232 protein-coding genes, 1 tRNA gene and 2 pseudogenes (2 of these 235 only partly in view) are annotated in these 223,915 nt (G+C 53.5%); 109 read left to right on the forward strand and 126 right to left on the reverse strand.

Annotation, left to right across the window (positions count from 1 at the left end; all coding sequences use genetic code 11):
• Positions 1–970 carry the 3' portion of an aminopeptidase gene (locus tag V9K95_RS06015; RefSeq protein ID WP_336440419.1) on the forward strand. It extends 281 nt beyond the left edge of the window, so only the last 970 of its 1,251 coding nucleotides appear in the window; its start codon lies off the left edge, out of view; it ends in the stop codon at positions 968–970.
• A 63-nt stretch (positions 971–1,033) separates the two neighbouring features.
• On the opposite strand, the gene V9K95_RS06020 is transcribed toward V9K95_RS06015, so the two are convergent.
• Positions 1,034–2,137, reverse strand: coding sequence for a saccharopine dehydrogenase family protein (locus tag V9K95_RS06020; RefSeq protein ID WP_336440418.1), 1,104 nt, complete (start codon positions 2,135–2,137; stop codon positions 1,034–1,036).
• Between the two features lie 121 nt (positions 2,138–2,258).
• Here V9K95_RS06020 and V9K95_RS06025 point away from each other — a divergent pair, with 121 nt between their 5' ends.
• Positions 2,259–2,687: an Lrp/AsnC family transcriptional regulator gene (locus V9K95_RS06025; protein ID WP_115054318.1), complete on the forward strand. Its 429-nt coding sequence runs from the start codon at positions 2,259–2,261 to the stop codon at positions 2,685–2,687.
• Positions 2,688–2,693: 6 nt separating this feature from the next.
• Here the strand turns inward: V9K95_RS06025 and V9K95_RS06030 are convergent, their stop codons facing one another.
• The 4 genes from V9K95_RS06030 to V9K95_RS06045 all read right to left on the reverse strand — a co-directional run bounded on the left by V9K95_RS06030 (position 2,694) and on the right by V9K95_RS06045 (position 6,429).
• Positions 2,694–2,930 (reverse strand): DUF768 domain-containing protein, encoded by a 237-nt coding sequence (locus tag V9K95_RS06030; protein ID WP_115054319.1) that lies wholly within the window; start codon positions 2,928–2,930, stop codon positions 2,694–2,696.
• Between the two features lie 166 nt (positions 2,931–3,096).
• On the reverse strand, positions 3,097–3,903 hold the full coding sequence (locus V9K95_RS06035; RefSeq protein WP_115054320.1) for a transglutaminase-like domain-containing protein: 807 nt from the start codon (positions 3,901–3,903) through the stop codon (positions 3,097–3,099).
• Positions 3,904–4,011: 108 nt separating this feature from the next.
• Entirely contained in the window at positions 4,012–4,203 is a 192-nt protein-coding gene (locus tag V9K95_RS06040; protein ID WP_115054321.1) for a CsbD family protein, read from the reverse strand.
• A gap of 255 nt (positions 4,204–4,458) precedes the next feature.
• The gene (locus V9K95_RS06045; RefSeq protein ID WP_115054322.1) at positions 4,459–6,429 is read right to left on the reverse strand and encodes an AI-2E family transporter; all 1,971 of its coding nucleotides are present in this window, start codon (positions 6,427–6,429) and stop codon (positions 4,459–4,461) included.
• Positions 6,430–6,608: 179 nt separating this feature from the next.
• Here V9K95_RS06045 and V9K95_RS06050 point away from each other — a divergent pair, with 179 nt between their 5' ends.
• From V9K95_RS06050 to V9K95_RS06065, 4 genes are all read left to right on the forward strand, one after another.
• Complete coding sequence (locus V9K95_RS06050) at positions 6,609–6,767, forward strand: DUF3309 domain-containing protein (RefSeq protein ID WP_115054323.1); 159 nt, start codon at positions 6,609–6,611, stop codon at positions 6,765–6,767.
• A gap of 189 nt (positions 6,768–6,956) precedes the next feature.
• Positions 6,957–7,817 (forward strand): PRC-barrel domain-containing protein, encoded by an 861-nt coding sequence (locus V9K95_RS06055; RefSeq protein WP_115054324.1) that lies wholly within the window; start codon positions 6,957–6,959, stop codon positions 7,815–7,817.
• Between the two features lie 125 nt (positions 7,818–7,942).
• A complete protein-coding gene (locus tag V9K95_RS06060) occupies positions 7,943–8,281 on the forward strand; it encodes a DUF883 family protein (RefSeq protein ID WP_115054325.1) in 339 nt (112 codons plus the stop codon).
• Positions 8,282–8,283: 2 nt separating this feature from the next.
• Entirely contained in the window at positions 8,284–8,757 is a 474-nt protein-coding gene (locus V9K95_RS06065; RefSeq protein WP_336440417.1) for a hypothetical protein, read from the forward strand.
• On the opposite strand, the gene V9K95_RS06070 is transcribed toward V9K95_RS06065, so the two are convergent.
• Entirely contained in the window at positions 8,737–10,245 is a 1,509-nt protein-coding gene (locus tag V9K95_RS06070) for a sensor histidine kinase (protein WP_336440416.1), read from the reverse strand. The genes V9K95_RS06065 and V9K95_RS06070 overlap by 21 nt on opposite strands.
• A gap of 154 nt (positions 10,246–10,399) precedes the next feature.
• On the opposite strand from V9K95_RS06070, the gene V9K95_RS06075 reads away from it, so the two are divergent.
• On the forward strand, positions 10,400–10,621 hold the full coding sequence (locus V9K95_RS06075) for a hypothetical protein (protein WP_336440415.1): 222 nt from the start codon (positions 10,400–10,402) through the stop codon (positions 10,619–10,621).
• Between the two features lie 13 nt (positions 10,622–10,634).
• On the opposite strand, the gene V9K95_RS06080 is transcribed toward V9K95_RS06075, so the two are convergent.
• Positions 10,635–11,390 (reverse strand): Crp/Fnr family transcriptional regulator, encoded by a 756-nt coding sequence (locus tag V9K95_RS06080; RefSeq protein WP_307281080.1) that lies wholly within the window; start codon positions 11,388–11,390, stop codon positions 10,635–10,637.
• 155 nt (positions 11,391–11,545) lie between these two features.
• Between V9K95_RS06080 and V9K95_RS06085 the strand changes: the two genes are divergently transcribed.
• Entirely contained in the window at positions 11,546–11,959 is a 414-nt protein-coding gene (locus V9K95_RS06085) for a response regulator (RefSeq protein ID WP_115054330.1), read from the forward strand.
• Here V9K95_RS06085 and V9K95_RS06090 read toward each other — a convergent pair.
• Both V9K95_RS06090 and V9K95_RS06095 read right to left on the reverse strand, forming a co-directional pair.
• A complete protein-coding gene (locus tag V9K95_RS06090) occupies positions 11,942–12,493 on the reverse strand; it encodes an RNA polymerase sigma factor (RefSeq protein WP_115054331.1) in 552 nt (183 codons plus the stop codon). The genes V9K95_RS06085 and V9K95_RS06090 overlap by 18 nt on opposite strands.
• A gap of 12 nt (positions 12,494–12,505) precedes the next feature.
• Positions 12,506–12,697, reverse strand: coding sequence for a NepR family anti-sigma factor (locus V9K95_RS06095; RefSeq protein ID WP_370878741.1), 192 nt, complete (start codon positions 12,695–12,697; stop codon positions 12,506–12,508).
• A gap of 182 nt (positions 12,698–12,879) precedes the next feature.
• Between V9K95_RS06095 and V9K95_RS06100 the strand changes: the two genes are divergently transcribed.
• From V9K95_RS06100 to V9K95_RS06110, 3 genes are all read left to right on the forward strand, one after another.
• On the forward strand, positions 12,880–13,674 hold the full coding sequence (locus V9K95_RS06100) for a response regulator (RefSeq protein WP_115054333.1): 795 nt from the start codon (positions 12,880–12,882) through the stop codon (positions 13,672–13,674).
• A gap of 82 nt (positions 13,675–13,756) precedes the next feature.
• Positions 13,757–13,921, forward strand: coding sequence for a DUF1328 domain-containing protein (locus tag V9K95_RS06105; protein ID WP_115054334.1), 165 nt, complete (start codon positions 13,757–13,759; stop codon positions 13,919–13,921).
• 159 nt (positions 13,922–14,080) lie between these two features.
• Positions 14,081–15,547, forward strand: a complete 1,467-nt coding sequence (locus V9K95_RS06110) for a glycosyltransferase family 39 protein (RefSeq protein WP_336440414.1) — start codon at positions 14,081–14,083, stop codon at positions 15,545–15,547.
• Here the strand turns inward: V9K95_RS06110 and V9K95_RS06115 are convergent.
• Positions 15,489–16,208, reverse strand: a complete 720-nt coding sequence (locus V9K95_RS06115; protein WP_115054336.1) for a glycosyltransferase — start codon at positions 16,206–16,208, stop codon at positions 15,489–15,491. The two genes, V9K95_RS06110 and V9K95_RS06115, sit on opposite strands and share 59 nt — an antisense overlap.
• Positions 16,209–16,497: 289 nt before the next feature.
• Between V9K95_RS06115 and V9K95_RS06120 the strand changes: the two genes are divergently transcribed.
• The 4 genes from V9K95_RS06120 (at position 16,498) to V9K95_RS06135 (ending at position 20,984) form a co-directional block, all read left to right on the forward strand.
• Positions 16,498–17,856 (forward strand): murein hydrolase activator EnvC family protein, encoded by a 1,359-nt coding sequence (locus V9K95_RS06120; RefSeq protein WP_336440413.1) that lies wholly within the window; start codon positions 16,498–16,500, stop codon positions 17,854–17,856.
• Positions 17,846–19,171 (forward strand): S41 family peptidase, encoded by a 1,326-nt coding sequence (locus V9K95_RS06125; protein ID WP_115054338.1) that lies wholly within the window; start codon positions 17,846–17,848, stop codon positions 19,169–19,171. Before V9K95_RS06120 ends, V9K95_RS06125 begins: the two co-directional genes overlap by 11 nt.
• Before the next feature lie 95 nt (positions 19,172–19,266).
• On the forward strand, positions 19,267–20,418 hold the full coding sequence (locus tag V9K95_RS06130; RefSeq protein WP_442958546.1) for a divergent polysaccharide deacetylase family protein: 1,152 nt from the start codon (positions 19,267–19,269) through the stop codon (positions 20,416–20,418).
• Positions 20,419–20,450: 32 nt separating this feature from the next.
• The gene (locus V9K95_RS06135) at positions 20,451–20,984 is read left to right on the forward strand and encodes an RNA pyrophosphohydrolase (RefSeq protein WP_336440412.1); all 534 of its coding nucleotides are present in this window, start codon (positions 20,451–20,453) and stop codon (positions 20,982–20,984) included.
• 278 nt (positions 20,985–21,262) lie between these two features.
• Here the strand turns inward: V9K95_RS06135 and V9K95_RS06140 are convergent, their stop codons facing one another.
• From V9K95_RS06140 to V9K95_RS06170, 7 genes are all read right to left on the reverse strand, one after another.
• Positions 21,263–21,670, reverse strand: coding sequence for a F0F1 ATP synthase subunit epsilon (locus V9K95_RS06140; RefSeq protein ID WP_115054341.1), 408 nt, complete (start codon positions 21,668–21,670; stop codon positions 21,263–21,265).
• Between the two features lie 232 nt (positions 21,671–21,902).
• On the reverse strand, positions 21,903–23,522 hold the full coding sequence (gene atpD, locus V9K95_RS06145; RefSeq protein ID WP_307281103.1) for a F0F1 ATP synthase subunit beta: 1,620 nt from the start codon (positions 23,520–23,522) through the stop codon (positions 21,903–21,905).
• A gap of 18 nt (positions 23,523–23,540) precedes the next feature.
• Positions 23,541–24,419 carry a F0F1 ATP synthase subunit gamma gene (locus V9K95_RS06150; RefSeq protein WP_115054343.1) on the reverse strand — a complete coding sequence of 293 codons (879 nt, stop codon included), beginning with the start codon at positions 24,417–24,419 and terminating at the stop codon, positions 23,541–23,543.
• Between the two features lie 19 nt (positions 24,420–24,438).
• Positions 24,439–25,968: a F0F1 ATP synthase subunit alpha gene (gene atpA, locus V9K95_RS06155; RefSeq protein ID WP_115054344.1), complete on the reverse strand. Its 1,530-nt coding sequence runs from the start codon at positions 25,966–25,968 to the stop codon at positions 24,439–24,441.
• Positions 25,968–26,528, reverse strand: coding sequence for a F0F1 ATP synthase subunit delta (locus V9K95_RS06160; protein ID WP_336440411.1), 561 nt, complete (start codon positions 26,526–26,528; stop codon positions 25,968–25,970). The genes atpA and V9K95_RS06160 overlap by 1 nt, the downstream gene beginning before the upstream one ends.
• 244 nt (positions 26,529–26,772) lie before the next feature.
• Positions 26,773–27,162 (reverse strand): AGROH133_08824 family phage infection protein, encoded by a 390-nt coding sequence (locus V9K95_RS06165; RefSeq protein ID WP_115054345.1) that lies wholly within the window; start codon positions 27,160–27,162, stop codon positions 26,773–26,775.
• A gap of 281 nt (positions 27,163–27,443) precedes the next feature.
• Entirely contained in the window at positions 27,444–29,627 is a 2,184-nt protein-coding gene (locus tag V9K95_RS06170; protein WP_336440410.1) for a primosomal protein N', read from the reverse strand.
• A gap of 105 nt (positions 29,628–29,732) precedes the next feature.
• On the opposite strand from V9K95_RS06170, the gene fsa reads away from it, so the two are divergent.
• A complete protein-coding gene (fsa, locus tag V9K95_RS06175; RefSeq protein ID WP_115054346.1) occupies positions 29,733–30,386 on the forward strand; it encodes a fructose-6-phosphate aldolase in 654 nt (217 codons plus the stop codon).
• An 80-nt stretch (positions 30,387–30,466) separates the two neighbouring features.
• On the opposite strand, the gene V9K95_RS06180 is transcribed toward fsa, so the two are convergent.
• Together V9K95_RS06180 and leuS are read right to left on the reverse strand one after the other, a co-directional pair.
• Positions 30,467–31,048 (reverse strand): LPS assembly lipoprotein LptE, encoded by a 582-nt coding sequence (locus V9K95_RS06180; protein ID WP_336440409.1) that lies wholly within the window; start codon positions 31,046–31,048, stop codon positions 30,467–30,469.
• The gene (gene leuS / locus V9K95_RS06185; protein ID WP_336440408.1) at positions 31,035–33,653 is read right to left on the reverse strand and encodes a leucine--tRNA ligase; all 2,619 of its coding nucleotides are present in this window, start codon (positions 33,651–33,653) and stop codon (positions 31,035–31,037) included. Before leuS ends, V9K95_RS06180 begins: the two co-directional genes overlap by 14 nt.
• Before the next feature lie 279 nt (positions 33,654–33,932).
• Between leuS and V9K95_RS06190 the strand changes: the two genes are divergently transcribed.
• Positions 33,933–34,610: a YggS family pyridoxal phosphate-dependent enzyme gene (locus V9K95_RS06190; RefSeq protein WP_115054349.1), complete on the forward strand. Its 678-nt coding sequence runs from the start codon at positions 33,933–33,935 to the stop codon at positions 34,608–34,610.
• Positions 34,611–34,780: 170 nt separating this feature from the next.
• On the forward strand, positions 34,781–36,733 hold the full coding sequence (gene acs, locus V9K95_RS06195) for an acetate--CoA ligase (RefSeq protein ID WP_115054350.1): 1,953 nt from the start codon (positions 34,781–34,783) through the stop codon (positions 36,731–36,733).
• Positions 36,734–37,083: 350 nt separating this feature from the next.
• On the opposite strand, the gene V9K95_RS06200 is transcribed toward acs, so the two are convergent.
• The 3 genes from V9K95_RS06200 to V9K95_RS06210 form a co-directional block, all read right to left on the reverse strand.
• Positions 37,084–38,364 carry a cyclopropane-fatty-acyl-phospholipid synthase family protein gene (locus V9K95_RS06200; RefSeq protein ID WP_336440407.1) on the reverse strand — a complete coding sequence of 427 codons (1,281 nt, stop codon included), beginning with the start codon at positions 38,362–38,364 and terminating at the stop codon, positions 37,084–37,086.
• 405 nt (positions 38,365–38,769) lie between these two features.
• Complete coding sequence (locus V9K95_RS06205; RefSeq protein WP_336440406.1) at positions 38,770–39,066, reverse strand: addiction module antidote protein; 297 nt, start codon at positions 39,064–39,066, stop codon at positions 38,770–38,772.
• Positions 39,067–39,360 (reverse strand): type II toxin-antitoxin system RelE/ParE family toxin, encoded by a 294-nt coding sequence (locus V9K95_RS06210; protein WP_336440405.1) that lies wholly within the window; start codon positions 39,358–39,360, stop codon positions 39,067–39,069.
• A 190-nt stretch (positions 39,361–39,550) separates the two neighbouring features.
• On the opposite strand from V9K95_RS06210, the gene V9K95_RS06215 reads away from it, so the two are divergent.
• Positions 39,551–40,948: an MATE family efflux transporter gene (locus V9K95_RS06215; RefSeq protein ID WP_336440404.1), complete on the forward strand. Its 1,398-nt coding sequence runs from the start codon at positions 39,551–39,553 to the stop codon at positions 40,946–40,948.
• A 95-nt stretch (positions 40,949–41,043) separates the two neighbouring features.
• On the opposite strand, the gene V9K95_RS06220 is transcribed toward V9K95_RS06215, so the two are convergent.
• Positions 41,044–41,289, reverse strand: coding sequence for a DUF1674 domain-containing protein (locus V9K95_RS06220; RefSeq protein WP_115054356.1), 246 nt, complete (start codon positions 41,287–41,289; stop codon positions 41,044–41,046).
• A 128-nt stretch (positions 41,290–41,417) separates the two neighbouring features.
• Here V9K95_RS06220 and htpX point away from each other — a divergent pair, with 128 nt between their 5' ends.
• From htpX to purH, 6 genes are all read left to right on the forward strand, one after another.
• Complete coding sequence (htpX, locus tag V9K95_RS06225) at positions 41,418–42,386, forward strand: zinc metalloprotease HtpX (protein ID WP_336440403.1); 969 nt, start codon at positions 41,418–41,420, stop codon at positions 42,384–42,386.
• On the forward strand, positions 42,383–43,756 hold the full coding sequence (locus V9K95_RS06230) for an RsmB/NOP family class I SAM-dependent RNA methyltransferase (RefSeq protein WP_336440402.1): 1,374 nt from the start codon (positions 42,383–42,385) through the stop codon (positions 43,754–43,756). Before htpX ends, V9K95_RS06230 begins: the two co-directional genes overlap by 4 nt.
• 60 nt (positions 43,757–43,816) lie before the next feature.
• Positions 43,817–45,526, forward strand: a complete 1,710-nt coding sequence (locus V9K95_RS06235) for a heparinase II/III family protein (protein ID WP_115054358.1) — start codon at positions 43,817–43,819, stop codon at positions 45,524–45,526.
• A 128-nt stretch (positions 45,527–45,654) separates the two neighbouring features.
• Positions 45,655–46,710, forward strand: a complete 1,056-nt coding sequence (locus V9K95_RS06240) for an aldo/keto reductase (RefSeq protein WP_336440401.1) — start codon at positions 45,655–45,657, stop codon at positions 46,708–46,710.
• A gap of 40 nt (positions 46,711–46,750) precedes the next feature.
• Positions 46,751–47,983 (forward strand): MFS transporter, encoded by a 1,233-nt coding sequence (locus V9K95_RS06245; RefSeq protein ID WP_336440400.1) that lies wholly within the window; start codon positions 46,751–46,753, stop codon positions 47,981–47,983.
• Between the two features lie 87 nt (positions 47,984–48,070).
• A complete protein-coding gene (gene purH, locus V9K95_RS06250; RefSeq protein ID WP_336440399.1) occupies positions 48,071–49,687 on the forward strand; it encodes a bifunctional phosphoribosylaminoimidazolecarboxamide formyltransferase/IMP cyclohydrolase in 1,617 nt (538 codons plus the stop codon).
• Here the strand turns inward: purH and V9K95_RS06255 are convergent.
• The 5 genes from V9K95_RS06255 to V9K95_RS06275 all read right to left on the reverse strand — a co-directional run bounded on the left by V9K95_RS06255 (position 49,677) and on the right by V9K95_RS06275 (position 58,278).
• Positions 49,677–51,038, reverse strand: coding sequence for an MFS transporter (locus V9K95_RS06255; protein WP_336440398.1), 1,362 nt, complete (start codon positions 51,036–51,038; stop codon positions 49,677–49,679). The two genes, purH and V9K95_RS06255, sit on opposite strands and share 11 nt — an antisense overlap.
• Before the next feature lie 236 nt (positions 51,039–51,274).
• Complete coding sequence (locus tag V9K95_RS06260; protein WP_336440397.1) at positions 51,275–56,068, reverse strand: NAD-glutamate dehydrogenase; 4,794 nt, start codon at positions 56,066–56,068, stop codon at positions 51,275–51,277.
• Positions 56,069–56,174: 106 nt separating this feature from the next.
• Complete coding sequence (locus tag V9K95_RS06265; protein ID WP_115054364.1) at positions 56,175–56,807, reverse strand: TPM domain-containing protein; 633 nt, start codon at positions 56,805–56,807, stop codon at positions 56,175–56,177.
• A gap of 1 nt (position 56,808) precedes the next feature.
• Positions 56,809–57,642 (reverse strand): TPM domain-containing protein, encoded by an 834-nt coding sequence (locus V9K95_RS06270; RefSeq protein WP_336440396.1) that lies wholly within the window; start codon positions 57,640–57,642, stop codon positions 56,809–56,811.
• An 18-nt stretch (positions 57,643–57,660) separates the two neighbouring features.
• Positions 57,661–58,278 (reverse strand): LemA family protein, encoded by a 618-nt coding sequence (locus V9K95_RS06275; RefSeq protein ID WP_115054774.1) that lies wholly within the window; start codon positions 58,276–58,278, stop codon positions 57,661–57,663.
• Between the two features lie 133 nt (positions 58,279–58,411).
• Here V9K95_RS06275 and V9K95_RS06280 point away from each other — a divergent pair, with 133 nt between their 5' ends.
• The 4 genes from V9K95_RS06280 to V9K95_RS06295 are packed head-to-tail and all read left to right on the forward strand — an operon-like array spanning position 58,412 to position 60,865.
• Positions 58,412–58,654: a hypothetical protein gene (locus tag V9K95_RS06280; RefSeq protein ID WP_115054366.1), complete on the forward strand. Its 243-nt coding sequence runs from the start codon at positions 58,412–58,414 to the stop codon at positions 58,652–58,654.
• Between the two features lie 50 nt (positions 58,655–58,704).
• Positions 58,705–59,586, forward strand: a complete 882-nt coding sequence (gene pdxY, locus V9K95_RS06285; protein WP_115054367.1) for a pyridoxal kinase PdxY — start codon at positions 58,705–58,707, stop codon at positions 59,584–59,586.
• A gap of 4 nt (positions 59,587–59,590) precedes the next feature.
• The gene (locus V9K95_RS06290) at positions 59,591–60,127 is read left to right on the forward strand and encodes a GNAT family N-acetyltransferase (RefSeq protein WP_336440395.1); all 537 of its coding nucleotides are present in this window, start codon (positions 59,591–59,593) and stop codon (positions 60,125–60,127) included.
• 60 nt (positions 60,128–60,187) lie between these two features.
• The gene (locus V9K95_RS06295) at positions 60,188–60,865 is read left to right on the forward strand and encodes a carbonic anhydrase (RefSeq protein WP_115054775.1); all 678 of its coding nucleotides are present in this window, start codon (positions 60,188–60,190) and stop codon (positions 60,863–60,865) included.
• 73 nt (positions 60,866–60,938) lie between these two features.
• Here the strand turns inward: V9K95_RS06295 and V9K95_RS23680 are convergent.
• Positions 60,939–61,022: pseudogene (locus V9K95_RS23680) on the reverse strand (BA14K family protein); the annotation flags it as partial.
• A gap of 326 nt (positions 61,023–61,348) precedes the next feature.
• A complete protein-coding gene (locus V9K95_RS06305; RefSeq protein ID WP_336440393.1) occupies positions 61,349–61,531 on the reverse strand; it encodes a hypothetical protein in 183 nt (60 codons plus the stop codon).
• Between the two features lie 36 nt (positions 61,532–61,567).
• Here V9K95_RS06305 and V9K95_RS06310 point away from each other — a divergent pair, with 36 nt between their 5' ends.
• From V9K95_RS06310 to V9K95_RS06320, 3 genes are all read left to right on the forward strand, one after another.
• A complete protein-coding gene (locus V9K95_RS06310) occupies positions 61,568–61,855 on the forward strand; it encodes a hypothetical protein (protein ID WP_336440392.1) in 288 nt (95 codons plus the stop codon).
• Positions 61,856–62,010: 155 nt separating this feature from the next.
• Positions 62,011–62,763, forward strand: coding sequence for a GGDEF domain-containing protein (locus tag V9K95_RS06315; protein WP_336440391.1), 753 nt, complete (start codon positions 62,011–62,013; stop codon positions 62,761–62,763).
• A 90-nt stretch (positions 62,764–62,853) separates the two neighbouring features.
• The gene (locus V9K95_RS06320) at positions 62,854–63,957 is read left to right on the forward strand and encodes an oxidoreductase (protein ID WP_115054373.1); all 1,104 of its coding nucleotides are present in this window, start codon (positions 62,854–62,856) and stop codon (positions 63,955–63,957) included.
• 12 nt (positions 63,958–63,969) lie between these two features.
• Here the strand turns inward: V9K95_RS06320 and V9K95_RS06325 are convergent, their stop codons facing one another.
• Positions 63,970–65,451 (reverse strand): sensor domain-containing diguanylate cyclase, encoded by a 1,482-nt coding sequence (locus tag V9K95_RS06325; RefSeq protein WP_307281180.1) that lies wholly within the window; start codon positions 65,449–65,451, stop codon positions 63,970–63,972.
• A gap of 85 nt (positions 65,452–65,536) precedes the next feature.
• Positions 65,537–66,358 carry a lytic murein transglycosylase gene (locus V9K95_RS06330; RefSeq protein WP_115054375.1) on the reverse strand — a complete coding sequence of 274 codons (822 nt, stop codon included), beginning with the start codon at positions 66,356–66,358 and terminating at the stop codon, positions 65,537–65,539.
• Between the two features lie 334 nt (positions 66,359–66,692).
• Here V9K95_RS06330 and V9K95_RS06335 point away from each other — a divergent pair, with 334 nt between their 5' ends.
• The 5 genes from V9K95_RS06335 to rpsP all read left to right on the forward strand — a co-directional run bounded on the left by V9K95_RS06335 (position 66,693) and on the right by rpsP (position 69,914).
• On the forward strand, positions 66,693–66,875 hold the full coding sequence (locus V9K95_RS06335; RefSeq protein WP_336440390.1) for a BrnT family toxin: 183 nt from the start codon (positions 66,693–66,695) through the stop codon (positions 66,873–66,875).
• A gap of 72 nt (positions 66,876–66,947) precedes the next feature.
• Positions 66,948–67,256, forward strand: a complete 309-nt coding sequence (locus V9K95_RS06340) for a BrnA antitoxin family protein (RefSeq protein ID WP_336440389.1) — start codon at positions 66,948–66,950, stop codon at positions 67,254–67,256.
• A gap of 247 nt (positions 67,257–67,503) precedes the next feature.
• Complete coding sequence (gene ffh / locus V9K95_RS06345) at positions 67,504–69,081, forward strand: signal recognition particle protein (protein WP_336440388.1); 1,578 nt, start codon at positions 67,504–67,506, stop codon at positions 69,079–69,081.
• A 2-nt stretch (positions 69,082–69,083) separates the two neighbouring features.
• Positions 69,084–69,389, forward strand: a complete 306-nt coding sequence (locus V9K95_RS06350) for a chorismate mutase (protein ID WP_115054378.1) — start codon at positions 69,084–69,086, stop codon at positions 69,387–69,389.
• A 75-nt stretch (positions 69,390–69,464) separates the two neighbouring features.
• Positions 69,465–69,914 (forward strand): 30S ribosomal protein S16, encoded by a 450-nt coding sequence (gene rpsP / locus V9K95_RS06355; RefSeq protein WP_307281193.1) that lies wholly within the window; start codon positions 69,465–69,467, stop codon positions 69,912–69,914.
• Between the two features lie 77 nt (positions 69,915–69,991).
• Here the strand turns inward: rpsP and V9K95_RS06360 are convergent, their stop codons facing one another.
• The gene (locus V9K95_RS06360; protein ID WP_336440387.1) at positions 69,992–70,897 is read right to left on the reverse strand and encodes an AraC family transcriptional regulator; all 906 of its coding nucleotides are present in this window, start codon (positions 70,895–70,897) and stop codon (positions 69,992–69,994) included.
• Here V9K95_RS06360 and V9K95_RS06365 point away from each other — a divergent pair.
• Positions 70,896–71,303: a DUF2000 family protein gene (locus V9K95_RS06365; protein WP_115054381.1), complete on the forward strand. Its 408-nt coding sequence runs from the start codon at positions 70,896–70,898 to the stop codon at positions 71,301–71,303. The two genes, V9K95_RS06360 and V9K95_RS06365, sit on opposite strands and share 2 nt — an antisense overlap.
• A 6-nt stretch (positions 71,304–71,309) precedes the next feature.
• On the opposite strand, the gene V9K95_RS06370 is transcribed toward V9K95_RS06365, so the two are convergent.
• Positions 71,310–71,915, reverse strand: coding sequence for a TetR family transcriptional regulator (locus tag V9K95_RS06370; protein WP_115054382.1), 606 nt, complete (start codon positions 71,913–71,915; stop codon positions 71,310–71,312).
• A 100-nt stretch (positions 71,916–72,015) separates the two neighbouring features.
• Between V9K95_RS06370 and V9K95_RS06375 the strand changes: the two genes are divergently transcribed.
• Positions 72,016–72,756 carry a 3-oxoacyl-ACP reductase family protein gene (locus tag V9K95_RS06375; protein ID WP_336440386.1) on the forward strand — a complete coding sequence of 247 codons (741 nt, stop codon included), beginning with the start codon at positions 72,016–72,018 and terminating at the stop codon, positions 72,754–72,756.
• A 63-nt stretch (positions 72,757–72,819) separates the two neighbouring features.
• Here the strand turns inward: V9K95_RS06375 and V9K95_RS06380 are convergent, their stop codons facing one another.
• The gene (locus tag V9K95_RS06380; protein ID WP_336440385.1) at positions 72,820–73,389 is read right to left on the reverse strand and encodes a methylated-DNA--[protein]-cysteine S-methyltransferase; all 570 of its coding nucleotides are present in this window, start codon (positions 73,387–73,389) and stop codon (positions 72,820–72,822) included.
• A gap of 69 nt (positions 73,390–73,458) precedes the next feature.
• Complete coding sequence (locus V9K95_RS06385) at positions 73,459–74,223, reverse strand: DeoR/GlpR family DNA-binding transcription regulator (protein WP_336440384.1); 765 nt, start codon at positions 74,221–74,223, stop codon at positions 73,459–73,461.
• 344 nt (positions 74,224–74,567) lie between these two features.
• On the opposite strand from V9K95_RS06385, the gene V9K95_RS06390 reads away from it, so the two are divergent.
• From V9K95_RS06390 to ppa, 6 genes are all read left to right on the forward strand, one after another.
• Entirely contained in the window at positions 74,568–75,473 is a 906-nt protein-coding gene (locus V9K95_RS06390; RefSeq protein WP_336440383.1) for a choline/ethanolamine kinase family protein, read from the forward strand.
• 194 nt (positions 75,474–75,667) lie between these two features.
• Positions 75,668–78,109 (forward strand): GcvT family protein, encoded by a 2,442-nt coding sequence (locus tag V9K95_RS06395; RefSeq protein WP_336440382.1) that lies wholly within the window; start codon positions 75,668–75,670, stop codon positions 78,107–78,109.
• Positions 78,110–78,517: 408 nt separating this feature from the next.
• Positions 78,518–79,891: a magnesium transporter gene (mgtE, locus tag V9K95_RS06400; RefSeq protein ID WP_336440381.1), complete on the forward strand. Its 1,374-nt coding sequence runs from the start codon at positions 78,518–78,520 to the stop codon at positions 79,889–79,891.
• Positions 79,892–80,028: 137 nt separating this feature from the next.
• A complete protein-coding gene (gene typA / locus V9K95_RS06405; protein ID WP_115054778.1) occupies positions 80,029–81,858 on the forward strand; it encodes a translational GTPase TypA in 1,830 nt (609 codons plus the stop codon).
• Positions 81,859–81,978: 120 nt separating this feature from the next.
• Positions 81,979–82,485, forward strand: coding sequence for a GNAT family N-acetyltransferase (locus tag V9K95_RS06410; protein WP_115054779.1), 507 nt, complete (start codon positions 81,979–81,981; stop codon positions 82,483–82,485).
• A gap of 156 nt (positions 82,486–82,641) precedes the next feature.
• A complete protein-coding gene (gene ppa, locus V9K95_RS06415) occupies positions 82,642–83,184 on the forward strand; it encodes an inorganic diphosphatase (RefSeq protein WP_115054388.1) in 543 nt (180 codons plus the stop codon).
• Between the two features lie 5 nt (positions 83,185–83,189).
• On the opposite strand, the gene V9K95_RS06420 is transcribed toward ppa, so the two are convergent.
• Positions 83,190–83,507, reverse strand: a complete 318-nt coding sequence (locus tag V9K95_RS06420; protein ID WP_336440380.1) for a DUF167 family protein — start codon at positions 83,505–83,507, stop codon at positions 83,190–83,192.
• Positions 83,508–83,510: 3 nt separating this feature from the next.
• The gene (locus V9K95_RS06425; RefSeq protein WP_115054390.1) at positions 83,511–83,801 is read right to left on the reverse strand and encodes a YggT family protein; all 291 of its coding nucleotides are present in this window, start codon (positions 83,799–83,801) and stop codon (positions 83,511–83,513) included.
• A 257-nt stretch (positions 83,802–84,058) separates the two neighbouring features.
• Between V9K95_RS06425 and aqpZ the strand changes: the two genes are divergently transcribed.
• Together aqpZ and V9K95_RS06435 are read left to right on the forward strand one after the other, a co-directional pair.
• Positions 84,059–84,745, forward strand: coding sequence for an aquaporin Z (gene aqpZ, locus V9K95_RS06430; RefSeq protein ID WP_115054391.1), 687 nt, complete (start codon positions 84,059–84,061; stop codon positions 84,743–84,745).
• A 141-nt stretch (positions 84,746–84,886) separates the two neighbouring features.
• Positions 84,887–86,128, forward strand: coding sequence for an MFS transporter (locus V9K95_RS06435; protein WP_115054392.1), 1,242 nt, complete (start codon positions 84,887–84,889; stop codon positions 86,126–86,128).
• Positions 86,129–86,133: 5 nt separating this feature from the next.
• Here the strand turns inward: V9K95_RS06435 and V9K95_RS06440 are convergent, their stop codons facing one another.
• The 6 genes from V9K95_RS06440 to hemC form a co-directional block, all read right to left on the reverse strand.
• Positions 86,134–86,871: a glutamine amidotransferase gene (locus V9K95_RS06440; protein ID WP_115054393.1), complete on the reverse strand. Its 738-nt coding sequence runs from the start codon at positions 86,869–86,871 to the stop codon at positions 86,134–86,136.
• Between the two features lie 11 nt (positions 86,872–86,882).
• Positions 86,883–87,359 carry a tellurite resistance TerB family protein gene (locus V9K95_RS06445; RefSeq protein ID WP_115054394.1) on the reverse strand — a complete coding sequence of 159 codons (477 nt, stop codon included), beginning with the start codon at positions 87,357–87,359 and terminating at the stop codon, positions 86,883–86,885.
• A gap of 109 nt (positions 87,360–87,468) precedes the next feature.
• Positions 87,469–89,151: a heme biosynthesis protein HemY gene (locus tag V9K95_RS06450; protein ID WP_336440379.1), complete on the reverse strand. Its 1,683-nt coding sequence runs from the start codon at positions 89,149–89,151 to the stop codon at positions 87,469–87,471.
• Positions 89,152–89,158: 7 nt separating this feature from the next.
• Positions 89,159–90,445, reverse strand: coding sequence for a COG4223 family protein (locus V9K95_RS06455; RefSeq protein ID WP_336440378.1), 1,287 nt, complete (start codon positions 90,443–90,445; stop codon positions 89,159–89,161).
• A gap of 106 nt (positions 90,446–90,551) precedes the next feature.
• Positions 90,552–91,307, reverse strand: a complete 756-nt coding sequence (locus tag V9K95_RS06460) for a uroporphyrinogen-III synthase (RefSeq protein ID WP_336440377.1) — start codon at positions 91,305–91,307, stop codon at positions 90,552–90,554.
• Complete coding sequence (gene hemC / locus V9K95_RS06465) at positions 91,261–92,190, reverse strand: hydroxymethylbilane synthase (RefSeq protein ID WP_336440376.1); 930 nt, start codon at positions 92,188–92,190, stop codon at positions 91,261–91,263. Before hemC ends, V9K95_RS06460 begins: the two co-directional genes overlap by 47 nt.
• Positions 92,191–92,277: 87 nt before the next feature.
• Between hemC and tsaD the strand changes: the two genes are divergently transcribed.
• From tsaD to V9K95_RS06490, 5 genes are read left to right on the forward strand one after another with little or no spacing between them, the layout of a single operon-like run.
• Positions 92,278–93,357, forward strand: coding sequence for a tRNA (adenosine(37)-N6)-threonylcarbamoyltransferase complex transferase subunit TsaD (tsaD, locus tag V9K95_RS06470; RefSeq protein ID WP_336440375.1), 1,080 nt, complete (start codon positions 92,278–92,280; stop codon positions 93,355–93,357).
• Positions 93,354–94,340, forward strand: coding sequence for an NAD(P)H-dependent glycerol-3-phosphate dehydrogenase (locus V9K95_RS06475; protein ID WP_336440374.1), 987 nt, complete (start codon positions 93,354–93,356; stop codon positions 94,338–94,340). Before tsaD ends, V9K95_RS06475 begins: the two co-directional genes overlap by 4 nt.
• 9 nt (positions 94,341–94,349) lie before the next feature.
• Positions 94,350–94,640, forward strand: coding sequence for a YciI-like protein (locus V9K95_RS06480; protein ID WP_336440373.1), 291 nt, complete (start codon positions 94,350–94,352; stop codon positions 94,638–94,640).
• 8 nt (positions 94,641–94,648) lie between these two features.
• Positions 94,649–95,077, forward strand: coding sequence for an EVE domain-containing protein (locus tag V9K95_RS06485; protein ID WP_115054402.1), 429 nt, complete (start codon positions 94,649–94,651; stop codon positions 95,075–95,077).
• A complete protein-coding gene (locus tag V9K95_RS06490; RefSeq protein WP_336440372.1) occupies positions 95,074–95,748 on the forward strand; it encodes a class I SAM-dependent methyltransferase in 675 nt (224 codons plus the stop codon). Before V9K95_RS06485 ends, V9K95_RS06490 begins: the two co-directional genes overlap by 4 nt.
• Here V9K95_RS06490 and V9K95_RS06495 read toward each other — a convergent pair.
• The gene (locus V9K95_RS06495; protein WP_336440371.1) at positions 95,745–96,278 is read right to left on the reverse strand and encodes a L,D-transpeptidase family protein; all 534 of its coding nucleotides are present in this window, start codon (positions 96,276–96,278) and stop codon (positions 95,745–95,747) included. The two genes, V9K95_RS06490 and V9K95_RS06495, sit on opposite strands and share 4 nt — an antisense overlap.
• A 129-nt stretch (positions 96,279–96,407) precedes the next feature.
• Between V9K95_RS06495 and V9K95_RS06500 the strand changes: the two genes are divergently transcribed.
• Together V9K95_RS06500 and V9K95_RS06505 are read left to right on the forward strand one after the other, a co-directional pair.
• Positions 96,408–97,091 carry a response regulator transcription factor gene (locus V9K95_RS06500; protein WP_008122166.1) on the forward strand — a complete coding sequence of 228 codons (684 nt, stop codon included), beginning with the start codon at positions 96,408–96,410 and terminating at the stop codon, positions 97,089–97,091.
• Between the two features lie 38 nt (positions 97,092–97,129).
• The gene (locus V9K95_RS06505; protein WP_115054405.1) at positions 97,130–97,588 is read left to right on the forward strand and encodes a cyclic nucleotide-binding domain-containing protein; all 459 of its coding nucleotides are present in this window, start codon (positions 97,130–97,132) and stop codon (positions 97,586–97,588) included.
• A gap of 130 nt (positions 97,589–97,718) precedes the next feature.
• On the opposite strand, the gene V9K95_RS06510 is transcribed toward V9K95_RS06505, so the two are convergent.
• The 7 genes and pseudogenes from V9K95_RS06510 to tesB all read right to left on the reverse strand — a co-directional run bounded on the left by V9K95_RS06510 (position 97,719) and on the right by tesB (position 105,650).
• On the reverse strand, positions 97,719–98,525 hold the full coding sequence (locus V9K95_RS06510; RefSeq protein ID WP_336440370.1) for an exodeoxyribonuclease III: 807 nt from the start codon (positions 98,523–98,525) through the stop codon (positions 97,719–97,721).
• A gap of 98 nt (positions 98,526–98,623) precedes the next feature.
• Positions 98,624–99,271 (reverse strand): outer membrane lipoprotein carrier protein LolA, encoded by a 648-nt coding sequence (locus V9K95_RS06515; protein WP_115054407.1) that lies wholly within the window; start codon positions 99,269–99,271, stop codon positions 98,624–98,626.
• A 221-nt stretch (positions 99,272–99,492) separates the two neighbouring features.
• Positions 99,493–102,123 carry a DNA translocase FtsK gene (locus tag V9K95_RS06520; RefSeq protein ID WP_336440369.1) on the reverse strand — a complete coding sequence of 877 codons (2,631 nt, stop codon included), beginning with the start codon at positions 102,121–102,123 and terminating at the stop codon, positions 99,493–99,495.
• Positions 102,124–102,387: 264 nt separating this feature from the next.
• Positions 102,388–102,654, reverse strand: a pseudogene (locus V9K95_RS06525) (GIY-YIG nuclease family protein); the annotation flags it as partial.
• A gap of 117 nt (positions 102,655–102,771) precedes the next feature.
• Positions 102,772–104,148: an ammonium transporter gene (locus tag V9K95_RS06530; RefSeq protein WP_115054409.1), complete on the reverse strand. Its 1,377-nt coding sequence runs from the start codon at positions 104,146–104,148 to the stop codon at positions 102,772–102,774.
• A 25-nt stretch (positions 104,149–104,173) separates the two neighbouring features.
• A complete protein-coding gene (locus V9K95_RS06535; RefSeq protein WP_008122182.1) occupies positions 104,174–104,512 on the reverse strand; it encodes a P-II family nitrogen regulator in 339 nt (112 codons plus the stop codon).
• Positions 104,513–104,765: 253 nt separating this feature from the next.
• Positions 104,766–105,650 carry an acyl-CoA thioesterase II gene (gene tesB / locus V9K95_RS06540; RefSeq protein WP_115054410.1) on the reverse strand — a complete coding sequence of 295 codons (885 nt, stop codon included), beginning with the start codon at positions 105,648–105,650 and terminating at the stop codon, positions 104,766–104,768.
• 84 nt (positions 105,651–105,734) lie between these two features.
• Here tesB and V9K95_RS06545 point away from each other — a divergent pair, with 84 nt between their 5' ends.
• The gene (locus tag V9K95_RS06545; protein ID WP_115054411.1) at positions 105,735–106,958 is read left to right on the forward strand and encodes a ubiquinone biosynthesis hydroxylase; all 1,224 of its coding nucleotides are present in this window, start codon (positions 105,735–105,737) and stop codon (positions 106,956–106,958) included.
• A 21-nt stretch (positions 106,959–106,979) separates the two neighbouring features.
• Here V9K95_RS06545 and V9K95_RS06550 read toward each other — a convergent pair whose 3' ends face one another.
• Positions 106,980–108,020: an aldo/keto reductase gene (locus V9K95_RS06550; RefSeq protein ID WP_336440368.1), complete on the reverse strand. Its 1,041-nt coding sequence runs from the start codon at positions 108,018–108,020 to the stop codon at positions 106,980–106,982.
• A 23-nt stretch (positions 108,021–108,043) separates the two neighbouring features.
• On the reverse strand, positions 108,044–108,568 hold the full coding sequence (locus V9K95_RS06555) for a hypothetical protein (RefSeq protein WP_115054412.1): 525 nt from the start codon (positions 108,566–108,568) through the stop codon (positions 108,044–108,046).
• A gap of 157 nt (positions 108,569–108,725) precedes the next feature.
• Between V9K95_RS06555 and V9K95_RS06560 the strand changes: the two genes are divergently transcribed.
• Complete coding sequence (locus tag V9K95_RS06560) at positions 108,726–109,163, forward strand: OsmC family protein (protein ID WP_336440367.1); 438 nt, start codon at positions 108,726–108,728, stop codon at positions 109,161–109,163.
• A gap of 56 nt (positions 109,164–109,219) precedes the next feature.
• On the opposite strand, the gene V9K95_RS06565 is transcribed toward V9K95_RS06560, so the two are convergent.
• The 6 genes from V9K95_RS06565 to V9K95_RS06590 form a co-directional block, all read right to left on the reverse strand.
• On the reverse strand, positions 109,220–110,158 hold the full coding sequence (locus tag V9K95_RS06565) for a nucleotidyltransferase domain-containing protein (protein ID WP_336440366.1): 939 nt from the start codon (positions 110,156–110,158) through the stop codon (positions 109,220–109,222).
• Positions 110,086–110,865 carry a succinate dehydrogenase iron-sulfur subunit gene (locus V9K95_RS06570; RefSeq protein ID WP_115054414.1) on the reverse strand — a complete coding sequence of 260 codons (780 nt, stop codon included), beginning with the start codon at positions 110,863–110,865 and terminating at the stop codon, positions 110,086–110,088. The genes V9K95_RS06565 and V9K95_RS06570 overlap by 73 nt, the downstream gene beginning before the upstream one ends.
• A gap of 15 nt (positions 110,866–110,880) precedes the next feature.
• A complete protein-coding gene (sdhA, locus tag V9K95_RS06575; protein ID WP_115054415.1) occupies positions 110,881–112,713 on the reverse strand; it encodes a succinate dehydrogenase flavoprotein subunit in 1,833 nt (610 codons plus the stop codon).
• 8 nt (positions 112,714–112,721) lie between these two features.
• Complete coding sequence (gene sdhD, locus V9K95_RS06580; RefSeq protein ID WP_115054416.1) at positions 112,722–113,105, reverse strand: succinate dehydrogenase, hydrophobic membrane anchor protein; 384 nt, start codon at positions 113,103–113,105, stop codon at positions 112,722–112,724.
• Between the two features lie 12 nt (positions 113,106–113,117).
• Positions 113,118–113,516, reverse strand: coding sequence for a succinate dehydrogenase, cytochrome b556 subunit (gene sdhC, locus V9K95_RS06585; protein ID WP_115054417.1), 399 nt, complete (start codon positions 113,514–113,516; stop codon positions 113,118–113,120).
• Between the two features lie 372 nt (positions 113,517–113,888).
• A complete protein-coding gene (locus V9K95_RS06590; RefSeq protein WP_115054418.1) occupies positions 113,889–114,362 on the reverse strand; it encodes a GNAT family N-acetyltransferase in 474 nt (157 codons plus the stop codon).
• Positions 114,363–114,543: 181 nt separating this feature from the next.
• Here V9K95_RS06590 and V9K95_RS06595 point away from each other — a divergent pair, with 181 nt between their 5' ends.
• The 5 genes from V9K95_RS06595 (at position 114,544) to queF (ending at position 117,266) form a co-directional block, all read left to right on the forward strand.
• Entirely contained in the window at positions 114,544–114,921 is a 378-nt protein-coding gene (locus V9K95_RS06595) for a hypothetical protein (RefSeq protein ID WP_337345098.1), read from the forward strand.
• A 73-nt stretch (positions 114,922–114,994) separates the two neighbouring features.
• On the forward strand, positions 114,995–115,705 hold the full coding sequence (gene queC / locus V9K95_RS06600) for a 7-cyano-7-deazaguanine synthase QueC (protein ID WP_115054420.1): 711 nt from the start codon (positions 114,995–114,997) through the stop codon (positions 115,703–115,705).
• Entirely contained in the window at positions 115,702–116,355 is a 654-nt protein-coding gene (gene queE / locus V9K95_RS06605; protein WP_336440364.1) for a 7-carboxy-7-deazaguanine synthase, read from the forward strand. The genes queC and queE overlap by 4 nt, the downstream gene beginning before the upstream one ends.
• A gap of 69 nt (positions 116,356–116,424) precedes the next feature.
• Positions 116,425–116,811, forward strand: a complete 387-nt coding sequence (locus V9K95_RS06610; protein WP_115054422.1) for a 6-pyruvoyl trahydropterin synthase family protein — start codon at positions 116,425–116,427, stop codon at positions 116,809–116,811.
• A gap of 23 nt (positions 116,812–116,834) precedes the next feature.
• A complete protein-coding gene (gene queF / locus V9K95_RS06615) occupies positions 116,835–117,266 on the forward strand; it encodes a preQ(1) synthase (RefSeq protein ID WP_370878842.1) in 432 nt (143 codons plus the stop codon).
• Positions 117,267–117,471: 205 nt separating this feature from the next.
• Here the strand turns inward: queF and leuC are convergent, their stop codons facing one another.
• From leuC to rimM, 6 genes are all read right to left on the reverse strand, one after another.
• Positions 117,472–118,881, reverse strand: coding sequence for a 3-isopropylmalate dehydratase large subunit (gene leuC / locus V9K95_RS06620; protein WP_115054424.1), 1,410 nt, complete (start codon positions 118,879–118,881; stop codon positions 117,472–117,474).
• Between the two features lie 118 nt (positions 118,882–118,999).
• Entirely contained in the window at positions 119,000–119,818 is an 819-nt protein-coding gene (locus tag V9K95_RS06625) for an amino acid ABC transporter permease (protein WP_336440363.1), read from the reverse strand.
• A 14-nt stretch (positions 119,819–119,832) separates the two neighbouring features.
• The gene (locus tag V9K95_RS06630) at positions 119,833–120,585 is read right to left on the reverse strand and encodes a transporter substrate-binding domain-containing protein (protein ID WP_442958545.1); all 753 of its coding nucleotides are present in this window, start codon (positions 120,583–120,585) and stop codon (positions 119,833–119,835) included.
• 222 nt (positions 120,586–120,807) lie between these two features.
• Positions 120,808–121,260, reverse strand: a complete 453-nt coding sequence (gene rplS, locus V9K95_RS06635) for a 50S ribosomal protein L19 (RefSeq protein WP_115054427.1) — start codon at positions 121,258–121,260, stop codon at positions 120,808–120,810.
• Positions 121,261–121,436: 176 nt separating this feature from the next.
• A complete protein-coding gene (gene trmD, locus V9K95_RS06640) occupies positions 121,437–122,123 on the reverse strand; it encodes a tRNA (guanosine(37)-N1)-methyltransferase TrmD (protein ID WP_307281298.1) in 687 nt (228 codons plus the stop codon).
• Complete coding sequence (gene rimM / locus V9K95_RS06645; RefSeq protein WP_307281301.1) at positions 122,123–122,698, reverse strand: ribosome maturation factor RimM; 576 nt, start codon at positions 122,696–122,698, stop codon at positions 122,123–122,125. Before rimM ends, trmD begins: the two co-directional genes overlap by 1 nt.
• 123 nt (positions 122,699–122,821) lie before the next feature.
• Between rimM and V9K95_RS06650 the strand changes: the two genes are divergently transcribed.
• From V9K95_RS06650 to V9K95_RS06660, 3 genes are all read left to right on the forward strand, one after another.
• Positions 122,822–123,778 carry a tyrosine-type recombinase/integrase gene (locus V9K95_RS06650; RefSeq protein WP_115054430.1) on the forward strand — a complete coding sequence of 319 codons (957 nt, stop codon included), beginning with the start codon at positions 122,822–122,824 and terminating at the stop codon, positions 123,776–123,778.
• 21 nt (positions 123,779–123,799) lie between these two features.
• On the forward strand, positions 123,800–124,861 hold the full coding sequence (locus V9K95_RS06655) for a TraB/GumN family protein (protein WP_307281306.1): 1,062 nt from the start codon (positions 123,800–123,802) through the stop codon (positions 124,859–124,861).
• Between the two features lie 93 nt (positions 124,862–124,954).
• Positions 124,955–125,305 carry a hypothetical protein gene (locus V9K95_RS06660; RefSeq protein ID WP_336440361.1) on the forward strand — a complete coding sequence of 117 codons (351 nt, stop codon included), beginning with the start codon at positions 124,955–124,957 and terminating at the stop codon, positions 125,303–125,305.
• 65 nt (positions 125,306–125,370) lie between these two features.
• On the opposite strand, the gene lpdA is transcribed toward V9K95_RS06660, so the two are convergent.
• The 11 genes from lpdA to V9K95_RS06715 form a co-directional block, all read right to left on the reverse strand.
• Positions 125,371–126,777 carry a dihydrolipoyl dehydrogenase gene (gene lpdA, locus V9K95_RS06665; protein ID WP_336440360.1) on the reverse strand — a complete coding sequence of 469 codons (1,407 nt, stop codon included), beginning with the start codon at positions 126,775–126,777 and terminating at the stop codon, positions 125,371–125,373.
• A 29-nt stretch (positions 126,778–126,806) separates the two neighbouring features.
• The gene (locus V9K95_RS06670; RefSeq protein WP_115054434.1) at positions 126,807–127,334 is read right to left on the reverse strand and encodes a hypothetical protein; all 528 of its coding nucleotides are present in this window, start codon (positions 127,332–127,334) and stop codon (positions 126,807–126,809) included.
• A 6-nt stretch (positions 127,335–127,340) separates the two neighbouring features.
• The gene (locus V9K95_RS06675; RefSeq protein ID WP_336440359.1) at positions 127,341–127,979 is read right to left on the reverse strand and encodes a LysE family translocator; all 639 of its coding nucleotides are present in this window, start codon (positions 127,977–127,979) and stop codon (positions 127,341–127,343) included.
• Between the two features lie 172 nt (positions 127,980–128,151).
• Positions 128,152–129,444, reverse strand: coding sequence for a 2-oxoglutarate dehydrogenase complex dihydrolipoyllysine-residue succinyltransferase (gene odhB, locus V9K95_RS06680; RefSeq protein WP_115054436.1), 1,293 nt, complete (start codon positions 129,442–129,444; stop codon positions 128,152–128,154).
• 67 nt (positions 129,445–129,511) lie between these two features.
• Positions 129,512–132,523, reverse strand: coding sequence for a 2-oxoglutarate dehydrogenase E1 component (locus V9K95_RS06685; protein ID WP_336440358.1), 3,012 nt, complete (start codon positions 132,521–132,523; stop codon positions 129,512–129,514).
• Between the two features lie 173 nt (positions 132,524–132,696).
• Positions 132,697–133,611 (reverse strand): succinate--CoA ligase subunit alpha, encoded by a 915-nt coding sequence (gene sucD / locus V9K95_RS06690; protein ID WP_115054438.1) that lies wholly within the window; start codon positions 133,609–133,611, stop codon positions 132,697–132,699.
• Between the two features lie 3 nt (positions 133,612–133,614).
• On the reverse strand, positions 133,615–134,811 hold the full coding sequence (gene sucC / locus V9K95_RS06695) for an ADP-forming succinate--CoA ligase subunit beta (RefSeq protein ID WP_307281321.1): 1,197 nt from the start codon (positions 134,809–134,811) through the stop codon (positions 133,615–133,617).
• A gap of 70 nt (positions 134,812–134,881) precedes the next feature.
• Positions 134,882–135,844 carry a malate dehydrogenase gene (gene mdh, locus V9K95_RS06700; protein ID WP_115054440.1) on the reverse strand — a complete coding sequence of 321 codons (963 nt, stop codon included), beginning with the start codon at positions 135,842–135,844 and terminating at the stop codon, positions 134,882–134,884.
• A 278-nt stretch (positions 135,845–136,122) separates the two neighbouring features.
• Complete coding sequence (gene zapE / locus V9K95_RS06705) at positions 136,123–137,292, reverse strand: cell division protein ZapE (protein ID WP_336440357.1); 1,170 nt, start codon at positions 137,290–137,292, stop codon at positions 136,123–136,125.
• Between the two features lie 34 nt (positions 137,293–137,326).
• The gene (locus tag V9K95_RS06710) at positions 137,327–137,860 is read right to left on the reverse strand and encodes a protease inhibitor Inh/omp19 family protein (RefSeq protein WP_115054442.1); all 534 of its coding nucleotides are present in this window, start codon (positions 137,858–137,860) and stop codon (positions 137,327–137,329) included.
• A complete protein-coding gene (locus tag V9K95_RS06715; protein WP_307281329.1) occupies positions 137,848–138,045 on the reverse strand; it encodes a hypothetical protein in 198 nt (65 codons plus the stop codon). The genes V9K95_RS06710 and V9K95_RS06715 overlap by 13 nt, the downstream gene beginning before the upstream one ends.
• Before the next feature lie 150 nt (positions 138,046–138,195).
• Between V9K95_RS06715 and V9K95_RS06720 the strand changes: the two genes are divergently transcribed.
• The 7 genes from V9K95_RS06720 (at position 138,196) to V9K95_RS06750 (ending at position 145,071) form a co-directional block, all read left to right on the forward strand.
• The gene (locus tag V9K95_RS06720) at positions 138,196–139,002 is read left to right on the forward strand and encodes an SIP domain-containing protein (RefSeq protein WP_115054444.1); all 807 of its coding nucleotides are present in this window, start codon (positions 138,196–138,198) and stop codon (positions 139,000–139,002) included.
• Between the two features lie 64 nt (positions 139,003–139,066).
• On the forward strand, positions 139,067–140,086 hold the full coding sequence (locus tag V9K95_RS06725) for an NADP-dependent oxidoreductase (RefSeq protein WP_307281334.1): 1,020 nt from the start codon (positions 139,067–139,069) through the stop codon (positions 140,084–140,086).
• 103 nt (positions 140,087–140,189) lie between these two features.
• Positions 140,190–141,077 carry a diaminopimelate epimerase gene (dapF, locus tag V9K95_RS06730; protein WP_115054782.1) on the forward strand — a complete coding sequence of 296 codons (888 nt, stop codon included), beginning with the start codon at positions 140,190–140,192 and terminating at the stop codon, positions 141,075–141,077.
• Positions 141,077–142,372 carry a tRNA (N(6)-L-threonylcarbamoyladenosine(37)-C(2))-methylthiotransferase MtaB gene (gene mtaB, locus V9K95_RS06735; RefSeq protein ID WP_336440356.1) on the forward strand — a complete coding sequence of 432 codons (1,296 nt, stop codon included), beginning with the start codon at positions 141,077–141,079 and terminating at the stop codon, positions 142,370–142,372. The genes dapF and mtaB overlap by 1 nt, the downstream gene beginning before the upstream one ends.
• 17 nt (positions 142,373–142,389) lie before the next feature.
• Positions 142,390–143,898, forward strand: coding sequence for a signal recognition particle-docking protein FtsY (gene ftsY / locus V9K95_RS06740; protein ID WP_336440355.1), 1,509 nt, complete (start codon positions 142,390–142,392; stop codon positions 143,896–143,898).
• A complete protein-coding gene (locus tag V9K95_RS06745) occupies positions 143,898–144,566 on the forward strand; it encodes a septation protein A (protein WP_336440354.1) in 669 nt (222 codons plus the stop codon). The genes ftsY and V9K95_RS06745 overlap by 1 nt, the downstream gene beginning before the upstream one ends.
• A 103-nt stretch (positions 144,567–144,669) precedes the next feature.
• Positions 144,670–145,071 carry a hypothetical protein gene (locus V9K95_RS06750; protein ID WP_336440353.1) on the forward strand — a complete coding sequence of 134 codons (402 nt, stop codon included), beginning with the start codon at positions 144,670–144,672 and terminating at the stop codon, positions 145,069–145,071.
• On the opposite strand, the gene V9K95_RS06755 is transcribed toward V9K95_RS06750, so the two are convergent.
• The 5 genes from V9K95_RS06755 to ccmA are packed head-to-tail and all read right to left on the reverse strand — an operon-like array spanning position 145,068 to position 147,922.
• Complete coding sequence (locus V9K95_RS06755; protein ID WP_336440352.1) at positions 145,068–145,667, reverse strand: DsbE family thiol:disulfide interchange protein; 600 nt, start codon at positions 145,665–145,667, stop codon at positions 145,068–145,070. The two genes, V9K95_RS06750 and V9K95_RS06755, sit on opposite strands and share 4 nt — an antisense overlap.
• A complete protein-coding gene (gene ccmD / locus V9K95_RS06760; RefSeq protein ID WP_307281349.1) occupies positions 145,664–145,840 on the reverse strand; it encodes a heme exporter protein CcmD in 177 nt (58 codons plus the stop codon). Before ccmD ends, V9K95_RS06755 begins: the two co-directional genes overlap by 4 nt.
• Entirely contained in the window at positions 145,837–146,601 is a 765-nt protein-coding gene (locus V9K95_RS06765) for a heme ABC transporter permease (protein WP_336440351.1), read from the reverse strand. Before V9K95_RS06765 ends, ccmD begins: the two co-directional genes overlap by 4 nt.
• Before the next feature lie 47 nt (positions 146,602–146,648).
• Positions 146,649–147,314, reverse strand: coding sequence for a heme exporter protein CcmB (gene ccmB / locus V9K95_RS06770; RefSeq protein ID WP_307281353.1), 666 nt, complete (start codon positions 147,312–147,314; stop codon positions 146,649–146,651).
• Entirely contained in the window at positions 147,314–147,922 is a 609-nt protein-coding gene (ccmA, locus tag V9K95_RS06775) for a heme ABC exporter ATP-binding protein CcmA (RefSeq protein ID WP_115054453.1), read from the reverse strand. The genes ccmB and ccmA overlap by 1 nt, the downstream gene beginning before the upstream one ends.
• 283 nt (positions 147,923–148,205) lie before the next feature.
• On the opposite strand from ccmA, the gene acnA reads away from it, so the two are divergent.
• The 3 genes from acnA (at position 148,206) to V9K95_RS06790 (ending at position 152,605) form a co-directional block, all read left to right on the forward strand.
• The gene (acnA, locus tag V9K95_RS06780) at positions 148,206–150,893 is read left to right on the forward strand and encodes an aconitate hydratase AcnA (protein WP_115054454.1); all 2,688 of its coding nucleotides are present in this window, start codon (positions 148,206–148,208) and stop codon (positions 150,891–150,893) included.
• Positions 150,894–150,999: 106 nt separating this feature from the next.
• Positions 151,000–151,854, forward strand: a complete 855-nt coding sequence (locus V9K95_RS06785) for a DUF1223 domain-containing protein (protein ID WP_336440350.1) — start codon at positions 151,000–151,002, stop codon at positions 151,852–151,854.
• Positions 151,855–152,233: 379 nt separating this feature from the next.
• Complete coding sequence (locus V9K95_RS06790; protein WP_115054455.1) at positions 152,234–152,605, forward strand: DUF2794 domain-containing protein; 372 nt, start codon at positions 152,234–152,236, stop codon at positions 152,603–152,605.
• 87 nt (positions 152,606–152,692) lie between these two features.
• Here the strand turns inward: V9K95_RS06790 and V9K95_RS06795 are convergent, their stop codons facing one another.
• The 9 genes from V9K95_RS06795 to V9K95_RS06835 all read right to left on the reverse strand — a co-directional run bounded on the left by V9K95_RS06795 (position 152,693) and on the right by V9K95_RS06835 (position 162,749).
• Entirely contained in the window at positions 152,693–154,111 is a 1,419-nt protein-coding gene (locus tag V9K95_RS06795) for an MATE family efflux transporter (protein ID WP_115054456.1), read from the reverse strand.
• A gap of 4 nt (positions 154,112–154,115) precedes the next feature.
• The gene (locus V9K95_RS06800; protein WP_336440349.1) at positions 154,116–155,183 is read right to left on the reverse strand and encodes a PLP-dependent cysteine synthase family protein; all 1,068 of its coding nucleotides are present in this window, start codon (positions 155,181–155,183) and stop codon (positions 154,116–154,118) included.
• Positions 155,180–156,514, reverse strand: a complete 1,335-nt coding sequence (locus tag V9K95_RS06805; RefSeq protein ID WP_115054458.1) for a Y4yA family PLP-dependent enzyme — start codon at positions 156,512–156,514, stop codon at positions 155,180–155,182. Before V9K95_RS06805 ends, V9K95_RS06800 begins: the two co-directional genes overlap by 4 nt.
• Positions 156,505–157,500 (reverse strand): ornithine cyclodeaminase, encoded by a 996-nt coding sequence (locus tag V9K95_RS06810; protein WP_336440348.1) that lies wholly within the window; start codon positions 157,498–157,500, stop codon positions 156,505–156,507. Before V9K95_RS06810 ends, V9K95_RS06805 begins: the two co-directional genes overlap by 10 nt.
• 359 nt (positions 157,501–157,859) lie before the next feature.
• On the reverse strand, positions 157,860–158,495 hold the full coding sequence (locus V9K95_RS06815; RefSeq protein WP_336440347.1) for an ABC transporter ATP-binding protein: 636 nt from the start codon (positions 158,493–158,495) through the stop codon (positions 157,860–157,862).
• Positions 158,495–159,337 carry an ABC transporter ATP-binding protein gene (locus V9K95_RS06820; protein WP_336440346.1) on the reverse strand — a complete coding sequence of 281 codons (843 nt, stop codon included), beginning with the start codon at positions 159,335–159,337 and terminating at the stop codon, positions 158,495–158,497. Before V9K95_RS06820 ends, V9K95_RS06815 begins: the two co-directional genes overlap by 1 nt.
• A complete protein-coding gene (locus tag V9K95_RS06825; RefSeq protein WP_337345099.1) occupies positions 159,337–160,209 on the reverse strand; it encodes an ABC transporter permease in 873 nt (290 codons plus the stop codon). Before V9K95_RS06825 ends, V9K95_RS06820 begins: the two co-directional genes overlap by 1 nt.
• Positions 160,172–161,125: an ABC transporter permease gene (locus tag V9K95_RS06830; RefSeq protein WP_336440344.1), complete on the reverse strand. Its 954-nt coding sequence runs from the start codon at positions 161,123–161,125 to the stop codon at positions 160,172–160,174. Before V9K95_RS06830 ends, V9K95_RS06825 begins: the two co-directional genes overlap by 38 nt.
• A gap of 52 nt (positions 161,126–161,177) precedes the next feature.
• A complete protein-coding gene (locus V9K95_RS06835) occupies positions 161,178–162,749 on the reverse strand; it encodes an ABC transporter substrate-binding protein (RefSeq protein WP_336440343.1) in 1,572 nt (523 codons plus the stop codon).
• Positions 162,750–163,087: 338 nt separating this feature from the next.
• On the opposite strand from V9K95_RS06835, the gene V9K95_RS06840 reads away from it, so the two are divergent.
• The 4 genes from V9K95_RS06840 to V9K95_RS06855 are packed head-to-tail and all read left to right on the forward strand — an operon-like array spanning position 163,088 to position 166,924.
• Complete coding sequence (locus V9K95_RS06840; RefSeq protein ID WP_336440342.1) at positions 163,088–164,053, forward strand: ABC transporter substrate-binding protein; 966 nt, start codon at positions 163,088–163,090, stop codon at positions 164,051–164,053.
• 51 nt (positions 164,054–164,104) lie between these two features.
• Positions 164,105–165,082 carry a FecCD family ABC transporter permease gene (locus V9K95_RS06845; protein ID WP_336440341.1) on the forward strand — a complete coding sequence of 326 codons (978 nt, stop codon included), beginning with the start codon at positions 164,105–164,107 and terminating at the stop codon, positions 165,080–165,082.
• Positions 165,083–165,089: 7 nt separating this feature from the next.
• Positions 165,090–166,118: a FecCD family ABC transporter permease gene (locus tag V9K95_RS06850; protein WP_442958544.1), complete on the forward strand. Its 1,029-nt coding sequence runs from the start codon at positions 165,090–165,092 to the stop codon at positions 166,116–166,118.
• An 8-nt stretch (positions 166,119–166,126) separates the two neighbouring features.
• Positions 166,127–166,924, forward strand: a complete 798-nt coding sequence (locus V9K95_RS06855; protein WP_307281390.1) for an ABC transporter ATP-binding protein — start codon at positions 166,127–166,129, stop codon at positions 166,922–166,924.
• A 43-nt stretch (positions 166,925–166,967) separates the two neighbouring features.
• Here the strand turns inward: V9K95_RS06855 and V9K95_RS06860 are convergent, their stop codons facing one another.
• The 4 genes from V9K95_RS06860 to V9K95_RS06875 form a co-directional block, all read right to left on the reverse strand.
• Positions 166,968–167,516, reverse strand: coding sequence for a GNAT family N-acetyltransferase (locus V9K95_RS06860; protein ID WP_307281393.1), 549 nt, complete (start codon positions 167,514–167,516; stop codon positions 166,968–166,970).
• Between the two features lie 156 nt (positions 167,517–167,672).
• Positions 167,673–168,449, reverse strand: coding sequence for a Bax inhibitor-1 family protein (locus V9K95_RS06865; RefSeq protein WP_115054465.1), 777 nt, complete (start codon positions 168,447–168,449; stop codon positions 167,673–167,675).
• Positions 168,450–168,641: 192 nt separating this feature from the next.
• On the reverse strand, positions 168,642–171,206 hold the full coding sequence (locus V9K95_RS06870) for an ABC transporter permease (RefSeq protein ID WP_336440340.1): 2,565 nt from the start codon (positions 171,204–171,206) through the stop codon (positions 168,642–168,644).
• A complete protein-coding gene (locus V9K95_RS06875; protein ID WP_115054467.1) occupies positions 171,203–171,907 on the reverse strand; it encodes an ABC transporter ATP-binding protein in 705 nt (234 codons plus the stop codon). Before V9K95_RS06875 ends, V9K95_RS06870 begins: the two co-directional genes overlap by 4 nt.
• A 69-nt stretch (positions 171,908–171,976) precedes the next feature.
• On the opposite strand from V9K95_RS06875, the gene V9K95_RS06880 reads away from it, so the two are divergent.
• A complete protein-coding gene (locus tag V9K95_RS06880; protein ID WP_336440338.1) occupies positions 171,977–172,666 on the forward strand; it encodes an arylesterase in 690 nt (229 codons plus the stop codon).
• Between the two features lie 113 nt (positions 172,667–172,779).
• On the forward strand, positions 172,780–173,376 hold the full coding sequence (gene thpR / locus V9K95_RS06885; protein ID WP_115054469.1) for an RNA 2',3'-cyclic phosphodiesterase: 597 nt from the start codon (positions 172,780–172,782) through the stop codon (positions 173,374–173,376).
• On the opposite strand, the gene V9K95_RS06890 is transcribed toward thpR, so the two are convergent.
• Positions 173,328–173,798 (reverse strand): low molecular weight protein-tyrosine-phosphatase, encoded by a 471-nt coding sequence (locus tag V9K95_RS06890; protein ID WP_115054470.1) that lies wholly within the window; start codon positions 173,796–173,798, stop codon positions 173,328–173,330. The two genes, thpR and V9K95_RS06890, sit on opposite strands and share 49 nt — an antisense overlap.
• 131 nt (positions 173,799–173,929) lie before the next feature.
• On the opposite strand from V9K95_RS06890, the gene V9K95_RS06895 reads away from it, so the two are divergent.
• The 4 genes from V9K95_RS06895 to V9K95_RS06910 all read left to right on the forward strand — a co-directional run bounded on the left by V9K95_RS06895 (position 173,930) and on the right by V9K95_RS06910 (position 176,868).
• The gene (locus V9K95_RS06895; RefSeq protein ID WP_115054471.1) at positions 173,930–174,316 is read left to right on the forward strand and encodes a YkvA family protein; all 387 of its coding nucleotides are present in this window, start codon (positions 173,930–173,932) and stop codon (positions 174,314–174,316) included.
• 258 nt (positions 174,317–174,574) lie between these two features.
• Positions 174,575–175,078: an invasion associated locus B family protein gene (locus tag V9K95_RS06900; RefSeq protein WP_115054472.1), complete on the forward strand. Its 504-nt coding sequence runs from the start codon at positions 174,575–174,577 to the stop codon at positions 175,076–175,078.
• A gap of 125 nt (positions 175,079–175,203) precedes the next feature.
• A complete protein-coding gene (gene rlmN / locus V9K95_RS06905) occupies positions 175,204–176,442 on the forward strand; it encodes a 23S rRNA (adenine(2503)-C(2))-methyltransferase RlmN (protein WP_115054473.1) in 1,239 nt (412 codons plus the stop codon).
• A 6-nt stretch (positions 176,443–176,448) separates the two neighbouring features.
• Entirely contained in the window at positions 176,449–176,868 is a 420-nt protein-coding gene (locus tag V9K95_RS06910) for a hypothetical protein (protein ID WP_162802599.1), read from the forward strand.
• Position 176,869: 1 nt separating this feature from the next.
• On the opposite strand, the gene V9K95_RS06915 is transcribed toward V9K95_RS06910, so the two are convergent.
• Positions 176,870–177,511, reverse strand: coding sequence for a LysE family translocator (locus tag V9K95_RS06915; protein ID WP_336440337.1), 642 nt, complete (start codon positions 177,509–177,511; stop codon positions 176,870–176,872).
• Between the two features lie 171 nt (positions 177,512–177,682).
• On the opposite strand from V9K95_RS06915, the gene V9K95_RS06920 reads away from it, so the two are divergent.
• The gene (locus tag V9K95_RS06920) at positions 177,683–178,906 is read left to right on the forward strand and encodes an argininosuccinate synthase (RefSeq protein WP_115054476.1); all 1,224 of its coding nucleotides are present in this window, start codon (positions 177,683–177,685) and stop codon (positions 178,904–178,906) included.
• A 105-nt stretch (positions 178,907–179,011) separates the two neighbouring features.
• Positions 179,012–181,060 (forward strand): M3 family metallopeptidase, encoded by a 2,049-nt coding sequence (locus tag V9K95_RS06925; protein WP_336440336.1) that lies wholly within the window; start codon positions 179,012–179,014, stop codon positions 181,058–181,060.
• A 10-nt stretch (positions 181,061–181,070) separates the two neighbouring features.
• On the opposite strand, the gene V9K95_RS06930 is transcribed toward V9K95_RS06925, so the two are convergent.
• Entirely contained in the window at positions 181,071–181,892 is an 822-nt protein-coding gene (locus V9K95_RS06930; RefSeq protein WP_307281420.1) for an alpha/beta fold hydrolase, read from the reverse strand.
• Between the two features lie 177 nt (positions 181,893–182,069).
• Entirely contained in the window at positions 182,070–182,492 is a 423-nt protein-coding gene (locus V9K95_RS06935) for an organic hydroperoxide resistance protein (RefSeq protein ID WP_008127257.1), read from the reverse strand.
• A 155-nt stretch (positions 182,493–182,647) separates the two neighbouring features.
• Here V9K95_RS06935 and V9K95_RS06940 point away from each other — a divergent pair, with 155 nt between their 5' ends.
• A complete protein-coding gene (locus V9K95_RS06940) occupies positions 182,648–183,112 on the forward strand; it encodes a transcriptional regulator, SarA/Rot family (RefSeq protein ID WP_115054478.1) in 465 nt (154 codons plus the stop codon).
• A gap of 49 nt (positions 183,113–183,161) precedes the next feature.
• On the opposite strand, the gene V9K95_RS06945 is transcribed toward V9K95_RS06940, so the two are convergent.
• On the reverse strand, positions 183,162–184,196 hold the full coding sequence (locus tag V9K95_RS06945) for an aspartate-semialdehyde dehydrogenase (protein ID WP_115054479.1): 1,035 nt from the start codon (positions 184,194–184,196) through the stop codon (positions 183,162–183,164).
• A gap of 581 nt (positions 184,197–184,777) precedes the next feature.
• On the opposite strand from V9K95_RS06945, the gene V9K95_RS06950 reads away from it, so the two are divergent.
• Positions 184,778–186,664 (forward strand): MFS transporter, encoded by a 1,887-nt coding sequence (locus tag V9K95_RS06950; protein ID WP_115054481.1) that lies wholly within the window; start codon positions 184,778–184,780, stop codon positions 186,662–186,664.
• Between the two features lie 67 nt (positions 186,665–186,731).
• Here V9K95_RS06950 and leuB read toward each other — a convergent pair whose 3' ends face one another.
• Together leuB and leuD are read right to left on the reverse strand one after the other, a co-directional pair.
• On the reverse strand, positions 186,732–187,844 hold the full coding sequence (gene leuB, locus V9K95_RS06955) for a 3-isopropylmalate dehydrogenase (RefSeq protein ID WP_307281434.1): 1,113 nt from the start codon (positions 187,842–187,844) through the stop codon (positions 186,732–186,734).
• Between the two features lie 177 nt (positions 187,845–188,021).
• Positions 188,022–188,627 carry a 3-isopropylmalate dehydratase small subunit gene (gene leuD / locus V9K95_RS06960; RefSeq protein WP_115054483.1) on the reverse strand — a complete coding sequence of 202 codons (606 nt, stop codon included), beginning with the start codon at positions 188,625–188,627 and terminating at the stop codon, positions 188,022–188,024.
• 150 nt (positions 188,628–188,777) lie between these two features.
• Here leuD and V9K95_RS06965 point away from each other — a divergent pair, with 150 nt between their 5' ends.
• Both V9K95_RS06965 and V9K95_RS06970 read left to right on the forward strand, forming a co-directional pair.
• On the forward strand, positions 188,778–189,662 hold the full coding sequence (locus V9K95_RS06965; protein WP_336440335.1) for an HpcH/HpaI aldolase/citrate lyase family protein: 885 nt from the start codon (positions 188,778–188,780) through the stop codon (positions 189,660–189,662).
• 35 nt (positions 189,663–189,697) lie between these two features.
• Complete coding sequence (locus tag V9K95_RS06970) at positions 189,698–189,907, forward strand: DUF1737 domain-containing protein (RefSeq protein WP_115054484.1); 210 nt, start codon at positions 189,698–189,700, stop codon at positions 189,905–189,907.
• Here the strand turns inward: V9K95_RS06970 and V9K95_RS06975 are convergent.
• The 6 genes from V9K95_RS06975 to V9K95_RS07000 all read right to left on the reverse strand — a co-directional run bounded on the left by V9K95_RS06975 (position 189,904) and on the right by V9K95_RS07000 (position 193,208).
• On the reverse strand, positions 189,904–190,245 hold the full coding sequence (locus tag V9K95_RS06975) for a YunG family protein (RefSeq protein ID WP_336440334.1): 342 nt from the start codon (positions 190,243–190,245) through the stop codon (positions 189,904–189,906). The genes V9K95_RS06970 and V9K95_RS06975 overlap by 4 nt on opposite strands.
• An 18-nt stretch (positions 190,246–190,263) precedes the next feature.
• Positions 190,264–190,686 (reverse strand): metallopeptidase family protein, encoded by a 423-nt coding sequence (locus tag V9K95_RS06980; RefSeq protein ID WP_115054486.1) that lies wholly within the window; start codon positions 190,684–190,686, stop codon positions 190,264–190,266.
• Positions 190,687–190,749: 63 nt separating this feature from the next.
• Positions 190,750–190,944, reverse strand: a complete 195-nt coding sequence (locus tag V9K95_RS06985) for a Trm112 family protein (RefSeq protein ID WP_115054487.1) — start codon at positions 190,942–190,944, stop codon at positions 190,750–190,752.
• A gap of 9 nt (positions 190,945–190,953) precedes the next feature.
• The gene (locus V9K95_RS06990) at positions 190,954–191,616 is read right to left on the reverse strand and encodes an LON peptidase substrate-binding domain-containing protein (RefSeq protein WP_115054488.1); all 663 of its coding nucleotides are present in this window, start codon (positions 191,614–191,616) and stop codon (positions 190,954–190,956) included.
• Between the two features lie 51 nt (positions 191,617–191,667).
• Positions 191,668–192,639, reverse strand: a complete 972-nt coding sequence (gene trxA / locus V9K95_RS06995) for a thioredoxin (RefSeq protein WP_115054489.1) — start codon at positions 192,637–192,639, stop codon at positions 191,668–191,670.
• 71 nt (positions 192,640–192,710) lie between these two features.
• On the reverse strand, positions 192,711–193,208 hold the full coding sequence (locus V9K95_RS07000; protein WP_307281459.1) for a prolyl-tRNA synthetase associated domain-containing protein: 498 nt from the start codon (positions 193,206–193,208) through the stop codon (positions 192,711–192,713).
• Positions 193,209–193,404: 196 nt separating this feature from the next.
• Between V9K95_RS07000 and V9K95_RS07005 the strand changes: the two genes are divergently transcribed.
• Positions 193,405–193,479 (forward strand) — tRNA-Gly (locus V9K95_RS07005).
• A 226-nt stretch (positions 193,480–193,705) separates the two neighbouring features.
• On the forward strand, positions 193,706–194,758 hold the full coding sequence (holA, locus tag V9K95_RS07010; protein WP_307281462.1) for a DNA polymerase III subunit delta: 1,053 nt from the start codon (positions 193,706–193,708) through the stop codon (positions 194,756–194,758).
• Between the two features lie 15 nt (positions 194,759–194,773).
• On the opposite strand, the gene V9K95_RS07015 is transcribed toward holA, so the two are convergent.
• From V9K95_RS07015 to mnmE, 5 genes are all read right to left on the reverse strand, one after another.
• A complete protein-coding gene (locus tag V9K95_RS07015; RefSeq protein ID WP_307286286.1) occupies positions 194,774–195,676 on the reverse strand; it encodes a ParB/RepB/Spo0J family partition protein in 903 nt (300 codons plus the stop codon).
• Positions 195,677–195,715: 39 nt separating this feature from the next.
• On the reverse strand, positions 195,716–196,510 hold the full coding sequence (locus V9K95_RS07020; protein WP_115054493.1) for a ParA family protein: 795 nt from the start codon (positions 196,508–196,510) through the stop codon (positions 195,716–195,718).
• A 63-nt stretch (positions 196,511–196,573) separates the two neighbouring features.
• On the reverse strand, positions 196,574–197,206 hold the full coding sequence (gene rsmG, locus V9K95_RS07025; RefSeq protein ID WP_336440333.1) for a 16S rRNA (guanine(527)-N(7))-methyltransferase RsmG: 633 nt from the start codon (positions 197,204–197,206) through the stop codon (positions 196,574–196,576).
• Positions 197,203–199,068, reverse strand: a complete 1,866-nt coding sequence (gene mnmG, locus V9K95_RS07030; RefSeq protein WP_336440332.1) for a tRNA uridine-5-carboxymethylaminomethyl(34) synthesis enzyme MnmG — start codon at positions 199,066–199,068, stop codon at positions 197,203–197,205. The genes rsmG and mnmG overlap by 4 nt, the downstream gene beginning before the upstream one ends.
• A gap of 203 nt (positions 199,069–199,271) precedes the next feature.
• The gene (gene mnmE / locus V9K95_RS07035) at positions 199,272–200,603 is read right to left on the reverse strand and encodes a tRNA uridine-5-carboxymethylaminomethyl(34) synthesis GTPase MnmE (protein ID WP_336440498.1); all 1,332 of its coding nucleotides are present in this window, start codon (positions 200,601–200,603) and stop codon (positions 199,272–199,274) included.
• A 60-nt stretch (positions 200,604–200,663) separates the two neighbouring features.
• Here mnmE and V9K95_RS07040 point away from each other — a divergent pair, with 60 nt between their 5' ends.
• Positions 200,664–202,670: a thioredoxin domain-containing protein gene (locus V9K95_RS07040; protein ID WP_336440331.1), complete on the forward strand. Its 2,007-nt coding sequence runs from the start codon at positions 200,664–200,666 to the stop codon at positions 202,668–202,670.
• On the opposite strand, the gene rho is transcribed toward V9K95_RS07040, so the two are convergent.
• From rho to hemE, 3 genes are all read right to left on the reverse strand, one after another.
• On the reverse strand, positions 202,667–203,932 hold the full coding sequence (gene rho / locus V9K95_RS07045) for a transcription termination factor Rho (RefSeq protein WP_115054498.1): 1,266 nt from the start codon (positions 203,930–203,932) through the stop codon (positions 202,667–202,669). The two genes, V9K95_RS07040 and rho, sit on opposite strands and share 4 nt — an antisense overlap.
• 196 nt (positions 203,933–204,128) lie before the next feature.
• Positions 204,129–204,605, reverse strand: a complete 477-nt coding sequence (hemJ, locus tag V9K95_RS07050) for a protoporphyrinogen oxidase HemJ (protein WP_336440497.1) — start codon at positions 204,603–204,605, stop codon at positions 204,129–204,131.
• A 64-nt stretch (positions 204,606–204,669) separates the two neighbouring features.
• Positions 204,670–205,698 carry a uroporphyrinogen decarboxylase gene (hemE, locus tag V9K95_RS07055; protein WP_336440330.1) on the reverse strand — a complete coding sequence of 343 codons (1,029 nt, stop codon included), beginning with the start codon at positions 205,696–205,698 and terminating at the stop codon, positions 204,670–204,672.
• Between the two features lie 416 nt (positions 205,699–206,114).
• Here hemE and V9K95_RS07060 point away from each other — a divergent pair, with 416 nt between their 5' ends.
• The 5 genes from V9K95_RS07060 to dnaQ all read left to right on the forward strand — a co-directional run bounded on the left by V9K95_RS07060 (position 206,115) and on the right by dnaQ (position 209,748).
• On the forward strand, positions 206,115–206,936 hold the full coding sequence (locus V9K95_RS07060; protein WP_307281482.1) for a pyruvate, water dikinase regulatory protein: 822 nt from the start codon (positions 206,115–206,117) through the stop codon (positions 206,934–206,936).
• A 24-nt stretch (positions 206,937–206,960) separates the two neighbouring features.
• Positions 206,961–207,554 carry a Maf-like protein gene (locus tag V9K95_RS07065; protein WP_370878745.1) on the forward strand — a complete coding sequence of 198 codons (594 nt, stop codon included), beginning with the start codon at positions 206,961–206,963 and terminating at the stop codon, positions 207,552–207,554.
• Positions 207,547–208,383 (forward strand): shikimate dehydrogenase, encoded by an 837-nt coding sequence (locus V9K95_RS07070; protein WP_336440329.1) that lies wholly within the window; start codon positions 207,547–207,549, stop codon positions 208,381–208,383. Before V9K95_RS07065 ends, V9K95_RS07070 begins: the two co-directional genes overlap by 8 nt.
• A complete protein-coding gene (gene coaE, locus V9K95_RS07075; protein ID WP_336440328.1) occupies positions 208,380–208,973 on the forward strand; it encodes a dephospho-CoA kinase in 594 nt (197 codons plus the stop codon). Before V9K95_RS07070 ends, coaE begins: the two co-directional genes overlap by 4 nt.
• Positions 208,974–209,040: 67 nt before the next feature.
• Positions 209,041–209,748 carry a DNA polymerase III subunit epsilon gene (gene dnaQ, locus V9K95_RS07080; RefSeq protein ID WP_336440327.1) on the forward strand — a complete coding sequence of 236 codons (708 nt, stop codon included), beginning with the start codon at positions 209,041–209,043 and terminating at the stop codon, positions 209,746–209,748.
• Between the two features lie 44 nt (positions 209,749–209,792).
• Here the strand turns inward: dnaQ and secB are convergent, their stop codons facing one another.
• Both secB and V9K95_RS07090 read right to left on the reverse strand, forming a co-directional pair.
• Positions 209,793–210,278 (reverse strand): protein-export chaperone SecB, encoded by a 486-nt coding sequence (gene secB / locus V9K95_RS07085; RefSeq protein ID WP_008127318.1) that lies wholly within the window; start codon positions 210,276–210,278, stop codon positions 209,793–209,795.
• Positions 210,279–210,407: 129 nt separating this feature from the next.
• Positions 210,408–210,890 (reverse strand): FxsA family protein, encoded by a 483-nt coding sequence (locus V9K95_RS07090; protein WP_115054504.1) that lies wholly within the window; start codon positions 210,888–210,890, stop codon positions 210,408–210,410.
• A gap of 177 nt (positions 210,891–211,067) precedes the next feature.
• On the opposite strand from V9K95_RS07090, the gene V9K95_RS07095 reads away from it, so the two are divergent.
• Genes V9K95_RS07095 through V9K95_RS07110 form a run of 4 tightly spaced genes read left to right on the forward strand, consistent with a single transcriptional unit; the run spans position 211,068 to position 213,793 of the window.
• Positions 211,068–211,763, forward strand: a complete 696-nt coding sequence (locus tag V9K95_RS07095; RefSeq protein WP_336440326.1) for a Tim44/TimA family putative adaptor protein — start codon at positions 211,068–211,070, stop codon at positions 211,761–211,763.
• A 19-nt stretch (positions 211,764–211,782) separates the two neighbouring features.
• A complete protein-coding gene (mltA, locus tag V9K95_RS07100) occupies positions 211,783–212,883 on the forward strand; it encodes a murein transglycosylase A (RefSeq protein ID WP_336440325.1) in 1,101 nt (366 codons plus the stop codon).
• Complete coding sequence (locus V9K95_RS07105; RefSeq protein WP_336440324.1) at positions 212,880–213,425, forward strand: Smr/MutS family protein; 546 nt, start codon at positions 212,880–212,882, stop codon at positions 213,423–213,425. Before mltA ends, V9K95_RS07105 begins: the two co-directional genes overlap by 4 nt.
• Positions 213,422–213,793, forward strand: coding sequence for a helix-turn-helix domain-containing protein (locus V9K95_RS07110; RefSeq protein ID WP_115054508.1), 372 nt, complete (start codon positions 213,422–213,424; stop codon positions 213,791–213,793). The genes V9K95_RS07105 and V9K95_RS07110 overlap by 4 nt, the downstream gene beginning before the upstream one ends.
• Before the next feature lie 29 nt (positions 213,794–213,822).
• Here V9K95_RS07110 and V9K95_RS07115 read toward each other — a convergent pair whose 3' ends face one another.
• The 5 genes from V9K95_RS07115 to hslV form a co-directional block, all read right to left on the reverse strand.
• On the reverse strand, positions 213,823–214,791 hold the full coding sequence (locus V9K95_RS07115; protein ID WP_115054792.1) for a DUF1402 family protein: 969 nt from the start codon (positions 214,789–214,791) through the stop codon (positions 213,823–213,825).
• Positions 214,792–214,879: 88 nt separating this feature from the next.
• Positions 214,880–215,293, reverse strand: a complete 414-nt coding sequence (locus V9K95_RS07120) for a lysozyme inhibitor LprI family protein (RefSeq protein ID WP_307281511.1) — start codon at positions 215,291–215,293, stop codon at positions 214,880–214,882.
• Positions 215,294–215,372: 79 nt separating this feature from the next.
• On the reverse strand, positions 215,373–216,674 hold the full coding sequence (hslU, locus tag V9K95_RS07125; RefSeq protein ID WP_115054510.1) for an ATP-dependent protease ATPase subunit HslU: 1,302 nt from the start codon (positions 216,672–216,674) through the stop codon (positions 215,373–215,375).
• Positions 216,671–217,231, reverse strand: coding sequence for a GNAT family N-acetyltransferase (locus tag V9K95_RS07130; RefSeq protein ID WP_336440323.1), 561 nt, complete (start codon positions 217,229–217,231; stop codon positions 216,671–216,673). The genes hslU and V9K95_RS07130 overlap by 4 nt, the downstream gene beginning before the upstream one ends.
• Complete coding sequence (hslV, locus tag V9K95_RS07135) at positions 217,221–217,775, reverse strand: ATP-dependent protease subunit HslV (protein ID WP_336440322.1); 555 nt, start codon at positions 217,773–217,775, stop codon at positions 217,221–217,223. Before hslV ends, V9K95_RS07130 begins: the two co-directional genes overlap by 11 nt.
• Positions 217,776–217,969: 194 nt before the next feature.
• Between hslV and hisB the strand changes: the two genes are divergently transcribed.
• The 7 genes from hisB to coaA are packed head-to-tail and all read left to right on the forward strand — an operon-like array spanning position 217,970 to position 222,598.
• Positions 217,970–218,578 (forward strand): imidazoleglycerol-phosphate dehydratase HisB, encoded by a 609-nt coding sequence (gene hisB / locus V9K95_RS07140; protein WP_115054513.1) that lies wholly within the window; start codon positions 217,970–217,972, stop codon positions 218,576–218,578.
• 3 nt (positions 218,579–218,581) lie between these two features.
• Positions 218,582–219,070, forward strand: coding sequence for a DUF2628 domain-containing protein (locus V9K95_RS07145; protein ID WP_115054514.1), 489 nt, complete (start codon positions 218,582–218,584; stop codon positions 219,068–219,070).
• 2 nt (positions 219,071–219,072) lie between these two features.
• Positions 219,073–219,723 carry an imidazole glycerol phosphate synthase subunit HisH gene (hisH, locus tag V9K95_RS07150; RefSeq protein WP_307281523.1) on the forward strand — a complete coding sequence of 217 codons (651 nt, stop codon included), beginning with the start codon at positions 219,073–219,075 and terminating at the stop codon, positions 219,721–219,723.
• Positions 219,720–220,463 (forward strand): 1-(5-phosphoribosyl)-5-[(5-phosphoribosylamino)methylideneamino]imidazole-4-carboxamide isomerase, encoded by a 744-nt coding sequence (gene hisA, locus V9K95_RS07155; protein ID WP_336440321.1) that lies wholly within the window; start codon positions 219,720–219,722, stop codon positions 220,461–220,463. Before hisH ends, hisA begins: the two co-directional genes overlap by 4 nt.
• The gene (gene hisF / locus V9K95_RS07160) at positions 220,460–221,245 is read left to right on the forward strand and encodes an imidazole glycerol phosphate synthase subunit HisF (RefSeq protein WP_115054517.1); all 786 of its coding nucleotides are present in this window, start codon (positions 220,460–220,462) and stop codon (positions 221,243–221,245) included. Before hisA ends, hisF begins: the two co-directional genes overlap by 4 nt.
• A 13-nt stretch (positions 221,246–221,258) precedes the next feature.
• A complete protein-coding gene (locus V9K95_RS07165) occupies positions 221,259–221,582 on the forward strand; it encodes a phosphoribosyl-ATP diphosphatase (protein ID WP_336440320.1) in 324 nt (107 codons plus the stop codon).
• A gap of 2 nt (positions 221,583–221,584) precedes the next feature.
• Positions 221,585–222,598 carry a type I pantothenate kinase gene (gene coaA / locus V9K95_RS07170; protein WP_307281530.1) on the forward strand — a complete coding sequence of 338 codons (1,014 nt, stop codon included), beginning with the start codon at positions 221,585–221,587 and terminating at the stop codon, positions 222,596–222,598.
• Here coaA and V9K95_RS07175 read toward each other — a convergent pair.
• The 3 genes from V9K95_RS07175 to arfB all read right to left on the reverse strand — a co-directional run.
• Positions 222,585–223,199 (reverse strand): alpha-ketoglutarate-dependent dioxygenase AlkB family protein, encoded by a 615-nt coding sequence (locus V9K95_RS07175; protein ID WP_307281533.1) that lies wholly within the window; start codon positions 223,197–223,199, stop codon positions 222,585–222,587. The two genes, coaA and V9K95_RS07175, sit on opposite strands and share 14 nt — an antisense overlap.
• Positions 223,200–223,265: 66 nt before the next feature.
• Positions 223,266–223,724, reverse strand: a complete 459-nt coding sequence (gene lysM / locus V9K95_RS07180; RefSeq protein ID WP_336440319.1) for a peptidoglycan-binding protein LysM — start codon at positions 223,722–223,724, stop codon at positions 223,266–223,268.
• 116 nt (positions 223,725–223,840) lie between these two features.
• Positions 223,841–223,915, reverse strand: the 3' portion of a protein-coding gene (gene arfB / locus V9K95_RS07185) for an alternative ribosome rescue aminoacyl-tRNA hydrolase ArfB (protein WP_336440318.1). The gene runs 363 nt beyond the window's last position; only the last 75 of its 438 coding nucleotides appear in the window; its start codon lies beyond the right edge, outside the window; the stop codon is at positions 223,841–223,843.

Here is a 223,915-nt window from a genome sequence, read left to right on the forward strand (position 1 = left end):
GATGGCAAAAGCGTTTTCTGCCAATACGGCGCGCCTCGCCATTTCTGGCGATAATCCCATGTTGTTATCGGCAGAAGATCCCGAGAAAGTCGCGCGGGCGAACAGGGCGCAATCGAAAGCCTATCAACCAGCGCTGGAAAAAATCACTGGCTTCGACGTTAACTGGAACATCGTCTCCTATCCAAACCCCTCTTGGGCTAAGCAGGTTTTTCCCGATCAGGAACCCGATACGGCTGTCATAATGCTTGCCGATGCCATTTTCTCTGCTTCCCGTGTGGATATTGATGATCCGGTCAGCGCCTGGCGCGACCACAATGCCGCATTGCTCAAGCGCAGGGAGTGGCTGAACGGCCTGAACTTTGCTTCCCTAAACTTCAAAGGCCCCGGCACAGATCTGACCGTAGGGCTGGCCGATGAACATGAATGGCAAGGTGGCGCTTCAAGGGCCAAGAATGGCATCACCTGCAATCCGAATATTCCGACCGAAGAAGTATTCACCACCCCGCATGCTCTTCGGGTTGACGGTCACGTATCCAGCACCAAACCATTGTCATATCAGGGTACTTTGATCGAAAATATTCAGGTTCGCTTTGAAGCTGGAAAGATCGTCGAAGCCAAGGCGACACGCGGCGAGGAAGTATTCAATAAAATTCTCGGTACGGATGAAGGTGCCCGCCGCCTCGGTGAAGTGGCGCTTGTCCCGCATTCTTCGCCGATTTCTGCTTCAGGTCTGCTGTTCTTCAACACGCTGTTCGATGAAAATGCTGCAAGCCATATAGCACTCGGTCAATGCTACTCGAAATGCTTCATCAATGGCGGAACGTTGAGTCCGGAGGAGATAGCATCAAAGGGCGGAAATAAGAGCCTTATTCATATCGACTGGATGATTGGGTCTGGAGAAATCGATGTGGATGGCATCCATAAGGATGGCTCGACTGTTCCCGTTATGCGCAATGGCGAGTGGGCATAGTTAAACCACGCAATTCAATCGCCACCGCGAAGGCGGTGGCGATCTATTTGATCTCAAATACTATTAGGCAACGAGACGCCCGGCAGTCTCGGTCTGGGCATAGGCCTTGCCGAAACGGTTAGCCAGAAATGCATCAAGTGCGATGTCTTCCTGTTTGATGAAGCCCTGCTGTGGCAGGTCACCCTTCGCAAGCATGTCCACAACAGCGCAAATGGCCGATGCTGTGGTGATCTGGATACCGCTATAAAGCTGCGATCCGATATGGCCGCTATAGACCTTGTTTGCATAAGTTTCCTGCAACAGGCGACCCTTCTTGCGGCCGCTGACCGTTACGAAGATCACAACCACGTCCTGCGTGGTTGATGGCAGGGCGTTTTCAAGAATGTCCTTGAAAACATCCCGGCGATCGCGCAGTCCGAGATCGTTCAGCAACGCCTTCATGATGGCGGCATGGCCGGGATAGCGGATCGTACGATAATTGAGCGTACGCACCTTGCCCAAGAGACTCTCGCACAATGTGCCAAGTCCGCCCGATGTGTTGAATGCCTCGTAGGTTACGCCATCGAGCGAAAATTCTTCGCGCTCTTCAAGCGGTGGAACTTCGGTCAGTTCACCGTCGACAATCGCTTCACATGGCTCGCAATATTCATTGATCACGCCATCCGTCGACCAGGTAAGATTATAGTTGAGCGCGTTGGATGGATATTGCGGCAGCGCGCCAACGCGCATGCGAACGCTTTCTAGCGTATCGAAGCGCTTGGCCAGGTCATTGGCAACGATGGAGATAAACCCGGGCGCGAGACCACATTGCGGAATGAACGCAGTCTTTGCTGTTGTCGCCAATTGCTTGACAATGCGCGTGCTGGCAACGTCTTCCGTCAGATCGAGATAGTGGACGCCGGATTTGGCAGCGGCTTCAGCGATGCGTGTGGTCAGATGGTACGGTGCCGCGCTCAGAACAGCGAACTTGCCGTCCAGCACTTTTTCAAGCACGCCCGCTTCAGCAATTTCAATACAGCTGGTAGCCACATGCGCTGAAACTTCAAGTGCATCCAATTGCGTCTGCGCGCGATCAACGACAGTTACGTGATATTCCCCTGTCTCGCTCAGCAAATTGGCAATCGTTCCTCCGATTTTACCTGCCCCTACAACGACGATCTCTTTCATGTGATTCCCCTGAATATGCATAAACCTTTCGGAATTTTCTCATATTGCTCGGCGAAATGCAGTGTATATACTGACGATATAACTCTTAAGTTTAACTAATATGCCGAGTGGATTTGTCATTATGCTGACACAAGCTGATCATGCCCTGCTTTCCCTGCTCCGGGAAAATGCCCGGGCCTCCACAGCCGACCTTGCGCGTAAGCTCGGGCTGTCACGCACCACAGTGCAGAGCCGCATCGAACGGCTCGAAAATCGGGGAATGATCCGCGGATACAGCGTCCAGCTATCGCCGGAATATCAGCAGAATTTGGTCAAGGCGCATGTGCTGGTCACTGCCTTGCCCAAATTTGCTGTACGGGTCGAAGCTTCGTTGCGCAAAATACCATGGGTCAGAACCCTGCATTCGGTTAGCGGGCAGTTCGATATGATTGTTATTGTTGAGGCCCCATCAATCCAGGAACTGGACAGGTTGCTCGACGAAATCGGCGCATTGGAAGGCGTCGAAAGAACGATGTCGTCAATCATCCTTTCCACACGCATAGAACGCTGATCGGACCTATTTCTCAGATTTAGCCAGTGCAACCCTGTCGACCGCGGCAATCATGCATACTTCGAGATCACCCAAACCATCCTTGATCTCGGCTTCGGTGATACCCGCAGCCTCGGCATCGGCAGCACAACGTTCCGCGAGACGCTGAGGGCGACGATCGTGATGCTCCATATCAACTGGCTTGTTGGTATCGATATTAGCTTCAATCCAGTTATTAACGAAATCAATAGCTCGCTGACTCATTTTGTGCTCCTGGAATTATTGCCCGTCGATCCAGTAAAACAATTAGATAGCGATAAGGTTGCGTATTAAAGCATCGGACCGAAAAGTGAGATTCCGGTGTTCGAATAATCAGATGCTAAAATAAAAGGATAGATCGCCATGTTGAGTCCATGAGGACGTCCGGCGATCAGCGGGCTTCCTTCGCCCATACCTTGAACTTCGTCAGCAAATTCGGGCCAAAAATATTGGTCAAAGGCACGTCTGCCGCGTCTCGGCCATGCGCTACCTTTATCCGGCCGATACGAGGCTTATTGTTGCGCGGATCAAATGCGTGCCAGGCACCGCCAAGATAAACTTCCATCCAGGCACAAAAATCCATCTCGGCATGCGGCGGCGGCACGCCGATATCGGTGATATAGCCGGTGCAGTAGCGGGTTGGAATGTTCAGGCACCGGCAAAATGCAACGGCCAAATGGGTAAAATCACGGCAAACACCACGCCCTTCATAATAGCCAGACGAAGCTGTGCGGGTCGGATTGGAAAACTCATAGCCAAAGGTGATATGGTTGTGCACAAAGTCGCAGACAGCCTGCACCCTCTGCCATCCCTCCGGCGTATTGCCAAACAAGCGCCAGGCCTCGTCACTCAGCAGATCGGTTTCGCAGTAACGGCTACCCATGAGATATACGAGCGTTTCATCCGGCAGGTCCTGTACGCGATGTTGGACAGCATCCAGCACAACAGGGTCCGGCAACCCGCTATCCCGCACAAGAGCATTCGTAGAACAGATAAAGGTGCCTGGCATGGCGACAATGCGGTTGCACCAATTACCGAATTGATCGTGATAGCCTGTGATCGTTGAATCAAAGTTTGTCTGAAAAGTTTCGATACCTTCCAGATCGTCAAAACGTGAATGATGGACATTCAATATCGCTACAAGGGGTGTTTCCTGCGTGAACTCAAATGTTAGCTCGCACCCTACATGTAATATCATCCACGGTTCCCTTGATTATTTTTGTGTTGAAACAGCATCGGCAGAGTCTGGCGCAAAAAGCAACCGGCCCAAAAGCGGACCGGTTAAACTTTTTACATTCTTGGATTATCAAGCCTTGTCGACGACCTTCTTAACGGCGTCTTTTGCCTTACCCTTGGCTGACTGCACATCGCCTTTCAGCTCTTGCGCCTTTCCCTCAGCCTCCATCTTCTTGGAACCAGTGGCCTTGCCGGCTGCCTGTTTTACATTACCGGCCATCTTGTTGGCCGCGCCGGAAATCTTGTCGCTAGTACTACCCATTGGATACTCCCTGAAAGCTTTTTCAACTACATCACTAAACGGGCATCACGCAGGATTGTTCCCAGAGAAAATCAATTAAGCTATTGATATAAATAGATAAAATATTCGAATAACGAACGACCCGGCGCCCACGGGGGAACAGGCACCGGGTCTTATGTTACCGATCAAAGGCTCGATCAGCTTGTGAGAAACGCTGCAGCTATATCTTGGTTCCGCTGAAATCCGTCCCGAAAAAGAAATACATAAAACGACAGCTCAGGAACATAGTTCGCCGATCGCATCCTCGATCGAAGAGGCAAAAATGCAGTTCCGTGTGGAGCCGACAATCTTTGCAGCGTCCACATTTTCGGCATCCTCGCCCCAAAAACCGATTATGATTTTTATTCGTGCGTTCCGCCGCCTGATCCGCCGTATCAAATATCGCGCATGGGCAATGGATGAGGTGTTAAGGTAGCTGATGCAGATAGCGCTCACACCGGCAAGTTCGAGTTTGGCGATATTCGCAGCCTCGAGCTCGTCATGGGTGATGTCGTCAACCTCACAATCATTGCGCTCAAGGATATCACCCATAATAACAGCGGCAGCGTCGTCCAGATTGCCGCGTCCGCCAGCCGATATAATGGTCTTTGGTTTGGTCGGTTCTACCTTTTTAGTCTTTGCCTTGGCGGTTTTGGCTTGCTCATCTACCTTGATCTCTTCTTCGAGAATTTCATGATAATCAGACAGGTTTTCAACGAGAAACACCATGCTTTGCGCAACGCGATTGCGTCTGGGAGCATCCAGCACCCCGCGCCCGCGATCATGTTCGGCTAACAGAAGTGCAGGAACGGCCACAGAGGAATAATAATCAACGATGGAGTTTGACTGGAGGTATTCCTCCGCTTTCTCTGTTGCCTCATCGGGATCCCCCGACAGCAATCGTTGATACAATTGCTGTGGTGGCAAAAGCACAGGCTCGTTGCCAAGCAGCACATCTAGAAACTCAAACTTCGGCACATGCCTGCCGAGGACCACAAGACACACGGTCAACGGTGTCGAAAGAATAAGACCGATAGGTCCCCAAATCCATGTCCACACGATTGCCGCCATGAGAATGGCAACGGGCGAAAGGCCCGTCTTCGACCCATAGAGCAATGGCTCCATAATATTATTGCTGATCAGCTCAAGCACGATGAAAAGGGCTGCGGTCCAGACCAGCAGCATCCATCCCGGATCAACGGCAAGCGATAGCATTAAGGGGAAAAACGCCGCCATAATGGGACCGATATAGGGCACAAACCGCAAGACAATTGCCAGCATGCCCCACAACATCGGATTGGGAATACCTATCAGCCATAGCCCGATCCCAATCGGCACGCCAAAACTGATATTGATGATAAGCTGCATCAGCAAATATTGCCCCACACGTTTGCCGGCATCGTGCAGTGCTGTCGTCGTTCGGTGAATATCACTTGCTCCGACCAGCTTTATGAAGCGATCCCGCAAATCTTCCCGGCGCATGAGCATGAAGATAACCACGACAATCACGATACCGATGGTTGCCAATGGCTGAATCAACGGTCCGGCAAATGTCTGCAAAAGGCTCAGCGGATCAGGCGGAGGATAACGGATTTCGACGGGCACAGGCTTGTTCGGATCTTGTGCTTTCAGTGGAGTGCCGATTTCCTGATTTTGTACTTCGACATTTTCCGGTGGTTTGCGTGCCTGGTCCCGACTGTCAGGGCCATTGTCGACGGGAAAACGCTCCACTTCATCCGATCGCCCGATCTCTTCACTGAATTTTTTGAACATGCGGGCGCCGCGGTCGAAGATGCTGTTACCAGATTGAGCATCCTTGATCGTCCGGATCTTTGTTTCGATATTATACTGATAGCTTGGCAGGTTCTGCGCCAAAACCGTTAGCTGGCTCACGACAATTCCGACAAATATGGCAATCACCATAAAGGCCGTGACAACCACGCTGATGACAGCCGCGGCTTTTGGTATGCCGTTACGATGCAACCGCGTTACCAGCGGCGAAAGAGCAAATGTCAGAAGCAATGCCAATGCCAATGGCACAAAGACATCACTGGCCAGATAAAGCGCTGCAACAATAGCTATGGCGACGATAATTGGTGGAAACTGCGCTCGGGTATCCACTCCAACAATTGCTGGTGAAGAGACAGACTTTCTCGTCACGCGCTCCACGGCACGCGGCGACCGCCCGCTGAAATCTTCAGAAGGCATGAAATACCCCTAATCCAAAATGCATAGAACGCACCTCTCCATTAAATCCCGCCACTCCAACGCCGCCTGAGCAAATTGGTTGCATCGGCATCGGCGTTTCATCTTTAACTGCAAAGGTTTGGAACGAAATTCGCTGTCGCGGTGTTTATTATCCGAAGAATAAATCGGAGGGTTTGAACATGTCGCTAACAACAATTCTTGTCGTCATCCTCATCCTTGCATTGATTGGCGTGTTTCCCACTTGGCCCCATGCACGCAATTGGGGTTATGGCCCTTCCGGTCTTCTTGGCATCGTTCTGGTAATATTACTGGTTCTGCTGCTGATGGGCCGTATCTGATATAAACGAAAAGGAGATTAAACCCATGATGCGTGGCGCTTTACTTTGGCTTATCGGCCTGCCGCTTCCAATAATCATTATTCTTTGGCTGATGGGCTATCTTTCATAAAACCATTCAAATTCAGTCATTTACAAAAACACCAGCTCCCCATGGGCTGGTGTTTTCCCTTCCGGTGCAAAGGAACATGAATGTTAAAACGACTTATCTCCAGTTCTGCCATAGTGGTGGCTCTCACTATCACGGCAGCAGCACAGGATGGCTCCGACATATTTGGCCAACCAATCGTGGCAGCACCCGCACAGGATCGATATCTTGTAGCGGCCCCAGGGCAGGTATTGACCGCCGGTCTTATCGGTCAGACGGTCTATAATAGTTCGAATGACGATGCGGCTTCCATTGGCGAGATCAAAGATGTTGTGCTCAATCCTGAAGGGCGCGCTGAAAGTGCCGTCATTGCTGTGGGCGGATTTCTCGGCGTCGGCCAGAAAGAAGTGGCGGTAAGTCTCGATCAGCTTTCATGGGCGGAAAAGCCGGATAATAAACGGTGGTTGGTAATCGCCGCGAGCAAAGAAGAGCTGGAAAAAGCTCCTGCCTATGACCGCTCCGTATTGCTGACAGATGGCGCCTCGGATCCCGCCAAGGCGCCTGAACCAGCCATCAACGCGACGGAACAAGACATAAAAAAGTCACCCGCTAAACTTCGCAGCGCCCTGAAAGCGGTGCCTTCAAGTGCAATGAGCGCCGATAAGCTGATCGGCTCGGCGGTTTATGGACCGGAAGACGAAACACTTGGAAGTGTTGGTGACGCGCTGATGACACCGGACGGTCAAATCGAGGCCTTTGTAGTGGATGTGGGAGGATTTCTGGGCCTGGGCAAAAAACCTATCGCCGTCTCCATTGAAAATCTCGATTTGCTTGCCGATGACAGCGGCAAAATCTCGGTTTTCACGCCCTTCACAAAAAAAGAACTGGAGGCGCAGCCCGCTTACACCCCAGAAGCCTATAAGGCCGACAGCGAGAAAATTCTGTTACGGGGCACTGCCGAATAATAAAAGCAGTTGCTTTGCGATAACGGCCCGGTCATCGCCGCTTGCGGTGGCCGGTTTCGCATGGAACAAATAGTTTCGAGCAACGTTTCGAAATCATATGCATCTATTTTCCAAGGAGTTATCGTATGGCCACAGTTTCCTCGAAAATTAAAAAAGCAGTCGATGATGCCACCGAAACCAACCCTGATTTGCAGGCGCAGGTCGCGGCGCTGAAGGAGGATATTGCAAATATTGCTGCAACGCTTGCAAAAATCGGTAAAAATTCGACCAAGGATGCGCGCGCCAATGCTGCAAATTCCTTTGAAACAGCCAGGGTGCGCGGCGAGGAAGTGTTCGAAGAACTGAAATCGCAAGCTTTGGACATTGAAGATCAGTTGGCCGAAACTATCCGCGACAAACCGCTGACATCTATAGCAGTGGCAGCTGGAGTCGGCTTTCTTCTCGCTTTGATGTCACGTCGCTGATCATGCTGAAACTGCTAACTCCTTTTTTGACCAGTCTCGCCGCCGGTGAGATTGGCCTGACCGTCAGTCGCGTCAAGCGAAGCGCAATATTCCTGAGCATTATCGGAATATTCGGCGCCATCGGTGCCGTCTTTTTGCTGGTCGCAGCCTATATTGCCTTGTCGGATCGTTTCGGTGAATTGCGGGCTGCCCTTTATATTGGCGGCGGCGCAATCGCTGTGGCGATCATCTTGTATATCATCATGAAAATATCCGACGCCATCATTCGAAAACGCCAGCGTGACCGGGCAAAAACCGACACAACAGCCCTATTGACTGTCGCTGCCATCGCTGCTGCACCAATGCTCCTGCGTTCACGTGGCTTGCTGATGCTGGCGCTACCCGTGCTTGCTTTTGGCGGTCTGTCGATGCTCGGGAAAAAACCCAAAACACGGCAACGGCGCCGCAGCAATGTATCAGAGGAACTCAGGGACTGAATTATCCTTGATGGGCATGGAGATAATCGCCTCCATGCCGCTTTCCGAGTAACTTAACCTGACGCTGCTCGATATCACCTTATCAAGGCTCCGCTCAATGAGACGCTCGCCCAGTCCACGTGTCGCAGGTGTGGCTACGGGCGGCCCGCCCGCTTCTATCCAGTGAATAATCACGCGTGATCCGTCCAGTCCCTGCTCAATCTCCCAAGAGATGCGCACCTGGCCCCCAGCCACTGAGAACGCACCATGCTTGGCCGCGTTCGTCGCAAGCTCATGCAGGGCAATACCCAGACCCAAGGCGTGATCAGGCGGCAGGATGACATCTTCGCCAACCAGCACCATTTGACCGGCATCGTAGATCGCATAGGGTTCAACCTGTCTCGTGATCAAATCGACGAGGTTGATTCCACTCCATTCGCGGTCGGACAAAAGCGTGTGCGCTTCAGAAATGGCGCGCAACCGACCTGAGAAGGCTTCCATGAATTCGGCCGGGTCAGCTGTCCGATTTAAGGTCTGGCGTGCCAGTGATTGCAGCATGGCCAAAGTATTCTTGACGCGATGATTGAGCTCACGAAGCAAGAGCCGTGTTTTCTCGGCAGCATTTTTTGTCGCGGTTATGTTGATGTTTACACCGACAGCAACAGTAGGGCGGCCTGATTCATCGCGTTCAAAGATTCGTCCTCGACCCAGTAGCCATTGGCCTGAAGAGGCGGCGCGGAATTCTCCCGCATAATCCTGGTCATGTGCCAGAGCGCGGGTGATTGACGACTTCATCATTGGAAAATCATCCGGATGCATTGCCCGGAAAACGTCCTCGCCTGTAACGGGGCTGTCTTCGCTCAAGCCCAGCATGGAATAAGCCATCTTATTGCCGGTAAAGATTCCGGTTTTCAAATCCCAAACCCAACTGCCGACGTTTCCCACCTCCAGCGCCATGGCATTGCGATCTTCTTCGAGGTGCAGTTTTTTGACAGCGGTTTCATCAAGGCGGGAGTTGCGCTTCAACTCCATAAGCGATCCCGCCAGACGGGCCAGTTGTATCAATTTTTGTTGCTGCTCATGGGTAAATTCGGAATGCGGCTTGAGCGACAGAATGCTTAGAGTGCCGACACGCTCATTTGCTACATGAATTGGCGCAATAGCCAGAAACCTTATGCGCGGTGCCTGTACGACCGCGCTGGTTTCAGCAAACCGCACATCCCCGGAAGCATCCGGAACAACGAAACATGGTTCCGATGCAGCAATTGAATGCGCCTCGAGCGTCCATATATCGATATTACCTAAGAGCCCGCAAAAAGACAAAACGTGGCTTTGATCGCTGTCCACCAGAGACAAGCGCGCCCCATCAACATTGAAAATCGATAATGCCAGCTCCGTTAGATTGTCCAGATCGCTATCATCTTTGCCTATAGGCCGGAGCGTAGAAAGAACCTCACGACGCGACGATTCCGCCAGGAACAGAAAATTACTCTCGGAAGTGTCGGTCAACTTCATATCCCACGTGACAGCCCGTCTGAAAGGCGCCCCTACTTCACTAAGTTATATATCCAACGACTTCAACGCCGCCACGTTGGCATTGTTCCTCACAGGGAACATTTAATCACCCCATTCGTTTTTAATCTGCCATTACAAGGAGGACAAAATGCTCAACGCAAACGACATTCTATCGGACGCGGGCCTTAGCAAAGTCCAAAAAATTGCAAAGTTGGAAGAACTTCTGTCGGAAGCCCGCGGACTGCAGAGAGCGGCCACTGAGGGCGGGATGGACCCCGATGATGGAGTCACCAGGGATCTGCGTGATATTGAACTTGCTCTGGATCAATTAAACGCGGAGAAGCCTGAAACCGGTGCCGCCACACTCTGAAATGGAGGTACCCTTAGATATAAGGCCGGGGTGCAGGCGGTAGCCCCTGCCATTTGGCAATATCCAGAAGAATTTGATGATCAATGACTTCACAACCCCGATCAAGCCAACGCAAAGCGCCTTTGGCTGCAAGTTTCTTCAAGGTCTTATTCGTGTGAACAATTGATAGACCCAAAGTATCGGCAACATGCTGCTGGCGAAGCGGCACCATCAGCGTGTTGTTTTTCACCATTCCGACCGATTTGGCGCGCTGATATATGAATGCGAAAAGATAGGCTGCCCGTTCGAGCGCCGACCGGCGGCCAACGCTTAGCAATATCTCATCAAGCATCTGCTCCTCGCGTGAGGCTAACCAGGTAATGTCGTAGGCGATTGTTGGATAACTTTGAAACAGGGCTGGCAGTTTGTCTCGCTGAAACATGCACATCACCAAGGGCGATAACGCCTCGACTGAATGTTGCATTTCTTTCATCAACGAGCCTTGCAGGCCAATCAGGTCGCCCGGCAACACATAATTCAGAATTTGCCGGCGGCCATCTTCGAGAGTTTTATACCGGAACGCCCAGCCGGAAAGGACGGTGAAGAGATGCGCGCTGCTTCTGCCCTCGCCAAGTACGGTCGTGCCGACATCGGCAACCAGCTCGCCCATCTTGAACCCGGACAGAAACTCGACTTCGTCTTTTTCGTGCTGCTGGAAATGCGGATAATTTTGTAAAGGGCACCTTTCGCAAGGATACTGTCTTACCGTCGATGCTCCATTATTTTTCATTGTTTGTCCGGTTTTTGTTGGGCGCAAGCTAGGGTCCGGACCCTAGCATGCCTTCAAAAATTCATATGAGCTTTCTTCGCAATTGATATGTCTTTGTTAAATGACAGAACTGTCAAGCCAGCCCCATAACCAACTCCAAATTGGAGTATTGGAATATGGAATTGGCTGGCAAACGCCTTTTGGTGCTCGAAGACGAATATTTGATAGGATTGGAACTTGAGCGAATCGCAGAAGAGTGCGGCGCCAAATCTGTTCATGTTGTTTCTACGATCGACCAATTGATGAGCTGGATAAATAGCGGTCAAATATGCGATCTCGCAATACTTGAAGTAGAAGCCCGTGGTGTGTCCTCCCTTAAAGCCGCCTCATTGCTTCGGACGCGTGACATACCTCTCCTGTTCACCAGCGCCTATGATGCCGATCTGAGTGGTATTGCCGAATTCGCAGGTACCCCTGTTGTGGGAAAACCCTACGGCAGAAGCCAGATTATACGGGCAGTCGCTTCGCTCAGTGGCTCTGCAAACGATCAATCGTCGAGCAAAGGCAATTCATCAGGCGAACTTGTTTGAAGTAACCTGTGTAGCGATCGCGTCCGGGCCGTAGTCGACCTCCCCCTCAATTTCCAGAAGTTCCTGCAGCCGGGTTCGGGCACGGCTGACGCGGCTTTTGATCGTTCCGACGGCACATCCGCAGATTTCAGCGGCTTCCTCATAGGAAAACCCAGAGGCTCCAACCAGAATGATTGCTTCGCGTTGATCATCGGGAAGTTTTTCCAAAGCCTTTCGGAAATCCTGCAGATCCAAGGACCCGTATTGCGCAGGGTGAACCGATAATTGTTCCGTGAAAATCCCGTCTGAATCCTGCACTTCTCGACCGCGTTTGCGCATCTGACTATAGAACTCATTACGCAGGATTGTGAAAAGCCACGCCTTGATGTTGGTGCCAAGCTCAAACGAATCCTGCTTGGCCCACGCCTTCATAATCGTGTCCTGAACGAGATCGTCTGCTCTGTCAGGGTTGCCGATCAACGAAACCGCGAAGGCTCGCAATTTAGGCAACGAGGCAATCAGATTTCTTTTGAAGTCCTTCGATTCATGTACCATTCAAGGGCCCGCTTACTTCGAGGATCGCGAATGCAGGCGTTCAGCCTCGTCGAGCTTTTCAAGAAGATCGAGAAACCGCGCCGGTATCTCTTCTTCTTGTACTGACGCATATAGCGCCCTGAGCTTTAAACCAATTTCCGTTTCAGCATTTTTTGCATCGCGGCGAAGAACACGCGCCTTGGCGGGCGCAGGGGATGTTTTCATTTTTGCGTTCATTGCTAAATCTTTGCTGATATGTCGACGCGATGTCTATAGGCACATTAATGCCGATAATGTCTGAATGCAGAAAAAGTTCCGAGCGGGGGAACTTTTTTTTTGGATAAGTGTTGTAGGACGGAACTCTCTTTCTATTCTGATCAATATCGCCTGAACAGGAACGCTCACGAATGTCATTATCCACCCGGATAGCCCCCCACCTGCCTTATCTCCGCCGCTTCGCCCGTGCCATCACTGGCTCGCAGTCTTCAGGCGATGCTTACGTAGCAGCGACGCTCGAAATTTTGATAACCGACGTTTCCCTGTTCCCCGACGCGGGATCGGACCGGGTTGGTCTGTACAAATTGCTGGTCAAGCACTTCAACTCGGTCAATGTCCGGCCTTTGGAGATGCAGTCGGAATATGGCTGGGAAAAACACGCCGCCGCAAATCTGACCTCGATTGCCCCGAAGGCGCGTCAGGCATTTTTGCTTATAAGCCTTGAAGGGTTCAGCCAATCCGAAACGATGGAAATTCTCGACGTTTCCGATGATGAACTCTACGCACTTCTTGATGAGGCGTCCGTCGGCATCTCCAGGCAGATCGCAACAGATATTCTTATCATCGAAGATGAACCTTTGATCGCTATGGATATTGAGCACATGGTGGAAAGCCTGGGCCATAAGGTCGTAGGCATTGCCCGCACCAAAGATGAAGCGTTGAAGCTATATGCCGAGACGCAACCGAGCATGATATTGGCGGATATTCAGTTGGCAGATGGCAGCTCGGGCATTGATGCTGTCAACGACATCCTCAGCCAGGACGCTGTCCCCGTAATCTTCATCACTGCGTTTCCAGAACGGCTGCTCACGGGCGAGCGTCCCGAACCAACCTTTCTTGTTACCAAGCCATTTAATCCGGACATGGTAAAGGCGCTTATCACTCAAGCTTTGTTCTTCAAAGAAAGCAGTAAGGCAAAAGCATAGGAAAGCAAACAATCTCCCTGAATATTGCGGGAACCAAACGAACTCTGTTTCGTTTCTGATTCAACAATAAAGGGAGATGACAATGCTTTATTATGCAGTAATTTTTCTGATCATCGCGCTTGTCGCGGGTGCTTTGGGTTTCGGCGGAATTGCAGGCGCTTCTGCAGGTATTGCGCAGATTATATTCTATGTGTTCTTGGCTCTGCTTGTTGTGTCGCTGATAGCAAGTATCATACGACGGGCCTGAATCGAGTAAAGCCGCCAGTAAAACTGGCGGCTTTTTGGTAGCCACCTACACTTAAATTCAACTTGATCGCGAGGCGGGATTGCACCTGTCCATCTATCGTAGTAGTCCACCCCAATAAGCAAGCGGTGGGGTTTGGGAGTGACTTGGCGGAAATTCAACTTGGCCTCACTTGACGGGCCGGAAATAAATTGGGCGTGGTTTGCGCGCCGCGCGCCTCGCACAATCGCAGTTTACATTATCCTTCTTCTGGCCGTGCGCCTGTTACTATCCCGCTTCATGGAAATTGATGAAGCCCAGTTTGTCGGCGCTGTCGATTTTTCATGGATATATGGCAATTCACACCCTCCGCTGTACAATTGGCTGGTTCGGCTGGCGCTTGAGCTGACAGGTTGGAATTGGGTGCTGTCGCTTGCGCTTGTGCGCCTATCATTGCTCGGTCTTTATCATTGGCTGGTATTTGATTCAGCAAGACGTCTGGCGGGGGACCGGGCGGGCGTATTGGCACTTATAGCTTCGGCGTTTCTGCCGCAAATCGTATGGATGTCGATACAAACGACGGCGCACACCGTTCTTGTTCTCGTCGCCGCGATTGGAATAATTCACTCTCTGGCGCTGCTGAGATCCGGTGCAGGCAACGTTGCTTATGCGTGGTTCGGGCTTTGGGCTGCCATAGGTGCACTGGCCAAGTATAATTTCTTTATATTTCTGATCAGCTTCTTGGTCGCCGCGGTCCTGACATCATCTATCCGCCGCCAGCTTTTTAACCGGCGAATCTGGATATCAATCCTGATCTTCGTGGCGGCGTTCGCTCCGGTTGCTATTGCCTCACTAAATGCCCCGCTCACTGCAACGGCAGGGCGTATGGTAAAGTTGAATCAACCCGTAGATTATCTCAATGTGATCGACCTGCCCCATATAGGTCTGGATGGGTTTCTCAGCCTCATTGTTTCCGCTGCGCTTTGGTCCGGATGGGCTTTTGCCGTATATGTCATCGGCAGAACCCGGGATCACCCGCGGCCGGCAGCCGACGGCGATGAAGACGTGTGGAAACTGCTCTTGCGCACAATATTGATTGGTCTGGGCGCTTTCGCACTGCTGGTATTGCTGGCCGATTATCACTCGGTAGCCCAGCGTTACATGGCACCCATTCTGGCGCCAACGGCGATCTTGCTCGCATTGCGTTTCCCGCAAGTTCTTGGAGCACGCAACCTCTTGATTCTGGCGGCCTGCATGTTCGTGCTCGCCCCGCTAGGCTTTGCCGGCGTAGCGCTTTTTGGGACGCCGCGATTCACATTTCCTTTTGATGCGATCAGCAGCGCCATTCGCGGTCAAAATCCGGCTCCGGCGACAGTCATCTCAAATCGTCAGGATGATGCAGCCAATATCTCTGTTCTCCTGCATTGGCCGCCCGAGCGGGGTACAGCCAGCGATGTCGTGCTTGTCTGGCAGGGTAATGATGCCCCGGCCGAAAATCTTCTCGCTCAATTACCCGCCAATGCTTTACCCGCGAGCCCGGTTACCCGTGTTACCGCACCAGTCAGAAACTTCAGCGGAGAGTTGCGAACTTTCAGCTTTCAGCGCTTTTCATCTCCGTCACCTGTACCGGATCAGAATAACGGCGGATAAGCCAGAACACGCCAACCGTATCGAGAAAAGCAACAGCGGCCCGATCAAAGAAACCATATTTCGAAACGCCAGCCAGCCTTGGCCGATCTTCTATATCGACCTCGACAACAGGCATCCCGGCGCGTCGTGACAGCGCCGGGATAAATCGATGCATATTATCAAAATAAGGAAAATGCCGCGCAGCGGCAGCCGGCAGGATTTTGAAACCGCATCCCGCATCCCGGCAATCATCCTTCAGAAGACGCTTGCGAACGAAATTGGCAAAGCGAGAAGTGAGAAGTTTGATCAAACCATCGTTCCGACGCTTGCGCACACCTGCAAAAAGCACAGGGGGTGATGCTTCTATACGGCTCCACAGTTTCTTTATATCGGCAGGATCATTCTGGCCGTCACCATCCAGCGTGGCAATCCACCGACCATTCGCGGCTTGAAAACCGCTGAGCAACGCGCGCGATTTGCCAGCACGCTTTTCGTGCCGCAGCACGCGAACCTTGCCGTCCGCGCGCAAGGCTTCGCTCGCTGATTCATCCGTCGAACCGTCGTCAACGATAATGATTTCATGGGCCGGACCATCGGCCATGACGGCGCTGATCTCTTTGACAAGCAAACCAATATTGCCAGCTTCATTATATACAGGAACAATGATTGTGAGTTCGATCATATCGGGAAACCATTAAACAATACCGGCAGAGTGCTGGCGGCAGAACCAGTTCACACTCGATACGATAATTTGCTATGTATAGATACGTCGAAACGATTTCCATCCCTTCTAATTGGACAAAATCAGGCCTTTCGCCGTGCAACTATGTGGCTCGTTATTTAACGCCGCAATTCCGCCATCCCGATTGCTAGTAGATAAAGGGCTATCGATACGAACCCATCATGGTTAATGCTTCATTAGGCGGAGCTTTCTAGAGTGGTTCAAACAACATCTTGATTCCGGACAGGTAATGAAAGTTGAGCTAACCAGAGCGTTTATCGGTTCGGGGAAAAACATTTCCGGAGCGGTTATTCTTGCCTGCGCCATGGCTTTCAGTCCAGCTACCCGTGCCCAGACGGCGATCACTCCAGCCGAGCAATCTTCAATCGAGGCAAAACGTGCGGAAACCGCAAAAGAGCTTCAGGATCTGACCAGTCAAATATCGCTCTCGGCCGACAAGGTCGCTTCGCTCGATAAAGAAATATCGGGTTTGAAAAAAGACCAGACGACAATTACGGCCGCTCTTATTCAGGCGGCGAAAACGGAAAAAAAACTTAGCGAAGATATAACCAGCTTTACGGACCGGCTCACCGGTCTGCGTGAGCGCGAGGACGGCGTAAGGCTGGTCTTGCGGCAGCGCCGGGGCGCCTTGGCCGAAGTTCTCGCCGCCTTGCAAAGAATGGGCCTAAGCCCGCCTCCAGCCCTGCTGGTACGCCCTGATGATGCTCTGGCATCTGTGCGCAGCGCTGTCCTTTTGGGCGCCGTTGTTCCTGAAATGCGCCAACAGACGGAAGTCTTGATCGCTGATCTGAAAGAATTGACCAGGATCAAGACGTCGATCTCAGAAGAGCAGGCCCGGTTGACCGCGGCGCTGTCCAGTCAGGCAGAGGAAAAGAAACGGCTCGACCTGCTGCTGGCTGAAAAGCAAAAGCTGCAAACAACCTCTGAGGCAACTCTTGCCGCTGAAAAACAGCGGGCAGAGAATTTGGCCAAGCGCGCCACTTCGCTGCAAGGTCTTATCGCCTCTATGGAAAAAGATATGGCGGAGGTGCAAAAAGCCGCCACCGAGGCCAGCAGCGAAGAGCAGCAGAGGCTGGAAGCCAGCCGCAAACGGGCCGAAGAATTTGCAGCAAATCAGAACCGCCTGGTTGCGCAGGAAAATTTTGCTTCCTTGCGAGGCCGGCTTGCCATGCCGGCGGCGGGCAAACTCGTTAAGCACTTTGGCGATAATGACGGTCTTGGCGGCGCTCTTCAGGGAGACACGCTGGAAACCAGCCCCGGAGCGACAATAACAGCTCCGGCGGATGCCGTTGTCCTTTATGCGGGCGCATTCCGATCTTATGGTCAACTCTTGATACTTGACGCCGGCAATGGCTATCATGTCGTTTTGGCGGGAATGTCCAGAATCAATGTCTCGCAGAACCAGTTTGTTCTGGCAGGAGAGCCGGTCGGTGTAATGAACGAACAACTTATTGCGAGCAGTGCACCTGTACCGATGGGAAATGGAGCTCCAATGCTTTACATTGAGTTCCGGAAAGATACAAAACCTGTTAATCCCGCTCCATGGTGGGCGGATCGACTTGCTGGAAGGACCGCAAATGATACGTAGACTATCGCTTCTCATGGCTGGAGCACTGATGGGCGCTACGGCAATGGTTGTTGTGCAGGGTGCCCTGCCCACTACCGCTGCAGAGGCTGCGGGCAACGACACCTATAAACAGCTATCAATTTTTGGTGATATATTCGAGCGTGTCCGCGCCCAGTACGTCACGCCGCCGGATGACAAGAAGCTAGTCGAGAATGCCATTAATGGCATGCTGACCTCGCTTGATCCGCACTCATCCTACATGAATGCTGAACAGGCGCAGGATATGCGTGTTCAGACCAAGGGTGAATTTGGCGGTCTTGGCATCGAAGTCACCATGGAAAACGAACTGGTCAAGGTCATCGCGCCGATTGATGACACGCCAGCCGCAAAAGCAGGCGTTCTTGCCGGCGATTACATTTCAAAGATCGATGGCGTTGAAGTTCGTGGACTGACGCTCACCGACGCTGTCGACAAGATGCGCGGTGAGATTAAAACCCCTATTGAACTTACGCTTATCCGTCAGGGTGCCGACAAGCCGATCGTGCTGACGATCATTCGCGACGTGGTTAAGGTCCAGGCTGTCAAATCTCGCGTTGAGAATGATGTTGGCTATGTTCGGGTGATTTCATTCACCGAGCAGACATTTGACGATCTGCAAAAGGCCATCAAAGATATCCAGAGCAAGATCCCCAAGGACAAGCTCAAAGGCTTTGTTCTTGATCTTCGCCTGAATCCGGGCGGTCTTCTCGATCAGGCGGTCGCCGTTTCGGATGCTTTCCTCGATAAGGGTGAGGTTGTCTCGACTCGTGGCCGTGATCCCCAGGACATCACCCGGTTTGATGCCCGTGCAGGGGATTTGACTGATGGCAAACCGCTGATCGTGCTTATCAATGGCGGCTCCGCCAGTGCATCCGAGATCGTTGCCGGTGCCTTGCAGGATCATCGCCGTGGTACGATTCTTGGCACGCGCTCGTTCGGCAAGGGCTCGGTCCAGACGATTATCCCGCTTGGCGAGAATGGCGCGCTGCGCCTTACAACAGCGCTCTATTACACACCTGCCGGCAAATCCATTCAGGGCAAGGGCATCATACCGGACATTACCGTTGAGCAGCCATTGCCGGAAGAGCTGAAAGGCAAGGTTGAGCCAATGAGCGAATCAAGCCTGAAGGGCCATATCAAGGGCGCTCAGGAAGATGCAGAAGGTTCCGGTTCCATTCCCTATGTTCCACCGGAAGCAAAGGACGACCTGCAGCTCATACAGGCAATGAAGTTGTTACGCGGCGAACAGGCCAATGCAGCATTTCCTGCTGACCCCAAAAAGGGTGTTCCCAACTAATATGATAAAAGCGACCGGGCTTCCTTGATTAGCCCGGCCGCTTTCCTCCCTTATCGCAGCATTTGCTGCCAGCACTTCCTCCCTTTTTCCGGCCAATAAGCGTGAATTCAGAATTGAACAGGCCGCTGGGGCGAACCGGCAAAGGGCCGAACGTCAGAGCGGGCAATAAAACGGCAGGGTCATGGATACTGCCCTCGACTGTTTTTACGCTCATGCTGGTTGCGTCATCCGTAATTTCCTATACCAGCCATCAAGGCTTCCGGCGGCCTGAAGCAAAACCAGCTATCCCCATTGCCACGCAAGCTCCTGCTCCCGAGCCGATTTCACCTACCCTGCCGAAAACAACAATCTCCAACCAGTTGCCAGGCAATATAGCCAATGAGGTTGCGGGCGGACCAAAGGTCATTGTCGTTGGTGACCCGGCACGACGCGCCCAAGACCCTCGAACCGCGCATCTGCCAGAACCGGATTTGCTCGAGCAGTCCCCGCAAGGGCCGCTTCCGATCATTGCACCAGACGGGCGTCGTCCGCTTGATGCCTATGCAAGACCGTGGTCAGGCGCGCGCGGTGCGCGTGTGGCGATTATTATCGGCGGTTTGGGCCTGTCTCAGACCGGCTCTCAAAATGCTATCCGTGTCTTGCCGCCCGAAATAACTTTGGCCTTCTCGCCTGAAGGCAATAGCCTTGGCCGCTGGATGCAGGCAGGCCGTCAGGAAGGCCACGAAATATTGTTGCAATTGGCTCTGGAGCCTTTCGACTATCCGCGGGTAAACCCCGGCCGCAATACACTGACCGTGGATGCACAACCCGCCGCCACGATTGAGAACCTGCACAAGACAATGGGACGCATTACCAACTACACGGGCGTCATGAACTATATGGGCGCGCGTTTCACGTCGGAGGCTGCGGCAATGACACCTGTCATGCAGGAGATTACCCGCCGTGGCTTGCTTTATCTGGATGACGGCACCTCGGCCCGCAGCCAAGCAGATGCAATTGCCACACAGCAAGGCACGCCCTACGCTGCCGCAGACTTGTTAATTGATGCAACGCAGGAGCGCGGCGGCATCCTGAAGAAACTGGATGAACTGGAACGCATTGCACGCGCCAAAGGCACCGCGATTGCGACTGGCTCGGCGTTCGATGTAACTGTTGAAGCAGTCGCCGCATGGGCGAATGAAGCCAAGGCGCGTGGCATAGAAATCGTCCCCATATCGGCGCTTGTCCGCGATCCGCAAAAGGGCTAGCACTCCTCGAACGCGCGCACTGGAGCATCCGCATGAGCAAGAACAAAAAGCCTGTCGATCCACAATCCCTGCCCTATCGCCCCTGTGTCGGCATCATGGTGCTCAACAAGGAAGGACTTGTCTGGGCCGGTCATCGTATCGTCATACCCAATGACGAGATGGATGGGCAGACCCAGCTTTGGCAAATGCCGCAAGGCGGCATTGATCCAGGTGAAGCTTCGCAACCGGCAGCGCTGCGCGAACTCTACGAAGAAACCGGCATGAAGTCCGTATCTTTGCTCGCCGAAGCGCCAAACTGGATCAATTATGATCTGCCACCGCATCTGATGGGTGTTGCTCTTAAGGGCAAATATCGCGGCCAGACACAAAAGTGGTTTGCCTATCGCTTTGAAGGCGACGAAAGCGAGATCGCCATCAACCCGCCGCCCGGCGGACATACCCCCGAATTTGACGAATGGGCATGGAAGCCAATGGCGCAATTGCCTGATTTGATCGTTCCATTTAAGCGCGCCGTCTATGAAGAGGTTGTCGCCGCGTTCAAGCATTTGGCGGCAAACCCAGGCTAAAGACTTTTCCGGTCTAAATAGGAAACCGTTCTTTCTCTCGTATGGCGCGACAATTCACGCGCAAGTGGCGAAGTCGATGTTTATTCATCGTCAGATGCCGCCTGACAAAGTGATTGGCTGCGAGCCGGACAGTACCTATCGCACAACCCAAGGCGAACACCAGACGCTTCAAGAAACGCAATACGGCACTGTAGATTCGCGACATCGTGGCTCGCGAAAAAGCATAATAAAAAAGCGGGCCAATGCCCGCTTCATCATCATAGCTCATGCTGAAGTACTCAAGCTGCCTTGATGGCTTCCTGCAATGTTGTCAACTGACCGAGCAGATCTTCCGCACGCGACTTCTCTTCGCGTGTAGTCGCATCTTCGAAGTCTTCCTTGGCGTCCTTGATGCGGTTTTGCAGTTCATCAGCCTTTATATCGGTGACGTGTACCGCCGATTCCGCGAGAAGAATGCAGCCATCTGGCGTCACATCAACAAAGCCGCCGAAAACAACATAGCTGTCGGGCTTTCCATCAGGTGTCTTTACTGTGACGACGCCTGGCTTGATCGTTGCCATCAATGGAGCATGATGAGCCAGGACGGTCATATAGCCTTCCGTGCCCGGAACAACGACTTCAATGACCTGCTCCGAAAGAAGCAGGCGTTCTGGCGAGACGAGTTCAAACTGGAAGGCTTCAGCCATGATATCCACTCAATTCCTGTGATTTAGAGCGCTTGACGTCTTGATGGATCAAAACTGCACTCTAAGCCTTTGTTCCTACGCAACTCCGGACGCAAAACCGTTTCACATTTTTGCTGGTATTGCTTTAGACCCGATCAGTTCAAGCAATTGCAAAACGCGGGAACAGGTTTCCCAATAGAAATTGCCAAATTAGATAGAAAAGGGCGGGCCGTAGCCCGCCATCATTTCCGAATTAGGCTGCTTCTGCTGCCAGACGCTGTGCCTTTTCGATTGCCTCGTCGATCGAGCCAACCATGTAGAATGCTGCTTCCGGCAGGTGATCATAATCGCCATTGCAAAGGCCTTTGAAGCCCTTGATGGTGTCGGCCAGATCGACCAGCTTGCCCGGCGAACCGGTGAAGATTTCAGCAACGAAGAACGGCTGCGACAGGAAGCGTTCGATCTTGCGGGCGCGTGCCACAGCAATCTTGTCTTCTTCCGAAAGCTCGTCCATGCCGAGAATGGCGATGATGTCCTGAAGCGACTTGTAGCGCTGCAGAATTGACTGCACCTGACGGGCAATCTGGTAGTGCTCTTCACCAACGATCAGCGGATCAAGCATGCGCGATGTCGAGTCGAGCGGATCCACAGCCGGGTAAATACCCTTCTCGGAAATCGCACGGTTCAAGTTTGTCGTCGCATCAAGATGCGCGAAGGATGTCGCAGGCGCCGGATCGGTCAAATCGTCGGCGGGCACGTAAATGGCCTGAACCGAAGTGATCGAACCCTTATGCGTCGTGGTGATGCGTTCCTGCATCTGACCCATGTCGGTTGCCAGCGTTGGCTGATAACCCACAGCAGAAGGAATGCGTCCGAGCAAAGCCGACAATTCCGAACCAGCCTGCGTGAAGCGGAAAATATTATCCACGAAGAACAGAACGTCCTGGCCTTCATCGCGGAAATGCTCCGCAACTGTCAGACCGGAGAGAGCAACACGAGCACGTGCCCCTGGTGGCTCATTCATCTGACCGTAAACAAGTGCGGCCTTGGAACCTTCGCCGCCACCAGCCTTGTTCACGCCGGACTCGATCATTTCGTGATAGAGATCGTTACCTTCGCGGGTACGTTCACCCACACCGGCAAATACCGAGTAACCACCATGCGCCTTGGCGACGTTGTTGATCAATTCCATGATCAAAACGGTCTTGCCCACGCCGGCACCGCCGAACAGACCAATCTTACCACCACGAGCATAAGGCGCGAGAAGATCGATAACCTTGATGCCTGTGACCAGAATCTGAGCTTCTGTTGACTGATCAACATATTCAGGCGCTGGCTGGTGAATAGCGCGGGTCAAAGTTGTCTTGATCGGGCCAGCTTCGTCAACCGGCTCACCGATAACGTTCATGATACGACCAAGCGTTTCAGGTCCAACCGGAACCATGATCGCAGAACCCGTATCATATACGACCTGACCGCGAACCAGACCTTCTGTCGAGTCCATGGCGATCGTGCGAACTGTGTTCTCACCAAGGTGCTGAGCAACTTCCAGAACCAGGCGATTGCCGAGATTGTCGGTTTCCAGCGCGTTGAGGATCTTTGGCAGAACGCCGCCATCAAAGGCAACGTCAACCACAGCGCCGATGACCTGGCTGACACGACCGACAACGCCGGTTGCCTTCAGGGCAGTCTTCGGTGCCGAAGGCGCCTTGGCAGACTTTGCTGCAGGAGCTTTCGTTGCTGCTGCCTTGGCGGCAGGTGCAGCCTTGGCTTCAGCCTTTGGAGCTGCCTTCGCCGCTGCTGGCTTAGCGGCTGCCTTGGGTGCAGCTGCTTTTGCGGCTGCGGGTGTTTTCGGGGTCGCTGCTTTTGCCATCGATCCTTACCTTCGCGATTAGAGCGCTTCCGCGCCCGAAATGATTTCAATCAGTTCTTTGGTGATCTGGGCCTGACGCTGGCGGTTATACGACATTGTCAGCTTGTTGATCATGTCACCGGCGTTGCGGGTTGCGTTGTCCATGGCGGACATACGCGCACCCTGTTCCGATGCCGCGTTTTCAAGGAGAGCGCGGAAAACCTGGACAGAAATATTGCGTGGGATCAGGTCGCCGAGAATGGCAGCCGGATCCGGTTCATATTCATAGACTGCATCGCCCGCGGTTTCCGGTTCGGCATCGCCAATGGCGCTGGCCGGAATCAGCTGCTGTGCAGTTGGAATCTGCGAAATCACAGACTTGAACTCGGAATAGAACAATGTAGCGACATCAAAAGCGCCTTCATTGTAAAGTCCGATGATCTTGTGACCGATCTCGTCAGCATTGGTGAAACCAACCTGCTTCACTTCACGCAGATTAACGTGATCGATGATAAGCTTGCCAAGATCGCGGCGCAGAATGTCCGCGCCCTTCTTGCCAACGGTGATGATTTTCACCGTCTTGCCGTCAGCAAGCAAGCGGCGGGTATGGTCACGGGCCAAACGCGCAATCTGCGAGTTGAAACCGCCGCAAAGTCCGCGTTCCGATGTGCAGACAATCAACAGGTGCACATCGTCCTTGCCGGTTCCACTCATCAGTACCGGGGCATCATCACCATCCACATTGGAAGCAATATTCGCCAAAACCGCAGCCATACGCTGCGAGTAAGGGCGCGCGGCTTCCGCAGCTTCCTGCGCACGACGCAGCTTCGCCGCGGCGACCATCTGCATCGCCTTGGTGATTTTCTGCGTCGCCTTGACCGAGGCGATCCGGTTTCTCAGATCCTTTAACGAAGGCATCCGTTCATCCCGTCAGTGGTTAAGCGAAGGACTTGGCAAAGGCATCAACTGCTGCCTTAAGCTTGCCCTTGGTGTCGTCGCTGATCTGCTTTTCTGATGCGATTGTGCTCAGAACATCCTTATGTTCCGTGCGCAGCCATGTCAGCAGGCCCTGTTCAAACTTGCTGACCTGATTGACAGCAAGCTTGTCGAGATAGCCGTTAACACCGGCGAAAATCACAGCAACCTGTTCTTCCGTCTTGAGCGGCGAGAATTGTGGCTGCTTCAAAAGCTCGGTCAGACGCGCGCCGCGATTAAGCAAGCGCTGTGTCGATGCATCGAGATCGGAACCGAACTGCGCGAAAGCAGCCATTTCACGATACTGCGAAAGCTCGCCCTTGATCGAACCCGCTACCTGCTTCATCGCCTTGATCTGCGCAGCAGAACCAACGCGGGAAACCGACAGACCAACGTTAACAGCTGGACGGATACCCTGATAGAACAGGTTGGTTTCGAGGAAGATCTGACCGTCGGTGATCGAAATCACGTTGGTCGGAATATAGGCCGACACGTCATTAGCCTGCGTTTCGATGACTGGAAGGGCGGTCAGGGAACCTGCGCCATTTTCGTCGTTGAGCTTCGCCGAACGCTCTAGCAAACGGGAATGCAGATAGAAAACGTCGCCTGGATAGGCTTCACGGCCCGGAGGACGACGCAGCAAAAGCGACATCTGGCGATAAGCAACAGCCTGCTTGGAAAGATCGTCATAGGCGATCAAAGCGTGCATGCCGTTATCACGGAAATATTCACCCATGGCGCAACCGGCAAATGGTGCCAGATACTGCATTGGTGCAGGATCAGAAGCAGTTGCAGCAACGATGATCGAATATTCAAGCGCGCCGCGCTCTTCAAGGATCTTCACAAACTGGGCAACAGTTGAACGCTTCTGGCCGATAGCGACATAAACGCAATACAGCTTCTGGTTCTCGTCGCCCGCATCATGCGCTGGCTTCTGGTTAAGGAATGTGTCGAGAATGATTGCAGTCTTGCCGGTCTGGCGATCGCCGATGACCAATTCGCGCTGTCCACGGCCAACCGGGATCAGAGCATCGATAGCCTTGAGGCCGGTCGACATTGGCTCATGCACCGACTTGCGTGGGATGATACCAGGAGCCTTGACGTCAACGCGTGAACGCTGAGTGGCTTTGATTGGGCCCTTGCCGTCGATTGGATTACCCAGAGCGTCAACAACGCGACCGAGCAATTCCTTGCCGACAGGAACGTCAACGATCGCGCCTGTGCGCTTGACCGTATCACCTTCCTTGATGTCACGGTCGGAACCGAAAATAACGACACCAACATTGTCGCTTTCAAGGTTCAGGGCCATGCCGCGAGTTCCGTCAGGAAACTCCACCATTTCACCGGCCTGAACATTGTCCAGACCGTAAACGCGGGCAATACCGTCACCGACGGACAGAACCTGACCAACCTCGGAGACTTCTGCCTCCTGGCCGAAATTCTTGATTTGATCTTTAAGGATTGCGGAAATTTCCGCGGCGCGGATGTCCATCAGCCGACCTCTTTCAGTGCAAGCTTAAGCGAAGAAAGTTTTGTGCGAAGCGAAGTGTCGATCTGGCGGGACCCCAACTTGACGATGAGACCTCCAAGGATCGACGGATCAATGGTGACATTGATTGTCACGTCCTTGCCGGCGACGCTTTTCAGCGTGGCCTTCAATTCTGTCTGCTGCGCCGCCGTCAAGGCATGCGCGGAAGTAACGTCCGCCGCAACTTCACCGCGATGGGCGGTTGCGATCTGGCGGAATGACTGGATCATGGCAGGCACCGAGAAAAGGCGCCGGTTCTGCGCGACAAGACGCAGGAAATTATTGACGAGACCGCTAATCTTGGCCTTGGTCAGAATGGCGGAGATCGCCTTGACCTGATCGCCTGACGAGAAAACCGGGCTAACGATCAAACGCTTCAGTTCAGGACTGCCATCGATAAGAGCCTCGAACCTGCCGAGATCTTTCTCTACCTGCGCAACGGAGTTTGCCTCCAGTGCGAGATCAAACAATGAACCCGCATAGCGCTGGGCAACACCGGAAATGAGCGACGAAGTTTCTGCCACGAACGACAAGCTCTCTGCGTTTTGGCCAAAAATCGGGCGACCTGAAGGGATTTCGGGTCAAATCTTTGGCATTATTGATTTTTTTAACCTCAGAACATGACCCGAAGGCCATCCCTGACGAGATTTGATTGCCGTCTAGCATAGGAATACCGGACTCGCAACACGGGAATCCGGTAAAATGGCGATCAGAATTGCCTGAACTCTGGATAATCTTGAGTCAACTATTCCACTCTGGCCTTTCTGACTATGCGATAAAGCCGAAAGCAAAGAGCAATGGACCTGCGGCAAGGGCCAGTTCAATAATGACCATTACCCAGTTGTAAATCGTATTGCCACGATCTGACATCATCGAGATCAGGCGACCGAAAAGCGTAATTCCCCAGGATACGCCCAAAGCGATCCACAAAAAGGGCTGCGAGAAAATCAGCGCGGAGAGGCCAAGGCCGAGATAAAAACCGGCAAGCGGGCCACGAACCGCCGAAAGAGCTTCCGGATGCGCGGGAACAGTTTGGAGGCGCAAAACTTTCAAGGCTATGCGCGGCGCAAAAAACAGGATGATACCGAACGCCACAGTGATGGCCGCAGATAACCAGGCCATCCACTCCCCCTGACTTGCTGGCCAGTAAAATTCCATTTCTTGCACCCTTTTCTAAACAAACAACTCGACCGCTTATAGATCACCGGACGTCCTCACGGACGCAAGATGGCGATCTATAGTTTTGTATAGCATCGGATTATCCGAAAACCGGAATTCCACTTTCGGTCCGATGCTCTAACAGCCCCTCTTATAGCGCCGCGCTTAAACTTGTCATGGGGCGGCGAAAATGGTGATTTTCGAACCACGGAGCGGAATGTACTTTTGGGTACATGAGCACCGGAGTGCAGAGCGCCATTTGCAGCCCTCCATGACGGGTTTTATAGGAAACTCTGCGGATCAATATCAACCTGCACCCTAATCGACCCTCTTTCTTTTGGTCCGGCGCTGAGCATAGCGCGGATAAAGCCCTGAATGTCCGCTTTGCGTGTGCCGTGGATAAGCAACCGGAAGCGATGACGGCCCCGCACCAGCGCCAACGGCGCTTCTGCCGGGCCCAGAACATTGATCTGTTGTGATGTGGGCGCGGCGCGGCGCAGGGCGCGCGCATGCGCCTCTGCCTCCGGCCTTGTGGCTGCGGAGATAATCAATGCTCCAAGCCGTCCGAACGGCGGAAGGCCAGAGCGTTCCCGCTCTTCTATTTCCCGATCATAGAAAGCCTGCGCATCGCCCGAAACGATCGCGCGCATCACAGGATGATCAGGCTGATAGGTTTGCAACAGGCCGGTACTTTTCTTACCCGTTCTTCCGGCACGGCCTGTCACCTGATTGAGGAGTTGGAAAGTACGTTCCGCAGCACGCGGGTCGCCATTGGCCAATCCGAGATCGGCATCGACCACCCCGACCAGCGTCATATTGGGGAAATTATGCCCCTTGGCGACAAGCTGCGTGCCGATCACAATATCGGCCTCGCCGCGCGCAATGGCATCAAGCTCCAGCCGCAGGCGCTTCACGCCCATCAAATCCGATGACAGCACGATAATCCGTGCATCGGGAAACGTCTTTTCGGCTTCTTCCGCGATACGCTCGACCCCTGGCCCGCAGGCGACAAGATGGTCGAGCGTCCCGCAGGAAGGACATGCGTCCGGCTTGGGTTCATGATGTCCGCATTGATGGCAGACTAGCTGCCCGCGAAACCTGTGCTCGACAAGCCAACTGGAGCAACAGGGACATTGGAAACGATGGCCGCAAACCCTGCAAAGGGTTAGAGGTGCGTAACCGCGCCTATTGAGAAAGAGCAGCGACTGCTCTTTGCGCTGTAATGTTTGATTGACCGCCTCGACCACTGCGGGCGACAGAAACCCGCCCGGACGCGGCGGCGATTTTCGCATGTCGATGGCGCGTAGATTAGGCATCGCCGCCTCGGCATAACGCCCGGTCAGACGTATGCGGGTATATTTGCCCTGCATCGCATTGACCTGACTTTCAATTGACGGTGTTGCCGAGGCAAGAATCACGGGAAAATTGCCGATATGCCCACGCACCACGGCCATGTCGCGGGCATTGTAAAATACTCTGTCCTCTTGCTTGTAGGCAGAGTCATGTTCTTCATCGACGATGATCAGGCCAAGATCATTGAATGGCAGAAATAGCGCTGACCGCGCCCCGGCAACGACGCGGACCTGTCCTTCCATCACCTGCCGCCAGACACGCTCACGCATTTTGGGGGCAAGATCTGAATGCCACTCTGCAGGCTTCGTGCCGAACCGATCATGGAATCGATCGAGGAATTGCTGCGTCAGCGCGATTTCCGGCAAAAGGATCAGCACCTGCTTGCCCTGCTCGATCGCCTTGGCAAGCGCTTCGAAATAGACTTCGGTCTTGCCCGAGCCGGTGACGCCATCAAGCAGAGTGACCGAAAAGTCCTTGCTCGATACTGCTTCCACGAGCCTGTCGGCAGCTTCGGCCTGATCGCTGGAAAGAACCGCTTTGGCATAATTGATATCCGGCGCAGCCACGATGGGACGCGGCGGGATCATCACCTGCTCAAACACGCCAGCCGTATGAAGACCATCGATCACGGTAGCGGAAACACCGGCGGCATGGGCAAGGCCGGTGCGGGTCCACGCCATGCCATCTTCGGCAAGCTCAAGAACGCGGGCGCGTGCCCCCGTCATCCGCTCCGGCTCCCTGCCCGAAAAGCGCAAGCCCGGCACGTGTGGCTCGGGGTCGAATGCAGCGGGAACTCGCAAGACCATGCGCGCCACCATTCCCGGCGGCGAAATCGTATAATCGGCGGCCCAGCGCATAAAGCGCATCATGCCATCATCAACAGGAGGGCAATCGAAAAGCTCCGAAATTGGCCGCAATTTCTTGGCGGAAATATCATCGGTCACATCACTTGTGACAATGCCAGCGACCTCGCGCGGGCCCAGCGGCACACGTACGATTGATCCCGGCTTTACATCCATTCCCTCCGGCACGGCATAGCTATAGGGCCGCTCTGCCGGCATAGGCACGAGCACCGGAACGATTTTTTGCGGGAGGCGCGAATCTTCACTCATATGTGCGTGACCTTGACGCGGCTTTGGTCTAAAGAAAAGCCACTTTCCGGAGATATATCCCATCTCCTCTCCAGACCAGCTGTCATATTAGGAAGGAATGCCCCAATGAAGTTTTTTGTCGATACTGCCGATGTTAAGGATATCCGCGAGCTTAACGACCTAGGACTGGTCGATGGCGTTACGACGAACCCTTCGCTCATTCTCAAATCCGGCCGCAGCATTCTCGAAGTCACCAAGGAAATCTGCAGCATCGTCAAGGGACCTGTCTCTGCAGAAGTTGCTGCCGTGGAATATGAGCAGATGATGAAGGAAGCTGCTGTTCTCGCCAAGATCGCTGACAATATCTGCATCAAGGTTCCGCTGACGCTTGACGGCCTTCGCGCTTGCAAGGCGCTTCGCTCCGACGGTCATCTCGTCAACGTCACCCTATGCTTCTCCGCCAATCAGGCGCTTCTTGCTGCCAAGGCCGGTGCAAGCTTCATCTCCCCCTTCATTGGTCGTATTGACGATATTGGCATTGACGGCATGGAGCTGATCTCCGAAATCCGCACCATCTATGACAATTACGACTATCCGACTGAAATTCTTGCTGCGTCTGTGCGCACCGTCAACCACGTCAAGAGCGCGGCATTGATCGGCGCTGATGTCGTCACAGCACCGCCTGCCACTTTGAAGGCGTTGGTCAAGCACCCGCTGACAGATAAGGGTCTCGAAACATTCCTGGCCGATTGGGCAAAGACAGGCCAATCCATCGCTTAGTTTGATCTGATCTATAAATACAAAAACGCCCGCCTTGTTCAATCAAGGCGGGCGTTTTTGTTAGGCAAGAGATTTTCAAATCAAAATTTGGAAAGGTCCTGTGCGACACTCAGGTTCAGTGCCTCGGCCAGTTCACGTGCGGCACGATTATTTGCGTCGCGCGCTGCACGGGTGGCCGCAAAACGCTGCCGTGGCGAATCATAATTCGACGTCACAATTCTCGTTCCCTGACCAACAACCTGCCCGTCTGACGTCCGCTTCAAAACATAAGTGCCGGTCATGCGGATCAAGCCCGCTGTCGGCTGACCTGATTTATCATTGGTCGCGTTCTGGATAAGGGCCAGAGATAGATTCTTTGAACTCACACCGAGCTGCAGCGAATATGCGGGACTTGCTGGCTGACCAGCACCACCTGCAAACAGGAAGATCAAATGGTTCCGCACCTCCTGCGTAACGCGGTCGCCAGGCTGGTTGATGGAAACACTCGCAAGTTTGGAGCGCATGCTGCCATCGACACCGACGCTGCTGCCAACAGCAGGACCGGCATCAGAATAAAGCGGGCGCACCTGACAGCCACTGGCAACCAGCGCCAATCCTACAACGCATAGGGACAACAAACGCTTGGAGCTAAAGCCCTGCATCCAACGATCAGACAACGACATTGATGATCCTCTGCGGTACAATAATGACTTTCTTCGGCGAATTGCCATTCAACGCTGTCTGCACGAAATCAAGTGCAAGCACGGCCTTTTCGACCGTCAATTGATCCGCATCGCGGGCAATTGTCAAATCCCCGCGCTTCTTTCCGTTGATCTGCACGGGCATGGTGACATCGTTCTCGACAATCAATGCCGGATCGAACTGAGGCCACGGACGGTGCGCAATCAAATCCTGCCCGTCCAACGCTTTCCAGCATTCTTCGGCCAAATGCGGCATCATCGGCGCAATCATCGAAAGCAGCATTTCCGTGGCCTGACGGCAAGCGCCGGTCAACGCAGCATCTGCTTCGCCTGCGGCAATTTTTTGCAAGGGACCAGCCAAAAGATTCACCAGCTCATAGAGACGGGCCACGGCTTTGTTGAAGCCCAGTTTCTCCAGGTCTTCGCCAACCAGCTTGACTGTCCGGTGGGCCACCTTGGAAATCTGCAAGGCGTCACTGTCAGTCGCTGCCACTGGCGCCACACCGTTCAGGCTCTCTGCTGCCTCCGATACCAGCCGCCAAACGCGCTGCACAAAACGGTGCGCGCCTTCTGCTCCCGCTTCTGTCCAGATGACATCGCGTTCGGGCGGTGAATCGGACAGCATGAACCATCGGGCTGTATCAGCACCGTAGGAAGCAATAATATCATCTGGATCGACAACGTTTTTCTTCGACTTCGACATTTTCTCGATCGAGCCGATTTCGACTTCCTCGCCCGTGGCAAGCAAGACCGCGCGGCGCTTGCCATCGATTTCTTCCAGTCTGATTTCAGCCGGAGTAACCCAGCCTTCCTTGCCCTTATAAGTTTCGTGCACGACCATGCCTTGGGTGAACAGACCCTTGAAAGGCTCGCTAATGTCCAGATGACCGGCAACTTTCATCGCCCGCGTAAAGAAGCGCGAATAAAGCAAGTGCAAAATGGCGTGCTCGATGCCGCCAATATATTGATCGACCGGCAGCCAATGATTGGCAATTTTCGGATTGGTCGGTTCATTTTCCCATGGCGCCGTAAAGCGTGCGAAATACCACGATGAGTCGACGAATGTATCCATCGTGTCGGTTTCGCGGCGCGCAGCCTTGCCGCATTTCGGGCAGTTGACATGACGCCATGTTGGATGACGATCCAGCGGATTGCCGGGACGGTCAAATTCCACATCGTCGGGGAGCTTCACCGGCAAGTCAGCTTTTGGCACAGGCACCACACCGCAATCATCGCAATGGATCATGGGGATCGGGCATCCCCAGTAACGCTGGCGGGAAATACCCCAGTCGCGCAGACGGAAATTGACCTTGCGTTCGCCTTGCGGGCGATTGCCGATTGTCTGGTTCTCCAGCTTTTTTGCAACCTCGTCAAAGGCCTCAGCAGGGGTCAACCCATCCAGAAAACGTGAATTGATCATCACGCCATCATCCACATAGGCCGTCTCTGTTACCTGGAAGGTCGCAGCATCCGCATCCTTCGGCATGACAACCGGCACCACCGGCAAACCATATTTATTGGCAAAATCCAGATCGCGCTGATCGCCGGAAGGACAGCCGAAAATCGCGCCCGTGCCATAGTCCATCAGGACGAAATTGGCGACGTAGACCGGCAATGTCCAGCTCGCATCCAGCGGATGGACAACGCGCAGGCCCGTATCGAAGCCCTTCTTCTCAGCCGTTTCCAAGGCAGCAACGGAGGTTCCCGCACGGCGGCATTCCTCGTTGAATTCCGCCAGCGCAGCATTGTGCTCAGCCGCCTTTTTTGCCAGCGGATGATCGGCAGCAATCGCAATGAATGACGCACCGAAGAGCGTATCGGGGCGGGTTGTATAGACTTCGATCTCGCTTGCTTCGGACGTGGCTGACGTCTCATCCAGCGCCCAGCGGATCAGCATGCCTTCGGATTTGCCGATCCAGTTGCGCTGCATCAGGCGCACCTTGTCCGGCCATTGGTCCAGCCCGTCCAGCGCGCTCAGCAATTCTTCGTTGAAGTCGGTGATCTTGAAAAACCACTGCGTCAGCTCACGTTGCTCAACCAGAGCGCCGGAACGCCAGCCGCGTCCGTCAATGACCTGCTCATTGGCAAGCACCGTCATATCCTCCGGATCCCAGTTGACCTTGGAGGATTTGCGCGTCACGAGCCCCTTCTCAACGAAATCGAGGAAAAGCATCTGCTGGCGGTGATAATATTCAACATCACATGTTGCGAATTCACGCGACCAGTCGAGTGACAGGCCCATGGACTTCAACTGTTTGCGCATCGAATCAATGTTCTGATAGGTCCAGGTTTTCGGGTGAACCTTGTTCTGCATCGCTGCATTTTCGGCAGGCATGCCAAAAGCATCCCAGCCCATCGGGTGCAGGACATTGAAGCCTTTGGCACGTTTGTAGCGCGCTACAACATCGCCCATGGCATAATTGCGCACGTGACCCATGTGGATACGGCCCGATGGATAGGGAAACATTTCCAGCACGTAATAAGGATCACGCGGATCATCATTGCTGGTTTCAAAGAGCTTGGCGTCGTCCCAAACTTTCTGCCAGTGCTTTTCTGCCACACGCGGGTTGTAACGTTCGGTTGCCATGAACGGGATTCTCTTGCAAAGGATACTGGATTAGGGTGCGTCGAAGTTCAGGTCAGGGTGAGCCGAAAATGGTAGTTTTCGAGAACCGGAACGGAGTGAACTTTTGGTTCATGAGTACCGGAAGCACAGAAAAGTGCCATTTGCAGGCCACCATGGCGTGAATCTCGCACACCCTAGTTGGGCGGACCTTCACCACGTATTAAGTGAACCGTCAACCACTTGAGACTTTCGGGCGGGCGAAAACCGCCTCGAACCATATAAATAGGAACAGAACCTGCCATGTCGACTGCTGTTGATCAACTTTTTGCCGTTCGTGCCGCAATAGGAAAAGCTTCCATTGAAGCCGGGCGCAAGATGGATTCGGTACAGCTGGTAGCGGTATCCAAGACTTTCGGTGCGGACGAAATACGTCCCGTGCTTGATGCAGGTCAGCGCGTCTTCGGAGAAAACCGCGTTCAGGAAGCACAAGGCAAATGGCCAGCCGTTCGCTCTGAGTTTTCTGGTCTTGAACTCCATCTCATTGGGCCGCTGCAATCCAACAAGTGCGAGGATGCTGTCGCGCTGTTCGATGTCATCGAGACTGTCGACCGTGAGAAGATCGCAGCAGCACTGGCGACTGAAATGAAGAAACAAAACCGCTTTCCCAAACTATATGTTCAGGTCAATACCGGCTCTGAGCCGCAAAAGGCTGGTATCGAGCCCAAGGAAGCGGTGGCTTTTGTGCAGCGGTGCCGCGACGTGCATGGCCTCGCGATTGAGGGACTGATGTGCATCCCTCCCGCCGAAGAAAATCCCGGACCTCATTTTGCCCTGCTGCGTAAAATCGCAGGAGAGGCAAAGGTGGAAAAACTATCCATGGGAATGTCGGGAGATTATGAGGTTGCCATTGGTTTCGGCGCGACTTCCGTGCGTGTTGGCTCGGCAATCTTTGGGGGCCGTCCTTTGCCCGCAAAATAACTGTGCCCACACAAATAATGGCCCGTTGTCGCACATCTGCGACGGAACGCCTTCGTTAGATATCATTTGCTGTATTTACGCAGCAATTTGCATGGTGATAATGAAATCAAATGCCTTCCCCCGGGAAGGATTCCGGGTGGAGGCCCGTCAGATCAGTTTGGAGGAAATGAATGTCCGAGAAGGTATATCCCGTGCTGGCCAGCGCGAAGAAGAACGCGCTTATCGACAATGATACCTATCTCAGCTGGTACAAGCAGAGCATCAAGGATCCGGAGAAATTCTGGGGCAAGCATGGCAAGCGTATCGACTGGTTCAAGCCTTACACGAAAGTCAAGAATACTTCATTTTCCGGAAAAGTCTCGATCAAATGGTTTGAGGATGGCGTCACCAACGTTGCCTATAATTGTATTGACCGGCACCTGAAAAAGCGCGGCGATCAGGTCGCGATCATCTGGGAAGGCGATAATCCCTATCTCGACAAGAAAATCACATATAACGAACTTTACGATCAGGTTTGCCGGCTCGCCAATGTGATGAAAAAGCACGGCGTCAAGAAGGGCGACCGGGTTACCATCTACATGCCGATGATCCCCGAGGCCTCCTATGCAATGCTGGCCTGCGCGCGTATCGGCGCTGTTCATTCCGTGGTCTTTGGCGGCTTCTCACCTGACGCTCTGGCCGGGCGTATCATCGACTGCGAGTCGACATTTGTCATCACCGCCGATGAGGGTATGCGCGGCGGCAAGCCAATCCCGCTCAAAGACAATACGGATAAGGCGATCGACATTGCTGCCAAGCATCACGTCATGGTCAAGAACGTATTGGTGGTCCGCCGCACCGGCGGCAAGACGACTTGGGCGACCAGCCGCGACCTTTGGTATCATGAGGAAATCGCCTCGGTGAAAGGCGAGTGCAAACCGGAAAAGATGAAGGCGGAAGATCCACTTTTCATTCTTTATACGTCAGGCTCGACGGGCAAGCCGAAAGGGGTTCTGCATACCACAGGCGGCTATCTCGTCTATGCGTCCATGACGCATGAATATGTCTTCGATTATCATGAGGGCGATATTTACTGGTGCACCGCCGACGTTGGCTGGGTTACGGGCCATTCCTATATCGTCTACGGCCCGCTCGCCAATGGCGCGACCACCCTCATGTTTGAAGGCGTTCCAAACTACCCTTCCGTATCGCGTTTCTGGGAAGTTATCGACAAGCACAAGGTAAATATCTTCTACACAGCCCCAACCGCCTTGCGCGCTTTGATGGGCGCAGGTGATGAACCGGTCAAGAAGACGTCGCGCAAATCCCTGCGCGTTCTGGGTTCCGTCGGCGAGCCGATCAATCCGGAAGCATGGGAATGGTATTATCAGGTAGTGGGCGAGAAGCGTTCGCCTATTGTCGATACATGGTGGCAGACAGAAACCGGCGGTATCCTAATCACGCCGCTTCCCGGTGCAACGGCCCTCAAGCCCGGCTCTGCAACACGTCCGTTCTTCGGCGTGCAACCACAATTGGTCGATAATGAAGGCGATGTTGTTGAGGGCGCAGCCGATGGCAATCTGTGCATTACCGATTCATGGCCGGGTCAAATGCGCACCCTTTATGGAGATCACAAACGTTTCATCGAAGCCTATTTCTCCACCTATAAGGGCAAGTACTTTACCGGAGACGGCTGTCGCCGCGACAAGGATGGTTATTACTGGATCACAGGCCGTGTTGATGATGTTCTCAACGTGTCCGGCCACCGCATGGGTACGGCAGAAGTTGAGTCGGCACTGGTCTCGCATGATACGGTGTCGGAAGCGGCAGTTGTTGGCTATCCGCACGATCTGAAGGGCCAAGGCATCTATTGCTATGTGACCTTGATGGCTGGCCTTGAAGGGTCGGATGAATTGCGCAAGGAACTCGTCACCCATGTGCGCAAGGAAATCGGCCCTATCGCTTCGCCGGACAAAATCCAGTTTGCGCCGGGCCTGCCGAAAACACGTTCCGGCAAGATCATGCGCCGTATTCTGCGCAAGATCGCCGAGGATGATTTCGGCTCACTTGGCGATACGTCGACACTCGCCGATCCGGCAGTTGTCGATGATCTGATTGCCAATCGCCAGAACAAGAAGGGCTAGGCCTGCAGGAATTATCGTGCGTGGTTCGCCCTTCGACAAGCTCAGGAGGGCGAACCACGCATTGTGCGTTTTGCAGCAATTCGCATACAAATTCCGTGAACCAATCAGCAGCCGATCTCGTCAACTTGTTCTTTATTTGCAAGTTGTTCTGGCAGACAGCACCAACCAGGGGGATTGCTGTGGTTTTGCAGTCGTTTGTAAAATCGGGGCTGGGAGCGCGCCGGTCGTAGTTACGACTGAACAAGCGACTCCGATGAACACACAGGCAAAACTCGGCAGGCGCATGAATACCCCAAAAAATGGTTCTCATGCCACGATACAACCAGAAGTAGATTTGTCTATCCTACCTTCTATTTATATAAATCAGCCCGCGTTTGCGGCACGGCTGATATCCCGCGCTTGCGTCTGGATGCCAATGTCTGGTTGATCTGTACGGTCCCGCGTTCGAATGCCAGTGCGCAGCCGGTGAGGTAAAGCAGCCAGAGCCGGGCTTTGGGTGCACCTACTTCGGCAATTGCTTCATCAAAGCGCGCATGCAACCGGTCAGCCCATATGCGACAGGTTTTGCCATAATGTTCGCGCAGATTTTCCGCATCATGCACTTCGAAACCATGACCTTCAAGGTTCTCGACAGTCATGCCAAGATGATCGAGTTCGCCGCCCGGGAAAATATACTTCACCAGCGCCAGATGCTCTGCACTCTTGCGACCGAAGGCTTTTTTATTGCGCTTCATGCGACGGGTGATCGCGTGGTGCAAATAAAGCCCGCCCGGCTTCAAAAGCCTGTGCACGCTCGAATAATAAGTATCGTAATGCGCGATACCAACCGCTTCGAACATGCCGATAGACGAGATTTTGTCAAAGCGCATTTGCGGGTCCTTTGCCAATTCCTCATAGGATTTGACATGGATCGTAATCTTGTCCTCAAGACCTTCCGCCTTGATCCGTTCCCGCGCCAGCGCCGTCTGCGCCTCCGACAGGGAAACACCTGTGCCGGTAATACCATAATGTTTGGCCGCATAGATCAGCATGGCACCCCAGCCGCAACCAATATCCAAAAGCCGCTCTCCGGGCTTCAGGCGCAGCTTGCGGCAGATCAGTTCGAGCTTATCCGCTTGCGCCTGATCGATAGTGTTGTTCCAGTCCGTGAAATAGGCACAGGTATAGACCATGCGATCATCGAGGAAGAGCTGATAGAATGCGTTCGAGACATCATAGTGATGTGTGATCGCCTCTTTATTCGAGCCACTGACATAGGGATTTTTGCCACCGAGGCCGGATGATCCGCTCTTGCCGCCGCTCAAAAGCAGCGCAGGAATGTCCTTTAACAATTGCCATTTCGGCAATGCCTTGATCTTCTCTTTCAGCTTGCCCTTTGGCCCGCGCTCGACAAGATCGAACAATGTGCCATTCTTTACATCGATCTGACCGGAAACCCACAATTCGACAATGGAACCAATGTTCGGCTTGAGTGCCAGCTGGCGCACGGTCATCGGGTCATTGATCACCAGCACAGGCCCGTCAGCACTATCGCCAATACGGGTGCCATCCCACAGTTCGACCGAAAATTGCGGTTCGATCAGATCAATCACGGTGCGGATAATTCGCGCTGCCCGGTGCTCAGCTGCCATTTCTTGCCTCCAGGCACTGAAACAGTGCTTGCATAAATACGAAACCTGATTTGCTCTAAGCAGGTTTCTGAAAACTGTCCAACGGTTTTGCGGTAAAATCCTCGACAAAGAAGCTTGCAGAAAGCCCATTTGCAATCGAACCGGCGCACACGGATGATTTTTCTCTTGAAATCCGCCAAAAGCCACCCCATTCTCTTCGTGTGTTCAACGAACGTAAAGGAGGTGATCCGATGTCTAGTGATTTCGATATGTGCCACAAGGCGTCTGATGCTACTCTGCGGAGATCATCTCTCCGTTGAAAACAGCAGCCCGGTCGCGACCGGGTATAGGCCCTTAGGCCAGACGGAATTACGGGGCCATCCTTCAAGGGTGGCCCTTTCCTTTTGGGGTTGTTGCGGGCGTTCCTTATAGCGCAGATTTGTTGACATGGGCGGTGAGCCCGACATTGAGCGCCTTCAAAACTGCAAGTGTTGTTTCAAGGGTAGGATTGCCATTTTCGCTCAAGGAACGATAAAGCTGCTCGCGCGCAAGTCCCGTCTCCCTGGATATTCCAGTCATCCCTTTTGCTCGCGCGACGACGCCGAGAGCATGCGCGATATAGGCAGCATCATTTGTGTCCAATGCCTCCGTCATAAAAACAGCAACCGCTTGATCGGAAGTAATATCTTCTGCAGGATCATAGTCGTAAAGTTTTTCGGCCATTTATTCGCTCCACGCTTCTGCAAGACGCTTCGCCATTTTGATGTGTCGTGCCTGAGTACTTTTATCGCCACCACACAACAGAATGACAATCACGTCGCCTCTACGCTGGAAATAAATCCGATATCCCGGCACTTCATGGATGCGCAGTTCACTAACACCTTGGCCTACCGGTGCTACATCACCAAAATGGCCAAAAGAAAGACGGTCGAGTCGAGAGGATATCAATGAGCGTACTCTTGGATTTTTAAGACCCAATCGCCATTTTCTGAAGGTATTTGTCTGCTTCAACTTCATGGTATTGAATTTTTTAAATTACATATTGTCAATATAAGATCACTGTAATCGGATACCTGTTTAAACGACACCAACTCGCGATTGCAGAGGAAGTGCTTTGCTTCCGATTTTAATAATGATACCACCTGATTTGCCTGAAAATGGTGCATCTCGCCTTTTAAAAAGGCATTCCCTTTTGAAAGACTGAACAATGTCGGTGGTTACAACTCAAGAAGCCGTGCCGCAGCATGCATGGCGTGATGAAATTGTGGCGATGCTCACCTTGAGTTGGCCCATCATCCTGACCAATGTCGCGCAGGTCGCGATGACCGCCACCGACGTGATGATGCTGGGCTGGCTGGGTCCGCATGCGCTGGCTGCAGGTGCTCTTGGTACAAATCTCTATTACGTCCCGATGATTTTCGGTCTGGGCCTCATGACGGCAACAACGCCAATGATCGCACGCGAGCTTGGGCGTAACCGGTTTACGGTGCGGGAAATCCGTCGCACCGTACGGCAGGGTTTGTGGATCGGCGTCACCATTTCCATACCGATCTGGCTTGTTCTGTGGAACGCAACACCCATTCTTCTGGCAATGGGACAGGATGCCGATTTGGCTCAGGAAGCCGGCACTTATGTTCGGGCGCTGCAATGGGCCGTGCTGCCATTCTATTTCTATATCGTCTTGCGCTCATTCATGGCCGCATTGGAGCGTCCCGGCTGGGCGTTGGTCATCGCCTTCCTGGCCGTTGGTTTTAACGCGCTGGCAAACTATGCCCTAATTTTCGGCCATTTCGGATTTCCCAAGATGGGCATTATCGGTTCAGGAATAGCGACTGCTCTCTCCTCGGTCCTGATGTTTTCCGGCCTTGTGGCCGTTATTTCGCTTGATCGGCGGTTCCGGCGCTATCGGCTTTTTGGTCGCTTTTGGCGCGCCGACTGGCCGCGTTATGCGCAATTGATGCGATTGGGCCTGCCGATTGCTGCGATCCTGAGCTTTGAAGTTACAATCTTCAATGCTGCCGCTTTCCTCATGGGCATTATCGGGCCAAGCTCCCTTGCTGCGCATGCCATCGCCATTCAGATCGCATCCATAAGTTTCATGGTCCCGCTTGGCTTTGGGCAAGCGGCCACCGTGCGGGTCGGTCGTGCCTATGGCGCGCAGGATTCCGACGGAATTAAAAGAGCCGGCTGGGTCGCCTTCACTGCCGGTACAGGTTTCATGGCGCTTACCGCCCTGTTGATGATACTGGCACCTTTACAGCTCATCCGCGCCTTCATCGATATTCATAATCCGGCCAATGCCGAAGTGATTGGTTTGGCCATATCATTTCTGGCTCTGGCCGCCCTGTTCCAGATTTTCGATGGCGCGCAGGCGGTTTCCAGCGGCATGCTGCGCGGTCTGCATGATACAACTATTCCGATGGTCTATGCCGCGATTGCCTATTGGGGGATTGGCCTGCCCCTATCCGTAGCCTTTGCCTTCTGGCTAGGCATGCAGGGCGTTGGAATCTGGCTAGGCCTTTTGAGCGGCTTGGCTGCCGCTTCTGTGCTGCTGCTGGGTCGCTGGCTAAGACGAGAGAAGCTCGGGATCGAGATTATCCGCTAGCATCGGACCGAAAAGTGAATCCCGGTTTTCGGGTAATCCGACGCTAAAACAAAAGGATAGATCGCCATCTTGCGTCCGTGAGGGCGCCCGGCGATCTAAAAATCGATTGTCCGGCCTTTGATCTCCCAATCGCCAAATCGGGCGGGGTCCTTGCCACCTCGTCCGCCGATTTCGCGGGGCTGATCAGATGCAGCTTTTTCCGCCGCATGCCGCGCTTCAGCTTCCTTTAATGCCCGTTGCGCTGCCGGTGGCAATTGGTCAAAACTTGGACGCGGGCGCTGGTCGTCATTATCGGCCTGCGGCGGCGTGGATGACTGTTCACCAAAATTGGACGGGGTCATGTTATACTCATTCCGAATATACTGATCATTGAAGCTTGCGATGCGAAACCCCATCATATAGGCGGAATAAACGCAATAAAAGGAATAACCTTGACTATCCTGCTGTTACTGGAAGAGAGACTTCTATCATGAACGTAATGCGCACAGGCATGCTCCTCGCCTTCATGACAGCGCTCTTCATGGGCGTAGGGTTTCTCATCGGAGGAACCGGCGGCATGATGATCGCCTTTGTTGTAGCTGCGGTCATGAACCTTTTCAGCTATTGGAATTCCGACAAGATGGTGTTGCGGATGCACCATGCTGTCGAGGTCGATGAGGCGAATGCGCCCGAATATTACGGGATCGTGCGCGATCTTGCAGCCAACGCCAATCTGCCCATGCCAAAGGTTTACCTGATCCAGAATGCGCAGCCCAACGCATTCGCGACCGGGCGCAATCCTCAAAATGCCGCTGTTGCCGCCAGTACCGGTCTTCTGCAAGCCCTGTCCCCGCAGGAAGTCGCAGCGGTCATGGCACATGAACTGGCCCATGTGGAACATCGCGACACACTGATAATGACCATCACGGCTACGCTGGCTGGTGCCATTTCCATGCTTGGCAATTTCGCCATGTTCTTTGGCGGCAACCGCCAGAACAATAATCCTGTCGGGTTTATCGGTATTATTATCGCCATGATTGTTGCGCCCTTTGCTGCAATGATTGTTCAGATGGCCATAAGCCGGACCCGCGAATACGCGGCCGACCGGCGCGGAGCGCAGATTTGCGGCAATCCTCTGTGGCTTGCTTCTGCGCTGAACAAGATCGCGCGTGGCGCAAAACAAATCGTCAATGAGGATGCTGAGCGCAATCCTGCCTCCGCCCCATTGTTCATCATCAATCCCTTGAGTGGTCGCGGCGCGGATAGTCTGTTTTCAACCCATCCGGCCACGGAAAATCGTATTGCAGCGCTGGAAGCCATGGTGCAGGAATTTCGCCAGGCTCAACCGGCGCCGCAGCAGGGACGTCCCGTTCAAGCTCCCGCAGAAGACGAAGTGGAGGACGACCGCCCTTCGCCCTGGGGCCGCAATGGCGGTGGGCGTAAAGGCCCATGGGCATGAGTGTGGAGCACGGTACGAAACGGCCATTCGGTAAAAAGCCAAAAGATTATATCGACGCTGAAGACCGTCCGGGTCTTGCTGCCCGGCAATGCGCGACGCGGCTTCTAGGGGCTGTGATTGAAAAACATACGTCGCTCGACGGGCTGACCGATAATCATAATGGCCATCCGCAATATATGGAGCTTGAAGACCGGGACCGTTCGCTTGTGCGGGCGATTCTCGGTGCTGCCTTGCGTAACCGCGGTACGATCGAGACAGCGATCGGTCAGATGATCGACCGGCCATTGCCTGAAAATGCCGTGGCCTTGAAACATCTGCTCCACGTTGCAGCAGCCCAGATTCTTTATCTGGATATTCCCGATCGCGCTGCCGTCGATCTTGCGGTGACCGCTGCGAATAATGATCCGCGCAATCGCCGTTTTGCCTCAATGGTCAATGCCGTTTTGCGCCGCCTGTCCCGTGAGAAAGATACATTCAAAGCGGGCGCCAGCAATGTGCCAGAATGGTTCGAAGAGACACTTATTTCCGCCTATGGCAAGGATAAGGCGAAAGCCATTCTCGACATCCAGGCGAAGGAGCCTCCCATCGATCTGACGGTCAAGGGTGACCCCGCAGAGTGGGCGGAAAAGCTAGGCGGCATTGCTCTGCCCACAGGCTCGGTGCGACTTGGTACCGTTGAGGGCTCGCTGACCGAACTTCCCGGTTTTACGGATGGCGATTGGTGGGTGCAGGACACCGCAGCCAGCCTTCCCGCCAAGCTCTTTGGCGATATTAAAGGCCAACGCGTTGCTGACCTTTGTGCAGCGCCCGGCGGCAAGACAGCACAATTGGCCCATGCAGGCGCTAATGTTACCGCGCTTGATCTTTCCGCCAACCGGCTGAAGCGTCTGCGCGGCAATCTTGAACGTTTGGGCTTGGTAGCTGAAACCGTTGAAGCCAATCTTTCTGCTTATAATCCCGCAGAACCATTCGACGCCATTCTTCTTGATGCCCCGTGCTCTTCGACAGGCACAGTTCGCAGGCATCCGGATGTGCCTTGGACGAAAACGCCGGAGGATGTGCGCAAGCTTGCCAATCTTCAGGCGAGACTGCTTGATCATGCGGTGACCATTGTTCGTCCGGGCGGGATTGTCGTGTTTTCCAATTGCTCGCTCGACCCGCTTGAGGGTGAAACTGTTTCCCGTGATCTTCTTGCAAAGAACCCCGCCATTGAACTCGTGCCCGTAACGAAAGATGAGGTCGGCGGCCTTGCGGAATTGATCACGGCGGAGGGATTTGTTCGCTCGACGCCAGCGGACCTGCCCAATGGAAATCCCGCCCTTTCCGGCATGGACGGCTTCTTTGCAGCACGTTTTCGCCGAAAATACTAAAATTTTAACTCTTCTGGCCGCATAATTACTGACTGTCGGCAAATTCGAAGCAATAACAATATGGTCGCGTTGAGCGAAACACCGCAACTATGGGGACTTGCAACAGCGCAGCTTTGGCGCCGTTTTCGCAGACGTGTGCGTATGGGCCCGCTTTACCGCTGGCGTTTTACCGGCTTTACGCCCGAGCGTGTGCTCATAGCACCGCAAGATTTACGCCCTGCCGATCCGCAGCTCGCCGAAGAGTTTTACCATGGCCGTTTCGCGCTTGCTGGCCGCGTGGTCGAGACCGGCGGACGCTCGCCCTTCCTTGTCGAGCCACCCAATGCCGCCTGGCAAGCTGCGCTGCATAATTTCGGCTGGCTCCGCAATCTGCGTGCAGCAGGTACAGAACTTGCAACCGCAAATGCCCGCGCGCTTCTCAGTGACTGGATCACCACCCATGGCCGCTCGATCAGCGGACCTGCCTGGGCACCCGAGGTCACGGCCCAGCGAATCATAGCCTGGCTGCAGCACTCCAACCTTATTCTGGCCGGTGCAGAACTTCGCACCTATCGCCAATTTATGCGCTCACTTGCCATGCAGGTGCGTTATCTGCGCACCATGGCCGCCGTTATGGATGATGGCGAAGAAAAGCTGCGTGCGCGCATCGCCTTGGCTCTTGCCGCTCTGGCCCTGCCCGTCTCTTCAAGCACCAGCCGCTCGGCTCGCCGCAATCTGGAATTGGAACTTGTTCGGCAGATATTACCCGATGGCGGCCATATCTCGCGCAATCCGCTGGCGATTCTGGAATTGCTGGCCGATCTGCTGCCCCTGCGCCAAACCTATGCCAGCGGGCAGGAAGCGCCGCCTAAAGCGCTCATCGAAGCAATCGAGCGCATGCTGCCTGCATTGCGCTTCTTCCGTCATCATGATGGTAGCCTGGCGCTCTTCAATGGCGTTGGCGCGACCATGCCGGAACGGGTAATCGCCGTGTTACGGCACGACGATATTGGCGGCCTCCCGCTTATACATGCCGCTCATTCCGGTTACGAACGCCTTTCCATGGATTCGACAACCATCATTGCCGATACGGGCCTTGCGCCTCCCGTTACGGCATCACGTGACGCACATGCGGGTTGCCTATCCTTTGAAATGTCTTCCGGGCGCAGTCGCTATATCGTAAATGCCGGTGTAGACCGTTACGGACCGGCGGAGTTCCGGCCCTTGGCACGCTCCACCGCAGCGCATTCGACAGCAACGATCAACGACACATCGTCCTGCCGCTTCAGCAACACATCCGGCCTTTCGACGATGATCGGCACGCCCATCATTGCGGGCCCGAGCAAGGTCAATATTGAGCGGATTGAAAAACCGGGCGTGATTGGCTTTGTTGCAAATCACAATGGCTATGTTCGCCCCTTTGGCATTTACCACGAGCGCCAGATTGTTCTGTCGCACAATGGCAGCGTGATCGAAGGTATCGACAGTTTCTTTGCTGCCGGACGCAATCCCTTGCGCCACACCGGAGCAGAAGAAATCGTCATCCGTTTTCATCTGCATCCATCCGTGAATGTCAGCGTGGATGATCACGGCCTGATTGTGCTGCAAGCCGATAATGACGACATCTGGATGTTCTCATCGACCATTCAGCCCTTCGTCGAAGATTCGCTGTTCTTTGCCGGTTTTCGCGGACCCGTGAAAACCCGGCAGATCACGCTTTCAGTCAACGCTGCCAATCGCCCAGAAGTTGAATGGCAATTTACCCGCACGACCCTCGGTGTTTACGGCTGATCCGAATTCACCGAATCTTGTATGAGCAAGAGGCGACAAATGCCCGCTGATCGGCTATACGGAACTTAACGCCATCGCCGCATTTTCCGGCACAATCCCATTCTCAGATATATTATCAGGAGCCGATCATGGAGTATCGTCAGCTTGGCCGTTCCGGTCTTAAAGTATCCTCGCTCAGCCTCGGAACCATGACTTTTGGCGGCAAAGGCAATTTTGCCAAAACCGGCGACACGGATATTGAGGGTGCAAGGCGACAGGTCGATATGGCCCTTGATGCAGGCATCAATCTGTTCGATACCGCTGATATCTATTCGAACGGCGCATCCGAGGAAATCCTTGGCCAAGCTTTAAAGGGCAAGCGCGATAGGGTTCTTGTTGCGACCAAGGCGCGTTTCCGCATGGGCGAGGAAATCAACGATGCGGGCCTGTCGCGCTATCATCTTATCCGTGCTGCCGAAGTGAGCCTGAAGCGTCTCGGCACAGATCACATTGATCTTTACCAACTCCACCAGTGGGACGGTCAAACGCCGCTCGACGAGACCCTCGAAGCACTGGACACACTCGTTCGTTCGGGCAAGGTTCGTTATGTTGGTGTCTCAAACTTCTCGGCGTGGCATCTGATGAAGGCGATGGGCGTTGCCGCACTGGAAAAATTCATCGCGCCGGTTAGTCAGCAAATTCACTACAGTCTCGAATCGCGAGACGCAGAATATGAACTGATCCCAGCCACACTCGATCAGCAGCTTGGTGTACTCGTTTGGAGCCCGCTCGCCGGAGGATTGCTTTCGGGCAAGTATCGCCGCGGCACTCCTACGCCGGAAGGTACGCGTCAGCTTGCCAATTGGGGGGAACCACCTATCCGCGACGAGGAACGCCTTTATGATATTATTGAAGTGCTGATTGGCATTGCTGAAGCCCATAAGGTTTCGGCGGCGCAGGTAGCACTCGCATGGCTTCTTGGTCGCAAGGGGGTGACATCTCTCATTATCGGCGCAAGAACGGACGCGCAGCTCGCAGATAATCTTAAAGCTGCCGACCTGGTGTTGACTGCCGATGAGCGCGCAAACCTCGACAGAGTAAGCCAGCCACCATTGATCTATCCTTATTGGCATCAGGCACGCACTGCATCTGATCGCCTTTCTGCGGCAGATCTATCCCTCATCGAACCTTACCTCAGCAAGTAAAAAGGTCCGGCGGAGGGAGGCCACCGGCAGAGAGAACATAATGGCCTATTCAAACAAGCCCGCCGATCAATCTGATAAATCGGAAGTGGCAGCGGCAGAGCCCAACGGCTTGTCGCCTGCCCTGACCTTCCTGTTTGCCTTCGCCTGCGGGGCGATGGTTGGAAACATCTACTATGCTCAAGCACTGATCGGACTGATCAGCGACGATCTCAATCTGCACGGAGGGATGGCGGGCTTCATCGTTACGGTAACCCAGCTCGGTTATGGCGCGGGGCTTCTGCTGCTCGTCTCGCTCGCGGATCTGTTCGAAAACCGGCGCCTTGTGCTGCTTACTCTCGGTGGCACGGCGCTGGGTCTTGCAGGCGCTGCAGTGTCCGGCTCTGCAACCACCTTTCTTATTTCATCCTTCGCCATCGGCTTTTTCGCCTGTGGCGCGCAGGTGCTTGTGCCCTTTGCCTCCCATCTTGTTCCTGCTGCCTCGCGCGGCAGGACTATAGGCAACGTGATGGCGGGCCTTTTGACCGGCATCATGTTGGCGCGGCCACTGGCCAATCTGGTAGCGTCGGAATTTGGCTGGCGCGCCATCTTCTGGATATCGGCAGCCGCAATGCTGGCAGTACTTGTGCTCCTGCGTATTGCCCTGCCGCAACGCCAGCCGCAGGGTGGAATGCGCTATGGTGCGATCATCAAATCCATGTGGCATCTTTTGATCACGACACCAGCCTTGCAGCGGCGCGCCTTTTACCAAGGGATCATTTTCGCCAGCTTCAACTTGTTCTGGACTGGCATTCCGCTGCTTCTGAGCGAACAGTTCGGGTATAGTCAGCGCCAGATTGCTTTGTTTGCATTGGCAGGCGCAGCCGGTGCTCTTGCCGCGCCCATTGCTGGCAGGCTGGCAGATCGTGGCTATACCCGCCAAGGTACAGCTATCGCGATGGTAACGCTGACCCTGTGGTTTTTGATTGCCGGCTGGGCAGGCACTGCCATCTCAATTGCCGCATTGGTACTTTGCGCGATTTTCATCGACAGTGCAGTTCAGACCAACCAGATTCTTAGCCAGCGCATTATCTTTTCATTGAATGACGCGGCACGCGGACGGCTCAATGCGGTCTACATGACCATCGTCTTTCTGCTTGGCTCGAGCGGATCAGCGATTGCCGCCGCCAGCTATTTTTATGGCGGCTGGTGGGCAACCTGCATGACCGGTGCAATCATGGGGCTTATCGTTCTCGGGGCCTTCGCTACAGAAAAAGCCTCCAAATCACCCGTGTGAACTTGTGCAAAAAGGTAGGATTCCGGCTCGGCCTGTGCTAACGGCCAAGCCAATCCATTGACCCCTACGAAATTTAAGGACGAATCCATGGCCGTCGCCGCGAAATCTTTTCCCGCTCCCAATCTCCATCCGGTCAAGCGGGCGCTTATTTCCGTTTCCGACAAGACAGGCCTGACTGCGCTTGCTCATGCGCTGCATCGTCATGGCGTCGAGATCCTCTCGACTGGCGGCACATCCAAGGCGATTGCCGCCGAAGGCATTCCGGTACGTGATGTTTCCGACATTACTGATTTTCCCGAAATCATGGATGGCCGCGTCAAGACATTGCATCCCAAGGTGCATGGCGGCCTGCTTGCGGTGCGCGATGATCCCGAGCATGTCGAGGCGATGAAGGCCCACGGCATTGGCGAAATCGATCTCGTGATTATCAATCTTTACCCATTCGAAGAAGTCCGCCACTCCGGTGCCGACTATGCCAATATCGTGGAAAATATCGACATTGGCGGCCCTGCGATGATCCGCGCCGCCGCCAAGAACCATGCCTATGTCGGCGTTGTTACCGAAACCGGCGATTATGACATGGTCATTGCAATGCTGGACAAGCATGACGGTTCGCTGCCCTATTCTTTCCGCCAGAGCCTTGCTGCCAAGGCCTATGCGCGCACAGCCACCTATGATGCAGCCATTTCCGGCTGGTTTGCCGAAGCGCTGATGACGGAAACACCATCACGCCGCGCGATCGGCGGGCATCTTCATTCGGTCATGCGTTACGGCGAAAACCCACATCAATCGGCTGGTTTTTATCTCACCGGCGAAAAGCGCCCGGGCGTTGCCACGGCCACCCAGCTACAGGGCAAGCAGCTCTCCTATAATAATATCAATGATACCGACGCGGCCTTTGAACTGGTTGCCGAGTTTGATCCCGCACGTACATCCGCCGTTGCCATCATCAAACATGCAAATCCATGCGGCGTGGCTGAAGGCGCGACCTTGAAGGAGGCCTATCTGAAGGCCCTCGCCTGCGATCCGGTTTCCGCATTTGGCGGCATTGTCGCGCTCAACAAGACGCTGGATGCGGATGCCGCTGAAGAGATCGTCAAGACATTCACCGAGGTCATTATCGCCCCTGATGCGACGCCCGAAGCGCAGGGCATTGTTGCGGCCAAGAAAAACCTGCGGCTGCTTGTGACAGGCGGCCTGCCTGATCCGCGCGCTGGCGGTATCAGTGCAAAGACGGTCGCAGGCGGCCTTCTGGTTCAGTCCCGCGACAGTGGCGTTGTTGACGATTTGGATTTAAAAGTCGTCACCAAGCGCGCGCCGACCGAGGCTGAAATGTCCGATCTCAAGCTCGCCTTCCGTATCGCCAAACATGTAAAGTCCAACGCAATTGTTTATGTCAAGGATGGTGCAGCGGTCGGTATCGGTGCCGGTCAGATGAGCCGCGTTGATAGCGCTCGAATTGCAGCCCGCAAGGCTGAAGATGCTGCTGAAGCCGCCGACCAGACAACCCCTTTGACCAAAGGTTCCGTCGTCGCCTCTGACGCTTTCTTCCCCTTTGCCGATGGTTTGCTTTCCGCTGTCGCGGCTGGTGCAACGGCTGTCATCCAGCCAGGCGGTTCAATGCGCGATGATGAGGTGATCGCCGCTGCAGATGAACATGGCATCGCCATGGTCTTTACCGGCATGCGCCATTTCAGGCACTGATCTTTGCGGCTGGATATGGCGTTCTTGCAAGGATCGCCAGACCGATGAGCAAAAAGATCATGATCATCGCCATGCCAAGACGTGGCGATCCACTGAGCACCGTTACGGTCGCTACCATGAAGGGCGCTAGAAAGCTTGTCGCCCTTCCTGACAATGCATAAAGGCCGAAATACCGCCCCGCTTCGTCAGCGGAAATACTACGCGCCATATAGGAGCGCGATGAAGCCTGCACCGGCCCGAATGCGATGCCTATCAGCAGTCCGAAACCGATATAGGCTTTTTCCGCTGGCGTACCGAACAGGCCACCAGTGTCAACACCAGGCAATTGCAGCAAGCCAAAAAGCGTATAGCCGGGTCCGGTCGAAACAATCCCAAGCGTCGCGATGGTAAGCGAGATCAGCGATGCGATGACCACGGTTTTTGACCCGAACACTGTGTCAAACTTGCTGGCGACAAGGCAGCCGAAAATAGCCACGACATTCAGGATAATCCCGAAAATCCCGATCTCCGCTGTTACCCAGCCAAACATCGTTGCAGCGAAGGCCCCGCCAAGAGCAATCAGCGCATTAACGCCGTCCTGATAGATCATGCGCCCGACGAGAAAGCGCACGATACCCGGCCTCTGCCTTGCTTCCTTCAAGGTGGATTTCAGTTCGCTCAGGCCAGCGCGCACGGCCCTGCCCGCTGGCAAGCCCTTCAGGGAATCCGGCGTAAAGAAAAACATGGGCAGGATAAAAATCAGATACCAGAGCGCCGCCAAGGGGCCGGTGGCCCGATCCCCTTCGGAAAGACTTGGATCAAGCCCGAAAATAGGGCTCGCCCCGAGAAGGGTCTTTCCCGTTTCCGGGGAGGCAGCCATGAAAGCCACGACAAAGATCAGCACAATCATCCCGCCAAGATAGCCAAGACCCCAGGCAATATTGGAAATACGGCCAATGTCTTTTTGCGTCACCAGGCGCGGCATCATGGAATCGTTGAACACGATGGAAAATTCGGCGGCAATGGAGGCCAGAGAAAAGAAAAACAGCGGTGCTATCAGTCCCGAACCCGGCTCTGCAAACCATAGCATGCATAGTGACAGGATTTTAACGGCAGCGAAAAAGCCGATCCAGGGTTTGCGCCGTCCGGTCTGATCCGCAATTGAACCGAGGACCGGCGATAATATGGCGATGAACAGGCCGGAAATAGCGATGCCATAACCCCATGCTGCCTGCCCCATTGCAGGATCGACAGCCATGCGCGAAACGAAATAAGGCCCGAAGATAAAGGTCGTTACAACTGTGAAAAAAGGCTGCGCCGCCCAGTCGAAAAACATCCAACCCCAGATACCGCGTTTTGGTGCTTGTTCCATGCAGACTCCGGTGATCGGAAGATCAACTTCGCAAATCTATGGCACTGGTTATCTCTCCCCTTGAGAGAGAGAAAGGATTTTCCTGGATTTAGCCTCTTTACTAAATCCTGGAAAATCCAAGTGAGGGGATAGTTCGATGGACACAATCCCCTCTCTTGTAATTTCTAGCACTTAGCAAGAGCTAAGATGCGGAAATCACATTCTCTCCCACAAAGGGGGAGATAGCCACCTCCAAATCACGACAAATCAGACAGCAGCCCCGCTGCGACAGCCAGACGTGACACGGTAAGATCACCGGTTTCGACGATATTTGCCATGCGCTGACGCACTTCATCCAAACGTGAACCCCGGCTTGCCAGCCATTCCTTGGCTGGGTCGGCCTTCTTGCCATGCTGGGTCAGCGCTGACACCGCAATGCCCCGCCGCGCCTGACTGATCAGATCGGTGGCCCGGGCAAGCGCCAGACCATCATAGTAATCAGCAACAGATACGCCGCGTGCAGCATCCTCGATGCGGCCAATACGGAACGCTTCCGAAATATCGAAATAGGCTTTGGCCGCGGCGGCAATATCGACATTGGCCGCCTGCGCCACCGCTGCGATATCCGGGATGATCGGTGCAATTTCCAGACGCGCCATCTGTTCCGCAAGCGCCTGCGGCGCACCAAGCGCAACATTATTGGCCGTATCTTCGCGAATGAGTGCCATCATTGTTACTGGCAGAAGCTTGTCGAGCCGCGGCAGCAGCGCATTGCGACCAGCCTTGATCTCAGCAATAGCGCCTCCAAGGTCGGCACTCTTGCGATTGCGCAAAACCCAGGCTGTCGTCCAGTTCAACATCTGCGCAACCTTGGCGTAAAGCCCGTTCTGCACATCGCCCGGCATGAGATTATCCAGGCGATCAATCGCGTCGAACAGACCGTCCACTTCAAAACCATCGCGAACGATAACATAGGCACGAACGATTTCCGGCCCCGATTGGCCGGTCAGGTCCGAAAGCCGGCTGACAAAGGTCGGTCCGCCCCGATTGATCACATCATTGGCGAGCTGCGTTGCAATGATTTCACGGCGCAGGCGATGCGTACGTATTTCGTCGGCAAAGCCTTCCTTCATCTGGATGGGGAAATACTCCATCAGCTCGCGCTCAAAATAGGGATCATCCGGCAGATCGCTGGCCAGAAGCTGGTCCGAAAGCACGATCTTGGCATAAGCCAACAGCACGCCAAGCTCGGCGCGGGTTAGCGGAATGCCTTCGATCTGGCGTTCCTGCAATGCCTTGTCTTCCGGCAAGGTTTCCACCTTGCGGTTGAGCAGCTTTTGCGCTTCCAGATCGGTGATAAAACGGGCCTGATAGGCAAGATCCACAATACCGCGCCGCTGTGCCAGCGAAAGCGCGAGTGTTTGCAGGTAATTATTACGCAGAACCAGAGAACCGACCTCATTGGTCATGGATTCCAGCACCTTATCGCGTTTCTCACGCTTCAGCTTGCCGCTGCGCATGGCCTGCGCTAATGCAATCTTGATATTGACCTCAACGTCCGACGTATTGACGCCGGCAGAATTATCGATGGCGTCTGAATTGCAGCGGCCGCCCAACAGGCCAAATTCGATACGTGCTTTCTGGGTAACGCCGAGATTGGCACCTTCGCCGATAACCTTGGCCCGAACATCGCTGCCGGTAATGCGGATGGCATCATTGGAACGATCGCCAGCTTCCGCATCGGTTTCGAGCGAGGAGCGGACATAGGTGCCGATACCGCCAAACCAGAGCAAATCAACCGGCGCTTTAAGGATAGCCGTCATGATTTCAAATGGTGTCGCTGTGGTCTTGCCAAGTCCAATGGCTTTCGCCGCTTCCTTGGAAAGTGTAATGGACTTTTGCGAACGCGAAAATACACCGCCGCCAGCGGAAATCTTCGACTTGTCGAAATCCTGCCAGCTGGAACGCGGCAGATCAAACAGGCGCTGCCGCTCCTTCAGCGTTGCTTTTACATTCGGTTCCGGATCGATGAAGATATCGCGGTGATCGAAGGCGGCAATCAGCTTTGTCTGTGGCGACAGCAGCATGCCATTGCCAAACACATCGCCCGACATATCGCCGACACCAACAACCGTGAATGGCGTGGTCTGGATATCAGTGCCGATTTCACGGAAATGGCGCTTGACCGCTTCCCAGGCACCGCGCGCGGTAATACCCATTTTCTTATGATCGTAGCCGACAGAGCCGCCAGAGGCGAAAGCATCGTCCAGCCAGAAATCATGGGCTTGACTGATTGCATTTGCCGTATCGGAGAAAGTTGCCGTGCCCTTATCGGCAGCAACGACGAAATAGGGATCATCGCCATCAAGCCGGATGACATTTTCCGGCGGTACGACAGTTTCGCCCTGCAGATTATCGGTCACGGAAAGCAATGTCGAAATGAAGGTAATATAGGCCGCGCGCCCTGCTTCGAAGATCGCATTGCGGTCGCTTCCTGTCGGCAGACGCTTCGGATAAAAACCGCCCTTGGCACCAACCGGCACGATGACGGCATTCTTGACCTGCTGCGCCTTGACCAGTCCGAGAACCTCGGTGCGATAATCCTGAGCGCGATCCGACCAGCGCAGACCGCCACGAGCAACCGGGCCAAAGCGCAGGTGCACACCCTCGACCTCGCGGCCGTAAACGAAAATCTCGCGATAAGGCCGCGGCGCAGGCAATTCATCCAGAGCCCGTGGATCAAGCTTGAAGGCCAGGGTGACGCGTTCGCTGCCATTTTCTTCCGGCGCAAAGGCATTGGTGCGCAATGTCGATTCAATCAGGTTGAGGAATCGCCGCAAAATGCGATCATCGTCAAGGCTCGGCACACCCTGCAAGCCTTCTTCGATAGCAGCACGAAGCTTTTGCTGCGCCGATTGGGATTTTGTTGCTCCGGCCTTGTTTTTCGCAGGATTGAAGCGTTGGTCGAACAAACCAAAAATCTGCTTGGCAATAGCCGGATAACGGTTCAGCGTTGCTGCAATGAAATCTTGGGAATAGGGAATGCCGGCCTGCTGCAAATAGCGGCCATAGGCACGCAGGATGATGATCTGGCGCGATGAAAGCTGTCCCGTGAGTGCCAGCGCGTTATAGCCGTCATTGTCCGAGGCACCATCCCAGATACTGCGGAAAACCTCCTCAAACAGATCCCCATCATCAGCAAGATCGATTGGGATTTCAGATGTGCTGGTCAGTTCCATATCATGGACAAAGAGCGGGCTGCCATCGGCTGCGGGCAGAGCGAAAGTCTGCTCGCTGATGACGCGAAAGCCCATATTCTCAAGAAGAGGCACGCGCTGCGAAAGCGCAACCGCCGAACCATAATGATAGATCTTCAAGGAAGCGGCGCCCGGACCATCGGTGCGATGGCGATAAAAATCCACGAACAGCGGATTGTTGCGTGTCAGCCCGGCAATACGCCCGGCATCGACAAGCGCTTCTTCCGGTGAAAAGTTTTCACGGTAGCTGTCAGGGAAGGCCGCAGCCAGAGTGGTAAATTCCGCCGCGCCAGTGCGGTCGCCAACCTCGGCAACAGCATCCTCCCAGGTGCGGACGATAGCGCGGACATTTTCTTCCAGCACCTCGCGTTTGACCTTGGGGAAGTCATTTTCCGCATGACCTATGATAAAGTGGACGCGGGCCAGATTGCCTTCCGGAAAAGCCGGATAATAAGCCGACACATGCCCATCATAGACCGCGGCAAAATAGGACCCCATCTTTTCGCGAACAACAGAATCGTAGCGTTCACGGGGGACATAGACAATGATCGAGGCGAATCGGCCAAACGGATCAATGCGTGGCAGAACACGCACGCGCGGCCGCTCTCCCAGAGCAAGAATGATCTCGGCATTTCGGGTCAGTGTCTTGACGTCGATCTGGAAAAGATCGTCGCGTGGATAGCCCTCAAGAACCTTTATCAGCTGCTTGCCGGAATGATCTTCCCGGTTGAAACCAAGGCGGCTGATAACGCTTTCGGTCTTCGAGCGCAGATAGGGGATTTTCAGCACGGAGCGCGTATAGGCGCCTGATGTAAACAGGCCGACAAAACGCAACTCGCCGCTAACCTTGCCTTCCGCATCATAGGTTTTGACGCCGATATAATCCATATAACCACGGCGATGCACCAGCGACTTCGTATTCGCCTTGGTGACAATCAGCGGCTCAGGGCCGGTGAGAAAGGCAATGATCTGCGGCGTGGTGGTTACGCCCTGATTGCCACGCTTGAGCACGCGAACATCCGGATCGCGCAAAATGCCAAGGCCAGGCTTGCCCGAACGTTCCAGCTCGCCCTGGCTGCCATCGCCCTGATAATCATATTCGCGGACACCCAGAAAGGTGAAATTATTGTCGCGTAACCATTCGAGAAATTCGACCGCCTCATCGCAGGCGGCTTTCTTCATCGGTGTTTTGCCGGTCTTGTAAGCCTCGATTGCATCGTCAAGACGAGCCGCCATCGCGCCGCGATCATTGACCGCTTCCCGGACCTGCTTGAGCACAAGATCAAGCGCAGCCAGCATGATCTCACGCGCTGGAGCGTCCAGCGCAGGCACATGGATCTGCATCACTGAGACGCGAGCTTCGTCCTTGCCGGGCTTATCGGGACCAGCGGCACCGATAACGGCACCGCTCTTCTTGTCCACATCCATCACTGGATGCAGCACCAGATAGACAGAGCTGACCCTCTCGCTGATCTCGCCAAGGACAGAGTCGAGCAGGAAGGGCATATTGTCATTGATCAGTGTGATGACGGTGATCGGGCGGCCATCACGGGAAACAGCACTTCCATCGGAAATATCTATGAGGGGTTTGCCCGACTTGAAACGCCTCAGCGCATCTTCTGCCAGCTTTGCAGAAGCTGTCAGAGCACCCGCATCATAGACCGCCAGATCCTCTTCCGGAGCGCGCACAAACAGCAGTTCCTCGAAGAGCCGGACCTTGTTTTTGGCGTTTGCAGACTTTGCAGTTTTCGACGTCGGTGCGGATTTCTTCGCGGAATTTTCGCTGGAAACCATAAAATACCCCCCTGAATTCTCAAAACTGGCTAATCATAGCTATTAAATAAGGCTTTTCGACCTCAAATTGCATGCAAACGTGAAAATAGCGTGACACGCAAGAATATTACAATTCGACGAGATGATCATCGAGTTCATTGACATCTTCATGACCAATCGGGAAATGTTCCTCCAGCAGCAAACCGGCTCTCTCAATCGCCTGAAGAAATCCTGATGCAACTTCGCCTTTTTTTGCGTGATCCGTAAGCAGGCTGACAATCCCGTTCCACTCTTCCTGTCCAACCTTGGCATTGATTCCGGCATCGGCAATCACTTCCGCATAGCGCTCGGCCTGTGAAACAAACAGCAATATGCCGGTTCGCTCCGTTGTCAGGTGAACATTGCGCGCAAGAAACTGCTGAACGGCATTTTGATGCGCGCGGCGATATCGGACCTGCCGCGGCACGAGCAGCATCGTTATGCCGGGCACAAGCCAAAGCACCAGCACTGCGGTCAGGAATGCGGCAAGAATGGCAAGGCCAAATGTCGGTAGCGGTATGATGAACCAGTACCAATGTGCGGCAAGCGCGACGATCACGGCGGCGAGTAAAATACCGCATGCGGCAGTAAAACCGGCAACGAAGAAGTAGCTGTCGCTCCGCCGTGCAACCACGGCATAGATCTCGCCGCTCGTGCGACTTTCAGCAGACCGGATCGCCTCGGCAATACGTTTGTGATCAATGTCTGTGATTAAGGCCAATCTACCAGCTCCCCGATGCGCCGCCGCCGCCGGAAGAACCGCCGCCGCCCGAAAATCCACCACCACCGCCACCGCCGCCGGACGACCAGCCACCACCGGAAGACCAACCCCCGCTGCCGCCACCGCCATTGCGCCTTGATGGCCTTGTATCGATATTCATTCCGAGCCAGCGATATTGGCCGGGTCCGATCTTTTGTCCGAAAACCGGGGCCAATACCGCCATGCCGAAACCGCCGAAGAAAATGATGACCCATACCGTGATGAAGATCACCATGAACCAGTCAATATCGGTATTGGGCTCTTTGATATTGCGCTTGGCGCGAGCCTCAAGCTCGGCTGAATCGCCGGAAAGAACCTGGACTATATCATTGACACCGCGCGCTATTCCCCCGGAATAATCACCGGACCGAAAACCGGGAATAATGCTGTTCTCAATTATGAGCTTTGACAACAGGTCGGTCAGCGTGCCTTCAAGACCATAGCCGACCTCTATCCTGACCTTGCGGTCATTCGGGGCAACGACGAGCAAGACGCCGTTATTTTCCTGCTTCTGTCCGAGTGCCCAATGGCGATAAAGCCGGTTGGAGTAGGATTCAATATCTTGACCATCGAGATCAGGCACTGTCACGACGACGACCTGATCTGAGGATTTCGTTTCAAACGCTTCCAGCTGACGTGTTATCGCTTCGCGAGTGTCAGGCTCGATGACATTTGCACCATCAACAACACGGCCGGTCAGCGCTGGCAGCTCCGCTGCAAAGGCATGAACGGAAAAGACAGCCAGCAGAACAAGAGCCAGCCAAAGGCGGCTGGCACCGGCAGCTATCGGACGCATTGCTCTCACATCAAATGCCTAGAATTTTACCTGAGGCGTCTGCTTCGCCGAATCTTCGATGTTGAAAGTCTGATAAGGCTCATTGCCGGTAAACCATATCCACGCCCAGATCATTGTCGGCATGGTTTTCAGCGCCGTATTATAGACTCGCACCGCTTCGATATAATCGCGCCGCGCAACGGCAATACGGTTTTCCGTACCCTCAAGCTGCGATTGCAGGGCCAGGAAGTTCTGGTTGGATTTCAGGTCAGGATAGTTCTCGACCACCGCCAGTAGGCGCGACAGCGCGCCGGTCAGCTGAGCCTGATTCTCCTGGAATACTTTCATCGCATTGGGATCGGTCAATGTCTCCGGCGACACCTGGACCGAAGTCGCTTTGGCACGCGCCTCCACCACGGAGGTCAGCACGTCCTTTTCCTGAGCGGCATAACCTTTGACGGTTTCCACGAGATTGGGGATCAGATCGGCTCGGCGTTGATATTGGTTCAGGACATCGCTCCATGCTGCCTTGGCGCGTTCTTCATTGGTCGGGATCGTGTTGAATCCGCAGGCCGATAGCAGCGGGACAAGCAAGGCCAGTGCCAAGACGGAAAGAACCCGTCCCATTTTGCGACGGGGTGCCAGCGATGAGCTCATATACAGCATAGTCCACTCTCCAATTTCTACTCGTCCCCAAGCGGCCATGACCGCATATGTGCGAGCCTAGCCATTTTTTATTCCAAAAGGAACTGGCAAAGCGCTATGCTGAGTGTGAAGCAACGGGGCCACCATGACAGGCAGCAAAAAAGACAATCAGCAGGGCAAGGAAGCGCAGCGTATCCTGCAACGTGTAGGAGATGAAACCGTTTCAAGCGGCCTTTCATTTACTGATCGCACCAAAGGCCATTTTTCGGCCAAGGACGCCGATGCTTCCGACCCTATCGAGGTTCTCGGCACACGCATTGGCAGGGCTTTGGGATTGCTTGTCGTCATTGCCATGTTTATCTGGTTTTTGATCTCGTTCTTCGGCTAGTAAAATGGACCGCCTAGGCCGCCTTTTCCCAACTCGCGCATGAGTACCCAATGAATAATCCCGCTATATCTTCCAATGCCGTCATCGTCATTTCCAGTCATGTGGTGCGCGGCTCGGTAGGCAATCGCGCTGCTGTTTTTGCGCTGGAGACACTGGGGCATCCCGTTTGGGCCGTCCCGACCGTCATCCTGCCATGGCATCCGGGACATGGCCCGGCCAAGCGGATTGTGCCGCCTGCCGAACAGTTCGACGATCTAATTGCGGATCTTGAACGCGCGCCTTGGCTCGGCGAAATAACCGGCATCATGAGTGGTTATCTTGGCAATGCTGCGCAGGCCTCTTCCGTGGCCCGTCTTGTCAAAACCATCAAGGAAAAAAACAAGAAAGTACTTTATCTTTGTGATCCCGTGATCGGTGATGAAAAAGGCCTCTATGTTCCCGAGGCGACAGCAATCGCTATTAGAGACGAACTTATGCCGCTGGCCGATATCTCGACGCCCAATCGGTTTGAGCTTGCGTGGCTGGCCGGAGCGGATCTGCCTGATAACAAGGCTGTCATGCAGGCAGCGCTTCACGCGGGTCCCGCCACAATGCTTGTCACGTCAGCCCATCCCATGCTGGCAGGCGGAACAGGTAATCTTCTGATCAATCACACGCTCGCGCTTCTTGCCGAGCATCGCCTCGTCACCGGGCCGACCAATGGCCTGGGTGATCTGACTTCTGCCTTGTTCCTTGCCCGCATGCTTTCAGGAATCGAATTGGAACAGGTGCTGCAACGAACCACCGCCTCTGTTTTTGAGATCATGGCGCGATCTGCCAAGCGCGGCGCGGACGAACTCATGCTCGAAGCCGATGCCTCGAGCCTCTCTACACCAATGGCAATGGTGCAAATGCGCCGTCTGACTCACCCTACCAAGGGCATCAGGGCCTGAAGTCATGACAATCGTGCTGAAGAACCTCACAGCAGCACATGCTGATGATGTGGAGGCAATTGACGGGTCATTTCATATTAAGTCCCGCCTATTGCTTTCATCAAGCCAAAACATCGTTGATTTTACGGTTGTTCCTGCAGAGCCACGCGTAAAACGCTACGAGCATGACAACCCTGACGATCTCGCCAGCTATATTGGAGCCGAAACCAAGCTTGCCATCATTGCCTATAACAATCAGCGGCCAGCGGGCCTGCTTCTCGTCAGCGAGAATTGGAACGGCTATGCGATTATTGACAGTATCAAGGTGGATATAAGCCACCGCAAGGCTGGTATCGGGCGAATGCTGCTTGACGCGGCAATGGAATGGGCAAGGTCACGCAACCTTTCCGGAATTATGCTCGAAACCCAGGATAACAATGTTGATGCCTGCCTTTTCTACCAGCGTTACGGCTTTATCCTGCGTGGTTTCGACACAGGCATTTACTCCGCTATTCCTGCTACCCACGATGAAACAGCATTATTCTGGTATCTGTTGTTCTAGCACCCAGCCGCTGGTGCCAACCCAATTGAATTTTTGAGCAATCAGGATTAGAGCATGCCCATGACCCTGCTTCCCGAGAGACTCCTCACCGGTTATCGCAACTTCATGGCTCATCGCTTCTCCAATGAGACGATGCGCTACAAGCAATTGGCAGAACAAGGCCAGACGCCCGAAACCCTGGTCATCGCCTGTTGCGATTCGAGATCAGCCCCGGAAATCATCTTTGACACGGCACCGGGCGAAATCTTTGTTGTTCGCAATGTGGCAAATCTCGTGCCGCCCTATTCGCCCGACGGCGAATATCACTCCACCTCGGCGGCACTCGAATTTGCGGTGCAGAGCCTGAAGGTCAAGCATATTGTCGTCATGGGCCATGGCCGTTGCGGGGGTATCAAAGCTGCGCTCAATCCGGATAGCCAGCCATTGTCGCCGGGCGATTTTATCGGCAAATGGATGAGCCTTGTGGCTCCTGCTGCAGAAGCTGTTGCTGCCAATGAGCTGATGACGCCTTTCGAACGCCAGACCGCACTGGAACGCATCTCTATCCGCTACTCCCTGAAAAACCTTCGCAGTTTTCCCTGCGTTGATATTCTGGAGAAAAAGGGCCGGCTCACGCTCCATGGTGCCTGGTTCGATATTTCCACCGGTGAACTGTGGATCATGAATCCTGAAACAGGCGATTTTCTAAGACCGGACCCGGAAGAGAATGGTGTCGCCGAGATTTCAGAACAGAGTTAAAAAAGCGGCCTTCGAGGCCGCTCTTTAGTAACAATCTTTAGTTTTTATCCAGCTATCAATAGGCGCGGATAATGAAGGCCGCGCGCGGATACCACCAGCCATCATGACCGCGGCGATAGCCATGGCGCTTTTCGCGGTAACCACGGTGACCATTCCAGCGGCGCTCGCGCCTGTTGTCATAATGTGAGCGACGCTCGTAGCGATCATATCGATCACGGCGATCATGGCGTCTCTCGGCGCGGTGCTTGCGCTTTTCGCGATACTGCGCCTTTTCGACGAGAGAGGTGACCTGAACCTGTGATGGCGCAACAGGCGCTGCGTAAGATGACACCACCGAAGTAAAACCGATAATGACGGCTACAACACCGGCACCAATCGCTGAGATTATTCTTTTCATGAATGCTCCTTGAATTCCACAACCTATGAGTGCGCCTTCACTCATGAACGGAGTGTGAACGATCGGTTATTATTCAAGGATGCGGCTTAGCGTTTCTTTTTACGCTTGGAGGTTTCGGCCTTGGTTTCGAAAAGATCCGTGCCGTTTTCACTCTTGTTTGCTTCAATAGCCGTGATTTCAGCGTTTTCCGCTGGCTTTGCCTTTGGCGTCGCCTTGCTTTCCGGCGGAGTTTTCGTGTCGCTTGTCTTTTGTGCGAATTTTATCGCCATTTGCCTGATCTCCTTGCCGGTATGTGAGGACATAACGTGACACCCGTCGCATGCCTATCACGCAACAGCCGGATGATCGCGTTAATTCGCAATCTTTCAGCGTCTTTGTTGAGGAATACCGTTGCCAGGCCGGGTATTCTATTGGGTAATTATGCTGCATCTGCTCAGAAATGCACCTTCAATGATTATAATTTCACCGCAATGCATAGCAGCTATGCATTTATAGCGATTGTTGCGCTGCAAAAAGAGGCTTATGTAGCAATCAGTCATCGCGGTACTCCTCCCATTTTGCCGCGATGGCTGTTCCCCTCTGGAGGTTTTTAACCTTCACAATTCAGGCCGGGCTTTTTAGTCCGGCTCTTTTTTTGCCCGTAATTCAAGATCGCATACAAAATTTATACAATAATCATTCACCTTGTTTCGGAAAGGTTTCTTCATGGCTAAAGCCTATGCTTGCCCATGAATGCTGAAAGGTGGAAATGCGTTTTTATAACCTCTGGTCGACACGATTTGCAGGTCTGTCGCCGGTAATGCAAGTTTTGATCATGGTAGTGATTGGCACTGTGCTGGCAGATGCCATGGCTGCGGCGTTCTTTTTGCTTGGCGGTTACAACCGGCTCGATAAGACAATTTATCTTACAACCCTCATTGTCCTCACTGTCGGCGGGCCTCTTTGCGCGTTTCTCGTCAGTTGGAATCACCGGTTGAAACAAATGACCGGTGAGTTGGATACAGCCTTTCGCAAGGACGGGATGACAGGGCTCTTCACCCGGCATGAGTTTTACCTGCGCGTGGACCATTTCATTCAGTCCGGTAATCCCGTTTTGAGTGCAGGCGCTATTCTCTACGTCGATGTCGATCACTTTAAACAAGTCAATGACCGATACGGACATGCGCTGGGAGACGACATCCTTTTGGATATCGGCATATTAATTCGTGGAATGATGGGGCGCCGCGACGTTGGCGCACGCTTTGGCGGCGAGGAGTTTGCCGTTTTTCTCGCCGATGCGGATTATGGCCAGGCGGCCTGGGTTGCCAACAGGATACTTGCCGGCTGCCGGGCTGTTACGCGGCGCGCAGGCGAGCGGGATGTATCGGTCACCGTCAGTATTGGCGTCGCATTTCACACGTCCGGCCAAACTCTCGAGCAGCTTGTTGATAGTGCTGACCAATGTCTTTTTCAGGCAAAGGAACAGGGGCGCGACCGTATTGTCTATGGCCCTTCCAGTTGAGAGCCGCCTTGAGTGACTTGAATTAACCGCAGACTCCCATCATCTTGCAGGGCAGCTATCTCCTTCCGAAAAATCTCCCGAGGTACGATCATGAGCCATTTGTTCCAGCCATTGCGTTTGGGTACGCTAGACCTTTCAAACCGCATTATCATTGCTCCCATGTGCCAATATTCATCCGAAGGCGGCAACGCAGCGGATTGGCATATGATGCATCTGGGCAATCTCGCTTTGTCAGGCGCGGGCTTGTTGATCACCGAAGCAACCGCCGTGACCCCGGAAGGGCGCATATCCTACAAGGACCTTGGACTTTATAACGACAACAACGAAGCGGCTCTCGCCCGTGTATTGCTGGCGATAAGGGAACATTCGCCCATGCCAGTCGCGATACAACTGGCCCATGCGGGACGCAAGGCATCGGTTGATCTGCCCTGGAAGGGCGGCAAACAAATAGCACCCGATCATGCGGATGGCTGGAAAACCGAAGCACCATCAGCAATTCCTTATCTGGATGAATATGATGCACCCGTCGCATTGGACAAGGCTGGGCTTGCGCGCATTCGTGATGCCTTCGCAACTGCTGCCGAGCGTTCCGCCCGGCTGGGAATAGATGGCATTGAGGTGCACGGCGCCCATGGCTATCTACTGCACGAATTCCTTTCACCGCTTTCTAACAAGCGTGAGGATGAGTATGGCGGCAGCCTGGAAAATCGCATGCGCTTTCCGCTTGAAGTATTTGAAGCGGTTCGTTCGGCCTTCCCTGCCGATAGGCCCGTATGGATCCGTGTTTCAGCAACCGATTGGGTTGAAGGAGGATGGGATGCCGATATGACCGTAACTTTTGCCAAGGCGCTGGAGAAACTTGGTTGTGCGGCAATCCATGTGTCGAGCGGTGGTCTCTCACCCTTGCAGCAAATGATGCTGAGTCCCGGCTATCAGGTCAATCTTGCTCGAAAGATCAAGGCGGAAACCGGGATGACAACTATTGCTGTGGGTCTGATCAACGAGGCGGAACATGCCGAGGCGATTGTCGCCAATGGAGATGCGGATGCGATCGGACTTGCCCGCGCAATTCTCTATAACCCGCGCTGGCCATGGCACGCAGCAGCCAAACTCGGTGCCCAGACATTTGCACCACCGCAATATCTGCGCTGCCAGCCCCGTGCTTACCCGAAACTGTTCGCCCACACAGATTAAAGCCTTTCTTGTTCAAATAGAATCGTTCCGTGGGGATCGGCTTGGAAGGCTGTCCCCGGCTTTCGTATAGTGCTGGTGCTTGTCCTCATACATCAGCAGATCAGCCCTTTTGGCAACGGCTTCCAGCTTTTCTCCCATTGCGCTCGTCGCCCATCCAATTGAGACCTTCAACACAATGTTCGAATAATACTGGTTGTTAATCTCGATCAGGCTGCGTATTTCATCGACCATGCTAGCTACACCGAGCTCATCGATTGATGGCAGGAGCACCGCAAATTCGTCACCGCCTATGCGTGCCGCATAGGAAGGAGACTTTACTGCTTCGCCGAGCACCTCGCCCATGCGCCGCAACAGGCCATCGCCAACCCCATGGCCCCACTGATCATTAACGGCTTTCAGACCGTTGAGGTCCAGGATGATGATGGAAACCGGGAAAAATTCGCGTCGCTCAAGCCGGTTCAACTCGTCGACATAGAATGCACGATTGTGCAACTTCGTCAGCACGTCATGCTTGCCCAGATATTCCAGATAGGCTTCCGCTTTCTTGCGCGCGGTAATATCCGTCAGTGAAATCTGAACCAGCGACCAATCCTGTTCATGTCCCGGCAGGACTGAAAATTGCAGAAGAACATGGCGCTCCGTACCATCGAGCGCGTAGTTCACTGTCTCGCGAGTGTGAAACAGATTGCCGTTCCATAATTCTATGAGTTGCTCGCGAAAATGGGTGTTCATGACGTCGCGAAAAACGTCCGGCAGACGGCGCAGCAATGTCATTTTGTCCGGAGCCAGAAAAAGCTTCAGCGTTTCGCGATTAACATCAATGACGCGGATTTCACTGGCACACTGCCCGACAAACTCCGGATGAACGTCTGTAAATATCCGAAAATCCGTTATGCCCCGGTCGCGCACTTCATCCAGCAGCTTCTTTATGCGGCTGAAATCCTCGACCCATAATGAAACGGGAGAATGTTCGAACAGCCCTTCTGCATATTGCTTGCTGGCAACCTGCTGACGGCGCGCATCTTCCCGGTCCGTAACATCCTCGATGGAAAGCAGAACACGTTCCCAGGTCTGTTCGTAGCCAGGCAGTATCGCACCTCGCAACTGAATATCCAGCCGCCCTCCCGACAAAGTATAGTTGACCGTATTACTGGAAAACTCTGTCTCTCCATTCCACAGCGCTGCCAGTTCCTGAACATGGGACTGAAGCATGTCATCGCGAAAGATGGAGCCAAGATTGGCTGTCAGGCTTTCGAAACTTTCTGCCTGAAAAAGCGAAAGCGTCTTCCTGTTGACCTTGAGAACACGGATCCGACGCGAACATTCGCGAATACGCGCAACATCTTCCAGCAGGTAGGCTTTGACGTCCGTAATACCGGCCTTGCGCCACGTTTCGAAAAGAGTCCGGACATCGCTGAAATCTTCCAGCCACAATGAAATAGGCGCGAGATCGAATGTATCGCTCTCGGTACTTTGATCAATATGGTCGTTCATTGCAGTTTGGACTCTTGGGCTTTGAGGAGCGTTCTGCTTGGGTAGACCCGGCGCTTTGCACCGGGTCTACAGGGTCCGACGATGGTTATTGGCCGTCGATCTGTGCACCCATGATGGCGATTGCCTGCTGATAGACGCTCGCGGCATTCCATCCTTGAATAGCCGAATAATTAGGCTGTCCGGGCTGATATCCAGCACCCTTTTGCCATCCATGACCGCGCAGGAAGTTTGCCGTGGAAGCCAGTGCATCGGCCTTGGAACGCACCATGTCGATGCGGCCATTGCCGTCACCATCGGCTCCATACTTCAACACGTTGAGCGGCAGGAACTGGGTCTGGCCGATTTCGCCATGCATTGCGCCCTTTGCATCGGGAGAAAGGGTACCATTGTCGACGAGTTGCAGCGCTGCATTCAGATGCGGGCGGAAATAGTCAGGACGGCGGCAGTCATAGGCAAGTGTAGCGACTGCGGAAAGCGTATTCTGACTGCCAAGATAAGCGCCGAAGCCTGTTTCCATGCCCCATATGGCCAAAAGAGGACCTGCAGGCACGCCATAGCGCTGTTCAATTCGATCAAACAATGCCGCGTTCTGGGCTTTCTGCTTCTTGCCACGGGAGACAATTGTCTGCGCGCCACGGACCTGCATGAATTTGTCGAGCGAATATTTGAAGCTCTTCATATTCCGGTCGGCATTGATCGTCTTGCTGGCATAAGTAACATTGTCCAGCGCCCGGATGCCACGGCTGCCAATACCCTGCGCCTGTGCTTCCTGCTTGTACTGCTGAATCCATTCGGGGAAACCAGACGAATTGTTGCCACATTGAGCGGCCGCATGCGCTGTACCGGCCAAGCCGAGAAGAGCGGTCGCTACGCCCGCAAAAAATCTGCTTTTGGCAACAAATGCCATGGATATCTCCTTAAAAGTTGAATCGTCTCATGCCTATCTGCCACTTTTCACGTGTCCTGTCATCTGGGTGAATTGCACCATAGCCCCGGAAATGACGCTTGTTTCGGCGGTTTTCAGGCAGTTTTGGCTAAAAGCACACACTTTTGGTCCAAGCACAGACTGTTTCTTGGGCCGCACAAAGTACAATCCTTGGTTGTGCTTGCGGGTGTTTCATCTCTGAACCTTGGACTAATTGATAAGAGCCTGACTGCTTTTCAGTGTGATAATCTATTCTGATAACCGCGAACTCAGCATATTTTTGTATATACAATAATTATTGACCAAAGCGATTTTTATGAGTAGGCTGGAATGGGACGAAGAAAAGAACCGAAGCAACCAGCGAAAGCATGGTGTGGTCTTCGCCAAAGCTTACGACTTTGAGTTTAGCACGTGCCTGGAGCATGTAGATGACAGGGAGTTTTATGGTGAAAAGCGCATTGTCGCGCTGGGATTTATTGGCGGTACACTTTTTACCTGACCTACACGGAGCGTGGGGAGAAAATTAGGGTTATTTCGCTTCGAAAATCAACAAAAACGGAAATGGTGAAATATGCACAAAACTATGACTGAGGAAGAGCGCAAGGTTCACCGTGCCCGTATACAACGCGCTATAGATAGCATTACGCCTGAAGAAGATGCCGCTCTGACAAAGGCTGCTCTTGATGATCCTGATACCGTATTGATCACGTCTTTGACCAAACGCCGCCCCGGCCGTCCCATTGCCGCTGCGCCCAAGATGCCGGTTTCCATCCGCCTCAGCCCCGACGTGCTCGACTATTACCGCTCAACCGGTCCCGGCTGGCAAAGCCGTATTGATGAAACCTTGCGCAAAGCAGCCGGGTTGAAAAAGAACGCCTGAGCGCCAGTTGGAGCCAAACATCTTGACTCCGCTTCCTATTTCCTGTTTAAGCCGCGCATCAATCCGCGACGAGCAATAAACTCCGAGCAGCCAACCGGGACCCCGCAAGGGTTCAAACGATCCCGGAGGTCAACACCCGACAGCGCGTTGCGCCCTCGGGTGTCATTTTGCTTGTGGCTCTTTGCCATGGCGCGGTTGGTACTTATCTTTCGGGGAACGGTCTTCGAAGGGATAAAGGAAAGTTTGAATGTTCGAGAGCTTACAGGAACGCTTAGGTTCTATTTTGAACGGCCTTACAGGCCGTGGCGCGCTATCGGATGCCGATGTTTCGGCAGCCCTGCGCGAAGTGCGCCGTGCGCTGCTCGAAGCTGACGTTGCGCTCGATGTCGTCCGCTCTTTTACTGACAAGGTTCGTGCCAAGGCTGTCGGCGCAGATATTCTGAAAAGCATCAAGCCCGGCCAGATGGTCGTCAAGATCGTCCATGACGAACTGGTGGACATGCTGGGCGCCGAAGGCGTCACCATTGATCTGAACGCCCCGGCTCCGGTTGTCATCATGATGGTCGGCCTGCAAGGCTCGGGTAAGACCACTACCACCGGCAAGATCGGTAAGCGCCTTACAGAACGTTCCAAGAAGAAAGTTCTGCTTGCTTCGCTCGATACGCGTCGTCCTGCCGCCCAGGAACAGCTGCGTCAGCTTGGTGTTCAGACTGGCGTCGATACGTTGCCGATCATCGCTGGTCAGACACCCGTAGAGATCGCCGCGCGCGCCGTACAGGCTGCCAAGCTCGGCGGCCATGATGTCGTCATTCTCGATACTGCTGGCCGAACCCATATTGACGAGCCGCTTATGCTCGAAATGGCCGACATCAAAAAGAAGGCCAATCCGCACGAAATCCTGCTGGTGGCCGATGCGCTGACCGGTCAGGATGCTGTTAATCTTGCCCGCTCCTTCGATGAGCGCGTTGGTATTACCGGTCTTGTTCTTACCCGTATGGATGGCGATGGACGCGGCGGTGCTGCTCTCTCCATGCGTGCTGTCACCGGCAAGCCCATCAAGCTGATCGCCACCGGCGAAAAGATGGATGCGCTGGAGGAGTTTTATCCCCGCCGTATCGCTGATCGTATTCTCGGCATGGGCGACATTGTTTCGCTGGTCGAAAAAGCTGCTGAAAACATCGATGCGGAAAAAGCCGCGGCGATGGCCAAGAAGATGCAGTCCGGCAAATTCGATCTGAATGATCTGGCGGACCAGATTGGCCAGATGCAGAAGATGGGCGGCATGGGTGGCATCATGGGAATGATGCCCGGCATGGGTAAGATGAAGGATCAGATGGCCGCTGCCGGTCTTGACGACTCCATCTTCAAACGCCAGCTCGCAATCATTTCCTCCATGACCAAGGCCGAACGCAGCAATCCCGACATGCTCAAGCATTCGCGCAAGCAGCGTATTGCCAAAGGTTCCGGCACCAATGCCGCCGATATCAATAAGCTTCTGAAAATGCATCGCCAGATGGCGGACATGATGAAGTCGATGGGCAAGGGCAAAGGCGGCATGATGAAACAGATGATGGGCGGCCTCGGCGCCAAGATGGGCCTTGGCGGCCTCGGCGGCATGGGAGGAATGCCCGATCTGTCGAAAATGGATCCCAAGCAGCTTGAGGCTTTGCAGAAACAGGCTGAAGCAGCAGGTTTCGGTAAGGGCGGTGGCCTGCCGGGCGGACTTGGTGGACTTCCAGGTGGCCTTGGCGGTCCAGGCGGATTACCCCGGCTTCCAGGACTTGGTGGCGGCGGTCTGCCCGGCTTTCCAAAGAAGAAAGGCTGATCATGAGCTCATCATCCCTGCCAAAAGAATTGCTCGAACTGCGCGCATCCATCGACAATATCGATGCCGCGTTGATCCACATGCTCGCAGAGCGCTTTCGCTGCACCAAGGCGGTTGGCGTTCTCAAGGCGAAGAACGGTCTGGCTCCGGCTGACCCGAACCGCGAAAAACAACAGGTCGAACGACTGCGCACTCTGGCGCTGTCTGCCGACCTCGACCCCGATTTTGCCGAGAAGTTCCTGAACTTCATCGTCAAGGAAGTGATCAGGCATCACGAAACAACAGCTGCCAAAGAAAACGGCAGCTAAGCAATCCCAGGAATAGCGAATTTCGGTTTTCCATCAGGAATTGCGGCAACAGAAAAGAAAGCTAGGAGACTAACAATGCCATTGAAAATCCGTCTGGCCCGTGCAGGGTCGAAGAAGCGCCCTTACTACCACGTCGTCGTTGCTGACGTCCGTTCGCCACGCGACGGCCGTTTCATCGAAAACGTCGGCTCATGGAACCCGATGCTCCCCAAGGATGGCGATCGCGTCAAGCTTGATGCAGAGCGTATCAACTACTGGATCGGTCACGGCGCACAGCCAACAGACCGCGTTCTTCGCTTCCTTGATCAGGCTGGTATCGCCAAGCGCGACACCCGCAGCAATCCTGAAAAGGCACTGCCAGGCAAGAAGGCGCAGGAACGCGTTGCTATGGCCAAGCAGGCTGAAGAAGATGCGAAGGCAAAGGCTGCCGCTGAAGCAGAAGCCGCTGAAGCTGCCAAGGCCGCTGCCGCCGAAGCTGCTGCTGCTCCTGCAGAAGCACCTGCCGAAGAAGAAGCTGCCAGCTAATCGGCAGTTTCACTTATTGAATGCAAACGGGTGGCCTTGTGCCGCCCGTTTGCTTTCGGCGCATGAATTGTCTTCATTCAAATTGCGACGCGTCGGCTGGCGGCAAATGTAAGCCCTTTCCAATGACCCGGCGTCATGCCGAAGGTCTTCTTGAAGTGCCGTGTAAAATGGGCTTGGTCGGCAAATCCGGAACTCACTGCCACATCGGCAAGATCGGCACCTTTCGATAGCCACGCCTTGGCTTTGTCCAGACGACGCATCAGGAGATAACGATGCGGGCTTGTGCCAAGAAGACAGCGAAAATGTCTGGCCAGCGTATATCGATCAAGACCACAGATTGCTTCCAGTTCTCCAGATGAAACAACGCGGTCGCAATTGTCCTGGAGAAATTCACGGCATAGCAGAACCGCTTTTACCGCAATTCGGTTCGATGTGCGCGATTTTTGGCCGGAATGACGATGAAGTCCTTCAGCGAACCGCCCGATAAGATCGTCAAGCTGAAGGTCATCCAACCTTGTTTCAATCTGACAAAGAGCCTCGGCGAGACAGCGTTGGAATGCTACATCCGAAATCACAGGATCGGCGACGAATGGCAGGGAACGCAATGTATCTGCCGCTTCGATAAGGCGTTCCGGCGGGAGATACAGCATCCGGTAGCTCAGGCCACTATCAGTTCCGGCCGCACCATCATGCACTTCATCGGGATGGAGAATGATAATATTACCTGGCAGACTGAAGCGCGAAGCGCCGCGATATCGGAAGGTCTGAACGCCTGAAAGGGTTAGTCCAAGCGCATAGGTATCATGCCGGTGTGGTTCGAAACCCTGGCCAGAGAAACGGGCTTCAATCCTTTCAATACCTCGTGAGGGCGGCGCCTGAACGATTCCATCGCTCCCCGTGTTGCACAAACGTACAAGACCCTCAGTTCCCCCGACTGCTATGGCCGACGTTTCAGCATATCCACGAATGGAGTTTGATTTCATGTCTGATACCAAGATTGTTATCGTTCTGCGCGATGACCTTGCCACTTGGCAAAAGCTCAATGTCGCAGCCTTTCTGACAAGCGGCATTACGGCCCAGTATCCGGCCATCATTGGCGAACCATATAGGGATGGCGCGGGAAATGTCTATAATGCGATGGCAATCCAGCCCATGGTGGTGCTGGCTGCAGATCAAGAGACGCTGCGGAAAATTCACAGACGTTCACTTGAACGCAACATAACCACCTCAGCCTATGTCGAGGAGATGTTTGCAACCGGCAATGACGTTGCCAACCGCGAAATGTTCGGCCGTTTCGAACCAGACAATGCCAAGCTGGTGGGAATCGCATTGCGGGCTGAAAAAAGAGCTGTCGACAAAATCACCAAGGGAGCAATCATGCACCCTTAATGCCGGTCACTCCGAGACCAGACCTTCCCACGCCGCCATCGCAGCTTGGGCGGTCTTGGTCAATTGCTCCAATGTGGCTCCATCACGCGCCGTAATCGACATGCCGTGCTGCACGGTTGCATAGAATTCAGCCACTTGCTGAAGGTCGACGGAAGCTGCAATTTCACCCTCACGCACGCCGCGCTCCAGCCTTCCGCGCAATAATGTTACATTGTCGAGCCTGCGCTCGCGCAATAGAGAGCACGGCGTGCCCACGGCCTCGTCACCATGCAGCGCACCGAGCACCACCATGCATCCATGCGGCTGGTCGGGGTCCGTATGCGATATTGCGGTTTGCATGAGGAAGTCGGCAACGCCTTCCTTTGCGGTGGCTGCATTGGGCAAGGCGTTCTTTATGCGCTGCCCAATCTTGTTGGTATAAAGCTCCACGGCCTCCTTGAAGAGATCGGCTTTGCTGCCAAATGCCGCGTAAAGGCTGGGCGCATTGATTTCCATTGCCGCCGTCAGGTCAGCCATTGAGGCGCTCTCATAGCCCCGTTTCCAGAAAACCTGCATCGCGCGTTCAAGCGCAGCATCGCGGTCAAATGCGCGCGGACGGCCTTTCGCTGACATGATGGAATCCTTTCTATAATGATCGATACATAAATCACTTGACCTCTCGATGCAACCATGACAAGCATTATGTATCGATCATTACATAAAAGGAAATGCCATGTCCCGCCTCGACAATAAAGTAGCCTTCATCACTGGCGGAAGCCGCGGAATGGGCGCAGCCATTGCGCTTAAACTGGCACAGGATGGGGCAGATATTGCCATCACCTATACCAGCGCCGCAGCAAAAGCCGATGAAACTGTCAAGGCTATCGAGAAGCTAGGCCGCCGCGCTCTCGCCATCAAGGCGGATAACCTTGATGTTAAGGCCCTCGAAAACGCTGTTAACGAAGCCCACGCCAAGCTTGGCCGTCTCGATATCCTCGTCAATAATGCGGGCGTCTACACCATGGACACCGTAGACCAGCTGGAACTGGCTGAATTTGACCGGGTTATGTCCATTCACGTCCGCGCCAGCTTCGTCGCCTCAAAGGCGGCAGCAGTGCATATGGGCGCTGGCGGCCGCATCATTTCCATCGGCAGCAATCTTGCCGAGATCGTTCCCTCGGCCGGGCTGATCGCCTATTCCACCAGCAAGGCGGCACTCATTGGCTTGACTAAAGCGCTTGCGCGGGATCTTGGCCCACGGGAAATCACAGCCAATATCGTCCACCCCGGTTCTACCGATACGGATATGAATCCCGCCAATGGCGATCATGCCGAAGTCCAACGCGCCCGAATGGCGATCCCGAAATTTGGCGAAGCGAAGGATATTGCCGGACTGGTAGCCTTTCTCGCAGGTGAAGAGGGCCGCTTCATCACGGGGTCAAGCTTCGTCATTGATGGCGGCGCAAATATCTGATTTGCCGCCGCTCTAATATGCCGCTATCTCTCCGCGCTAAAGAGAGATAGCGGCGTCACCATCCTAGAACATACTGCTTTGCGCAGTAATCGGGTGAAACACCGGGCTTCCGGAAATACCCGCAGCTACGCGGTGTTCCAGATCCAGCAAATAGCGTTTGCGATGTTTGCCCCCGCCATATCCGGTCATGGCGCCGTCGGCTCCGATCACGCGGTGGCAGGGAATAATAATCGCCAAACGGTTTTGTCCATTGGCCGCCCCGACTGCCCGGCTCGCATTCGGCCTTCCGAGATCGCCAGCGATACGGCCATAGGTGCGGGTTTCTCCGTAGGGAATATCTTGCAGCGCCGTCCAGACCTGTTTTTGGAAAGGCATGGCTGGCAATACCAAAGGTGTTTCAAACTTTGTCAATTCCCCATCGAAATAGGCGTCCAATTCTGCTTGTGTCTGTTCAAGTACGGCATTGCTTCCCGAAGCAATCGAATAGCCGTAGCGTTGCTGCAACTCTTTCAACTCATAAGGCAGGATCGGCCGGTCGTGAAATTCCAGCAGAACCAGGGCTTCGCCGGTAGCCATGGCAATCATTGGACCGATCTTGGTATGGATGGATTTGCTAAGCAGCAGTTTGGACATAGGCGCGCTCCGACTCAGCTTAAGAATAGCTACGAATGTTCCAGAGCCAATCCGTTTCTTGCTCGATAGCTATTGGCGCGCGGCTATGGTCAAAATCGCCCCGGCATCAGCCAGAGCCTGGGCTATATCCGCGGGCGGTTCCCGATCCGTCACCAACTCGTCAAACCCATCGAAACCGCACACTTTGACCAATCCGCGCCGCCCGAATTTTGTGGCATCGGAAATTGCCAGTTTGCGGGCGCCCCGCGAAAGCACGGTACGCGCAAATTCTGCCTCCTCCAGATCATAGTCCATAATGCCGCCTGAGGCATCGATTGCGCCTATGGAAATGACGGCGTGATTGACACTGAATCGGCTGACAAATTCCATTGCGGATACTCCGAACGCCGCACCACTATCGCTGCGCAATTCTCCGCCCGCCATGAAAACCCTGTTTCCGTTAACCGTTGCCAGAGTGCGGGCAATATCGGACGAATTGGTAATCACCGTCAGATTGCGATGCTGCAGAAGTTGACGGGCGAGAAAGCTCGTCGTTGTTCCAGTATCCAGCATGACGGATTCGCCATTCTGGATGGTGCGCGCCACATAATGCGCGATCATACGCTTTGCATCGGCATTCTCCCGCATACGCAGCTCAAATGGCGCCTCTCCAAGGTGGAGCGGCAGGCCTATTGCTCCATGGACGCGGGTAATTGCGCCTTCATCATATAAGGGCTTTACGTCACGCCGGATTGTTTCAAGAGAAACACCCAGCTTCAAGGCAAGATCGGCAATCGAAATTGTCCCCTCATCTTGCAAAAGGCGTTTAATTTCACCGCGCCGTTTCGAACTCATGACCGAACCTTTGACGAAAACGTAAGAATACAGGCATAAATATCACAGAATTTCATATTACCAGTCACAAAAACCACAAAATCACACATAATTCTGTTGACAGACGTCGTGGGATGCAGGAACCTGCCTGGACAAATAAGAAGCGTGGTTAGACAGGCTCATCGTGAGGGGAAGCATCCTCAAATAATAAAAAGCAGTTAGTGGGATGCTACGCAGTACATCTTGAATAGCCGTTCTGTTCATGGAGAGCTCACAATCCCATGAAACAAGTTCGTTGCTCATGATGAGTCTGCCTGACTGCACTTTGCGCTCCGTCAGCGAGCAATGAGGAGCGGATGCATAGCATGAAATCTGTGACAAGCCTTGCCGATAACAGGCTAGCGGAATCGCGGATTGCCGCCTTGCCCTTGTGGAAAGGCGATATAAGCATTGCCCTGCTTAAGGGAGGCATCAGCAATGAAAGCTATGTGGTCGAGGACGATACGGGCAAGTATGTGGTTCGTTTCGGCACGGATTATCCTTTTCATCATGTATTTCGCACCCGCGAGGCAATGACGGCGCAGGCGGCACATCGCGCTGGCTTCGCGCCTGAGCTGTTCCACGCGCAAGATGGCATTATGGTCACCGCCTTCCTTGGTGCGAAAACATGGAATGCCGATGATGTGCGGGCAAACATCCCACGTATTGCCCGGCTCATCCGGCAGTTTCACACCAGCATGCCGGAATATATTCCAGGGCCCGGCTTCATGTTCTGGGCATTTCATGTAATTCGCGATTATGCCCGTACGCTCGAGGTCGGTAAAAGCCGGTTTGTTTCTGAACTTCCCTCCTATCTCGAAATAGCCGAGGAAATGGAAGCAGTACAAAAACCGCTGCCTATTATCTTCAGCCATAATGACCTGTTGCCCGCCAATATTCTCGATGATGGCGAGCGGCTGTGGCTGATTGATTTTGAATATGCAGGGTTCTCTACAGCGATGTTTGATCTTGCAGGCCTCGCATCAAATGCCGGACTTGACGGCGAAGAATCCAATGCCTTGCTCGAGGCCTATTTCAGTGGTCCGCCGGACCCTGAACTCCAGCGTTCTCACGCAGCGATGCAATGCGCTTCTCTGCTGCGCGAAGCCATGTGGAGCATGGTTTCAGAACTTCATCTCAGCGCACCGGGCGTTGATTACGCCGCCTATACGGCTGAAAACCTGCTTCGGCTCGACCAGGCAATGGAGAGGTATCGGACAAGTTATGGATAAATTCCAAACTGCAATCCTAGTTGTGCGTGGTTCGACGCGGCTCACCATGATGGTTTGCTTGCAGGGCGTGAAGTGCACAACGCTGGCGGCTCTCGTTGCAACACTTTGACCTTCCTCATGGTGAGCCCTCCTGAGCTTGTCGAAGGGCGAACCACGCAATCTCGATATGCAATAAACAGCAGAGTACTCACATCATGATCCTTCCTTCCCACGCTCAAATTGTCATCATTGGCGGCGGCATCATTGGCTGCTCCACAGCCTACCATCTTGCCAAGGATCACAAGGCTGATGTTATTCTGCTCGAAATGGGTCAACTGACATCCGGGTCCACATGGCATGCCGCTGGCCTGGTCGGTCAACTGCGCTCCTCGGCATCCATAACGCGCGTTCTCAAATACTCCGTTGATCTGTACAAGCGGCTTGCTGCGGAAACGGGACTTGAGACCGGGTGGAAAATGACCGGGTGCCTTCGGCTTGCCACCAATCAGGACCGCTGGACCGAATACAAGCGGCTTAAAACCACGGCTGGCAGCTTCGGTATGGATATGGAGCTTTTATCGCCGAAAGACGTCAAGGCAATGTGGCCACTTTTGAATATCGATGATCTCGTCGGTGCGAGTTGGTTGCCAACGGATGGGCAGGCCAGTCCTTCGGATATCACGCAGTCGCTGGCCAAGGGCGCGCGGATGAATGGCGCCAGGATTATCGAGAACATAAGGGTTACCGGCTTCGAAATGGACGGCGACAGGATCATGAAGGTCAAGACAGACCAGGGTGATATTGTTTGCGAAAAAGTCATTAATTGCGCCGGGCAATGGGCTCGGCAGGTCGGGGATATGGCAGGTATCAACGTGCCTTTGCAGCCGATAAAACACCAATATATTATCACTGAAAAGATCGAAGGGCTTGCGGCCGACGCGCCGACATTGCGTGATCCGGATCGGCGCACTTACTTCAAGGAGGAGGTCGGCGGACTGGTTATGGGCGGCTATGAGCCAAATCCGCAAAGCTGGATGACAGGCGACGTGCCCAATGACTGGCAATTCCGCTTGTTCGACGATGATTTCGATCATTTTGAGCAACATATGCTTCAAGCCATTGAACGCATTCCGGCGCTGGAAACGGCAGGCGTCAAGCAAATGATCAACGGACCGGAAAGCTTCACCCCGGATGGCAATTTCATCCTTGGTGTCGCACCGGAATGCTCGAATATGTTTGTTGGCGCTGGCTTCAATGCTTTCGGCATTGCCTCCGGCGGTGGTGCAGGCTGGGTTCTGGCGCAATGGGCGATCGATGGGGAAGCACCGCTCGATCTGTGGGCCGTCGATATTCGCCGCTTCTCCAATCTTCATCGCAATCGGGTCTGGGTACGGGACAGGACGCTGGAAGCCTATGGCAAGCATTACACAATCGGCTTCCCGCATGAGGAATATGTCTCTGGCCGTCCCACTATTGTTTCGCCGCTTTATGAACGTTTAAAAAAGTATCGCGCCGTCTTTGGTTCAAAACTTGGCTGGGAGCGCCCCAACTGGTTTGCGCCGGAAGGCGCGCCTTCCGAAGACGTCTATTCTATGGGTCGCCAGAACTGGTTTGACGCCGTGGGGGAAGAACACCGGCTGGTCCGGGAAAAAGTGGGCATTTTCGACCAATCATCCTTTGCCAAGTTTGAACTTTCAGGCAAGGACGCCGCCAAGGCTCTGGATTACATTTGCGCCAATGATGTTTCCAGGCCCGCAGGCCGTCTCACCTATACCCAGCTCCTCAATACCAGAGGCGGCATTGAGTGCGATCTGACTGTCGCGCGGCTTGCCGAAGACAAGTTCTACATCGTCACCGGAACGGGTTTCCGCACTCACGATTTTGCCTGGATCAGGGATCACATCGGCCAAGATCTCGACGCAGAACTTACCGACATAACTGAAGATTACGGGACACTTTCGCTTATGGGCCCAATGGCCCGGAAGGTGTTGGCAAAGGTTACCAGTGCCGATGTCGGCAACAGTGCTTTTCCGTTCGGTCATGTTCGCGAAATTGAAATAGCCGGAACGATTATTCGCGCATTGCGCATCACCTATGTCGGCGAGCTCGGCTGGGAATTACATGTACCGCTTGCTGCAACCGGAGCGGTATTCGACGCACTCATGTCAGCGGGCGAAGAGTTCGGTATCCGGCCTGTCGGATACCGCGCCATTGAATCGCTCCGCCTCGAAAAAGGGTACCGAGCCTGGGGCTCGGATATTACGCCCAATGATTCCCCTTTCGAGGCCGGACTTGGCTGGGCGGTCAAGCTTCGCAAGAATACCGATTTTATCGGCCGCGCTCCCAGCGAAGCCATCAATGCCAAACCGCTGAAGAAATGCCTTGCGGCTTTTACTGTCGCAGACAGCAATGTTGTCCTTCTTGGCCGTGAAACAATATTGCGCAACGGAGTCTTTGCCGGATACCTCACCAGCGGCGGCTTCGGATATACGATCGGAAAACCGGTCGGATATGGGTATGTGCGAAATGATGAAGGCGTTACCGGCGACTTCCTTCGGGAGGGCAAATATGAACTCATCATTGCCAATGAACGTTTCGCGGCAGAGTTGCACATCGAACCGCTTTACGACCCGCAGAACGTGAAAGTGAAAGCCTGAACGGAAATTTCACCTCGTTCTTTCCGAGCCCGCAATAAAATTCGGATCAGTTCAACGCTCTTCCGGCGTTTTTCGAGGAGAATTTCCTCAAATGGCAGACCATGGCTGGAGTTTCACCGATTTTTCCCGAAGAATCGTCGATTCTTACCCAATTTTTGCTATTTGTTGGTGTGTTTTGGTTGTGCTCGGTAGCAATGTTCATGCGGGGTTGACTTTCCCTTGCCGCGGAGCCAAATGACGCCATGCAGGGTCCGCATTCCGCGCCTGCTTGTTTTAACCAGGAATCTACTTCCATGCCCAACGACGACAGTAGTCGATTGTTTGCGCCGTCAGCGGTGATCCTGGCCTGATTTGAAATCAGCTCGCCTTGATCCCCCTTGACGGCGGATCGACGGAAAGGCGAGTAAAATGAACAACATCCTCGTACATCAGGATGCGGTAAACGCAGACCTGAACATCACGCAGCGCCTCGCATCCATGCATGCAGCCGATGCGATCGAGCTTCTCAATGAACTAGAACTTACTGATATCATTGATATTTTCAATGATATGCCGCTTGAACAGGCCGTGCTTATTCTTGATCAACCCGAGCTGCATTCAGCGCCGGCAATCATCAAGAGTCTGCCTGCCGCCAAAGCCCGGGACATTCTTGATGAGATGTCAATTGACCGGGTTACCGACATTTTTCAGGAACTCGAACCAGAAGACCGGGCGCGTCTTGCTGCTGGTCTCGGGCCTGAAACCACCGCTGCGCTTCGCAAGCTCCTGCGCTACCCACCCCATACGGCGGGCAGCCTGATGACGACGGAGTTTGTCAGCGTGCCATCCAGCTGGACCGTTGCGCAAACCCTGCAGCATATCCGCGAGGTAGAGCGTTCCCGCGAAACAATATATGCGATCTATGTTATTGATCCTGCAACGAAAGTTTTGCTTCGCACTGTAGCATTGCGTCGGCTGATTAGCAGTGAGCCCGAGGCTTCCATATTGAGCGTTGGGCGCGATGTTGCTCCTGTCGTGGTTACGCCGCTGACCGATCAGGAAGATGTTGCACGTCTATTCCGCAAGCACGATCTTTTGGCCGTGCCAGTTGTGACCGACAACAATCAAGTCATTGGAATCGTTACTGTTGATGACGTCATTGATACCATGACGCAGGAGATGACTGAGGATACTCTAAAGTTTGGCGGCATGGAGGCTTTGAACAAGCCTTACATGCAAATCGGCTTCTTTCAGATGATCCATAAGCGTGCCGGTTGGCTCGGGATTTTGCTCCTGGGCGAAATGTTAACCGCCAGCGCCATGCAGCATTTCGAGGGTGAACTGGAAAAGGCTGTTGTTTTAACACTGTTTATTCCTCTGATCATGAGTTCCGGCGGTAATTCCGGTTCTCAGGCTACGTCCCTGCTTATCCGTGCCTTGGCCTTGCAGGACCTGCGGCTGAAGGATTGGTGGAGGGTCGCCCTGCGCGAAATACCAACCGGACTGGTGCTCGGATCATTCTTGGGCTTGATCGGCGTTGCACGTATTGCCGCTTGGCAAATGCTTGGTCTTTATGATTACGGCCAGCATTGGCAATTGGTTGCCGCCACTGTCGGCGCTGCGCTGGTCGGTATCGTGACCTTCGGCTCGCTCGTCGGTTCGATGCTGCCTTTTGCTATGCAAAGGCTTGGTTTTGACCCGGCAAGTGCTTCTGCACCTTTTGTCGCAACGCTCGTCGATGTCACGGGTTTGGTGATTTATTTCAGCATTGCGCTGGTTATCCTGTCAGGAACCTTGCTCTAAAAAGACAGGCGGAATGCGATCTGGGCGGCATATTCCTGTGCCGCCCCCTTTCGCAATTGCGAAAAAACATGTATGGAGCGCGCAAATGTAAAGCGTCGCATGCAATTTTGCGTCCACAATCCTCCAAAGAGAACCTCATGAAACTGCGCAACATCGCGATCATCGCACACGTTGACCATGGCAAAACCACGCTTGTTGACGAACTATTGAAACAGTCCGGCAACTTCCGCGATAATCAGCGCGTTGCCGAAAGAATGATGGACTCCAACGACATCGAAAAGGAACGCGGGATCACCATTCTCGCCAAGGCCACTTCCGTAGTCTGGAAAGATTCCCGCATCAACATCGTTGATACACCTGGCCACGCCGATTTCGGTGGTGAAGTCGAACGTATTCTTTCGATGGTCGATGGCGCCATCGTTCTCGTCGATGCGGCTGAAGGTCCGATGCCACAAACAAAGTTTGTTGTTGGTAAGGCTTTGAAAGTTGGGCTTCGTCCAATCGTAGCGATCAACAAGATCGACCGTCCTGATGCACGTCACGAAGAAGTCGTAAACGAAGTTTTCGATCTTTTTGCTGCACTGGACGCTACTGACGAACAGCTTGATTTCCCGATCCTTTATGGTTCAGGCCGCAATGGCTGGATGGCAAAAAATCCAGAAGGCCCGCAGGATCAGGGTCTATCCGCCTTGTTTGACATGGTTCTTGATCATGTGCCCGCGCCAACCGTTGGCGAAGGCCCTTTCAAGATGATCGGAACAATCCTTGAAGCCGATCCGTTCCTGGGTCGCATTATCACAGGCCGCATCCATTCCGGTACAGTCAAGTCCAACCAGCCCGTCAAGGTTTTGCACGGCGATGGCACACAGATCGAAACCGGCCGTATCTCAAAGATTTTGACCTTCCGTGGTCTTGAGCGCCAATCGATTGACGAAGCCCATGCGGGCGACATCGTTGCAATCGCCGGTCTGCAAAAAGGAACTGTTGCTGATACTTTCTGCGCTCTTGAAGTGACCGAACCGCTTCATGCGCAGCCTATCGATCCGCCAACGGTTACCATGTCCTTCATCGTCAACGACAGCCCGCTCGCCGGCACTGAAGGCGACAAGGTTACCAGCCGCGTCATTCGTGATCGCCTGATGAAGGAAGCTGAAGGCAATGTTGCGCTCAAGGTCGAGGAATCGGGCGAAAAGGACTCATTCTTCGTATCCGGTCGCGGTGAATTGCAGCTCGCCGTTCTCATCGAAAACATGCGCCGTGAAGGCTTTGAGCTTGGTGTTTCCCGCCCGCGCGTTGTGATGCAAAAGGACGATGCAGGCAATCTGCTCGAGCCTATCGAAGAAGTTCTGATCGACGTTGATGAAGAATATTCCGGTACGGTTGTTCAGAAGATGTCAGAGCGCAAAGCCGAAATGGTTGAGCTGCGTCCCTCTGGCGGCAATCGTGTCCGGATGGTTTTCTACGCACCGACACGCGGCCTCATTGGCTATCAGTCAGAGCTTTTGACAGATACACGCGGCACCGCGATCATGAACCGGCTGTTCCGCGCCTATGAGCCTTTCCGGGGCGAAATCGCAGGTCGCAACAATGGCGTTCTGATCTCCAACGATCAGGGTGAATCCGTGGCATTCGCCATGTGGAACCTCGAAGACCGTGGTCAGATGATTATCGAAGCAGGCGTTAAGGTCTATGCCGGTATGATCATTGGCATCCATTCGCGCGACAATGATCTTGAAGTGAATATCCTCAAGGGCAAGAAGCTGACCAATATCCGCGCTGCCGGCAAGGACGAAGCCGTCAAGCTCACCCCGCCAATCCGCATGACGCTCGAACGCGCTCTGTCTTGGATTCAGGATGACGAACTTATGGAAGTTACGCCGAAGTCCATTCGTTTGCGCAAGCTTTACCTTGATCCGAATGAACGCAAGCGTTTCGAAAAGAGCAATAAGGCTGCCGGCGCAGCTTAATCGCCATAACTTATAGACTTTGGAAAAGCGGCGTTTATCGCCGCTTTTCTTTTTGATGCTCCCAAAAATCGTTCGTAATGCCGTTGCGAAATCGCGTGTCGCAGGTTTATGCTCTTTGCCATGAGCACGCACGTAACCGAGATAAGAAAAGCCGGTTTGGCTGATGCGGTGGCAATTTCTGCCATTCATCTGGCTGCTTGGCGCGGTGCCTACACCGGCATCATTCCTCATCGCGCTCTTAACACCATGCTGGAGCGCAGAGGAGCAGATTGGTGGGCACGAGCCATCAAGCGCTCTACACAAATTCTGGTGGCCGATATTGGGGGCGTCGTCGCGGGTTACGCAACGCTCGGGCCTAACCGCGCCCGCCAATTGCCGGAGAAGGGCGAGGTTTACGAACTCTACATCCGTCCGGAATATCAAGGCTGCGGTCTCGGCTCACGATTGCTCGGCGCAGCAAGGCGCAGCTTGGGCGACCAAGGTCTTAAGGGTATGGTCATCTGGGTGCTTGAGGACAATGATCTTGCCGTTTCGTTCTATCACGGCGCGGGGGGCCGTGACGTAGCTGAGGGTGTCGAATGTTTCGACGGCAAGATGCTCAAGAAGCGCGCTTTCGTCTGGAGTTGAAATCATCTCTCTGCATCAATCATACTACGATATATCCTGATTTTGCGCCCAATCGTCGCAAGAATAGGTTGGATGACGACCTAAAAGGCGGCGCCTTGTTGCGCAAAGGGCCAAAAATCAGTACAGCACTCCCAAACCAACAAGGACTCCTAGAATATGCGCATCGATGCCATTCCTGTCGGCAACAATCCTCCTGAAGACGTTAACGTGATCATCGAAGTCCCCGTCGGCGGTCAACCTATCAAATATGAACTGGATAAGGATTCCGGCGCGCTCTTCGTCGATCGCTTTCTGCACACGCCCATGACCTATCCAGGCAATTATGGTTTCGTACCCCATACATTATCGGATGATGGGGATCCCATCGACGTTCTTATCTGTAATACCCGCGCATTGATGCCTACAAGCGTGATCAATGTCCGTCCGATTGGCGTTCTTGTCATGGAAGACAATAAGGGCCAGGACGAAAAGATCATTGCTGTTCCTTCGCCGCATCTGACGCTGCGTTACGAGAAGGTCCACAATTACACAGACCTGCCGGAAATCACGCTGAAGCAGATCCAACATTTCTTTGAACATTATAAGGATCTAGAGCCCGGCAAATGGGTGAAGATCGGCGATTGGGGCGATGAAGATGCCGCACGCCAGTTGATCAGAGAAGCGATTGAGCGCCATAACGCTAAAGTTGGCACTGCGTAATCTATTTAGAGTTTTATTGAACCGGACAGCTTGGCAATCAGGCTGTCCGGATCGCCTTCAAATCTGATTTGTTTAAGCCGCGACGTTGCCCCTGCAACAATCGTGATATTCCGCGGTGTCACATCCAGCCATTTTGCCAATAGCTTTATAAGTGCTGCATTGGCCTTTCCATCTTCGGGAACTGCCCGCACCCGCGCCTTGAGATGCGCACGGCCATCATCCGTTGTTTCCACACCCTCCACTGCGTCTTTTGCAGATTTTGGAGTCAACCGCACAAAAACCGTGAGACCGTCAACTTCCTTGCGAAAGTACTGGCTCGTCACTGTTTAAAGCAGGATTGGCGCAATAGTGGTCCATAGCAGCTGACGGATGAAGAAGATCAGCAACAGCAGGACTATGGGAGAAATATCGATCCCACCGAGATCGGGGAGAAACCGCCGTATCGGGCGCAAGGCGGGTTCGGTCACGCGATAGAGAAAATCGCCAATGGAAGCGACGAACCTGTTGCTCGAATTGATGACATTGAAAGCGTAAAGCCATGAAAAAATCGCGCTGGCAATAAGAATCCAGGTATAGATATCGAGGGCAAGATCTATGGTTCGGATGATAGCGAGCATCTGTTTCTCCTGAAAGTCACAGGTTATGTAGCGATTGACTGGCCTACGAGCAAGAGGCCAATGGCCAGGCGTATTTTCCCAGTTGCTCGTTCAAAGGTCGCTCATAGTATTTCCATGTCGTGTACTGTCTTAGAAAGACTAGAGCCGGTCCATTTACCAAGGTAACCCACTAGATATTGTTGAACCAAAAAAACAGGAATAAATATAGAGCGTGTGATTCGGGCCAATCCGGCCCTTTTTCATCTAGGGGGTTTACCATGCTAAATAGACTATCAGCGGAATTCTTCGGTACATTCTGGCTAGTTCTTGGTGGTTGTGGCAGTGCTGTTCTGGCAGCCGGGCTACCTGACGTTGGTATCGGCTATCTAGGCGTTGCATTGGCCTTTGGTCTTACCGTTCTCACCATGGCCTATGCGGTCGGCGGTATCTCAGGGGGGCATTTCAATCCGGCAGTATCGCTTGGACTGGCTATAGCCGGTCGCTTCGACGTTAAACAGCTGATCCCATACTGGATAGCACAGGTAATTGGAGCAATCGCTGCGGCAGCCGTGCTCTATCTTGTTGCATCAGGGAAGGCCGGATTTGCCGCTGGGGGCTTTGCATCAAATGGATATGATACGCTCTCACCGGGCGGCTATGGACTAACAGCAGTGCTTGTGGCCGAAGTCGTGCTGACGGCATTCTTTCTGATCATTATCCTGGGGGCAACTTCTGCTTCCGTTCCAGCAGGCTTCGCGCCAATTCCTATTGGCCTAGGTCTGACATTGATCCATCTGGTTTCCATCCCTGTCAGCAACACTTCAGTCAATCCGGCCCGCTCCACGGGCGTGGCCCTGTTTGCCGAAACTGCGGCCCTCGGCCAGCTTTGGCTCTTCTGGGTAGCCCCACTCATTGGCGCTGCCATTGGTGCAGTTATTTGGAAATCTTTGCTCGGCAAAGACTAACAACCTGCCGGAGCGAGCCGCGTAAAACCTGCTCGCTCCCACTTACTTTCACTCTGCAATATAAAGTGCCGCTTTTTTCTCCACTTCCGCAGTAAATTGTTCTAGAAGAAATTTCCATCTCCCGGAGTTTTCCTCACCGAAATGACCATTCCTGCAACGGATGCGGTTCACGATCGTTACGCCGCCTTTCGCCACTCCTCCTTCACACTTTACTGGCTTTCACGATTTTTTGGCTCATTTGCCATTCAGATCATCAGTGTGTCTGTTGGCTGGCAGATATATGATCTGACACGCGATCCCTTTCATCTTGGCATGGTGGGGCTCGTGCAGTTCGCACCAGCGCTCTTGCTGGTTCTGGTTACCGGCGCTGCATCGGACCGTTTCGGGCGCCGCCTCATCATGGGATTGTCGATCGGCGTCGAGTTGATCTGCGCTGCGCTGTTGCTTTTGCTTACCGTGACACACAGCTTCAGCCCTGTGCATGTTTTCCTCGTGCTGGCTGGTTTCGGCGTCGGGCGGGCATTTCTCGGCCCTGCCTCTTCGTCACTTGTCGTCAATCTCGTGCCTGCAGAGATATTCTCGAACGCCGTTTCATGGAACTCCTCGGCTTGGCAAATCGCTACGCTGGTTGGTCCCGTCGCCGGAGGGTTGCTCTACGGTATATCGCCTGTGGCAGCATATGGCGTCGCCTGCATCATGTTGCTCATTTCCGTCCTCGCCATATTCTCCATTCCTAAACCCACGCAACATACATTGAATGAGAAAAAATCTCTTCAAACCCTGCTGGCAGGCTTCCACTACATCTGGAAAGAGAAAGTCGTCCTTGGTGCCATTTCACTGGATCTTTTTGCAGTTTTGCTCGGTGGTGCTGTAGCGCTATTGCCCGTCTATGCGCGCGATATTCTGGAGCTCGGACCATGGGGGCTGGGCATGCTGCGTGCGGCACCCGGTATCGGCGCAATCCTGACCGCTGTCTGGTTGACAGGCCATCCCATCCGCGATCATGCCGGACTTATCATGTTTGTCTTCGTAGCTCTGTTTGGCTTGCTCACAATCATGTTTGGCGTGTCAAACCTTGCCTGGCTTTCCATAGTGGTTCTCGCATTGATGGGCGCGGCAGATATGGTCAGCGTTTACATTCGCGAAACGCTGCTTCAACTCTGGACACCGGATAATGTGCGTGGCCGCGTTAATGCCGTGAATATGGTGTTTGTCGGCGCTTCAAATGAATTGGGAGAATTCCGCGCAGGGATCATGGCCTCTATGATTGGAACAATTCCAGCCGTGGTGTTTGGTGGAATTGGAACTGTTGCCGTTGCCGGATTGTGGGCTTGGTGGTTTCCGCAGCTTCGCAAGGCTCGTAACTTGCAAGGCAGGACCTGAAGCTTTTAGGCAGCAACCGGAGCGCCGAAAACAATACCTAAAAAGCGTTGTAGCCAAGCTTTTAGAACAGCGTCATGGATCATCCGGCCTTCCAGATGATCCCGGCCCTGCTGGGCCCCGCAAAGCGAAAACCGTTCCGACCCGCGAACCACCCAGCGCTGCATCATGGCGCGCGTCAACTCCGCATGGAACTGCACGCCCCAGGCATTCTTGCCGTAGCGGAAAGCCTGATTGGCATAGGTGTTTCCCGTAGCCAGCAAAGTGGCTGATTTTGGCAGTTCAAAGCCTTCACGATGAAAGTGATAGACCATGGATGGCCAGTCCATAAGGGTCCTGCCAGCCTCTGTCGGTTCCAAAGGGTACCAGCCTATTTCGACCAGCCCGTCGGGATGAGGGGAAACTTTTCCACCGAGGTGATTGGACAGCATTTGGGCCCCAAGGCAGATACCAAGAAATGGCTTTTCCTCAGCCAACGGTACCGACAGCCAATCTGTTTCCCGCCTTATATATTCTTCTGGATCGTTGGCGCTCATTGGCCCGCCAAAAATAACAGCGCCGGCGTGATTTTCCAAAGTATCCGGCAATGGATCGCCAAGCGGCGGGCGCCGGATATCCAACACAAACCCGGCTTCCAGCAGCAGCTGTCCGACGCGTCCAGTGCTAGATCTTTCCTGATGCAGAACTGCGAGGATTTTTGGGCGCTGTGTATGACCCGCCGCTTCCATCCATTCTGTCTGGAACATCCGCTTTTGTCCTATTCTTCGGGCACATCCCGTTCGGCTCGAACTGCAGCACGTTGCTTCATGGTAACCCGGTCTCGGGTGGATACGCCGATCAGTTCGGCAACCCGCCAGACAACATTGTCCTCAAGTTCATGGGCAACCCCATCTGCAAAAACAACTTCCCACATCAACTCAATGAATTTGATCCGGGCATCCTCGTCAAGATTGCGCTTTATGATGCTGGTAAAGCTGTAAAGATCAACTGCCTCTTGATCGGCCTGCTCACCCTCATTCAAAAGGCGCTTCAGTGCCTCGCCCTTCAGCCCATAAGCATTGGATATGAGTTGTGAGACGCGCTTGCGTTCTTCTTTGCTGCTTGAACCGTCTGCATCCATGACATGAAAAAGGAGGGCAGCGGCCGCAAGACGGGGATCAGATTTTGAAAAATGCTCGGCGCCACTTTCACCGGACGGTAAGGTTTTAAAAAAAGTAACAAGGCGATCAAGCATTTATGGGAGTCTTTCCGCTTTGGTATCACTTTTCAATTGATAGCCCGAGTCGTCCTATCCCGCTACTGTGCATCTTGCCGCAAACAAGACCCGATGGCTTTTACCACCATCAGAACAACTTGAATTTCTTGTTCGATTGCGATGATTTATACTCCGGTTTCACACCTGGATCATCCGGTACCGGTCCAACAAATGGCTCGCTAGTAGATTCCTCTGGCTTCTCCGGCAGCCGTGGCAGAACCGATGCAATTCTCTGGGGCGAATCCGAATTCGCCGAAGATTTGTCTAACGAAGCCTTTGCAGTTTGTTGTGTGGGCGGCTCAAACGGCACAATTTCCGCATCCACCACGTCCTGATCCTCAGGGAGCTCCACCGGCCGCGATTTTGTGTCCTGTTTGCGTGGGGGTAAAATCGGTTTTGCCTCTATTGTAGGCTGCTCCGGTCTTGACGGCTCCGTCGCCAACGCTTTGTCAAAATCATCGCCCGCATCGATCACAGGACCAATTTGTTCTACCGGGACTTTCCACACAAATGCGTCCAGCTTTCCCGTTACCGGGGAGGCTGGCGCCCAGCGATCGGAGACGTAGCCATCGGCGGTCCATGCGGGATCGCGTGGCGCTTTTACCGCGCGGGACAGCCATTGACGGACACGGCCTTGGTCGCCGGTCTGCGCTTCCTCAATATCCGCAAGCAGCAAATAAGCACTTTCACGAGGTGTACTGCGCAGAACTGCTTCGGCGGCTTCACGCGCTTCCTTGAGTTCGCCAGCGGCAAGAGCAGCGTGAGCAATTGCCAAATTGGATTCTGCATGATGCGGATAGAGCCCGGCTAAGTGGCGCGCGCGCTTTAAGCGATCAATAGGTGAATCCCCAACCCTGGCATGAACATAGATATCTGCAACGCCGGGATGCGGCTCCCGCTTCCAGGTATACTCAAGAATTTTCGAACCCTTGCGCAAATCGCCTTGAGCAAACAGCGCCTTGGCCGCAACGATTGCCGCCGGAACAAGATCCGGAGCCAGCTTGTTTGCTTCTATGGCCAGTGGCTTCGCATTCGTCGGATCACTCTCATATGTCTCGATTGCCTTTGCGGCAAGGATGACGGCGCGCTCGCGCTTGGCCTTTTCCTTGTCGATCTGCTTGGTCGCTTTCTGCTTGTCGAGCAGCAACAGAGCACCATCCCAATCGCCATGGGTGGTCTTTTGACCAAGTGCTGCGGTAGCCGCCCACTCGACATTGGGAGCCAGCAAGGCAGCCTCTTCGGCATAATGGCGGGACGCATCACGTGCACCCAATCTTTGTGCTTCCAGATAAAGCCCTCGCAAACCGAGCAACTTCGTCTCAGGATCATCCAACATGGCTTCAAACTTGGCTCGCGCATCATCAGTGCGGCCTTCAAGCATTGCAGCTTGCGCATCCAGCAGTTTGATCAATGGCTCCTGATCGACATTGAGAAGCTTTTCAGCCTGCTTGATCATCAAACGTGCTGTTTGCCCATCGCCTGCACCAGCGGCAATGAGGCCTGTGGAAAGTGATTGATAACCACGGTCGCGTTTGCGCGCACGGAAATGCCGCCGCAAGGCGTAGGGCGAGGTGACGATGCTTTTCACCAGCCACCAGCTCAGCATGACGCCGGCAACAATGGCAACAATGCTCGTTGCTGCCACCATAAGACTGACTTTATATTGCATGCCAGCGAAGGTCAGAACCAGATCGCCGGGTCGATCTGCCAGCCAGGCAAAGCCGACACCCAGCAACAACACGACAATGAAGAAGAACAGAATGCGCATCATGATCTTCTTACTCCTGACCGGTCGAGGTCTTGATGCCGCTCAGGGCATCGGACAGGGCTTTTGACACCACTGCGCTTGCATTCTGCCGTGCCTTCATAGCACTGCCAAAATCTGCAGACGCCGTTTTAGCTGCATCTGGGAGTTTTTCCCACTCAGCAATCGCAGCGCTCAGATCACCGGCATTTAAATGAGCTTCGATACGCGCCGATATCGCGTCGGCGCCCTCGCCTTCAACCATACCGACTGGTCGCGCCTCGACCAAACCAGATGCACTCGCCCAGAGACGATCCAGAATTCCGGCATTGGGGTCGACAGTGCGGGTGCTTGATATGATCCTGGCGGCGACATCGCCAAATTCGCTTGCCAGCGCATTGACGGTGGGTATGCCTTTAGTTTCTGCTGGCCGTAACGATTCAACCTCTCCTGCCGCCGGAGCAACAGCCAGATAGGTATCAAGCTCGGCTTTGTAAGGCTCGCCTCGATCAACGGCAGCCTTTAATCCCGTTGCGGCCATTGCGAGCGCCATATTGGCTTGTCCGGACGTGTCATTGACCTTCGCTTCGAGCGCGTCAAGCCTTGTTGTTGCGCCCGCAGCCGCACCATCAGCCTGAACAGCCTGCTGCTTGTTGTCACTGATTTCCTTTTCCAAAGTCGCGATGCGTGCATCGATAGCGCTGGTGTCGACAGCAGCACCCGTAGGCGAAGCACCGTTTTGGATCTCAGTAAGGCTCTGTTTTACCGAACTCAACTCTGCCGCTAGCCCAGCAACCTGATCAGCTGCCTGCTTGGCGCTCGCCAAAGCCTCATTCAGCGCCGTTTGACTGGCTTCATCAAGCGGTTTTGCCGGCGCATCCCGCAACTGCGCGATCTGCTGTTCTAAAGCGGAAACGTCTGTCTTGGGTGAGGGAAATATACCAGCCCATTGCAGCGCAGCAGCACCGGCAAGAACAACAACACCGCCAATGAGACCTGAAACGAGTCGCCCCAATGAGTCGGTCGACTTTTGGGGAGGGGCGGCGCTGACAGAACTCATCCTTGGCGGATTTTTGTCCGGCGCCGGGTCAGCGCGACCGAAATTTGGCACTGAGGATGGCGGCTCTGCACTTACCTTTCGTTCGACCGTTTCAACTGCCGCTGCTGCAGTTGCTTTAGCTGCTGGATCAAAGCCTACGGGTTCCGGCTCCGGCACATTTTTTGGGAGTACGGCGGACTTTTGTATCGAAGAGGGCTCCAGTTCGATCGTCATCGATTTGCGGGTCGTTTTGGAATGACGCGGAACAGTAGATTTGGCCATGGAAACTCTCTTCAGGAACAGATGCTTCGATTGAACTCTAAAGCTAGCAAGGAAGTTCCTCATATGAAACCACCCGTCGTACAAGCTTGGCTGCTAACAGGCGGGATCAAGCATGCAGCAATTCAAATAATCCTGCTTCATCTTGCACTCTGGCAACGTGGACATGGCGGAAACCCTGGTCTAAAACGATGTGCGCTATATTGTCAGACAGACATAAAAACTGTGCATTTTCAAATAGATGATGAGCATTCGCTTTGCCAATCACGGCGAGAAGCGCCAAAGCACCCCTTTTCGAATAGAGTAGACAAATATCGACGGGCGATGACTCGAAAAACTGGGCCAAATAATCGGCCTCATAATGGTTCAAAATCGTGTCATAGACAGGAATTGCTATCACCCTTCGACCGGACTGCCCCAGAATATCTTCAAACTGAGGCGCCCTGACTCGCCCGGTAAGGTAAAGTATCCGTGCGTTTTCAGACGTTGAATTATTGATCTGTGCAGCCAGTGATAGCCCATCCCCGTTTCCCGAAAGAACCTGTTTGAAACCTTTTGCACGAGCTATTTGCGCGGTGGAGCTACCAACCGCAAAACAGGGAAGGTCATAAAGCGTGGCAAGAAATTCTTCTGGCACATGCCGCAACGCGTTCGCACTGGTAAATGCAACGGCATCATAGTGCCTGGGTACTTGTGATATTGGCAGGGGTTTGATTGCACTAAGCGGCAAAACCAGAGGCTGGAAGCCCAAATCGGCCAGTCGTTGGGCTGTTCTGGTTGCTCCGGGTTCGGGCCGTGTAACCAAAACAGATTTCATATCAGAGCCAATCCGTAAAGAAATGAGCACCCGCCATTTCCCGAACACGCAGCGCCGCATCGCGTCCGATTTGTGCGGCATCGGCAACAAATCCCTCACCGGTAACCTCATGAACCTCGCTACCGTCAGGCAGCAAGATCATTCCATGGAAATGCAATACCTCACCCGAGATTGTCGCAAGCCCGGCGAGCGGGGTCCGGCAGGAACCATCCAAAGTGCCAAGGAACGCACGCTCGCAAGCCAGGGCAGTCGAAGTTGGCAGATGATTGATCGGAGCGAGCAGGTTGTCGATCCGGTCATCGCCAATACGGCTTTCGACCGTGATTGCACCTTGTCCTGGTGCTGGAGGAAAAGCCCTGGAATCCATCAACTCCGTTACGACATGGCCAAGATCAAGGCGCTTTAAGCCTGCATAGGCCAGAAATGTTGCGTCAACTTCTCCATCGGCAAGCTTGCGCAGGCGCGTTTGCACATTGCCGCGAAAATTGACAAGTTTCAGATCAGGCCGAAGGCGCTTGATCAATGCCTGACGCCGAAGTGATGCAGAGCCCACAATTGCGCCCAAGGGCAAGTCAGCCAGCGATTTAACGTCCCGTCCGATGAAAGCATCCCGGGGATCTTCACGCTCAAGAAACACCGACAGATGCAGCCCTTCGGGCAAGAATGTCGGCATGTCCTTCGAGGAATGAACAGCAAAATCAATACGCCCATCCGCAAGCTGTTCTTCAATCTCCAATGTGAAAAGACCTTTGCCGCCAACTTCCGACAGGGGCCTATCCTGAATCCGGTCGCCACTTGTCGAGATAACGACGATCTCTATATCGGACTCGTTCAAACCATGAGCTTTGACCAACCGGTCGCGTGTCTCATGGGCTTGCACAAGCGCAAGAGCACTCCCACGTGTACCGATCTTGAGCGTTTTTGTTTGCATTGGCCGCAGTCCGTGTTACGCGAGTTCCATGTTCATGGCCTCTACTAACGGGCTTTTATTCGACGGGCAATGCGACGAAGGATATCGATGCGGGTTCTGGGTATTGAAACAAGCTGCGATGAGACGGCGGCAGCCATTGTCGAGCGTGATGAGCTTGGCCATGGCACTATTCTTTCAAACGTCGTCTTAAGCCAAATCGAAGAGCACGCGCCCTATGGCGGTGTCGTGCCGGAAATTGCCGCACGCGCTCACGTTGAAGTGCTCGACCGGCTTATCGGACAAGCACTGCACGAAGCGCATTTGACGCTCAACGATGTTGACGCCATAGCCGCAACTGCGGGACCAGGGCTTGTTGGCGGACTGATTGTTGGACTGATGACCGGCAAGGCAATAGCCTTGGCAAGCCAAAAACCATTTTATGCAATCAATCATCTTGAAGGTCATGCACTGACACCTCGCCTGACCGATAACATTGAATTTCCCTATCTCTTGCTCCTCGTTTCCGGCGGCCATACGCAAATGGTTCTGGTCAAGGGACTGGGAGACTATGAGCGACTTGGCACGACCATTGACGATGCGCTTGGTGAAGCATTCGACAAAACCGCCAAAATGCTCGGGCTCGCCTATCCGGGCGGACCTGAGGTTGAAAAGGCGGCAATGCTCGGCGATTCGACGCGTTTCTCCCTCCCGCGCCCGTTGAAGGGTGAAGAACGCCTGGATTTTTCTTTCTCTGGCCTCAAAACTGCCGTGCGACAACTGGCCACCAGTCTGGAACCGCTATCTCAAACGGATGTCAATGATATTTGCGCAGCTTTCCAGACCGCCGTGGCCGATACGCTGGACGACCGCGTTGCACGTTCTCTTATGCGGTTTCGCGAAACATTTCCTGTTGTAGATCATCCTGTTTTGGTCGTTGCCGGAGGTGTTGCCGCAAATAAGGTTCTGCGCAGCGTGCTCCAGCAGCTTTGCGACAAGCATGGCTTTCGTTTCATTGCTCCTCCAATGGCTCTATGTACAGATAACGCGGCCATGATCGCATGGGCGGGTGCCGAACGGGCAAACCAGACACCTCCCGATTCCCTCAATATTGCGCCGCGCTCACGCTGGCCATTGGATATGTATTCCGCACCCCTGATCGGCGCCGGCCGTCGTGGAGCAAAGGCATGAATGAGCGGCCACCAATCGCCGTATTGGGCGGGGGCGCCTATGGTACGGCGCTTGGAACAATGGCTGCATCCAATGGCAGCTCAGTGGTGCTTTACGCCCGTGATTCCACCACAGTCGCAGCGATAAATAACACGCATCGCAATGATGCCCATTTGCCGAACATCTCCCTCCACCCATTACTGACAGCCAGCAACAATGCCCGGACCGCTCTAGCACATGGACAGTATATTCTGTGCGCTGTTCCGGCGCAGGCACTTTCGACGGCTTTAAACGAGCTTAAAGATCACATTCCCGCGTCTACACCGCTGATCATCTGCGCCAAGGGAATTGACCGATCCACCGGACTTCTCATGTCGCAGGTGGCAGGTCAAATACTTCCCGGTCATCCGCTTGGCATACTTTCGGGGCCAAGCTTTGCAAGTGACGTTGCAAAGGGGTTGCCTACCGCAGTAACCGTCGCGTCCCGTAATCAAGCGCTGGCTGACAGCATTGCCGTCGCTCTCTCAGGCACAACGTTCCGTTGTTACTCGACAGATGATGTAACCGGCGTTGAGATCGGCGGAGCACTGAAGAACGTGCTCGCTATTGCCGCCGGTGCCGCTATAGGCAGGGGATATGGTGCCAGCGCACAGGCGGCGCTTGTGACGCGCGGTTTCGTTGAACTGCGCCGGATTGGGCATGCCTTGGGGGCAAGATCCGAGACTATCATGGGCCTCTCCGGGCTTGGCGATCTCATGCTGACTTGTTCGACACCGCAATCGCGCAATTACTCTTACGGTCTTGCATTGGGCAAAGGCGAAGACTTGACGGGGCGTCCGCTGGCAGAAGGCGTCGCAACAGCCTCCATTGCAGTTGAACTCGCCGCGCGCCATGCTATCGATGTCCCGATCATTTCAGCCGTGGCAAGAATATTGGCTGCGGACATTACTGTAGATGAGGCTATGGAAGCGCTGCTTTCAAGACCGCTCAAAAATGAGGACTAGGAGAATAGGATGCTTTTTGCGTTTTTATGCAACGACAAGCCCGATAGCCTGCAATTGCGCCTTGATACGCGGACCGCGCATCTTGATTATCTGAATGGCCTTGGTGATCAGCTAAAATTCGCCGGCCCTTTTCTGGGCGATGACACAAAGCCAAATGGCAGTCTGGTCGTCGTAGATTCTGTCGATCTGGAGGCAGCAAAGCAGATAGCTGCCAATGACCCCTATGCAAAGGCAGGACTTTTCGCCTCTGTCGATATCCGCCCTTGGAATTGGGCAATCAAGAATCCGGACAACAAATAGGTTTCAACATGGCATATTGGCTGTACAAATCAGAACCCGACGCATGGTCGTGGGAAAAGCAGAAAGCTGCAGGTGCTAAGGGCACAGAATGGACCGGCGTGCGCAACTATCTCGCCCGCAATAATATGCGCGCCATGAAGATTGGCGATAAAGGCTTCTTCTATCACTCCAATGAGGGTCTCGAAGTCGTCGGTATCGTCGAAGTTTGCGCACTCAGCCATCCGGATTCGACAACTGATGATCCGCGCTGGGATTGCGTTGATATCCGCGCGGTTCAAGATATGCCAAAGCCGGTGACTCTCAAGGACGTCAAAGCCAATCCAAAGCTTGAGAAAATGGCACTTGTCACTTCGATGCGGCTTTCCGTACAACCGGTTACCGAGGACGAGTGGGAAGAAGTTTGCCGGATGGGTGGTCTCGTTCCAGCCCCCAAATGATCACTGATACTGCGCTAGATCCAACCAGTGAACGCTACCGCCAATTCATACTGGCAAATACGTCAATACAATCACCGCCCCACGTTCCGGAGATAAAGCTTCATCTCGCCGATGAAGCTCATGATCTATGGCAACGCACGGAAGACGAACTCGCAACGATCGGGCTTCCGCCACCATTTTGGGCCTTTGCATGGGCGGGCGGGCAAGGTGTCGCCCGCTATGTAATTGATAACCCGCAAATGGTCAGTGGCCGCTCGGTTATTGATTTCGCTTCAGGCTCAGGTTTGGTTGGTATCGCCGCTGCGATGGCCAATGCGAAACATGTTCTTTGCTGCGATATCGATCCTTTTACTCAACCCGCAATCTTCCTCAACGCCGCTGCCAATGATGTGGTGATGGACGTGCAGATAGCTGATCTCATTGGCACAGATGCGGGTTGGGATGTCGTGCTGGCAGGCGATGTCTTCTATGACAAACCTTTGGCAGACCTGCTTCTTCCCTGGTTTGCCAAACTTGCTTCGCGCGGCGCCGAGGTAATCGTCGGCGATCCGGGGCGATCTTATTTTCCCAAGGGTTCTCTTCAGCCATTGGCTGTTTATTCGGTTCCGGTGACGCGCGTTCTTGAAGATGCTGAAATCAAGAAAACCACGGTTTGGCGTTTTCCAACCTAACGCAGCACACGAATGATTGTTTTATCCGATAGAAGCGGCAAAAGTCGGTTCATATCTGCGCGACTCAAAGCAATACAGCCCTCAGTTGGTGTATAGCCCGGCCGCGCCAGATGGAAGAATATCGCACTGCCCCCGGCCCTTCTGCGTGGCCGGATATTCCAGTCAAGAACAATACAGACATCGTACAGATCGTCCTTGCGCCACATGGTTTCGTGGCTCGCATTATAGGGTACCTGAACTTGCCTATTATAGTTGCGGTCACTGCTGACCTCGCACCACCCATCGTTTGTTTTCAATGGATTAAGCCGCAATAGCGCCGTAGCCTTCACCTGTTTATCCGGTCTTTTAAACCCATAAAGAAGCCGCATGGATGCCAAGGGAGTTCCACCATCGCCCTCACGTTTCCTCGATGTAATACCGCCCTTGCCAAGTGCGCAACGCAAGACGATCGGGCCAGCAATCAGCTGGCCTTGGCTTTTGTGGCCGGGGCGCGGGCGGACATCGATATACTTCAAAGTGGTTAGTGGCATGCTTGCCTCATAAAAAGCATTTTTATGTCAGACTGATGCGCCGCATAAGCAATATCAAGTCGATGCTCTTTCTTTCCTGTAGAATTCGACTTAAATTCCAACGACTTCTTTCCATCCGCGGGAGATCCCATGACAGCACGTACCATTCTAATCGTCGACGATGATGCAGACCTGCGGGCCATTCTGGTTGAGCAACTGAGCCTTTATGAAGAGTTTCAGATTGTTCAGGAAGACAATGCGACTAAAGGCATACAGGCCGCCCGCAATGGCGTTGTTGACCTGTTGATCATGGATGTCGGCTTGCCGGACATGGATGGACGTGAAGCCATCAAGCTTTTGCGAAAGGGCGGTTTCAAGGCTCCGGTGATCATGCTGACCGGCCATGATACTGATTCTGATACGATTCTAGGCCTGGAATCCGGCGCCAATGATTATGTCACCAAGCCATTCCGCTTCGCTGTACTGCTGGCGCGCATTCGCGCGCAGCTGCGCCAGCATGAGCAGAGCGAAGACGCTACCTTCGTTGTTGGCCCCTATACGTTCAAGCCCGGCCAGAAAATGCTGATCGATGCAAAGGGCGGCAAAATCCGGCTGACTGAAAAAGAAGTCGCAATTATCAAATATTTGTATCGCGCTGGTGGCAAGGTCATCACGCGCGATATTCTTCTGGAGGAAGTCTGGGGATACAACTCTGGGGTGACTACGCACACGTTGGAGACGCATGTTTACAGACTACGGCAGAAAATCGAGCAGGATCCATCGAATTCAACCATACTCGTCACGGAAAGCGGGGGATACAAGCTCATTCCTTGATGCCGATCGGGTCAATCTAGGTATATGTCTGTAATTGCATGGCAATTGAAGATGATATTCGCATTCTAGAGACAGTGGGACTGTTCGGCACGTTTACGCGCGACCAGTTGCGTCTGCTCGCCTTCGGAACAGAGCGGCTTGTGCTGCGGGAAGGTCGCGAGCTTTACCGCGAGGGTCAGTCGGCTGATTGCGCCTATGTCATTGATCGCGGTACGATTTCCTTGTTCCGCGAAGGTCCTTCCGGTCGCGTCGCTCTGAAAACCGTGGGGCCAGGAGCGGTTCTTGGCGAAATGGCAATCATCGCCCAGACCAAGCGCCTCACCAGCGCAATGGCAGACACTGAGACCGAGGTCATCCGTCTCAACCGCTCATTGTTCCGGCGTATCCTTGAAGAATATCCGGAAATTGCCGCTGCGCTGCACGACCAGATTTCCTCAGATCTGACCGAAATGATCGCGGAAATTTCCAAGTATGAAAAGCTGTTTGGCGAGAGCTAACTCGCCTCTACACAACTGATTTTCTCGCTACGATTGAAAATCTTCAGCAAGAATCGACCTTTTCTCGGCAAAAATCGCCGCATCTTGTGGAATTTAATGTCAGATCGCGGAAATCCTGCTCAAAATCGGATTAATCCAGATCAAACCGCGCGATAACCGGAACGTGGTCGGAGGGTCGTTCCCACCCGCGTGCTTCACGCAGGATTGTGATGTCTCTCAGATCGGCCTCAAGGTCGGGCGATCCCCAAATATGATCCAGTCTCCGGCCACGATCCGCCGCCGCCCAATCGGCGGCCCTATAGCTCCACCATGTATAAATTTTCTCGGAGGGTGGAATATGATGGCGCATCAGATCGCTCCAGCCGCCATTTTTGCGCAAGGCTTCCAGACCTTCCGTTTCGATGGGCGTGTGACTTACAACCTTCAACAACTGTTTATGCGACCAGACGTCGGTTTCAAGCGGTGCGATGTTGAGGTCGCCCACCAGCAATGAGGCATGGCCATCCCCATAGACCGCATTCATCGCTTTCATCTCGTCAAGAAAACCGAGCTTGTGCTTGAACTTGGGATTGATCTCCGGATCGGGTTCATCTCCGCCTGCCGGAACATAGAAATTGTGGATACGCATCCGCTTTGAGCCGGCAGTTACAAATGTGCTCAAATGACGGCAATCGGGGATATTGCAAAAACCAACACGTGCCGGTTCGGTCAAAGGACGGCGGGAGAGCGTTGCTACCCCGTGATACCCTTTCTGGCCGCTGATTTCGATATGTTCATAACCGGCCATGTGGAAAGCTTCCCGCGGAAACAAATCGTCGGGGCATTTGGTTTCCTGCAGGCACAGCACGTCAGGCTGATAATCGCGCAGAAATTGCAGAACGAGCGGCAAGCGCAAGCGCACCGAATTGATGTTCCAGGTAGCAACGGAAAAAGGCATGGAAAATTAGTCTCGCGGGTGGTGAATGAGCAGCAAGACTAAAACAAGTTACGGATGATTGGAACCGGATATCGCCAGCTTGAACGACTGTTCAAGCCTTATTTATTCTTCATCGCAATGCGGGTGTAGTCAATTGTAAACATATCCTTGGCGAAGCGAACACCGGTACGGACATTGGTGATCATCACTGTCGTATCGAGCCCCTGCGCATCGGTGATAGTCCATTGACGCAGTTCGAAAGTCTTCGGATCAAACATCATCGTTATGGTCGAATTACCGAAGATTGATTTGTCGCCAAGAACGATCGTTGTCATATCGGGCTCTTCTTTGACCGATTTGACCGTATTGCCGGTCAAATTAATCTGATCGCTCAGAAGCAGCTTTAATGGCGTCTTCGACAGCGGGACCAAATCCCATGTGTCGAGCTTGCGATTATTGATCACAACGGATTCGCCATCCGAAATGACACGAATCGGTGATGGCTTGTTGTAGTTGAAACGTATCTTGCCCGGACGTTCTATATAGAACGTTCCCTCGGTCTGCTCCCCGCGCGGGCCAAACTGGACAAAGTCACCTGTCAGGGTTTTAACGCTCGAAAACTGATTGGCAATTTGCTGGGCTGCGCCCGGCACCGCATTCTGAGCAAGAGCCGGTGCAGCAAGGAGTCCCACGCCAAGTATCGAAGCAGCTACAACGCGCCGTGCGAGCGGGCCTGCAACGCGAAACAATGCTGTGATGGTTTTCATGGGTTTAGGGTCTCCTGTCATCTTGCCTTAAGCAATACTCGATCAGTTTGGCTTGAGTATGGCTAAGAAACGGCGGGTTGCGGCACCCGGTTCCATATTTCCGTCACGTAACACCGGACTGCCACAGGAACTGGAAGGACTCAGTTCCATAACGCATGATGTGCCGTTACGTTATGTTTGAATTTTTAAGCAGTCTCAGCAGTTTAATGCCTTTTTGCCTGTTAAAAATCATCATCCTGTGTTGGTACGAGAATCTCACGCTTGCCCGCATGATTGGCCGGGCCGACAAGCCCCTCCTCTTCCATGCGTTCAATAATCGAAGCAGCACGATTATAGCCGATGCCAAGACGGCGCTGGATATAGCTGGTCGAAGCTTTTTTATCGCGCAGCACGACCGCGACGGCCTGATCATAGGGGTCATCGGAATCCTCAAGATTGGACGTTCCTGCAGGTCCTGCCCCGCCATCGTCCTCATCATCTTCCTCGGTGATCGAATCAAGATATTCCGGCACGCCCTGTAATTTGAGGTGCTGAACGATTTTCTCAACTTCATCGTCACCAACAAATGGTCCATGCACGCGCTGAATACGTCCCCCACCAGCCATGTAGAGCATGTCGCCCATGCCAAGCAGCTGCTCGCCGCCCTGCTCGCCAAGGATGGTGCGCGAATCGATCTTGGAGGTAACCTGGAAGGAGATACGAGTCGGGAAGTTGGCCTTGATCGTACCCGTGATAACATCGACTGACGGACGCTGCGTCGCCATGATCACATGAATACCGGCGGCACGCGCCATCTGCGCCAGACGCTGCACGGCACCTTCAATATCCTTGCCGGCAACCATCATGAGGTCGGCCATTTCGTCGATGATGACCACAATATAGGGCATCGCGGTCAGATCGAGTTCTTCGGTCTCATAGACTGCCTCGCCGGTGGCGCGGTCAAACCCGGTCTGCACCGTGCGCGCAATGCGCTCGCCCTTCTGCCGGGCTTGCTCAACGCGCTGGTTAAAGCCGTCAATATTGCGGACACCGACTTTCGACATTTTGCGATAGCGGTCTTCCATCTCCTTGACCGTCCATTTGAGCGCCACAACGGCTTTCTTGGGGTCGGTAACAACCGGAGTGAGCAGATGCGGAATGCCGTCATAGATGGAAAGTTCGAGCATTTTCGGATCAATCATGATCAGGCGGCATTGTTCCGGCGTCATCCGGTAGACCAAGGAGAGGATCATGGTATTGATGGCGACAGATTTACCCGAGCCTGTTGTACCAGCCACGAGCAAATGCGGCATCTTGGCAAGGTCTGCAATGACCGGCTCGCCATTGATGGTCTTGCCCAATGCCAATGCAAGCTTGGTTTTGGTCTGCTCAAAATCGCGGCTGGCCAGCAGTTCGCGCAGATAAACCATTTCACGTGTCTGGTTGGGCAGCTCAATGCCGATAGCATTGCGGCCCGGGACAACGGCAACGCGAGCAGCGATCGCGCTCATGGAGCGGGCAATATCATCGGCAAGCGTGATGACGCGCGAGGATTTGATTCCAGGCGCTGGTTCCAGCTCATAAAGCGTGACAACCGGGCCAGGCCGGACGTGGATTATTTCGCCGCGTACACCGAAATCCTCCAGGACACCTTCAAGAAGACGCGCATTCTGTTCCAATGCCTCTTTGGAAAGGCTGGGGTTGCGCACGACATTCTTTGGTTCGCTGAGGAAATGCAGCGGTGGCATTTCAAAACCATCAGATTTGATAAGCGAGGCTTGCGCCTCGCGCTGAATGCGCGCTCCAGCCTTTGGAGCTGGCGCCGGGGTTGCTACGCGGGTCGCGGGCTTCGCTGACGGGCGGGCGGGGGCTGCCTGCGGTGCCCAGTCATCCACGGCCTCATCTTCGTCGCTGAAGGCCAAGGGATCAAAGCGGTCAGCTTGGCTGTCAAAATCATCATTGTCGATTTCAATCGACGGAGCTTCAATTTGCGGCGATGCGCTGTAAAAGCCTGGCTCGCGGCGTTCGCCATTATTGCTGACTTTTTGACGCGACACCGGAATGTCATCAAACCCATCATCATGGCGAGCGCCAATATTACGCGCGCTATTATAGATTCCGGCGCCCCTGCCGGAGAGACGGCGGAACAAGGCACGCGTACTGTAAAAGAAATGCGTGACAGCACCCAGAGCAAGCAAGCCTCCGCCTTCGCGCTCATCATCCTCATCCTCGTCATCGTCGAAGTCATCGGCTTCGGCCACGTGACGCGTTGTCTTTTTGGCAATGGCAGGCTCGCTGCCGCGATAGGTAAGACCGCTGGCAAAGGCAAATATCCATAAAGTAGGAACGGCAAGGACACCGACCAGGATCATGGCAAGGCCACCGCGCGGGAAAGTGCCCGTGAAAATAGCAGGAATCTTGAGAACCATATCTCCGAGAACGCCGCCAAGACCAATGGGCATTGGCCAGCTTTCGGGTATGGCAAAACAACCGGCCATGGCTGCAGCAAGCAGCGACGCGCAGAACCAGGCAACAGCGCGCCGCGCCATGCGGTCAACACCGCGACCGGTCATGAACAACCCACCCCAGAACACGGCAGGCATCAGAGCAACAACTGTCGACAGGCCAAAAAACTGCATTCCAAGATCGGAGAACACTGCTCCGGCATAACCAAGGGCGTTTTGCGTGGGATTGGACGTGGCATGACTGAAGCTTGGATCAAGCACATTCCAAGTTGCCAGACTACCGACAGCCAAAGCGACAAGACAAAGGATCGCCAAGCCGATCAGAATATTTATCTGCCTGCGGAAAAGGCTGTAGAAGCCAGTCCTATCGTCATCGATGGCATAAGAGGCTGAATAACCTTGACGCATGAAATCCGGTCCCACGTGAGTCTATCCCTGTGGCTGTGCAATCCACGGAGCTGATTCCAAACTTACGGGGTGGATGGTTAAGGGGCTATTAACCATGGGCGAATGTCATGGAAATTGTCAGGTTAGCAGAGGATGCTGACGGAGACTTCGCCTCGCCCTGATCTTGGCACGCCCCTTTCCGTCATCCTCGGGCTTGACCCGAGGACCGATCTTGAATGCCCGTTTTAGATTTTGGATATTGAGAAGGTGCTTCGCTGATCTCTGCAAATCGTCCCAATTTGGATTGATTCCTTCAATCAATCCTATCTTCCATTGCCGGTACCAGCGTTTCAAGGATTTTTCCCGCTGAATTGCATCGACAATCCGGTCATGCTCTTCGTGCCAGACCAGACGCTTGCAGCCATATTTCCATGCAAATCCGGGAGTTCTGCGTTCACGATGATCGTAAACACGCGTGACGAGATCGGACGTCACACCGATGTACAGCGTTCCATATTGCTGGTTGGCAAGGATGTAGACATAGCCCGGCATGCAGTCCTCCGCGCGTAAGACTGCATATCAAGTTCGGGCGGGCAAATTCAACGAAGGTCTAACCTCAAAACAAAAGGCCCGGAAAACCGGGCCTTTCGAAATCCATGGGTGCAGCTATCAATTGTGATAGGCAGCTTCACCATGTGAGGTGAGGTCGAGACCGATAGACTCGTTTTCGGCCGTTGGACGCAGGCCAACCAGCACGTCGACGATCTTATAGAGGATGAACGAACCCACACCGCTCCATACGATGGTCACGGCAACTGCCTTGATCTGTACAAAGACCTGGCTGCCCATTGTTACGCCATCGGCGAAACCTGTGCCGCCAAGGGCCGCGCTGGTGAAGATACCAGTGCCGATAGCGCCAACGATACCGCCAATGCCATGCACGCCGAACACATCGAGGCTGTCATCATAACCGAGCTTCGGCTTGACCACTGCGACCATGTAGTAGCAGATCGCGCTGGCAATCGCGCCAAGGGCGATTGCGCCCACCGGTCCGATAGTACCCGCTGCTGGCGTGACTGCGACCAGACCGGCAACAATACCTGATGCTGCACCGAGCATGGATGCTGTCTTGCGAGCAAAGGCTTCAATGGCAACCCAAGCTACGATAGCACCCGCTGTTGCGGTGAAGGTATTGATCATGGCAAGCGCCGCTGTGCCATTGGCTTCGAGCGCCGAACCGGCATTGAAACCGAACCAGCCAACCCACAGAATTGCAGCACCGATCATGGTCAGCGGCATGGAGTGCGGAGCCATCATATCGCGGCCAAGACCTGCGCGCTTGCCGATGACAATAGCGCCGACCAGACCTGCAACACCCGCGTTGATGTGAACAACCGTACCGCCCGCGAAATCAAGAGCGCCCCAGCCGAAGATCAGGCCGTTTGCATCCCAGACCATATGTGCAATCGGGAAGTAAACGAAGGTAACCCAAAGCGCGACGAACAGGATGGTCGCCGAGAACTTGATACGCTCAGCAAAGGCACCGACGATAAGCGCCGGAGTGATACAAGCGAATGTCATCTGGAAGCAGATGAAAACCAATTCCGGAATCTGGACGCCATCGGTGAAGGTGGCAGCGGCAGAATCAGGGGTAACGCCGGCAAGGAAAATTTTGCCCAATCCGCCCCAATAAGGGCTGGTGCTGCCGCCAAACGCAAAAGAATAACCATAGACAACCCAGATGATCATCACGACAGCCGTGATACCTGTGCACTGCATGAGCACTGACAGAACGTTTTTGGCGCGGACAAGACCGCCATAGAACAGGGCAAGACCCGGGAGGATCATGAACAGGACGAGGATTGTGGCAACCATCATCCAGGCGGTGTCGCCCTTGTTGATTGTCGCCACGGCTGCAGCTGCAGCTTCAGGAGCGGCGGGCGCTGCTTCCTGCGCAAAAGCGGCCAGCGAGCCGAATGCGGTCAAAGCCAGCGATCCCAGAAGGGAGCTGCCTGCCGCTTTGGTTAAACTGTTTGGAATTTTCATTATGCTCTCCTTGAACCCCAATAATTTACAGCGCTTCGGTGTCGGTCTCGCCCGTGCGGATACGGACGGCCTGCTCGATGCTGAGAACGAAAATCTTGCCGTCACCGATCTGGCCGGTCTTGGCGGCGGCAGTGATGGCTTCGACGGCGGTATCGACGAGATCGGATGCGACAGCGACTTCCACCTTCAGTTTGGGAAGAAAGCTGACGGCATATTCCGCGCCACGATAAATTTCGGTGTGCCCCTTTTGGCGGCCGTAACCCTTCACCTCAGTGACGGTCAGGCCCTGGATGCCGACAGCGGTGAGTGCTTCGCGCACCTCGTCCAACTTGAACGGCTTGATGATGGCCATCACAATTTTCATTGACTATACCCCTGCGCTTTGCGCGGTGCCCCTCAGATGGAATTATCTGAACTCTCAGCAACCGCGTTGAACCCATCGCCTCTGGCCATAGGCCATTGGTGACTGCTCACGAGTATTCAAGTTCCGTGCCAGATTCGAAAAATACTTCTAATATACTGAAATCAAAAAGATATTTTTTAAGTTCGGCTTACAATATCAGTGCAATGCAGCAATATGCCTAAAATTTAGGCGATTAGCAGGTGGCGATCAGAGTTCACTCCGTACTATGCACACGAATTAGGCCTTCCTGCGCGGTAGAGGCGATTAAAGTGCCGTCACGGCTATAAAGTGCGCCACGATTGAAGCCCCTGGCGCCCGATGTACTGGGACTATCTGCGGTATAGAGCATCCAATCATCGAAACTGAAGGGCCTGTGAAACCACATGGCGTGGTCGAGGCTGGCAACCTGCAGATCCCGATCAAAAATATTACGGCCATGCGCGTAAAGCGACGTATCGAGCAGCGTCATGTCTGAAAGATAGGCAAGAACTGCTGCCTGGATCGCACGATCCTCCGGCACGGGACCGGTGGCCTTTATCCACACGCTCTGCTCAGGTGGGAGCTTATCGCGGGTCAGATAATGCCGAAGCGAAAGCGGCTTGATCTCGATGGGCCGGTCCTGCTCCCAATATTGCCGGATAATCTTGGGAGCGTTCTGGAGATATTGCTCCTTCATATCTTTGTCAGAAATGAGATTTTCCGGTTCGGGAACATCCAACGGTTTCGGCTTTTGGTGCTCGAGTCCTTCCTCCTCAATCTGGAATGAGGCTTCCAGAGAGAAGATGGCATGGCCGTGCTGGATTGCCACAACGCGCCGTGTGGTAAAGCTCGAACCATCGCGGATGCGGTCGACCTCGTAGATGATCGGCACTTTGGGATCGCCCGCCCGCATGAAATAACCATGCAGGGAATGTACGTGCCGGAGCGGGTCAACGGTGCGCTGTGCCGCAACAAGCGCCTGTCCGATAACCTGGCCGCCAAAAACCCGCTGCCAGCCCACCTGGGGGCTGCGACCTCGAAACAGGTTGTGTTCAAGCGTCTCAAGGTCGAGTATGGACAGAAGCTCGGTCATAGCTGTTGACTTGGGTGCTTCGGACATGATCGGACATCTCCAGTTCGTCTGTTTCATCGCTTGCAACAGGAACAGCCCGACAAGTCAAGTATTCACCATCCGGAGGCAATCATGGACGCAACCCGCACAGACATTATTATCGCCGGAGCAGGTTATGTCGGCATGGCCACTGCTGTCGCGCTGAAGTCATCTGCACCGCATCTCGGGGTGACCGTTATCGATGCAGCCCCCGCTGGTGTCTGGCGTAATGATACACGTGCATCGGCTATCGCGGCGGCGGCGAGCCGCATGCTGGACAAGCTTGGATGCTGGCAGAGTATCCTGCCGGAGGCTCAACCGATCAATGAGATGGTCGTGACGGACTCACGCACCGCCGATCCAGTTCGGCCCGTATTCCTGACCTTTGATGGCGAGATTGAACCGGGAGAGCCATTTGCGCATATGGTAGAAAACCGGCTTCTGAATGCTTCGCTACGAGAAAAGGCCGACAAGCTGGGCATAGTCTTTATTGAAGGCGCGCCGGTGCATGGCTTTGAGCAAGGTGATAACGGTCTGACGGTCCGCTATGGCGATGAAGAATCGTTGCAGGCGCGGCTGCTGATTGCGGCGGATGGCGTGAAATCACGCCTGCGCGATATGGCAGGCATCAAGACGGTCAATTGGGAATACGGCCAGTCCGGAATCGTGTGCACAGTCGCCCATGAGCGTCCGCACAATGGCCGCGCGGAAGAGCACTTCCTGCCCGCAGGCCCTTTCGCGGTGCTGCCGCTGAAAGGCAATCGCTCGTCGCTGGTCTGGACTGAAAGGACTGCGGATGCTGACCGGCTCGTCAAGGAAGATGAATTCGTGTTTGATGCCGAACTCGAACAACGCTTCGGTTTGAAGCTTGGCGAATTGCGCGTGGAAGGTCCGCGCAAAGCTTTCCCGCTAAGCCTGACGCTGGCACGGGATTTCATCAAGCCCCGTTTCGCGCTTGTCGGTGATGCGGCCCATGGTATCCATCCCATCGCCGGTCAGGGCCTTAATCTCGGCTTCAAGGACGCCGCCGCCCTTGCCGAAACGATCGTCGATGCGGATCGGCTCGGCCTCGATATTGGCTCTATTGCAGTGCTGGAGCGCTACCAGACATGGCGCCGTTTCGATACGGTGCAGATGGGAGTAACCACTGACGTGCTCAACCGGCTTTTCTCTAATGACAACGTGCCCATACGCGCCTTGCGTGATTTTGGCCTTGGCCTTGTCGAGCGTATGCCGCGGCTCAAGGGGTTCTTCATCCGCCAAGCCGCGGGCTTGTCACCGACCGCCCCCAAGCTATTGCAGGGGCAGTCGATTTAACATTTGCACTACAGTCGCCGCCTAAAGCGGGCGCGGATATTTCCGGTAGATCGTTTCGATTTCAGCCAGAACTTCCGGCGAAAGCTTGAGATCGGCCGCAGCTATGTCGGTCTTCAGATGATCCATTGAAGTTGCTCCGATAATCACGGAAGTCATGAATGGCCGGGTGAGCGCGAAAGCAATGGCCATTTGTGCCACGTCAAGGCCGTGTTTCCGCGCCAGTTCCACATAGGCGCGCACCGCTGGCTCGGAATGCTCATTATTGCGCCAGAGCCCGCCGGTCTGGATCGCACCGCGTGTACCCGCCGGAATTTTTCCATCCAGATATTTGCCGGTGAGCACACCTGAAGCGAGCGATGAATAGGCCAATAGGCCCACATCCTCATGGTGACTGAGTTCGGCAAGGTCGAGATCGAACACGCGCTGGATCAGACTGTATTCGTTCTGCACGGAGACAACACGCGGCAAGTCGCTGCGCTCCGCAAGTTTCAGCCATTGACCGATACCCCAAGCGGTTTCATTCGAAAGGCCGATCTGCCTGATCTTGCCTTCCTTGACCATATCGCCAAGGCCAAGCAGCGCATCTTCGATCTGGTCAAGAACCTCAGTCTGGTTTTGGGTATGCGGCGCGTACTTCCATGCTGTACCGAAATGATAATGGCCGCGCGCGGCGTAATGCACCTGATAAAGATCGATATAATCGGTCTGCAGTCGTTTCAGGCTGCCTTCCACCGCTTCGCGCACACTGGCACGGCTTGGCTTGTTGCCTTCACGAATCCAGCTATTGCCGCCACCCGAAATCTTTGTCGCCAGAACAAAGCGATCACGCTTACCGGTCTTCTTGAACCAGCTGCCAATATAGGACTCGGTTTTGCCATAGGTTTCGGGACTGGATGGAATCGCATAGACTTCCGCCGTATCCATGAAATTGACGCCCGCATCCAGAGCATAATCGATCTGGTTGTGCGCATCGGCTTCAGTGTTCTGTACACCCCAGGTCATGGTGCCGAGGCAGATTTCCGTGACGTCAATATCCGTCCGGCCAAGTTTCTTCAGTTTCAAGGGAAGTTTCCTATCTCGATTGATCAGTCGACCTCAAGGCCAAGCTTTTGTTTGAGCTTCTTGACACGCTGGCCGTAAGTGGGAGGAACGGTGACAGCAGCCGCAGCTTTGCCTACCATATCAATCAATTCAAGCTTTTCCATATCGTTTAACCTCTGCCGCAAAAGTGGCGCGGTCTTTTCGATGACGGTGACCGCATCATCGATCTGGCTTGAAGCCCATTTTGCATAGATCACGGCCTCATCTGCCTTGGCAGGATCGCAAATATCGATAATCGCATTCCGGACGGCTTCGTAGTGTTTTTCTGTGATCGGAGTATCTTCACAAACAATGGCGAAGATGAGCGTTGCCGCAGCAAGAACCGGATCCTCAATCGCCGTCAAAGGCGAGTGTTCATGCTGAATGCGTATCTTTCTGCGACGCAGATAGCCACGCGCCTTTCCGGCAGTATCAATGACATCACTTGCTGCGTCACCCAAGGTGCGCATACGATACCACCAGAAAAGACCGCCCCCGACAATTCCAAGCAAAGCCAGAAGAATATGCATTTACAAGATCCCGTTTGATTTTTTCGTTCTACAGGGAGGATATCCGTTTGTATATTATGCCAAGGTAGGGCCGCCATGGATTTGATACGGAACACTGATAGATATTACACGTTAACGGACGTACACCGATACATATCTCAACGAGGGAGAGACACTCATGGACAGACAAGCAACGGCAATTTGGCAGGGCGCGCTGAAAGACGGTAAAGGAACGCTGGACACGCAAAGTGGTGCCCTGAGAGCTCTTCCCTATAATTTCAAGGCGCGCTTCGAAGATGAAAGCGGCAAATCAGGCACCAATCCGGAAGAATTGCTTGCTGCTGCCCATGCCGGCTGCTTTGCCATGCAGCTTTCGCATTTTCTGGCTGAGAACGGCACACCGGCCGCCAACCTCGATGCCAAGGCAGTTGTTTCCATCAGCCCTGCAGCGGGCGGTGGCTTTGAGATCACCAAAAGCGCCTTGACGCTTGTCGGCGATGTTCCCGGCATTGACGCCGATACATTTGCAAAGCTTGCCGGTCAGGCCAAGGCAACGTGCCCGCTTTCAAAAGCGCTCGGTGCAATTGAAGTTACGCTGGACGCCAAGCTGGCGTAACCGAAACATTTGGCATCCATATATCCTCGGGAGGGCCCGAGGATATAGAGCGGATTTTATCTGGCAATTGATGGAGAGATCGAGAGCTTTCTCTTGGGCTCTGTGGTCAATTCTGAGAATAGTGCAACTTCATTCGTATAAAACTCTTGAGCTACTGCAAACCTGGTCGAGTTCTTTCGAGTTACCTTTTCTTCAAGGCGCGGCATATTCAGTTCGTGGAATCCATATCGCGATTCCAGATATAATTTCAGGGCTGCTGGAACCGAGCCGAGGCCCATTTCACGGGTCAGCTTCTTTTTCTCAATCAAGTCCAGAATATCCAACTTAGCCTTTTCATCAATTTTCAAATCCGAAAGGCATTCGATTATATTCATTGGCGGCAAACGTTGGAAATCGTGTTGGGCCATCCAGTCCAAAGCAACAATCGGTCGTATGAGATAGAATAATTTTTTAAGTTTTACTTCTAATCCCAAACTACCCACGCGAGACAGATGAGAACGCGCAAGGCCAAGATAGTGGCGTGAAACTTTTTCGGGCTCGATAATTTCGTCCAGAACAGCCAGCAAGCGTTTGCGAAATCTCTCATCCTGTTGATAAGTAATTGGTGATTTCGCCCACTCCGCAACGACCGCATTGCCAGCAAAAGCAAGTAATAGCGCCTTCTTCAGGTCCCATCCGCCTGTGTCTATCTCACCAACGATAGGAAACTCGATAACATCCCGTGCCATTTCGAGTTGCAGATGATCTCGCACAGACCGGATATATATGAATCGGCAATCATAATCGCTGTCTGGTGAGGGAAAACCCCAAGCCCGGCTTCCGCTCTCGATAGCCAAGGGTATGCTTACGCCGGTGGCCTCAATGTCAGATAGGCGCTGCCGAATTCCGGCAACAGCCTCTTGCGAAAAGCCGGAGGGTAGACTCAAACCCGGCGCTCCACCATCATCTTCTTGATTTCGGCAATTGCCTTGGCAGGGTTCAGACCCTTCGGGCATGTTTGCGCGCAGTTCATGATCGTGTGGCAGCGATAAAGCCGGAAAGGATCTTCCAGATTGTCCAGGCGTTCGCCTGTTGCCTCGTCACGGCTGTCAATCAGCCAGCGATAGGCTTGCAGGAGAACCGCAGGGCCGAGATAGCGGTCGCCATTCCACCAATAGCTTGGGCAGGATGTCGAGCAGCATGCGCAAAGGATGCATTCGTAAAGACCGTCCAGCTTGGCGCGGTCTTCATGGCTTTGCAGCCATTCTTTTGCAGGCTCCGGCGAAACGGTTTTCAGCCAAGGCTCAATCGAGCGGTGTTGCGCATAGAAATTCGACAGGTCCGGCACCAGATCCTTGACCACCGGCAAGTGCGGCAAAGGATAAATCTTCACTGCGCCTTTGATCTCATCCATACCCTTGGTGCAGGCGAGTGTGTTTGTACCATCAATATTCATGGCACATGAGCCGCAAATGCCTTCACGGCAGGAGCGGCGCAAAGTTAGCGTCGGATCGATCTTGTTCTTGATCCATAACAGCCCATCAAGAACCATCGGGCCGCAATCATCCAGATCGACATAATATGTATCGATGCGCGGGTTTTCACCATCATCCGGCGACCAGCGGTAAATCCGGTATTCGCGCAAATTATTGGCACCGGCCGGACGCTCCCAGGTCTTGCCGGGCTGCATCTTCGAATTTTTGGGAAGTGCAAGTTCAACCATAATGCTCTTATTCCCTTAGTACACGCGCGCTTTTGGCGCGATCTTGGCGAGGCTGATGCCGCCGTCCTCTTCCTTGACCAGCGGATCAAGGTGGACAGGACGATAGCCGAGCGTAACTTTGCCCTCAGGCGTCAGCCATGCAAGACTGTGCTTGCGCCAGTTGACATCATCGCGGTTCGGAAAATCCTCATGCGCATGCGCGCCGCGGCTTTCCTTGCGGGCTTCCGCAGCAACAACTGTGGTCAGAGCATTGGCCATGAGGTTTTCCAGCTCCAGCGTTTCCACCAGATCGGAATTCCAGATCATCGACCTATCGGTCACCTTCACGTCAGGCAACTCGCTCCAGATTTTCTCCATGCGGATGACGCCGGACTTCAGCGAGTCCGATGTGCGGAACACAGCAGCATCTTCCTGCATTGTCCTTTGCATCTTCTCGCGCAGCACAGCCGTTGGCGTTCCGCCATTGGCATGACGCAGCCGGTCAAAGCGATCCATGATCTTCGTGACCGAGGCCTCGTTTATTTCCGGGATTTTTGAATTGCGGTCGATCACCTGACCGGCGCGAATGGCAGCGGCACGACCGAACACAACCAGATCGATCAGCGAATTGGAGCCGAGCCGATTGGCACCATGAACCGAAGCGCAACCGGCCTCGCCCACAGCCATCAGACCGGGCTGGATGCGATCCGGATTTTCCGGCGTCGGATTGAGCGCCTCTCCCCAATAATTGGTGGGAATCCCGCCCATGTTGTAATGAACCGTCGGCAGAACCGGAATGGGTTCGCGGGTCAGGTCGACACCGGCGAAAATCTTTGCCGATTCGGAAATGCCGGGCAGACGCTCGTGCAGAACCGCAGGGTCAAGATGATCCAGATGCAGGAAAATATGATCCTTGTCCTTGCCGACACCGCGACCTTCGCGAATTTCCAACGTCATGCAGCGGGAAACCACGTCGCGGGAAGCAAGATCCTTTGCGGAAGGGGCATAACGCTCCATGAAGCGCTCACCTTCGGAATTGACCAGATAGCCACCCTCGCCGCGCGCACCTTCAGTAATCAGGCAGCCGGCGCCATAAATGCCGGTCGGGTGAAACTGCACAAATTCCATGTCCTGCAAAGGCAAGCCAGCGCGGGCAACCATGCCGCCACCATCACCGGTGCAAGTATGCGCCGAGGTTGCGGAGAAATAAGAACGGCCATAACCGCCTGTTGCCATGACCACCATCTTGGCGGCAAAGCGGTGAATTGTGCCGTCATCAAGGTTCCAAGCAACAACGCCAGTAATCGTGCCGTCTTCATCCTGAATGAGATCAAGCGCGAAATATTCGATGAAGAACTGCGCATTGTGGCGCAATGACTGGCCATAAAGCGTGTGCAGGATAGCATGGCCGGTGCGGTCTGCCGCAGCGCAAGTACGCTGCACGGGCGGACCGTCGCCATAATTCATCATATGGCCGCCAAATGGACGCTGGTAAATCTTGCCTTCTTCGGTACGGGAGAAAGGCACACCATAATGCTCAAGCTCATAAACCGCAGCTGGTGCCTCGCGGGCCAGATATTCCATGGCATCGGTATCGCCGAGCCAATCGGAACCCTTGACGGTATCGAACATATGCCACTGCCAGGAGTCTGCGCCCATATTGCTGAGCGAGGCGGCAATACCGCCCTGCGCTGCAACCGTATGGGAACGGGTCGGGAATACCTTAGTAATACAGGCTGTTTTCAAGCCCTGTTCGGCCATGCCAAGCGTGGCGCGAAGACCGGCGCCGCCAGCACCGACGACAACCACATCGAACTTGTGGTCAACGAATGTGTAGGGCTTTGCGGCTTTGTTTTCTGTAGTTGCCATAATAGAGCTTAAACTCCGAAACTCAGCTTGAGGATCGCAAAGAGCGAAACAACACCGACTGCGATGGTGAAGAAGGTATTGAGCATGATGCAGGCGAGCTTTGCGCCTTCTGCATGCACATAGTCCTCAATAACGACCTGCATTCCAAGGCGCATATGGTAAAGTCCGGACAAAAGTACCAGAATGAGAACCAGCGCTGTCAGCGGATGTGAGAGTGCCGCGCGGGTTTCCTCAAAGCTTGCCCCATGCAGCGAAACAATCAGGCCGATGAAAAACAGCATCAGCGGAATGTTTGCGACTGCTGTCAGCCTTTGACGCCAGAAATGTTCGGTGCCTTCTTTCGCAGAACCCAATCCGCGAACTTTGGCAAGCGGCGTGCGCATATCAGCCATTGCTAAAGCTCCTCAACCCAGTGTGAATACGGCGACCCAGACAAGGGCCGTCAGCAGAACGGATGCAACGAGCGACGCCCATGCCATTTTGGTGGTCGTGTCTTTTTCCAGCCCGCGCCCTGTATCCCAGATCAGATGGCGGATGCCGCCAATCATGTGATGAATGAGCGCCCAGGTGTAGCCAAGAAGCACCAGAAGGCCGATCCAGGAACCATAAACCATGGAAACAATATCGAACTGCTGTTCGCTCGTCGCGGTTGCGATCAACCACCATGCAACCAGCAGTGTACCGAAATAGAGCGCACAACCGGTAATACGGTGGACAATGGACATGACCATGGTCGGAATTGGTTTATAGATTTGCAAGTGAGGCGACAAAGGCCGGTTTGCATGCAAATTTGTTTTGCTCATAGCGTCCCCAATGAGAAAAGCCACGCCGCAGGGATGACAGAAAGGCGGGCAGGGCCGAAAGGCTGTTAAAGCCAATTTAGAAGGGTTTTAATGCGGTTTTTGCACTGCGTCAAAGCCCCATTCGAAACCCTCATGCGGCGAATTGGCCCGAATAGCAAGTCAATAAGGTTTTTCTATAAAATTCAATCGTTTAAACGCGGAAAATTGACGATCCGAAGGCCAGATTTACCAATCAAAATGCCGTTAAAAATAGTTGAGTGAGTCTATCCAGATTTACCCTAGCGCGGTTGAATTCAGCGCAATATGGGCAAGTTCATCTGCGACGATAAGAGTCGCTCACAGGTTGGAGCGACTCCATCCTCTATTTGCCGACTATTGATTGCCGAAGCGGATGACGAAGCTCGTCCAGTCCGCAGGCGCTGCAACCTGCTCGTATAGCTTGCGGCCATCCTCCGGCACACGCGGCGCATTGAGGGACAGCTTGGTCCAGCCGCGCTCTTCCGCCTTATCGGCAAGCACGTCGATCAACGCCTTGGCGATACCCTTGCCGCGATGATCATGATGTACATAAATATGGTCCACCTGCCCTGCCCGCATGCCTGAAACCGGTTCCGGAAGATCATAGAAAATAACGAACCCGACCAGCTTGCCATCCAGCCGCGCACCAGCAATCTCCGCGGCACGGTCGCGCAAGAGGTTTTCAGCATAGTAATCGTCCGGGCGGCGCGGTGCGCCACGCTTCAGCGCTTGCGCGTAGCTGGCAAGCAGTGGTGAAAATTCATGCGCATCGTTCAAATGCAGCAGGGATATATCAATGGCGTGTTCGTCTGGAGCTTTCTTGGTCATTGTCGCTTCCGTCCCTTTATTACTGCCTACCGTTGCCGGGGTGCTTCAGGATTGGTTGATTGTGCCGTTCGCGTCAACCTTAACCCGGAATGAAAATCGATTTGAATCCATTCAGGCAGATGACAATCGTTAACAAATGGTTAAAGCTGATGTAACCGCCACCTGTCTTGAGGTCTGCTTCATGCTGCGCACATCACTTCTGGTCTTGTCCGTCCTGTCGGGTCTACCGGGTATCGCGTTTGCTGACGGCAATACCTATGGCGATGAATATGGCAATGTCATCATGCAGGAAGCGGGCGGTCCAAAGATCATCTTCGTCGGGTCAAGAGCGGCAAAGTCCGACGTGATCGGACGGGATGTGCGGCGCACAAAACCTGTCTATAAACGCGCCAGCGGACCTTCTGTTATTTACCCTGCTGCCGATCCCCTGGTCGTGGGTGTCATACCCGCCCCCAATACGAGCTGTGATGCACCAATCGTCATCAAGGGCTTGAGCTATCGCTATGGTCTGGATCGTAACGAGATCGCAATCCTCGGACATCCCGGCTGCCCCGACTGATCTAAGGACAGATTTAATTTGCCTCAAATGCGCAGCGCCTGTATGGCACCCGCACATTTGAAAGGTATTGAATATGACTCAGCGCTCCGGGGGCGCCCTCGTTCTATTTTCCGGCGGACAGGATTCCGCCACCTGTCTGGCTTGGGCACTATCGCAGTTTGACCGCGTTGAAACTGTCGGCTTCGACTATGGCCAACGCCACAAAATTGAACTTGAGGTCCGCAAGGAATTCCGTGCGGCGCTGACCAAACAATTTCCCGAATGGGCGTTGCAACTCGGCGAGGACCATATGCTCGACGCCGGCATTATCGGCCAGCTGGGCGGCTCAGCCATGACTGAGAGCATTGCCATTGAAATGGCAGAAAATGGCCTGCCCAATACATTCGTTCCGGGACGCAATCTGCTTTTCTTTACACTGGCGGCGGCATTGGCCTATCGCCGCGGATTGCGGGTGATCGTCGGAGGCATGTGCGAAACCGATTATTCCGGCTACCCTGATTGCCGCGACGACACGCTGAAAGCCCAGCAAGTGGCTCTTTCGCTGGGGCTGGATCGCCGTATCACCATCGAAACACCCCTCATGTGGCTGGACAAGGCGCAGACATTTGCACTGGCCCAAGAACTTGGCGGCCAATCGCTGCTCGATCTGATCGTGGAGAAGAGCCATACCTGCTATCTCGGCGATAGAAGCAAGCGCCATGACTGGGGCTATGGTTGCGGCACATGTCCCGCCTGCGAGTTGCGGTCAAGCGGCTGGCAGAAGTTCAAGGCGGAGGCCGCGTGACCTACGCTGTCAAGGAAATCTACCTGACTTTGCAGGGCGAAGGCAATCATACGGGCCGCGCAGCGGTATTCATGCGCTTTGCCGGATGCAATCTATGGTCTGGTCTCGAACGGGATCGCGAAAAGGCGACCTGCCAGTTTTGCGATACGGATTTTATCGGCATTGATGGACCGGGCGGCGGCAAATTCAAAACTGCCGACGCGCTTGCCGATGCTGTTGCCGCCCAGTGGCCGCAAGGTGGCGGTGGCAAACCCTATGTCATATGCACGGGCGGCGAACCGCTGCTGCAACTTGATAGCTCCCTCATCGACGCATTTCATGCACGGGGCTTTGAGGTCGGGATCGAGACCAATGGCACGCTGGAAGCCCCGGGCAGCATTGACTGGATTTGCGTCTCGCCAAAAGCGGCAGCGCCGCTCGTCCAAACCAGCGGCAACGAGCTGAAACTGGTCTTCCCGCAAAAGGAAATTGAGGCGCATCCTTCACGTTTCGAGCAGCTTTCCTTTGAGCATTTCTACCTTCAACCTCTTGACGTCATCGGTGATCCGGCGCAAACCGCCGCGCATGTGGCATCTGCAGCGGCCTATTGCCTCGCTCATCCGCTTTGGCGGCTGAGCACGCAGACACATAAGATGAACGGTCTTCCATAGGGCAAACCCTTTCGGTGCCGTGTTTGACTTTGCGGGCGCCTGTATTGCGCCAAGGCTAATGGAGCACTTATGAGAATCTTCAACGAATTTACGTTTGAGGCGGCACATCATTTGCCGCATGTTTTTCCTGACGGGCACGTCAATACGCGCCTGCACGGACATAGTTTCCGCGTGCGTGTGACGCTCGAGGGAAAGCCTGACAAAAGGACCGGTCTTATCGCCGACCTTGGACAGGTCGAGACCGCTTTCGGCACTGCCCGGGAAAAGCTGGACCATCGCTATCTGAACGAGATCGAAGGGCTCGAAACCCCAACTCTGGAAAACATCGCCATGTGGCTGTGGCGGCATTTCTATCCTGAGTTGCCGAGCCTTGCGCAGATCGGTGTCTATCGCGATACTTGCGGCGAAGGCTGCGAATATCAGGGTGAGTATGAAACGCGGAGAGTCGCAGCATGAGCCATTATGCAGAAAGCTCAACCATGTTGGGCAAGGATGTGAAGCTGCCGCAGCATCCCGATGAGGCAATTCTGGAAGCAGTTCCCAACCCGCAGGCCGGAACATTATTCCTCACACGTTTCGCCTGCCCCGAATTCACCTCGCTTTGCCCCGTGACGGGCCAGCCGGATTTCGGTCATCTGGTTATCGATTATGCGCCGGGCGAGACATTGCTTGAGTCCAAATCACTCAAGTTGTTTTTGGGCAGTTTCCGCAATCATGGCGCGTTTCACGAAGATTGCACTGTGAGTATTGGCAAGCGCATTGTTGAAACCGTCAAGCCCTTATGGCTGCGCATTGGCGGTTACTGGTATCCGCGCGGCGGCATTCCCATTGATGTCTTTTGGCAAACAGGGCCGATGCCGGAAGGGTTGTGGTTGCCGGATCAGGGCGTGCCGAGCTATCGGGGACGGTAATTCGTTTCATAAAGCCCCCGCCTCTCCGTCATCCTCGGGCTTGACCCGAGGAACTAGTTGAGGAGGGGCTTGCCCCCTAATACTCGCACAGAAGGTAAGAGTGGGTCCTCGGGTCAAGCCCGAGGATGACGGAGAGGGAAGCGATTGGATTCCAATCCTGTGCAGTAACAACCCTGCTCCCTATGGAGAGAAAGCTACGGTAGGCCTACTTCCACTCACGAATATCGACAAAATGTCCGGCAATTGCAGCGGCGGCGGCCATTGCAGGCGACACGAGATGTGTGCGGCCCTTGAAGCCCTGACGGCCTTCAAAATTGCGGTTTGATGTCGATGCGCAACGCTCACCTGGCTTCAGGCGATCATCATTCATGGCAAGGCACATGGAGCAGCCCGGCTCGCGCCAGTCAAAGCCTGCTTCCTTGAAAATCTTATCGAGACCTTCGGCTTCCGCCATTTCCTTGACCAGACCGGAACCTGGCACAATCATCGCATCCACAGTTGGGCTGACCTTGCGGCCTTCAACAACTTTGGCGACAGCGCGAAGGTCTTCGATACGACCATTGGTGCATGAACCGATGAAGACGCGATCAAGCTTGATATCAGTGATCGGAGTACCTGGCTTCAGGCCCATATAATCCAGAGCGCGCCATTTTGAGGAGCGCTTGGTTTCATCCGCAATATCGTCTGGGTTTGGAACAGCACCCATGACGGAGATGACGTCTTCCGGTGATGAGCCCCAGGAAACGATGGGCGGCAAATCAGCGGCATTCAGAACAACAACCTTGTCGAAATGCGCGCCCTCATCGCTCTGTAAAGTCTTCCAATATTCCACAGCACGATCAAACTGCTCGCCTTTGGGGGCGCGCGGCTTGTCTTTCACATAGGCGAATGTCGTCTCATCAGGCGCAATCAGGCCAGCGCGTGCGCCACCCTCAATCGACATGTTGCAGATGGTCATGCGGCCTTCCATCGACAATGCGCGAATGGCTTCACCCGCATATTCGATGACATAGCCCGTGCCGCCGGCAGTGCCGATTTCACCGATAATGGCCAGAATAATATCCTTGGCTGTCACACCCTCCGGAAGGACGCCATCAACACGCACCAGCATGTTCTTGGCTTTTGACTGAATCAGCGTTTGTGTGGCGAGCACGTGCTCGACTTCCGACGTGCCGATACCATGGGCCAATGCGCCAAACGCGCCATGGGTCGAAGTGTGGCTATCGCCACAGACGATGGTCATACCAGGCAGGGTGAAACCTTGTTCCGGCCCGATAATATGAACGATGCCCTGGCGAATGTCTTTTTCCGAATAATATTCGACGCCGAAATCCGCAGCATTCTTCGCCAATGCTTCAACCTGAATGCGGCTTTCTTCATTCTTGATGCCGTTGATGCGATCCGGCGAGGTCGGAACATTATGATCAACTACTGCAAGCGTCTTTTCCGGATGACGAACCTTGCGACCGGTCAAGCGCAAACCTTCAAAGGCCTGCGGGCTGGTGACTTCATGCACAAGGTGGCGATCAATATAGAGAAGGCAGGTGCCGTCATCCTGACTGTCAACCAAATGGTCATCCCAGATCTTGTCATAAAGTGTGCGTGGCGCAATCATCGCGATATCCTGGCAGTGGGGTCTTTTCGATTATTTCGTGGACATATGCACTTGAGGCCTCTCAACGTCAAGAAACAAGCATGAAAAGTGACAATGCGCCGCTACCTGTCAGGTGAAATCACCGGTTGCGTTGCGCAAGACGCCGTTCAACCCATCGCAACAGCAAAGAAAGGCTGATGGTCAAGATAAGATATATATAGGCGACCACAGAATAGGTTTCAAAAAAGCGGAATGACCCTGAGGCATAGACCTTGCCCATCTGAGTAATATCGACAACCCCGAGGACCGATACCAGCGATGAATCCTTCACCATGGCGATGAAATCATTGCCGTAAGGCGGCAAAATAGTGCGGATCGCCTGCGGCATCACAATCAGCCGGAAACGCGGAAAGCGCCGAAGCCCGAGCGCCTTGGCTGCTTCGATCTGGCCTGCATCGACAGCTTGAATGCCAGCGCGGAAAATCTCGGCAAGAAAGGCTGAATAGGCAAGAACGAGCGCAATGATCGCACGCCAGAGCAGGGAGAAATCCCGCACCAGCAGCGGCTCAGTGTAGCCAGCATTTTGCAATGGGTGCGTTATGAAATTCCATGCATAGACCAGGGCCGGGGCGCCGACAAAAGCGATATAGAACAACAGCACCAGCAGTGGAACACCGCGCATGATCTCCACATAAAACCGCGCGATCTGCCGGACGGCGATATATTCCGACCGGCTTATAATGGCCAAAACGAGCCCCAACACCGATGCAAGAAAGAACGCAACGATAGACACCCAGACGGTTATCCAGATGCCTTGCGCAACGGTTGAAAAAACCTGCCCGTAAAGCGGATTGATGAGAATAGCGAGGCCCAAGGCGATAGCGATCCCCGCGGCGACAATGAGCCACCACGGAAAGTCAGCCTTTTCCGCCGGGCGTGATGCGGCTTCGGGCTTCAAGAACGCATACTCACCTATTGACCAAGCTTATAGTCGAGAAACCACCTCTTGTTCAGCGCGTCGAATGTGCCGTCAGCCTTCAATGCGGCAATGGCCGCATTAACCGGAGCGACTAGATCGGAGCCTTTTGGAAAGATAAAGCCGAAATCTTCCGCACCGAGCGGCCCGCCAATCAGCTTCAATGCACCGCCGGATGCATCCACATAGCCCTTGCCCGCGGTGCTGTCAGTCAGGACCAGATCAACATCGCCGGTTTTCAGTGCCTGAATGGTTGCGCCGAATGTTTCAAACAACTTGATACGCGGATTCTGCTCATTGCCATCGAGGACATTGTAGACGGCAACATAGAAATTACTCGTTCCCGGCTGTGCCCCGACCAGCGTATCCTTGGACTCCGAAAAGCTCTTGGCGTCCGTGAAGCGTTTCTCATCGCTGCGAACCAGCATGAACTGCTCAGAGCGCATATAGGGCTCGGAAAAATCCACCTTCTGCTTGCGCTCGTCATTGATAGTTATGCCGGTCATACCGATCTGGTATTGATTATCAGACACCGCCTGGATCATCGCATCCCAGCTTGTATTGAGATACTCGATCTTGAAGTTGAGGCGCTTGGCGATTTCGTTCATCGCATCATATTCCCAGCCCACCGGCTTACCGGTCTTGGGATCGACGAATTGTAACGGCGGATAGGCATTCTCCGTAACCACAGTCACCTCTTTGCCGCCCAGATCAGGCAGATCAGCGGAGAAAGCGAAAATGGGAAGCATGGCCAGCGTTATCGCTGCCAGAAAAACGGCCGAAAAAATGGAACGCAAGTTCATCGGAGTCCCCCTTGTCGTGAAATAGTTGGCAAACTGATTTCACCTTGTCACCGGCGCGTCAATCCCCGCAAGCATGTCTGTTTCTTCTAACGGCAGTCACGAGGAAAAAACGCTCAAAAACAAAAAGGCGGTCCAAGGACCGCCTTTTTCAAAATTCATGCATAGCGCTTATTCAGCAGCAGGTGCCTTTGCAACAGTTGCTTCAGTCACTGTTTCGGCAGTGCCTGTTGCAGGAACTGAAGTCTTGTTCTTGCGGTTGTCTTTTTTCTCGACGATACGAGCAGCCTTACCTGTAAGACCACGCAGATAGTAAAGCTTCGCACGACGTACCTTACCGCGACGAACAATATCAACACCTTCGACCAGCGGTGAAATGATCGGGAATACGCGTTCTACGCCTTCGCCATAGGAAATCTTGCGAACTGTGAAGTTCTCATTGATGCCGGCGCCATTACGGGCAATGCAAACGCCTTCATAGGCCTGCACGCGGGTACGTGTACCTTCGGTAACACGAACATTGACACGAACTGTGTCACCTGGCTTGAAATCTGGAAGCACGCGCTTGGCTTCGATTTTTGCTCTCTGTTCGAGATCGAGCTGACGAATAATATCGACGGCCATTGTCTTATCCTTTTATTGTTCAAACAGTCAGAGCGTCCACACTTGAAAGCAGCATCTTGGCCGCGTTTCTATGTCTCGCGAGAGACAGGGGCGAATTCACCATCCATTGATTAACAGACTTCGGATTTTCCGAGTTGGCGGGCAATTACACCATAAAAGCCGCTTTGTCACCTGTTTTACCGATTCTTTTTATCCCAAAGATCCGGCCGCCGCTCGCGCGTCAGTCTTTCAGCTGCGGCCCGCCGCCATTTATCGATAGCGCCATGATTGCCGGAAAGAAGCACATCCGGAATACGGCGTCCCTCCCATTCCTGCGGTTTGGTGTAGTGCGGATGCTCCAGCAGCCCCGTTTCAAAACTTTCAGTTTCGCCGGAAAGCGCATTGCCCATGACACCGGGCAGAAGCCGCACAATCGCATCCAGCACCACGATGGCCGCTGTTTCGCCGCCAGACAGAATATAATCGCCGATGGAGACTTCTTCGAAATTCCGGCCTTCGATGAGGCGCTCATCCACGCCCTCAAAACGTCCGCAGAGCAGGATCGCCCCCGGCCCTGCCGCAAGTTCACGCACACGCGCCTGTGTCAAAGGTTTGCCGCGCGGACTCATGAACAGTTTCGGACGCTCGTCCGCCACCTGATCAACCGCACGCCCCAGTACATCGGGTTTCATCACCATGCCCGCACCGCCGCCCGCAGGCGTATCATCGACCATGCGGTGCTTGTCTGTCGCATAATCGCGTATTTGTACGGTCTCGAGCGACCATGCCCCCTCGGCCAAGGCTTTGCCTGCCAGCGAAATGCCAAGTGGTCCCGGGAACATTTCAGGGTAAAGCGTCAGGACAGTTGCGCGAAAGCCGGTCATCAGGACTTGTCTTTGCCTTCACCGCCAAGCTGACGGCGGCGCTCCTCATCCTCATTCTCATCAGGAAGAAGACCAGCGGCGGCAGGATCGACAACGATATGTCCGGCCTTGAGGTCAACCTGCGGCACAGCAGCCAATGTGAAAGGGATCAGCATGGGACGTTTGCCCGGTATGGAAAGCTCCAACAGATCGCCACCACCAAAATCAAACATGGCCGACACCTTGCCATGCCTGTTGCCATCTGCGTCGATTGCTTCCAGCCCGATCAGATCCGAGTGGTAATATTCGTCTTCGTCCAGATCCTGCGGCAGTTGCGAACGCTCAATAAACAGCGTTGTTCCATTCAGTGCCTCGGCCATATTACGGTCATTGACGCCGCGAAAACGCACGACAACGACAGTCTTGGACGGACGGATATCCAGCACTTCGAAAGCCCTGCCGGTCACATCATAAAGCGGCCCATAATCGGCAAGCGCCATGGGGTCGCCGGTAAATGTTTTTACCCTGAGTTCGCCGCGCGTTCCATGTGCCGCACCGATCACCGCCAACTGAACCGGATCATTCAACTTTGCCATTGGTCTATCCATTTAAAATCTGTTCTGCCCGAATTAGAGCAAACGCCGGATAAAACCAAGGCGAAACGTTCTCGTAAGGGTTCCTATGCCATTGTCCGCATAACAAAGCCGAGGAGCGATGCCGTGGGTGTCCAACCGAAAACCGAACAATTTCTTATTTCCGCGCGCCCCGATCTGATCGATGCGCGCGAAAACTGGCTGAAGTCGCTCAAGAACACGCGCCGCCTCGCAACAAACACGCTTGAAGCCTATGAACGTGACACGAGGCAATTTTTCCAGTTCCTGACTGGCCATCTGGGTGAGCCTCCGGCCCTGAAAGATGTTGCGACGTTGCGGATCGCCGATCTTCGCTCATTTCTGGCGCGGCGGCGCAACGATGGTGCGGGCGCACGCACGCTCGGACGCGGGCTTGCCGGTATCCGCTCCTTCCTGCGCTATCTGGAAAAGCAGGGGATGGCCAATGCAGCGGCCTCCATCGCCATGCGTGCGCCAAAACAGCCCAAATCACTGCCAAAGCCGCTAACAACAATCGACGCACGGCGCGTTGTCGAGATTGGCGGGCAGCTCAATGAAGAGCCATGGATCGCAGCTCGCAATGCCGCCGTGCTGACACTGCTCTATGGCTGTGGCCTGCGCATTTCCGAAGCGCTCGGATTGGATGGTGGAGCATTGACCGATCCCGATGCCCGCTCAATTCCCATTACCGGAAAGGGCGGCAAGACACGCATGGTTCCCCTGCTTCCGATTGTACACCGGGCGATTGCGGAATATCGCAAGCTTTGCCCCTATGATTTGGAGGAAGGCAAGCCGCTGTTTCGCGGTGCGCGCGGCGGCGATCTGCATTCGGCCATAATCCAGCGCGATATGCAGAAAATGCGTGGAGCGCTGGGCCTGCCTGATACTGCAACGCCACATGCGCTACGCCATTCCTTTGCGACGCATTTGCTGGGTCGTGGCGGTGATCTGCGGACCATTCAGGAACTGCTCGGTCATGCCAGCCTTTCAACGACACAGGTCTATACGGGCGTCGATACGGATCGCCTGATGGAAATTTACGACAAAGCGCATCCCCGCGCGTGATTGAAGCAGTTGAGACTATTGATGGACAATAATATTTCGTCTCCATTTGACCATTATGCCGATGCCTTGTTGCGGCTTTGCGCGGGATTGAGCTGGCTTCTGCTGGCATCATTTTTCGCCGTGGTTTTCAGCGCTGGCTATGCCCGCGCGGACGAAACGTGCGCGGGCAGTAATCTGATAGAGGAAATGGCCAAATCGGACCCTGCAAAACTTGAAACATTGCGCAAAGAGGCCGCCACCACACCCAATGGCCATGGGCTCCTCTGGAAAATCGAAAAGCCCGGCATCAAACCTTCCTGGCTTTACGGCACAATGCATCTGACTGATCCGCGCGTTCTGAAGCTCTCCGATGCGGCTCAAGCGGCTTATAGTGCCGCCGATCCGATTGTGATCGAAACAGATGAAATTCTGGATCCCAAAGGCATAATGAAGGTAATGGCCGAGTCGCCGGAACTGATGATGTTCACAGATGGAACGACCTTGGAAAAGGTCATCCCCGCAGACAAGCTGGATGGTGTCAAAGCCGCCCTTTCAGAACGGGGAATTCCGTTGAGCTCTGTAAACAAGATGCAACCCTGGATGCTCACAAGCATGCTTGCCCTACCCGCCTGTGAAATGGCCCGGAAAAAGCAGGGTGCCGCGTTTCTCGATATCAAGCTCGCACAGGAAGCCAAGGAAAAAGGCAAGCAGATTGCCGGACTGGAAACGATCCGCGACCAGTTAGGGGCCATGGCGTCGCTGCCTGCAAAATTTCATATTGATGGCGTGGTTGAAATGCTGGCGCTTGGACCGAAGATGAAAGACATATTCGAGACAATGACCGTTCTTTATGTGCAGGGTGATATCGGCATGATATTTCCGCTCATGCGATCAGTGTCGCCCGACGGCACAGCCAGCGGCCAAAATTATGCGGAATTTGAAGAAAAAATGGTCAGCGCACGCAATCGAACCATGGCGGAGCGTGCAGAGCCAATAATTGCCAAAGGAAACGCATTTATAGCTGTCGGTGCTTTGCATCTTCCCGGCGAACAAGGCTTGGTATCTCTTCTCAAAGAGCAAAACTATACAGTGACAGCGCAGTAGAGCGCGGAACAGGCATAAAGGGTTCTGGAACTTTACAGCATGCCATCCGTTATCCATTCATCGGCATCGCTTGAATGCCATGGAGGATAGAACATGACCTACGATCCAAATGTGCAACGACCGGCAAATGATCCGTTGGACCCGGCCAAAACAGATCGGCCTTCTACAGTTATCAACAATAAGTCCGGTAGTGGCGGAACCTATCTGGTTGCTGCCATCATTATCGCTGCAATCGTTATCGGCGGTTATTACTTCCTGAACGGGAATACCGAAATGAACGCTCCGGCGCCGACGGCGCCAGCCACCGATACCACAACGCCGCCAGCACCGGCGCCGGCTGAACCTCCGGCATCAACTGCACCGGCTCCTGCCGAACCTGCTCCTGCGCCAGCTCCCGCCGAGCCCGCACCAGCCCCGGCGCCTGCACCAGCCCCTGCTAATTAATGCGGTGAACTATAATAAAAAGGCCCGAATGTTCGGGCCTTTTTTGTGCAGTTTTTTTGACAAAGTTACATATGGATAGGCTTGGCGAATGTGGCCAATGCGGCTTCGCGCACGGCTTCCGACATTGTCGGATGCGCATGCGTTGTACGCGCCAGATCCTCAGATGAGCCGCCAAATTCCATGAGAACCGTTGCCTCGTGAATCATCTCTCCGGCACCATAGCCAAGAATATGAACGCCCAGAACGCGATCTGTGGCCTTGTCAGCAAGAATTTTAACGAAACCGTCCGTATGCAGCATGGCACGGGCGCGGCCATTGGCAGTGAACGGAAATTTACCCGACTTATATTCGATACCAGCCGCCTTGAGTTCTTCTTCCGTTTTACCAACAGAAGCAACTTCCGGCTGCGTATAAACAACGCTTGGAATGGCATCAAAATTGACATGACCAGCCTGTCCGGCGAGAATTTCGGCAACCGCGATACCTTCGTCTTCCGCCTTGTGCGCCAGCATGGGACCCTTGACCACATCTCCAATGGCATAAATGCCGGAGACATTGGTCTGCCAATGATCGTTGATGGCAACGCGGCCGCGATCATCCACCTCGACACCTGCCTCTTTAAGACCGAGACCGTCTGTGTAGGGTCTGCGACCTGTGGATACGAGAACAACATTGGCCTCGATTGTCTGGGCATCGCCGCCTTTGACTGGCTCAAAAGTTACCTTTGCACCCTTGCCGGATTTCTCGACAGCGGTCACCTTGGCGGAGAGTTTGAATTCAATGCCCTGCTTTTCGAGCATGCGCTGGAACTGCTTCGAGACTTCGCCATCCATTGGTCCGAGAATCTTGTCAAGGAATTCGACCACTGTCACCTTGGCGCCAAGGCGCGCCCAAACCGAGCCAAGTTCCAGACCGATAACACCACCGCCAACGACAACAAGATGGTCCGGAACAGCCTCTAGCTCCAAAGCACCGGTTGAAGAAATGATGACCTTCTCATCAAAAGCAACATCAACGCCCGGAATGCCTGCAACATCGGAGCCAGTGGCAATCACGATATTCTTTGCTTCGACTTCCTGAACCTTGCCATCTTCACCGGTTACTGAAACTTTACCCGCGGCAACGACCTTGCCGGTACCGATGAACGTGTCGATCTTGTTTTTCTTGAACAGAAACGCAACGCCATTCACATTGGCATCCACGGTCGCCTGCTTATGGGCAAGCATGGCCGGTAGATTGAGCTTTGGCGTACCCACATCAACGCCAAGCGTCGCGTGGGAATGCCCAGCCTCATGGAAAACCTCAGAAGCGTGGAGCAAGGCCTTTGAAGGAATACAGCCAATGTTCAGGCAAGTGCCGCCAAAGGTTGCGCGCTTTTCAATAACGGCGGTTTTTAGCCCGAGCTGTGCTGCCTTGATTGCGCACACATAGCCACCGGGGCCTGATCCGATGACGACGACATCATATGCCATGATTGATTCCTTTGCTTTAACTCACATAGTTATTGTTGGGGAACGCATTCTTTGAAGCGGAACACTTCCCACGGAAACGTTTCGATCGGCTTTTCCAGCTTGAAGTTGAAATTGCTCATTGCGCCGGAGAGATTGGGCATCAGCAAAGCTTGCGCTGCCGGCTCCTTGGCTTGTGGAAGATAGTCGGCTTGTGCGCCGTCTTTCAGCGCATAAGGCACGCCCTCCCACACTGTACAAGCCGCCAGTTCATCACCTGTCGCATCGCCGCTTGGGCAATTATACATAATCAGCGCATTGGGCCTTGCAGCTTCGTCATGCATGACAACACCTTGAAGCTTCAAATCCGCGTCATTGCGCTGCAGGACAAACTCGTTTGATGTTGCAACAGGCTGATCTTCGGGAAAGTGCTTGAATGTCAGCGTGTAGTCATCGTCGCGGTCGGTATAGACAGCCCGATCCTGCGTACATGCGGCATAGGCCGAAGAGGCAAACAGAACTCCGAGCGCAGATATGGCAGCAAGACCTTGTTTTCTGGCGTTGGGGAAAAAAACAGTCATAGCGCTCTAGCTTGCCTGGCTGGTCGCGAGCTTGATACCGAGCCCGATGAAAACCATGCCGGTTACGCGATTGAACCACTTGCCCCAGGATACAAAGCGATCCCGCACTGACTGGATCGTAAAGAAGGTGGAAACCGCAACGAACCATGCAATCAGCGCAAGCGCCATGAACACGCCATAGCTAGCCTGAATTAAAACCGGTGTTTCATGACTGACCAGCGCCGAAAACAATGACAGGAAGAACAGGACGGCTTTCGGATTCAGCGCGTTTGTCACGAAACCCATGAGGAAAGAACGCCCATCGGAAATCTTCTTCTGCGGAACATTCTCGACGACATCCGCCGGTGCTTCCATGGCAGGTGCACGCAGGGCCTTGATCCCGAGATAAACGAGATAGGCCGCACCCGCCCACTTCAGCAAGCCAAACAGAAGCAGCGATTTTGATACAAGCAGACCAAGCCCGAGCACAGTGTAGCTAATGTGGAAAAGCAGTGAAGAGCCAATGCCGAAGCTCGTCATGATAGCGCTGCGGCGGCCATGCACGATGCTCTGCCGGACAACAATGGCAAAGTCAGCTCCGGGCGAGACGATCATGATCGAAAAGACCGCCATCAGACCAAGGAATTCGTACATGTAGTGCGACATGCTTATTCTCCAGAGACGACATACTGGTGCCGGTCTGCTCCCGACCCGAGAGCAACCGGCACAGTTTTATTGCTTAGAGCATTTTGCGTTTTGAGATTCAAAACGACGCTCTAAACCTTTATTTTACGCAATTCCGGACGGAAAACCGCTACACACTTTTCCTGGAATTGCTCTAGAGATCGAGAACGAGACGCTCCGGATCTTCAAGGCTTTCCTTGACGCGAACGAGGAAGGTAACTGCTTCCTTGCCGTCAACAATACGGTGGTCATAGCTCAAAGCCAGATACATCATCGGGCGGATGACAATCTGACCGCCAACCACAACCGGACGATCCTGAATCTTGTGCATTCCAAGAATACCGGACTGCGGTGCGTTAAGGATCGGCGAAGACATGAGCGAGCCATAGACGCCACCATTGGAAATGGTGAATGTGCCGCCCTGCATATCCGCCATCGACAGCGCGCCATCGCGTGCAGCTTTACCCAGACGGCCAATATCCTTCTCGATTTCCGCAATGGACATCTGGTCGGCATTACGCACGACCGGAACGACAAGGCCCTTATCCGTGCCGACGGCAACGCCGACATGGGCAAAATTCTTGTAGATGATGTCGGTGCCGTCAATCTCGGCATTAACCGCAGGAATTTCCTTCAAGGCATGGGTGACAGCCTTGGTGAAGAAACCCATGAAGCCGAGTTTGACACCATGCTTCTTCTCGAAAATTTCCTTGTAGCGGTTACGAAGGTCCATGACCGCAGACATATCCACCTCATTATAGGTGGTAAGCATGGCAGCCGTGCTCTGCGCATCCTTGAGTCGGCGCGCAATGGTCTGGCGCAACCGTGTCATCTTCACGCGCTCTTCGCGCGAAGCATCATCTGGCGCGGAAGCCGGACGGGCAACGGCCTTCGGTGCTTCTGCAGCAGCCGGTTGCGACGTAAAGCCCTTGGCAACGGCATCAAGAACATCACCCTTGAGAACCTGGCCTCGCTTGCCGGAGCCTTCGACCTGCGAAACAGATACACCTTTTTCGCTCAACAGCTTGGAAGCAGCCGGGGAAGCTGGCATTTCACTGGGCTTGCGCTCGGAAATAGGCGTATTGCCTGCAACCTGAGCAGCCTTGTTTTCTGCCTCACCTGTGGTTGCCGCTGAACCTGGGCCGGATGCCTGTGCTACCGCGTCAGGCTTGGCTTCTTCTTTCTTGGCAGGTGCAGCGGCCGCGCCCTCGCCGGAGCCGATCATGCCAAGCAAGGCGCCAACTTCAACCGTATCGCCTTCCTTGGCGGTAATTTCGGCAAGCGAACCAGCAGCCGCAGCGGGCACTTCAATGGTCACTTTGTCGGTCTCAAGCTCGACCAGCGGTTCGTCGACAGCAATAGCTTCGCCGACCTTCTTGAACCATTTGCCGATTGTTGCTTCGGAAACGGATTCGCCCAGTGTTGGGACGCGGATTTCGGTTGCCATATTCTCAGCTCTCGTTGATCTATTTTAACTGCTCAAAGCGACGTCACGCCGCTCTATCTTTGTTTACTTATGAACCCAGAGCATCTTCAAGGAATGCTTCAAGTTGTGCAAGGTGCTTGGACATCAGGCCGGTCGCCGTTGAGGCTGCGGCAGGACGTCCGGTGTAACGGACCCGCTGATGCTTGGCATCAATATGCGCCAACACCCATTCCAGATAAGGATCGATAAAGGCCCAGGCACCCATATTCTTGGGCTCTTCCTGACACCAGACCATCTCCGCATTGCGGAAACGCGAGAGTTCAGTGATCAGCGCCTTGGCCGGGAACGGGTAAAGCTGTTCGACGCGCAGCAGATAAACATCATCGATACCGCGCTTTTCCCGCTCTTCGTAAAGATCGTAATAGACCTTGCCGGAGCAGAGAACCACACGGCGGATTTTCGAATCCTTCTGCAGCTTGATCGGCTGATCCTTCAGCAGCTGCGCATCATCCCACAACAGACGGTGGAAGGAGGAATCGCCGGTGAAATCGCTGATCGACGATACCGCACGCTTATGACGCAGCAGAGATTTCGGCGTCATCAGGATCAGCGGCTTGCGGAAGTCGCGTTTCATCTGGCGGCGCAGAATATGGAAGTAATTTGCAGGTGTTGTGCAATTTGCAACCTGCATATTGTCTTCCGCACAAAGCTGCAAATAGCGCTCAAGACGAGCTGAAGAGTGCTCCGGACCCTGACCTTCATAGCCGTGTGGCAGCAGGCAAACCAGGCCCGACATACGCAGCCATTTACGTTCACCCGATGAGATGAATTGGTCGAATATGACCTGCGCGCCATTGGCAAAGTCACCAAACTGAGCTTCCCAAAGGGTAAGCGCGCGCGGATCGGACAGCGAATAGCCATACTCAAATCCAAGGACAGCCTCTTCCGAAAGCATCGAATTGATGACTTCGTAAATAGCCTGACCTTTTTGAAGATTGTTCAGCGGAATGTAGCGTTGTTCCGTGTCCTGATCATAGAGCACCGAATGCCGCTGGCTGAAAGTACCGCGCTCGACGTCCTGACCTGACAGGCGAACGGGATGCCCCTCAATTGCCAGTGAGCCGAATGCCAGTGCTTCTGCCGTCGCCCAATCGAAACCTTCGCCGGTCTCGACCATCTTGGCGCGATTATCCTGAAAGCGCTGAATGGTGCGGTGAACATTGAAGCCCGCTGGCACTTCTGCCAGCTTCTTGCCGATTTCCTTGATGGTCTTCAGCGGAAGCCCCGTTTTGCCACGGCGCTGCTCATCAGCATTATCTGCTGTGCGCAAGCCGCTCCAGGCGCCATCCAGCCAATCGGCCTTGTTGGGCTTGTAGTGTTGACCGGCCTCAAATTCCTGCTCGAGGTTTTCGCGCCATGTGGCGCGCAGCTTTTCAAGATCGGCTTCAGTAATCAGGCCTTCTTCGATCAGCTTGGAGGAATAGAGCTGTACAGTCGTTTTCTGGCCGCGAATGGTCTTGTACATCAGCGGCTGCGTGAATGCAGGCTCATCGCCCTCATTATGGCCGAAGCGGCGATAGCAGAACATATCAATGACGACCGGCTTGTGGAAGGTCATGCGATATTCGGTGGCAATCTTCGCCACATAAACAACGGCTTCCGGATCGTCACCATTGACGTGGAAAATCGGCGCCTCAATCATCTTCGCCACATCGGATGGATAGGGCGAGGAACGCGAGAAACGCGGATTGGTGGTAAAGCCGATCTGGTTATTGATGATGAAATGCACCGTACCGCCGACGCGATGACCGCGCAGACCGGAAAGGCCAAGACACTCGGCAACAACGCCCTGACCAGCAAATGCCGCATCGCCATGCAGCAGCAGCGGCATGATCTTGGCACGCTCGGAAAGCGGCACAACTTCATCACGGTCACGGCCGGCGAGCAGATCCTGCTTGGCACGGGCCTTACCCATGACAACCGGATTTACAATTTCCAGGTGCGAGGGATTGGCTGTCAGCGACAGATGCACCTTGTTGCCGTCAAATTCGCGATCCGACGAAGCACCAAGATGATATTTTACGTCGCCCGAACCTTCCACGTCATCCGGTGCGTAAGAACCGCCCTTGAACTCGTGGAAAATGGCGCGATGCGGCTTGCGCATGAACTGGCTAAGCACATTGAGGCGTCCACGGTGAGCCATGCCAAGGACGATTTCCTTGAGGCCCATCGAGCCGCCACGCTTGACAATCTGTTCCAGCGCCGGAATCAGCGATTCCGCACCATCAAGACCGAAGCGCTTGGTGCCTTTATATTTGACATCAATGAACTGTTCAAAGCCTTCAGCCTCGACCAGCTTGGAAAGGATCGCCTTCTTGCCTTCTGCGGTAAAGGCAACGCCCTTATCCGGGCCTTCTATGCGTTCCTGAATCCATGACTTTTCCACCGGATCGGAAATGTGCATGAACTCCACACCGATCGTCGAGCAATAGGTGCGCTGCAGGATATCGAGCATCTGCGGAATGGTCGCATATTCAAGACCCAGCACATTATCGATGAAGATCTTGCGGTCATAATCGGCTGGTGAGAAACCGTAGCTCTCTGGCGACAGCTCGTTATAGTCTTCCTTGACCTCGGCCAATCCCAGCGGATCAAGCTTGGCATGTAGATGACCACGCATGCGGTAAGCCCGGATCATCATGATGGCGCGAACAGAATCGCGCGCCGCATGAATGATATCGGAGTCAGATGCCTTCGCTGCGGCAGCGCCGTTTGTTGCCGCTGCGCCGTTGGCGCCTTTCGACTTCAGCTTGTCCGTAATGTGCTTTTCGACTTCGCCCCAATTGCCATCAAGAGCAGAAACCAGCTCGCCATTACCCGCGATTGGCCAATTTGGCTTTTCCCAGGACGCACCCTTGGCGTTCTTCTGGATATCGTCTTTATTATCGCCGAGATTGGCAAAGAATTCCTGCCATTCAGCATCCACCGATGCCGGGTCTTTCTCGTATTGTGCGTGAAGTTCCTCGATATAATGGGCATTGCCACTATAGAGAAATGAAGTGAGGGCAAAAAGATCGTTGGCCTGTTCTTGACGTGCCATATTCGTGACCGGAGCTGTGCCCCGTCTCCCTTGATAAGAGCGCACCGGCCTTCCGGTGCCACCCTGGGTGAGGCTCGCTCAAGCTATGAGCGTCCCCGCGGATTGATCAGGGCAGCAACTGCCCCGATCCTTCTTAGCTCTGATAAAGGCGAAAGTTCGCCTCCTTTAAGGTCTTATCCCTTAAGGACTTCGACCAATGTCTTTCCAAGCTGCGCAGGCGATGGCGAAACGCGGATACCCGCTGCTTCCATTGCTGCGATCTTGTCTTCAGCGCCGCCCTTGCCGCCGGAAATAACTGCGCCGGCATGACCCATGGTACGTCCGGGAGGAGCCGTACGTCCGGCGATGAAACCGGCCATTGGCTTCTTGCGGCCGCGCTTTGCTTCATCAGCAATAAACTGCGCTGCGTCTTCTTCCGCCGAGCCGCCGATTTCACCGATCATGATGATCGACTTGGTTTCTTCGTCAGCTAGGAACATTTCCAAGACGTCGATGAACTCGGTGCCCTTCACAGGATCACCGCCGATACCGACAGCTGTTGTCTGGCCAAGGCCTTCATTGGTCGTCTGGAACACTGCTTCATAAGTAAGCGTGCCGGAGCGCGATACAACACCCACCGAACCCTTCTTGAAGATATTGCCCGGCATGATGCCGATCTTGCATTCTTCAGGGGTGAGAACACCCGGGCAGTTCGGTCCGATCAGGCGTGACGACGAACGGTCAAGGCGAGCCTTGACGCGAACCATATCCATGACCGGAATGCCTTCGGTGATGCAGATGATCAAAGGAATCTCTGCTTCAATGGCTTCCAGAATGGCTTCTGCCGCGCCTGCTGGCGGAACGTAGATCACTGAAGCATTTGCGCCGGTCCGGTCCTTGCCTTCGGCAACCGAAGCAAAAATCGGCAACTGCGCGCTCGAACCGGTAGGCAGATTGCCTTCCCAGGTCTCGCCACCCTTCTTCGGGTGAATGCCGCCAACCATCTGTGTACCGTAATAGGCAAGAGCCTGTTCGGTGTGGAATGTGCCGGTCTTACCGGTCAGGCCCTGAACGAGAACCTTGGTGTCTTTGTTAACAAGAATAGACATGCCTTAGTTTCCCTTCACAGCCTTGACGATTTTCTGCGCCGCATCATCCAGATCATCGGCGGAGACGACATTCAGACCACTTTCATTGATGATCTTCTTGCCGAGTTCAGCGTTGGTGCCTTCGAGGCGAACAACCAGCGGCACCTTGAGGCCAACTTCCTTGACCGCAGCGATAACACCTTCTGCGATGATGTCGCATTTCATGATGCCGCCGAAGATATTGATCAGAATACCTTTTACAGCTGGATCAGCAGTGATGATCTTGAACGCAGCCGTTACCTTCTCCTTGCTGGCACCACCGCCAACATCAAGGAAGTTTGCTGGTTCCGCGCCATAGAGCTTGATGATATCCATCGTTGCCATGGCAAGACCTGCACCATTGACCATGCAGCCAATATTGCCATCAAGAGCGACATAGGCGAGGTCATATTTGGATGCCTCGATTTCCTTCTCGTCTTCTTCGGTGGTGTCGCGCAGCTCGACCACATCCGGATGACGGAAGAGAGCATTGCCATCAAATGAAACCTTGGCATCCAGAACACGCAGACGACCGTCTTTCATGACGATCAGCGGGTTCACTTCGAGCAGGCTCATGTCCTTCTCGGTGAAAGCCTTGTAGAGAATCGGGAAAAGCTTTTCGCCATCGGCGCGTGCTTCGCCGCTCAAACCATAAGCATCGCTAATCGTCGCGATATCTTCTGCCGTAACGCCCTTTTCAGGGTCGATTGCAACAGTGATGATCTTTTCAGGCGTATCGTGAGCAACAGCTTCAATATCCATGCCGCCTTCCGTGGAAACCACGAATGCGGGACGGCCAACAGCACGGTCGACCAGGATCGACAGATAAAGTTCGCGATCAATATCAGCGCCATCTTCGATGTAGAGGCGGTTGACCTGCTTACCAGCGGGACCGGTCTGCTTGGTAACCAATGTGTTGCCGAGCATTTCCTTGGCATTTGCAACAACTTCCTCGACGGACTTGGAGAGGCGCACACCGCCCTTTGCATCCGGACCGAGTTCCTTGAACTTGCCTTTACCGCGCCCACCGGCATGAATCTGGCTCTTCACCACATAAAGCGGACCGGGCAGTGTCTTTGCCCATTCTTCCGCCTGCTCGACCGAGTAAACGGCAACACCATTGGCGATTGGCGCACCAAATGTGTGCAGCAGACGCTTGGCCTGATATTCATGAATATTCATATGATATTTCCTCTACGAATAATCCTGAGCCGTAGCTCAGGATCGTTTCAGAATTGTTTCGTGAACCAAATTACTTGAGGTTCGGTGCGATATTGATGCAAGCTTCACAAAGCCCGGCAACCGAAGCCACCGAAGCTTCAAACTGCTTTTCTTCTGCCTTGTTCAAGTCGATTTCGATAACGCGCTCGACACCGCCTGCCCCAATAATGACCGGCACGCCCACATACATATCCTTAACGCCATACTGGCCGGAAAGATGCGCAGCGACAGGAAGAACACGCTTTTTGTCCTTGAGGAAGGCCTCCGCCATCTGAACGGCCGAGGAAGCAGGCGCGTAGAAGGCAGAGCCGGTCTTGAGCAGACCAACGATTTCGGCACCGCCGTCGCGGGTACGCTGGATGATCTGATCGAGCTTTTCCTGGCTGGTCCAGCCCATCTTCACCAGGTCCGGCAGCGGGATACCGGCAACAGTCGAATAGCGCGCGAGCGGAACCATGGAGTCGCCATGGCCACCGAGAACGAAAGCGGTGACATCTTCAACCGAAACCTTGAATTCATCGGCAAGGAAATAGCGGAAGCGTGCGCTGTCCAGAATGCCGGCCATGCCGACAACCATGTTTTTTGGTAGACCGGAAAATTTCTGCAGCGCCCAGACCATTGCGTCGAGCGGGTTGGTGATGCAGATCACGAAAGCGCCGGGGGCGTATTTCTTGATGCCCGCGCCGACCTGCTCCATGACCTTTAGATTGATGCCGAGAAGATCGTCGCGGCTCATGCCCGGCTTGCGGGGCACACCGGCGGTGACAATGACAACATCTGCGCCTTCAATGGCTGCATAGTCGTTGGCGCCGGTAAGCTTGGCGTCGAAATCATCAACCGGGGAGGACTGAGCAATGTCGAGACCTTTGCCCTGAGGCGTCCCTTCTGCGATGTCGAAAAGAACGATGTCGCCGAGCTCTTTGAGCCCGATCAGATGTGCAAGCGTTCCACCGATCATACCTGAGCCGATGAGGGCGATTTTGTTACGTGCCATGCTGGATACTTCCCTGATCTGAAGTTTTGCCTGAACTTAATGCCTTAACCGACGTCAAAGACCAAAATAACGATTATCAGAAATGCTTGTCGGCAATCTGTCGCCATATGCCTCTGCGTTGGGTGGTTCGAATATTCCTCTTTCAAAAATAACTCAACTTAAAATTTTCCCCTCAATGAATTCAATCGTTTAGATTTGATGGGACTTACGTAAACGTCAATCAGATTTAGCATTTTGAGCTATTTCGAGAGTCTCTTTACACGCCAAAAGTATCAGTCTCATGAAGCTGCGGCCGTTGGGCGGGCGGCACCTTCAAGATACTCTTCGCTTTGCATTTCGAACAGCCGTGATGCGGTGCGGTCAAATTCAAAAGCCTCAGTTCCGCGGTTGGCGACATAAAGTTTATCGGGAGAAGCGGCGGCTGAGATCACGATGTGCACGTGATTGTCATAGAGAATATCGATAAGGATAATGAAACGCTTGGCCTCATTCCTGCGCGCGTGATCGAGCACAGGCACCGCGTCGATGAAAATCGTCTTGTATCGTTGGATGATGGCTACGTAGTCCGCCGCCCCGAGCGGTTTGGAGCAGAGATCAGCAAAGGTAAATCGTGCCGCGTTGCTGCCGGCCTTCGGTATAACCACCGAGCGGCCCTTTACCGTCACGCTGTCGGACGCGACTGTCGCGCCTTCGGTGGCTGCGTGCCATGCCTCATCCATCAAACGATTCGATTCATCGTTCAGAGGGGAAAGATAAACCGGCATGCGATTAAGCTTCTCCAGCCGGTAATCGGTGCGCGCATCCAGATTGATGACGTCCACATGGGTTTTCAGCAAATCAATGAACGGCAGGAACAGCTGGCGATTGAGCCCGTCGCGATAAAGGTTATCGGGCAAAACGTTAGAGGTGGCAACAAGGACAACGCCGCGTTCGAACAAGGCTCGAAACAGGCGCGACAGGATCATGGCATCGGCAATATCCGTAACCGTGAACTCATCGAAACAGAGCACCCATGATTGTTCAGCCAGAGCGTCGGCAACAGGCGGTATCGGATCCTCCTGTTTTGTTTCGCCGTTCTTGAGAGCCTTGCGATGCGCATTGATACGCTCGTGAACATCGGCCATAAAATCGAGAAAATGGGCACGGCGCTTGCGTTTTACCGGGACAAGTTGATGAAACATGTCCATGAGCATGGTTTTGCCCCGTCCAACTTCACCGTAAATATAAAGGCCCTTGACGATCTCGTTGCGCGGGGATTTCCGACTGAAAAGCCAACCCAGGGCACTGGATTTCGTCGCAAGACGCTTCGTTGCGACATCGCGGATAAGCCGGTCGAAACGCAAGGCCAGCTGCTGTTGCGCGGGGTCCATATCAAGCTCCCCCGACTGAACGAGCGCCTGGTAGCGCTCGTTCACCGAGGGAAACACTTTCAGATTATCATGCGACATGCGGGAAGCAGTCTCTCAAGGCCGCGCCTTGTTTTTAGCGCGAGAGCGTCAGGTTCTGTCCACCGGATGTCTGACCGTCAAACTTTGACCCACCTGACGAATAAAGCCGCGCCACAGTACCGCCTGCTGCATCATACAGGGTAAGCTGCTTGCCACTGACTGCCCACGAGGACAGCGTTGCTAGCTCGCCGGGGCAACGAAGCGGACCGGCGCGATAACCCTGGCCAAATTTTGTCTGCGGGGTCGCAATCTTGCAGCTCTGACCGCCCATACTCGCATTCCATACACCGGCCACGCTGCCAGCGGTAAGGTCAGGCGCGTTTTCAGGCGGCAACGATGCCACTTGCGTATTGGGTTGAGCGCTTGGAGCCGCGCCAGCAGTGGTTGGCGCCGTCGGAAACTGATTGCCGCCGGGCGGTGGAAGCTGGCTCTGCCTGACAGAGCCGGAAGGAGCCGCTTGCAACGGTGCTGGTCCCGAATCCATCGGTTCCATCCGCGAACTCTGGCATCCGGCCAACACCATGCCAACAGCGGCAACGGTCAGCAAATTGACCTTCAAAGTTCCCATAACCTCAGTTCTCCATCTGCATAATCTGATTCGGGAATACCAACCCATTCCCCTGTGATTAACCATGATACAATGGCCATCTGGCCGAAATTCTCAACCCAAATACCAAAAAAACCACCGTTCAACGGCATTTCCATTGGCAAATGCACCCAAAAGCTGGCCGGAATGACAATATCGCCACACATGACCGCGCCAGCCTTTCGGTCAGTTGAGTCGCATTACCCAGTTTAAGCATTTCAAGGTGAATAAAGTCTTATTATGTCGTGCGAAGCTGCGACCAAAATTTAAAGCCCAAACCCATTGAACTTCCACAAGTGCCGACGTATTTCTTGACAATGACAGTCATAAATAAAACACCCCAGAGAATTCGTCACGAAACCCGCCTTCGCGTGCTTGAGGTTCAAGCTGTGAGGCATTTGACGCCGCTCATGTTGCGCGTCACCCTTGCTGGAGATCAACTCGAAGGTTTTACCAGCCCCGGATATGGCGATCACATCAAGATTTTCTTTTCGCCGCTTGGTGAAGAGCCTGTATTGCCGACACTTGGCCCCGATGGCGTTACCTTCCCGGAAGGCAAGCCACGACCGCAAATGCGCGATTATACACCGCGCAATTATCACGCCGCCACCAACACGCTTGATGTCGATTTCGTCCTGCATGGTGATGGGCCAGCCTCAAGCTGGGCTGCCCAGGCTGCTATTGGACAGAAGCTCGTGATCGGCGGGCCCCGAGGCTCGATGATTGTTTCCGATGCCTTCGACTGGTATTTTCTGGCGGGAGACGAGACTGCGCTCCCTGCAATCAGCCGCCGGTTGGAAGAACTCCCTGCTTCATCCCGTGCCATCGCAGTCATAGAAGTGGCCGGTAAGGAAGAAGAGCAATCGATCAACACCGACGCAAATGCCGAGATCATCTGGGTTCATCGCAATGGCGCTGAAGCCGGGAATAATGATCTACTGCTACGGAAAATTGAGACGCTCGATCTGCCAAGCGGCGATTGCTATGCTTTCATAGCCAGCGAAAGCAGCGCTTCAAAAGCAATACGCCAATATCTGGTTGAGCATCGTGGCCTGAACGGCGAATGGGTAAAAGCAGCGGGCTATTGGCTGCGCGGCGTTGCAGACGCGCACGAGCCGCATTGATCTCTTGACGTTGCGACGTTGAAACGGGTCAGTTAGGCTCGTCTGCAACTCTATGGGAGCAGTCATGTCACAGCCAACGAATACCCGTATCGTTCTCGCCTCTCGCCCTGAGGGGCGGGTCAAACCTGGGAACTTCCGGATAGAAGAAGCCGCGATCCCAACGCCCCGTGATGGCGAAGTGCTACTCAAAATCCTCTATCTGTCGCTCGATCCTTATATGCGCGGCCGGATGGATGATGCAAAATCCTATGCAGCTCCTGTCGCGATAGATGCTGTGATGGAGGGCGGCACCGTAGCGGAGGTTATTGAAAGCAGGCATCCCGGCTATAAAAATGGAGATTTTGTTCTCTCGCATTCTGGCTGGCAAAGCTATGCGATTTCCGACGGCGGCGGTTTGCGTAAGCTCGACCCTGAAGTCGCACCACTTTCAACCGCCGTTGGCATCCTCGGTATGCCGGGCTTTACGGCCTATACGGGCTTACTCACGATTGGCCAGCCGAAACCCGGCGAAACCGTTGTCGTTGCGGCTGCCAGTGGTCCGGTCGGCTCCACTGTCGGCCAGATTGCAAGGCTAAAAGGAGCGCGTGCCATAGGCATTGCAGGTGGCCCAGAAAAATGCGCCTTCATCAGGGATGAACTTGGATTCGATGCAGCAATAGACCACCACTCGCCTGACTTTTCCGAACAGTTAAAGCTGGCATGCCCGGATGGAATTGACGTCTATTTCGAGAATGTCGGCGGCGCTGTCTGGGACGCTGTCTTTCCGCTGCTGAATACGTTTGCTCGCATACCGGTTTGCGGCCTCATCGCCCAATATGATGGCCTTGATACGTCCGGTAAGGACCGTCTCCCCCATCTCATGCGCGATGTCCTGAAGAAGAGCCTCCTGATACGCGGTTTCATACAGCGGGAGTTCGTGGATCAGCGCCCAGCCTTCACTGAAGATATGGGAAAGTGGCTGCAGAGCGGTGAGGTGAAGTATCGCGAGGATATTGTCGAGGGCCTCGCCAATGCGCCAGAAGCCTTTATGGGACTGCTTCAGGGGCACAATTTCGGAAAACTGGTTATCCATGTGACAGATTGAGCAAATGATGCGCGCCGCCAATGCTTGCAGGGACTGGCATTTCTTCACCTTTTCCGCCATATAGACCCGATAGACACGAAAACTGATGGCAGGACCAGACGGCATGATCACGCGCGCACCCTTCGCGAAGATGAACGGGCTTGGCAATGAAATTATCGTTGCCGACATGCGTGGACGTGCGGACAGAATTACACCGCAAGCGGCGATAGCGCTTGATCGCGATCCTGCAACCAAGTTCGATCAAATCATGGCGATCCATTCTCCCCACAGCGATGGCACGGATGCTTATGTCGAGATCATCAATTCTGATGGTACTCATGCACAAACCTGCGGCAATGGTATGCGCTGCGTCGTGCAGGCGCTCAGCGCCCAGACGGGCAAGCGCGAATTCTCCTTCGAGACAATCGCGGGAATTCTGACCGCAAGCGAGCACCCGGACGGCCAGATTTCCGTCGATATGGGAAGGCCGCACTTTGAATGGCAAGAAATCCCGCTCTCCGAACCCTTCCACGACACGCGTAAGATCGAATTGCAGATCGGGCCTATCGATGCGCCGGTCTTGCATTCGCCTTCCGTTGTCAGCATGGGCAATCCACATGCCATTTTCTGGGTCGATCAGGATGTCTGGAATTATGATCTGGAACGCTTTGGTCCAATGCTCGAAAACCACCCCATGTTTCCGGAACGGGCCAATATTTCGATCGCTCACGTAACGAGCCGTAACGCAATAACGCTGCGCACATGGGAGCGTGGTGCGGGCATTACACGCGCCTGCGGTTCTGCCGCATGTGCCGCCGGTGTATCGGCGGCGCGCACCGACCGGACAGACCGTGCCGTAACTGTAACTGTGCCAGGCGGCCCGTTGGTTATTGAGTGGCTGGAAAACGATCATGTCCTGATGACAGGGCCAGCCGAGTGGGAATTTTCAGGCTCTCTCGATCCTCAAAATGGCAACTGGGCACGCAGCGAAGACGCACAAGGAGCGGCCTGATGGCTGTGGACGTCGTTACTTTCGGCTGTCGTCTTAACACCTATGAATCCGAGGTGATGAAGCGGGAAGCCGATGCTGCCGGTCTTGGCACGCTTGAAAATGGCGCAATTATTTTCAACACCTGTGCCGTAACCAGCGAAGCGGTGCGGCAGGCGCGACAAGCGATCCGCAAGGCACGGCGCGACAACCCGGCTGCCCGGATCATCGTGACGGGTTGCGCGGCGCAAACCGGGGCCGATGATTTCGCCGCCATGGATGAGGTTGATCTCGTCCTCGGCAATGAGGAAAAGCTCAAATCTAACTCATATCGCATGCTGCCTGATTTTGGCGTCAACCAGTTTGAAAAAGTGCGGGTTAACGACATCATGGAAGTGCGCGAAACCGCGTCACACATGGTTGATGCCATTGAAGGGCGCGCACGGGCCTTTGTACAAGTGCAAAATGGCTGTGACCATCGCTGCACCTTCTGCATTATTCCCTATGGCCGGGGCAATTCTCGTTCGGTGCCGATGGGCGGTGTGATCGAACAGGTCAAGCGGCTTGTCGGCAATGGTTATCATGAAGTGGTCCTGACCGGCGTCGACATGACCAGCTATGGCCCGGATCTTCCCGGCAATCTGCGCCTTGGCAAGCTGGTAAAGACCGTCCTGAAAGAAGTGCCTGATTTGCTGCGCCTGCGCCTTTCTTCCATTGATTCCATCGAGGCCGATGAGGATTTGATGGAAGCATTGGCCACAGAAAGCCGTCTGATGCCGCATCTGCATCTCTCGCTTCAATCCGGTGATAATATGATCCTGAAGCGGATGAAGCGTCGGCATTCGCGCGAAAATTCCATCACGTTCTGCGAAACTGTGCGCAGTATCAGGCCGGATATCGTGTTTGGCGCCGATATCATCGCAGGTTTCCCGACGGAAACAGAAGAAATGTTTGAAAATTCGATCCGCATTGTCGAGGAATGCGGGCTGACAAATCTTCACGTTTTTCCGTTCAGCCCACGCGAAGGCACACCTGCCGCGCGCATGCCACAAATGAATCGCAGGATAATCAAGGATCGTGCCGCGCGGCTGAGGGCTGCAGGTGATGCGGCCTATAATAAGCATCTGGGCAGCCTTGTTGGAACGCGTCAGAAAATTCTCGTTGAACGCGAAGGCATTGGCCGCACGGAAGGCTTTACACTTGTCGGTGTTGATGCCGATGCGGCAGGAACCATCATCGAGCGGACTATAACAGGGCATGATGGTGACAAACTGTTGGCCAACGCCAGTGACAATGGCAGCAATCGCCACGCGGCATAAAAAGTAAAGCAGCATTCATGGCTCTGGGTTTTATCAAGAAAATATTTTCATTCGGCAAGAAGGAGGTTGAGGAAACCCCTGCCGATGTACCTCTTATCGAGTCGGACAAGATCGAAACGGTTGAGCAGATCTATGAAGATACTGCTGCGCAGGAAACACTGCCTGTTGGAGAAGAGACTTCTGTCATCGAGGTCGAAGAGTCTGATGCGCCCGTAGAGTCTGCGACGCTCGTTGAAGACCCCCTGCCCGAACCTGAAATTCTGACGGAACCTGAGCCCGAGATCATCCCGCAAGCAGATATCGAGTCAACGGAACCTCTCGAACAGGCGATCATCGAAACCGTTGCTCCGGTTGAGATCAAAGTACTGCAGGAAGAGCAGATTGAACCGGTTATTGAACCAGAACCGGAGCTTCAGCCTGAACCCGAGTTTGCTCCCGAAACAGCGCCGGAGATTATTTCTGAGCCGGAACCGGTAATTGAAACGCCCGTTGTCGTGGCACCCGAAGACATGCCCGCGACACCCAAGCCGCTGGTCAAGAAAGTTACGGTGTCAAAGACTGTTCAGGAAAAGCAGGACGAAGAACCACAACCGGTAGAACCGGAAAAACGCATCAGCTGGTTTGAACGCCTTCGCAAAGGGCTATCGCGTTCCTCGCAACAACTTGGCGATTCTATCGGTGGTATCTTCACAAGGCGCAAGCTCGATGAAGATACGTTGCAAGACCTTGAAGACGTCCTGATCCAGGCCGATCTCGGGATGGAAACGGCGATCAGGATTACAGGTGCTTTGAGCGCCACACGCTACGGCAAGGATATCAGCACTGATGAAGTGCGTAGTATCATGGCAACGGAAATCGAAAGGGTGCTTGGACCGGTGGCAAAACCGCTGGAACTGGACCTTTCGCACAAGCCGCACGTCATTCTCGTTGTCGGTGTCAATGGCACCGGCAAGACCACGACAATCGGCAAGCTCGCCGCAAAGCTGACAGCCGGTGGTCTGAATGTCATGCTGGCTGCAGGCGACACGTTCCGAGCGGCGGCAATCGAACAATTGCACATATGGGGCAAGCGTACTGGCGCGCCGGTCGTCTCCAGCAAGCTTGGTGCCGACGCTGCCGGACTTGCCTTTGACGCGTGGAAGCAGGCCAAGGAAGCGGGAAGTGATGTTCTGATCATCGACACCGCCGGTCGTTTGCAAAACCGCGTAGAACTGATGGAAGAACTGGCCAAAATCGTGCGCGTTCTCGGCAAGCATGATCCTGAAGCGCCGCACACGGTTCTGCAGACACTCGATGCGACGACCGGCCAGAATGCGCTTAACCAGGTTGAAATTTTCCGGAACATCGCGGGTGTCAACGGATTGGTCATGACCAAGCTTGATGGCACGGCACGCGGCGGCATTCTTGTCGCCATCTCGGCAAAGCATAAATTGCCGGTTTATTTTATTGGCGTAGGCGAGCAGGTCGATGACCTTGAGCCATTTGCGGCAAGCGATTTTGCCAAAGCCATTGCTGGAGTTGCATGATGAACGAACCGATTTTCGAGCGCGATCCATCCGATCCCGCACACAAACAGGTCAATCCATTGCTGAAACTGGCGCTGGAAATGGGCCCGCTGATGATCTTCTTTTTTGCCAATGCAAAAGGTGAATGGCTGTTGGAGCGGTTTCCGGTCTTGTCAAATATTGGCGAACCGATCTTCGTCGCCACTGCCCTATTCATGGCTGCAACCTTTATTGCCCTCGGAGTATCCTGGGTCCTGACCCGAAGCCTGCCGATCATGCCACTCATTTCCGGCATCGTCGTATTGATATTTGGCGCGCTGACGCTCTGGTTGCACAATGAGACTTTCATCAAAATGAAGCCGACAATCGTCAATGCTCTGTTTGGCATCATTCTGCTTGGCGGGTTATATTTCGGTAAAGCGCTTTTGGGCTATGTTTTTGACAGTGCCTTCAAACTCAATGCTGAAGGCTGGCGTAAACTGACTCTACGCTGGGGTATCTTCTTTCTCTTTCTTGCAGTGCTGAACGAAGTGGTTTGGCGCAGCTTTTCGACAGATTTCTGGGTGGCGTTCAAGGTATGGGGCACAATGCCGATCACCCTGCTTTTCACCTTCGCGCAAATGCCGCTGATCATGAAATATTCGACCGAATCGCTAACCAATGAAAAGGCGGCCAACAAGAAAACATGACGCCACAAACGGTCACAATTTCCGCCTGATCGCGACGAAATCCCGCCGCTATCAACGCTCAAGAATCACCAATCATCAATGATTCTTGAGAAAGACAACCTCCATGAAAACCGCCCTGATGGGTTGCGACTGCGATGCCAAGGTCTGCGAATATATCAAGACAGCAGATACGGGCTGGAGCAACATGGAGACTTGCCGCGCTGATCTGGAGGCACAGATCCGAAAGGCGGGCAAGGTTGATTACCCGTTGATTACGGCGACCTGTGCTGCTTCAGCGCAGCAAAGCCCGATGATCGCGGGCCATTCGTTCAAAGTGCCAGCGCCGATCCTTGACCGCCCTGTTGAAATCATTGCCATGGGAACATCAGTCGAAGAGCCCGTCCTTATTGAAAAGCGCTCTTTAGGCTACCGACTGATCAGAGTACCTTTGATTGAGGCGGTCGAAGGCACTGCTACGGCGGCAGGCCGTGCGGTGGATTGGGCAAGGCACTACGCCTCGCTCTAATTCGACTTTAGCGCGGCCTCTATAGCAGGCATCAAATCTGTACGGATCGTCTCTTCAGAAAATGGTCCGACATGCTTGTAGGCAATGACCCCGTCGCGTCCGACCAGGAATGTCTCCGGCACACCGTACACGCCCCACTCGATTGCCGCGCGGCCATTGAGATCGGCACCAATTGCCCCATAGGGATTACCGAGATCCTCAAGAAATCCGACTGCGTTTTCCGGCTTGTCTTTATAATTGAGGCCAGTCAGCACAATCCGCTTGTCCTGTGCCAGCTTCATCAACAGCGGGTGCTCCTGACGGCAGGGCAGACACCACGAGCCGAATATATTGACCAGCGTGACCTGACCTTTGAACTTGGACGGATCAAGGCCTGGAACAGCTTGGCCATCCTTCATGAGTCCCGCAACCGCTGGCAGCGAAACATTCGGTGCTGGCTTGCCTAACAATGCGGAAGGGATGACAGATTCATCGCGGCCCGAAGCAAGCTGCAAAGCAAAGATAGCCGCAAGAATGATAAACAGGATCAAGGGCAGAAAAACGAAGATTGGGTTGCGCTTGCGAGGCATCGATTGCCTTTGAACGTCCTCGCTCATGATGCACCATCTTTGCCGAAACCTGAACGACGGCGGACACCACGCGCTTCGAGGTCGCGCAGTGCTTTGAGTTGGTTGCGCTGGTCGAGGAGAATCCAAGCGATCAAACCTGACAGGGCTATGCCTGCGGAAAGATAGGAAGCGAGTACGAAAGCCATATGATTGCTCATCATGGGGCCTTTCGTTCTGCGCTGCGCGCTGCGATACGCCGCATGGCAGTGACCCGGCGACGCCATATCTCATTGCGCATGACCATGATGTGCAATGTGAAGAACAGCAGCGTAAAACCGATTGCCATAACCAATAATGGCCAGAGCAAGGAAGGGTCTATTGTCGAGCCGCCCATGCGAATAACCGACGCTGGCTGATGAAGTGTATTCCACCAATCGACGGAAAACTTGATGATCGGGATATTGACGAAGCCCACAAGCGTGAGGATGGCAGTGACCCTTGCGGATCTCGCCGGATCATCCATGGCGCGCGTCAGCGCAATCACACCAAGATACATGAGAAACAACACAAACACCGAAGTCAGGCGCGCATCCCAAACCCACCATGTTCCCCACATGGGCTTGCCCCAGAGCGAACCTGTCATGAGGGCGAGAGCTGTAAAAACAGCGCCGATGGGGGCCGCTGCCTTTGCCGCAACATCGGCCAGAGGATGACGCCAGACAAGCGTGCCAAGCGCTGCAATCGACATGATCGTGTAGCACATCATGGAAAGCCAGGCGAAAGGCACATGGATGAACATGATCTTGACGGTTATGCCCTGCTGATAATCATCCGGCGCCATCATCGACATCCAGAAACCGATCGCAAGCGTGATCAGCGTTGCCCCGGCAAGCCAAGGCAAGACGCTACTCGCAAGGTTCAAAAACCGTGTCGGGTTCGCCAGATCGGTCCACCGCCCAGATTTGGATGCCACATTGCTCATAAATATCTCTTAGCTTTTCATATTTCGTTGCGCAATTCACCAGTCTGTCAGTCGGCGGATGATTTAAGTGCAGCTGCCGCCGCCCACGGACCGATAACCGCAAAGAACAATGTAATCGCACCTAGAATAAGCAAAGGTGCCAGAAATGGGGCCGGATCTTCAATTGCGCCATAGGACGCAGATACACCGAAGATGAGCACCGGAATGGTAAGAGGCAGAACAATCACCGAAACAAGCAGTCCACCACGCGGCAGCGAGACTGCAACAGCCGCACCGACAGCCCCTATAAGCGTGATGGCCGGCGTTCCTATCAGAAGGGTCAATGTGACTGCACCAATTGCCAGCGGCTCCATATTCATGAACAGGCCCAGCAAGGGCGCGGCAATAACCAACGGCAAAACGCTCACTGTCCAATGGGCGAGGCATTTCACCAGCACCGTGATCGCCAGCATGCGGCGTTCGGAGTTCATGATGAGAAGATCAAGCGAGCCATCATCACGATCTGCCTGAAACAGCCGGTCGAGGCCAAGGAGAGTTGCAAGCAGTGCGCCGATCCACAGCATGGCCGCGCCAATGCGCGCGAGGAGCTTGAGATCGGGCCCGACGCCGAAAGGCACGACAGCAATCACAGCCAGAAAAAACAATATCCCGACCAGTGCGCCGCCGCCTGCCCGTAAACCAAGGCGGGCATCTCGCACGAACAATGCGCCCATCAGTGAACAGCCTCGAGTGTCAGTTCTTGCGAATGCGGCAATCCGAGAGGCAGATGCGTGGCCGCCACGATGATACCGCCATTGCCAAGATGAGCCTGCATCAACGCCGAAAACTGTGTTTCGGATGACTTATCCAGTCCAGCGGTCGGCTCATCCAAAAGCCATACGGGCCTGTCACTGGAAAGAAGCCGCGCTATGCTGGCGCGTCGTTTTTGGCCGGTGGAAAGATAGCCAAAGGGCAAATGGCTGATATCGGCCAATCCCACCATTTCAAGCGCTTCGGACACATGCCGCGCTCCGCCGCCATAAAAGGATTGCCAAAACCGCAAATTTTCGTCCAGCGTCAGCGCGGGTTTCATCGCATTCATATGCCCGACAAAATGACATGCCGCGCCCAACGTTTCGAATTGCTCACGATTATCCTGCAGCACTATTTCTCCCTCGGCTGGCCGCAACAATCCTGCCGCGATTCGCAACAAGGTCGATTTGCCGACGCCATTTGGCCCGGTGATGAGTAGGGCTTCGCCAGCCTGAATGGTAAAGTTGAGGTCAGAAAACAAGATTTCCCCGCCCCGCTCTCCGCCCAACCCTTTGGCCACTAACTGCATGAAAAACCCGCTTTTTCTGTTTTGAGCGCAACCAAATGACCATTTCGCCGCAGCCCGTATTTTTGCGCCTTACGGTCTGGCACAAATCGCGGAAAAACTCTATATACCAGTCAACCATGCCAGCGGTCGGCATGGAAACAATTTTGGCCGATCTCAAGCGAATACTTCCCGGTATTTGCTGGGACGGACAGCGGAAATGACTGCACCCGCACCTTAGCGCGTCCTTGAAACGCGGCAAAGGCGTTCGTCCCGGGTTAGGCCGCAGCATAAGGACGAACGCAAAATGTCTCAGATCGATAGTTTTAAATGCCGTAAAACCCTCACCGTAGGGGATAAGGAATATGTTTATTTCAGTTTGACCGAAGCCGAAAAGAACGGCTTGGAAGGCATTTCCGCCCTCCCATTCTCCATGAAAGTCCTGCTTGAAAACCTGCTTCGCTTTGAAGACAACCGCTCGGTTTTCAAGAAAGATATTGAGAATGTCGCCAAGTGGCTTGTTGATCGCGGTTCTGCCGGGGCAGAAATTGCTTACCGCCCTGCCCGCGTTCTCATGCAGGATTTCACCGGCGTTCCAGCAGTCGTCGATCTTGCCGCCATGCGTGATGCAATGGTCAATCTTGGTGGTGACCCTGAAAAGATCAATCCGCTCGTCCCGGTCGATCTGGTTATCGACCATTCCGTCATCGTCGATGAATTCGGCAATCCACAGGCCTTCAAGCGCAATGTGGATCTGGAATATGAGCGCAATGGCGAGCGTTACCGCTTCCTGAAATGGGGCCAACAGGCATTCAAGAACTTCCGCGTTGTTCCGCCCGGCACGGGCATTTGCCATCAGGTCAACCTCGAATATCTGGCACAAGGCGTCTGGACCAAGGAAGAAGACGGCGTGACTGTCGCTTATCCTGATACCTGCGTTGGTACGGACTCGCACACCACCATGGTCAATGGTCTTGGCGTTCTTGGCTGGGGCGTTGGCGGCATCGAAGCCGAGGCTTCCATGCTCGGTCAGCCAGTTTCCATGCTTCTTCCGGAAGTCATCGGCTTCCGCCTGACCGGCAAGGTCAAGGAAGGCGTTACGGCAACCGATCTGGTTCTTACCGTTGTTCAGATGCTGCGCAAGAAGGGTGTTGTCGGCAAGTTCGTCGAGTTCTTCGGCCCTGGTCTTGATTCGATGACATTGGCTGACCGCGCCACCATCGGCAATATGGGTCCGGAATATGGCGCAACATGCGGCTTCTTCCCGATCGACAATGAAACCATCAACTATATGCATATGTCTGGCCGTGACGAAGATCGTCTGGCGTTGGTTGAAGCCTATTCAAAGGCTCAGGGCATGTGGCGTGAAGCGGGCTCTGCTGATCCGGTCTTCACCGATACGCTGGAACTGGATCTCGGCACGGTTGTGCCTTCCATGGCTGGCCCCAAGCGTCCTGAAGGCCGTATCGCGCTGGAAGGAATTGCTTCCGGCTTCCGCGAATCATTGCAGAAGGAATACAAGAAGACTGAACAACTCGATGCGCGTTATCAGGTCGAGGGCGAGAATTATGATCTGGGCCATGGCGACGTTGCCATTGCCGCCATCACGTCCTGCACCAATACGTCAAATCCAAGTGTTCTGATTGCCGCTGGCCTCCTCGCCCGCAACGCAGTTGCCAAGGGTTTGAAATCCAAGCCTTGGGTCAAGACTTCGCTCGCCCCCGGCTCGCAGGTCGTTGCCGCCTATCTGGAAAGCGCAGGTCTGCAGGTTGAACTCGACAAGCTTGGCTTCAATCTTGTCGGCTTCGGTTGCACCACCTGCATCGGCAACTCCGGTCCATTGCCTGCGCCGATCTCCAAGACGATCAATGATAAGGGTTTGATTGCCGCTGCCGTTCTTTCCGGCAACCGCAATTTCGAAGGCCGTGTATCGCCAGACGTCCAGGCTAACTATCTTGCATCGCCGCCGCTGGTTGTCGCTTACGCTTTGGCCGGAACGGTTACCAAGGATCTGACAACCGAGCCGCTCGGCGAAGATCAGAATGGCAATCCCGTTTTCCTCAAGGATATCTGGCCTTCCAGCCATGAAATCCAAGAATTCATCACCAAGAACGTTACCCGCAAGCTCTTTTCGGCAAAATATGCGGATGTGTTCAAGGGCGATGAAAATTGGCAGAACGTTAAAGTGCCAGCCGGTCAGACCTATGCATGGGATGACAATTCCACCTATGTGCAGAACCCGCCTTACTTTGTCGGCATGGGTAAAACCCCGGGCATTGTCAACGACATCAAGGGTGCGCGCATTCTTGGCCTGTTCGGCGACAAGATCACGACCGACCATATTTCTCCGGCCGGTTCCATCAAGGCCGCCTCACCTGCTGGTCAATATCTGACCGATCATGGCGTGGCTCCGCTGGACTTCAACCAGTACGGCACGCGTCGTGGCAACCATGAAGTGATGATGCGCGGTACTTTTGCCAATATCCGCATCCGCAATCACATGCTGGGTGAGAATGGCCGCGAAGGTGGTTACACCATCCATTATCCAACCAAGGAAGAAATGCCGATCTATGATGCGGCAATGGAATATCGCCGCGAGAATGTGCCGCTGGTGATTTTCGCTGGCGTGGAATATGGCAATGGCTCATCACGTGACTGGGCGGCGAAGGGCACAAACCTACTCGGTGTTCGCGCGGTTATTTCTCAGTCTTTCGAGCGTATCCACCGTTCGAACCTTGTCGGCATGGGCATTGTCCCATTCGTTCTTGAAGAAGGTACAAGCTGGCAGTCACTGGGTCTGAAGGGTGATGAAATTGTTTCCATCGAGGGGCTTGCCACGATCCAGCCCCGCCAGAAAACATTTGCGACAGTGACATTCGCTGATGGGCAAGTGAAGCAGGTTCCTCTGATCTGCCGCATCGATACTATCGATGAACTGGAGTATCTGAAGAATGGCGGCATCCTGCAATATGTTCTGCGCGATCTGGCTGCCTGATTCGACATCATATAATTGATTTTGAAGGGCCGCCGGGCGATCGGCGGCCCTTCATCGTTGAATGGTACAGCATTCGTGATCGAATTCACCTCAAAGTGACTTCCCCTTGAATGAACGGACTCCTATCAATCTTCTGACAACCAATCTGACAGATAAGATTTATAAATTTCACGAAGAAAGCCCCGCAATCTTGCTTACGCGCACCACTTCAAAACTCTTGGCGATCGGCCTGCCCGTTTTGGCAGCGATTGCTTATGTGGTTCCGGTCTGTGCAGAAGATGCGGGAACCAAGCCGGAAGGCGTCGTCGAGCTTTATACGTCGCAAGGTTGCGGTTCATGTCCCCCTGCCGATGCTATTCTCAAAGAACTGGCGGGGGAAGGAAAGGTTGTGGCGCTGGCTTTCCATGTCGACTACTGGGACTATCGGGGCTGGACCGACAATCTTGCTTTGCCCGAAAACACCGAACGCCAGAACGAATATCGCAAAGCCTTGAGTCTCAATGGCGTTTATACGCCGCAGGTCATCGTCAATGGACGCGAGCATATGAATGGGCAGGACGAAACGAAGATTCGCCGCCGCATTGCCGATATGCGCAATACACCCATGGGGCTGACAGTGTCGGTTTCCATTGAGAAAGCTGCAAAAAACCGGCTTCTTATTGATATAGGCTCGGGATCGGTTACGGCTAATCCTGTCCGTGTCGTCCTTGCATATTTCAATCGCGAGAGCATCGTCTCTATCCCCGGCGGCGAAAATACCGGACGTATGGTGAGTTATGCCAATAGCGTTCGTGCCATGGAAACCGTGGGCATGTGGGATGGCAATGCTCAAAAGATCGAGATCCCAATGAGTGAGCTTGCCAGCAAGAAGGCCTCAGGTTGCGCGGTGCTGTTGCAAGAGATGCTTGGCGACGGCAAGCCCGGGCCAATCATCGGTGCGTCAATCATGGCGTCCAAATAGCTGAAACAAAAACAGGCCGGATAAATCCGGCCTGAGCTATTGGGGCATGTTGCCAAATATACTGAGATTATTGATCTGATCTGAACAATCCGCTTGGGCGGGGGGCTTGGGTAATCGAACTGCCCTGATCAAACCATCTCTGGCAACACAGCTGGATGTTCGGTTTGAATTTCGGCGGCAATGCGTAAGGAAGATGGCGAGAATGTGTCGCATCATCACCATTGGCTTCACCCCGTATTGGTTCGTGAGGTGCGGAAACGAAGGCACTGTTTTCACAAAATTTGCGCAGCAAGAAAATTGCAAGCTTGTAAAATTGTCCAGATGGGGTCACCTTATTGTCATCCAGGTGTCACACGACAAATTCAAAGGCGGTTGATTGATGGAAAGCAATGCAGGTGGCGACGATTCGCAGCGCCAGGCGAAACTCATCCCCCTCGTTCGAAATAATGATTTGCCGATTACCTTCGACCGGCGCGAACTCAATCAAATTTTGCGTGTTTATGGGTTTATGGTGTCCGCTGGCGAATGGCGGGATTATGCCATTGACCATCTTTCCGACAGAGCAATCTTTTCGGTTTTCCGGCGCACCAGCGAAGTCCCGATGTTCCGCATTGAAAAGAACCCGAAACTGTCACGCAAACAGGGTGCCTATAGCGTTATCGCCGCAAGCGGCCTTATTCTTAAACGCGGGCACGAACTCGACAGGGTCTTGCGCATTTTTGACAAGACGCTGAGCATCGTACGCAGCTAGAACAGGCCGCTCAATAGCGCATGCCAAATCTGCCAAGCGCGATCTTTGAAACATTGCTCACGCATGGCTTTATCTTTCTGAAGCGCATCAGCCCGATATTATCTGGAAAACTTGCTGATTTTTAGAAATGGCCAGCCGGGCGGTGTTAAGCTCCGCAATAAAGCGCCACCATAACAGAATGCTTGTACTGCCAAAGCCAAGGCACAACCCGAACCAGATGCCATAGCTGCCCCATCCGAACCCGTATGCGCACAACACCATCGCGGGGATCCCGATAAGCCAGTAACCCACAAGTGTATTGAACAGGGCCACCTTCGTTTTTCCAAGCCCACGTAACAAGCCGACACAGATATTCTGTGAGCCTTTGAAGAATTGATGCGCAATGGCGAACCATAATAATGTGGCTGCCGCCCCGAACAGGGATGGATCGGCCCGGCCACCGAGAAATGGAAGCAAAACTATTTCAGGCAGGAACACATAGACAAGGCCGATAATTGCCATTGCACTGAAGCTGATCGCGAATGTTCGTCGTGCAATAGCGCTGACCTGATCTGCCTGCCCCTTGCTGACCGTCCTGCTCACAAGAATTGATGAACCTTGCGAAAGGCCAATATTGAGCTGGTAAACAATATAGGCAAGTTGATTGACGATATTGGAAGCCGCCAATGCTAACGGACCGAAGGTTCCCATGAAGACCGTTGCTATCGAAGTGATCGCTGCTTCGGAACCATATGTCAGCGTAATCGGCAGGCCCATCCGGGTAATGATCGCCAATGTTGCCGGGCGTGCCCGCCATCCATCGAGCGCAAGCAGAGGCCTGAGCGCATCATCACGCCGGACGGTTCTCAGATAGACCAGAAATGTCCATGCCTGAACCAGGGTGGTGGCAAGGCCAATTCCAGCCAATCCAAGCGGAGGTATCCCGAGCCAACCATAGATGAAGATCAGGTTCAGGCCAGCATTGACGGCTATGGATATTATCGTAACGGTCAATAAGGAACCGGCGCGGCGCATGCCGACCGCGAACTGCCGCAACACGTTTAGCCACAGCATTGGCAGCAAGCCCGGGGCCAAGGTCAGCATGATCGGCTTGGCCAAAGTTGCCACCGCAGTCGCTTGGCCAAGGAAAGTCAGGATTTGGCTGAAAATCACCAATATGACGCCGGCAATCGTCGCCGCAATTGTTGCAATCAATATTGAGGCACACAGCAGGTCGCGTATTTCGTCAGTCGCGACGTCGTCAATTGCAGATGTTCCGGTACGTTTCTCGCTGCGTCCGACCGAAGCAGCAATGAGATTGCCAACCCCCGTCACCATACCAACGCACATGGTACGCAGCTGGTTATAAAGCAGCAGCGAAAGGCCCCCGGCTGCAACGGCCTGAACACTGATGAAACCCATCATCAGCAGATCGGTGCTTGTCAGGGCAACCTGGGCAAACTGGATACCTGCAATGGGCGCAGCCAAATCCAGAATTTCTTTATACTGTCTGAAATTTATCGGCATCGCTTTAGGCCCACAACGTCGTCGGAGGCACTGATGCCAACCTTATCGATTCAATATAGGCGTCAAAAAGCTGGTCAAGGCGACGATGCGCCGGTTTGTCCAGAAGCTGCCGCTCGTTAAGCCAATCATCATTGAAAACGCTGTCGAGATATTTTTCTCCGGCATCACAAACCAGGACGACCATAATGCTCTTTGGCTCCACGAGCGCCAAACGTTTGAGAGCAACGTGGATGGCAGCGCCTGCAGTGCCGCCAACGAGAAGGCCGGTTCTGCGCGCCACCACACGTGCCGCCGTGAATGCATCAATATCGTTTACTGTAAGGCCCTCATCGATCAGTTCGTGCTCGACATTGGGTCCAACCGTAAAACCGGCCGGCGCTCCGGCCCCGGTCTGCCAGTATTTGCCCGGGGCTCCGCCGAAAATAATCGATCCGGCAGGCTCCACGCCAATGCTTGTCACATGAGAACCGAGACGATGCAGTTCTTTGACCGTTCCACACAGTGTTCCCCCTGTTCCCACCGCGCCAACCAGATAGTCGATATCTGTTCCAACATCCCGAAGCAGTTCCATGGCTAGCCCGGTATAGCCTTCATTATTGCTCGGATTGTAGTGCTGATCCGGCCAGAAAGCGCCGGTAGCCTTTACAATCTCGCCAGCTACACGGCGTCTGGCAACCGTGCTCGGACCCTCGGTATTGCTTTCCACGAATACAAGCTCGGCGCCCATCGCTTGCATGACCCGCAGTTTGTCGCGCGAGGCATGATTATCCACAACGGCCGTAAATTTATAACCACGCTCAAGAGCGATCAATGCAAGCCCGGTTCCTGTATTGCCCGAGGTTGGTTCAACAATATGTCCTCCTGGTTTGAGCTTGCCATCGCGCTCGGCCGCAAGAATCATCTCCCGGGCCATCCGCACTTTACATGAGCCGGTTGGATTAAACTGTTCCAATTTCAGCAGCAGCCGGCTGCCCGAACCGGTGCGCGACAGCTCCAATAATGGTGTGTCGCCAATCAGCTCGGAAGATTTGGTTTTAATACGTTCAAAGGAAGGATTGCTATACACATTCATCGGTCAATCCTCCACGTAAAACGCTCATTGTCCTCGGTCACGACGATCTTGGGGGGCAAGGCAAGTTGGTGAAACTCGCTTTCATTTTTATCCATCTGATAGCCGGCAGTATTGGGGTAGATGATGTGGTCGCCATAACGAGGTGGCGCAGGGAAATTGATTTTCCGCCACGTCAGGACGTCATATTCCATACAGCTCGATCCACCGATCGCCGCGCTGACGGGGTTCTGTGGCCGAGCCTCTCCGTGTTGAACAAGAAATGGTGCAGGCAGAAACTCACTGTTCTTCCATTGCTCGGACAAGCTCATGCTGATCCCTGCAACCGTAACGATCCCGTGTTTGTCGTTCTGTTTATATCCCTGCACCGGAAAGACGGTCATCCCCGCCCCATCCAGCAGAGCTCTTCCAGGTTCCAGATAGAGCTGAATTTGCGCATCAGCGAGGCGCGAAGCCAAAGTGCCAGTCGTGGCGGGTGATTGGAGTACGGCATCCAGCATCGCGGCGCCGGTTGGCGACTGGTAGTATGGATAAAAGTGGTTAAAGGTCTTCCCGGCGTGAAACTGTGACGGGTCCATTGCTTCAAGAAAGGAATGCCAGTCCTGCTCATCGATATAATGACAGGCAAAGCCGCCGCCAATTGAGATAGCGGCACTGGGAAACCCTTGCTTGCGCGCTTCAAGGCAGCGATCAATGAGCGCCAATGCCAATTCAGCACGCGGAGCGACCGCATAGCCATCAAGGTGGAAAGAATAGCCATTCATGATGACGTATTCACGGGATTCGGCGCAACGCTTCAGCGCAGTATCCAGGTCTGCCTGGTTCAGCCCAAAACGACTATTGGGCGCATGGGGAGGCAGCACCCGCAGCAAAATCTGCAATGGAACAGAATACTTGGCAATGCTGATTGCCCGTTCCAGTTCGTCCAAGGCGTCAATAGCGACAGTTGCTTTATGGCGGCAAGACAGCCAGAGAAGATCATCACTCTTTGCTGCTCCCGTAACACCGATATTACTGCCGCAAATACCGTTTGCCAGAGCGTGGACAAATTCCGGGACACTGGCAACATCAACTGAGCCGTCCAGTTTTGCCACTTCGCGCAACCACGCTCCCGCTTTATTGGCCTTCTTGCCGAAATAGACATGCCCGCTCACATTGCGCTGTTTGAGAATAGTCTGGAATGCCTCGAGATTGGCGGCAAAACTATCCGGGTGAATGAGATGAAACGGGCCCTCGATTGCGTTGCTGATCTGGCGCAGAAGAGCGGAATCCTGTCTTACAGCCAGAGCCCAGGGGCGCTCCAAGGCGCGTACGGAGTTGAGGCCTATTTCCATAGCTCAATCCTGTTTCCGCGTCCGGCGGCGATGGCTCTTGTTGCAAGTGCATGGGCAACAGGAATGTCTGTGATGATCATGCCGCTGCTGAAAGCAAATACGCGATCCTGCTGTGAACGGCGTCCGCTTTTGCGGCCGACAATGATATCAGGCAGTTCTGCATCAATTCTGGCAATGCCATCGGGTCCGGCAAGACGTTTTCCCGTGACGCCCAGCTGACCTTCATTTGTCGCAATGGCATAGTCGGCATCTCCCAGCGCTCCGCCTGCGACGCCCTTGCTTGCGACCGAAATCAGCAATCCACCCTGTTTCAGCCATTTGGTCTCAACTTTGGGATGGGCGGCACGACCCGAGGCGGCGATCACAATGTCAGATTCGGCAACTGCTGCGGGAACATCCGTTACCAGCTCGATGCTACGACCCGGAAAATAGCGTGCAAACATTTCCAAGCTGGCAGCTATGCCGTCCGGGTGCGTCCCGAAAAGCCGCAGCGTTTCGAGATCTGGAAGAGCGGTCAAAAGAAAAGGAAGCGTATTGATGCCCTGTGCTCCGGTTCCAATCATCAATGCAGAAATGGCATTCTCTTTTGCGCAACTCCTGGCAATAAGTGCCGTTGTTGCAGGCGTGCGCAGGCCGCCTACGCGATGGCAGTCCATCAACGCAAATGGCAAACCGGTTGTGTCATCGTAAAGGCTGATAGTGGTGTAATATTTTTCCGCGCTCTCGGCTCCTTGACGGTACGAGGTTTTGAACCCGGCCTGTTGGAGTGCGCCATCATAACCAAGCATTGAATAGGCAACGGCATCGCGCTGCTCGAGTGGTAGCGGCATCATAAGCTTTGTCGGACAACGGGATTGTCCATTTGCATAGAATGCGTAAGCATCTTCCACGAGCCGGATAATATCAGCTGGCGGCAGCTCAATGTCGGCAAGATCGGAACGGGTAAGGATGTGAATTGCAGGTGTGTGCATATAGGATTTGGTCAAAATTAATCTCTTTCCAAATGATCTTGTCGCGATGAACAGCAATAATTTCTTGTGTAACGCATAGCCGGCGCATTGATTGTGCCGATGTAAAATAATCAGGTCAGGTGAAGACGTTGCTTAAAAGGGTGGTGCCAACAAAATTGAGGGAGGCCGGACTCCCAAGTACCTCCATGAAGGTTGATCTGAAAACGGGATCAATATGAACGGAACGTCTGGTTACTCGCTTTGCAATCTGGAATTCATTGAACTGTAAATCGGACGAGCATTTCAAATACAACGATCATTATTCGCAACATTATTACATCCCTATTACGTATCGAATACATTTTGGTGACTGGCGGTATTTTCGGGACTTCCTTTTAGAGGTTGCGCACTTCATCTGCCACCGCACCAACCAACTCGTGGTCATGGCTGATCAGCAAAGCACCGCCCCCATTTGCAACAAACCTGCGGACCGCATTGACAACCGTAGCGGTCGTGGCGGGATCAAGCATCGCACTCATCTCGTCGAGAATAATGTAGTTCGGCTTTGCCGCGACGGTTCTGGCCATGGCAGCGCGTTGAAGCTGGCCGTCGGAAACCTGCGCGGGGTATCGCTCTAAGAGGTCGCGTGTCAATCCGACAGAAGCAATGAGTTCGTCAACATCAACATGCGGTTTGGCGACCTGCCGGATGGTTTTCCCCAAGGTCAGTTTTGGATTGCATGAACGGCGGGGAGACTGGAACATCATGCCTATTCTGCCCTGCACCGTTCGGCCGGAGCGGCCACGGACATTTCCGACGCTAAAACCATCACAAGTGACCAGTCCATATGATGGTTGGATAAGGCCCGCCATCACCCGCCCGAGGGTTGTTTTTCCTGTCCCGGATGGCCCGGTCAAACCCAATATCGACCCGGCATGAACAGTGAGGCAAACCTTGTCGAGAATCCGGACGGGACCAGACTGGGAATGCCCGAATTCAACAATTACATTCTCTGCTTTCAAGCAAGCCATCACAGCGCTCCGGCGGCTGAAAGCCGTGCCGCGTAATTATAGGTTTCGGGCAAATCAGTGAGCACGGGTGGCACGCCCGGCATCATGTGCAATCCATTGCGGGGTAATGCGGCAAGCAGGTCGCGGGTGTAACGCTCCTTTGCTCCGCCAACCAATATATCGCGTGCCTGCCCGCTCTCTACCATTCGGGAAGCATACATGACGCTGACAGTGTCAGCAGCACCGCTATCGATGAGCTCCGCTATATCATGCGTGATGAGGATCACGGCAGCGCCCGCATCTGCTGTCCCGCGTAAAAGGCGCAAGAGGCCCACCGTAAGATCGGGATCCAGAGAAGCCGTCGGCTCGTCAGCAATAATTACTTGCGGATTTCCCGCCAACGCGAAGGCAACCGCTGCGCGCTGCGCCATTCCGCCGGACAGTTCATGCGGATAGAGGCTGAGCGCGGTGGGGCTGAGATCAACATGGCTCATCAGCTCGCTAGGCGTAAGCGGGCCGCCAAGGACAGTGACAGTCTCAGTGAGCTGCGATCCCACGGTGCGCACCGGCGTCAGGAAGGTGGCTGCCGATTGTGGTATAAGCGCAATATTGCGGCCCGCCAGTTCACGTTCCCGCCCAAAAATGCTCTGCCCATCATAAGTAATATTGCCTGTGACCTTGGCCGAGCGTGGCAGCATCCCTGTAAGAGCTTGCGCAATCATTGATTTTCCGCAACCGGATTCGCCCACCACCGCATGAATGCGGCCCTGCTCCAGCGTAAGACTGACCCGTGTAACCGCATGTACGACACCGCCGTTCAAAAGTGGCAGTCGGATGGTGAGATCGTCTATAATTACAGTCATCAAATAGAACCCCGCACGCCATTCATGCGGCCCGTGAGGTTCGTACCCACAATCCCGATAGACAAGGTAACCGCGATTAAAAACAGGCTTGGAAATACAAGCAGCCACCATTGCCCAAGCAGCAAAGCCCCTTGCGCATCGGCAAGGAGCGTGCCGAGCGATGCTTTGTGCACAGGGAGTCCAATCCCAAGGAACGACAAAGTCGATTCATGCCAGATTGCATGCGGTATGAGGAGTACGAGTCCGATCATGCTTTGACCAAGTGATGCAGGCACAAGATGGTACCAAATGATCTGCCAGCGACTCATCCCTGAAAGCCATGCCGCCTCGACATATTCGGCATGTCGAAGCCCCAATATCTGCGCTCTCACGATGCGCGCAATCTGAATCCAATGCGTTAGAACAAGAGAGGCAATAATTGCCAGCAGTGAGCCTCGGAATAGGGACACGATGATCACCCCGAGCAAAACATGTGGCAACGCGTTCATTCCATCCATAAGGCGCGTAATGGTTCGGTCGACCCAGCCGCCCGTCATACCCGCAAGAATTCCAAGCAGCATGCCAAACAGGCTCGATCCGACGGCCGTCGTCAGCGCAATCGTCAACGATATTCGCAGCCCGGTCGCCACTCTGATAAATAGATCATGGCCAGCAGAGTCCGTGCCGAAAAGACCACCTGCACCAGGCGCAAGCCCGCTGCGCGCAAAGTCAGCCGATAGGGGATCAACATTGGTTACCCAAGGCACAATAAATGCATAGCCGCCGATCAGCATAAGTACAGCCCAGGCTATTGATACGGCTGGAGAGGGCCACAATCGTCGATTCCACGAGACCTCAAGCATCGGCGTCCACGCGCGGATCGAGAATGACATAGATCACATCCGCCAGCAGATTTCCGATCAGCACCAGCATTGTTATGGCAAGCGTGAGAAAGGTCAGCAGAGGAAAGTCTAGAGATTGCGCGCTTCTGACGAGCGCGCTTCCCAAGCCCGGCCAGGCGAAAATTGTTTCAACGAGAACAGAACCGACAACAAGTTCCGGTAACCGCGCGCCCACCAGCGCTATGAAAGGTGGCAATGCAGTTGGCAGGACGTGTCGGCGCAGAATCATCGGGTACGGGATGCCGCGAACACGCGCGCCCCGCACCGCATCAGAGGTCAACACTTCGGCAATAGAATCCTTCAGGCTTAAAACCAGCCATGGTATCTGAGTTACGCCCAAAACCAGGCCTGGAAGCAGAAGGTGGCTCACTGTCGATGCAAAGCCTATTGGCTGCCCCGGATATGTCAGCCCTCCAGTCGGCGCCCAATGCAGTGACAAAGCAAAAAGACCAAGTGCGGAAAGCGCAAGGACAAATGGAGGGGTTGCCTGCAGTATGATCGTCAGAACACCGATCGAGCGACTGATCAGGCTTTGCGGTCGAAAGCCGGCAATGGCGCCCAACAGGAGCGATACAACCACACTGATCATCAATCCTGTTACGCCCAATAGAAGGGTCCATGGCAATCGGTCCCGAAGAACCTGCGCAACCGGCTGATAGTACGATCGGGATATGCCGAGTTCTCCGCGAAACAGGCTGCTTATCCACTCCCACCATGTCAGATACCAGGGAGCATCCAGACGCAATTCTGTGACGAGTTTTGCCTGTTGCGCAATGCTGAGCTCTCCGGCACGGCCGTCCATATAGGCATCAAGAGGATCATAAGGACTCACCGCCGCAAGCGCAAAGACACCAATGGTGACGAGGACGAGAAGTGGGATCAAAAATCCGAAGCGTCTGGCAACCATGACAAGAATATCGTGGCGCCGACGGCGCCACCTTTCATGCAACATACCCACACTATTGCCTCTGCCAATTTTCGATCGCATACCATGGGCCAAACCCCACTCCATGCGTATGAGGCTCCAGAATCGCAGCATCCCTTGTGAAACCTTGCTGCCGCTTCACATAAACATGATTGAGATAGGCCAGTTGCAGCATGGCAGGCTTCAATCGATATTGCTGCTGTATCTGCCGGTATAAATCGACCCGCTTATCGGAATCTTGTTGAACGCGCGCTTCATCCAGCAAGCGATCGACAGTCGGATTGATGTAATCAGAACCATTGTCCCATTTCGCTCCCACTCCGGACTTGGCATATTTTGAGTGCAGAATATGATAAATCTGGCCATCAATCGAGTAAGGTATGCCGCCGCCGCCCAGCATGACTGGCGTGCGGGCGTAAACTTCCGCAGTTACTGACTTGGAGTCCTGCGCTACCAGATTGAGCTCAATGCCAATTTTCTTAAGATCACTGGCGGCAGCAAGACTTAGATCCTTGCGCGCACGATCACGATTGGGGAAATAGATAACGTCGAAGGCTGCACGCAGACCGTTCCGAGCGCGCACGCCATCCGGCCCCACGACCCACCCCGCATTGTCGAGAATTTTCTTTGCCTGCTCGGGATCATATGGAAACTCTTGGGCCGGGTCATAGCTGTCACCATAAAACGAAGCCAAAAAGGTGGAATTCGCAACGCCATGCCCTTTCAGCACATGCTTGACCATGCTCTCACGATCCACTGCGAGATTAACAGCAAGGCGCACCGCATCGTCACCGGCAACCGGATCGCCAGCCGGGAGCGTAAGGCCTCGCCAATCGGCAGTAGGAACGGAAATTACTTCAAACTCAGGAGCCTGAAATGTTTGCGCCAGCTCGGCAGCCAGCATACTGCCATCACCCTCACCGGCGCGCAGTTGCTGAGCGCGGGCATTTTCATCGGCCGTGTGGCGGATGATGATCTTGTCGACCTGTGGCTTGCTGTCCCAATAATCGGCACGCGCACTCATGATAGCTTGGTCAGGCCGAAGTTCGGTCAGCACATATGGACCCGTGCCAATAGGCTTGTCATTAAGCGAAGAGTTTTCCGCTTTACCAAGATTGACGAAATCGAACGCTTCGGAAGGGGCGATTGAATTGAGCAAGCGGCGACCAAACTCCGCCAAGGGTTCCTTGAGCGTAAACTTAACTGCGCTACCCTCCGCCTCGACCTTTTCCACTTCGTCCCACGCAGAGATTTCCGACGATGCGGAACGAGGATCAAGCAGGGCCTTGAAGGTGGCCACGACATCCTCGGGACCAAACGTCGTGCCGTCGGAAAAACGCACACCGGAGCGAAGTGGTACCGTCCAGACGCGATTATTGTCGCTTGCGACACTGGGACCGGAAGCAAGGATTGGCGTAAGGGCAGGTTGCTTGTTGAAAACGCCTGTCTCAATCCGATAAAGACCTTGATAGATATGCGAGTCGCCGTTGCGGCCGTGACCAGTGATTGGATTGTACCGGCCCAGCATATCTCCATCGATGATGATAACGGTGTTGACCGAAGGGGACGATGTTTCCGCCAAGGCAGGCGGAATAACCAAAATCATGCTTGTAATTGCAGTAGCGAGCAAGCACCTGACGTTCATTAAAGAGGTCATTAAAAAATCAATCCTTTTAATACAAACTGCAAAATTAATCGGCGCGGCGTGGAGAAAAATTTCCAAACTCAATTCACGCAAATCGATACTTAATAACATAACCTATCTTCTCACAAGCTGTTTTTTTATGGCGTGAAATTTTCCGGTTTTTAGATCTCGGTAGATGCGATCGGCGCGCTGTTATTGACAGCACCGCATACGGATGATAGCCGTATGATAATATGATTGTTTTAGTCAATTTATATGTTAGATGATATATTATTACACATAATCAAGAAGGTCTTATTATGCTTGGCAATGGGCTTAAGTCACTTTGTACAATTGGTTTGATTGGTATTTTGACAGTGGGGTCCGCTACGGCTGACAGCACAAAGACGCAATCCATCGTTGATGAGCGGGGAACGACGGTCCAAGTGCCGGTTGAACCCAAACGCATAGCCGCCATTTCTTATTTCGCTACGGATGTTGCGTTCGCGCTTGGTATCAAACCAGTGGCGACCACCTACATGGCGGCCGGTCGCGACCCCGATTTTCTTCTGGGCATGACAAAGCAGATCAAACAAATCGGCCAGCGGGCCAAACCAAATCTGGAATTGCTGTCGGAAGCCAAACCCGACATTATCGTTGCCATGCGCCGCTACACTATCGGCAATGCCGAACAGTTGCAGAAGATCGCGCCTTATGTGGCTTACAATATGGAGCTTTTGAGCGAAAGCAATCGCGAGATCTCCCAACTTGCAAAGATACTCGGCAAGCCCGAGCGTGGCGATGAACTGAATGCGGCATTCTCCCAGCACCTTGCCGAATACAGTGCCAAAGCGCCGAAAAATGTGCATCCGCGTTTTCAGATCATGTGGGCTGGAGATACCCCGTGGTCTTTCCATACCGAGAATACGACGGCCTCGATTGTGGCGGCTCTCGGCGGTGACAATATCGCAGGCTCAATGCGTCCCGGCGGACCATTCGGGATAGAACTCAGTCTTGAGGCTATGCTGGAAAAAGACCCCGAGGTCATTTTTGTCTACGATTCTGGCCCCGACCGCCCCCACGAGAATAACCCGATCTGGCAGCAGCTTTCTGCAGTCAAGAATGGCAGCGTTTTTTATGTGGCCGATCATTGGGTAGAAACCAACGGTCCAATCGCCCGCGAAATCGTTTTGCGTGAAGCAGCGCACTATCTTTATCCGGACACCTTCCCGAAGGTCGATGTCAGAGCGGAAGCCGCTAAGCTGATACCTTCAGACATTCAGTAGTTATACTTCTTGGCGCAGAAGCAAAAAACGGGGATGGGGCGATCAGCAACTATGACCGCCCTTATTGTGGCAACAGCCCTGCTGGTTGTGGTTGCCGGCCTGCTCGTCGGCTCCAAACCGCTAGGATTGTCCAAGGTTCTATCGGTTCTCGTATCGCCCGATGGCAAGATTGAATCAATCCTTGTTTGGACACTGCGCTTGCCCCGGAGCCTTTCGGCCCTTGTGGCAGGCGCGGGGTTGGCGGTGTCGGGCTATCTGTTGCAGGCGCTAACGCGCAACCCTCTGGCTGGTCCGGATATTACCGGCGTCGCATCGGGCGCCGTAGCACCCATCGTATTCTGCTTTGTATTTCTACCGTGGATTTCGTCGGTCTATCATCCATTTGTCGGGTTGGCTGGCGGTCTGACTGCTGCCTCGGTGACACTTTGGATATCGCGTGGCGGAAGGGGCCGTCCGCTGCATCTTGCTCTTGGCGGCATCAGCGTTTCACTTTTTCTGGGAGCAATAACCACCTATGTTCTGCTGCTCAGCGGACCGCAAACACCTTCCCTCCTTTTCTGGTTATCCGGCGGTTTTCAGGGAAGATCATGGCCGCAGCTTCTGTACATGACACCTTGGGTTGCTGTTGCCGTGGTCGGCGCTTTTGCCTGCCAGCGTGTCATCGGCATGCTGGCACTCAGCGAGCATGCATCCATCGGCATGGGCCTGAATATGAATTTGTGGAAACCGATACTCCTTGTGCTTGCTATTATGCCCGTAGCCGGTGTCGCGCCGGTCGCGGGACCAGTTGCTTTCGTTGGTCTTGTCTCGCCCCATATTGCTCGACTGCTCAAGCCGCAGAGCACCCTATGGTCAATTGCCTTGACAACCGCCATTGGTGCTTTGATGGTTGTAACTGCCGATGTGATTGCCCGCAGCATTGCCCTGCCGCGCGAACTTCCGGTGGGAATTATCACCGCATTGCTGGGTGGCCCATTCTTTGTCTATCTCGTCCAAACGCAAAGTTTTTTGCTGAAAGGCGGTCATTGACATGACAATGTCCGTCCCGGTCCAACGCCCATCTCTCATTGCACCATTATTCACTTTGCTCGCATTAATGGTGCTGGTATTTGTGGCCGCGGTGTTCTTGGGCGTTGCGGATCTTCCGGCCACTGATGTAGCAGCGGTCATGGCGGGCCATGGTTCTGACCAAGCCAAATCAATCATTCTGGATATCCGGCTACCGCGTATTGTTACTGGAATACTTGCAGGTATTCATTTCGCCGTCGCTGGACTCTTGTTGCAAACCATCACCCGAAATCCACTCGCCGATCCCTCGATCATGGGAATTTCGCAGGGTGCAACGCTGGCCGTCACAATTTTCCTTTTGTTTGCCGTCTATATTTACGATCCCGGCTCCAATACGCTCGCGGTACTGCCGGTCGCATGGCTACCAGCTATTGGCACTGTCGGCGGCATCATGGCGGGTGGCATCATTTATCTCCTCGCCTTCAGACTCGATCTGGGACCACTCAGGATTACCTTGTGCGGCATCGCAATCGGCGCCGTCCTGCACGCCGCCGCTATCGGATTGATTGCCGGATGGGGTTCAGCGCGCATTGAAATCCTCCTGGAATGGTTATCCGGCAGTCTTTACGCACGCAGCTGGAATCATGTGCTTTTCCTCTTGCCCTTTACAGTTTCAGGGCTCGCTATGTTGCCGATCCTGCGGCGCTCCATAGACCTTTTGCGGTTCGATCCCCCGGTTGCACGATCCTTCGGTCTCTCCTATCGCAAACAATTGTCGGTTGTTCTGCTATTGTCTTGCGCGCTTGCGGCAAGTGCCGTCGGTGCTGTTGGCCCCATCATTTTTGTGGGACTTGTCGTTCCGCATCTTGCCCGTTTTTTGGCAGGAAAACGTTTCGCGCTTGTACTGCCTTTTACCATTGCTCTCGGCGCATTCATTGTTACCTTGGGCGATCTTCTTGGCCGTCTCCTCGGACAGGCCGAAGAAATCCCCATCGGGGTGGTCACGGCGGTCTTTGGGGTGCCGGTATTGATCGCCCTGCTTCGCAAGATACCTTGAGGATCATAATGCCCCTCTCCTGCTCGCAATTGTCGGTTTTCTATGGATCGCGCAAAGCGTTGAACAGCTTCAACATTGACCTGAAGGCCGGAGAGGTTCGGGCGCTCATCGGGCCCAACGGCTCGGGTAAGAGCACTGCATTGCAGGCACTCTCAGGTTTGATCGTGCCGCGGGAAGGTCGCGTTGAAATCAACGGCAAACCCGCCAAACTAATGTCGCGACGAACCATTGCCAAGCAGATGGCTTTCCTGCCGCAACAACCTTCGGCTCCCGACGAGATGACTGTTGAACAGCTCGTCAGGCAGGGCCGCTATCCGCATGTAGGCTTGTTTCGCAGCTACAACAGCCATGATGAACTGGCCATCGAATGGGCGTTGGAAAGCACAGGGCTGACCGCTCTTGCTGACCGAAGCCTGCTCGAGCTTTCGGGAGGCGAGCGGCAGCGCGCCTGGATATCAGCGGCTCTGGCACAAGAGGCCCAGATCCTGCTGCTGGATGAACCGACATCGTTTCTCGATATCGGTTTTCAGGTGGAAGTCCTCAATCTGGTTCATCGTCTTAGCCGCGAAAGGGGCGTGACAATTATCATGGCCATTCATGACATCAATCAGGCCATCTCCGTCAGCGACCGAATTTCGCTGCTGGAAAAAGGTCAGTTGCTGTTCGATGGCGAGCCCAATGCCCTTGCCGAAAGTGGCCTGATCGAAAAAGTATTCCGGGTTAAAGGCAACTTTGTCCGCATCACGCCGGAGAGCCGTCCGCACTTTGATATTGAGCTTGCCCGAATGCCAGGCGCCAGGATTTAGAGCTCTTCTGTAGCGAGCAGAACGATTCTATCCAAGCAGAACCTTAAGCCTTTAGCGGTGGCTGATCTGGAAGCGTTGCTGCCCCGCCATTCATATCAAGCTGCATCAAAACCGTATCCAGCCAGCGACCATGCTTGAAGCCAGAGGCTTCTATCTTGCCGCAATGCCGGAAGCCTGCCTTGGTATGAAGCTTTACGGATGCAGAGCCTTCGTGACCGTCGCCGATAACCGCGATAAACTGACGGAACCCCAAGGCAGTGCAGTCGTCAATCAGTCTCTGGATGAGGATTTTCCCCAAGCCCTTTCCTTTGGCTTCCGGCGCGATGTAGATCGAGTCTTCTACTGTCCACCAATAGGCAGGGCGTGACCTGAAATAGCTGGCATAGGCATAACCAATAACCTTACCGCCCTGCTCGGCCACCACATAGGGAAAGCCATCTGAAACAAGCGAATGAAACCTTTTCGTCATTTCCTGAAGATCGGGCGCGTCGATCTCGTAAGTAGCCGTGCCGTGAAGGACGGCATCGCGGTAGATTTCAGTAATGGTTTCGAGATCGGCAGGCTGCGCGGGGCGGATATGAATGTCAGACATGGCTTCGCTTGATGAATAATTACTGACAGCTTTCATGCACCTATTTGGTGCAAACTTAAAGGTGCTGACACCGCAAACGGGATCAAAAACCTATATTCAAGGCATAAAAAAGGGCAGCTTGCGGCTGCCCTTTTCAGTATCACTGCCTGCGCAAAACTATTCGCGGTTGCCCAGGAACTGCAGCAGGAACATGAACATATTGACGAAGTCGAGATAGAGACGAAGTGCACCCATGATTGCCTTGCGGCCATAGGAGTCCGAATCGTCGCCTTCATAGTACATTTCCTTGATCTGCTGTGTGTCGTAGGCGGTAAGACCTGCAAACACCAGCACGCCAATCGCCGAAATAGCGAACTGCAATGCGCTTGACTGAAGGAAGATATTGACCACCGAAGCGAGCAGGATGCCGATTACGCCCATGAACAGGAACGAGCCGAAACCGGAAAGATCACGCTTGGTTGTGTAGCCATAGAGCGAAAGCGCGCCAAACGACGCCGCTGTGATGAAGAACGTCTGCACAATGCTTCCTGAAGTATAGACCAGGAAGATTGACGAGAGCGACGCGCCAACGAGCGCGGCATAGACCCAGAAGGTCGTCTGGGCTGCGGCAACGCTCATCGAGTTAATGCGGAAGCTCAGGAAGAACACTGCAGCCAGCGGCGCGAGCATGACGACCCACTTCAGCGGCGATACGTAGAACGTAACACCGAAGCTGGTCAGCATCTTGCCATTTGGCAAAGTAGCAGCCGCAAGCGACGGATCATTTGTCGTCGTCATATAAACGATTGCGAGGGCGGCAAGACCGGTCACTGCGAGACCGATCGCCATAAGATTATAGACCTTCAGCATGTAGCTGCGCAGACCTTGATCGATCCCCGCGTCCACACGCACTCCGGCCGTATTCTGGGCCTGGATGTTGCGATAGTCAGCCATGGTTTTCCTCATTGCTTCGTCCCGCCCTTGTGTCGGGGACTATCCCCAGGCTCCGCTGGCGGGACCCCAGCATGCCTTGACAAGAATTATGGTGATTAACCCGCCCCATAACAAGTCCTGTTTTACTCAAGATTGCGTGCGCAATCGCAAAATAGGGCTCAAATAGTCAAATATTACATGATTTTAATCATTTCAGAGGTTTCTGAGCACCGGCGCAGCCTTTTGTCCCAATATGCGCCATGTTCCTGCAAGGCCGAATCCCACTGTCAGAATCAGGGCTACTGCAACAGTCATGACCGCAACTTCCGGCTGGAATGAAGCTGGCAGGGACATGACCCTGACGATCACGTACCAAGCCGCCAAACCACCAGCCAGCAGCGCAAACACTGCCGTTGACAGCCCAAGCAGCACATATTCCAGCGTAAAGGCCTTGATGAGCGTACGCCGCGTCGCCCCAAGTGTTTTCAGCACCACAGCATCGTGAATACGTGCCCGGTTCCCTGCCGCCAATGCGCCGCCCAAGACCAGTATCGACGCGATCAAGGCAACGGACGCGGCGGCTCGAATGGCCACTGCCAATTGCCCCACCAGTTCATTGGCAATGGTGATGGCATCCTTGACGCGAACTGACGTGACGGCAGGATAAACGCTGGTTACCTCCCGCATCACATTGGCTTCCTGTGCCGTGGTCGCGGCGGGATCTGACAGCGTTGCCAGCCATGCATGTGGAGCGCCTGCAAAGGTGTTAGGCGAGAAAACCATGACGAAGTTGATTGCAAGTGATTCCCATTGCACTTCGCGGAAGTTGGCAATTCGCGCCGTCATATTGCGGCCGAGTACGTTAACGGTGACTGTATCACCAAGCTTGAGGCCGAGATTGCGGCCCTCTTCTGCTGAAAAGGACACCAATGGTTCGCCCGTATAGTCGGCTGGCCACCAACTGCCTTCAGTCAAGGTTGAATTTTCCGGCACGTTCTTCGCGTAAGTAATGCCTCTGTCACCACGCAGCACCCATGCGCCCTCTGGTGAAATAGTCATCTTGGTAATGTCCGTGCCGTTGAAAGCAACGATACGGCCGCGCAGCATAGGCGCGCTTACAATCTTTCCATTGGGCGCTGATTTTTGCAGCAGATCCTTGAACTGATCTATTTCCCTGCTTTGAATATCCACGAAGAAGAAATTCGGAGCCTTTTCCGGCAGATTGCCCGCCAATTGCTGCCTGAGGCTACCATCAATCAAGGCTAGGGAAACAAGCAGGGTCAGACCGAGGCCGAGCGACAAAACCACGGAGGGTGTCAAGGCGCCAGGCCGATGAATATTGCCGATAGCAAGACGGAATGCTGTCGAGGAGACACGGGGCGCACGACGCGCAAGCCATTGAACCAGGCTGGAAACTGCACGCAGGATAATGAATGAAACGGCAACGGCGCCCACGAATACAATAGCAATGCGCCGGTCATAAGCGAAATAGATCGCCAGGAGACAAAGCGCTCCCATCAGCGCGACGGCAATGCCGATGTAAGTGGGTTTTGGCCAGCCGCGCTGATCGAAACCCTGCTCGCGGAATAAGGCAGTCGCCGGAACGTCGCGCGCCCGCCCTAAAGGTAGGATTGCAAAGGCTAGCGTCGTTAAAAGACCGAACAGGGCAGCCCAGAGCAATGCACCGGGATAAAAACCGCCTGCTCCCGCAATGGGGAGGACGTTTTGAAGTGCGTAGGCTGCAAGATAGGGAATGGCCGCAGCTGCAATCAAACCTACAAGAATGCCGACAATGGCCAGAATGACGATTTGAAAGAGATAGACCGCAATAACAAACCAACCCGGCGCGCCGAGTGATTTGAAGGTAGCGATAACGCCGCGCTTGCCGTCAAGATAGGAACGGACGGCATTGGCGACACCAACACCGCCAACGACAAGCGCCGTCAATCCGACCAACGTCAGGAACTGTGAGAAGCGTTCAATATTGGCGCTAAGCGATGGCGCAGCATTGGTGCGGCTGCGAATTGTCCAACCAGCTTGCGGAAACTTTTCCTGCGCTTCGTCGCGTATGCGTGTGATGTTCTCCTCGCTGGAGGCTGCCGGAAGAGAAATTTTATAATTGTGATCGACGAGACTGCCGGGCTGAACAAGTCCGGCGGCACCGAGTCCTTCAAGCGACACCATGAAGCGTGGTGCAAAACCAAAGCCGTCCGAAAGTGCATCCGGCTCATTCACAATAACCGAACGAACCTCAAAACTTGCCGAGCCGAGGAGAATGCGGTCGCCAAGCTTCAAGTGCAGACGCTCCAGAAATATCTCAGCTACCGTGGCACCATAGGCGCCTTCTTTTTCATCAAAGAGCGCCCCGTGATCAAGCTTTGGCGTTGTTTCGAGTTTTCCATTCAAAGGATAAGAACCATCGACGGCCTTGACCTCCACCAATGATTGATCGCTGCCATCGGGAAGCCGTGCCATGGAGCGCATATTGGCACTCACGGCCAACTTGCCCTTGCTTTCAAGGAAGGCGCGCTCTTCTGCCGTGACTTCGCGCTGGTTAAGCTGGAAGCGGATATCGCCGCCAAGAATGCTTTGGCCCTGGGTGGAAATTCCCGAAGTTACCGAATTGGCCACCGAGTTGACGCCGCCGATCGCGGCGACACCGAGCGCAATGCAGGCGAGAAATATATAGAATCCCGAAAGACCGCCGCGCATTTCACGCAGCGCAAATCGCAGAGCCAGTTTCAATGTTGGACCCGAACCAAACGACAAATTGCTCATGCGGTTTTTGCCAAGGCCGGCGCGCCTTCATCCGACTCGATCAGGCCCGAGCGCACACGAATTTCCCGGTCGCAGCGACCGGCCAAGCTGGTGTCATGTGTGACAAGGACCAAGGTGATTCCCAGTTCGCGCTGTTTTTCAAAAAGGAGATCGGCGATTTGTCGCCCTGTCGCCGTATCAAGGTTTCCGGTTGGCTCATCGGCAATCAGTATCTTGGGCGACGGTGCAAGGGCTCTGGCAATAGCCACGCGCTGTTGTTCACCGCCTGAAAGTTCGCCCGGGTAATGGGTGACGCGATCTGCCAGACCCACGGCCGCAAGCATGCGTTCTGCAATGGCAAAAGCATCGGAATTTCCGGCCAACTCCAAGGGAACGGCCACATTTTCCAATGCTGTCATGTTCGGAATGAGATGAAATGACTGAAACACAATGCCGATATTCTGGCCGCGAAAAGCTGCAGTGGCATCCTCGCTTAACGTTTCAAGCCTCGTGCCTGATATTTGAACCGAGCCGGAGTCCACATGTTCAAGTCCTGCCAAAACCATCAAAAGCGTGGATTTTCCGGAACCTGAGGGACCGACAATCCCAACGGATTGACCCGTATCAATATCGAGGGAAATCCCCTTGAGGACATGCACGGCCGAAGCGCCTGTGCCAAGTGTCAACTCAATGTGATCGAGCTTGATAACGGATTTCGTCACGAAAAGACTTCCTTTGCGATATGGTCCACACAACATGCAACGCAGCTGATCTGATATGGGTGTCCCGAAATGATATTCAAACCGTTGATAAGAATTGTTGTTTTTCTAAGTCTTGTTGCCTTGCCTGTTTCGGCTTTGGCCAATCAAAATACCGTGTCCGGACAACCGCTGTCGGTTGTGGGCTTCGGTGACAGCCTGATGTCGGGATTTGAATTACCCGTTCAGGACTCGTTTCCAGCCCAGCTGGAAAAGGCGTTGAAGGACAAGGGGATAAACGTCACAGTCGCAAATGCAGGCGTGGCGGGTGAGACAACAACTGACGCGGTGAGCAGGTTGGACTGGTCTGTACCGGAAGGCACGGGCCTGGTTATTCTTGAATTTGGCGCCAATGACGCATTGCGTGGCATTTCACCGGAGATAAGTGAAAAAAACCTCGCGGAAATCATCGAAAAGCTGCAACAGCGCAAAGTTCAGGTCATTTTGGCCGGAATGCTTGCGCCACCGAATATGGGCGGTGATTACGAGGACAAATTCAACGCGATCTTCCCCAGATTGGCGCAGAAATACGACGTCCCGCTCTATCCCTTCTTCATGGAAGGCGTGGCCGCGCAGAAATCATTGCAACTTGAAGACGGTATGCATCCAAATACGCAAGGCGTCGCTAAGATGGTGGAAGGGTTTTTGCCGGTCATCGAAAAAACCATCGCCGACGATACATCGTCGTCTAACAAAGCCACAAATTCCAACATATCGCAGTAGAACACATACCGTGACCAATTTGTCGCGCAGGGCAAGAATATGAACTTATGGCTTGCCCCCGGACGGGTTCAATGATTCTCTAGGTGCACAACTCGATTCGGGGAGGATGCCTTATGCCGCGTCTCTTTACTGCCCTCGAAATTCCGCGCGACGCCGCACTCTCGCTGTCGTTGTTGCGCGGCGGGCTTCCGGGAGCCCGATGGATCGATGTCGAAAACTATCACATCACATTGCGTTTCATCGGGGATGTCGAAGGTCACGTTGCCGACGAAGTGGCAAACGCTCTTGATCGCATTCGACGTCCTGAATTTACTCTCCGTCTTTCGGGCGTTAACGCCTTTGGTTCCAAGAAGCCGCACAGCGTGGTTGCTTCTGTAGCGCCCTCGCCCGATATTCAGGCACTGCAAGCTGAGATAGAGCGTATCTGCCAAAGACTTATGCTTGCTCCCGATCCTCGGAAGTTTACGCCACATGTTTCGCTGGCCCGGCTACGCAATGTCCGCAACGAGGAAATAGCCCATTATCTCTCTTCACGGGGCAATTTCTCCACGGCACCCTTTCCTGTCGGGCGTTTTGTGCTGATGTCATCACGCGATTCAGTCGGTGGCGGGCCTTATATCGTCGAGGAGGCCTGGCCTCTGGAGTCGCGCCGGTCGTCCTATCAGAACCTTGCGGAAAGGCCTTTTGAGGCCGCAAGGATCATCCGGTAGATCGCTTCGAAATCCGAATCTGTGCCGTAATAAGGGTCGGGAATTTGCTTGGCATCGCCGAGGGCAACCCCATAAAATAGTCCTGTTTGCGCGGATGCACCGGCAGGACGGCGCTTTTCAATGGCAGCCATGTTCATTCTGTCCATGCCGACAATCAGGTCAAAGCGATGAAAATCATCGGCCACCAGCTGCCTGCATTGTTGGTTGGAAATATCGATACCATAACGACGCGCTATTTTGATCGATCTCGCATCCGGCGCTTCGCCGGTGTGATAGCCATTGGTTCCGGCAGAATCGATCAACGCTCCTCCGGCTTTGCCTTCTGCTTCCAACACGGCTCGGAATACGCCTTCTGCCAAGGGCGACCGGCAAATATTGCCAAGGCAAACAAAGAGAACGGAACGAAGCGGCAGAGTTTTCATTTCGGCACCATAATAGCCAAGATAGCGTTGACGATCCCACTTACCAAAGAATTCACATCATTGTGAGCAAAACTCTTGCACCGCCCCCTACTCCTTCCCATGTTCTTAACGAACAAATCGAAGGAAAAGGAATGGACGAGATCAAGATCGGCGAAATTCTGGAGCCGGGCAGCGCGCATCAGCAGCGCTCGCGCGAGGAACGTGTTCGCGCTTCTTTCTGGAAAACCGTGCGTAAGGCGGCAAAGAATATTCCGTTTCTTGACGAAGTGGTTGCGGGCTACTTTTGCGCGCTCGATCCTGCCACGCCGACCAAGGTGCGCGGTATATTACTGGCGTCGCTGGCTTATTTTGTCCTACCGCTGGATATTATCCCAGACTTCCTCCTTGGTCTCGGTTTTACTGACGACGTGGCTGTGATGATGGCGGCGCTGAGCGCTATCCGAAACAATATCACCCCTGCACACAGGGCTGCCGCGCGACAGGCGATCGCCGATCTGGACACGGACGAGAAAGATTGACCGGCATCACAAGAGTGTGAAGTGCCCAAATGCCAAAGTCTCGCCGCTTTTATTTGGCTGGTGTTACGGCATTGGACTTGAACGAGGCTGTGACCTTTCTAGCTCTAAAAATTGCTTTTTTGACCTGTCTTCACCGTTTGGTAACCCAGATTAAGCCAAATTAAGACAAGCGAACTGGACAATGCGGCACCCGGATTATCTTCCGGACCATTGCCGGTTCATGAGTTATGAAGTGAACAAATAAAACTGGTAGGTAAAATGTTTGGAAAATCGATCGTAGCAACCTCTGTGCTCATGCTTGGGCTGGTGGGGACAGCTTTTGCCCAGACCCCGAGTCAGATCAGCCAGTTTAACGCGTGGGGTGCCTATAGCTATCAGCAGGGCAAGGGCAAGGTCTGTTACGTTCTGTCGGTTCCAGTCGACAAACAGCCTGCGAAAATCGATCATGGTGACAATTTCTTCATGGTAAGCCAGAAGCCCGGCCAGAATGTCAGCTTCGAGCCACAGTTCAAGGCCGGATATGATTTGCAGGAGAATTCAAAGGTTCTGGTCAAGATTGACGAGCGTACCTTCTCCATGTTCACCAGCGGCAGCCATGGCTGGATGGAAAATGCCGCGGAAGAGCCGCAGCTTGTTGCCGCTCTCCGGGGCGGTAAGAACATGACCATCAACGCTGTTTCCAAACGTGGAACAAAGACCAGCTACGCCTATTCGCTGAAGGGCGTTTCAGCTGCTCTTAAAGCGATCTCCACTTGTAAATAATCAACGAAATACCAATCTCCCGCGATGGCCCGGCTCGAATTGCCGGGCCTTTTTGCTTGCAGAGGTGACGTGGCCGCCGGAACGTGGTATGAGCCGCGCTTCCGTTAAGAACGTTAGAAAAACCCATGTCCGTATCGCTTGACCTGACACATCCTGTTGCCCGGGATAAATCCCGTGATGCCGTTCGCGCCCCAGCGGCTGAAAAGCCCTCGCTGATCGGCCTGACACGCCCGGAAATTGCGGAGGCACTGATGGCCGTCGGCGTGCCCGAACGGCAAGTTAAAATGCGCGTAGCCCAAGTTTGGCATTGGCTATATGTGCGCGGCGTTTCTAACTTTGACGATATGCAGAACATTTCGCGCGAGATGCGCGAATTGCTGGATAAGAACTTCGATATTGCCCGGCCTGAAATTGTAGAAGAACAGATTTCCAATGATGGCACGCGCAAATGGCTGTTCCGGTTTCCACCGCGTGGTGCCGGCCGTCCTGTAGAAATCGAGACAGTCTATATTCCCGAAGAAGGGCGAGGTACTCTTTGTATCTCCAGCCAGGTCGGCTGCACACTGACCTGCTCCTTCTGCCACACAGGCACGCAGAAGCTCGTGCGCAATCTGACCGCCGAAGAAATCCTGTCCCAATTGCTGGTTGCACGCGATCGCCTTGGTGATTTTCCCGATCGCAACACACCGGATGGCACCATGGTTCCGGCAGAGGGCCGCAAAGTGTCCAACATCGTCATGATGGGCATGGGTGAACCGCTCTATAATTTCGAGAACGTCAAAAAGGCCCTGCTGATTGCAGCGGACGATGCCGGTCTTTCACTTTCACGCCGCCGCATCACCCTTTCAACCTCGGGTGTGGTACCGGAAATTTATCGCGCTGGCGAAGAAATCGGCGTGATGCTGGCAATTTCCCTGCATGCGGTGACTGATGATCTGCGTGACATGCTGGTGCCAATCAACAAGAAATATCCTCTCAAGGAATTGCTTGCCGCGTGCCGCGCCTATCCAAGCCTGTCCAATTCAAAACGCATTACATTTGAATATGTCATGCTCAAGGGCGTCAATGACTCGCTTGCTGATGCCAAGGAACTGGTAAGAATGCTCAAGGGCATTCCGGCAAAGATCAATCTGATCCCGTTCAACCCGTGGCCAGGCGTCAACTATCAGTGTTCTGATTGGGAGCAGATCGAGAAATTTGCTGACTATGTAAACGCCGCTGGCTATGCATCGCCTATCCGCACACCGCGCGGCCGCGATATTCTCGCCGCATGCGGACAGCTAAAATCGGAGTCGGAACGCATGAAGAAAACGGAGCGTCTGGCATTTGAAGCGGCAATGATTGCCGGTCACGGCGAAGACTGAACCGACGTGTTGTATCTCATACGCTTTGCGCTGATCACTATCGGGTTTGTCTGCGCCACCTTCGCGGCATCGCTGTTTCTGAACATGCTTCTTATCGGCAGCACAGAATGGCTGGGAGGCGAAGGTCCGTTTTTGTATTTGACCATACCTGTCTTCGCTTCCGCGATAGGCCATAGCGTGCTCGTTCCGGCGGCGCTGATTATCATCTACGCTGAACTGACCGCATGGCGTGATTGGCTTTTCTATGCGCTCGGCGGCGCTGCCACAGCAGTTGTCATCATTGTCTGGAAGTGGCGCCCGCAAACCGAGGATATCAGCACCTTCGCTGCAATCCTCGCCACGGGCGTTGTGGGCGGCTTTGTCTACTGGATGATTTCCGGACGCAGCGCCGGTATCATCCCGCCGAGCCCCAATAATCAGATCTGAATCACTTCGCTTGCGCCAACAAAATCTTGGCAGCAAATGCCGAGAACACCCCGGCAAACAACCAGTCCGTAATGCGTGTCACTGTCGGATTTTTCCTCAGCAGCATCGAAAATCTATCGGCAGCAAGGATCATTGGCGCGACCACTGGCAATGACAGGGGTATGAAAAGTACGCCAAGGAAAAACAATTTACCCGGAGCGTGCGGATCGCCCGCAGAAACGAACTGCGGCAGGAATGTCATGAAAAACAGAATGATCTTTGGGTTGAGAAGATTGATACCCAGCCCCGTCAGCCAGTTCTGAAACAATGTATGGGCTTGGCCGGTCTTTTTTTCCGGCGAGAACGCCGAACCATAGCGGATTGCCTGATAGGCAAGCCACATCAGATAGCCGGCCCCCACAACCTTGAGCGCAAGAAACGCGGACGGCGAAGCAACGATCAGTGCCGAGAGGCCAATTGCCACCATGGTCGTGTGTATGACGATCCCGGTGCAGGCACCCGCCAGACAGGCAAAACCTGCAGCCTTGCCCTCGGACAATGCGCGTCCGACAAACAATGTCATATCCGGCCCCGGGGTAATCGAGAGGACAAAAGTGGCAACGATGAATTGCAGTATAATTTGCCAATCAGGAATGAAGGTCATCACAGGGCTCCGGAAAAAACTGCCGGAAGCTAACGCGAAAAACAGCTTCACGCCATACGTATTTGCGCCTGATCTCGTTTTTGCTGTGCTTGCCAATAGCGGCGCAAATGCTACAAGACCCCAACTGAAATTTCAGGATCGCGACGGCGATCGACAGACAGGACATATGCAATGAATAAATGGAAAGACGTCAAGAAAGTCGTGCTGGCCTATTCGGGCGGGTTGGATACATCGATCATCCTGAAATGGCTGCAGACAGAACTTGGCGCTGAAGTCGTCACGTTCACTGCCGATCTTGGACAAGGCGAGGAACTCGAGCCCGCACGCAAGAAGGCCGAAATGCTCGGCATCAAGGAAATCTACATTGAAGATGTCCGCGAAGAATTCGTTCGCGACTTTGTCTTCCCGATGTTCCGCGCCAATGCGGTCTATGAAGGCGTTTACCTGCTCGGCACATCGATAGCCCGCCCGCTCATTTCCAAGCACCTCGTCGAAATCGCTGCCCGTACCGGCGCTGACGCAATTGCGCATGGTGCAACGGGCAAGGGTAACGACCAGGTTCGTTTCGAGCTTTCCGCCTACGCACTCAATCCTGACATCAAGGTCATTGCGCCTTGGCGCGATTGGACCTTTAAATCCCGCACAGATCTTTTGGAATTTGCGCGCGAACACCAGATCCCAATCGCCAAAGACAAACTTGGCGAAGCACCTTTCTCCGTGGACGCCAATCTCCTGCATTCTTCCTCGGAAGGCAAAGTGTTGGAAGACCCATGGCAGGAAGCACCCGAATATGTGCACCAGCGCACAATCTCTCCGATGGATGCGCCCGATAAGGTCACAGAAATCGAGATCGCTTTCGAGAAGGGCGATGCAATCGCAATTGATGGCAAGCCTCTTTCACCCGCGACACTGCTGAAGACGCTTAATGATCTTGGCCGAGACAATGGCATCGGACGCCTTGATCTGGTTGAGAACCGTTTCGTTGGCATGAAATCGCGCGGCGTTTACGAAACACCAGGTGGCACCATCCTGCTTGCCGCGCATCGGGCGATGGAATCGATCACACTTGATCGCGGCGCAGCTCATCTCAAGGATGAGTTCATGCCGCGCTATGCCGAACTGATCTATAATGGCTTCTGGTATTCGCCAGAGCGTGAAATGCTGCAGGCCATGATCGACAAGAGCCAGGAGGACGTGGAAGGCACTGTTCGCCTGAAACTCTATAAGGGCAATGTCATGGTTTCAGGCCGTAAGTCGAAAAAATCGCTTTATTCCGACGCACTCGTAACATTTGAAGATGATCGTGGCGCATATGATCAGAAGGATGCGGCAGGCTTTATCCGCCTGAATGCCTTGCGGTTACGCACCTTGGCTGCCCGTAAACGGAACAGCTAAAGACAATAAACGGCGGGCTGGTCCCGCCGTTTTCATTTTCGCTGCTTGTGACCCTTGCATCGGTATCTTAGATATTAACGACCCAATTCATACGATGGAGTTCCCATGTCGTCTGCCAAACCGGCCATCAACACTGCATTGACGAACTGGACAGGGCCTCTTGGTCTGCCGGACTTTACAGCCTTTAGCGATCAGGATTTTCCCGCGGCATTTGATATGGCCCTAGCGGATGATCTTGCCGACATTGATGCGATTATCGGCCATCCTGAAGCGCCCACCATCGAAAATACCCTCAAAGCGCTGCAGCTTTCCGGCGAGTCGCTGGATCGGGTGTCTTCCATTTTCTGGACGCTGGCCGGGGCAAATACCAACGACGCGATACAGGCATTGGAACGGTCCATTGCGCCAAAACTGTCGCGCCATTCATCGTCCATCATGATGAATCCGCATCTGTTTGCCCGCATAGACTCACTTTACGAACAGCGTGATCTTCTCGGCCTTGATGCCGAAACAGACCGCGTTCTGGAAAAGATCTGGAAAAGCTTTGTGCGCAGCGGCGCGCGACTGGATGAAAAGGGCAAGGCACGTCTTGCAGATATCAATGAGACGCTCGCCAGTCTCGGTGCGCAGTTTGATCAAAATGTTCTCAAGGATGAGTCGGACTGGGCTTTGTTCATCACAGACGAGGCAGATCTTGCAGGATTGCCGAATTTTGTGCGCGATGCCATGCAAGGAGCTGCCGAGGAGCGTAATCGCACAGGCACTTGGGCCGTTACATTGTCGCGTGAAATCATTGAACCCTTTCTCTCATTTGCCGAGAACCGGGATTTGCGGGAAAAAGCCTTCCGGGCTTGGGCGGCACGGGGCGAAAATGGCGGCGATACGGACAATGTTGCCATCGTTGCCCAGACGGTAGCTCTCAGATCTGAAAAGGCAAAGCTACTCGGGTATAAAAGCTTTGCCGCGTACAAGCTCGACAACACCATGGCAAAAACGCCAAAGGCAGTTATGGATCTGCTGGAGCCCGTTTGGCAAAAGGCAAAGACACGTGCCAGCGAAGAAGAAAGTGATCTACAACAATTGATCTCCAATGAGGGCCGCAACCACAAGGTAGCCCCCTGGGACTGGCGGTTTTACACGGAAAAGCTGCGCAGCGAACGCTTTGCGTTCGATGAAGCCGAGTTGAAGCCATATTTGCAGCTCGAGAAAATTATTGAAGCCTGTTTCGATGTGGCAACGCGTCTGTTCGGTATTACGTTCAAGGAAAAAACCGGCATAGCTGCCTGGCATCCGGATGTGCGGGTCTGGGAAGTCTTCAATCCGGATGGAACAGAATGCGGGGTATTTCTTGGCGATTACTTCAACCGCCAGTCAAAGCATTCCGGCGCATGGATGAGTGCATTGCAGTCACAACACAAACTTGGCAGCGTGCAAAAGCCGATCATCTATAATGTGATGAACTTCGCCAAGCCGCCAAAAGGCGAGCCGGCCCTGCTTTCGCTTGACGGCGCACGTACCCTATTCCACGAATTTGGCCATGCTTTGCACGGGCTGCTGTCAGACGTTACCTGGCCTGCAGTTTCAGGCACATCAGTGTCACGGGACTTTGTGGAGCTACCCTCCCAGCTTTATGAGCACTGGCTGACTGTGCCAGCAATCCTTGAAAAATACGCAATCCATTACCGTACTGGCGAGCCTATGCCGAAAGCTCTGCTCGACAAGGTATTGGCCGCGGATACTTTTAATGCTGGTTTCAAAACGGTCGAATTCACGTCGTCTGCCTTGATTGATATGGCATTCCATGCCGATGGCACCCCTCCAGAGGACCCCATACAGTTTGAAGCGGCAACTCTTCGGCAGTTGGACATGCCAGAGGCGATTATCATGCGCCACCGGACACCGCATTTTAAGCACGTGTTCTCCGGCGATGGGTATTCCGCAGGATATTACTCATATTTGTGGTCAGAAGTATTGGATGCCGATGCATTCAAGGCTTTTGAGGAAACCGGCGATACATTCAACGGTGCCCTCGCCGCGAAGCTGAAAAAATATATCTATTCAGCTGGTGGCAGCAAAGATCCCGAAGAGCTTTACAAGGCTTTCCGGGGCAAGATGCCCACGCCCGATGCGATGATCGAAAAGCGTGGGCTTTAAGCGGTTGTAATCAGGACTTGGCAAAAGCCAGAAGATCCGCGTTCAGCTTGTCCTTGTGCGTCGTAGCCAAACCATGCGGCGCACCGGCATAGACGTTCAAAGTACCGTTCTTTACAAGCTTCACGGCTTTGCGGGCCGTGTCATCAATGGGCACGATCTGGTCATCATCGCCGTGGATAAACAATGTCGGCACATCAATCTTCTTCAGATCTTCGGTGAAATCCGTTTCTGAAAACGCCTTGATGCAGAAATACGAGGCTGGCATTCCGGCCATCATACCCTGCAGCCAGAAAGCGTTTCTAATGCCTTCAGACTCTTTGGCGCCAGCCCGATTGTAGCCATAAAAGGGTAGCGACAGATCCTTGAAGAACTGTGAGCGATCGGCAATCACGCCATCACGAATGCCGTTGAAAACATCGATAGGCAGACCTTCAGGATTTGCAGCGGTTTTCAGCATCAGAGGTGGCACTGCCCCCACAAGAACGGCCTTGGCGACACGCTTCGTACCGTGACGGCCGATATAGCGGGCGACTTCGCCGCCACCAGTTGAATGCCCAACCATGATCGCGTCTTTCAAATCGAGCTTCTCGAATAGTTCGGCCAGATCATCGGCATAGGTGTCCATGTCATTGCCATTCCAAGGTTGGCTGGAACGGCCATGGCCCCGGCGGTCATGAGCAATCACACGGTAGCCATTGGATGCAAGAAAGAACATCTGATCTTCCCAGGCATCCGAAGTGAGCGGCCAGCCATGGCTGAAAACTACAGGCTGCCCTGTTCCCCAATCCTTGTAGTAAATCTCTGTGCCGTCCTTCGTGGTGATCGTGGTCATTGTCTTTTGTCCCTTTACTGGCTGATTAGACTTAAGTTGCTTGGATTTATCGGTGGCCATCGCGGGAATGGAAGGGAGGCTGATAGCAGCCGCCACTCCAATACCCGCCGTCAAAACAGAACGGCGCGAGGTCAATTTCTTCAGGCTGTTGATCATGACGCTGGAGCAAATTTTGCGTCAGTTAATCGAAATGCGTACGTCGAGATTGCTGCGCGTTGCTTCCGAATAAGGGCAAACAATATGTGCTGCATCCACAAGCTCGCGTGCCTGCCCAGCCTCGATACCGGGTAATGTGACAGCCAGAGCAACGTCCAGCCCGAAACCCTTGCCATCTTCGCGAGGACCGATGCCGACGGTTGCTGTTACGGCGGTCTCTTCCGAAAGCTTGATCTTCTTCTGGGAAGCAACGAATTTCAACGCGCCAAGAAAACAAGCCGAATACCCTGCTCCAAACAGTTGCTCAGGATTGGTGCCCTGCGCACCATTACCGCCCAGTTCCTTGGGGGTTGAGAGCGTTACTTCCAAACGGCCGTCTTCGCTCTTCGCGCTGCCGTCGCGTCCACCTGTTGCCGTCGCCTTGGTTGTATAAAGAATGCTCATCTGGTTTTCCTCTCGAAGTTGATTTTCTCAATGCCTATTAAATTTCACACAATTGAATTGTGTGCAATATTTATTTTATAGATGATGAAAAATTAAATGATGCACAATTGAATACGCATGGCTATTATAGTCCAGGCCTTTGGGAAGGAAGACAAATGAACGCTGGAACGCAAAAACCGGAATCGCAGTTGAAGCTGGAGAATTTCCTTTGCTTCGCCATTTATTCCACCGCCAACGCCGTGACACGTGCCTATCAGCCTCGGCTGTCGGCGTTAAAGCTGACTTATCCGCAATATCTTGTGATGGTGGTATTGTGGGAAGAAGAGAACCAGACTGTCAGGGCAATCGGAGACAAGCTCAGTCTGGATTCCGGCACATTGACGCCGCTCTTGAAACGCTTGGAAACAGCCGGTCTGATATCACGCCAACGTGACAAGACCGACGAGCGTCAAGTGCTGATAAATTTGACAGAAGAGGGTCGCGCCTTGCGGGCCCGCGCGGAGTCAGTGCCCCTTGCCATGGGACAGGCATTTGGCTGCACGATGGACGAAGCACGTGGCATGCGGGCTGAACTCATCAGCTTGCGCGACAATCTCGTGGCAAGTATCGACAACGCATAAAAAAGGCGCTGTCACCAGCGCCCTTTCAGGTTTTTCATCCGCCTTTAGATTATGCGGCAATCTTTTTGGGCTGGATAAGCCCACGTGCAACCAGGAGTTCTGCGATCTGAACGGTGTTCAGGGCCGCGCCTTTGCGAAGATTGTCAGAAACGATCCAGAGCGACAGGCCGTTTTCGACCGTTATGTCTTCGCGAATACGTGAAATGTAGGTGGCGTCTTCACCAGCCGCTTCATAAGGTGTGATGTAACCGCCGTCTTCATGACGATCAATGACAAGGCAGCCAGGCGCATCGCTCAGAATATCCCGGGCTTCTTCAGCGCTCATCGGGCTTTCAAACTCAATGTTCACTGCTTCGGAATGGCCGATGAAAACAGGCACCCGCACGCAGGTTGCTGTGAGCTTGATCTTTGGATCAAGCATCTTCTTGGTTTCAGCAACCATCTTCCATTCTTCCTTCGTGTATCCATCTTCCATGAATACATCGATATGTGGAATAACGTTGAAGGCAATTCGCTTGGTAAACTTCTTGGCTTCCACCGGATCTGCAACGAAAACTGCGCGTGACTGCTGGAAAAGTTCATCCATGCCATCCTTGCCTGCCCCAGATACGGACTGGTAGGTGGAAATCACGAGGCGCTTGATGCGCGCCTTGTCATGCAATGGCTTCAAGGCAACGACAAGTTGCGCCGTGGAGCAATTGGGATTGGCAATAATGTTCTTCTTGCTAAAACCGACAATCGCATCAGGATTTACTTCAGGCACAATCAAAGGCACGTTGGAATCATAGCGCCAAGCGGATGAATTATCGATAACGACACATCCCTGTGCGCCAATCTTCGGCGACCATTCCTTCGAAATATTGCCACCTGCAGACATCAGGCAGATATCGGTATCGGAAAAGTCATAGGTATCAAGCGCTTTAACCTTCAGCGTCCTGTCCCCGTAGGAAACTTCAGTCCCCTGCGATCGGCGTGAAGCCAGAGCAACAACTTCGCTCACGGGAAAGCCGCGCTCTTCCAGTATTGTCAACATTTCGCGGCCCACATTGCCTGTGGCACCAACAATCGCAACCTTGAAACTCATTATGTATTCTCCTGTCCCTCTCCGCTGCTTCGAACCCGCTGGCCACCGCGGGTCTTATCCCCCGAGCCGGGCTCGGGAGGGGGCGAGCAGGCCAAGGGAAATCAGACCGTTTTAGTGGTCGTTTTCGAGAGTTTTTTGGCCGAAATTTTGGTCTGGAAAGCAGGCACACCGACACATCCGGCGATAATGCCGGAACTGTTCAGCAAAAATAGCGACGTTGATTCGCTGCGCACCGAAGGCTCTCCTGTTCCGCCTGTGCTTGTACGCGGTTTCCAAAAAGAGTCAATTACATCTTTAAAGGGCAAGAATATGTCGTGTTACGCACAATTTTAGACATTTGGTATAAGTTACGGGCTTTGCTTTCTTCAATATTTAGTCAACAATTGAATAGTGCATTGGGTTGTATGACCTTGGGGGGAAAGAAATTCACAAGGACATTGGCTGGCGCGCGATGTGCATTAGCAACAAGCTAAGCAAAAATTACGCGCGAAATTATCGATAGTGGGGACATGACAAAAGGTTTGGGCTGAGCATGTCTCTTTGACTTTGGGCTTAATTGCTATTTACTGGGAGGAATAGAAATGGCATCCACTACCGTGTCCGGCACTACCAGCCGGGGGATGACGCGGGAAGAAAAGAAGGTGATCTTCGCTTCTTCTCTCGGCACCGTTTTTGAATGGTACGACTTTTACCTTTACGGTTCATTGGCTGTCTTTATTGGCGCCGCCTTCTTCAGTGAATATCCGGAAGCAACGCGCAACATTTTTGCATTGCTTGCATTTGCCGCGGGCTTTCTCGTTCGTCCGTTCGGCGCGCTGGTCTTCGGACGCATCGGCGATCTCGTCGGCCGCAAATATACTTTCCTTGTCACAATCCTGATCATGGGTCTGTCGACATTTCTGGTCGGTATTCTGCCAGGTTCCGCGAGCTGGGGTATCGCAGCGCCGATCATTCTGATCGCTTTGCGCATGCTTCAAGGTCTTGCGCTCGGCGGCGAATATGGTGGTGCGGCAACTTACGTTGCTGAACACGCGCCAAGCAACCGGCGCGGTTTCTATACATCATGGATTCAGACGACAGCAACGCTCGGACTTTTCCTGTCACTTATCGTTATCCTCATCATCCAGAATTCGATGACGAAAGAAGCGTTCTCCGCATGGGGATGGCGCATTCCTTTCATTCTGTCATTCGTTCTTTTGGGCGTTTCGGTCTGGATCCGCTTGTCGCTTAGCGAATCGCCAGCCTTCAAAAAGATGAAAGAAGAAGGCAAGGGATCAAAGGCCCCGCTGTCTGAAGCATTTGGACAATGGAAGAATGCAAAGATTGCATTGCTGGCGCTTTTTGGTCTTACAGCCGGTCAGGCGGTTGTCTGGTATTCAGGTCAGTTCTACGCCCTGTTCTTCCTGCAGAACGTCCTGAAAGTTGACGGGCAGTCCGTCAATATCATGATTGCTATTGCGCTCTTGCTCGGCACTGGCTTTTTCGTTTTCTTCGGCTGGTTGTCGGATAAGATCGGACGTAAGCCAATCATCATGGCTGGTCTGGCACTTGCCATTCTTACCTACTTCCCTCTGTTCAAGGCCTTGACCTGGGCCGCCAATCCAGCACTGGCCTCATCTCAGCAGAATGTGCGTGCAACTGTAACTGCGGCACCTGGAGATTGTAACTTCCAGTTCAATCCGGTTGGTACAAGAAAGCCGCTCACATCCTGCGATATCGCAACTGACTTCCTGGCTAAAAACTCCATTCCTTATGACATCGCAGCAACGGCTCCGGCCGGATCTGCCGCAACAGTCAAAATTGGCCAGGAAACGGTTGAATCCTACGATGCAACCGCTGCGGGTGCTGAAGCTGCCGCGAAGGATGGTGCATTCAAAAAAGGGGTAAACCTTGCACTTCAGGATGCTGGTTACCCGCTGGTTCGCGATCCAGCAAAGGTTGCAGACAGCAAGCTTGATGCCTTGGTTGCAAGCAATCCGAAACTGGCATTGGATGCAGCTGCAATCCGTGCTGGCGAAAAGACGGTTGTGCCTGTGGCTCAAGCTATCAAAGATAAGCTGATCACAGCAGAAGAGGCGGCAGGTGCCACCGAAGTTACCGTTTATAGCGTGCCAAAAGCTGGTGCATTCAAGATGGTAGCCGACCCGGCAGCGGTCAACTGGACAATGATTATCGGTATTCTGTTTATCCTCGTCCTTTATGTGACGATGGTTTATGGGCCGATTGCAGCAATATTGGTTGAAATGTTCCCAACCCGTATCCGCTATACCGGCATGTCCCTGCCCTATCATATCGGCAATGGATGGTTCGGCGGTCTGCTACCGGCGACGGTCTTCGCGATGAGCGCCGCCAAGGGCGATATCTATTACGGTCTGTGGTATCCGATTGTGATTGCCGCGATGACGCTGATCATCGGCCTGCTCTTCGTTCGCGATACAAAAGATACCGATCTGGATGAAGTAAAATAGCATCCTCACAAATACAAAAGCCCGGCGCGATCACTCGCGCCGGGCTTTTTATTTCAGCCGCTATATATCAGGCGGCCAGAGCTTTGAACTTCGCAAGAATGGCATCGCCCATTTCGACGGTTCCGACTTTGGTCATACCATCGGACATAATGTCAGCGGTGCGAATTCCGTCATCGAGGACACCTGCAATAGCCGCTTCCAGCCGATCCGCTTCAGCCACCATATTGAACGAATAACGCAGGCACATGGCGAAGGAGGCGATCATCGCAATTGGATTGGCCGCACCAGTACCAGCGATATCCGGCGCAGAGCCGTGTACGGGCTCATACAGAGCCTTACGGCTTCCTGTCTTGCCGTCGGGCGCACCAAGCGAGGCTGAGGGCAGCATGCCCAGAGAACCCGTCAGCATTGCCGCAATATCGGAAAGCATGTCGCCGAACAGATTGTCTGTTACGATAACGTCAAACTGTTTCGGCCAACGTACGAGCTGCATGCCGCCTGCATCGGCCAGCATATGATCGAGTTTCACGTCTGAATATTTTGCCTTGTGGGTTGCAGTAACAACCTCATTCCACAAGACGCCCGACTTCATGACGTTGCGCTTTTCCATTGAGGTGACTTTGTTGCCACGCGTCCGGGCGAGCTCGAAGGCAACTCCGGAAATCCGCTCGATCTCATATGTATCGTAAACCTGAGTATCAATGCCGCGCTTCTGACCATTGCCAAGATCGCGAATTTCCTTCGGTTCCCCGAAATACACGCCACCAGTCAGCTCGCGCACAATGAGAATATCCAGACCTTCGACGATTTCCTTTTTCAGGGAAGATGAATCGGCAAGTGCAGGATAGCAAATGGCTGGGCGCAGATTTGCAAACAGCTCCATATCCTTGCGCAGGCGCAGCAAACCGGCTTCCGGCCGAACATCGTAGGGAACGCTATCCCACTTTGGACCACCAACGGCACCGAACAGCACGGCATCCGATGCCAATGCCTTTTCCATATCTGCCTCGGAAATGGCTTTTCCATGGGCATCATAAGCGCAGCCACCGACCAGACCTTCGTCCAGTTCAAAGTCGCTTTTCAACTCGGCATTCATATAGGCAATGATCTTGCGGACCTCGGCCATTGCCTCAGGACCGATACCATCGCCAGGAAGAAGGAAAAGCTTTTTCGATGCCATGCTGGAAACCTCGTTATGTGATTGGCTCTCGTGGGAATGGCGCGTACTTAGCGCAACTTGAGCAAAGAAGAAAAGCGTTTTGGGAAATTATCTTAAATCCCCTCACCGATATGCGCGCCTGTCAGGCACGAAAAAGCCCGGCAAAAACCGGGCTTTGGTAATACTGACCTAAAATGGTCAGGCCCAAGGGCGGGCTTGCGCATTGGACGCTTCGAAACTGTCGATCTTCGATGCTTTTTCCATCGTCAAACCAATGTCATCCAAACCGTTCAGCATGCAGTAGCGGCGGAATTCGTCGATCTCAAAGCTGATTGTTCCACCGTCCGGCCCCTTGATAGTCAAGGCCTCAAGATCGATTGATACCGTGGCGTTGGAACCGCGCTGCGCATCGTCCATTAGCTTATCAAGATTTTCCTGGCTGACTCGGATCGGCAAGATACCGTTCTTGAAGCAGTTATTGTAGAAAATATCAGCAAAGCTCGTTGAGATGACACAACGAATACCAAAATCCAGCAAAGCCCACGGTGCATGTTCGCGGCTTGAGCCGCACCCGAAATTGTCACCAGCGACGAGAATCTGCGCCTTGCGATAAGCTGGCTTGTTAAGAACGAAATCAGGATTCTCGCTGCCATCTTCGTTGTAACGCATTTCAGCGAACAACCCCGTACCCAAGCCAGTGCGCTTGATCGTTTTAAGGTAGTCCTTGGGAATGATCATGTCTGTATCGACATTGATGATGGGCAGTGGGGCGGCAACGCCCGTGAGCTGGGTGAATTTATCCATAATAGCTGCCTGTACGGTCCATGCGTAGGTGAGATTTATCCTTGGCTTTACACCAGCTCGGCCATGAATCAAAGCTTTTCGCCTGTGGCACTTTATGCTTGGCAAATCTCAGCCCTTGCCTTGCTTCTGTCTTCGGGGCAAAAAGTTGTCATGAGCAAGCTTTTCCGTCCGCGTCGATCTGTACTTTATGTTCCGGCCTCCAATCCGAAAGCCTTGGCTAAAGTGGCGTCGCTCAATGCCGATGCGATTATTTTCGATCTCGAGGATGCGGTCGCTCCGGAAGCCAAGGAAGATGCCCGCGAAGCTCTGCGCGCTTATTTTGCAGCCAATCCTGCAGGCAAAGCTGAGCGCATCATCCGTATCAATCATCTCACCAGCGAATGGGGCGGCGAAGACCTTCTGGCCGCACGCGCCTGTAAGCCCAATGCGATCCTTCTACCAAAGGTAGAGAATCTGCAGGATGTGACCGGAGTGGCGGAAGTCTTGGAAGAAACCGACGCATCAGAAAACGTGCGTTTATGGGCGATGATCGAAACGGCACGCGGCATCATCAATGCCGACGAGATTGCCGAGCTTGGCCTGCGATCAACCTCAAGACTGGATTGTTTTGTCGTAGGCACGAATGACATTGCCAAAGAGACCGGAACTGTTCTGGAAAAAGGCCGGCATTTTTTCACACCGTGGCTCATGCAGATTCTGCTATGCGCCAAAGCCGGTCATCTTGATATTATTGATGGCGTCTACAACGACTTTAACGATATGTCCGGCTTTGAAAGTGAATGCGGCGAGTCTTTCAAAATGGGGTTTGATGGAAAAAGCCTTATCCATCCATCGCAAATTGAACCGGCAAACAAAGCGTTTACCCCCGGTTCCGAGGCAGTGACTGATGCCCGCTCTATTGTCCAAGCCTTCGACCTTGCCGAAAATGCAGGCAAAGGCGCAATTTCGTTGAATGGCCGGATGGTGGAGCGGATGCATCTTGAAACCGCCCAAAAATTGCTGGCAAGGATTGAAACAATCAATCATTCAAATTAGTGCAAATCAGACAAGCACGAGAATGGGAATTCACTATGAAGCTCTACAGATTTTTGACTGGTCCCGATGATGCGAGCTTTTGCCATAAGGTAACAGCCGCTCTTAACAAGGGCTGGCATATTTATGGCTCACCGACATATGCGTTCAATTCTGTAACCGGCATCATGCAATGCGGGCAGGCTGTGGTCAAAGATGTCGATGGCGTCGACTATATACCCGGCACAACAAAGCTCAGCGATCACTAGACACCCAACCGACGCTTGAGCGCCTGATATTGCGGCTCTGACGTATCAGCCATGGCTTCATCGCGCGTGGCTGGTCTGTCCTCAAACGGAATGGGCCGGTCAAACTGGCTAATGGTCATATCCCAGCGAACGCCATCGATCAGATTGTAAAAGTGAGTGCCGCCATAGGTCTTCGTCTTGAGGATCGAGCCGCCAAATATGTCCTGCACAATAATCGATGTTACGCTGCACTGGCCTTTTGCGGGGTTTTCAGCCGACCAGGAGGCTGAGCTTTCCCTGCTCCATGCGGATTTGAGGCTCTCATATAGCCCGTATGGCGTTGAGTAATCGACGGTCAAGGCAATCCCCTGTGATAGCTATTCGACGCTAGCCTCTATACGTTCCATCTCCTCATCGGACAATCCGAAATGATGCCCGATTTCGTGGATAAGGACATGCGTGACAATATCGCCAAGCGCCTCTTCATATTCCGCCCAATAATCAAGAATGGCCCGTCGATAAAGCGTTATGCGATTGACCTGGTCGCCTGTCTGCAATGAAAAACGTTCACCGATACCATTGCCCTCAAAAAGGCCCATGAGATCGAAAGGCGATTCCAGCCCCATATCTTCAATAATCTGATCATCGGGAAAGTCAGAAACCTGCATGGTGATTTCACCGCACAGACTGCGGAAATTTTCCGGCAGATGGGCATAGGCATCAATTGCCAGTGATTCAATTTCAGCGATTGAAGGCGAAAGGCGGTTCGCCCAGTCAGCCGTTTGGTTACTTCTGGCCATCACAATTCCTGATAAGGTGTTTATGGCCCTATATAGTGCGTCAGCAGCATGTATGCGAGGGCATCAATCCTCAAGCGCACGCGCCTCGGAGGGAAGCATGATGGGAATACCGTCTCGCACGGGATAGGCTAACCGCGCTTTTTTGGAAATCAATTCAGATTTTTTCTTGTCATAGGTGAGTGGTCCTTTTGTCAAAGGACAAACCAGAAGCTCCAGCAACTTGCGATCAAGGGGTGTTTCACGATCAGCTTCTGTCATAGCGGCGTCCTATTGGAGGCTTGATTCATAATCGTCCTGATCCTTCGCAAGAGCTATCTCGGTAATCGCGATCAAGGTTTCGGCTCTTGTTTTCAGATCTGTCGCTTCCAGCAAAGCCTGTTTTTCCGCTGCACCGAAGGGAGACATCATGGCAAGTGCATTAACCAGTGTTTCATTGCCAGCCCGAGAAATACCTTCCCAATCAGCCTCCAGGCTATTCGCGTCCAGATAGGCGCGAAAAACACGCAGCAATGCAGCCCTGTCCACCTCCCTGTCGTCCGCCTCGTCGAGATCCGCACGCAAGGGCGCAATCTTGCACTGACGGAAAGGCGTGCGTGTTGAGAGCTCTTTCACAACTCGGAACCGGCAAATACCTTGGAGCGTAACCAAGATCCGGCCATCACCGGTTTCTGCAAACGAAGTTATTCTTCCAAGACATCCCACTTCGCTCAGCTCAAGACCTTCCTCATCTTCTTGGTCAAGGCGAGGTTGAATCATGCCGATGATACGCTTGGAGGCGAGCGCGGCATCTATCATCGCAAGGTAGCGTAGCTCGAAAATATTGAGCGGCAATTGCCCACCTGGCAGCAGCAACGCTCCCGAAAGAGGAAAAATCGGAACGCTTTCAGGAATATCGTCCAAAGTACGATAGCGTACATTTCCAGCTTGCATAACTAGCTCCGGGCCAAGCCCTTTAATCTGCTTTTCTGTATACTATACTTGTCAGGAAAACAGCAGGGAGGAAAGTTTGCGACGTGCACTCATGGAAGCAGGATCGCCCGCTCCCCACGCATCAAAAAACTGCAAGAGTTGCTTTCGCGCGCCGTCCTCGTTCCAATTGCGATCTGCCTTCATGATGGCGAGAAGATGGTCAGCCGCCTCATCACGTTGATCCTTGGCGTTGAGTATCATGGCCAGATCATATCGTGCCTGATGGTCAGCCGGATTGGCCTCAAGGCGAGCTTCCAAGGCCGTTGGATCTCCGAGTTCAGCCACTTGTAGGGCCAGTGCAATTTTGGCTTGAGCGGCCCTAACTCCCGCATCCTCTTTCCCGGCTGGCGGCACCATGTCCAGCGTCGCCTGTGCCGTCGGGATATCACCAAGCTCGATCAGGCAATTTGCAAGACCTGCAAGTGCCGCCAGATGATCGGGAACCTCGGCAAGCACAGCAGAATAAATCTGGCCGGCCTGTTCAAAATCAGCAGCCTCGACCATTTGAGCCGCAGCAGCAAGCGCATCCTTTATCGCTTCGTCACGTCCACCATTTGGTGAGGAAATCTTATCGATGAATTCCTTCACCTTGGATTCGGGCAAGGCGCCCATAAATCCATCTACGGGTTTGCCATCAGAAAACGCGATCACCGCAGGTATTGATTGAATACCCAGCTGCCCGGCAATCGCCGGATGATCGTCAATGTTCATTTTGACAAGTTTGACGCGACCGCCAGCCGCCTGAACCGCCTTTTCCAGAATTGGAGTGAGCTGCTTGCAGGGCCCGCACCACGGAGCCCAGAAATCAACAAGGACGGGCTGTTTCTTTGATTCAGCAATAACATCGGCCGAAAATGCAGCGGTTGTCGTATCTTTTATGACATCGCCTGCCGGTGCAGAGGCTTCATTGGAACCGAAAGTCAGCGTCGTTGCTGCTGATTCGCTGCCATATCCACCGCTGAACGGATTATCTATATTGCTCATAAAATTCTCCGTCACCTTTGGATGAATTAACTGCCGACATGCCGGCATGTCTAGAACACTCAGTTCGGGTTTTATGCTTCAATTTTCAAGATCAAAGGCGAGTGCCCGGTCTCTTTGAGAAATCTTAAAAGATCGTCCGGGCGTATCGACGTCGTCGCTTCATTGGTCAACGGGTGCGCATTGATCATTTCATGGTGGAACAGGCTTTCGTCAAGGATGACCTTCACATTGCGTTCCACATCATTGATGACACCGAGCACGCTGACAGAGCCTGGAACCAGGCCCAGATACTCCAACAGTTTTTCTGGCTTGCCAAAAGACACTCGGCTCGCTGCGCCAATCTTGGTGTGAATGGTTTTCAAATCCACCTCTGCCTCTTCATCGACTGTCAGCAGAAAGAAATTGTCCTTCTTGTCTTTAAGGAAGAGGTTCTTCGTATGGGCACCGGTAATTTTTCCGCGCAGCGCCTGGGCTTCCGCCACGGTAAAAACCGGGGCGTGGCGAACTGTAGATACCTCAATGCCAAGGTCACTGATAAATTGCATCAGTTCTTCATACGACTTCGGCATCTGCATCCTCCTCAAATTCATCATGCATTTGTAAAACTGTCTAATGGCTCGAGAGCCTTGCCTCAAGCAAAACCCTGAGACTTCGTGAGACAATCGGTAAATTTTACGGATATCGAAAGAAAGTCCAATTTTCCCTGTTGCAATTGGTCTGCGCTTGGGTCATATAGCACCCGCTTCGCAAGACTAACTGGCACATGCGGGAGTAGCTCAGGGGTAGAGCACAACCTTGCCAAGGTTGGGGTCGAGGGTTCGAATCCCTTCTCCCGCTCCAGTTGTCCGAAGATCAAAAGGCTCAGGTTTACCTGGGCCTTTTTGCTTTCCGGAATATCTGACACCAAATATTGCTAATCGCTATGCAATGTCCCGGATCGAATCAAATTCATCCGTGGAATGTCGCGCTTCATCCCATCGCGAAGCTATTTGCCATTTCCTTCTGACGGGCCATAGCATTGGAATGATGTTTGCAATGTCCGGCTAAATAGCTAAACCATTGCTCCATGGCACAGAAGAAAGCTCATGAAGTAGATTCGTTTTTAAAGCGTTTGGATCGCAGTTATCCGATCGTGCTTCTTTACGGGCCCGACAAGGGATTGGTTAGCGAAAGAGCCGACCTCTTCATCACGATGACTGGTTTGGCGAAAGATGACCCTTTCGCGGTTATCCGGCTGGATGCTGATATTGTTCAGGCGGAGCCTGGGCGGCTATCTGACGAAGCCAACACAATATCCATGTTTGGCGGAGAGAGGTTGATCTGGGTGCGAAACGCTTCCGGCCAGAAGGGGCTGGCTGATGCTGTTTCTCATTTGGCGAAAAATCCGCCGATTGCGACCTTCATCCTCATTGAAGCTGGCGATCTCAAGAAAGGCGCAGGCTTGCGGGGCATTGTCGAGCAAAGTGCCAGCGCCATGGCGCTACCCTGCTATAGCGACGACGCGCGCGGCATTGACAGCACGATTGACGACATGTTGACAAAAAACAACCTGCAGATCGCATTGGATGCCCGTAACTTGCTCAAAGAAAGTCTGGGCGGCGACAGACTGGCGACTCGTGCCGAGCTGGAAAAAATCTGTCTTTATGCTCATGGCAAGGAACGGATAACCGTAGAAGATGTTCGTGACATCATAGGTGATGTCAGCGCCACCTCTTACGAAACCATCGTCGATGCAATGATAACGGGTAATCTGAATGATTTTACTTCGGCGTTTGACCGAGTCGTAAACACGGGTAGTCCCAGCTTTTTGATCCTCAGTTCAGCCATACGGCAGTTTCAAGCGTTACAAACGCTCCGTTACGGCATGGAAACCGAAAATAAAAATGCAGCCTCCGCCGTTGCCACGGCGCGCCCGCCCGTTTTCTTTGCACGAAAAAAGCTCATGGAAACAGCCCTTCAGCGCTGGTCCACGGCATCTTGTGCCAGAGCGATCGAGAGGCTGCAAAAGACAGTCCTCGACAGCAGGCGCAATGCTGCTCTCTCGGTTCCAATCATTCGTCAAACAATGATCGCACTTGTGGCAGAAGCTGCCCGGGCTGGGCGCTCAAACGGGCGCTAAGGCTGAAGTCAAATCTCAGGCCAAGCCGCCCCATTTTGTGCGGTTCTGCAAACGCTGGCAAATCTCATCCAACTGCTCAAGCGTGGTGTAGTGAATACGCACGTCGCCACCCTTGTTGAGATGATTGACTGTAACGCGCATACCCATCACATCGGAAAGGAGCTTTTCAAGCGCTTGCGTGTCAGCATCCTTTTCATCAACCGTTTTGGCCTTGGGTGAGGGCTGTTTTCCGCCTTCGCCCTGCGCCAAAGCTTCAGCTTGGCGGACCGACAGGCCGTCACGGACGATCTTATCGGCCAAAGCAGCAGGATTGTCTGCAGTGATCAATGTGCGCGCATGCCCTGCAGAAAGCGAACCATTGGTGATCATATCGCGCACCGGCTCTGGCAATTTCAGCAGCCGAAGCGTATTGGCAACATGACTCCGGCTCTTGCCAATAACCTGCGCCAAGTCAGCTTGCGTGTAGTCGTGATCATCGATAAGTTGTTGATATCCCATACCTTCTTCCAGTGGATTAAGGTCGGCGCGCTGCACATTCTCAATAATGGCAAGCTCGAGGGCAACGCGATCATCGACCTCACGGATGATGACAGGAACTGTGGTAAGACCTGCACGCTGCGCGGCGCGCCACCGGCGCTCACCGGCTATCAGCTCATATCGATCAGCCGAATCCTTGGCCAAACGAACGACCACAGGCTGCACTATTCCGTGTTCGCGGATGGAATTCGTCAAGTCTTCCAAATCGCTTTCCGTAAACAGTCTACGAGGATTGCGTGGATTGCGTGCAATGAATTCAATAGGGATTTGCCGATCCAGCGTTGCGACAGGCGCAGCTGCCTCATCCGGCACACGATCCATCTCTCCGATCAATGCGGCCAGACCACGACCCAAGCGTTTCTTTGAAAGATCTTCATTCATTGTCATAGGCTCTTCAAAAATGTTTCGTTCACGAATCGATTAGGCAGCGCGCAAATGACGCTCTCTCTGTATGACTTCCGACGCCAGCTGCAAATAGGCCTGGCTGCCGGCACACTTCAAGTCATACAAAATGGCAGGAATTCCATAAGAGGGCGCTTCAGAAACACGGACATTCCTCGGAATTACCGTCCGATAGACCTTATCGCCCATAAAGGATCGGACATCGTCGACCACCTGGGTCGCCAAATTGTTTCGCCCATCATACATTGTTAGAACAATGCCTTGAATCATTAGTGCGGGATTAAGCGACGTACGCACTTGGCTAACGGTCTCGAGCAATTGGCTCAAGCCCTCGAGAGCGAAAAACTCGCATTGCAACGGCACAAGCACCGAATCCGCGGTCGCCATGGCATTCATCGTCAACAGATTGAGCGATGGCGGACAGTCTATAAGGATATAGGTGAAAGCCGATGTTGACGAATTACCTCTAAATGCTTTCCGCAGCCGAGTCGCGCGATCAGCTGCGTTAGCGATTTCCATTTCAACACCAAGAAGATCCAAAGTTGAGGGTATCAAGGAAAGGCTTGGCACAGCCGTAGGCACCGCAGCTTCTTCCACGGTGGCCGTTTGCATCAAGACATCGTAAGATGATATCGCTCGGCTCTTTCGATCAACACCTAGGCCGGTACTCGCATTTCCCTGCGGATCAAGATCAACAATGAGCACATTTTCGCCGATTGCCGCCAACGCGGTCGCGAGGTTAATTGCGGTCGTCGTCTTACCCACGCCGCCCTTCTGATTTGCTATTGTTATAATGCGAGTCTGGTTATTCATTGGCTTTTCCTGAACACTAAACTGTTCGTTGCCGATAAAATGGAGTATTAGGTGGCGCGGTTTTTAAAGTCTGCAGAGATTGCTTATCTGCAAAACCACAGAATCTTTATCGACAACGCTTCTATGTTCTACCAGATCAAAGGTCCAGTCGTCACGAGTTTCGTCGATTTCCCGGCGGTAATCCCTACCTTTTTGAAAAAGCGCTGTTGCTCCTCCGATTAGCCAAGGTTCAGCGAGCACGAATAACTCTTTCAAAGAGGCGAGGGCGCGGGCCGTTATTATCTCAGGAGTAGCAATCTTCTGCCATACCGCGTCAATTCTGGCCGCGTGAACCGTGCCTGGAGCAGAAGCTTGACCAATAGCTGTACGCAGGAATGCGGCCTTCTTGGAATTGCTTTCGACAAGATCAATCCTGCTACCAACTGACTGCTTCAGAAAAATAGCAAGGACAACACCCGGAAATCCACCGCCGGAGCCAAGATCAAGCCAGACCTTAGCATCTGGGGCCAGGCGATAGAGCTGTGCACTATCAAGGATATGCCTTTCCCAAAGTTGATCAAGGGTGGAAGGCGACGCCAAATTTATCGCTTTGGACCACTTTCTGAAAAGTGTCTCAAAAGCAAATAAATCCTCCAATGTTTCACGTGAAACATGTGGAACGATTTCTTGCAGGCTTTTTTCGCGATTTTTGGTCACGCCACATTCCGTGTGGACGTGCGTCTTATTTGCGTAATGATCAGGGCTAGAGCCGCGGGTGTCATGCCGTCAATTCGTTGTGCCTCAGCTATCGACTTCGGTTGCCGTTGCCTAAGCTTTTGTTTTAGTTCATTCGATAATCCGGCTGTGGCTTCGAAATCTATTCCCGCAGGAATCGTCAGCATTTCATCCCGCTGCATGGCGGCGACATCGCTTTTCTGGCGTTCGAGATAAACAGCATATTGCGCCTCAATTTCTAGCGCTTCGCCGATACGTGGCTCGATAGCAGCCAACTCAGGCCAAATATCTTTCACACGCTGCAAATCAATATCGGGAAAAGCCATCAGATCGTAAGCCGAGCGTCGAACGCCATCCTGGTTTAGGCGCAATCCCATATTCGCAGCCGCGGAGGGCGTAATCATCAAATTTTTGGCCAAATCACGCGCAAGGTCGAGCGCCTCAGTACGTTGCTTGAAGCGTTGCTCACGCTCTTTCCCCAAAATCCCGAGACGAGAAGCCAGAGGAGTTAGACGCTCATCAGCATTATCAGCGCGCAAAGACAATCTGAACTCGGCGCGCGACGTAAACATGCGATATGGTTCGCTCACGCCGCGAGAAGTAAGATCATCAACCATTACGCCAATATAGGCGTCGGTGCGTTGCATTATAATCGGCTCGGTTCCACTCGCCAGGCGGGCTGCATTGAGACCAGCCAGGAGTCCCTGCGCAGCCGCTTCTTCATACCCGGTCGTTCCATTGATCTGGCCCGCCAGGAAGAATCCCTTGACCCGGCGAGTTTGCAGAGTCCGGTCCAACTCACGCGCATCAATAAAGTCGTATTCGATTGCGTAACCCGGCTGCAGCATTGTCGCATGTTCGAGGCCAGGAATCGTTTTGAGTATATCGAGCTGAACGCTTTCCGGTAGGGAGGTGGAAATTCCGTTAGGATAAACCGTATCGTCGTCTAATCCTTCCGGCTCCAGAAATATCTGATGACCATCCCGATCGCCGAATTTTACGATCTTGTCTTCGATCGACGGGCAATAGCGTGGGCCTATCCCTTCGATAGAGCCGGAATACATTGCGGATCGATGAATATTCGCCCGGATCACCTCATGCGTGGCCGCGGTTGTTCGGGTTATGCCGCAGTCTATCTGTGGATTGTTAATCCTATCCGTCATCAAGGAAAATGGCAGAGGATTCTCATCGGCCGACTGGGTTTCAAGACTCTTCCAGTCTATCGACTTTCCATCAAGCCGGGGCGGTGTTCCCGTTTTCAATCGTCCTAGTGCGAAGCCTTGTTGAAGCAGCGTCTCAGACAATCCAAGGGCAGGGGCCTCGCCCATGCGTCCTGCAGGAATTTTCTTCTCGCCAATATGGATTAACCCTCGAAGGAAGGTCCCGGTAGTTAAAACAACCGCTGCACAATCGAGAACACGTCCATCCATCAACTGGACGCCCTTCACACGGCCATCGCTTATAATGAGGTCATTTGCTCCGCCTTCAATAACGGTAAGGTTTTCCTGCTCTTGGATCGCACGTTGCATTGCCAGTCGATACAGCTTGCGATCTGCTTGTGTGCGAGGGCCGCGTACAGCTGGCCCCTTGCGGCGATTGAGCAACCTGAACTGGATACCGGCAGCGTCAGCCACGCGCCCCATCAGCCCATCCATAGCATCAATTTCCCTGACGAGGTGGCCTTTACCCAGGCCGCCAATCGCGGGATTGCATGACATAACGCCGATAGTTTCTGCGCGGTGAGTGACCAGTGCCGTATTTGCGCCAAGACGTGCCGCAGCAGCGGCGGCCTCACAGCCCGCATGCCCACCACCGATAATGATGACGTCAAATGATCTATGCACGATGCAAAACTTTCTGGATTCGATTTGAACTCTTGATGATCAAAACAGCGCCCTGAGTCAAGTATAACCGGATGAATGGTGTTTCACGTGAAACAATTTGTCTAGTTCTGTATAGATTATCGTATGGCATCGCCGGATGTTTCTCGTCGTCGGCAGCCTGTCCGGAACGGGAGCTAAAGTTACTGCCAAATGTTTCACGTGAATCATTTCCCTATGCAGAATTGCGAAAACACAACGTCCAATATGTCTTCCACGTCGACATCCCCGGTTATGCGTCCCAGAGAGTATGAAGCCCGTCTTAAATATTCGGCGCGAACTTCCAGGGGCGCTGCTATATCCTCAATAGCAGCGCGAAGCTCAATACTCGCCTCGTTGAGCAACTCCATATGTCTACGCCGAGTGGGGAGTGGGTCAGAAATGTCCCCCGCTGCTGCTTCGGCCTTTTGCGATAGAAGCCTCAAAAGGGCGTCAACGCCTGCATTAGTGCGTGTGGAAATTACCAGATCATACTCACCGATTTCGGATTCGGTCACCAGATCCGCCTTCGTGCCAATTCTTAGTACGTTCTTTGTCAAAGGCACATCGTCCAACGGGATAGGATCGGACAAATCTGTGACGCTCAAGATCAAGTCAGCGGAGTGAGCTCGGTCGAGCGCTCGCTCTATACCCATCATTTCCACCGCTCCAGTGGTATTGCGAATTCCGGCTGTATCCGTAATCAGGACAGTGATCCCGGAAAGATCGAGCTTAATCTCAATCAGATCACGGGTTGTGCCTGGCTCGTCAGACACAATGGCAACGTCGCTACCGGCCAAAATATTGAGCAGGGAAGATTTACCAGCATTGGGAGCCCCAATAATAACGACTCTGTAGCCATCTCTCACAATTGCCCCGCGCCTTCCGTCGCCCACATGTTTAGTAATACGCCCGGCGAGATCTGCCATTTGTTCCCAAACCAAGTCGGAAACTGAACCGGGGACATCTGACTCGTCGGCGAAGTCCAGTTCAGCCTCTATGAGGGCGCGGGCGCGGATGAGTTCCGAGCGCCAGCCCGAATATAGCTGTGCCTGAGCGCCGGATGATATTTGTAGAGCCAATCGTCTTTGGCTGTCTGTTTCAGCGGCGATGAGGTCTGCCAGTCCTTCTGCTGCTGTCAGATCAAATTTGCCATTTGCATAAGCTCGCCGGGAAAACTCTCCAGCTTCTGCCATTCTGCACCCGTCAAATCCGTACAGAGCGGTAATCATAGCATCCACCACGGCCTTGCCACCGTGAAGGTGAAACTCGGCGCAATCTTCTCCTGTAAAACTGTGCGGAGCGGGGAAGAACACTACCAGACCGCGATCAATCAAATCGCCATCGCTGCTCTTGAAGGAGGATAGCTTAGTCAGGCGTGGTTCCGTTAGGCTACCACAGATCGTTTCGACTACGAATCGAGTTCGTGAGCCTGATATTCGTATGACGGCTATGCCCGAGGGCAGGCGCCCACTTGATAGGGCAAAGATGGTATCTTCAAAGATATGCATTTTAATCAGTTCCTACTACACAGGCCTTGATAACCCTCTTAGTGTAGTTGGGAAAGGGTGAGGTGATCCATGTCCGAGGCAGCTAATCTGCTGGGTAATCAATCCAGCCCCTATTTGCGGCAACATGCCGATAATCCCGTTCACTGGCGGCCTTGGGGCAGGGCAGCGCTGGACGAAGCTATCCTGACGAATAAACCAATTCTCCTCTCCGTAGGTTATGCTGCGTGTCATTGGTGCCATGTCATGGCCCATGAATGTTTTGAGGACAATGAAGTCGCGGCGCTAATGAACGAGCTTTACATCAACATCAAGGTTGATCGCGAGGAACGGCCCGACATTGATCAGATTTATATGGCGGCTCTCGGCGCCATGGGCGAACAGGGTGGCTGGCCGCTCACAATGTTTTTAACACCTGAGGGAAAGCCATTTTGGGGAGGTACCTATTTTCCGAAGCATTCCCATTATGGCAGGCCCGGATTTCTTGATGTTTTACGTTCCATTGACGGCGCCTGGCGCAATGACCGCCAACGCGTGGAACAGAACGTTATTGCCCTGACCCAGCACATTGGTGCGCGGCTCAATGCCCAGGCAGAAGAAACAAAGCTTGATCCGGCTTTGATCAACCAGTTCGCGTCTAACATTTTCGGGGCAATGGATACTGTCAAAGGCGGTCTGACCGGATCTCCCAAGTTTCCGAGCGCCCCTTTCATGGACACAATCTGGCTTTCGTGGCTCCGCACTGGCGATTCAACGCACCGGGATATCTTTTTGAAAAGCCTCCAGACCATGCTTCAAGGAGGAATCTACGATCATCTCGGTGGCGGCCTATCCCGATATTCTGTCGATGATGCATGGCTTGTGCCGCATTTTGAAAAAATGCTTTACGACAATGCGCAGCTTATAAGACATGCCACCTATGCCTTTTGCCAGACAGGAAATTATTTGTTTCGTCAGCGAATCGACGAGACGGTTGCTTGGCTCCAGCGCGAGATGATTGTCGATAGCCGATTTGCTTCCAGTCTTGATGCGGACAGTGAAGGCGAAGAGGGACGCTTTTATGTTTGGCAAGACGCCGAAATTCCGACAACAGATGAATTCCAACACTTTCGTGAAGTGTATGATGTTACTGAAGAGGGCAACTGGGAAGGTAAGAACATTCTTAATCGCTTGCAATCCATCAATCTCCTGGATGCTTCGTCGGAAGACAATCTGGCAAAAGCCCGAGACAGACTCTTCAAAGCACGCGAAGCGCGCATTCGTCCTGGCCGTGATGACAAAGCCTTGACCGATTGGAACGGGCTAATGATACGGGCTCTTGCAGAGGCCGGGCGTACATTTGAGAGAAGTGATTGGATTAATATTGCGACAGACGCATACCGTTCCATATCCGAATCGATGGTGGACGGGCGACTGCCGCACTCGGTACTTGGAAATTCGCGTTTGTTTCCTGCGCTGTCATCTGACTACGCCGCCATGATAAATGCGGCAATATCACTCCACCAGGCAACACAGAACGCTGATTTCATCAATCATGCAAAGCATTGGAAGGATATGCTGGACCGTTGGCATCAAGATGAATATGGGCTTTATTCCCTTAGTGCTAACGATAGTACGGACACTATTATCCGGGTTCGAGGCGATCAGGATGAGGCCGTGCCAAGCGCCACAAGCCAGATCATCGAAGCTTTGGCGCGGCTGGCATTGGTAACTAGCGATGACGAGCTGCGGTTGCGCACCATTTCGATCACAGAAAAAGCCCTCGGGCGCATCCTGCAACAACGTTACGGACAAGCGGGAATCCTCAATAGTGCCGGGCTAATGCTCGACCAGATAAAGCTTGTGATCGTAACATCAGACAAAGATCATCCTCTCATGAGGATGGCCGATCGCATTGCCGATCCACGCCGGATTGATCTATGGATCGAACATAGAGAAAACCGGAAGATTGAGTTGGTTGCCGGCGGTGGTGAGGTTACAATAAATAAACCCGCAGCATTTTTGTGCCGCGGGTTTGTTTGTCTTCCACCGGTCGAGACAGAAGCAGAGCTCGAAGAGCTGTTGCGATCCAGCTTTTAGGTATTCATATTGTCGAAGAAGTCGCTGTTGGTCTTGGTCTGCTTCAACTTGTCGATAAGGAATTCGATCGCGTCTGTTGTGCCCATTGGAGCAAGGATACGACGCAAGACGAAAATCTTCTGCAGATCCTGACGTGGAACCAGCAGGTCTTCCTTACGCGTACCGGACTTGAGAATATCCATTGACGGGAAGATGCGCTTGTCGGCAACCTTACGGTCAAGCACGATTTCCGAGTTGCCCGTGCCCTTGAATTCTTCAAAGATGACTTCATCCATACGGCTACCGGTATCGATAAGCGCCGTCGCGATAATGGTTAGCGAACCACCTTCTTCAATATTACGGGCAGCACCAAAGAAACGCTTGGGGCGCTGCAATGCATTAGCGTCAACACCACCGGTCAAGACCTTACCGGATGATGGCACGACAGTGTTGTAGGCGCGGCCGAGACGCGTGATCGAATCGAGCAGGATGACAACGTCGCGCCCGTGTTCGACAAGACGCTTGGCCTTTTCTATGACCATTTCCGCAACTTGCACGTGACGGGATGCCGGCTCGTCGAAAGTGGAAGAGACAACTTCTCCCTTCACGGAACGCTGCATGTCTGTCACTTCTTCCGGGCGTTCATCGATCAGCAGGACAATCAGATAACATTCAGGATGATTGGCAGTAATTGAGTGGGCAATATTCTGCAAAAGAACAGTTTTACCAGTACGCGGCGGTGCAACGATAAGCCCGCGCTGACCTTTACCAAGTGGTGCCACAAGATCAATGACACGAGCCGAAAGATCCTTGGTAGTCGGATTTTCCAACTCCATCTTGAATCGTTCATTTGGATAAAGCGGTGTCAGATTATCGAAATGGATCTTGTGACGGATCTTTTCAGGGTCTTCAAAATTGACTGTATTTACTTTCAGAAGCGCGAAATATCGTTCGCCTTCCTTTGGCCCGCGGATCGGACCTTCAACTGTATCGCCCGTCTTCAGGGAAAAGCGGCGAATCTGCGAGGGTGAGATATAGATATCATCGGGGCCCGGGAGATAGTTTGCATTGGCGGAGCGCATAAAGCCGAACCCGTCCTGCAAAATCTCAACCACGCCTTCGCCGATAATCTCAACTTCCTGAGCAGCAAGCTTTTTGAGGATCGCAAACATCAATTCCTGTTTGCGCATGACACTGGCGTTTTCCACTTCCAGCGTCTCCGCGAAAGCCAAAAGATCTACCGCGGTTTTGTTCTTAAGTTCTTGTAGTTTCATTTCCTGCATGTGTGCGGAACTCTAATTCTTGTTGTTTGAAATGGGGAAGGGAAATGACGATGCCTGAATGCAGTGCCATGATGACATGGCCGGTGATGCTATGGCGGTATTTCCGTAGGAAGAGCCCCTATTTAGCTAATAGACCAGCCAAGGGCAAGAGGTTTCATGAGTCCTATTGATATAAGACTGTTGTTTTTATGATGAATCAAAATGGCCTAATAATGACCATGATCACAATAACAATCATGAGCAATGTAGGTACTTCATTCATCAACCGCCAGAAACGCGCAGATTTTTCATTCCGATCTTCTGCAAATAACCGGACCGCCTTTGTGAAAAAGCCATGTACGCCGGATAGAAGAATGACTGCCAGAAACTTCACGTGAAACCAGCCGTCCAGATATGCCTGACTTTGCCAGGCCAGCCAGAGGCCTGCAATCCATGTCAGTCCCATGGCTGGATTTATAATCGCTTTGAGAAGTCGATTCTCCATCAGTTTGAATGTCTCAGACTGAACGGAGCCAGTTTCAGCAGCGCAGTGATAAACGAAAAGACGTGGAAGATAGAGCATGCCCGCCATCCACGATATGACCGCAATGACATGGATTGCCTTGACCCAAAGATATGCTCTGTCCGGATAGATTAAAACCAGGCCAACTGCTGCAATAGCCACTGCCGCCATGATCAGGAGCGGTAAAACAGGGACATTTTGGCTTGTGTCTGATGAACTGGTCAAAACTCTCTCCCTATCTATGCGTCAGGCGTACGCGATTAATCATTTGTTCGACGTGGGAAACAGGTGCATCGGGTGTAATGCCATGGCCAAGATTAAAGATAAGCGGTCCATGACCCAGCGACTCCAATATGGCATCCACACCGGCATCGATTGCTTTTCCGCCTGCAACAACGCGCAATGGATCAAGATTTCCCTGGACTGCACCATCGCCTTGCAATGATGAAGCCATTGAAAGCGGTACGGTCCAATCCAGTCCAAGCGCGGTCACACCAGTACGCTGCCTATAATTGGTGTAGAGCGCCCCGGCTCCCTTTGGAAAGCCTATAATCGGAACATTCGGATGTACAGCGCGTACCTTTCTGACAATCTTTTCGACTGGCGCTATGCAAAATTCCTCAAAGCAGGCCTCGTCAAGCACACCTGACCAGCTGTCAAAGATTTGAACCGCATCCGCACCTGCATTAATCTGACGTATCAGATATTCTGCCGAAACATCCGAAAGCTCATCAAGCAGCTTCCTGAAGGCTTCAGGTTCCCGATAGGCGAACAACCGAGCCGGAGCCTGATCCGGCGTGCCGTGACCCGCGATCATATAGGTCGCTACGGTCCAGGGAGCCCCACAGAAGCCGAGGAGTGTTGTTTCAGCAGGCAATTGCTGTCTCAGCAGACGAACCGTCTCATAGACCGGCTCCAGCCTGTCTGCAGCACCGGCAGATTCCAGCCAGAATATTCCATCCTTATCGATCGGCGTCATCAAAGGGCCACGCCCTTCTTCAAAACGAAGGTCCCGGCCAAGAGCATGAGGCACAACAAGAATATCTGAAAACAGGATAGCCGCATCAAAACCAAAACGGCGAATTGGCTGCAAAGTTACTTCAACTGCCAGATCGGGAGAATAGCACAGGTCGAGAAACGTCCCGGCGTTCTTTCTGACTTCCCTATATTCGGGAAGATAACGACCTGCTTGTCGCATCATCCAGATCGGAGGTGGAAAAACAGTTTCACCTCTCAAGACTTTCATCACTTTGCGATCGGACATTAGGTGATCCCTCTCCCTGGCCTTTCTTAAAAAAGAAATTCAGATCTATTTTGGATTTTCTGATTCTTAGAGTCTGTTAGTAGCGGGAATTAACACATTGTCAGAATTTTCCCACAGCAAACAATCAGCGCTGTTCCAAGAGCAAACAATTACACCCTAATGGCAGGATAGCAGGGAAAAAACAAAATTATAAACAATTTCAAATTGTTACAATGATATTGGTTCTGAATACATTGTGGATAATGGACCAATAATAGACGAAAAGTCGCAACAATCCACAGTATCCGAATGCCAACGGCGATGTTGCGCACAGGTGAGCTCATTGTGGATGACTTGCCAACAATCCACATGGCTGCCATCTCTTGGGAAAGTTCTGCCTATTTGTCCCCATTCATCAACAGGACATGGAAATTTCTGTGACGAAACCGGTTAACTACTTTCATCTTCACATGATTTCTGATGCGACCGGAGAGACTCTCATCGCAGCGGGGCGGGCCGCATCAGCGCAATATGCCCATGCACGGGCTATTGAGCATGTTTATCCCCTCATTCGGACGGAAAAACAGATACGCAAAGTGCTTGAGGGTATCGATGCGGAACCCGGAATTGTTCTTTACACGATTGTCGACCAAAGGCTTGCGGCGATGATTGATGACAGTTGCGCTGAACTGGGCGTGCCTTGCGTTTCCGTACTCGAACCCGTGCTCACGCTGTTTCAATCTTACCTCGGCGCTCCCGCTGGACGCAGGGTAGGCGCACAGCATGTGCTCAATGCTGAATATTTTCAGCGAATTGATGCACTCAACTTCACGATGGAACATGATGACGGGCAGTTGCCGCCAGATATTGAAGAAGCAGATGTCATTCTGATCGGTATTTCGCGCACATCAAAAACGCCTACAAGCATCTATCTTGCCAATCGGGGCATAAAAACGGTCAATGTGCCAATCGTTGTCGGCGTACCGGTGCCTGATGCTCTTGTGAACTCACAAAAGCCCCTGATTGTGGGGCTGGTCGCATCGGCGGAGCGTATTTCCCAGGTTCGCCAACATCGTGTGCTTGGGGCCACTCAAGGCTTTGATGCCGATCATTATCTCGACAGGGCAAATATTATCGAGGAATTGACCTATGCTCGCCAAATCTGTCACAGGCACAATTGGCCAATGATCGACGTATCGAGGCGTTCAATTGAAGAAACAGCTGCCGCCGTGCTCGCTCTACGGGCGCAAGGTCGGTAGCTGAACATGACACAAGAGAAAAACATGGACATTATACTCGCCTCAAAAAGCCCTTTCCGTGCAATGTTGCTGAAAAATGCCGGGGTGAAGTTCACGGCGCAATCAGCAAACATTGACGAACGCGCAGTCGAAGCTCCTCTCTATAATAGCGGCGCAACACCGGAAGATGTTGCTTTGGTACTGGCAGAGGCAAAGGCACTTGATGTCAGTGAACGCAATTCATCGGCGCTGGTTATTGGTTCGGATCAAACATTGTCGCTTGGCGACGAAGTCTTGCATAAGCCGGAAGATATGGAGGCAGCCCGCCGCCAATTGTTGAAGCTTTCCGGCCAGACCCATCATCTCAATAGCGCTGTGGTGCTTTGCAAAGATGGTCAGACCCTTTGGAGGCATGTGTCAGTGGCTCGGATGACATTGCGCAATCTAACACCAGAGTTCATTGGCCGGCATTTGTCTCGTGTAGGGTCCGTGGCATTACAAAGCGTTGGCGCTTATCAGTTCGAGGGCGAGGGGGTGCAATTGTTCGAGAGAGTCGATGGCGACTACTTTACTATTGTAGGATTGCCGCTTCTGCCGCTGCTTGCGGAACTGCGCAAGCAAGGAGCAATTGATGCGTAAAGCTTTCGTAACCGGATTTCCGATCAAACACTCCCGGTCGCCATTGATTCACGGCCATTGGCTGAAAAAATTCAATCTTCCAGGTTCATATGAAGCCATTGAAGTAGCCCCGGACAGCTTTCCTGCATTTCTCAACAGTTTAAAAGACAATGATTATGTCGGCGGCAATGTCACCATTCCGCATAAGGAAATGGCGTTTGCTTTATGTCAGAGACGCGAACCCGCAGCCGAAGAGATCGGTGCAGTCAATACATTATGGTTTGAAGGCGGACAACTTTGCGGCGGTAATACCGATGCCTACGGGTTTCTCGCAAATCTCGATGCCAGTAGTCCCGGATGGGATAAACACAAAACTGCATTGGTACTTGGGGCCGGAGGAGCTAGCCGGGCAATTATTTACGCTCTTAAACAACGTGGACTGACAGATATCCGAATCGTCAACCGGACTCTGACAAGGGCTGAAGAATTGGCCGATCGATTTGGCTCAGGGATCAGCGCGCATGAATGGATTGCCGTGCCGGAACTGCTGCAGGATGTCTCCCTCATCGTGAATACAACATCGTTGGGAATGGAAGGCAAGGAGAGCCTGTCAATCGATCTTTTTGATGTAAGGCGCGATGCGCTGGTAACGGACATTGTTTATGTCCCGCTTGAAACGCCATTGCTAAAGGCTGCCCATATGGCTGGATTAAAGACAGTTGATGGTCTCGGCATGCTTTTACATCAGGCGGTGCCAGGATTTGAACATTGGTTTGGTGTTCGACCAGAGGTGACTGCGGAGTTGCGTAACGTTATCCTCGCCGACATGAATGGCGGCCAGAAACCATGATCGTCCTTGGTCTAACCGGATCAATCGGTATGGGAAAATCCACGACTGCCCAGATGTTTCTGGATGCAGGAGTTCCTGTCTATTCGGCCGATGAAACTGTGCACCGGCTTTACAGTGGAAAGGCCGCTCCTCTGATCGAACAGGATTTTCCTGGCACGACAAGCGATGGCGAGGTTGACCGCGTAAAATTATCGGCAGCCGTTATGGGTAAGCCGGAGGCATTGCAACGGCTGGAGGAGATCGTTCATCCGCTTGTTCGCACCGAAGAGAACAGATTTCGGCAGGACTCAGAAAATAGCGGAGCCAAACTTGTCCTTCTGGATATTCCTTTGCTTTTTGAGACTGGAGCCGAAAAGCGGGTGGATAAGGTTTTGGTTGTTACCGCGCCCAAAGAAGTACAGCGGGAAAGAGTGCTTGCCCGCGAAGGCATGACGGAGGATAAACTCGAGGCCATACTCGCCAGGCAAGTACCGGACGCTGAAAAGCGCAACCGCGCCGACTTTATCATTGATACAAGTCAGGGGCTTGTAGCAGTGCGTGAGCATGTTCAACAAATCATACACTCATTGGTGGATATGTCTGCGGACTGACCACCCTGTGACATCACAGCCTTGCAAGAGTTGAGAAAGTCGTGGAATTTAGGCCAAAGGTGATTCCATGCGCGAAATTATATTTGATACGGAAACGACAGGTCTCGACCGGCTGGATGATCGCATCATCGAAATCGGCGGCGTAGAGCTTGTTAACCGATTTCCGACAGGGCGCACATTTCACGTTTATATCAATCCTGAAGGAAGAGCGGTTAATCCAGAAGCGCTGGCGGTTCATGGAATCAGCAATGAACAATTGCTCGATAAGCCCTTATTTGCCGGAATTCTTCAGGATTTTCTCGATTTCATCGACGGCGCAAAGTTGATCGCGCACAACGCGACCTTCGATATGGGATTCATCAACGCCGAGCTGAACCGGTTGGGACATCCACCAATCCACAATGATCGCGTTGTCGATACGCTGGCGCTGGCGCGTCGCAAGCACCCTATGGGGCCAAACTCGCTTGATGCTTTGTGCCGGCGTTACGGCATCGATAATAGCCATCGCACCATGCACGGTGCGCTTCTGGATTCTCAGTTGCTGGCCGAAGTTTACATTGAGCTTATTGGCGGCAAACAAACGGCGCTGGGTCTGACAGTCTCCGACCAGACAAAAAACCGGAATGAGGCAGGGGAAAGCGCCGCGATCATTATCATGCAACGCAAGGTGGCTTTGCCGTCACGGTTGAGCGAAGCAGAAAAGCTTGCGCATGCCGCCCTTGTGGCCAAACTTGGCGAAAAAGCCATCTGGAACGAGCGCATAGAAGCGCAATAAAAAACCCGGGACCAGCCCGGGTTTAATAACTCATCCTGTCAGATTTAGCTGACTTTGGCCTTGGCCTGTTCCTCAGCCATGCGCTGCTGGAACATTTGCGCGAAATCAATCGGGTCGATCATGAGTGGAGGGAAACCGCCATTGCGGGTGGCTTCAGCGATGATCTGGCGTGCAAAAGGAAACAGCAGGCGAGGGCATTCAATGAAAAGCAATGGCAGAAGGTGCTCTTGAGGAAAGCCCTCAAGCCGGAACACGCCGCCATAAACCAATTCTGCGTTGAACAGAACTTCCTTGCCTTCCGCAGCCTTGGCGGAAAGGGTCAGAACAACGTCAAAATCATTCTCGGCAATAGGATTGGCATTCACGTTGACATTGATGCTGATGCCAGGAGCCTTGTCACGCGGGCGCAGCGACAGCGGCGAGCCAGGGCTTTCGAAGGAAAGATCCTTCACATATTGCGCCAGGATATTCAGGGTCTGTGGCTGGACAGTACCGTTGCCATTGCCGTTCTCTGCGTTTTCATCAGCCATTGTCTGGAAACCTTTTAATGTTGCATCCGCCGTAGCGGTCTAGAAAATCAATGGTGGCTGGCTAGCATGTGTTGTTTGGCGAGGCAAGCTGCCCGCTCTAATCCTATCGTTCCATATATCGGGCAAACCTTACTTATCAGCCTTCCAAGGGGATTCGGGATCAGGCTTGCTGGTATAATCTTCCGGGTTGAGATCAATGACATTTTCCTTGATCCGTGTTTGCCGTGTGCCAGTTGGCCGCCGGCTACCGGAATTCACCACCACGACTCTGTCACTGATGCAGCGCCAACCCAGATCCCGCACAGCTGGAATGAACAACAGCAAACCAATAATGTCCGTGATGAAACCGGGAATTATCAGCAGCAGCGCAGCAAAAAATAGCATCACGCCATGGACAAGCTCTCGTTTTGGAGAGCGTCCTGCAGCCGTTTCCTCGCGTATTTTCTGGATCAGGCCAAAGCCTTGCAAGCGCAACAGGAATACACCGACAAACATTGCCAGAATAATCAGGCCGAGCGTTGCCAGAACACCAATCTCGTTTCCAACGAGGATGAAGCCGGCTATTTCCAGAAATGGCAGCGCCAGCAGGAACAGAGGAATAAGAGATCGCAAACTATTTTACCTTTCAAAGGACATATCCGGCTATTATGGATAGCTCATGTCAATTTCATGCCTATATAGGTAAGCGTGAAGAGTATTTGTATGATTGCAATTGGCAATCTATATGTTTTTGATATTTCGACGAAAGATCGAAAGCGGAAACGAACATCTGGATGAGTGGCAAGCGATATGGAATATCTGGACTTTGGAACAATCTTTTTCTTCGTAGCGGCTGTGGTGATCTTTCTCCAGTTGCGCAAAGTCCTTGGCCGCCGCACCGGAAGCGAACGTCCGCCTTTCAATCCCTATACGCGAACCTCGGAAGCAGACGACAAGGCGAAGCCCGGTGACAATGTTGTTGCATTGCCCAGGCGCGGTGAAGCCAAAGCGAATGATTTCGAGAAAATCGATAGTCTGGCAAAGCCGGGGACGCCGTTGAACGATGGTTTGCGCGCAATTCAAGCTGCTGACCCCACATTCGAACCGGAAAAATTCCTTGATGGTTCAAAGATGGCTTATGAAATGATTGTTATGTCGTTCGCCGATGGTGATCGCAAAACCTTGAAATCCTTGCTGTCGAGAGAAGTCTTTGACGGCTTTGTCTCAGCTATCACCGACCGCGAGTCGCGCGGGGAGAAGGTTCAGTCATCCTTCGTCGGTATCAATAAGGCCGAGATTATTGGCGCCGAGATGAAAGGTAATGAATCCCACGTCACTGTTCGCATCATTAGCGAGCTTATCTCGGCGACGCTGGACAAGGATGACGCGGTCATTGATGGCGATAAGGAAGCCGTTGTTGAAGTGAAGGATGTGTGGACCTTTGCCCGTGACACGAAATCCAGGGATCCGAACTGGAAGCTTGTGGCCACCGAAGCCGAAGACTGACCTTTTGAGATCAGAGAATATGTTATCGCCCCTGTTGCAACCGGTGGACTTTAATAATTGCCCCGGTTGGGAGGAGGATAATCAGCTCGAGGCGTTCAAAGCCTTTCGGCGCTCAGCCCACCATGTTCTGGAAAAGCCCTATAAATCAGGATCGCTTGGCATTTCATTTGAAGCGCTTAAGCCAATTTTTGCTGATTCACGTGAAACAATTGTCGAAACAGACGCGCAAGCCCGCCAATTTTTCGCCAGATGGTTCCGGCCCGCTTTTATAAAACCTGACAGTTCGGCAAGCGGTTTTGTTACCGGGTTTTACGAACCGGAAGTTATTGCATCCCCGATCCGCACCCGGGAATATCCCGTTCCATTTCTCAGGCGGCCTGCCGATCTGATCGATATAGATGATGACAACCGTCCCGCCGGGCTTGATCCCTATTTTGCTTTTGCCCGGCAGACCCGGGATGGACCTGTCGAATATTTCGATCGCCAGGCGATCGAAAGCGGTGCCCTTGAGGGGCAAGGGCTCGAAATCGCTTTCGTGAACAGTATTATCGATGCGTTCTTTATCCATGTTCAAGGTGCCGCACGGCTTAAGATGCTTGATGGCAGTCTGCGCCGTATAACCTATGCGGCAAAGTCCGGACATCGTTTCACGGGCGTCGGCAAGATATTGCTGGATCGCGGCGAAATCGAACCCGAAAATATTTCGATGCAGTCGATCCGCAAATGGCTCGCGGATAATCCGGAACAGGCGCAGGCACTCTTGTGGAACAACCACTCTTACATTTTTTTCCGGGAAGCCCCGGTTGTTGAGAGAGATCTCGGGCCAATTGCAGCGGCAAAGGTGCCGCTCATGGGTGGCCGTTCCATGGCTGTTGACCGGCTTCTCCATACATTCGGCACGCCATTTTATATTCATGCTCCCGACTTGGACGCATTTGGAGGTAAAAGTTTTTCCCGTCTTATGATCGCGCAGGATACCGGATCGGCAATTGTCGGACCCGCCCGCGGCGATCTTTTCGCAGGTTCCGGTGATGAGGCTGGCGAGATAGCTGGTGTTATTCGGCACAATGCAGATTTCTATGTACTGGTGCCGCGTTGCCTGTTGGGTTCAAGCCAATGAAAAAAAAGGCAACACCAGAATTTGCCACGCTTGAAGACCGGATACTTTGGGAAACGGTTGCCAAGACAGCGCGCCCTCTCAAGGGTAAGGATAAGCCGATTTTCTTGGCGGATGAAGCTGACAATACGGAACAGCAACCTTCTGCTCCCGAAAGGCCAAAACAACAGGCACCCGTATTTCCTGCAAAACCGGCACCCAGGCCTCATCTGCTCCATCCACTCGACAAACCTACCCATAAGAAAATCGCCAAGGGCCGCGTGGTCATAGAAGGTCGCATTGATCTTCACGGGCTGACGCAAAGCGAGGCCTATGGTTTGCTGCTCGGTTTCCTGCAACGTGCTCATTTGCGGAAACTACGTCATGTGCTTGTCATCACGGGCAAAGGATCATCTTTCGGAAGTGATGGTGTGCTTCGCCAAGCCGTGCCTTTATGGTTTACAACTCCGGCTTTTCGCATTCTGGTCAATGGCTATGAGGATGCTGCGCGCAATCATGGCGGGACCGGAGCGATTTATGTCCGTTTGCGGCGCGAGGCATCATGACCCCCTTTGGTCAAAGGTTGCGGGATTTGCGCCAGGAACGCGGCGTCTCGCAAAAGGACATGGCGAAAGCCATAGGCGTTTCAGCGGCCTATCTTTCGGCGCTTGAACATGGGCGTCGTGGCCAACCGACATGGGACAAGCTCCAGCGCATCATTCAGTATTTCAATATTATCTGGGATGAGGCGGAGGAATTGCAGAGACTGGCTCTGATTTCGCAACCCCGTGTAACGATCGATACGGGTGGGCTTTCGCCGTCTGTAACTGAGCTTGCAAATCTGCTTGCCATGCGGATTGAGGATATGGATCAGGAAACGACGCAGTTGTTCATTGGCAAGTTGAAACTGCTGCCCCCCAGACGCAAACGCTAGCTTGCCTGCGCCTGTTTGCTTGAAATGCTTTAGAAAAGCGCCTTAAGCTGATCAGCCTTCTCATTGACCAGCCAACCATAATAGTTTTCTTCCGGCATTTGCAGCGGTTCGCCATTGGCAACACGTTGTGCGTTGATATTTGCCAGAGCCCGAGCGCGCGCATCCGCGCCGCCTGTATTATAAAGTGTCGCTGTCAAACCGGGATTCTTGGATATATCGAGATCCGCAACCCGCCTATACACATCGATCGAGTGTTTCAATGTTGCCGCCATATAGGGCAACGTCAGGTCAGGATCCATGATTGTCTTGTAAACTTCACTGGCATTATCCGCATCAAGACGCGGCAATCCCGAATAGCGGTTGACCATGTCCGTCATTTGCAATGCGACAAGCGGGCTGAGCTGGCCTAAGCCGAAACTCTGGCCGGCATAGAATGGCTGGAAGAAAACCGCGCTCAGGCGATTGTTCGGGTAGCTGATCCCGCCGACATTATTCCCGCGAAAAGTAGTATCCCAGACATTCTCCCGGCATGACCAAAGGCGCAGGCTGTCCTTAAACTTATTGCATTCAGCAAACTGGGGTCGCTTGACAAAATCACCAATGGTTTCTCCCTTATAGTCAAAGCTGAGGCCTTGTTTCAGATATGAAACCGCCTTGACGTAATAGGTCTGCAACCTGTCATAGGCATCGACATTGTAGGTGTGTTCACCGACCAAGGCGCCGGCAACATGAACGGGATCAATGCCATAGGTTCTGGAAACGCTGGCAATTTTTGATCGCAGCTTCGTGTCGCTCTTCAGCAGGCCGTAAATTTTTTGATATTTGGCCTCATAGGTGGTGTTCATCTCGCGCGTCCGTTTGGCGGAAGCGGCTGGCACGCCAGGCTGACTTGCATTGCGATTGCCCTCCGGAACCATGGTTACGGCCAATGCGGATTGGGCAGTTACGGAAAACAGCAAAAAACAGCTGGTTGCAAAAAGGCAAAGGGTTCGTTTCATCATCGATCCAGAAATCCAGTCAGAAGCCCGCAATAGCGGCTTGTTCAGACGAAAGCCAGAAAAACCTCAATCTGGATATCAAGTCAGTTCACTGTGCGGGGACTGGGCAACTCATGTCGCCTTCCTCGCACTTCAAATAGGATTTCAGATCTTCGATGCGTGATGCAGTCAAACCGTTCAGACATATGGACTGCATCATGGGGTATACGCTGCCATCTGCACTTCCCGATGTTGAAAAATTGCACTCTGCATCACGAAAGGCAACCCAAGCCTTTTGAGCAGTCACAAGCAGTTTCGTTGTTTGCGCATCGTCTTTCAGGCGAGCAGTAATCTGTCTGTAAAGCGCATTCAACTGGGTGTCTGAGTGCTTATAGGTATTGCTGTAACATTCGTTGAGATCCGCTTGGCTGCTATTAGGCTTGTCACAGGATTCAGCCGAAAGGGCAGCAGGCACGGTCGTGAAAAGTATGATGAGCGTCAGAACGGATTGCAAGAAACGCATGGGATATCTCCTGTTGCGACTCGCCCATTAAATAAGAAATCGCGATGGTTTTCCATCGCGATTTCCCTTATTTGCAATGCTAGAGAATGAAACGCGAAAGATCAGCGTTTTTAGCCATGTCGCCGATAGTCTCGCGCACATATTTGGCATCGACCGTGTACTCAGCTCCGGATTTGTCCGGCGCATTGAACGAAATCTCATCCAGCACGCGCTCCATAACCGTCTGCAGACGCCGTGCTCCGATATTCTCGATGGTCGAATTGAGATCAACGGCAATATCGGCCAATGCATCAATTGCATCATCGGTAATATCGAGTTTGACCTCTTCAGTCGCCATCAACGCAATATATTGCTTGAGCAGGCTTGCTTCCGGCTCCGTCAGGATGCGGCGCATGTCATCGCGTGTAAGGGCGCTAAGCTCGACACGGATGGGCAAGCGGCCTTGCAATTCCGGCAACAGATCGGAAGGCTTGGACACATGGAACGCCCCTGACGCGATGAACAGGATGTGATCGGTCTTGATCGGACCATATTTGGTCGCGACCGTCGTTCCTTCCACGAGCGGCAACAGATCGCGCTGCACGCCTTCACGCGATACGCCTGCACCCATTCCGCCGTCACGCGCTGCAATCTTGTCGATTTCGTCAAGGAAGACGATGCCGTCATTCTCGGCGGACCGTAGCGCTTCCTGTGTGATCTGATCCTGATCGAGAAGTTTATCCGACTCGTCATTGATCAAGACACCATAGGACTCCTTGACGGTGGTTTTGACCGTCTTGGTGCGTCCGCCCATAGCTTTGCCAAGCATGTCGCTGAGATTGAGGACGCCGATATTTGCACCGGGCATGCCGGGTAGTTCAAAGCTTGGCGAGCCGGAGTCGGCAATCTCGACTTCGATTTCCTTGTCGTCGATCAGGCCATCCCGCAGTTTCTTGCGGAAGCTGTCACGGGTTGCAGGGCTGGCGGTCTTGCCGACCAGTGCGTCAAGTACACGCTCTTCCGCATTGACATGGGCCTTGGCCTTCACATCTTCACGCTTTTTCTCGCGTACAAGCCCGATGGAAACCTCGACCAGATCACGAATAATCTGTTCAACGTCACGGCCCACATAGCCGACTTCGGTAAACTTGGTTGCTTCAACCTTGATGAACGGCGCGCCCGCAAGCTTGGCGAGACGACGTGAGATTTCCGTTTTGCCGACGCCAGTCGGTCCGATCATCAAAATGTTCTTGGGCATGACCTCTTCGCGCATCTGGCCTTCCAGCTGCTGGCGACGCCAACGGTTACGTAACGCAATAGCAACGGCACGTTTTGCGTCATTCTGGCCGATAATATAACGATCAAGTTCGGAGACGATTTCTCTTGGAGAAAATGTTGTCATTGGATTCTCGTTTCTTCCTGCCCGTCTTCGGGCCAAATTTCCAAATTATCCCGTGCCATCATAAGGGCGGGACCATAAATTGACGTCCTCGTATCAAATGCCGCAAAGCCAGCCTTTTCATAGACCCTGATTGCCCGCTTATTGGCCGGGTCCGGATCGACGATCACGCGTGGCACCCCTTCTTCGAACAGGAGCGATACGAATTCATCGATCAGCCGTGCACCATGCCCTTGGCCGATAAGGTCCGGCTCACCAATCATCAGGTCGATCCCAAGTGTTCCGCTCGGCTGATCCTGGTAAGGATGATCATCCTCAAGATGTGGATCATAGGTCTGGAGATAGCCGATAGGCTCGTCACCAAGCATGATTATGAATGGCTCAACCGAAATACTATCCATATGGTCCGCGATGTCGGCCAATTCCTTTTCAGGATCTTCGTTCCACCACTGTGCCACATGCGGTTCTGCCAGCCATTGCGAAATCATATTCAGATGGCGTGGTTCAACCGGGATGAAGCGGTAACGAAACTTCTGTCCGGATTCTAGTTCAGGCGGCATCAAGCGACTCAAGCGTTACACTTGTATTTGTGTAAATGCAGATATCAGCTGCAATCTGCATGGAACGGCGGGCGATTTCTTCTGCGCTCCTGTCCGTATCGATCAATGCCTTTGCTGCTGCCAGGGCAAAATTGCCACCAGAACCAATGGCCATTACGCCATACTCAGGCTCGAGCACATCGCCATTACCGGTAAGCGCGAGCGTAACCGATTTGTCGGCGACCAGCATCATGGCTTCGAGGCGGCGCAAATACCGGTCTGTACGCCAATCCTTGGCAAGTTCGACACATGCGCGCATCAACTGATCAGGATATTGTTCAAGTTTGGATTCGAGCCGTTCAAGCAATGTGAAGGCATCTGCTGTAGCACCGGCAAAACCGGCAATGACATTGCCCTTGCCGATACGGCGTACCTTGCGGGCATTGCCTTTCATAACAGTATTGCCGAGGCTGACTTGTCCGTCGCCGGCGATCACCACCTTACCGTCCTTGCGGACAGTTACGATGGTGGTTCCATACATGGTGGAGGGGTTGTGTTCTTGCATATTAACTCCTTAAGCGCGTTCGCCTGTACCCTAATCAAAGCAGTGCAGCGAACCCCTTCTGTTCCACTTATGTATGATGCCGCTACGGAAATGCAAATGAGTCTATAACCCTAAGCCATCAAAGCATTTGGAGATTCGGCATTCGTGTTTTAGAAGGCCACAATTAAAGGTATTTCTCCAAGCGGGATAGAGGCATGACAAGCGTCAGCACGCGTGAAGCGAAGGTAGAGCGGACAACCAAGGAAACCAGCATTGCCGTTTCGGTCAATCTGGACGGAACCGGTGCATTCAATATTGCAACCGGTGTCGGTTTCTTTGACCATATGCTGGAGCAATTGTCGCGGCATTCCCTGATAGACATGGATATCAAGGCCAATGGCGATCTGCATATCGATGATCATCATACCGTTGAGGACACCGGCATTGCTATCGGCCAAGCCATCGCCAAGGCTCTGGGTGAGCGCCGTGGCATTAATCGTTATGCTTCGCTCGATCTGGCCATGGATGAAACATTGACGCGCGCGGCGCTGGATGTCTCTGGGCGGCCCTATCTTGTCTGGCACGTAAAATTCTCGGCACCTAAGATCGGCACGTTTGATACGGAACTGGTGCGAGAATTCTTCCATGCTCTGGCGCAAAATGCCGGCATTACATTGCATGTCGCCAATCTTTACGGCGAAAACAATCACCATATTGCCGAGACCTGCTTCAAGGCCGTGGCCCGTACGTTACGGCACGCAATAGAAACCGACCCGCGCCAGAAGGATGCTATTCCTTCAACGAAGGGCAGTCTGAAAGGCTGAGTTATGGCCAGCTTTGTTGTACTGACGCCGCAGTTACGTAACGGTCAACGGGATGATGACCGCACGGTTTTCATCCGTGACGGATTTGCATGGCTTGGGTTCATTTTCCCCGTGCCGTGGCTCGTGCTGCAACGCCTGTGGTTTGAGGCCGCATTGGTGTTTGTGGCAACAATAATCATCTCGCTGGTTGGAAACTATACGGACCATGCAGGTCTGGCGACTCTCATCACTGCGCTTCTTTCCCTGTTCGTTGGGCTGGAGGCGCGCCGCTGGCGTTATGCAAAGCTTGAACGCAATGGTTTCGAGCAGCGTGCCGTCATTGATGCAGAAACTGCGGCTGACGCAGAAATCGCTTATTTCCATGGACCTGATTTTATGGCCGAGCCGTTGAGCGAACCGGCGCCAAAGACCGACCTGCCGGCCTATCGTTCAAGCACGGCGCCAGCGCTTGATGGAATGGTCGGGCTTGTAAGCCATCGCGGAGAGAACTGAACATGCGCGTTGCGATTATTGACTATGGTTCGGGCAATTTGCGCTCGGCCACGAAGGCCTTTGAACGTGCGGCGCATGAAAATGGGATCAATGCGACCATTGATCTGACATCGGATGCGGAACGTGTGCGCACGGCCGATCGCATCGTGCTTCCCGGCGTTGGCGCCTATGCTGATTGCCGTCGCGGGCTCCACGCGGTAGAGGGCATGGTCGAGGCCATTCATGAGGCAGCCGTTGAAAAAGCGCGACCCTTCCTCGGCATTTGTGTCGGCATGCAATTAATGTCGTCACGTGGCCTCGAAAAGACCATTTCGACCGGCTTTGACTGGATCAAGGGCGATGTCCGCGAAATGGTGCCGTCCGACCAGGACTTGAAAATCCCGCAGATCGGCTGGAATACCATTCGTTTGACCCGGCCGCATCCGCTGTTCGACGGTATCGAAACCGGACCGAAGGGGCTGCATGCCTATTTCGTCCATTCCTATTTCCTCGATGCGGAGATAGAAAATGATGTTCTTGCTATTACCGATTATGGTGGACCAGTGACCGCGGCAGTTGCCAACGACAATATGGCTGGAACACAGTTTCATCCGGAAAAGAGCCAAGCCCTTGGCCTTGCGCTTATAGGCAATTTCTTGAGGTGGAACCCATGATCCTTTTTCCGGCGGTTGATCTGAAGGACGGAGCATGCGTCCGCTTGAGGCTTGGCGATATGGATCAGGCAACGGTTTACAATACCGATCCAGGCGCGCAGGCGAAGGCATTTGAAGATCAGGGTTTTGAATGGCTGCATGTGGTGGATCTTAACGGCGCTTTTGCCGGGGAGTCCGTCAATGGCGCGGCTGTAGAAGCAATTCTCAAGGCGACGAAAAATCCCGTGCAACTCGGTGGCGGTATCCGAACCCTTGATCATATTGAAGCTTGGCTGGCAAAGGGCCTGTCCCGTGTCATTCTGGGGACAGTTGCTGTGCGTGATCCGGAACTTGTTGTCGAAGCCTGTAAACATTTCCCGGGCAAAGTGGCTGTCGGCATTGATGCCAAAGGCGGCAAAGTTGCTGTCGAGGGCTGGGCAGAGGCATCAACACTTGGCGTCATCGAGCTTGCGAAAAAGTTCGAGGGCGCTGGCGTCGCCGCGATTATCTATACGGATATAGACCGGGATGGCATTCTCGCCGGTATTAACTGGGAATCGACATTGCAGCTTGCAGAAGCCGTTTCCATCCCGGTCATTGCGTCAGGTGGTCTCGCCTCGATTGCCGATATTGTTCGCATGACCATGCCGGATGCTCGCAGGCTTGAGGGCGCTATTTCAGGTCGCGCTCTTTATGATGGTCGCATTGATCCTGAAGAAGCGTTGAATGTACTTCGCCAGGCACGGGAGCGCGCAGCATGACCTTGAAAGCGCGCGTTATTCCCTGTCTGGATGTGAAAGATGGACGCGTCGTAAAAGGCGTCAATTTCGTTGATCTTATTGATGCCGGTGATCCTGTCGAGGCGGCAAAAGCCTATGATGCCGCAGGTGCAGATGAACTTTGCTTCCTTGATATTACGGCGTCGTCGGACAATCGCGAGACGATCTTCGACGTTGTTGCCCGCACTGCGGAGCAATGTTTCATGCCGCTGACAGTTGGGGGCGGTGTTCGGACCGTAGCCGATATCCGCAAATTGTTGCTGGCAGGAGCCGACAAGGTATCGATAAATACGGCTGCGGTGGTAAATCCCGACTTTATCGCCGAGGCCGCGGACAAATTCGGCAATCAGTGCATCGTGGTCGCCATAGATGCCAAAAAAGTATCAACCGGCAACGAAGTGGATCGCTGGGAAATTTTCACCCATGGCGGCCGCAATGCAACGGGCATTGATGCCGTCGAATTTGCCCGCAAGGTCGTCGATCTGGGGGCAGGCGAGATTCTGCTGACCTCCATGGACCGCGATGGCTCGAAGATCGGCTACGACCTCCCTGTTACGCGTGCCATCGCTGATGCCGTGCGTGTCCCTGTCATAGCGTCTGGTGGCGTGGGCAATCTCGATCACTTGGTTGAGGGCATCAGGGAAGGCCATGCATCAGCGGTGCTCGCTGCATCCATTTTCCATTTCGGAACCTATACGATTGCGGAAGCGAAGGCGCATATGGCCGCTGCGGGAATCCCGATGCGGCTGGACCCCGTTCGTTGACTGGAGAATTTTGATGACTGCATTCACCTTGGCGGATCTGGAACGTATCGTTGCAACGCGCGCCAGCTCCACGGATATCCAGTCTTATACCGCTAGCCTTTATGCCAAAGGCATTGGCAAGGCCAGCCAGAAGCTTGGCGAGGAAGCCGTCGAGACAGTCATTGCGGCAGTTTCCGGCGACAGGGAAGGCGTTGTTTCCGAGAGCGCGGATTTGCTCTATCATTTGCTGGTCGTCCTGGGAATTTCCGGCGTCAAGCTCGATGAGGTTCTGCAAGAGCTGGAACATCGGACAAGACAGACCGGACTTGAGGAGAAAGCTGCGCGGGGGCAGGGCTGACCATGTTCACGGGCCCGGCAAGCGGCAGGCAGGCGATCATAGCTGTGGAGGGCGACGTCGTGGATCAATTGGCACCCAGCGAATTTTCTCCGTACCACTTCTTCAGTGCAGAACGCTGGGCTGAGTTTCGCGCCGATACGCCAATTACTCTCACCAATGAAGAAATCAAGCGCCTGCGTTCATTGAACGATCCGATTGATCTTGATGAGGTGAGCCGGATCTATCTCTCGCTCTCGCGTCTGCTTTCGGCCCATGTCGAGGCCAGTCAATTACTGTTCTACCAGCGCCGCCAGTTTCTCAATACGGGTGACGCATTCAAGACTCCCTTCATCATTGGTGTTGCGGGATCGGTTGCGGTGGGTAAATCGACCACGGCGCGTGTATTGAAAGAGCTGCTGGCGCGCTGGCCCTCAAGCCCGAAAGTTGATCTCGTGACGACGGATGGCTTTCTTTATCCCAATGATGTTTTGCGGACCAAAGGCCTGATGGAACGCAAGGGATTTCCGGAGAGCTATGATGTCGGCATGGTGCTGCGGTTCCTCTCGCAGATCAAGGCAGGCCAGCGCAACGTCAATGCGCCGCTCTATTCCCATTTAACTTATGACGTATTGCCGGGGCAATTTCAGACTGTCGATGCGCCAGACATCCTGATTTTCGAGGGCATTAACGTGCTGCAGGTGCGTGACTTGCCGGAAGACGGCAAGATGGTGCCGTTTGTCTCGGATTTCTTCGATTTTTCGATCTATATTGATGCGGATGAAGAGCAAATTCACAAATGGTACATTGATCGCTTCATGCGCTTGCGTGAGACAGCGTTCAAGGACCCAAGCTCATTCTTCCATCGCTATTCGACAATCTCCGATGATTCCGCCAGGGCAATTGGCGAAAGCCTCTGGGCAAATATCAACCTGAAAAACCTGCGTGAAAACATCCTGCCGACGAGGCCCCGTGCGGACCTTATCCTGCGCAAGGGCGATAATCACCTTGTGGAAGAGGTGGCGCTCAGGAAGCTGTAACGCGCCTGAGTGTCAGATTAATCCGGCCTGTGCTTTTCAGCAAAGTAGAGGTTCCGGGATAAATACGATCTACCCCATGAAATGCCAATCGGCCTTCATCGCCCAGCACAACAACATCGCCACTTGAAAGCTTGATGGATTGCGTCCTGTCGTTCCGGTTCGTTCCACCAAAACGGAAAAGGCACGTGTCCCCCAAGGAAACCGAGACAACGGGTGCCTCAAGATTCTGCTCATCGCGATCCTGATGAAGTCCCATTTTTGCTGTTTCGGAATAGAAATTGATCAAACAGGCCTCAGCAGGCTGCGGATAATCGCCAACGCTGAGCCAAAGCTCGACTAGCGATTGTGGTATCGCGGGCCAAGGTTGCTGCGTGACGGGATGTGTCGGCTGATAACGATAGCCAAATTCTTTGTCAGTAACCCAGCCCAGTGAGCCGCAATTGGTCATGCGCACGCTCATTTCCTTGCCGGTTCTCGGCATTGCCGGAACATAAAGCGGCGCTGCCGCTACTACGGTCCGGATTTCTTCCAGCAGCGCGGTCTGCTGCTGTTGGGTGAAATAATCAGGAAAGTAGCGGATGCCCGGCGCGAGCAATATCATTGACCTGCGACCTCAAAAAACAAACCCGGCGCCATGCACCGGGTTTGTGGGTTCATGAAGCTTTACTCAGCCAAGTTCAGGAATACGCAGCACCTGGCCTGGATAAATCTTGTCCGGATGGCTGAGCATAGGCTTGTTGGCCTCGAAAATCAGGGTGCTCTTGGCACCCTTGCCCTTGCCATATTGGGACTCGGCGATTTTCCAAAGATTATCGCCCTTCTTCACCGTATAGAACACAGGTTCCTTTACCACGGAACCGGTTGTGGTTTGGTCAACCGTCAGGCCGCCCGTATCCACCTTGGAAACGCCCAGCGAATTGCCGACCGCAATAATCGCCTTTTCCAGAATTTCCTGATTGGTGACATTGCCCTTGAGCACTGCCTTGTCACCTTCGATTGCCACTTCAACGTTTTCGGTACCGAGCTTGTGGGAATCGAGTTCCTTCTTCAGATCTTCGGCGCTAGGCTCTTCATCGCCAATACCGATTTTCTTGCCTACGGATTTTACGAAATCAAATAGTCCCATAACTGGCTCCTTGTTGATTGTTCAAATCGACAGGCATTGTTGTGACATTTCATACCTGCTTTGGAAAGGATGATTTGAACCCGAACCATAACGCGGTAATGAGCCAATTGATCCCATCAATCGCCTTGAACCTTCCCGCGCATCTTTTTAACCCCGGAACGGCCCGATTTTTCTTTAAGCCGCCGTTCTAT

Source organism: Phyllobacterium sp. CCNWLW183, assembly GCF_037203775.1.
GTDB classification, from domain to species: domain Bacteria; phylum Pseudomonadota; class Alphaproteobacteria; order Rhizobiales; family Rhizobiaceae; genus Phyllobacterium; species Phyllobacterium ifriqiyense.

What these genes read in the sequence shown, in the direction of transcription:
- atpA (WP_115054344.1), bottom strand. Translation starts at nt 25,968, where the DNA reads ATGGACATCCGCGCCGCGGAAATTTCCGCAATCCTTAAAGATCAAATC.
- V9K95_RS06930 (WP_307281420.1), bottom strand. Translation starts at nt 181,892, where the DNA reads ATGACCACGATCACCACGAAGGACGGCACAGAGATTTACTACAAGGAT.
- V9K95_RS07165 (WP_336440320.1), top strand. Translation starts at nt 221,259, where the DNA reads ATGACTGCATTCACCTTGGCGGATCTGGAACGTATCGTTGCAACGCGC.
- leuB (WP_307281434.1), bottom strand. Translation starts at nt 187,844, where the DNA reads ATGGCATCGAAAAAGCTTTTCCTTCTTCCTGGCGATGGTATCGGTCCT.
- V9K95_RS07040 (WP_336440331.1), top strand. Translation starts at nt 200,664, where the DNA reads ATGTCCGAGGCAGCTAATCTGCTGGGTAATCAATCCAGCCCCTATTTG.
- V9K95_RS06090 (WP_115054331.1), bottom strand. Translation starts at nt 12,493, where the DNA reads ATGGTACATGAATCGAAGGACTTCAAAAGAAATCTGATTGCCTCGTTG.
- V9K95_RS07130 (WP_336440323.1), bottom strand. Translation starts at nt 217,231, where the DNA reads ATGCCGCCTGAACTAGAATCCGGACAGAAGTTTCGTTACCGCTTCATC.
- V9K95_RS06535 (WP_008122182.1), bottom strand. Translation starts at nt 104,512, where the DNA reads ATGAAAATTGTGATGGCCATCATCAAGCCGTTCAAGTTGGACGAGGTG.
- hisH (WP_307281523.1), top strand. Translation starts at nt 219,073, where the DNA reads ATGCGCGTTGCGATTATTGACTATGGTTCGGGCAATTTGCGCTCGGCC.
- hslU (WP_115054510.1), bottom strand. Translation starts at nt 216,674, where the DNA reads ATGACAACATTTTCTCCAAGAGAAATCGTCTCCGAACTTGATCGTTAT.
- V9K95_RS07120 (WP_307281511.1), bottom strand. Translation starts at nt 215,293, where the DNA reads ATGCGTTTCTTGCAATCCGTTCTGACGCTCATCATACTTTTCACGACC.
- V9K95_RS06255 (WP_336440398.1), bottom strand. Translation starts at nt 51,038, where the DNA reads ATGGAACAAGCACCAAAACGCGGTATCTGGGGTTGGATGTTTTTCGAC.
- V9K95_RS07105 (WP_336440324.1), top strand. Translation starts at nt 212,880, where the DNA reads ATGAAAAAAAAGGCAACACCAGAATTTGCCACGCTTGAAGACCGGATA.
- secB (WP_008127318.1), bottom strand. Translation starts at nt 210,278, where the DNA reads ATGGCTGATGAAAACGCAGAGAACGGCAATGGCAACGGTACTGTCCAG.
- lpdA (WP_336440360.1), bottom strand. Translation starts at nt 126,777, where the DNA reads ATGGCATATGATGTCGTCGTCATCGGATCAGGCCCCGGTGGCTATGTG.
- V9K95_RS06410 (WP_115054779.1), top strand. Translation starts at nt 81,979, where the DNA reads ATGAGCACGCACGTAACCGAGATAAGAAAAGCCGGTTTGGCTGATGCG.
- holA (WP_307281462.1), top strand. Translation starts at nt 193,706, where the DNA reads ATGGCACAGAAGAAAGCTCATGAAGTAGATTCGTTTTTAAAGCGTTTG.
- V9K95_RS06830 (WP_336440344.1), bottom strand. Translation starts at nt 161,125, where the DNA reads ATGGTTGCCAGACGCTTCGGATTTTTGATCCCACTTCTCGTCCTCGTC.
- V9K95_RS06230 (WP_336440402.1), top strand. Translation starts at nt 42,383, where the DNA reads ATGAGTGTGGAGCACGGTACGAAACGGCCATTCGGTAAAAAGCCAAAA.
- V9K95_RS06100 (WP_115054333.1), top strand. Translation starts at nt 12,880, where the DNA reads ATGTCATTATCCACCCGGATAGCCCCCCACCTGCCTTATCTCCGCCGC.
- V9K95_RS06655 (WP_307281306.1), top strand. Translation starts at nt 123,800, where the DNA reads ATGGACAATAATATTTCGTCTCCATTTGACCATTATGCCGATGCCTTG.
- V9K95_RS06040 (WP_115054321.1), bottom strand. Translation starts at nt 4,203, where the DNA reads ATGGGTAGTACTAGCGACAAGATTTCCGGCGCGGCCAACAAGATGGCC.
- V9K95_RS06245 (WP_336440400.1), top strand. Translation starts at nt 46,751, where the DNA reads ATGGCCTATTCAAACAAGCCCGCCGATCAATCTGATAAATCGGAAGTG.
- queF (WP_370878842.1), top strand. Translation starts at nt 116,835, where the DNA reads ATGTTGGGCAAGGATGTGAAGCTGCCGCAGCATCCCGATGAGGCAATT.
- V9K95_RS07115 (WP_115054792.1), bottom strand. Translation starts at nt 214,791, where the DNA reads ATGAAACGAACCCTTTGCCTTTTTGCAACCAGCTGTTTTTTGCTGTTT.
- V9K95_RS06450 (WP_336440379.1), bottom strand. Translation starts at nt 89,151, where the DNA reads ATGATGCGCATTCTGTTCTTCTTCATTGTCGTGTTGTTGCTGGGTGTC.
- V9K95_RS06290 (WP_336440395.1), top strand. Translation starts at nt 59,591, where the DNA reads ATGACAATCGTGCTGAAGAACCTCACAGCAGCACATGCTGATGATGTG.
- coaE (WP_336440328.1), top strand. Translation starts at nt 208,380, where the DNA reads ATGATCGTCCTTGGTCTAACCGGATCAATCGGTATGGGAAAATCCACG.
- V9K95_RS06085 (WP_115054330.1), top strand. Translation starts at nt 11,546, where the DNA reads ATGGAATTGGCTGGCAAACGCCTTTTGGTGCTCGAAGACGAATATTTG.
- V9K95_RS07020 (WP_115054493.1), bottom strand. Translation starts at nt 196,510, where the DNA reads ATGAATAACCAGACTCGCATTATAACAATAGCAAATCAGAAGGGCGGC.
- V9K95_RS06765 (WP_336440351.1), bottom strand. Translation starts at nt 146,601, where the DNA reads ATGAGCAATGTGGCATCCAAATCTGGGCGGTGGACCGATCTGGCGAAC.
- sucD (WP_115054438.1), bottom strand. Translation starts at nt 133,611, where the DNA reads ATGTCTATTCTTGTTAACAAAGACACCAAGGTTCTCGTTCAGGGCCTG.
- V9K95_RS06505 (WP_115054405.1), top strand. Translation starts at nt 97,130, where the DNA reads ATGGCAATTGAAGATGATATTCGCATTCTAGAGACAGTGGGACTGTTC.
- V9K95_RS06990 (WP_115054488.1), bottom strand. Translation starts at nt 191,616, where the DNA reads ATGCAAGCTGGAAATGTACGCTATCGTACTTTGGACGATATTCCTGAA.
- V9K95_RS06530 (WP_115054409.1), bottom strand. Translation starts at nt 104,148, where the DNA reads ATGAAAATTCCAAACAGTTTAACCAAAGCGGCAGGCAGCTCCCTTCTG.
- mtaB (WP_336440356.1), top strand. Translation starts at nt 141,077, where the DNA reads ATGGCTGTGGACGTCGTTACTTTCGGCTGTCGTCTTAACACCTATGAA.
- V9K95_RS06945 (WP_115054479.1), bottom strand. Translation starts at nt 184,196, where the DNA reads ATGAGTTTCAAGGTTGCGATTGTTGGTGCCACAGGCAATGTGGGCCGC.
- V9K95_RS06445 (WP_115054394.1), bottom strand. Translation starts at nt 87,359, where the DNA reads ATGCTTGATCGCCTTGTTACTTTTTTTAAAACCTTACCGTCCGGTGAA.
- V9K95_RS06820 (WP_336440346.1), bottom strand. Translation starts at nt 159,337, where the DNA reads ATGACTGTAATTATAGACGATCTCACCATCCGACTGCCACTTTTGAAC.
- sdhD (WP_115054416.1), bottom strand. Translation starts at nt 113,105, where the DNA reads ATGGCTGATATGCGCACGCCGCTTGCCAAAGTTCGCGGATTGGGTTCT.
- V9K95_RS06280 (WP_115054366.1), top strand. Translation starts at nt 58,412, where the DNA reads ATGACAGGCAGCAAAAAAGACAATCAGCAGGGCAAGGAAGCGCAGCGT.
- V9K95_RS06595 (WP_337345098.1), top strand. Translation starts at nt 114,544, where the DNA reads ATGCTGCGCACATCACTTCTGGTCTTGTCCGTCCTGTCGGGTCTACCG.
- V9K95_RS06710 (WP_115054442.1), bottom strand. Translation starts at nt 137,860, where the DNA reads ATGGGAACTTTGAAGGTCAATTTGCTGACCGTTGCCGCTGTTGGCATG.
- V9K95_RS06180 (WP_336440409.1), bottom strand. Translation starts at nt 31,048, where the DNA reads ATGTCGTTGTCTGATCGTTGGATGCAGGGCTTTAGCTCCAAGCGTTTG.
- V9K95_RS06475 (WP_336440374.1), top strand. Translation starts at nt 93,354, where the DNA reads ATGAATGAGCGGCCACCAATCGCCGTATTGGGCGGGGGCGCCTATGGT.
- acnA (WP_115054454.1), top strand. Translation starts at nt 148,206, where the DNA reads ATGTCTCAGATCGATAGTTTTAAATGCCGTAAAACCCTCACCGTAGGG.
- ffh (WP_336440388.1), top strand. Translation starts at nt 67,504, where the DNA reads ATGTTCGAGAGCTTACAGGAACGCTTAGGTTCTATTTTGAACGGCCTT.
- V9K95_RS06375 (WP_336440386.1), top strand. Translation starts at nt 72,016, where the DNA reads ATGTCCCGCCTCGACAATAAAGTAGCCTTCATCACTGGCGGAAGCCGC.
- V9K95_RS06120 (WP_336440413.1), top strand. Translation starts at nt 16,498, where the DNA reads ATGAAAGTTGAGCTAACCAGAGCGTTTATCGGTTCGGGGAAAAACATT.
- V9K95_RS06495 (WP_336440371.1), bottom strand. Translation starts at nt 96,278, where the DNA reads ATGCCACTAACCACTTTGAAGTATATCGATGTCCGCCCGCGCCCCGGC.
- rpsP (WP_307281193.1), top strand. Translation starts at nt 69,465, where the DNA reads ATGCCATTGAAAATCCGTCTGGCCCGTGCAGGGTCGAAGAAGCGCCCT.
- V9K95_RS06560 (WP_336440367.1), top strand. Translation starts at nt 108,726, where the DNA reads ATGGACAGACAAGCAACGGCAATTTGGCAGGGCGCGCTGAAAGACGGT.
- hemJ (WP_336440497.1), bottom strand. Translation starts at nt 204,605, where the DNA reads ATGGCGGCAGTGGCTATTGCAGCAGTTGGCCTGGTTTTAATCTATCCG.
- V9K95_RS06865 (WP_115054465.1), bottom strand. Translation starts at nt 168,449, where the DNA reads ATGGCTGACTATCGCAACATCCAGGCCCAGAATACGGCCGGAGTGCGT.
- V9K95_RS06360 (WP_336440387.1), bottom strand. Translation starts at nt 70,897, where the DNA reads ATGAAATCAAACTCCATTCGTGGATATGCTGAAACGTCGGCCATAGCA.
- V9K95_RS06925 (WP_336440336.1), top strand. Translation starts at nt 179,012, where the DNA reads ATGTCGTCTGCCAAACCGGCCATCAACACTGCATTGACGAACTGGACA.
- V9K95_RS06485 (WP_115054402.1), top strand. Translation starts at nt 94,649, where the DNA reads ATGGCATATTGGCTGTACAAATCAGAACCCGACGCATGGTCGTGGGAA.
- htpX (WP_336440403.1), top strand. Translation starts at nt 41,418, where the DNA reads ATGAACGTAATGCGCACAGGCATGCTCCTCGCCTTCATGACAGCGCTC.
- V9K95_RS06105 (WP_115054334.1), top strand. Translation starts at nt 13,757, where the DNA reads ATGCTTTATTATGCAGTAATTTTTCTGATCATCGCGCTTGTCGCGGGT.
- hisF (WP_115054517.1), top strand. Translation starts at nt 220,460, where the DNA reads ATGACCTTGAAAGCGCGCGTTATTCCCTGTCTGGATGTGAAAGATGGA.
- V9K95_RS06825 (WP_337345099.1), bottom strand. Translation starts at nt 160,209, where the DNA reads ATGTCATTCTCGATCCGCGCGTGGACGCCGATGCTTGAGGTCTCGTGG.
- V9K95_RS06935 (WP_008127257.1), bottom strand. Translation starts at nt 182,492, where the DNA reads ATGAGCATTCTTTATACAACCAAGGCGACGGCAACAGGTGGACGCGAC.
- V9K95_RS06035 (WP_115054320.1), bottom strand. Translation starts at nt 3,903, where the DNA reads ATGATATTACATGTAGGGTGCGAGCTAACATTTGAGTTCACGCAGGAA.
- V9K95_RS06895 (WP_115054471.1), top strand. Translation starts at nt 173,930, where the DNA reads ATGGACGAGATCAAGATCGGCGAAATTCTGGAGCCGGGCAGCGCGCAT.
- rimM (WP_307281301.1), bottom strand. Translation starts at nt 122,698, where the DNA reads ATGGCAAAGTTGAATGATCCGGTTCAGTTGGCGGTGATCGGTGCGGCA.
- V9K95_RS06745 (WP_336440354.1), top strand. Translation starts at nt 143,898, where the DNA reads ATGAACGAACCGATTTTCGAGCGCGATCCATCCGATCCCGCACACAAA.
- dapF (WP_115054782.1), top strand. Translation starts at nt 140,190, where the DNA reads ATGATCACGCGCGCACCCTTCGCGAAGATGAACGGGCTTGGCAATGAA.
- V9K95_RS07015 (WP_307286286.1), bottom strand. Translation starts at nt 195,676, where the DNA reads ATGAATGAAGATCTTTCAAAGAAACGCTTGGGTCGTGGTCTGGCCGCA.
- V9K95_RS06720 (WP_115054444.1), top strand. Translation starts at nt 138,196, where the DNA reads ATGACAGTCATAAATAAAACACCCCAGAGAATTCGTCACGAAACCCGC.
- V9K95_RS06045 (WP_115054322.1), bottom strand. Translation starts at nt 6,429, where the DNA reads ATGCCTTCTGAAGATTTCAGCGGGCGGTCGCCGCGTGCCGTGGAGCGC.
- V9K95_RS07070 (WP_336440329.1), top strand. Translation starts at nt 207,547, where the DNA reads ATGCGTAAAGCTTTCGTAACCGGATTTCCGATCAAACACTCCCGGTCG.
- V9K95_RS06890 (WP_115054470.1), bottom strand. Translation starts at nt 173,798, where the DNA reads ATGAAAACTCTGCCGCTTCGTTCCGTTCTCTTTGTTTGCCTTGGCAAT.
- hisA (WP_336440321.1), top strand. Translation starts at nt 219,720, where the DNA reads ATGATCCTTTTTCCGGCGGTTGATCTGAAGGACGGAGCATGCGTCCGC.
- ppa (WP_115054388.1), top strand. Translation starts at nt 82,642, where the DNA reads ATGCGCATCGATGCCATTCCTGTCGGCAACAATCCTCCTGAAGACGTT.
- V9K95_RS06950 (WP_115054481.1), top strand. Translation starts at nt 184,778, where the DNA reads ATGGCATCCACTACCGTGTCCGGCACTACCAGCCGGGGGATGACGCGG.
- V9K95_RS06610 (WP_115054422.1), top strand. Translation starts at nt 116,425, where the DNA reads ATGAGAATCTTCAACGAATTTACGTTTGAGGCGGCACATCATTTGCCG.
- rlmN (WP_115054473.1), top strand. Translation starts at nt 175,204, where the DNA reads ATGTCCGTATCGCTTGACCTGACACATCCTGTTGCCCGGGATAAATCC.
- V9K95_RS06565 (WP_336440366.1), bottom strand. Translation starts at nt 110,158, where the DNA reads ATGCCCGAAGGGTCTGAACCCTGCCAAGGCAATTGCCGAAATCAAGAA.
- ccmA (WP_115054453.1), bottom strand. Translation starts at nt 147,922, where the DNA reads ATGCAGTTAGTGGCCAAAGGGTTGGGCGGAGAGCGGGGCGGGGAAATC.
- V9K95_RS06380 (WP_336440385.1), bottom strand. Translation starts at nt 73,389, where the DNA reads ATGTCCAAACTGCTGCTTAGCAAATCCATCCATACCAAGATCGGTCCA.
- V9K95_RS06440 (WP_115054393.1), bottom strand. Translation starts at nt 86,871, where the DNA reads ATGTTCCAGACAGAATGGATGGAAGCGGCGGGTCATACACAGCGCCCA.
- V9K95_RS06020 (WP_336440418.1), bottom strand. Translation starts at nt 2,137, where the DNA reads ATGAAAGAGATCGTCGTTGTAGGGGCAGGTAAAATCGGAGGAACGATT.
- V9K95_RS06260 (WP_336440397.1), bottom strand. Translation starts at nt 56,068, where the DNA reads ATGGTTTCCAGCGAAAATTCCGCGAAGAAATCCGCACCGACGTCGAAA.
- V9K95_RS06870 (WP_336440340.1), bottom strand. Translation starts at nt 171,206, where the DNA reads ATGAGCAATTTGTCGTTTGGTTCGGGTCCAACATTGAAACTGGCTCTG.
- V9K95_RS06150 (WP_115054343.1), bottom strand. Translation starts at nt 24,419, where the DNA reads ATGCCTTCGTTAAAGGATCTGAGAAACCGGATCGCCTCGGTCAAGGCG.
- queC (WP_115054420.1), top strand. Translation starts at nt 114,995, where the DNA reads ATGACTCAGCGCTCCGGGGGCGCCCTCGTTCTATTTTCCGGCGGACAG.
- V9K95_RS07145 (WP_115054514.1), top strand. Translation starts at nt 218,582, where the DNA reads ATGGCCAGCTTTGTTGTACTGACGCCGCAGTTACGTAACGGTCAACGG.
- V9K95_RS06880 (WP_336440338.1), top strand. Translation starts at nt 171,977, where the DNA reads ATGATATTCAAACCGTTGATAAGAATTGTTGTTTTTCTAAGTCTTGTT.
- rho (WP_115054498.1), bottom strand. Translation starts at nt 203,932, where the DNA reads ATGCAGGAAATGAAACTACAAGAACTTAAGAACAAAACCGCGGTAGAT.
- V9K95_RS06920 (WP_115054476.1), top strand. Translation starts at nt 177,683, where the DNA reads ATGAATAAATGGAAAGACGTCAAGAAAGTCGTGCTGGCCTATTCGGGC.
- V9K95_RS06510 (WP_336440370.1), bottom strand. Translation starts at nt 98,525, where the DNA reads ATGCCTTTTTCCGTTGCTACCTGGAACATCAATTCGGTGCGCTTGCGC.
- leuD (WP_115054483.1), bottom strand. Translation starts at nt 188,627, where the DNA reads ATGGATAAATTCACCCAGCTCACGGGCGTTGCCGCCCCACTGCCCATC.
- V9K95_RS06315 (WP_336440391.1), top strand. Translation starts at nt 62,011, where the DNA reads ATGCGTTTTTATAACCTCTGGTCGACACGATTTGCAGGTCTGTCGCCG.
- hisB (WP_115054513.1), top strand. Translation starts at nt 217,970, where the DNA reads ATGACAAGCGTCAGCACGCGTGAAGCGAAGGTAGAGCGGACAACCAAG.
- tesB (WP_115054410.1), bottom strand. Translation starts at nt 105,650, where the DNA reads ATGTCCGAAGCACCCAAGTCAACAGCTATGACCGAGCTTCTGTCCATA.
- V9K95_RS06170 (WP_336440410.1), bottom strand. Translation starts at nt 29,627, where the DNA reads ATGAGTGAAGATTCGCGCCTCCCGCAAAAAATCGTTCCGGTGCTCGTG.
- V9K95_RS06980 (WP_115054486.1), bottom strand. Translation starts at nt 190,686, where the DNA reads ATGGCCAGAAGTAACCAAACGGCTGACTGGGCGAACCGCCTTTCGCCT.
- V9K95_RS06840 (WP_336440342.1), top strand. Translation starts at nt 163,088, where the DNA reads ATGCTTGGCAATGGGCTTAAGTCACTTTGTACAATTGGTTTGATTGGT.
- V9K95_RS06520 (WP_336440369.1), bottom strand. Translation starts at nt 102,123, where the DNA reads ATGCGTCAAGGTTATTCAGCCTCTTATGCCATCGATGACGATAGGACT.
- V9K95_RS06330 (WP_115054375.1), bottom strand. Translation starts at nt 66,358, where the DNA reads ATGGCATTTGTTGCCAAAAGCAGATTTTTTGCGGGCGTAGCGACCGCT.
- V9K95_RS07065 (WP_370878745.1), top strand. Translation starts at nt 206,961, where the DNA reads ATGGACATTATACTCGCCTCAAAAAGCCCTTTCCGTGCAATGTTGCTG.
- V9K95_RS06715 (WP_307281329.1), bottom strand. Translation starts at nt 138,045, where the DNA reads ATGTGTGGCGATATTGTCATTCCGGCCAGCTTTTGGGTGCATTTGCCA.
- sdhC (WP_115054417.1), bottom strand. Translation starts at nt 113,516, where the DNA reads ATGAGCAAAACAAATTTGCATGCAAACCGGCCTTTGTCGCCTCACTTG.
- V9K95_RS06025 (WP_115054318.1), top strand. Translation starts at nt 2,259, where the DNA reads ATGCTGACACAAGCTGATCATGCCCTGCTTTCCCTGCTCCGGGAAAAT.
- typA (WP_115054778.1), top strand. Translation starts at nt 80,029, where the DNA reads ATGAAACTGCGCAACATCGCGATCATCGCACACGTTGACCATGGCAAA.
- V9K95_RS06115 (WP_115054336.1), bottom strand. Translation starts at nt 16,208, where the DNA reads ATGATCGAACTCACAATCATTGTTCCTGTATATAATGAAGCTGGCAAT.
- ccmD (WP_307281349.1), bottom strand. Translation starts at nt 145,840, where the DNA reads ATGATGAGCAATCATATGGCTTTCGTACTCGCTTCCTATCTTTCCGCA.
- trxA (WP_115054489.1), bottom strand. Translation starts at nt 192,639, where the DNA reads ATGAGCAATATAGATAATCCGTTCAGCGGTGGATATGGCAGCGAATCA.
- V9K95_RS06390 (WP_336440383.1), top strand. Translation starts at nt 74,568, where the DNA reads ATGAAATCTGTGACAAGCCTTGCCGATAACAGGCTAGCGGAATCGCGG.
- V9K95_RS06805 (WP_115054458.1), bottom strand. Translation starts at nt 156,514, where the DNA reads ATGGAAATAGGCCTCAACTCCGTACGCGCCTTGGAGCGCCCCTGGGCT.
- V9K95_RS06435 (WP_115054392.1), top strand. Translation starts at nt 84,887, where the DNA reads ATGACCATTCCTGCAACGGATGCGGTTCACGATCGTTACGCCGCCTTT.
- V9K95_RS06835 (WP_336440343.1), bottom strand. Translation starts at nt 162,749, where the DNA reads ATGATTTTGGTTATTCCGCCTGCCTTGGCGGAAACATCGTCCCCTTCG.
- V9K95_RS06630 (WP_442958545.1), bottom strand. Translation starts at nt 120,585, where the DNA reads ATGCTTCCCATTTTCGCTTTCTCCGCTGATCTGCCTGATCTGGGCGGC.
- V9K95_RS06095 (WP_370878741.1), bottom strand. Translation starts at nt 12,697, where the DNA reads ATGAAAACATCCCCTGCGCCCGCCAAGGCGCGTGTTCTTCGCCGCGAT.
- V9K95_RS07110 (WP_115054508.1), top strand. Translation starts at nt 213,422, where the DNA reads ATGACCCCCTTTGGTCAAAGGTTGCGGGATTTGCGCCAGGAACGCGGC.
- V9K95_RS06490 (WP_336440372.1), top strand. Translation starts at nt 95,074, where the DNA reads ATGATCACTGATACTGCGCTAGATCCAACCAGTGAACGCTACCGCCAA.
- V9K95_RS06985 (WP_115054487.1), bottom strand. Translation starts at nt 190,944, where the DNA reads ATGACAGAAGCTGATCGTGAAACACCCCTTGATCGCAAGTTGCTGGAG.
- hslV (WP_336440322.1), bottom strand. Translation starts at nt 217,775, where the DNA reads ATGCAAGAACACAACCCCTCCACCATGTATGGAACCACCATCGTAACT.
- tsaD (WP_336440375.1), top strand. Translation starts at nt 92,278, where the DNA reads ATGCGGGTTCTGGGTATTGAAACAAGCTGCGATGAGACGGCGGCAGCC.
- V9K95_RS06855 (WP_307281390.1), top strand. Translation starts at nt 166,127, where the DNA reads ATGCCCCTCTCCTGCTCGCAATTGTCGGTTTTCTATGGATCGCGCAAA.
- zapE (WP_336440357.1), bottom strand. Translation starts at nt 137,292, where the DNA reads ATGTCGCATGATAATCTGAAAGTGTTTCCCTCGGTGAACGAGCGCTAC.
- sucC (WP_307281321.1), bottom strand. Translation starts at nt 134,811, where the DNA reads ATGAATATTCATGAATATCAGGCCAAGCGTCTGCTGCACACATTTGGT.
- V9K95_RS06455 (WP_336440378.1), bottom strand. Translation starts at nt 90,445, where the DNA reads ATGGCCAAATCTACTGTTCCGCGTCATTCCAAAACGACCCGCAAATCG.
- coaA (WP_307281530.1), top strand. Translation starts at nt 221,585, where the DNA reads ATGTTCACGGGCCCGGCAAGCGGCAGGCAGGCGATCATAGCTGTGGAG.
- V9K95_RS06165 (WP_115054345.1), bottom strand. Translation starts at nt 27,162, where the DNA reads ATGGAATTTTACTGGCCAGCAAGTCAGGGGGAGTGGATGGCCTGGTTA.
- hemC (WP_336440376.1), bottom strand. Translation starts at nt 92,190, where the DNA reads ATGCAAACAAAAACGCTCAAGATCGGTACACGTGGGAGTGCTCTTGCG.
- V9K95_RS06590 (WP_115054418.1), bottom strand. Translation starts at nt 114,362, where the DNA reads ATGACCAAGAAAGCTCCAGACGAACACGCCATTGATATATCCCTGCTG.
- V9K95_RS06845 (WP_336440341.1), top strand. Translation starts at nt 164,105, where the DNA reads ATGACCGCCCTTATTGTGGCAACAGCCCTGCTGGTTGTGGTTGCCGGC.
- V9K95_RS06675 (WP_336440359.1), bottom strand. Translation starts at nt 127,979, where the DNA reads ATGTCGCACTACATGTACGAATTCCTTGGTCTGATGGCGGTCTTTTCG.
- V9K95_RS06320 (WP_115054373.1), top strand. Translation starts at nt 62,854, where the DNA reads ATGAGCCATTTGTTCCAGCCATTGCGTTTGGGTACGCTAGACCTTTCA.
- V9K95_RS06940 (WP_115054478.1), top strand. Translation starts at nt 182,648, where the DNA reads ATGAACGCTGGAACGCAAAAACCGGAATCGCAGTTGAAGCTGGAGAAT.
- V9K95_RS06215 (WP_336440404.1), top strand. Translation starts at nt 39,551, where the DNA reads ATGTCGGTGGTTACAACTCAAGAAGCCGTGCCGCAGCATGCATGGCGT.
- V9K95_RS06270 (WP_336440396.1), bottom strand. Translation starts at nt 57,642, where the DNA reads ATGCGTCCGATAGCTGCCGGTGCCAGCCGCCTTTGGCTGGCTCTTGTT.
- V9K95_RS06850 (WP_442958544.1), top strand. Translation starts at nt 165,090, where the DNA reads ATGTCCGTCCCGGTCCAACGCCCATCTCTCATTGCACCATTATTCACT.
- V9K95_RS07095 (WP_336440326.1), top strand. Translation starts at nt 211,068, where the DNA reads ATGGAATATCTGGACTTTGGAACAATCTTTTTCTTCGTAGCGGCTGTG.
- V9K95_RS06480 (WP_336440373.1), top strand. Translation starts at nt 94,350, where the DNA reads ATGCTTTTTGCGTTTTTATGCAACGACAAGCCCGATAGCCTGCAATTG.
- V9K95_RS06915 (WP_336440337.1), bottom strand. Translation starts at nt 177,511, where the DNA reads ATGACCTTCATTCCTGATTGGCAAATTATACTGCAATTCATCGTTGCC.
- V9K95_RS06295 (WP_115054775.1), top strand. Translation starts at nt 60,188, where the DNA reads ATGACCCTGCTTCCCGAGAGACTCCTCACCGGTTATCGCAACTTCATG.
- V9K95_RS06370 (WP_115054382.1), bottom strand. Translation starts at nt 71,915, where the DNA reads ATGTCAGCGAAAGGCCGTCCGCGCGCATTTGACCGCGATGCTGCGCTT.
- V9K95_RS06795 (WP_115054456.1), bottom strand. Translation starts at nt 154,111, where the DNA reads ATGCCGATAAATTTCAGACAGTATAAAGAAATTCTGGATTTGGCTGCG.
- acs (WP_115054350.1), top strand. Translation starts at nt 34,781, where the DNA reads ATGTCCGAGAAGGTATATCCCGTGCTGGCCAGCGCGAAGAAGAACGCG.
- V9K95_RS06050 (WP_115054323.1), top strand. Translation starts at nt 6,609, where the DNA reads ATGTCGCTAACAACAATTCTTGTCGTCATCCTCATCCTTGCATTGATT.
- mgtE (WP_336440381.1), top strand. Translation starts at nt 78,518, where the DNA reads ATGAACAACATCCTCGTACATCAGGATGCGGTAAACGCAGACCTGAAC.
- V9K95_RS06570 (WP_115054414.1), bottom strand. Translation starts at nt 110,865, where the DNA reads ATGGTTGAACTTGCACTTCCCAAAAATTCGAAGATGCAGCCCGGCAAG.
- ccmB (WP_307281353.1), bottom strand. Translation starts at nt 147,314, where the DNA reads ATGGGCGCATTGTTCGTGCGAGATGCCCGCCTTGGTTTACGGGCAGGC.
- V9K95_RS06365 (WP_115054381.1), top strand. Translation starts at nt 70,896, where the DNA reads ATGTCTGATACCAAGATTGTTATCGTTCTGCGCGATGACCTTGCCACT.
- V9K95_RS06325 (WP_307281180.1), bottom strand. Translation starts at nt 65,451, where the DNA reads ATGAACGACCATATTGATCAAAGTACCGAGAGCGATACATTCGATCTC.
- purH (WP_336440399.1), top strand. Translation starts at nt 48,071, where the DNA reads ATGGCCGTCGCCGCGAAATCTTTTCCCGCTCCCAATCTCCATCCGGTC.
- V9K95_RS06205 (WP_336440406.1), bottom strand. Translation starts at nt 39,066, where the DNA reads ATGGCCGAAAAACTTTACGACTATGATCCTGCAGAAGATATTACTTCC.
- V9K95_RS06545 (WP_115054411.1), top strand. Translation starts at nt 105,735, where the DNA reads ATGGACGCAACCCGCACAGACATTATTATCGCCGGAGCAGGTTATGTC.
- V9K95_RS06750 (WP_336440353.1), top strand. Translation starts at nt 144,670, where the DNA reads ATGAAAACCGCCCTGATGGGTTGCGACTGCGATGCCAAGGTCTGCGAA.
- V9K95_RS06055 (WP_115054324.1), top strand. Translation starts at nt 6,957, where the DNA reads ATGTTAAAACGACTTATCTCCAGTTCTGCCATAGTGGTGGCTCTCACT.
- V9K95_RS06800 (WP_336440349.1), bottom strand. Translation starts at nt 155,183, where the DNA reads ATGAATGTGTATAGCAATCCTTCCTTTGAACGTATTAAAACCAAATCT.
- thpR (WP_115054469.1), top strand. Translation starts at nt 172,780, where the DNA reads ATGCCGCGTCTCTTTACTGCCCTCGAAATTCCGCGCGACGCCGCACTC.
- fsa (WP_115054346.1), top strand. Translation starts at nt 29,733, where the DNA reads ATGAAGTTTTTTGTCGATACTGCCGATGTTAAGGATATCCGCGAGCTT.
- V9K95_RS06755 (WP_336440352.1), bottom strand. Translation starts at nt 145,667, where the DNA reads ATGAGCGAGGACGTTCAAAGGCAATCGATGCCTCGCAAGCGCAACCCA.
- V9K95_RS06555 (WP_115054412.1), bottom strand. Translation starts at nt 108,568, where the DNA reads ATGCATATTCTTCTGGCTTTGCTTGGAATTGTCGGGGGCGGTCTTTTC.
- pdxY (WP_115054367.1), top strand. Translation starts at nt 58,705, where the DNA reads ATGAATAATCCCGCTATATCTTCCAATGCCGTCATCGTCATTTCCAGT.
- V9K95_RS07000 (WP_307281459.1), bottom strand. Translation starts at nt 193,208, where the DNA reads ATGCCGAAGTCGTATGAAGAACTGATGCAATTTATCAGTGACCTTGGC.
- V9K95_RS06125 (WP_115054338.1), top strand. Translation starts at nt 17,846, where the DNA reads ATGATACGTAGACTATCGCTTCTCATGGCTGGAGCACTGATGGGCGCT.
- V9K95_RS06235 (WP_115054358.1), top strand. Translation starts at nt 43,817, where the DNA reads ATGGTCGCGTTGAGCGAAACACCGCAACTATGGGGACTTGCAACAGCG.
- mltA (WP_336440325.1), top strand. Translation starts at nt 211,783, where the DNA reads ATGTTATCGCCCCTGTTGCAACCGGTGGACTTTAATAATTGCCCCGGT.
- V9K95_RS06220 (WP_115054356.1), bottom strand. Translation starts at nt 41,289, where the DNA reads ATGACCCCGTCCAATTTTGGTGAACAGTCATCCACGCCGCCGCAGGCC.
- V9K95_RS06425 (WP_115054390.1), bottom strand. Translation starts at nt 83,801, where the DNA reads ATGCTCGCTATCATCCGAACCATAGATCTTGCCCTCGATATCTATACC.
- V9K95_RS06660 (WP_336440361.1), top strand. Translation starts at nt 124,955, where the DNA reads ATGACCTACGATCCAAATGTGCAACGACCGGCAAATGATCCGTTGGAC.
- V9K95_RS06685 (WP_336440358.1), bottom strand. Translation starts at nt 132,523, where the DNA reads ATGGCACGTCAAGAACAGGCCAACGATCTTTTTGCCCTCACTTCATTT.
- V9K95_RS06395 (WP_336440382.1), top strand. Translation starts at nt 75,668, where the DNA reads ATGATCCTTCCTTCCCACGCTCAAATTGTCATCATTGGCGGCGGCATC.
- aqpZ (WP_115054391.1), top strand. Translation starts at nt 84,059, where the DNA reads ATGCTAAATAGACTATCAGCGGAATTCTTCGGTACATTCTGGCTAGTT.
- V9K95_RS06860 (WP_307281393.1), bottom strand. Translation starts at nt 167,516, where the DNA reads ATGTCTGACATTCATATCCGCCCCGCGCAGCCTGCCGATCTCGAAACC.
- odhB (WP_115054436.1), bottom strand. Translation starts at nt 129,444, where the DNA reads ATGGCAACCGAAATCCGCGTCCCAACACTGGGCGAATCCGTTTCCGAA.
- lysM (WP_336440319.1), bottom strand. Translation starts at nt 223,724, where the DNA reads ATGGGACTATTTGATTTCGTAAAATCCGTAGGCAAGAAAATCGGTATT.
- V9K95_RS06515 (WP_115054407.1), bottom strand. Translation starts at nt 99,271, where the DNA reads ATGAAAACCATCACAGCATTGTTTCGCGTTGCAGGCCCGCTCGCACGG.
- V9K95_RS06135 (WP_336440412.1), top strand. Translation starts at nt 20,451, where the DNA reads ATGAGCAAGAACAAAAAGCCTGTCGATCCACAATCCCTGCCCTATCGC.
- V9K95_RS06210 (WP_336440405.1), bottom strand. Translation starts at nt 39,360, where the DNA reads ATGAAGTTGAAGCAGACAAATACCTTCAGAAAATGGCGATTGGGTCTT.
- V9K95_RS06965 (WP_336440335.1), top strand. Translation starts at nt 188,778, where the DNA reads ATGAGCAAGCTTTTCCGTCCGCGTCGATCTGTACTTTATGTTCCGGCC.
- V9K95_RS06500 (WP_008122166.1), top strand. Translation starts at nt 96,408, where the DNA reads ATGACAGCACGTACCATTCTAATCGTCGACGATGATGCAGACCTGCGG.
- V9K95_RS06240 (WP_336440401.1), top strand. Translation starts at nt 45,655, where the DNA reads ATGGAGTATCGTCAGCTTGGCCGTTCCGGTCTTAAAGTATCCTCGCTC.
- V9K95_RS06900 (WP_115054472.1), top strand. Translation starts at nt 174,575, where the DNA reads ATGTTTGGAAAATCGATCGTAGCAACCTCTGTGCTCATGCTTGGGCTG.
- ftsY (WP_336440355.1), top strand. Translation starts at nt 142,390, where the DNA reads ATGGCTCTGGGTTTTATCAAGAAAATATTTTCATTCGGCAAGAAGGAG.
- V9K95_RS06275 (WP_115054774.1), bottom strand. Translation starts at nt 58,278, where the DNA reads ATGAGCTCATCGCTGGCACCCCGTCGCAAAATGGGACGGGTTCTTTCC.
- dnaQ (WP_336440327.1), top strand. Translation starts at nt 209,041, where the DNA reads ATGCGCGAAATTATATTTGATACGGAAACGACAGGTCTCGACCGGCTG.
- leuC (WP_115054424.1), bottom strand. Translation starts at nt 118,881, where the DNA reads ATGATTGCGCCACGCACACTTTATGACAAGATCTGGGATGACCATTTG.
- V9K95_RS06190 (WP_115054349.1), top strand. Translation starts at nt 33,933, where the DNA reads ATGTCGACTGCTGTTGATCAACTTTTTGCCGTTCGTGCCGCAATAGGA.
- atpD (WP_307281103.1), bottom strand. Translation starts at nt 23,522, where the DNA reads ATGGCAAAAGCAGCGACCCCGAAAACACCCGCAGCCGCAAAAGCAGCT.
- trmD (WP_307281298.1), bottom strand. Translation starts at nt 122,123, where the DNA reads ATGACCGGCTTTCGCGCAACTGTCCTGACGCTTTACCCTGAAATGTTC.
- V9K95_RS06060 (WP_115054325.1), top strand. Translation starts at nt 7,943, where the DNA reads ATGGCCACAGTTTCCTCGAAAATTAAAAAAGCAGTCGATGATGCCACC.
- V9K95_RS06075 (WP_336440415.1), top strand. Translation starts at nt 10,400, where the DNA reads ATGCTCAACGCAAACGACATTCTATCGGACGCGGGCCTTAGCAAAGTC.
- V9K95_RS06350 (WP_115054378.1), top strand. Translation starts at nt 69,084, where the DNA reads ATGAGCTCATCATCCCTGCCAAAAGAATTGCTCGAACTGCGCGCATCC.
- sdhA (WP_115054415.1), bottom strand. Translation starts at nt 112,713, where the DNA reads ATGGCAACTACAGAAAACAAAGCCGCAAAGCCCTACACATTCGTTGAC.
- V9K95_RS06335 (WP_336440390.1), top strand. Translation starts at nt 66,693, where the DNA reads ATGAGTAGGCTGGAATGGGACGAAGAAAAGAACCGAAGCAACCAGCGA.
- mdh (WP_115054440.1), bottom strand. Translation starts at nt 135,844, where the DNA reads ATGGCACGTAACAAAATCGCCCTCATCGGCTCAGGTATGATCGGTGGA.
- V9K95_RS07175 (WP_307281533.1), bottom strand. Translation starts at nt 223,199, where the DNA reads ATGATATTGCTCGCGCCGGGCATCCGCTACTTTCCTGATTATTTCACC.
- V9K95_RS06200 (WP_336440407.1), bottom strand. Translation starts at nt 38,364, where the DNA reads ATGGCAGCTGAGCACCGGGCAGCGCGAATTATCCGCACCGTGATTGAT.
- hemE (WP_336440330.1), bottom strand. Translation starts at nt 205,698, where the DNA reads ATGTCCGATCGCAAAGTGATGAAAGTCTTGAGAGGTGAAACTGTTTTT.
- V9K95_RS06385 (WP_336440384.1), bottom strand. Translation starts at nt 74,223, where the DNA reads ATGAGTTCGAAACGGCGCGGTGAAATTAAACGCCTTTTGCAAGATGAG.
- V9K95_RS06790 (WP_115054455.1), top strand. Translation starts at nt 152,234, where the DNA reads ATGGAAAGCAATGCAGGTGGCGACGATTCGCAGCGCCAGGCGAAACTC.
- V9K95_RS06725 (WP_307281334.1), top strand. Translation starts at nt 139,067, where the DNA reads ATGTCACAGCCAACGAATACCCGTATCGTTCTCGCCTCTCGCCCTGAG.
- V9K95_RS06030 (WP_115054319.1), bottom strand. Translation starts at nt 2,930, where the DNA reads ATGAGTCAGCGAGCTATTGATTTCGTTAATAACTGGATTGAAGCTAAT.
- V9K95_RS06815 (WP_336440347.1), bottom strand. Translation starts at nt 158,495, where the DNA reads ATGGCTTGCTTGAAAGCAGAGAATGTAATTGTTGAATTCGGGCATTCC.
- V9K95_RS06065 (WP_336440417.1), top strand. Translation starts at nt 8,284, where the DNA reads ATGCTGAAACTGCTAACTCCTTTTTTGACCAGTCTCGCCGCCGGTGAG.
- rplS (WP_115054427.1), bottom strand. Translation starts at nt 121,260, where the DNA reads ATGGCCGTCGATATTATTCGTCAGCTCGATCTCGAACAGAGAGCAAAA.
- V9K95_RS06670 (WP_115054434.1), bottom strand. Translation starts at nt 127,334, where the DNA reads ATGACTGTTTTTTTCCCCAACGCCAGAAAACAAGGTCTTGCTGCCATA.
- V9K95_RS06080 (WP_307281080.1), bottom strand. Translation starts at nt 11,390, where the DNA reads ATGAAAAATAATGGAGCATCGACGGTAAGACAGTATCCTTGCGAAAGG.
- V9K95_RS06340 (WP_336440389.1), top strand. Translation starts at nt 66,948, where the DNA reads ATGCACAAAACTATGACTGAGGAAGAGCGCAAGGTTCACCGTGCCCGT.
- V9K95_RS06140 (WP_115054341.1), bottom strand. Translation starts at nt 21,670, where the DNA reads ATGGCTGAAGCCTTCCAGTTTGAACTCGTCTCGCCAGAACGCCTGCTT.
- leuS (WP_336440408.1), bottom strand. Translation starts at nt 33,653, where the DNA reads ATGGCAACCGAACGTTACAACCCGCGTGTGGCAGAAAAGCACTGGCAG.
- V9K95_RS06305 (WP_336440393.1), bottom strand. Translation starts at nt 61,531, where the DNA reads ATGGCGATAAAATTCGCACAAAAGACAAGCGACACGAAAACTCCGCCG.
- V9K95_RS06970 (WP_115054484.1), top strand. Translation starts at nt 189,698, where the DNA reads ATGAAGCTCTACAGATTTTTGACTGGTCCCGATGATGCGAGCTTTTGC.